219 protein-coding genes, 1 tRNA gene and 2 pseudogenes (2 of these 222 running past the window's edge) are annotated in these 226,047 nt (G+C 65.5%); 101 read left to right on the top strand and 121 right to left on the bottom strand.

The window, feature by feature from the left end; translation table 11 throughout:
• From EH209_RS17550 to EH209_RS17520, 8 genes are all read left to right on the top strand, one after another.
• Positions 1–1,003 carry the 3' portion of an ABC transporter substrate-binding protein gene (locus EH209_RS17550; RefSeq protein ID WP_126664136.1) on the top strand. The gene continues 575 nt to the left of window position 1, outside the view, so 1,003 of the gene's 1,578 nt are visible here — the last part of the coding sequence; its start codon lies beyond the left edge, outside the window; it ends in the stop codon at positions 1,001–1,003.
• 123 nt (positions 1,004–1,126) lie between these two features.
• On the top strand, positions 1,127–2,128 hold the full coding sequence (locus tag EH209_RS17545; RefSeq protein WP_126664135.1) for an ABC transporter permease: 1,002 nt from the start codon (positions 1,127–1,129) through the stop codon (positions 2,126–2,128).
• A 2-nt stretch (positions 2,129–2,130) separates the two neighbouring features.
• Positions 2,131–3,162: an ABC transporter permease gene (locus tag EH209_RS17540; protein ID WP_126664134.1), complete on the top strand. Its 1,032-nt coding sequence runs from the start codon at positions 2,131–2,133 to the stop codon at positions 3,160–3,162.
• A 1-nt stretch (position 3,163) separates the two neighbouring features.
• Positions 3,164–4,330, top strand: coding sequence for an ABC transporter ATP-binding protein (locus tag EH209_RS17535; protein ID WP_126664133.1), 1,167 nt, complete (start codon positions 3,164–3,166; stop codon positions 4,328–4,330).
• Complete coding sequence (locus EH209_RS17530) at positions 4,323–5,645, top strand: ABC transporter ATP-binding protein (protein WP_126664132.1); 1,323 nt, start codon at positions 4,323–4,325, stop codon at positions 5,643–5,645. Before EH209_RS17535 ends, EH209_RS17530 begins: the two co-directional genes overlap by 8 nt.
• A gap of 217 nt (positions 5,646–5,862) precedes the next feature.
• Positions 5,863–6,021 (top strand): hypothetical protein, encoded by a 159-nt coding sequence (locus EH209_RS24195; protein ID WP_164722070.1) that lies wholly within the window; start codon positions 5,863–5,865, stop codon positions 6,019–6,021.
• Positions 6,022–6,282: 261 nt separating this feature from the next.
• A complete protein-coding gene (locus tag EH209_RS17525) occupies positions 6,283–6,765 on the top strand; it encodes a GNAT family N-acetyltransferase (protein WP_126664131.1) in 483 nt (160 codons plus the stop codon).
• 284 nt (positions 6,766–7,049) lie between these two features.
• On the top strand, positions 7,050–8,273 hold the full coding sequence (locus EH209_RS17520; RefSeq protein ID WP_126664130.1) for a putative manganese transporter: 1,224 nt from the start codon (positions 7,050–7,052) through the stop codon (positions 8,271–8,273).
• A 379-nt stretch (positions 8,274–8,652) separates the two neighbouring features.
• On the opposite strand, the gene EH209_RS17515 is transcribed toward EH209_RS17520, so the two are convergent.
• The 5 genes from EH209_RS17515 to EH209_RS17495 all read right to left on the bottom strand — a co-directional run bounded on the left by EH209_RS17515 (position 8,653) and on the right by EH209_RS17495 (position 13,712).
• Positions 8,653–9,081 (bottom strand): hypothetical protein, encoded by a 429-nt coding sequence (locus EH209_RS17515; RefSeq protein WP_126664129.1) that lies wholly within the window; start codon positions 9,079–9,081, stop codon positions 8,653–8,655.
• A gap of 106 nt (positions 9,082–9,187) precedes the next feature.
• The gene (locus EH209_RS17510; RefSeq protein ID WP_126664128.1) at positions 9,188–9,736 is read right to left on the bottom strand and encodes a hypothetical protein; all 549 of its coding nucleotides are present in this window, start codon (positions 9,734–9,736) and stop codon (positions 9,188–9,190) included.
• A 9-nt stretch (positions 9,737–9,745) separates the two neighbouring features.
• The gene (gene uvrB, locus EH209_RS17505; RefSeq protein ID WP_126664127.1) at positions 9,746–11,812 is read right to left on the bottom strand and encodes an excinuclease ABC subunit UvrB; all 2,067 of its coding nucleotides are present in this window, start codon (positions 11,810–11,812) and stop codon (positions 9,746–9,748) included.
• Between the two features lie 83 nt (positions 11,813–11,895).
• Positions 11,896–13,251 (bottom strand): sodium:calcium antiporter, encoded by a 1,356-nt coding sequence (locus EH209_RS17500; protein WP_126664126.1) that lies wholly within the window; start codon positions 13,249–13,251, stop codon positions 11,896–11,898.
• 266 nt (positions 13,252–13,517) lie between these two features.
• Positions 13,518–13,712: an HVO_2922 family protein gene (locus EH209_RS17495; RefSeq protein WP_126664125.1), complete on the bottom strand. Its 195-nt coding sequence runs from the start codon at positions 13,710–13,712 to the stop codon at positions 13,518–13,520.
• Positions 13,713–13,851: 139 nt separating this feature from the next.
• Between EH209_RS17495 and EH209_RS17490 the strand changes: the two genes are divergently transcribed.
• Positions 13,852–14,118 carry a DUF7553 family protein gene (locus EH209_RS17490; protein WP_008893354.1) on the top strand — a complete coding sequence of 89 codons (267 nt, stop codon included), beginning with the start codon at positions 13,852–13,854 and terminating at the stop codon, positions 14,116–14,118.
• Positions 14,119–14,455: 337 nt separating this feature from the next.
• Here the strand turns inward: EH209_RS17490 and EH209_RS17485 are convergent, their stop codons facing one another.
• The 3 genes from EH209_RS17485 to EH209_RS17475 form a co-directional block, all read right to left on the bottom strand.
• A complete protein-coding gene (locus tag EH209_RS17485) occupies positions 14,456–14,872 on the bottom strand; it encodes a DUF2267 domain-containing protein (RefSeq protein ID WP_126664124.1) in 417 nt (138 codons plus the stop codon).
• A gap of 253 nt (positions 14,873–15,125) precedes the next feature.
• Positions 15,126–15,632 (bottom strand): hypothetical protein, encoded by a 507-nt coding sequence (locus EH209_RS17480; RefSeq protein WP_126664123.1) that lies wholly within the window; start codon positions 15,630–15,632, stop codon positions 15,126–15,128.
• A 116-nt stretch (positions 15,633–15,748) separates the two neighbouring features.
• Positions 15,749–16,273, bottom strand: a complete 525-nt coding sequence (locus EH209_RS17475) for a hypothetical protein (protein ID WP_126664122.1) — start codon at positions 16,271–16,273, stop codon at positions 15,749–15,751.
• Positions 16,274–16,511: 238 nt separating this feature from the next.
• On the opposite strand from EH209_RS17475, the gene EH209_RS17470 reads away from it, so the two are divergent.
• Complete coding sequence (locus EH209_RS17470; RefSeq protein ID WP_126664121.1) at positions 16,512–16,961, top strand: DoxX family protein; 450 nt, start codon at positions 16,512–16,514, stop codon at positions 16,959–16,961.
• A 271-nt stretch (positions 16,962–17,232) separates the two neighbouring features.
• Here the strand turns inward: EH209_RS17470 and EH209_RS24190 are convergent, their stop codons facing one another.
• On the bottom strand, positions 17,233–17,394 hold the full coding sequence (locus tag EH209_RS24190; protein ID WP_008893349.1) for a DUF7556 family protein: 162 nt from the start codon (positions 17,392–17,394) through the stop codon (positions 17,233–17,235).
• Between the two features lie 130 nt (positions 17,395–17,524).
• Between EH209_RS24190 and EH209_RS17465 the strand changes: the two genes are divergently transcribed.
• The 6 genes from EH209_RS17465 (at position 17,525) to EH209_RS17440 (ending at position 23,668) form a co-directional block, all read left to right on the top strand.
• A complete protein-coding gene (locus EH209_RS17465; RefSeq protein ID WP_126664120.1) occupies positions 17,525–18,379 on the top strand; it encodes a CBS domain-containing protein in 855 nt (284 codons plus the stop codon).
• Positions 18,372–20,156 (top strand): glycine--tRNA ligase, encoded by a 1,785-nt coding sequence (gene glyS, locus EH209_RS17460; protein ID WP_126664119.1) that lies wholly within the window; start codon positions 18,372–18,374, stop codon positions 20,154–20,156. The genes EH209_RS17465 and glyS overlap by 8 nt, the downstream gene beginning before the upstream one ends.
• Before the next feature lie 101 nt (positions 20,157–20,257).
• On the top strand, positions 20,258–21,244 hold the full coding sequence (locus EH209_RS17455) for an acetamidase/formamidase family protein (protein ID WP_126664118.1): 987 nt from the start codon (positions 20,258–20,260) through the stop codon (positions 21,242–21,244).
• A gap of 194 nt (positions 21,245–21,438) precedes the next feature.
• Entirely contained in the window at positions 21,439–22,578 is a 1,140-nt protein-coding gene (locus tag EH209_RS17450) for a bacterio-opsin activator domain-containing protein (RefSeq protein WP_126664117.1), read from the top strand.
• Between the two features lie 46 nt (positions 22,579–22,624).
• The gene (locus EH209_RS17445; RefSeq protein WP_126664116.1) at positions 22,625–22,981 is read left to right on the top strand and encodes a HalOD1 output domain-containing protein; all 357 of its coding nucleotides are present in this window, start codon (positions 22,625–22,627) and stop codon (positions 22,979–22,981) included.
• A 96-nt stretch (positions 22,982–23,077) separates the two neighbouring features.
• On the top strand, positions 23,078–23,668 hold the full coding sequence (locus EH209_RS17440) for a dolichol kinase (RefSeq protein ID WP_126664115.1): 591 nt from the start codon (positions 23,078–23,080) through the stop codon (positions 23,666–23,668).
• 53 nt (positions 23,669–23,721) lie between these two features.
• Here EH209_RS17440 and EH209_RS17435 read toward each other — a convergent pair.
• Both EH209_RS17435 and EH209_RS17430 read right to left on the bottom strand, forming a co-directional pair.
• Positions 23,722–24,564 (bottom strand): annotated as a pseudogene (locus EH209_RS17435) (ABC transporter permease subunit).
• Positions 24,561–25,495, bottom strand: a pseudogene (locus EH209_RS17430) (ABC transporter ATP-binding protein). The pseudogenes EH209_RS17435 and EH209_RS17430 overlap by 4 nt, the downstream one beginning before the upstream one ends.
• Before the next feature lie 152 nt (positions 25,496–25,647).
• Here EH209_RS17430 and EH209_RS17425 point away from each other — a divergent pair.
• Positions 25,648–26,868, top strand: a complete 1,221-nt coding sequence (locus tag EH209_RS17425) for an MFS transporter (RefSeq protein WP_394343707.1) — start codon at positions 25,648–25,650, stop codon at positions 26,866–26,868.
• Positions 26,869–26,887: 19 nt separating this feature from the next.
• Here the strand turns inward: EH209_RS17425 and EH209_RS17420 are convergent, their stop codons facing one another.
• From EH209_RS17420 to EH209_RS17410, 3 genes are all read right to left on the bottom strand, one after another.
• A complete protein-coding gene (locus EH209_RS17420; RefSeq protein ID WP_126664113.1) occupies positions 26,888–27,811 on the bottom strand; it encodes a hypothetical protein in 924 nt (307 codons plus the stop codon).
• Positions 27,812–28,005: 194 nt separating this feature from the next.
• On the bottom strand, positions 28,006–30,444 hold the full coding sequence (gene ppk1 / locus EH209_RS17415; protein ID WP_126664112.1) for a polyphosphate kinase 1: 2,439 nt from the start codon (positions 30,442–30,444) through the stop codon (positions 28,006–28,008).
• 7 nt (positions 30,445–30,451) lie between these two features.
• Entirely contained in the window at positions 30,452–31,141 is a 690-nt protein-coding gene (locus EH209_RS17410) for a metallophosphoesterase family protein (protein WP_126664111.1), read from the bottom strand.
• A 416-nt stretch (positions 31,142–31,557) separates the two neighbouring features.
• Between EH209_RS17410 and EH209_RS17405 the strand changes: the two genes are divergently transcribed.
• Positions 31,558–32,088 (top strand): hypothetical protein, encoded by a 531-nt coding sequence (locus EH209_RS17405; protein ID WP_126664110.1) that lies wholly within the window; start codon positions 31,558–31,560, stop codon positions 32,086–32,088.
• Between the two features lie 279 nt (positions 32,089–32,367).
• Here the strand turns inward: EH209_RS17405 and EH209_RS17400 are convergent, their stop codons facing one another.
• Both EH209_RS17400 and EH209_RS17395 read right to left on the bottom strand, forming a co-directional pair.
• Positions 32,368–33,897, bottom strand: a complete 1,530-nt coding sequence (locus EH209_RS17400) for a PH domain-containing protein (protein WP_211338379.1) — start codon at positions 33,895–33,897, stop codon at positions 32,368–32,370.
• Complete coding sequence (locus tag EH209_RS17395; protein WP_126664109.1) at positions 33,894–34,382, bottom strand: PH domain-containing protein; 489 nt, start codon at positions 34,380–34,382, stop codon at positions 33,894–33,896. Before EH209_RS17395 ends, EH209_RS17400 begins: the two co-directional genes overlap by 4 nt.
• A 150-nt stretch (positions 34,383–34,532) precedes the next feature.
• Here EH209_RS17395 and EH209_RS17390 point away from each other — a divergent pair, with 150 nt between their 5' ends.
• The gene (locus EH209_RS17390; protein ID WP_211338383.1) at positions 34,533–34,688 is read left to right on the top strand and encodes a hypothetical protein; all 156 of its coding nucleotides are present in this window, start codon (positions 34,533–34,535) and stop codon (positions 34,686–34,688) included.
• A gap of 107 nt (positions 34,689–34,795) precedes the next feature.
• On the opposite strand, the gene EH209_RS17385 is transcribed toward EH209_RS17390, so the two are convergent.
• Positions 34,796–35,734, bottom strand: a complete 939-nt coding sequence (locus EH209_RS17385) for a M48 family metalloprotease (protein WP_126664108.1) — start codon at positions 35,732–35,734, stop codon at positions 34,796–34,798.
• Positions 35,735–35,916: 182 nt separating this feature from the next.
• Between EH209_RS17385 and EH209_RS17380 the strand changes: the two genes are divergently transcribed.
• Positions 35,917–38,379 (top strand): DEAD/DEAH box helicase, encoded by a 2,463-nt coding sequence (locus EH209_RS17380; protein WP_126664107.1) that lies wholly within the window; start codon positions 35,917–35,919, stop codon positions 38,377–38,379.
• Between the two features lie 41 nt (positions 38,380–38,420).
• On the opposite strand, the gene EH209_RS17375 is transcribed toward EH209_RS17380, so the two are convergent.
• The 4 genes from EH209_RS17375 to EH209_RS17360 all read right to left on the bottom strand — a co-directional run bounded on the left by EH209_RS17375 (position 38,421) and on the right by EH209_RS17360 (position 42,206).
• Positions 38,421–39,278 carry a phosphatase PAP2 family protein gene (locus EH209_RS17375; protein ID WP_126664106.1) on the bottom strand — a complete coding sequence of 286 codons (858 nt, stop codon included), beginning with the start codon at positions 39,276–39,278 and terminating at the stop codon, positions 38,421–38,423.
• 220 nt (positions 39,279–39,498) lie between these two features.
• Complete coding sequence (locus EH209_RS17370) at positions 39,499–40,644, bottom strand: multicopper oxidase domain-containing protein (protein ID WP_126664105.1); 1,146 nt, start codon at positions 40,642–40,644, stop codon at positions 39,499–39,501.
• 250 nt (positions 40,645–40,894) lie between these two features.
• Positions 40,895–41,689: an Sjogren's syndrome/scleroderma autoantigen 1 family protein gene (locus EH209_RS17365; RefSeq protein WP_126664104.1), complete on the bottom strand. Its 795-nt coding sequence runs from the start codon at positions 41,687–41,689 to the stop codon at positions 40,895–40,897.
• 52 nt (positions 41,690–41,741) lie between these two features.
• Positions 41,742–42,206, bottom strand: coding sequence for a TIGR00725 family protein (locus EH209_RS17360; protein ID WP_126664103.1), 465 nt, complete (start codon positions 42,204–42,206; stop codon positions 41,742–41,744).
• A gap of 311 nt (positions 42,207–42,517) precedes the next feature.
• Between EH209_RS17360 and mdh the strand changes: the two genes are divergently transcribed.
• On the top strand, positions 42,518–43,432 hold the full coding sequence (gene mdh / locus EH209_RS17355; protein ID WP_126664102.1) for a malate dehydrogenase: 915 nt from the start codon (positions 42,518–42,520) through the stop codon (positions 43,430–43,432).
• Between the two features lie 72 nt (positions 43,433–43,504).
• On the opposite strand, the gene EH209_RS17350 is transcribed toward mdh, so the two are convergent.
• Positions 43,505–44,848 carry a cytochrome P450 gene (locus EH209_RS17350; RefSeq protein WP_126664101.1) on the bottom strand — a complete coding sequence of 448 codons (1,344 nt, stop codon included), beginning with the start codon at positions 44,846–44,848 and terminating at the stop codon, positions 43,505–43,507.
• 81 nt (positions 44,849–44,929) lie between these two features.
• Between EH209_RS17350 and EH209_RS17345 the strand changes: the two genes are divergently transcribed.
• Positions 44,930–45,583, top strand: coding sequence for a helix-turn-helix domain-containing protein (locus EH209_RS17345; RefSeq protein ID WP_126664100.1), 654 nt, complete (start codon positions 44,930–44,932; stop codon positions 45,581–45,583).
• Positions 45,584–45,619: 36 nt separating this feature from the next.
• On the opposite strand, the gene EH209_RS17340 is transcribed toward EH209_RS17345, so the two are convergent.
• Positions 45,620–46,723: a carbohydrate-binding protein gene (locus EH209_RS17340; protein ID WP_126664099.1), complete on the bottom strand. Its 1,104-nt coding sequence runs from the start codon at positions 46,721–46,723 to the stop codon at positions 45,620–45,622.
• A gap of 301 nt (positions 46,724–47,024) precedes the next feature.
• Entirely contained in the window at positions 47,025–47,270 is a 246-nt protein-coding gene (locus EH209_RS17335) for a ferredoxin (RefSeq protein WP_126664098.1), read from the bottom strand.
• A gap of 114 nt (positions 47,271–47,384) precedes the next feature.
• Between EH209_RS17335 and EH209_RS17330 the strand changes: the two genes are divergently transcribed.
• Entirely contained in the window at positions 47,385–48,206 is an 822-nt protein-coding gene (locus EH209_RS17330; RefSeq protein WP_126664097.1) for a class I SAM-dependent methyltransferase, read from the top strand.
• 90 nt (positions 48,207–48,296) lie between these two features.
• Complete coding sequence (locus EH209_RS17325) at positions 48,297–49,505, top strand: inorganic phosphate transporter (protein ID WP_126664096.1); 1,209 nt, start codon at positions 48,297–48,299, stop codon at positions 49,503–49,505.
• Between the two features lie 21 nt (positions 49,506–49,526).
• On the opposite strand, the gene EH209_RS17320 is transcribed toward EH209_RS17325, so the two are convergent.
• Together EH209_RS17320 and EH209_RS17315 are read right to left on the bottom strand one after the other, a co-directional pair.
• A complete protein-coding gene (locus EH209_RS17320) occupies positions 49,527–49,988 on the bottom strand; it encodes a universal stress protein (RefSeq protein ID WP_394343705.1) in 462 nt (153 codons plus the stop codon).
• 176 nt (positions 49,989–50,164) lie between these two features.
• Positions 50,165–51,412: a magnesium transporter gene (locus EH209_RS17315; protein WP_126664095.1), complete on the bottom strand. Its 1,248-nt coding sequence runs from the start codon at positions 51,410–51,412 to the stop codon at positions 50,165–50,167.
• A 180-nt stretch (positions 51,413–51,592) separates the two neighbouring features.
• Between EH209_RS17315 and EH209_RS17310 the strand changes: the two genes are divergently transcribed.
• Positions 51,593–53,953, top strand: coding sequence for an ATP-dependent DNA helicase (locus tag EH209_RS17310; protein ID WP_126664094.1), 2,361 nt, complete (start codon positions 51,593–51,595; stop codon positions 53,951–53,953).
• Positions 53,953–54,489 carry a KEOPS complex subunit Cgi121 gene (gene cgi121 / locus EH209_RS17305; RefSeq protein WP_126664093.1) on the top strand — a complete coding sequence of 179 codons (537 nt, stop codon included), beginning with the start codon at positions 53,953–53,955 and terminating at the stop codon, positions 54,487–54,489. Before EH209_RS17310 ends, cgi121 begins: the two co-directional genes overlap by 1 nt.
• A gap of 40 nt (positions 54,490–54,529) precedes the next feature.
• Here cgi121 and EH209_RS17300 read toward each other — a convergent pair whose 3' ends face one another.
• Positions 54,530–55,351 (bottom strand): iron-sulfur cluster assembly protein, encoded by an 822-nt coding sequence (locus EH209_RS17300; RefSeq protein ID WP_126664092.1) that lies wholly within the window; start codon positions 55,349–55,351, stop codon positions 54,530–54,532.
• Positions 55,351–56,415 carry an amidohydrolase family protein gene (locus EH209_RS17295; RefSeq protein ID WP_126664091.1) on the bottom strand — a complete coding sequence of 355 codons (1,065 nt, stop codon included), beginning with the start codon at positions 56,413–56,415 and terminating at the stop codon, positions 55,351–55,353. The genes EH209_RS17300 and EH209_RS17295 overlap by 1 nt, the downstream gene beginning before the upstream one ends.
• A 186-nt stretch (positions 56,416–56,601) precedes the next feature.
• Here EH209_RS17295 and EH209_RS17290 point away from each other — a divergent pair, with 186 nt between their 5' ends.
• Positions 56,602–57,645: an NAD(P)-dependent alcohol dehydrogenase gene (locus tag EH209_RS17290; RefSeq protein ID WP_126664090.1), complete on the top strand. Its 1,044-nt coding sequence runs from the start codon at positions 56,602–56,604 to the stop codon at positions 57,643–57,645.
• A 192-nt stretch (positions 57,646–57,837) separates the two neighbouring features.
• On the opposite strand, the gene EH209_RS17285 is transcribed toward EH209_RS17290, so the two are convergent.
• On the bottom strand, positions 57,838–57,987 hold the full coding sequence (locus EH209_RS17285) for a hypothetical protein (RefSeq protein WP_249038828.1): 150 nt from the start codon (positions 57,985–57,987) through the stop codon (positions 57,838–57,840).
• 227 nt (positions 57,988–58,214) lie between these two features.
• Here EH209_RS17285 and EH209_RS17280 point away from each other — a divergent pair, with 227 nt between their 5' ends.
• Positions 58,215–59,585, top strand: a complete 1,371-nt coding sequence (locus tag EH209_RS17280) for an oxidoreductase (protein ID WP_126664088.1) — start codon at positions 58,215–58,217, stop codon at positions 59,583–59,585.
• A 1-nt stretch (position 59,586) separates the two neighbouring features.
• Here EH209_RS17280 and EH209_RS17275 read toward each other — a convergent pair whose 3' ends face one another.
• The 3 genes from EH209_RS17275 to EH209_RS24685 form a co-directional block, all read right to left on the bottom strand.
• The gene (locus EH209_RS17275) at positions 59,587–60,297 is read right to left on the bottom strand and encodes a rhodanese-like domain-containing protein (RefSeq protein WP_126664087.1); all 711 of its coding nucleotides are present in this window, start codon (positions 60,295–60,297) and stop codon (positions 59,587–59,589) included.
• Between the two features lie 130 nt (positions 60,298–60,427).
• Positions 60,428–60,500: transfer RNA gene (locus EH209_RS17270), tRNA-Gln, on the bottom strand.
• Between the two features lie 133 nt (positions 60,501–60,633).
• Positions 60,634–60,786 carry a hypothetical protein gene (locus EH209_RS24685; RefSeq protein WP_249038827.1) on the bottom strand — a complete coding sequence of 51 codons (153 nt, stop codon included), beginning with the start codon at positions 60,784–60,786 and terminating at the stop codon, positions 60,634–60,636.
• A 429-nt stretch (positions 60,787–61,215) separates the two neighbouring features.
• Here EH209_RS24685 and EH209_RS17260 point away from each other — a divergent pair, with 429 nt between their 5' ends.
• From EH209_RS17260 to cysE, 3 genes are all read left to right on the top strand, one after another.
• Positions 61,216–61,806, top strand: coding sequence for an IMP cyclohydrolase (locus EH209_RS17260; protein WP_126664086.1), 591 nt, complete (start codon positions 61,216–61,218; stop codon positions 61,804–61,806).
• Positions 61,807–62,197: 391 nt separating this feature from the next.
• Positions 62,198–62,866 carry a metallophosphoesterase family protein gene (locus EH209_RS17255; RefSeq protein WP_126664085.1) on the top strand — a complete coding sequence of 223 codons (669 nt, stop codon included), beginning with the start codon at positions 62,198–62,200 and terminating at the stop codon, positions 62,864–62,866.
• A 217-nt stretch (positions 62,867–63,083) separates the two neighbouring features.
• Complete coding sequence (gene cysE, locus EH209_RS17250) at positions 63,084–63,593, top strand: serine O-acetyltransferase (RefSeq protein WP_126664084.1); 510 nt, start codon at positions 63,084–63,086, stop codon at positions 63,591–63,593.
• 51 nt (positions 63,594–63,644) lie between these two features.
• Here cysE and EH209_RS17245 read toward each other — a convergent pair whose 3' ends face one another.
• Both EH209_RS17245 and EH209_RS17240 read right to left on the bottom strand, forming a co-directional pair.
• Positions 63,645–64,016, bottom strand: coding sequence for a hypothetical protein (locus tag EH209_RS17245; protein WP_126664083.1), 372 nt, complete (start codon positions 64,014–64,016; stop codon positions 63,645–63,647).
• Positions 64,017–64,110: 94 nt separating this feature from the next.
• Complete coding sequence (locus EH209_RS17240; protein ID WP_126664082.1) at positions 64,111–65,505, bottom strand: phosphoglucomutase/phosphomannomutase family protein; 1,395 nt, start codon at positions 65,503–65,505, stop codon at positions 64,111–64,113.
• Positions 65,506–65,651: 146 nt separating this feature from the next.
• Here EH209_RS17240 and EH209_RS17235 point away from each other — a divergent pair, with 146 nt between their 5' ends.
• On the top strand, positions 65,652–66,251 hold the full coding sequence (locus EH209_RS17235) for an NADPH-dependent FMN reductase (protein WP_126664081.1): 600 nt from the start codon (positions 65,652–65,654) through the stop codon (positions 66,249–66,251).
• Positions 66,252–66,291: 40 nt separating this feature from the next.
• Here the strand turns inward: EH209_RS17235 and EH209_RS17230 are convergent, their stop codons facing one another.
• The 4 genes from EH209_RS17230 to larB form a co-directional block, all read right to left on the bottom strand.
• Positions 66,292–67,314, bottom strand: a complete 1,023-nt coding sequence (locus EH209_RS17230) for a hypothetical protein (RefSeq protein WP_126664080.1) — start codon at positions 67,312–67,314, stop codon at positions 66,292–66,294.
• Positions 67,315–67,460: 146 nt separating this feature from the next.
• Positions 67,461–67,715, bottom strand: a complete 255-nt coding sequence (locus EH209_RS17225) for a GIY-YIG nuclease family protein (protein ID WP_126664079.1) — start codon at positions 67,713–67,715, stop codon at positions 67,461–67,463.
• A 79-nt stretch (positions 67,716–67,794) separates the two neighbouring features.
• The gene (locus EH209_RS24185; protein ID WP_008893295.1) at positions 67,795–67,944 is read right to left on the bottom strand and encodes a DUF7563 family protein; all 150 of its coding nucleotides are present in this window, start codon (positions 67,942–67,944) and stop codon (positions 67,795–67,797) included.
• Between the two features lie 112 nt (positions 67,945–68,056).
• The gene (larB, locus tag EH209_RS17220) at positions 68,057–68,830 is read right to left on the bottom strand and encodes a nickel pincer cofactor biosynthesis protein LarB (RefSeq protein ID WP_126664078.1); all 774 of its coding nucleotides are present in this window, start codon (positions 68,828–68,830) and stop codon (positions 68,057–68,059) included.
• 274 nt (positions 68,831–69,104) lie between these two features.
• On the opposite strand from larB, the gene EH209_RS17215 reads away from it, so the two are divergent.
• The 3 genes from EH209_RS17215 to EH209_RS17205 all read left to right on the top strand — a co-directional run bounded on the left by EH209_RS17215 (position 69,105) and on the right by EH209_RS17205 (position 70,358).
• The gene (locus EH209_RS17215) at positions 69,105–69,272 is read left to right on the top strand and encodes a DUF1931 family protein (RefSeq protein WP_005578700.1); all 168 of its coding nucleotides are present in this window, start codon (positions 69,105–69,107) and stop codon (positions 69,270–69,272) included.
• 125 nt (positions 69,273–69,397) lie between these two features.
• A complete protein-coding gene (locus EH209_RS17210) occupies positions 69,398–69,835 on the top strand; it encodes a hypothetical protein (RefSeq protein WP_126664077.1) in 438 nt (145 codons plus the stop codon).
• A 79-nt stretch (positions 69,836–69,914) separates the two neighbouring features.
• Positions 69,915–70,358 (top strand): hypothetical protein, encoded by a 444-nt coding sequence (locus tag EH209_RS17205; protein ID WP_126664076.1) that lies wholly within the window; start codon positions 69,915–69,917, stop codon positions 70,356–70,358.
• Here EH209_RS17205 and rpiA read toward each other — a convergent pair.
• The 3 genes from rpiA to EH209_RS17190 all read right to left on the bottom strand — a co-directional run bounded on the left by rpiA (position 70,352) and on the right by EH209_RS17190 (position 72,905).
• Positions 70,352–71,059: a ribose-5-phosphate isomerase RpiA gene (gene rpiA, locus EH209_RS17200; protein ID WP_126664075.1), complete on the bottom strand. Its 708-nt coding sequence runs from the start codon at positions 71,057–71,059 to the stop codon at positions 70,352–70,354. The genes EH209_RS17205 and rpiA overlap by 7 nt on opposite strands.
• Positions 71,060–71,124: 65 nt before the next feature.
• Positions 71,125–71,976, bottom strand: coding sequence for an ABC transporter permease (locus tag EH209_RS17195; RefSeq protein WP_126664074.1), 852 nt, complete (start codon positions 71,974–71,976; stop codon positions 71,125–71,127).
• On the bottom strand, positions 71,973–72,905 hold the full coding sequence (locus EH209_RS17190; RefSeq protein WP_126664073.1) for an ABC transporter ATP-binding protein: 933 nt from the start codon (positions 72,903–72,905) through the stop codon (positions 71,973–71,975). Before EH209_RS17190 ends, EH209_RS17195 begins: the two co-directional genes overlap by 4 nt.
• Positions 72,906–73,227: 322 nt before the next feature.
• On the opposite strand from EH209_RS17190, the gene EH209_RS17185 reads away from it, so the two are divergent.
• The 4 genes from EH209_RS17185 (at position 73,228) to EH209_RS17170 (ending at position 76,185) form a co-directional block, all read left to right on the top strand.
• Entirely contained in the window at positions 73,228–73,554 is a 327-nt protein-coding gene (locus tag EH209_RS17185; protein ID WP_126664072.1) for a hypothetical protein, read from the top strand.
• Between the two features lie 61 nt (positions 73,555–73,615).
• Positions 73,616–74,023: a DUF5788 family protein gene (locus EH209_RS17180; protein WP_126664071.1), complete on the top strand. Its 408-nt coding sequence runs from the start codon at positions 73,616–73,618 to the stop codon at positions 74,021–74,023.
• A gap of 36 nt (positions 74,024–74,059) precedes the next feature.
• Positions 74,060–74,863 carry an ABC transporter ATP-binding protein gene (locus EH209_RS17175; protein WP_126664070.1) on the top strand — a complete coding sequence of 268 codons (804 nt, stop codon included), beginning with the start codon at positions 74,060–74,062 and terminating at the stop codon, positions 74,861–74,863.
• Positions 74,863–76,185, top strand: a complete 1,323-nt coding sequence (locus tag EH209_RS17170) for an ABC transporter permease (protein WP_126664069.1) — start codon at positions 74,863–74,865, stop codon at positions 76,183–76,185. Before EH209_RS17175 ends, EH209_RS17170 begins: the two co-directional genes overlap by 1 nt.
• Before the next feature lie 104 nt (positions 76,186–76,289).
• Here EH209_RS17170 and EH209_RS17165 read toward each other — a convergent pair whose 3' ends face one another.
• Complete coding sequence (locus tag EH209_RS17165; RefSeq protein ID WP_126664068.1) at positions 76,290–76,943, bottom strand: DUF5518 domain-containing protein; 654 nt, start codon at positions 76,941–76,943, stop codon at positions 76,290–76,292.
• Between the two features lie 643 nt (positions 76,944–77,586).
• Here EH209_RS17165 and EH209_RS17155 point away from each other — a divergent pair.
• The 3 genes from EH209_RS17155 (at position 77,587) to EH209_RS24410 (ending at position 81,566) form a co-directional block, all read left to right on the top strand.
• Entirely contained in the window at positions 77,587–79,191 is a 1,605-nt protein-coding gene (locus EH209_RS17155) for a hypothetical protein (protein WP_126664066.1), read from the top strand.
• 493 nt (positions 79,192–79,684) lie between these two features.
• Positions 79,685–80,494 (top strand): helix-turn-helix transcriptional regulator, encoded by an 810-nt coding sequence (locus tag EH209_RS17145; protein WP_126664064.1) that lies wholly within the window; start codon positions 79,685–79,687, stop codon positions 80,492–80,494.
• A 325-nt stretch (positions 80,495–80,819) separates the two neighbouring features.
• Positions 80,820–81,566 carry a halocin C8-like domain-containing protein gene (locus tag EH209_RS24410; protein WP_211338378.1) on the top strand — a complete coding sequence of 249 codons (747 nt, stop codon included), beginning with the start codon at positions 80,820–80,822 and terminating at the stop codon, positions 81,564–81,566.
• Positions 81,567–81,690: 124 nt separating this feature from the next.
• Here EH209_RS24410 and EH209_RS17130 read toward each other — a convergent pair whose 3' ends face one another.
• Positions 81,691–82,803, bottom strand: a complete 1,113-nt coding sequence (locus EH209_RS17130; protein ID WP_211338377.1) for an AI-2E family transporter — start codon at positions 82,801–82,803, stop codon at positions 81,691–81,693.
• 278 nt (positions 82,804–83,081) lie between these two features.
• On the opposite strand from EH209_RS17130, the gene EH209_RS17125 reads away from it, so the two are divergent.
• Positions 83,082–83,465 carry a DUF7521 family protein gene (locus EH209_RS17125; RefSeq protein WP_126664062.1) on the top strand — a complete coding sequence of 128 codons (384 nt, stop codon included), beginning with the start codon at positions 83,082–83,084 and terminating at the stop codon, positions 83,463–83,465.
• A gap of 25 nt (positions 83,466–83,490) precedes the next feature.
• Here the strand turns inward: EH209_RS17125 and EH209_RS17120 are convergent, their stop codons facing one another.
• Both EH209_RS17120 and EH209_RS17115 read right to left on the bottom strand, forming a co-directional pair.
• A complete protein-coding gene (locus tag EH209_RS17120) occupies positions 83,491–85,911 on the bottom strand; it encodes an ATP-dependent DNA helicase (protein ID WP_126664061.1) in 2,421 nt (806 codons plus the stop codon).
• Between the two features lie 105 nt (positions 85,912–86,016).
• The gene (locus tag EH209_RS17115) at positions 86,017–86,976 is read right to left on the bottom strand and encodes a CPBP family intramembrane glutamic endopeptidase (protein ID WP_126664060.1); all 960 of its coding nucleotides are present in this window, start codon (positions 86,974–86,976) and stop codon (positions 86,017–86,019) included.
• A gap of 225 nt (positions 86,977–87,201) precedes the next feature.
• Between EH209_RS17115 and EH209_RS17110 the strand changes: the two genes are divergently transcribed.
• The 3 genes from EH209_RS17110 (at position 87,202) to EH209_RS17100 (ending at position 88,359) form a co-directional block, all read left to right on the top strand.
• Positions 87,202–87,441: a DUF7127 family protein gene (locus tag EH209_RS17110; protein WP_126664059.1), complete on the top strand. Its 240-nt coding sequence runs from the start codon at positions 87,202–87,204 to the stop codon at positions 87,439–87,441.
• Positions 87,442–87,530: 89 nt separating this feature from the next.
• Positions 87,531–87,734, top strand: coding sequence for a hypothetical protein (locus tag EH209_RS17105; RefSeq protein WP_126664058.1), 204 nt, complete (start codon positions 87,531–87,533; stop codon positions 87,732–87,734).
• Between the two features lie 49 nt (positions 87,735–87,783).
• The gene (locus EH209_RS17100) at positions 87,784–88,359 is read left to right on the top strand and encodes a DUF1684 domain-containing protein (RefSeq protein ID WP_126664057.1); all 576 of its coding nucleotides are present in this window, start codon (positions 87,784–87,786) and stop codon (positions 88,357–88,359) included.
• 474 nt (positions 88,360–88,833) lie between these two features.
• On the opposite strand, the gene EH209_RS17095 is transcribed toward EH209_RS17100, so the two are convergent.
• A complete protein-coding gene (locus EH209_RS17095; RefSeq protein WP_126664056.1) occupies positions 88,834–89,514 on the bottom strand; it encodes a class I SAM-dependent methyltransferase in 681 nt (226 codons plus the stop codon).
• 298 nt (positions 89,515–89,812) lie between these two features.
• On the opposite strand from EH209_RS17095, the gene EH209_RS17090 reads away from it, so the two are divergent.
• Both EH209_RS17090 and EH209_RS17085 read left to right on the top strand, forming a co-directional pair.
• Complete coding sequence (locus EH209_RS17090) at positions 89,813–90,391, top strand: DUF7090 family protein (protein WP_126664055.1); 579 nt, start codon at positions 89,813–89,815, stop codon at positions 90,389–90,391.
• 243 nt (positions 90,392–90,634) lie between these two features.
• Positions 90,635–91,069: a CBS domain-containing protein gene (locus tag EH209_RS17085; protein WP_126664054.1), complete on the top strand. Its 435-nt coding sequence runs from the start codon at positions 90,635–90,637 to the stop codon at positions 91,067–91,069.
• A 358-nt stretch (positions 91,070–91,427) separates the two neighbouring features.
• Here the strand turns inward: EH209_RS17085 and EH209_RS17080 are convergent, their stop codons facing one another.
• From EH209_RS17080 to EH209_RS17065, 4 genes are all read right to left on the bottom strand, one after another.
• On the bottom strand, positions 91,428–92,210 hold the full coding sequence (locus EH209_RS17080; RefSeq protein WP_126664053.1) for a DUF7089 family protein: 783 nt from the start codon (positions 92,208–92,210) through the stop codon (positions 91,428–91,430).
• 354 nt (positions 92,211–92,564) lie between these two features.
• On the bottom strand, positions 92,565–93,605 hold the full coding sequence (locus EH209_RS17075; RefSeq protein ID WP_126664052.1) for an OapC/ArvC family zinc-ribbon domain-containing protein: 1,041 nt from the start codon (positions 93,603–93,605) through the stop codon (positions 92,565–92,567).
• Complete coding sequence (locus EH209_RS17070; RefSeq protein ID WP_008893265.1) at positions 93,605–94,006, bottom strand: DUF2073 domain-containing protein; 402 nt, start codon at positions 94,004–94,006, stop codon at positions 93,605–93,607. Before EH209_RS17070 ends, EH209_RS17075 begins: the two co-directional genes overlap by 1 nt.
• Before the next feature lie 6 nt (positions 94,007–94,012).
• Entirely contained in the window at positions 94,013–94,651 is a 639-nt protein-coding gene (locus tag EH209_RS17065) for an Era-like GTP-binding protein (protein ID WP_126664051.1), read from the bottom strand.
• Between the two features lie 1,346 nt (positions 94,652–95,997).
• Here EH209_RS17065 and EH209_RS17060 point away from each other — a divergent pair.
• A complete protein-coding gene (locus tag EH209_RS17060) occupies positions 95,998–97,854 on the top strand; it encodes a Cdc6/Cdc18 family protein (RefSeq protein WP_126664050.1) in 1,857 nt (618 codons plus the stop codon).
• A gap of 159 nt (positions 97,855–98,013) precedes the next feature.
• Entirely contained in the window at positions 98,014–98,478 is a 465-nt protein-coding gene (locus tag EH209_RS17055) for a hypothetical protein (protein WP_126664261.1), read from the top strand.
• A gap of 56 nt (positions 98,479–98,534) precedes the next feature.
• On the opposite strand, the gene EH209_RS17050 is transcribed toward EH209_RS17055, so the two are convergent.
• Together EH209_RS17050 and EH209_RS17045 are read right to left on the bottom strand one after the other, a co-directional pair.
• Positions 98,535–99,488 carry a S26 family signal peptidase gene (locus EH209_RS17050; protein ID WP_249038826.1) on the bottom strand — a complete coding sequence of 318 codons (954 nt, stop codon included), beginning with the start codon at positions 99,486–99,488 and terminating at the stop codon, positions 98,535–98,537.
• Between the two features lie 231 nt (positions 99,489–99,719).
• On the bottom strand, positions 99,720–100,685 hold the full coding sequence (locus tag EH209_RS17045; protein WP_126664049.1) for a S26 family signal peptidase: 966 nt from the start codon (positions 100,683–100,685) through the stop codon (positions 99,720–99,722).
• Between the two features lie 303 nt (positions 100,686–100,988).
• Here EH209_RS17045 and EH209_RS17040 point away from each other — a divergent pair, with 303 nt between their 5' ends.
• Positions 100,989–102,566, top strand: a complete 1,578-nt coding sequence (locus tag EH209_RS17040; RefSeq protein WP_126664048.1) for a DNA-directed DNA polymerase II small subunit — start codon at positions 100,989–100,991, stop codon at positions 102,564–102,566.
• Between the two features lie 309 nt (positions 102,567–102,875).
• Here the strand turns inward: EH209_RS17040 and EH209_RS17035 are convergent, their stop codons facing one another.
• Positions 102,876–103,262: a MaoC/PaaZ C-terminal domain-containing protein gene (locus EH209_RS17035; RefSeq protein ID WP_126664047.1), complete on the bottom strand. Its 387-nt coding sequence runs from the start codon at positions 103,260–103,262 to the stop codon at positions 102,876–102,878.
• A gap of 139 nt (positions 103,263–103,401) precedes the next feature.
• Between EH209_RS17035 and EH209_RS17030 the strand changes: the two genes are divergently transcribed.
• On the top strand, positions 103,402–104,304 hold the full coding sequence (locus tag EH209_RS17030) for an amidohydrolase family protein (protein WP_126664046.1): 903 nt from the start codon (positions 103,402–103,404) through the stop codon (positions 104,302–104,304).
• 413 nt (positions 104,305–104,717) lie between these two features.
• Here the strand turns inward: EH209_RS17030 and EH209_RS17025 are convergent, their stop codons facing one another.
• The 5 genes from EH209_RS17025 to EH209_RS17005 form a co-directional block, all read right to left on the bottom strand.
• A complete protein-coding gene (locus tag EH209_RS17025; protein ID WP_126664045.1) occupies positions 104,718–105,185 on the bottom strand; it encodes a MaoC family dehydratase in 468 nt (155 codons plus the stop codon).
• Between the two features lie 3 nt (positions 105,186–105,188).
• Positions 105,189–107,009 carry an acyl-CoA carboxylase subunit beta gene (locus EH209_RS17020; RefSeq protein ID WP_126664044.1) on the bottom strand — a complete coding sequence of 607 codons (1,821 nt, stop codon included), beginning with the start codon at positions 107,007–107,009 and terminating at the stop codon, positions 105,189–105,191.
• Positions 107,010–107,117: 108 nt separating this feature from the next.
• Entirely contained in the window at positions 107,118–108,284 is a 1,167-nt protein-coding gene (locus EH209_RS17015) for an acyl-CoA dehydrogenase family protein (RefSeq protein WP_126664043.1), read from the bottom strand.
• 88 nt (positions 108,285–108,372) lie between these two features.
• Positions 108,373–110,055, bottom strand: coding sequence for an acyl-CoA synthetase (locus EH209_RS17010; protein ID WP_126664042.1), 1,683 nt, complete (start codon positions 110,053–110,055; stop codon positions 108,373–108,375).
• 91 nt (positions 110,056–110,146) lie between these two features.
• Positions 110,147–110,770 carry a TetR/AcrR family transcriptional regulator gene (locus EH209_RS17005; protein ID WP_126664041.1) on the bottom strand — a complete coding sequence of 208 codons (624 nt, stop codon included), beginning with the start codon at positions 110,768–110,770 and terminating at the stop codon, positions 110,147–110,149.
• 63 nt (positions 110,771–110,833) lie between these two features.
• Between EH209_RS17005 and EH209_RS17000 the strand changes: the two genes are divergently transcribed.
• Positions 110,834–111,862 (top strand): ATP-binding cassette domain-containing protein, encoded by a 1,029-nt coding sequence (locus tag EH209_RS17000; RefSeq protein ID WP_126664259.1) that lies wholly within the window; start codon positions 110,834–110,836, stop codon positions 111,860–111,862.
• On the top strand, positions 111,859–112,791 hold the full coding sequence (locus EH209_RS16995) for an ABC transporter permease (protein ID WP_126664040.1): 933 nt from the start codon (positions 111,859–111,861) through the stop codon (positions 112,789–112,791). Before EH209_RS17000 ends, EH209_RS16995 begins: the two co-directional genes overlap by 4 nt.
• A 309-nt stretch (positions 112,792–113,100) precedes the next feature.
• Here EH209_RS16995 and EH209_RS16990 read toward each other — a convergent pair whose 3' ends face one another.
• The gene (locus tag EH209_RS16990) at positions 113,101–113,538 is read right to left on the bottom strand and encodes a hypothetical protein (protein WP_008893248.1); all 438 of its coding nucleotides are present in this window, start codon (positions 113,536–113,538) and stop codon (positions 113,101–113,103) included.
• 226 nt (positions 113,539–113,764) lie between these two features.
• Between EH209_RS16990 and EH209_RS16985 the strand changes: the two genes are divergently transcribed.
• From EH209_RS16985 to EH209_RS16970, 4 genes are all read left to right on the top strand, one after another.
• Positions 113,765–114,943 carry an aspartate kinase gene (locus EH209_RS16985; RefSeq protein ID WP_126664039.1) on the top strand — a complete coding sequence of 393 codons (1,179 nt, stop codon included), beginning with the start codon at positions 113,765–113,767 and terminating at the stop codon, positions 114,941–114,943.
• 156 nt (positions 114,944–115,099) lie between these two features.
• Positions 115,100–115,792, top strand: a complete 693-nt coding sequence (locus EH209_RS16980; protein WP_126664038.1) for a sugar ABC transporter substrate-binding protein — start codon at positions 115,100–115,102, stop codon at positions 115,790–115,792.
• A 203-nt stretch (positions 115,793–115,995) separates the two neighbouring features.
• Positions 115,996–117,348, top strand: a complete 1,353-nt coding sequence (locus tag EH209_RS16975; RefSeq protein ID WP_126664037.1) for a tryptophanase — start codon at positions 115,996–115,998, stop codon at positions 117,346–117,348.
• Between the two features lie 152 nt (positions 117,349–117,500).
• Positions 117,501–118,571 (top strand): aminotransferase class I/II-fold pyridoxal phosphate-dependent enzyme, encoded by a 1,071-nt coding sequence (locus EH209_RS16970; protein ID WP_126664036.1) that lies wholly within the window; start codon positions 117,501–117,503, stop codon positions 118,569–118,571.
• A gap of 186 nt (positions 118,572–118,757) precedes the next feature.
• On the opposite strand, the gene EH209_RS16965 is transcribed toward EH209_RS16970, so the two are convergent.
• The 3 genes from EH209_RS16965 to EH209_RS16955 all read right to left on the bottom strand — a co-directional run bounded on the left by EH209_RS16965 (position 118,758) and on the right by EH209_RS16955 (position 120,241).
• The gene (locus tag EH209_RS16965; protein WP_126664035.1) at positions 118,758–119,126 is read right to left on the bottom strand and encodes a hypothetical protein; all 369 of its coding nucleotides are present in this window, start codon (positions 119,124–119,126) and stop codon (positions 118,758–118,760) included.
• A 77-nt stretch (positions 119,127–119,203) separates the two neighbouring features.
• On the bottom strand, positions 119,204–119,701 hold the full coding sequence (locus EH209_RS16960; RefSeq protein WP_126664034.1) for a GNAT family N-acetyltransferase: 498 nt from the start codon (positions 119,699–119,701) through the stop codon (positions 119,204–119,206).
• 3 nt (positions 119,702–119,704) lie between these two features.
• Positions 119,705–120,241, bottom strand: a complete 537-nt coding sequence (locus EH209_RS16955) for a peroxiredoxin family protein (protein WP_126664033.1) — start codon at positions 120,239–120,241, stop codon at positions 119,705–119,707.
• 272 nt (positions 120,242–120,513) lie between these two features.
• On the opposite strand from EH209_RS16955, the gene solA reads away from it, so the two are divergent.
• On the top strand, positions 120,514–121,659 hold the full coding sequence (gene solA, locus EH209_RS16950; protein ID WP_126664032.1) for an N-methyl-L-tryptophan oxidase: 1,146 nt from the start codon (positions 120,514–120,516) through the stop codon (positions 121,657–121,659).
• A 348-nt stretch (positions 121,660–122,007) separates the two neighbouring features.
• On the opposite strand, the gene samp2 is transcribed toward solA, so the two are convergent.
• Together samp2 and EH209_RS16940 are read right to left on the bottom strand one after the other, a co-directional pair.
• Entirely contained in the window at positions 122,008–122,244 is a 237-nt protein-coding gene (gene samp2, locus EH209_RS16945; protein ID WP_126664031.1) for a ubiquitin-like small modifier protein SAMP2, read from the bottom strand.
• A 69-nt stretch (positions 122,245–122,313) separates the two neighbouring features.
• Positions 122,314–123,399, bottom strand: a complete 1,086-nt coding sequence (locus EH209_RS16940; protein WP_126664030.1) for a bactofilin family protein — start codon at positions 123,397–123,399, stop codon at positions 122,314–122,316.
• A 154-nt stretch (positions 123,400–123,553) separates the two neighbouring features.
• Between EH209_RS16940 and EH209_RS16935 the strand changes: the two genes are divergently transcribed.
• Positions 123,554–124,558, top strand: coding sequence for a replication factor C small subunit (locus EH209_RS16935; protein ID WP_126664029.1), 1,005 nt, complete (start codon positions 123,554–123,556; stop codon positions 124,556–124,558).
• A 393-nt stretch (positions 124,559–124,951) separates the two neighbouring features.
• Complete coding sequence (locus EH209_RS16925) at positions 124,952–125,938, top strand: asparaginase (RefSeq protein WP_126664028.1); 987 nt, start codon at positions 124,952–124,954, stop codon at positions 125,936–125,938.
• On the opposite strand, the gene EH209_RS16920 is transcribed toward EH209_RS16925, so the two are convergent.
• From EH209_RS16920 to EH209_RS16910, 3 genes are all read right to left on the bottom strand, one after another.
• Positions 125,929–126,828 (bottom strand): polysaccharide deacetylase family protein, encoded by a 900-nt coding sequence (locus EH209_RS16920; protein WP_126664027.1) that lies wholly within the window; start codon positions 126,826–126,828, stop codon positions 125,929–125,931. The two genes, EH209_RS16925 and EH209_RS16920, sit on opposite strands and share 10 nt — an antisense overlap.
• Positions 126,829–127,018: 190 nt before the next feature.
• Positions 127,019–127,726, bottom strand: a complete 708-nt coding sequence (locus EH209_RS16915) for a hypothetical protein (protein WP_126664026.1) — start codon at positions 127,724–127,726, stop codon at positions 127,019–127,021.
• Positions 127,723–128,403, bottom strand: a complete 681-nt coding sequence (locus tag EH209_RS16910) for a hypothetical protein (RefSeq protein ID WP_126664025.1) — start codon at positions 128,401–128,403, stop codon at positions 127,723–127,725. The genes EH209_RS16915 and EH209_RS16910 overlap by 4 nt, the downstream gene beginning before the upstream one ends.
• 239 nt (positions 128,404–128,642) lie before the next feature.
• On the opposite strand from EH209_RS16910, the gene alaS reads away from it, so the two are divergent.
• Positions 128,643–131,420 carry an alanine--tRNA ligase gene (gene alaS, locus EH209_RS16905; protein WP_126664024.1) on the top strand — a complete coding sequence of 926 codons (2,778 nt, stop codon included), beginning with the start codon at positions 128,643–128,645 and terminating at the stop codon, positions 131,418–131,420.
• Positions 131,421–131,855: 435 nt separating this feature from the next.
• Here the strand turns inward: alaS and EH209_RS16900 are convergent, their stop codons facing one another.
• The 6 genes from EH209_RS16900 to EH209_RS24670 all read right to left on the bottom strand — a co-directional run bounded on the left by EH209_RS16900 (position 131,856) and on the right by EH209_RS24670 (position 137,547).
• Complete coding sequence (locus tag EH209_RS16900) at positions 131,856–132,548, bottom strand: hypothetical protein (protein WP_126664023.1); 693 nt, start codon at positions 132,546–132,548, stop codon at positions 131,856–131,858.
• A 187-nt stretch (positions 132,549–132,735) separates the two neighbouring features.
• Positions 132,736–133,071, bottom strand: coding sequence for a hypothetical protein (locus EH209_RS16895; protein ID WP_126664022.1), 336 nt, complete (start codon positions 133,069–133,071; stop codon positions 132,736–132,738).
• A 312-nt stretch (positions 133,072–133,383) separates the two neighbouring features.
• Positions 133,384–133,839, bottom strand: coding sequence for a hypothetical protein (locus EH209_RS16890; RefSeq protein ID WP_126664021.1), 456 nt, complete (start codon positions 133,837–133,839; stop codon positions 133,384–133,386).
• A 3-nt stretch (positions 133,840–133,842) separates the two neighbouring features.
• A complete protein-coding gene (locus EH209_RS24680) occupies positions 133,843–134,556 on the bottom strand; it encodes a hypothetical protein (RefSeq protein WP_249038825.1) in 714 nt (237 codons plus the stop codon).
• Positions 134,486–136,303 carry a vWA domain-containing protein gene (locus EH209_RS24675; RefSeq protein ID WP_249038824.1) on the bottom strand — a complete coding sequence of 606 codons (1,818 nt, stop codon included), beginning with the start codon at positions 136,301–136,303 and terminating at the stop codon, positions 134,486–134,488. The genes EH209_RS24680 and EH209_RS24675 overlap by 71 nt, the downstream gene beginning before the upstream one ends.
• Positions 136,304–136,413: 110 nt before the next feature.
• Positions 136,414–137,547: a hypothetical protein gene (locus EH209_RS24670; RefSeq protein ID WP_249038823.1), complete on the bottom strand. Its 1,134-nt coding sequence runs from the start codon at positions 137,545–137,547 to the stop codon at positions 136,414–136,416.
• Positions 137,548–137,865: 318 nt separating this feature from the next.
• On the opposite strand from EH209_RS24670, the gene EH209_RS16880 reads away from it, so the two are divergent.
• The 3 genes from EH209_RS16880 (at position 137,866) to EH209_RS16870 (ending at position 141,802) form a co-directional block, all read left to right on the top strand.
• On the top strand, positions 137,866–138,651 hold the full coding sequence (locus EH209_RS16880; protein ID WP_126664020.1) for an alpha/beta fold hydrolase: 786 nt from the start codon (positions 137,866–137,868) through the stop codon (positions 138,649–138,651).
• A gap of 991 nt (positions 138,652–139,642) precedes the next feature.
• On the top strand, positions 139,643–140,923 hold the full coding sequence (locus tag EH209_RS16875) for a class I adenylate-forming enzyme family protein (RefSeq protein ID WP_211338376.1): 1,281 nt from the start codon (positions 139,643–139,645) through the stop codon (positions 140,921–140,923).
• A gap of 138 nt (positions 140,924–141,061) precedes the next feature.
• Complete coding sequence (locus EH209_RS16870) at positions 141,062–141,802, top strand: type 1 glutamine amidotransferase (protein ID WP_126664019.1); 741 nt, start codon at positions 141,062–141,064, stop codon at positions 141,800–141,802.
• Between the two features lie 183 nt (positions 141,803–141,985).
• Here EH209_RS16870 and EH209_RS16865 read toward each other — a convergent pair whose 3' ends face one another.
• The gene (locus EH209_RS16865) at positions 141,986–144,202 is read right to left on the bottom strand and encodes a (Fe-S)-binding protein (protein WP_126664018.1); all 2,217 of its coding nucleotides are present in this window, start codon (positions 144,200–144,202) and stop codon (positions 141,986–141,988) included.
• Between the two features lie 178 nt (positions 144,203–144,380).
• Here EH209_RS16865 and EH209_RS16860 point away from each other — a divergent pair, with 178 nt between their 5' ends.
• The 3 genes from EH209_RS16860 (at position 144,381) to EH209_RS16850 (ending at position 146,373) form a co-directional block, all read left to right on the top strand.
• The gene (locus EH209_RS16860) at positions 144,381–144,971 is read left to right on the top strand and encodes a conditioned medium-induced protein 4 (protein WP_126664017.1); all 591 of its coding nucleotides are present in this window, start codon (positions 144,381–144,383) and stop codon (positions 144,969–144,971) included.
• Between the two features lie 229 nt (positions 144,972–145,200).
• Entirely contained in the window at positions 145,201–145,896 is a 696-nt protein-coding gene (locus EH209_RS16855; RefSeq protein ID WP_126664016.1) for a CRISPR-associated protein Cas4, read from the top strand.
• A gap of 114 nt (positions 145,897–146,010) precedes the next feature.
• Positions 146,011–146,373 (top strand): hypothetical protein, encoded by a 363-nt coding sequence (locus EH209_RS16850; protein WP_126664015.1) that lies wholly within the window; start codon positions 146,011–146,013, stop codon positions 146,371–146,373.
• Positions 146,374–146,434: 61 nt separating this feature from the next.
• On the opposite strand, the gene EH209_RS16845 is transcribed toward EH209_RS16850, so the two are convergent.
• From EH209_RS16845 to EH209_RS16835, 3 genes are all read right to left on the bottom strand, one after another.
• The gene (locus EH209_RS16845) at positions 146,435–147,043 is read right to left on the bottom strand and encodes an L-threonylcarbamoyladenylate synthase (protein WP_126664014.1); all 609 of its coding nucleotides are present in this window, start codon (positions 147,041–147,043) and stop codon (positions 146,435–146,437) included.
• 92 nt (positions 147,044–147,135) lie between these two features.
• A complete protein-coding gene (locus EH209_RS16840) occupies positions 147,136–147,648 on the bottom strand; it encodes a redoxin domain-containing protein (RefSeq protein WP_126664013.1) in 513 nt (170 codons plus the stop codon).
• Entirely contained in the window at positions 147,648–147,944 is a 297-nt protein-coding gene (locus EH209_RS16835) for a glutathione S-transferase N-terminal domain-containing protein (protein ID WP_126664012.1), read from the bottom strand. Before EH209_RS16835 ends, EH209_RS16840 begins: the two co-directional genes overlap by 1 nt.
• A gap of 111 nt (positions 147,945–148,055) precedes the next feature.
• Between EH209_RS16835 and EH209_RS16830 the strand changes: the two genes are divergently transcribed.
• Positions 148,056–149,459 (top strand): hemolysin family protein, encoded by a 1,404-nt coding sequence (locus EH209_RS16830; protein WP_126664011.1) that lies wholly within the window; start codon positions 148,056–148,058, stop codon positions 149,457–149,459.
• Between the two features lies 1 nt (position 149,460).
• On the opposite strand, the gene EH209_RS16825 is transcribed toward EH209_RS16830, so the two are convergent.
• From EH209_RS16825 to EH209_RS16815, 3 genes are read right to left on the bottom strand one after another with little or no spacing between them, the layout of a single operon-like run.
• The gene (locus EH209_RS16825; protein WP_126664010.1) at positions 149,461–149,916 is read right to left on the bottom strand and encodes an acyl-CoA thioesterase; all 456 of its coding nucleotides are present in this window, start codon (positions 149,914–149,916) and stop codon (positions 149,461–149,463) included.
• A 47-nt stretch (positions 149,917–149,963) separates the two neighbouring features.
• Entirely contained in the window at positions 149,964–151,022 is a 1,059-nt protein-coding gene (locus EH209_RS16820) for an AAA family ATPase (RefSeq protein WP_126664257.1), read from the bottom strand.
• Positions 151,023–151,077: 55 nt separating this feature from the next.
• Positions 151,078–152,202 (bottom strand): DUF7282 domain-containing protein, encoded by a 1,125-nt coding sequence (locus tag EH209_RS16815; RefSeq protein WP_126664009.1) that lies wholly within the window; start codon positions 152,200–152,202, stop codon positions 151,078–151,080.
• A gap of 232 nt (positions 152,203–152,434) precedes the next feature.
• On the opposite strand from EH209_RS16815, the gene rnz reads away from it, so the two are divergent.
• Together rnz and EH209_RS16805 are read left to right on the top strand one after the other, a co-directional pair.
• Positions 152,435–153,379, top strand: coding sequence for a ribonuclease Z (gene rnz, locus EH209_RS16810; protein ID WP_126664008.1), 945 nt, complete (start codon positions 152,435–152,437; stop codon positions 153,377–153,379).
• A gap of 499 nt (positions 153,380–153,878) precedes the next feature.
• Positions 153,879–155,855: a DUF460 domain-containing protein gene (locus EH209_RS16805; protein ID WP_126664007.1), complete on the top strand. Its 1,977-nt coding sequence runs from the start codon at positions 153,879–153,881 to the stop codon at positions 155,853–155,855.
• A gap of 6 nt (positions 155,856–155,861) precedes the next feature.
• On the opposite strand, the gene EH209_RS16800 is transcribed toward EH209_RS16805, so the two are convergent.
• Together EH209_RS16800 and EH209_RS16795 are read right to left on the bottom strand one after the other, a co-directional pair.
• Complete coding sequence (locus tag EH209_RS16800) at positions 155,862–156,116, bottom strand: hypothetical protein (RefSeq protein WP_126664006.1); 255 nt, start codon at positions 156,114–156,116, stop codon at positions 155,862–155,864.
• Between the two features lie 67 nt (positions 156,117–156,183).
• Positions 156,184–156,363: a DUF7470 family protein gene (locus EH209_RS16795; protein WP_126664005.1), complete on the bottom strand. Its 180-nt coding sequence runs from the start codon at positions 156,361–156,363 to the stop codon at positions 156,184–156,186.
• A 242-nt stretch (positions 156,364–156,605) separates the two neighbouring features.
• Between EH209_RS16795 and eif1A the strand changes: the two genes are divergently transcribed.
• Together eif1A and EH209_RS16785 are read left to right on the top strand one after the other, a co-directional pair.
• Complete coding sequence (eif1A, locus tag EH209_RS16790) at positions 156,606–156,896, top strand: translation initiation factor eIF-1A (RefSeq protein WP_008893202.1); 291 nt, start codon at positions 156,606–156,608, stop codon at positions 156,894–156,896.
• 332 nt (positions 156,897–157,228) lie between these two features.
• Positions 157,229–158,578 carry a S8 family peptidase gene (locus EH209_RS16785; protein ID WP_126664004.1) on the top strand — a complete coding sequence of 450 codons (1,350 nt, stop codon included), beginning with the start codon at positions 157,229–157,231 and terminating at the stop codon, positions 158,576–158,578.
• A 75-nt stretch (positions 158,579–158,653) separates the two neighbouring features.
• On the opposite strand, the gene EH209_RS16780 is transcribed toward EH209_RS16785, so the two are convergent.
• The 4 genes from EH209_RS16780 to EH209_RS16765 form a co-directional block, all read right to left on the bottom strand.
• Positions 158,654–159,766 (bottom strand): pyridoxal-phosphate-dependent aminotransferase family protein, encoded by a 1,113-nt coding sequence (locus EH209_RS16780; protein WP_126664003.1) that lies wholly within the window; start codon positions 159,764–159,766, stop codon positions 158,654–158,656.
• Positions 159,767–159,970: 204 nt separating this feature from the next.
• Positions 159,971–160,924 carry a plastocyanin/azurin family copper-binding protein gene (locus tag EH209_RS16775; protein ID WP_126664002.1) on the bottom strand — a complete coding sequence of 318 codons (954 nt, stop codon included), beginning with the start codon at positions 160,922–160,924 and terminating at the stop codon, positions 159,971–159,973.
• Positions 160,925–161,143: 219 nt separating this feature from the next.
• Entirely contained in the window at positions 161,144–161,755 is a 612-nt protein-coding gene (locus EH209_RS16770; protein WP_126664001.1) for a twin-arginine translocation signal domain-containing protein, read from the bottom strand.
• 265 nt (positions 161,756–162,020) lie between these two features.
• Positions 162,021–163,256: an MFS transporter gene (locus tag EH209_RS16765; RefSeq protein WP_126664000.1), complete on the bottom strand. Its 1,236-nt coding sequence runs from the start codon at positions 163,254–163,256 to the stop codon at positions 162,021–162,023.
• Between the two features lie 236 nt (positions 163,257–163,492).
• Between EH209_RS16765 and EH209_RS16760 the strand changes: the two genes are divergently transcribed.
• Both EH209_RS16760 and EH209_RS16755 read left to right on the top strand, forming a co-directional pair.
• Positions 163,493–164,149 carry a DUF6517 family protein gene (locus EH209_RS16760; protein ID WP_126663999.1) on the top strand — a complete coding sequence of 219 codons (657 nt, stop codon included), beginning with the start codon at positions 163,493–163,495 and terminating at the stop codon, positions 164,147–164,149.
• 127 nt (positions 164,150–164,276) lie between these two features.
• Positions 164,277–164,957, top strand: coding sequence for a class I SAM-dependent methyltransferase (locus tag EH209_RS16755; protein ID WP_126663998.1), 681 nt, complete (start codon positions 164,277–164,279; stop codon positions 164,955–164,957).
• Between the two features lie 45 nt (positions 164,958–165,002).
• On the opposite strand, the gene EH209_RS16750 is transcribed toward EH209_RS16755, so the two are convergent.
• On the bottom strand, positions 165,003–165,341 hold the full coding sequence (locus EH209_RS16750; RefSeq protein WP_126663997.1) for a DsrE family protein: 339 nt from the start codon (positions 165,339–165,341) through the stop codon (positions 165,003–165,005).
• Between the two features lie 600 nt (positions 165,342–165,941).
• On the opposite strand from EH209_RS16750, the gene EH209_RS16745 reads away from it, so the two are divergent.
• Entirely contained in the window at positions 165,942–167,261 is a 1,320-nt protein-coding gene (locus tag EH209_RS16745) for an O-acetylhomoserine aminocarboxypropyltransferase/cysteine synthase family protein (RefSeq protein ID WP_126663996.1), read from the top strand.
• 26 nt (positions 167,262–167,287) lie between these two features.
• Positions 167,288–168,499 (top strand): homoserine O-acetyltransferase MetX, encoded by a 1,212-nt coding sequence (gene metX, locus EH209_RS16740; RefSeq protein WP_126663995.1) that lies wholly within the window; start codon positions 167,288–167,290, stop codon positions 168,497–168,499.
• Between the two features lie 98 nt (positions 168,500–168,597).
• On the opposite strand, the gene EH209_RS16735 is transcribed toward metX, so the two are convergent.
• The 3 genes from EH209_RS16735 to serB form a co-directional block, all read right to left on the bottom strand.
• A complete protein-coding gene (locus tag EH209_RS16735; RefSeq protein ID WP_126663994.1) occupies positions 168,598–169,179 on the bottom strand; it encodes a hypothetical protein in 582 nt (193 codons plus the stop codon).
• Positions 169,180–169,829: 650 nt separating this feature from the next.
• A complete protein-coding gene (locus tag EH209_RS16730; RefSeq protein ID WP_008893186.1) occupies positions 169,830–170,231 on the bottom strand; it encodes a hypothetical protein in 402 nt (133 codons plus the stop codon).
• A gap of 218 nt (positions 170,232–170,449) precedes the next feature.
• The gene (gene serB / locus EH209_RS16725; RefSeq protein WP_126663993.1) at positions 170,450–171,100 is read right to left on the bottom strand and encodes a phosphoserine phosphatase SerB; all 651 of its coding nucleotides are present in this window, start codon (positions 171,098–171,100) and stop codon (positions 170,450–170,452) included.
• Between the two features lie 170 nt (positions 171,101–171,270).
• On the opposite strand from serB, the gene EH209_RS16720 reads away from it, so the two are divergent.
• A complete protein-coding gene (locus EH209_RS16720) occupies positions 171,271–172,542 on the top strand; it encodes a DUF6498-containing protein (protein ID WP_126663992.1) in 1,272 nt (423 codons plus the stop codon).
• A gap of 117 nt (positions 172,543–172,659) precedes the next feature.
• Here EH209_RS16720 and EH209_RS16715 read toward each other — a convergent pair whose 3' ends face one another.
• The 4 genes from EH209_RS16715 to EH209_RS16700 all read right to left on the bottom strand — a co-directional run bounded on the left by EH209_RS16715 (position 172,660) and on the right by EH209_RS16700 (position 175,083).
• Complete coding sequence (locus EH209_RS16715) at positions 172,660–173,445, bottom strand: MOSC domain-containing protein (RefSeq protein ID WP_126663991.1); 786 nt, start codon at positions 173,443–173,445, stop codon at positions 172,660–172,662.
• 137 nt (positions 173,446–173,582) lie between these two features.
• Positions 173,583–174,086 (bottom strand): hypothetical protein, encoded by a 504-nt coding sequence (locus EH209_RS16710; protein ID WP_126663990.1) that lies wholly within the window; start codon positions 174,084–174,086, stop codon positions 173,583–173,585.
• Positions 174,087–174,199: 113 nt separating this feature from the next.
• Complete coding sequence (locus EH209_RS16705; protein WP_126663989.1) at positions 174,200–174,529, bottom strand: hypothetical protein; 330 nt, start codon at positions 174,527–174,529, stop codon at positions 174,200–174,202.
• A gap of 2 nt (positions 174,530–174,531) precedes the next feature.
• A complete protein-coding gene (locus EH209_RS16700) occupies positions 174,532–175,083 on the bottom strand; it encodes a calcium-binding protein (RefSeq protein WP_249038822.1) in 552 nt (183 codons plus the stop codon).
• Between the two features lie 760 nt (positions 175,084–175,843).
• Between EH209_RS16700 and EH209_RS16695 the strand changes: the two genes are divergently transcribed.
• The gene (locus EH209_RS16695; protein WP_249038821.1) at positions 175,844–177,685 is read left to right on the top strand and encodes a hypothetical protein; all 1,842 of its coding nucleotides are present in this window, start codon (positions 175,844–175,846) and stop codon (positions 177,683–177,685) included.
• A 93-nt stretch (positions 177,686–177,778) separates the two neighbouring features.
• Positions 177,779–179,365, top strand: coding sequence for a phosphoglycerate dehydrogenase (serA, locus tag EH209_RS16690; protein WP_126663987.1), 1,587 nt, complete (start codon positions 177,779–177,781; stop codon positions 179,363–179,365).
• Between the two features lie 179 nt (positions 179,366–179,544).
• Here serA and EH209_RS16685 read toward each other — a convergent pair whose 3' ends face one another.
• Both EH209_RS16685 and EH209_RS25265 read right to left on the bottom strand, forming a co-directional pair.
• On the bottom strand, positions 179,545–180,561 hold the full coding sequence (locus tag EH209_RS16685) for an AI-2E family transporter (RefSeq protein WP_126663986.1): 1,017 nt from the start codon (positions 180,559–180,561) through the stop codon (positions 179,545–179,547).
• 179 nt (positions 180,562–180,740) lie between these two features.
• Positions 180,741–180,869, bottom strand: coding sequence for a DUF7577 domain-containing protein (locus EH209_RS25265; RefSeq protein WP_449271921.1), 129 nt, complete (start codon positions 180,867–180,869; stop codon positions 180,741–180,743).
• A gap of 335 nt (positions 180,870–181,204) precedes the next feature.
• Here EH209_RS25265 and EH209_RS16680 point away from each other — a divergent pair, with 335 nt between their 5' ends.
• The 6 genes from EH209_RS16680 (at position 181,205) to EH209_RS16655 (ending at position 187,285) form a co-directional block, all read left to right on the top strand.
• A complete protein-coding gene (locus EH209_RS16680) occupies positions 181,205–182,293 on the top strand; it encodes a CARDB domain-containing protein (RefSeq protein WP_126663985.1) in 1,089 nt (362 codons plus the stop codon).
• Between the two features lie 265 nt (positions 182,294–182,558).
• A complete protein-coding gene (gene hisI / locus EH209_RS16675; RefSeq protein ID WP_126663984.1) occupies positions 182,559–182,933 on the top strand; it encodes a phosphoribosyl-AMP cyclohydrolase in 375 nt (124 codons plus the stop codon).
• Between the two features lie 6 nt (positions 182,934–182,939).
• Complete coding sequence (locus EH209_RS16670; RefSeq protein ID WP_126663983.1) at positions 182,940–184,121, top strand: DUF7118 family protein; 1,182 nt, start codon at positions 182,940–182,942, stop codon at positions 184,119–184,121.
• A 68-nt stretch (positions 184,122–184,189) separates the two neighbouring features.
• On the top strand, positions 184,190–184,603 hold the full coding sequence (locus tag EH209_RS16665) for a universal stress protein (protein WP_126663982.1): 414 nt from the start codon (positions 184,190–184,192) through the stop codon (positions 184,601–184,603).
• Positions 184,604–184,744: 141 nt separating this feature from the next.
• The gene (locus EH209_RS16660) at positions 184,745–185,254 is read left to right on the top strand and encodes an HPP family protein (protein ID WP_126663981.1); all 510 of its coding nucleotides are present in this window, start codon (positions 184,745–184,747) and stop codon (positions 185,252–185,254) included.
• A gap of 171 nt (positions 185,255–185,425) precedes the next feature.
• Positions 185,426–187,285: a site-2 protease family protein gene (locus tag EH209_RS16655; RefSeq protein ID WP_126663980.1), complete on the top strand. Its 1,860-nt coding sequence runs from the start codon at positions 185,426–185,428 to the stop codon at positions 187,283–187,285.
• Between the two features lie 33 nt (positions 187,286–187,318).
• On the opposite strand, the gene EH209_RS16650 is transcribed toward EH209_RS16655, so the two are convergent.
• From EH209_RS16650 to glmM, 3 genes are all read right to left on the bottom strand, one after another.
• Positions 187,319–187,648, bottom strand: a complete 330-nt coding sequence (locus EH209_RS16650) for a hypothetical protein (protein ID WP_126663979.1) — start codon at positions 187,646–187,648, stop codon at positions 187,319–187,321.
• Between the two features lie 2 nt (positions 187,649–187,650).
• Positions 187,651–188,142 (bottom strand): calcium-binding protein, encoded by a 492-nt coding sequence (locus tag EH209_RS16645; RefSeq protein ID WP_249038820.1) that lies wholly within the window; start codon positions 188,140–188,142, stop codon positions 187,651–187,653.
• Between the two features lie 322 nt (positions 188,143–188,464).
• Positions 188,465–189,829: a phosphoglucosamine mutase gene (gene glmM / locus EH209_RS16640; RefSeq protein WP_126663977.1), complete on the bottom strand. Its 1,365-nt coding sequence runs from the start codon at positions 189,827–189,829 to the stop codon at positions 188,465–188,467.
• 82 nt (positions 189,830–189,911) lie between these two features.
• Between glmM and EH209_RS16635 the strand changes: the two genes are divergently transcribed.
• From EH209_RS16635 to EH209_RS16625, 3 genes are all read left to right on the top strand, one after another.
• Positions 189,912–190,799: an HVO_0234 family beta-propeller protein gene (locus EH209_RS16635; RefSeq protein WP_126663976.1), complete on the top strand. Its 888-nt coding sequence runs from the start codon at positions 189,912–189,914 to the stop codon at positions 190,797–190,799.
• A gap of 84 nt (positions 190,800–190,883) precedes the next feature.
• Positions 190,884–191,393: a hypothetical protein gene (locus EH209_RS16630; protein ID WP_126663975.1), complete on the top strand. Its 510-nt coding sequence runs from the start codon at positions 190,884–190,886 to the stop codon at positions 191,391–191,393.
• Positions 191,394–191,482: 89 nt separating this feature from the next.
• Complete coding sequence (locus EH209_RS16625; RefSeq protein ID WP_126663974.1) at positions 191,483–192,337, top strand: ribose-phosphate diphosphokinase; 855 nt, start codon at positions 191,483–191,485, stop codon at positions 192,335–192,337.
• A gap of 117 nt (positions 192,338–192,454) precedes the next feature.
• Here EH209_RS16625 and EH209_RS16620 read toward each other — a convergent pair whose 3' ends face one another.
• The 4 genes from EH209_RS16620 to EH209_RS16605 form a co-directional block, all read right to left on the bottom strand.
• Positions 192,455–194,545 carry a hypothetical protein gene (locus EH209_RS16620; RefSeq protein ID WP_249038819.1) on the bottom strand — a complete coding sequence of 697 codons (2,091 nt, stop codon included), beginning with the start codon at positions 194,543–194,545 and terminating at the stop codon, positions 192,455–192,457.
• A gap of 140 nt (positions 194,546–194,685) precedes the next feature.
• On the bottom strand, positions 194,686–195,213 hold the full coding sequence (locus EH209_RS16615) for a hypothetical protein (protein WP_126663972.1): 528 nt from the start codon (positions 195,211–195,213) through the stop codon (positions 194,686–194,688).
• Between the two features lie 267 nt (positions 195,214–195,480).
• Positions 195,481–198,687 (bottom strand): isoleucine--tRNA ligase, encoded by a 3,207-nt coding sequence (ileS, locus tag EH209_RS16610; protein ID WP_126663971.1) that lies wholly within the window; start codon positions 198,685–198,687, stop codon positions 195,481–195,483.
• A 123-nt stretch (positions 198,688–198,810) separates the two neighbouring features.
• Positions 198,811–199,053, bottom strand: a complete 243-nt coding sequence (locus EH209_RS16605) for a hypothetical protein (protein WP_126663970.1) — start codon at positions 199,051–199,053, stop codon at positions 198,811–198,813.
• A gap of 86 nt (positions 199,054–199,139) precedes the next feature.
• Between EH209_RS16605 and EH209_RS16600 the strand changes: the two genes are divergently transcribed.
• Positions 199,140–199,808 (top strand): uracil-DNA glycosylase, encoded by a 669-nt coding sequence (locus tag EH209_RS16600; RefSeq protein WP_394343706.1) that lies wholly within the window; start codon positions 199,140–199,142, stop codon positions 199,806–199,808.
• A gap of 54 nt (positions 199,809–199,862) precedes the next feature.
• Here the strand turns inward: EH209_RS16600 and EH209_RS16595 are convergent, their stop codons facing one another.
• From EH209_RS16595 to EH209_RS16585, 3 genes are all read right to left on the bottom strand, one after another.
• A complete protein-coding gene (locus EH209_RS16595; RefSeq protein WP_126663968.1) occupies positions 199,863–200,564 on the bottom strand; it encodes a glycerophosphodiester phosphodiesterase in 702 nt (233 codons plus the stop codon).
• Between the two features lie 189 nt (positions 200,565–200,753).
• Complete coding sequence (locus tag EH209_RS16590; protein ID WP_126663967.1) at positions 200,754–201,434, bottom strand: NTP transferase domain-containing protein; 681 nt, start codon at positions 201,432–201,434, stop codon at positions 200,754–200,756.
• Positions 201,422–202,408 carry a hypothetical protein gene (locus EH209_RS16585; protein ID WP_126663966.1) on the bottom strand — a complete coding sequence of 329 codons (987 nt, stop codon included), beginning with the start codon at positions 202,406–202,408 and terminating at the stop codon, positions 201,422–201,424. The genes EH209_RS16590 and EH209_RS16585 overlap by 13 nt, the downstream gene beginning before the upstream one ends.
• A gap of 610 nt (positions 202,409–203,018) precedes the next feature.
• On the opposite strand from EH209_RS16585, the gene EH209_RS16580 reads away from it, so the two are divergent.
• Both EH209_RS16580 and EH209_RS16575 read left to right on the top strand, forming a co-directional pair.
• Positions 203,019–203,438 carry an HIT family protein gene (locus tag EH209_RS16580; protein WP_126663965.1) on the top strand — a complete coding sequence of 140 codons (420 nt, stop codon included), beginning with the start codon at positions 203,019–203,021 and terminating at the stop codon, positions 203,436–203,438.
• A 111-nt stretch (positions 203,439–203,549) separates the two neighbouring features.
• The gene (locus EH209_RS16575; RefSeq protein WP_126663964.1) at positions 203,550–203,783 is read left to right on the top strand and encodes a hypothetical protein; all 234 of its coding nucleotides are present in this window, start codon (positions 203,550–203,552) and stop codon (positions 203,781–203,783) included.
• A gap of 670 nt (positions 203,784–204,453) precedes the next feature.
• On the opposite strand, the gene EH209_RS16570 is transcribed toward EH209_RS16575, so the two are convergent.
• The gene (locus tag EH209_RS16570) at positions 204,454–205,488 is read right to left on the bottom strand and encodes an A24 family peptidase (RefSeq protein ID WP_126663963.1); all 1,035 of its coding nucleotides are present in this window, start codon (positions 205,486–205,488) and stop codon (positions 204,454–204,456) included.
• 392 nt (positions 205,489–205,880) lie between these two features.
• On the opposite strand from EH209_RS16570, the gene EH209_RS16565 reads away from it, so the two are divergent.
• The gene (locus EH209_RS16565) at positions 205,881–206,057 is read left to right on the top strand and encodes a hypothetical protein (protein WP_249038818.1); all 177 of its coding nucleotides are present in this window, start codon (positions 205,881–205,883) and stop codon (positions 206,055–206,057) included.
• 255 nt (positions 206,058–206,312) lie between these two features.
• On the opposite strand, the gene fer is transcribed toward EH209_RS16565, so the two are convergent.
• The 3 genes from fer to EH209_RS16550 form a co-directional block, all read right to left on the bottom strand.
• On the bottom strand, positions 206,313–206,702 hold the full coding sequence (fer, locus tag EH209_RS16560; protein ID WP_012941332.1) for a ferredoxin Fer: 390 nt from the start codon (positions 206,700–206,702) through the stop codon (positions 206,313–206,315).
• A 297-nt stretch (positions 206,703–206,999) separates the two neighbouring features.
• Entirely contained in the window at positions 207,000–208,184 is a 1,185-nt protein-coding gene (locus tag EH209_RS16555; RefSeq protein WP_126663962.1) for an inorganic phosphate transporter, read from the bottom strand.
• Between the two features lie 110 nt (positions 208,185–208,294).
• Positions 208,295–208,720 (bottom strand): universal stress protein, encoded by a 426-nt coding sequence (locus EH209_RS16550; RefSeq protein WP_126663961.1) that lies wholly within the window; start codon positions 208,718–208,720, stop codon positions 208,295–208,297.
• A 139-nt stretch (positions 208,721–208,859) separates the two neighbouring features.
• Between EH209_RS16550 and EH209_RS16545 the strand changes: the two genes are divergently transcribed.
• Positions 208,860–210,284 (top strand): APC family permease, encoded by a 1,425-nt coding sequence (locus EH209_RS16545; RefSeq protein ID WP_126663960.1) that lies wholly within the window; start codon positions 208,860–208,862, stop codon positions 210,282–210,284.
• Entirely contained in the window at positions 210,284–211,024 is a 741-nt protein-coding gene (locus tag EH209_RS16540; RefSeq protein WP_126663959.1) for a universal stress protein, read from the top strand. Before EH209_RS16545 ends, EH209_RS16540 begins: the two co-directional genes overlap by 1 nt.
• A 23-nt stretch (positions 211,025–211,047) precedes the next feature.
• Here the strand turns inward: EH209_RS16540 and EH209_RS16535 are convergent, their stop codons facing one another.
• The 4 genes from EH209_RS16535 to EH209_RS16520 form a co-directional block, all read right to left on the bottom strand.
• The gene (locus EH209_RS16535) at positions 211,048–211,809 is read right to left on the bottom strand and encodes a universal stress protein (protein ID WP_126663958.1); all 762 of its coding nucleotides are present in this window, start codon (positions 211,807–211,809) and stop codon (positions 211,048–211,050) included.
• Positions 211,810–211,917: 108 nt separating this feature from the next.
• A complete protein-coding gene (locus EH209_RS16530; RefSeq protein WP_126663957.1) occupies positions 211,918–213,096 on the bottom strand; it encodes an inorganic phosphate transporter in 1,179 nt (392 codons plus the stop codon).
• 123 nt (positions 213,097–213,219) lie between these two features.
• On the bottom strand, positions 213,220–213,603 hold the full coding sequence (locus EH209_RS16525) for a hypothetical protein (RefSeq protein ID WP_126663956.1): 384 nt from the start codon (positions 213,601–213,603) through the stop codon (positions 213,220–213,222).
• 116 nt (positions 213,604–213,719) lie between these two features.
• Positions 213,720–215,576 carry an SLC13 family permease gene (locus EH209_RS16520; protein WP_126663955.1) on the bottom strand — a complete coding sequence of 619 codons (1,857 nt, stop codon included), beginning with the start codon at positions 215,574–215,576 and terminating at the stop codon, positions 213,720–213,722.
• Between the two features lie 174 nt (positions 215,577–215,750).
• On the opposite strand from EH209_RS16520, the gene hisA reads away from it, so the two are divergent.
• Positions 215,751–216,482, top strand: a complete 732-nt coding sequence (hisA, locus tag EH209_RS16515) for a 1-(5-phosphoribosyl)-5-[(5-phosphoribosylamino)methylideneamino]imidazole-4-carboxamide isomerase (RefSeq protein WP_126663954.1) — start codon at positions 215,751–215,753, stop codon at positions 216,480–216,482.
• A 108-nt stretch (positions 216,483–216,590) separates the two neighbouring features.
• Here hisA and EH209_RS16510 read toward each other — a convergent pair whose 3' ends face one another.
• Positions 216,591–216,860, bottom strand: a complete 270-nt coding sequence (locus tag EH209_RS16510) for a hypothetical protein (protein ID WP_008893124.1) — start codon at positions 216,858–216,860, stop codon at positions 216,591–216,593.
• 317 nt (positions 216,861–217,177) lie between these two features.
• Between EH209_RS16510 and hisB the strand changes: the two genes are divergently transcribed.
• Positions 217,178–217,768 (top strand): imidazoleglycerol-phosphate dehydratase HisB, encoded by a 591-nt coding sequence (gene hisB, locus EH209_RS16505; RefSeq protein WP_126663953.1) that lies wholly within the window; start codon positions 217,178–217,180, stop codon positions 217,766–217,768.
• Here the strand turns inward: hisB and EH209_RS16500 are convergent.
• Positions 217,765–218,622, bottom strand: a complete 858-nt coding sequence (locus EH209_RS16500) for a hypothetical protein (protein WP_126663952.1) — start codon at positions 218,620–218,622, stop codon at positions 217,765–217,767. The two genes, hisB and EH209_RS16500, sit on opposite strands and share 4 nt — an antisense overlap.
• A gap of 109 nt (positions 218,623–218,731) precedes the next feature.
• On the opposite strand from EH209_RS16500, the gene EH209_RS16495 reads away from it, so the two are divergent.
• Positions 218,732–219,235 (top strand): amino acid-binding protein, encoded by a 504-nt coding sequence (locus tag EH209_RS16495; protein ID WP_126663951.1) that lies wholly within the window; start codon positions 218,732–218,734, stop codon positions 219,233–219,235.
• Between the two features lie 7 nt (positions 219,236–219,242).
• Here EH209_RS16495 and EH209_RS16490 read toward each other — a convergent pair whose 3' ends face one another.
• Positions 219,243–219,668: a DUF7522 family protein gene (locus EH209_RS16490; protein ID WP_126663950.1), complete on the bottom strand. Its 426-nt coding sequence runs from the start codon at positions 219,666–219,668 to the stop codon at positions 219,243–219,245.
• 132 nt (positions 219,669–219,800) lie between these two features.
• Between EH209_RS16490 and EH209_RS16485 the strand changes: the two genes are divergently transcribed.
• The gene (locus EH209_RS16485) at positions 219,801–220,448 is read left to right on the top strand and encodes an IMPACT family protein (RefSeq protein WP_126663949.1); all 648 of its coding nucleotides are present in this window, start codon (positions 219,801–219,803) and stop codon (positions 220,446–220,448) included.
• Between the two features lie 14 nt (positions 220,449–220,462).
• On the opposite strand, the gene EH209_RS16480 is transcribed toward EH209_RS16485, so the two are convergent.
• Together EH209_RS16480 and EH209_RS16475 are read right to left on the bottom strand one after the other, a co-directional pair.
• Positions 220,463–221,248, bottom strand: a complete 786-nt coding sequence (locus EH209_RS16480; RefSeq protein WP_126663948.1) for a hypothetical protein — start codon at positions 221,246–221,248, stop codon at positions 220,463–220,465.
• Between the two features lie 169 nt (positions 221,249–221,417).
• A complete protein-coding gene (locus EH209_RS16475) occupies positions 221,418–222,281 on the bottom strand; it encodes a hypothetical protein (protein ID WP_126663947.1) in 864 nt (287 codons plus the stop codon).
• Between the two features lie 173 nt (positions 222,282–222,454).
• Between EH209_RS16475 and EH209_RS16470 the strand changes: the two genes are divergently transcribed.
• Both EH209_RS16470 and EH209_RS16465 read left to right on the top strand, forming a co-directional pair.
• Entirely contained in the window at positions 222,455–224,569 is a 2,115-nt protein-coding gene (locus EH209_RS16470; RefSeq protein WP_126663946.1) for a S9 family peptidase, read from the top strand.
• Positions 224,570–224,785: 216 nt separating this feature from the next.
• Positions 224,786–224,986 carry a YgaP family membrane protein gene (locus EH209_RS16465; protein ID WP_126663945.1) on the top strand — a complete coding sequence of 67 codons (201 nt, stop codon included), beginning with the start codon at positions 224,786–224,788 and terminating at the stop codon, positions 224,984–224,986.
• Between the two features lie 38 nt (positions 224,987–225,024).
• Here the strand turns inward: EH209_RS16465 and EH209_RS16460 are convergent, their stop codons facing one another.
• Positions 225,025–225,402: a cupin domain-containing protein gene (locus EH209_RS16460; protein WP_126663944.1), complete on the bottom strand. Its 378-nt coding sequence runs from the start codon at positions 225,400–225,402 to the stop codon at positions 225,025–225,027.
• Between the two features lie 65 nt (positions 225,403–225,467).
• Positions 225,468–226,047, bottom strand: partial view of a uracil phosphoribosyltransferase gene (upp, locus tag EH209_RS16455; RefSeq protein WP_008893111.1) — the 3' portion only. The gene runs 98 nt beyond the window's last position; 580 of the gene's 678 nt are visible here — the last part of the coding sequence; its start codon lies off the right edge, out of view; it ends in the stop codon at positions 225,468–225,470.

Genomic DNA, 226,047 nt, shown 5'->3' with positions numbered 1-226,047 from the left:
GAGCGGTCCGTTCACCTTCGAAGAACTCGAGGGCGATTACGTCGAAATCGCGCGGTGGGACGACTACTGGGACGATCTGGAGCCGAACTTGGAGCGAGTCCGGTTCGTGGCCCACGACGACTCGGCGGGGCGGGTCTCGGACATCCGGGCCGAGAACACCGACGTGATCGCGGGCGTTCCGAACGACGACTGGGACGTCCTCGAGAACGAGCAGGGGGTGAACCTCCACTCGGCCGAGAGTGCCACGTACATGTACATGGCGTTCAACTGCAACGAGGGGCCCACGACCAGCCCAGAGGTCCGCCGGGGGATCGCCTACTCGTTCTCGATGGAGGATTTCATCGAGTCCAACGCCGCGAACGTGACCTCGCCGATGTACAGCCCGATTCCGCCGGTCGTCAACGAGGTCTGGGGATTCCCCGAAGACGAGTACCAGGAGCTCCTGCCGGGGTACGATCCCGACGAGGCCCAGTCGCTGTTAGACGAGCACGCGCCCGACGACTTCGCGCCGACGATCATCACGCCGGAGGGGATCCGCGCGCAACTCGCCGAACGGATCGCCACGCGGCTCGACGAGATCGGCTACGGGGCCGACGTCCAGCAGCTCGACTTCTCGACGCTCGTGGACACCTACACCACGGGCAACGCGGACGACTACAACATGTACCTGCTGGGGTGGAGCGGCGGTCCCGATCCGGACTTCTACCTCTACTCGCTGTTCCACGAGAGCCAGGAAGAGCTCAATCAGGGCCACTTCTACGAGGGTAGCGACGGCTTCCACGAGGGACTGGCACAGGCGCGTAACATGGCCGATCAGGAGGGGCGCTACGAGATTTACGAGCCGATCATCCGGGAGATCGTCGAGCAACTGCCGGCGCTACCCGCGTTCACGCAGGACAACACGATGGCCTCGCGCGACTATGTGCAGGATCTGCAGGCCCATCCGGACGCCACGTACAACCCGACCTTCGTCTCGGACTACGCGAACGTCTCGGTCGAGTGAGCGCGCCGGCTCGCAGGACGCGTTCGGTGCTGTCGACCGATTTCCCGGCGGTCCGCGCGACCGCCGTCCCGCGCCACCGCCGGCACCGGCGCAGCGACGAGACCACCATCAACCCGCGGACCAATGAAACTACTCAAGTACACGACATACAGGATCCTACAGGCGATCCCCGTCCTGATCGGGATCTCCGTCATCACGTTCCTGCTGGCGAACCTGGGCCCGGGCGATCCCGTCAGCCTCATGCTCCAGGGACAGGAGCACACCGAAGCACAGGTCAGAGCGATCGAACAGCGGTACGGACTGGACCAGCCGTTACACGAGCGGTACGTGACGTACATGGCCGGCCTGTTGCAGGGCGACTTCGGCCGGAGCATCTACTACCGGCGCCCGGTCGCGGACCTAATGCTGGAGCGGGTCGGTCCGACCCTGTTGTTGGTCCTGTCCGCGTACGCGTTCGCCCTCGTGACGGCGATCCCGCTCGGCATCATCGCCGCGAACAAGCGCAACGAACCGACCGATCACGTCTCGCGGATCGTCGCCCTCTTCGGCGTCAGCACGCCGTCGTTCTGGATCGGGATCGTCCTGATCCTGATCTTCGCAGTCAAACTCGGCTGGTTCCCCTCGAGCGGGCTCGTCTATCCCTGGCGATCGCCCGATTCCGTTCGAGGAATCAGCAGCTACCCGGAGCTGTACTACGAGACGCTCAGGCACCTGCTGTTGCCGATGATCGCGCTGGGGACACTCCAGATGGCGACGATCATGCGCGTCGAGCGCACCCAGATGATCGAGTCGCTGCAGGGCGAGTACGTCAAGCTGGCCCGCGCCTACGGCGTGCCCGAGCGGACGATCCTGCGAAAGCACGCCTTCAACGTGGCCCAGCTGCCGATCATCACGATCGTCGGGCTGAACCTGTCGACGGCGATCGGCGGCGCGGTGCTGGTCGAAACGGTATTCAACATCAACGGTATGGGTCGGCTATTCGTCGACGCGATCGCCCAGAACGACTACCAGCTCGTGATGGGGATCACGATGATGCTCGGGTTCCTGTTCGTGATCGGCGTCATCATCACCGACATTTCCTACGCGTACGTCGACCCGCGCGTCACCTACGGAGAGAGTGAATAAGCATGGCAGTTGGCGAATCACAGATCGAAGGCGGCTCTGAATCGGTCGCGGAGGACGAAGAAGTCGAAGCGCGCGTCGGCTGGCGGTACACCGTCGCGCAGGTCAAACGGGACACGACGGCCCGCTGGGGGCTGTACATCGTCTCGTTCGTGCTGTTCGTCGCGGTGTACGCCCTGATCGATAGCAACCTCTCGCTGCTCACGTTCGGACTGCTGTCGGACTTTACCTTCGCGCGGGCGATCCCGATCTTCGACCACCCCACCCACATCCCGGCGCCGGGCGAAGGCCAGGCGCACGTGCCGCCGTACTTCCCGCTCGCGGAGCAGTCGTGGAACCCGCTGCCGGCGGGCGGCACCCTCGAGCACCCGCTCGGAACCGACCGCGCCGGTCGGGACTACTTCACGCGGATCGTCTACGGCACCCAGGTGTCGGTGTTCGTCGGGCTGATATCGGCCTTTATCGGACTGCTCGGCGGAACGCTCATCGGCGCCGTCGCCGGCTACTACGGCGGCCGCATCGACGACGTCCTGATGCGGGCCGTCGAAACGGTCTACTCGATCCCGCCGCTGATCCTCATCATCGTCTTCACCGTCTTCGTCGGCGGGGCGAACATCTGGTACGCGGTGCTGGGCGTCGGGATCACGTTCATCCCGGTGTTCGCGCGCATCATCCGGAGCCGGGTCCTGAGCATCCGCGAGATGGACTACATCGAGGCGGCGCGGGCGGCGGGGGTCAGGGATCGCAACATCATCCTCAGACACGTCATTCCGAACAGCTTCGCGCCGGTGCTGGTGTACGCGACGCTGCAAATCGGCGTGACGATCCTCATCGTTGCCGGTCTCTCGTTTCTCGGCTACGGCGCCCAGCCCCCGACGCCGGACTGGGGCGCGATGCTCAGGACCGCCCACGGCTACATGCACTCGAACGTCTGGCTGTCGATCTGGCCGGGAATCGCGATCATGATCACCATCATGGGCTTCAACCTGTTCGGCGATGGCTTACAGGACGCCCTCGACCCGCGGATCAACGACTAACATGAGCTCCGAACCACTCCTTCGCGTCGAGAACCTCAAGACGCAGTTCTTCACGGAAACCGGTACAGTGCGCGCAGTCGACGGGATCTCCTTCGAGGTCCACGAGGGCGAGATCGTCGGCCTCGTCGGCGAGAGCGGCGCCGGCAAGTCGGTCGCCTCGATGAGCCTGCTGCGGCTCGTCGAGGATCCCGGCGAGATCGTCGCCGGCGAGATCACCTACAAGGGCGAGACGATCTTCGGCCTCGAGGAGGGGCCGAACGGCGAACTCCGGGAGCGCGACGACGTGCTCTCGAACGAGGAGATCCGGACCCGGATCCGGGGCAACGAGATCGCGGTGATCTTCCAGGATCCGATGGAGTCGCTCAACCCTGTCTTCACGGTGGGTGGACAGCTCCGGGAGTTCATCGAACTCAACCGCGGCCTCGGAGAGGACGAGGCGAAAGCGGAGGCGATCGACATGCTTCGGGAGGTCGGTATCCCCGATCCCGAGCAGCGCTACGAGGAGTACCCCCACCAGTTCTCCGGGGGAATGCGCCAGCGCGTGCTCATCGCGATGGCTCTGGCCTGCGAGCCAAGCCTCATCATCGCCGACGAGCCGACGACGGCGCTCGACGTCACCGTGGAGGGCCAGATCCTCGATCTGGTCGACGAGCTCCAGGCGAAGTACGGGACGAGTTTTATCTGGGTCACCCACGATCTGGGCGTCGTCGCGGAGATTTGCGACCGCGTGAACGTCATGTACCTCGGCGAGATCATCGAACAGGCCGCCGTCGACGACCTCTTCTACGACACTAAACACCCCTACACGGATGCCCTGCTCGACTCGATGCCGCGCCCCGACCGGACCGTCGGCGACCTCGAGCCCATCGAGGGCGTGATGCCCGAAGCGATCGACCCGCCCTCGGGCTGTCGGTTCCACCCGCGCTGTCCCCACGCGCGGGAGGTGTGCAAGCGGGTCCACCCCGAGCCGAAGATCGTCGCGGGCGACGGCGAACCCCACCGGGCGGCCTGCGTGAAACACGACGTCTTCGACGTGGGCTACGACGAGAGTCCGCCGCTCGAGGACCGCGAACCGACGCCGAGCGGGGAGGATTCCGTCGACACTGACTCCGAGTCCGGCCTCGCCCCGAACCCGACGGCCGACGACGGAGGTGAGCGCCGTGAGTAGCGACCTCCGGTTGGGCGACGACAGCGGCTACGAGGGCGACGGCCCGCTGCTCGAACTCGACGCCGTCTCGAAGCACTTCGCCCAAGAGTCAGGGCTGTTCGCGGGGCTGCAGTTCGAGCCCGATCAGTTCCCGCCGATCAGCATGGATCCCGGGACGGTGCAAGCGGTCGACGACGTCTCGCTCGAGATCCAACCCGGGGAGACCCTCGGACTCGTCGGCGAGTCCGGCTGCGGGAAGAGCACGCTCGGGCGGACGATCCTGCGCCTGCTCGAGCCGACCGAGGGGGACATCTACTTCAAGGGCCGGAACCTGGCCGACCTCGGCGGCGAGGAGCTGCGGCGCATGCGCTCGGACATGCAGATGATCTTCCAGGACCCCCAGTCGTCGCTCGACCCCCGTATGAAGGTAGGCCAGATCATCGAGGAGCCGATGCGAGCCCACGACATGTTAGACGACGAGGGCCGAGAGGCGCGGGCGAAGGAACTGCTCGAGAAGGTCGGGCTCGACCCGCGCCACTACAACCGCCACCCTCACGCATTCTCGGGGGGCCAGCGCCAGCGGATCAACCTCGCGCGGGCGCTGTCGGTCGACCCCGACTTCGTGGTCTGTGACGAACCCGTCTCCGCGCTCGACGTCTCCATTCAGGCCCAGGTGATGAACACGATGGACGAACTCCAGGAGGAGTTCGGCCTGACCTACCTCTTCATCGCCCACGACCTCTCGGTCATCCGCTACGTCTCCGACCGCGTGGCGGTGATGTACCTGGGCCACATGGTCGAGGTCGCCGAGAAGGAGGAGCTGTTCGAGAATCCCCAACACCCCTACACGAAGGCGTTGCTCGAGTCCATTCCCGTCCCGGATCCGCGGGAGTCGGGCGTCCGCGGCGTCCTTGAGGGGGAGGTGCCGAGCCCGCAGGATCCGCCCTCCGGCTGTCGGTTCCGAACGCGGTGTCCGCGGCTGATCGCGCCGGCGGAGTACGACCTGACCGACGAGGAGTGGGCCCACACCCGCGCGTTCATGCGGGCGGTCAAACGCCGGACCTTCGAGGCGATGTCGGCCGACGAGATCCGCCGAGAGTTCTTCGGCGGCCAACCGCCCGGCGGCGAGGCCGGCGAAACCGTCACCGAGGCGATCGACCGGATCGCGACCGACCGCGGCGACGCGGTCGACGAGGACGACTGGGACGAAGCGAGTTCCCTCTTGCTCGAGTCGTTTGCCGAGCAGAGTATCTGCGCTCGGGAGCGGCCCGCGTACCAACTCGAGTCGACCGTTGGCTCAGGCGAACACTTCGCCGCATGTCACCTTCATCGCTGACCGCTCGCGCCGATACCACCGACCTATCTTATTTTATACCTTTGTGAATCATCCTCTAGGTCTGGTCATACCTATTGGTAAATCACCCAAATTCACGATCTAGAGGTTCTAAGTCACTCGTTCGATCGATAGGAAGATCTCCGCTCGTTACCGCCGCACCCACACGATCTTTCATTTCGAAAATACTTATATGCGCCCCATGCTTCTTTACTCGTGTATGAGTAAGATACTCGCCACCGTCACGGCAAGCACGCAGCGACTGGCAAAGGCCCGACGAACGATCCGCCACTCCCCCGACTTCGGCGACGATGCGTCGACGAACGAGGACGGTACGCCCACGACGCGTATCCCGACCGGTGGGTTCCTCACCGGGTGAGGACGATCGCGATGCTCTCCGTCCGCGATCTCGACCCCTCTCCTTCCACTCGAGACTAACTTCGTAGCGATCGCGTCGAGTGCAGTCGTCGGCCTCCCCTGGCTCGACAGTCGTTCGCAGGGAGTTCTACCGTTCGACCTCGTCCCGCAACCGTCGTTCGACTCCCGTTTCGGTTCCACTCGAAGCGACCGTTCTAGCCACCTGCTACAACCCCACAGAGTGGGTGAAACCACTTTGATAGCCGGTGGTGTAGCGGGCGGTATGGAACTTCGACCGGCCACCCTCGAGGATCGTTCGGAGATCAGGAGCGTCGCTCGCGACACCTGGCACGAAACGTACGACGAACTCGAGTCCCACGCGATCGACGAGACGATCGACGACTGGTACGGCGACGAGCGACTCGAGCAGGCGCTGTCAAAACCGGGGACGGCGTTTCTCGTCGCCGAAGCCGACGGCGAGGTGGTCGGCTTCACCCACGGCGTCGTCAGCGAGGCGGAAGGCGACGTCCTCCGGATGGCGGTCCACCCGGACCACCAAGGACGGGGGATCGGGACGGCGCTACACGAGCGGCTCTGCGAGGACTTGCAGGACTTCAACATGGAGCGAATGCGGGCGATGGACCTCGCTTCCAACGAGGGCGGCCGGCGGTTCTACGAGGAACAGGGATTCGAGCGAACCGGCGAGGACACGGTCGAGATTGGCGGCGAGGAGCGCCGGGAGGTCGTCTACACGCTCGATCTCTGACCGTCGGGCTCCCGGCGATCGAATCGACCGACCGAGTCATACTCGAGCGATTGTTCTCGAGATGCCGCACCGATCGCTGACTGGTCGCTGACAACCGCTATTACTGGAGATTTGTGGCGCCGGCGAACGCAGCGTGGCCGACGCTCTCCGTAGCAGCGATCGCTCGACCGTGGCCACATCGACCGGCAAGGGCCACCAGCAACTATATATCGCATGCTGCTAAACCTATGTTTAGAGATGTCTAATCTTCTGTCGGTCCCCTCACAAACGGCGGGTGAGGTGTCGTGAACGAACTGCTGACCGTCCTCCTCGAGTCGCTGCGGGACGGCTACGTGCAAGTGAGCGCGTTCGTCGCGGTAACGGTGCTTGCGTTCGGACTGATCCAGTACCGAACCGACGGCGCCGCGCTCGCGGCGATCGAAGACAACGAGCGGCTCCAGGTCCTGTTCGGGGGCATCCTCGGGCTGACCCCCGGCTGCGGCGGCGCGATCGTCGTCATGCCGCTGTACGTCCGCGGCACGGTCAGCTTCGGGACCGTCGTCGCGACGCTCGGAGCGACCGCGGGCGACTCGGCGTTCGTCATCCTCGCGCTCGCCCCCGAAGCCGCGCTGTACGCCTACGCCATCGCCTTCGCGGCGTCGGTCGCGACGGGCTACCTCGTCGACTCCGTCGGGCTGGGCGTCACTCGAGTCGACAACGCCGTCGCGAAGCTCTCGCCGGCGATGGCCGACGGCGGCACCGTCGTCAACGGCGGCGTCGGACCGAACCCCGCCCACGACTACGGCGGACCGTCGCCGGCGTGTGCGCACGACGCGGGTCCGGATCGACACTCTCGGGTTCTCACCCCGCTCTCCCATCTCGCGCACGTCCTGTGGTGGATCGCGGCCGTCGCGGGGCTCGTCCTCGGGAGTCTCTACCTGCTCCGCGGCGGTCCCGAGGTCCCGCTGACGGCCGGCCTCGGCTTCGACGGCCTCTTCACCGTCGTCGGCATCATCGGCGCGGTGCTGTCGCTGTACCTCTACGCGGTCGGCCGCCACTACGTCGGCGAAGGGGAGATCGCCCGGGCGCGGGACTCCTTCGGCTCGGTGTACGACACGCTCACCCACGCGGCGATGGAGACGAGTTTCGTCACCGTCTGGGTGCTCGTGGCCTTCCTCATCTACGAGTACGCCGTCCTCCTGACGGGGATCGACGTCACGACCGTCGCCTCGGCGGCCGGGGTGCTCGCCCCGATCGGCGGCGCCGTCGTCGGCCTCATTCCGGGTTGCGGCCCGCAGATTCTGCTGGCCAGCGTCTACGCCGAGGGCGGCCTGCCGTTTTCGGCACTGACCGCCAACGCGATCGCCCAGGACGGCGACGCCCTGTTCCCGCTGCTGGCCGTCGACGCCAAAGCGGCGATCGTCGCCACGATCTACAACTTCCTGCCCGCGGTCGTCGTCGGCGTCGCGCTGCACCTGCTGTGGGCGCCCGTCTTCGGGATGGCGGAGTTCGGGTTCGGCGTGCTCTGATCGTCACTCGAACGCCGCGAGGCGACCGCGGTCCGTTCCGACGAGACGGACCGTCGGCTAGACGAGGATCGGCTCCACACGAAAAATTACTACACTGAGCCTCTGACAGCGTACGCGCCCTCGAGTTGGCTATCTGCGGTCTCGTTCGCCACGATCTACAATTCCTATCCGCCGTCGTCGGCGTCGCGCTCCACCTGCTGTGGGGCCTGTCTTCGGGGTGGCGAAACTCGGATTTAGCGTGCTCTAAACAACGAATAGAGACTATAGAGAGATCAGAGTGTGTTTTCTTCGTTACATTATTAGTATCTTTATTTATTTCGCACAGCTGTCGTTGAATATCGGCGGAAGTCCCAACTAGACAACTCAGTCCTATATCAGATCAATCATCAACTAGTGAGTCATGTAGCGTGAAAACATCATATCCGATCCCCTTCTTTCGAAGTTTTGTAGAAACGTGTTCGAATTGATCGCCACGTCTCCCAGGATCTTTTCCATTTTTCGATTGGAATATTTCTAAGAGTAAATCTTCGAAAGAGTTTCTCAGTTCGCATGTGTCTATTTGCGTACTGTGCGCGTTGGTGCTGAGGCGACAGGTATCGTCGTGGAAGGTGAATTCCAACGTTGACGTGTACACAGGGATGACCCCGTCTTTTTCGTGGTAGATGTGTCCATACGCTCGCAGCAGTTCCTCAAGTGACGCATTAAACGTAATAGATTTTGTCGGCGTCTGCACCACGAATCGCAGACTATCGGGTAGACCGGTCACTTTCCAGCCGCCATATTCATTTTTCAATTCAAATTTGATCATGGCGTGTCCAGTTCTGGAATTGGCTCTGCTTGTTCATCGATATCGACATCTTCAATGATCTCATTCCCTTCGTTAGGTGGATGAATACGTCTCTTCGAGCGATCCGTTACGATTCGTCCGATTCGGCGTATTCGAGTTTAGCTTCAATGCGGGAGGGAAAGTCCAGAGAGGGAAGTTCTTCAGCGATATCTATTCCGTTCTCTGATAAGTACGACTGCACTGCCCAGTGTGCGTAGTCGAACTCCTGCTCCATATCCCACGAGAGGAACTCACTCTGTGAGTGGTTCTCGTACGTTTCGAGGGCCATTCGGTAATAGTCCGCAGTTCGTTCGGAGCGGGTGAGTAAATAGGCGTCACCGATCCACTCATAATATAGCCCTTGAAGAATTCGGTCCGCTCGAGAGTCAGCGTCGACAGCACGCTCGATCAATGTCACGACGACGTCACGAATCGCCGTTGCACGCGTCTGGTTGCCTGCACGTGCGTCTGCGCTGATGGCTCTAAGCAGCGTCGTGAATCCGACTCGGTACTTCGTTCCGAACTCGAAATCTGCATCATTCAGTTTGGAGAATCCCGCGTCGGTGTAGAGCACCGCCGCCGAGGCTAACTCGCCCTTTTGCTCGAGAGACAATGCCTGATCGTATGCAGAGCTCATGGATGTTGCTCAGAACTCCTCGGTCGGCGGCGCGATCCCCTCGTCCTCGCCACTGCCTCCGAGTTCGAACTCTTCTCGGACCTCCCGAATCCGGTCGCGGATGTCCGCCGCCAGTTCGAACTCGAGGTTGCTCGCCGCTTCGTCCATGCGATCCTCGAGTTCGGCGACGTAGCGTTCGGCCTCCTCCTCGTCTTCGATCTCGCGGCCCGAGACCTGCGTGGTCTCGGTCTTGCTGCCGGGGAGGTTCGTCTCCCCGACTTCCTTCTGGATCGTCGTCGGTTCGAAGCCGTGTTCCTCGTTGTACTCCTGTTGGATCCGGCGGCGACGCTGGGTTTCCTCGATCGCCGACTCCATGGCGTTCGAGGGGTCGTCGGCGTAGAGGACGACCTCGCCGTTGACGTTTCGCGCCGCCCGACCCATCGTCTGGACGAGCGTCGTTTCGCTGCGGAGGAAGCCTTCCTGATCGGCGTCGAGAATCGCCACCAGCGAGACCTCGGGGATGTCCAGCCCCTCCCGCAGGAGGTTGATCCCGACGAGGACGTCGATCTCGCCCAGACGCAGCGAGCGGATGATCTCGTGGCGCTCGAGGGTGTCGGTCTCGTCGTGCATGTACGCGACGTCGACGCCGGCCTCCTCCAAGTACTCGGTCAGGTCCTCGGCCATCCGCTTGGTGAGGGTGGTGACGAGGGTCCGTTCGTCACGCTCGATGCGCTCGTCGATGCGGTCCATCAGGTCGTCGATCTGGCCGCTGGCCGGCGAGACCTCGATCTCGGGGTCGACGAGGTGGGTGGGTCGAACGATCTGTTCGACGATCTGGTCGCTTTCCTCGCGCTCGTAGTCGCCCGGCGTCGCCGAGACGTACAGCGTCTGGTTGGTCTTCTCCTGGAACTCCTCGAACGTGAGCGGCCGGTTGTCGTAGGCCGTCGGGAGTCGGAAGCCGTTCTCGACCAGCGAGTCCTTACGCGACTTGTCGCCGGCGTACTGCCCGCGAACCTGGGGCAGCGTGACGTGGGATTCGTCGACGACGGTAAGGAAATCGTCCGGAAAGTAGTCCAGCAGCGTGTAGGGCGCCTCGCCGGACTCCCGATCCGACAGGTAGACCGAGTAGTTCTCGATGCCCGAACAGTAGCCCGTCTCCTGCATCATCTCGAGGTCGAAGCTCGTCCGCTCCTCGATGCGCTGGGCGGCGATCATGTCACCCGTGCGCTCGAAGTAAGAGATTCGCGAGTCCAGATCGTTCCGGATCTCGTCCATCGCCTCCTCGAGAGTCGTCTCCGGGATCGAGTAGTGCTCCGCGGGGTGGACGAGGACGGCCTGCTGGTCGCCCTGGGTCTTCCCCTCGAGTGGGTCGACCTTGACCATGCGGTCGATCTCGTCGCCCCAGAGCTCCACGCGGACGGCGTAGCGGCCGTACATCGGGTAGATCTCGACGGTGTCGCCCCGCACGCGGAAGGTGCCCTGCGTGAAGTCGACGTCGTTGCGCTCGTAGTTCAGGTCGACGAGCCGCTTCAAGAGCTCGTCGCGGCCGATCTCCTCGCCGACCTCGAGTCGCAGGGACATGTCGACGTAGTTGCGCGGATCACCGAGGCCGTAGATCGCCGAGACCGAAGCGACGACGATGACGTCCTCGCGGGTCAGCAGCGAGCGCGTCGCGGAGTGGCGCAGCCGATCGATCTCGTCGTTGATCGAGGCGTCCTTGTCGATGTAGGTGTCGCTCTGCTCGACGTAGGCCTCGGGTTGGTAGTAGTCGTAATAGGAGACGAAGTACTCGACGGCGTTCTCGGGGAACAGGTTCCGGAACTCCTCGTAGAGCTGGGCCGCCAGCGTCTTGTTGTGGGCGATCACCAGCGTCGGCTTCTGGATTTCCTCGATCAGCCACGAGACGGTGTTCGTCTTCCCGGAGCCGGTCACCCCGAGCAGGGTCTGTCTGTCCATCCCCTGTCGGAACCCCTCGGCTAACTGCTCGATCGCCTCGGGCTGGTCACCCGCGGGCTCGAAGGGCGCGTCGACCGTAAACGGCCGATCGACGTCGGGACGATCCGGCTGGAGGGGGCCTCGAGAATCGGAGTCGCTCATTAACGGGATCAGGGCCTCGAGCTACTTTACGCGCTCGCATTACGCGACGCGCGAACGCGGGCGGAGGCGACGACGGACGAGACTCAGTCCGCGTGCTCTCTCTGGGCTTGGGCGGTCCCGAGACCGATCGCCGCTCGCGTGGTTATCACGGTCCGCTCGAGGAGCTCGCGGACGCTGTCGCGTCGCCGGAGGAATAAGGCGAGCCCGAGCAGGACGTACACGGCAGTGTAGCCGTAGAGGACGCTCATGCTGAGGTCCGTCACGACCGGCTCGGAGTACGTCCGGATGACGTAGAACTCCGCGAGGACCTGCGTTCCGAACAGTCCGAGCAACGCGAGCGCCTCGCGGGTGCTGATCTCGAAGTTCGTCAGGATGGCGATCGCGAAGAAGCTCTGGGCCGCGGTGATCCAGATCTCTGCGACCTGCTTCGAATCGAACGGGAGCGTCCCGACGTGCCCGGCGGAGATCGAGTAGACGACCGCGAGCGTCCCGATGAGAAGCGTCCACTGATTGAGCTTCGAGGAGATGAGCGCGTTGAATCCGGCGGTCGTCCGCGCTTTGTTCACGAGGTAGGCCACGACGATCAACTCGGGGCTTTCCGAGGCCAGCGGGGCGAGCCACTGGATCATGAAGAACTCGGGGACGCCGTACTGGAGCCCCATCTGCTCGAGCCCTTCCGCAAACGGGTGCACTGCAGTGAAGATTATCGCCCCCGAAAACGCGAATCCGAAGAGGACGACTGCCACTCGCGGGATCTTGGGGAAGCCTTGGAAATACGCGGGCACACCGACGTGTTCCTCGGTTTCCTCGACGTCGCTCCGGATGATCACGAGGAGATAGATCAGATAGAGGCCGACGAGAACGAGCGTATCGACGATCCCGATCCCGCCGCCGAGCGGGACGAGAAACGCGAACACCGTCGCGACGAGCAAGAACACGATCTCGAGGGAGATCGCGCGGTCCAGCGTGACCGCGTCCGTGAGGACCCCCGAGCGGTGTTCGACCGCCGGATCGGCCGTACGCTTCGCGCGGTAGATGCTGAACAGCGCGATCCCCGACCAGCCAAGCCCGATGAGGATCCGGTTCGCGCCGGTCATGTTCGCGACCGCGAGGTTGCCCGCTTCGCTGGAGCCGGCGCCGGCCTGCCAGGCGTAGAGCGCGTCGACGGCGTACTCGGGGGCCACGGCCAGCACCGCGAGCACCGCGATGGCGAACGCCTGCGGGACGTCCTTCTCGGCGGTTTCGGCCGCCCACGCGAGCAGGAACGCCGCGCCGAGGATCGCGGTTCCGGCGACGAGGACGGCGATACCGGCCGCGATGTTTTCACTCGGATGAACGGTTCCGTAGCCGCCATGGGAAAGGAACGTCCCGATCCACGGAACTGTCAGGAATAGCGTAACGATGACGGCGACGAGCGGATGGCGTAACCGAGACGACATGTATGTAATAATGACGAGGACGTCCCCCCATATAAGGCACAAGATGTGTCTCTTCCCGTCGATTTCGAGAGTCTCGAGGCATCGAACGCGCTGAATCGGGGATTTGTCGACGTTCGGAAATCTGCCCGTCTCACGGGCTTCTTCGACGAAATTCGGCCGTTTTGGAGATAGAGTGATGAAAACGTCAGTGTTGGATCCGATGGCTCGTCTGGATGTCGTCCCGGCGGGACGACGTTTCGAATCCGTTCGCCGACCACGGCGCCGCCTCAGTCGTCCGTCACGAACTGGACGTCCGCTCCGGCCGCGCTCCGTTTGACGCTGTTGATGCCTCGCTTGACCCCCTGTTTAGACGCGTAGCCTTCGCCGCTATCGGCGATGATGTTCCCGTTCGCGGCGACGAGACGCCACCGCCACTCACCCGCCCTGTCCTGAAAAACCTCGAACGTCGCCGTACTGGTCATTCACCAGCAAGGTACCGTCGGTCGCCACTAATAGCCTTCCATACCCCGGAATCAACTCGTGCGAGCGTCGTTCGGAGTCCGAGCGGACGTGGCTATTGCTCGCCCAACCGTTATGGGTCATCTCGGTTTGGATTCGACCATGACCGAGCAACTCCAGCAGGCCCGCGACGACCTCGAGGAAGCGGCCAAATCGGCCGACGACGACGTTCGCGACGACATCCGCGAGACCACCGACGCGTTCGCCGACTACGTGATGGGCGACACGACGCCCGATCACGCGATCCTCGACGAACGGCTCAATACGCTGCGACAGGTCCGCGAGGCGGCCGACGGCAACACCAAGGACAAGGTCGAGGAAGCGATCGAAGAGGTCGAAGACTACCGCGAGCAGGTCGACCAGGCCTGAACCGGGCGTTCGAACGACTCGAGACGACCCGAGACGACTCGTTTTTCGCGGGGGTTCGACCGACCTCGTAGCGACTCGAGTAGCGATCGATCGCAATTCGACCATCGGCGCGCTGCGTCGCGGCGAGCGGTAGCGAGACGCGACGCGACTCGCGAGGGCGAGTGAGCGGACGGGCGAACGGCCGACGGCCGTGAGCCAGCGAGCGAACGAGTCGGCTGGGGAGGGTGTGGAACTCCTCGTTGCCAGCGCGAGGAAAACGAGTGGCGATTCTCTGATCAGTTCGCTCCGAGACACCAGTTACCGTCGGTTCGACGCTTCAAGAGACGACGCTCACTCACTATCGCTCTCGAGGCGAGCGTTCGCTGACGTCGATGTCGACGTCGGTCTCACCCAGCAGGGTCTCGAAGCCGTACTGTTGGAACTGGTCGACGACCGCGGAACGCTCCGCCTCGTCGACCGACTCGAGGAGCGTCGCCAGCACCGCGGTCGCGGCGCGCTCGCCGGTCACGTCGAGCGTTTCCATGCGCTGGTCGACCCGCGAGATAAACGCTTCCTCGGAGAACTGCTCCCCGGGCTCGCCCTCGGTGAGGTGCTCGCTCAGGTCCGGGGGCAGTTCGGCTGCCAGATCGTCGGCCTGATCGGCGCTCAGGCGTTCGCCGAGCGTCTCGAGGACGGCTCGCGTGGCGTCCGTCGCGCCGTCGTCGTCGGCTTCGGTGCGGTCGCTGACTGTCTCGACGATGGCTGCCCGTTCCATGGGCGTCCCCACGCCCACTCGCTTCCTGACCCTTCGGGCGGCAACTGCCGGGGCCGCGACGACGGGACGCCGGCCGCTGCGACGCCGACCGCGAACTCGAGGCCCTAGCTCCGAGCGCCGGGGACGGACTGCGCGAGCGCCTCCCCGAAGTCGAGTTCCGCGAGCCGCTCGCGCAGTCGCTCGCCGTTCTCGTCGTCGACACGTTCGAGGACGTCTCACTCGCGCGACTGGGAACGAACGGAAGGCAACGACGTCACTCGAGGACCGACGACGGCCGTTTGAGGTACACCTCCTGCTCGGTCACCCGCTGGTAGAGGTCGTACAGCGTCTCGACGGCGGCCTTGTCGGGCTCGAACCGGATGTGTGGCGCGCCGTAGTAGCCTCGACAGCTGACCAGAAAGAAGTACAGCGTCCGGTGGTGGGCCGGCGTCGCGTCGACGACCCCCATCGAACGGCCGCCGAGGTCGTCCGAGAAATCGTTCAACAGCGCCGCGATGTCGTCGGCCAACTGCTCGTCCGGACGGTATCGGGGGACGCCGAACGTCTGTTGCATGTGCGTCGTCGCCGCCTCGAGGAACGGGTTCGCGTCGAGTCCGGTCGGGTCCACGGCCCGAAACGTCTCGTACAGTTCCAGGACCGCCGTCAGTTCCTCGCGCGCGACCGCGATCGGAAACACGGGGTCACCGCGAGGCAGCGAGTGGTCCGGGAACGCGTGCGATCGAGGGTCCGGCAGCCGCGAGAACACCTGCTCGAGCGACATATGTGCTGTCACGGCACACCCGAGTAAACGGTTACCGGTGGTCCCGCTGAGCGTCGGCGGGGGTCATCGACCGCTCGAGACAGAAACGGGCGCGACTCGAGCCGGATGGCCTCGACCTACTCAAGGCGGATCGTCGTCTCGTCGCTGGGCCGGTGCCGATCGGCGCCGGTCGCGACGAACGCCCGGAGCTCGTAGGTGCCAGGATCGGGGACGACCGACTCGCGGCGGTCGCCGTCGGTGCGCTCGAGGCGGCCGTTCCAGGTCACTTGCACTCGTTTGCGCTCGCCGCCGCGGAATCGAAACGTCGAGGGACGTTCCGGGACGTAGCGGCGCTCGTCGCTGCCCTCGAGGTCGCCGTCGATCGTCCATCCCCAGCGGCGCCGCCGCGGCGTCGGCACGGAGACGGGCACCGGCAGCCGATTTTTGAAGTCGACCGAGATGTCGACCGGCTCGTCGCGAGCGTAGACCTCGCGGTCGGTCGCAATCGAGACGGCGACCGCGCGTCGGGCCAGGGCTGCCGGAACGAGCGACGAGAGGAACGTCGCGATCGTCGGCCGCGAGTCGTCGCGCTCGAGGCCGACGGCGTCCGCCGTCCACGGGCGCTCGGGGCCGCCGTCGCGTCGGGGGTCTGGACCGTCCATCGATCGGACGCTCGGTCCTCGCGTACTAAAATCGTTGGGCGCTGCGGATCGGTCGTTCGACGCGGACACTCACGGTCGGACCGAATTCGAGGAGCCAGGGCAAGCATCGAGATCGCGATTCACAGGTATGTGATTCGCTCTCGATGTCACCGAGGATAGCCGATAACACCGCCGTTACCAGGGGATACAGATGTCCGAGAACGGCTATTACGGTTCGGTTACTACAGCAGGTTACAGAATGATATCTGCTATCGAAACGGTACCGCTACAGAGTTTCGACGGCCCGCTCGCGGCCGAACTGTTCCTCGTCGCTCGGATCCTCTTTGGCGGCGTCCTCGCGTTCACGGGCGTGAATCACTTCCTCGACCTCGAGGGCATGGCCGGCTACGCCGAGATGAAAGGGATTCCGGCGCCGACGGCCTCCGTCGCCCTCTCAGGGGTCGTGCTCGTGGCGGGCGGTCTGGGCGTCATACTCGGCGTCTTCCCCGCGCTCGCGGCCGGCGCGCTCGCCGTGTTCCTGCTCGTGGCGACGCCGACGATGCACGACTTCTGGGCCGTTCCCGAGGACCAGCAACAGTCCGAGATGACCTCGTTCCTGAAGAACGTCGGCCTGCTGGGCGCGTCGCTGACGCTGGTCGCGCTCGGCGCCCTCGAGTGGCCCTACGCGGTCGGCCTCGGCCTCTTCTGAACGTCGCGTACGGTATCAGGAATCGAACCGCTCGTTTTCCGACGGCTCAAGCGTCCCGATCGACGGTCTACTCGAGCAGCGGTTGCAGCCGGCGACGGCGTCGTCCCGTTGTCGCGTCGGCGAAACCGTCGGCTGCCGCGCTCGAACGACAGTAGTCGTGACTAGCCTCGTCAAATAAGCCGTCGAACGGAACCGGTACGCAGCCGATCACCGGTGACCGGCGCGCGACCGAGCTCGTCGACGGAACAGAAATCCCGTTTCCCACCCCCAATTATCGCCATGCCGGAAGCGTCGGCGCGTCGTCAGCCTGCATGGAAAGCCAGGCGCCATCGGCCGAGATATCAGCGATGACGTACTCCGTACTCGAGTCCGTCGAGTCGATCGAACCGACGACGGTGTCGTCGGACGTCATGGCGTGGGGGTTCGTCGCCATGTATGTTATTCATTCCCAACCACATATAAACTCATCGAATCGAACTATCAGCTCGAGTGACTTGTTGGTGCCGGTATCGCGGGCGCACGAAACACTGGGTTTATACTCATTTTCGCCGTACCGTGGGGATATGAACGTAGCCGACGCGATGACGCCCCGCGAAGACGTGGTAACCGTCGAACTGCCGGGTTCGCGCTCGGACGTCCTCGAGTACCTCCAAGAGCGGCCGTTCTCGTCCGTTCCGGTGCTCAAATCGACCGAGGACAGTCTCGAGTACAGAGGGCTGATCTCCCGCGACGCACTGATCGAACAGCCCGACGAGGACCAACTCGTCATCCTGATGGACGAGGACGTCCCGACGACGACGGCCGACACCAGCCTCGAGGACGTCGCGCGGACGATGGTCGAGGACGGAGCGCGCCGCGTGCCGGTCGTCGACGGGGAGTTCGAGGGGATCGTCACGGTGACCGACGTGATCCACGCGATCGCGGCGGGCGACCAGGAGACCGAAGGCACCGTCGAGTCCTACGCGAGCGAGGACGTCAACACCACCTACGAGGGCGCGCCGCTCCCGGTCGCCGAGCGGGAACTATCCTACGCGAACGTCCCCTACGCCGTCGCGCTGGACGACGACGGCCGGATGAGCGGCGTCCTGACGGAGGTCGACGTCATCGACGTCGCCCGCATCGTCGAGGGCGAGGAGGAGACCGGCGACAACTTCGGCGACCAGGACGACGACTGGTCGTGGGAGGGGATCAAGGCCGTCGGCAGCCGCTATCTTCCCACGCGGGACATCGAGATTCCGGCCGAGCCGGTCAGCGCGTTCATGAGCGACGACGTGGTGACGGTCTCGGCGCAGACGTCGATTCAGGAGGCCGCCCAGCGGATGATCAGCAACGATATCGAACAGATCCCGATGGTCACGGGCGAGGACCTCGTCGGCATCGTCTGTGACGTCGACCTGCTGGAGGCACTCTATGAGTGAGCAAGAACACGCGGACGACACCGGGAGCGTGACCGCGGCGACGAGCGAGAAACTGGTCGAACTGGCCAAGCGGCGGGGCTACTTCTTCCAGTCGTCGGGCGCCTACGGCGGCGTCGGCGGCTTCTACACCTTCGGCCCGCAGGGCGCGGCGCTGAAGGGGAACGTCGAGGACGCCTGGCGCGACCGGTTCGCGGTCGCCGAGGGGAACATGGAGATCGACGCGCCCACCATCATGCCCGAGCCCGTCTTCGAGGCCTCGGGCCACCTGGACGGGTTCGACGACATGCTCGTCGAGTGTCCGGAGTGCGGCGAGAGCCACCGCGCGGACCACATCGTCGAGGACAACACCGAGTACGAGGACGCCGAGAGCCTCCCCATCCCCGAAGTCGAAGAGGTCATCGCCGAGTACGAACTCGTCTGTCCCTCCTGCGGGGCGGGACTCGCGGGCCAGGCCGTCGAAACGTTCAACCTCATGTTCGCGACGAACATCGGCCCCGGCGACTCCGACCCCGGCTACATGCGCCCCGAGACCGCGCAGGGCATCTTCGTCGAGTTCCCGCGCCTGAAGGAGTACGCGCGCAACCAGCTGCCGTTCGGCGTCACCCAGATCGGCCGGGCCTACCGCAACGAGATCAGCCCGCGGCGCTCGATCATCCGCACCCGCGAGTTCACGCAGGCCGAACTCGAGTACTTCATCGACCCCGAAACGGACGAGCCGGACCTCGAGTCCGTCGAAGACGTCGAGGTGACGCTCTACCCGGCCAGCGAGCAAAACGCCGAGGACGGCGACGAGATCCGGACGACGATCGGCGACGCCGTCGAGGACGGGATCATCTCGAGCCCGTGGGTCGCCTACTTCCTGGGCGTCGCCAAGCCGTGGTACGACGCGGTCGGCGTCGACATGGACCGGTTTCGGTTCCGCCAGCACCTCTCGGGCGAGCAGGCCCACTACGCCAGCGACTGCTGGGACGCGGAAAGCGAAATCGACGGCAACTGGATCGAGATGGCCGGCTTCGCCTACCGGGGCGACTACGACCTCTCGAAACACGGCGAGCACTCCGACGACCGCTTTACGATCTTCAAGCAGTACGACGAACCGAAGACCGTCGAGCGCGCCACCGTCGACCCCGACATGAGCTACCTCGGTCCCGAGTTCGGCGGCGACGCGCAGGCCGTCGTCCAGAAGCTCGAGGACCTCGCCGCGCGCGATCGCTCGGCGTTCGACGGCGACGCCGTCGAGATCGACCTCGAGGGCGAGACCCACGAGATCCCCGTCGAGAAGACCGGCTTCGCGGTCGAGGAGCAGACCGAGGCTGGCGAGCACATCACGCCCCACGTCATCGAACCCTCCTTCGGCGTCGACCGGTTGGTCTACACCGTCCTCCACCACGCCTACCGCGAGGACGAGGTCGCCGACGAGGAGCGAACGTATCTCGAACTCGAGCCGGAAGTCGCGCCCACCTTCGTCGGCGTCTTCCCCTTACAGAACGACGACGAACTCGAGGCGCAGGCGAACGAGATCGTCGCGGACCTGCGCGAGGTCGGCCTCTCGGTCACGTACGACGACTCGGGCAACATCGGCCGGCGCTACCGCCGGCAGGACGAAGTCGGCACGCCGTTCTGCGTGACCGTCGACTACGAGACCGTCGAGAACGAGGAGACGACCGTCACCGTCCGCGAGCGGGACACGACCGACCAGAAGCGGCTGCCCGTTGACGACCTCGCGGAGACGCTGTCGGCGATCCGAGAAGGCGACCTCGAGTTCGACGAGCTGTAACGCGGCGTCGACCGCGTTTGCCGTCTCGATCGGAAATCGAGATTTGACGCCGCTACCGGCGAGATACCGTTTTATCCCATGATGTCGTACCGAGTATCATAATGGAAGCCGAAGAGATCGCAGTAGACCATCGGATCGACGCCGACGACGACACCGTTCACAGCGACTGGGACAACGGACGCAAGCCGGCTCTAACGGTCGAACCGGGGGACGTCGTCCGGATTTCGTGTCGGGACGCGACGAACGGACAGCTCAGCCCGACGTCGACGGCGGCGGACGTCGCCGCGCTCGACATCGATCCGATCCACGCGCTGACCGGCCCCATCGCGGTCGAGGGCGCCCGACCGGGCGACGTCCTCGCGGTCGAACTGCTCAAGGTCGAACACGAGGGCGTCGGCTACACGCTGGTCCTCCCGGGATCGGCGGAGCTCGGCGTGTTGGCCGACGAGTTCCCCGACCCGGCGTTGCACGTCTGGGATCTCGAGGGCGACATCGGCCACTTCGTGGACGGGATCGAGGTACCGCTGAATCCGTTCCCCGGCATCGTCGGCGTCGCGCCCGCCGAGGACGGCCCCCACGGAACGTTTCCGCCGCGGGACGTCGGCGGGAACATAGACGTCAAGCAGCTCACGGCGGGCTCGAGGGTCTATCTTCCCGTCGCGGTCGAGGACGCCCTGTTCAGCATCGGGGACTGCCACGCCGCACAGGGGGACGGCGAGGTCTGCGGGACCGGCATCGAAGCGCCGATGACCGTCACCTGCCGGTTCGGCCTGCGCTCGGACCGCTCGATCGACCGGCCCCAGTTCGAGACCGCGGGCCCGTTCACCCCGACCGGTCGAGACGAGCCGATGTACGGGACAACGGGCATCGCCGACGACCTGATGACGGCGACCAGACGAGCCGTCCGGAGCATGGTCGACCACCTCCAGAACGAGCGTGGACTCGAGCGCGACGACGCCTACATGCTGTGTTCGGCGGCCGTCGACCTGAAGATCAACGAGGCCGTCAACGCGCCGAACTGGGTCGTCTCCGCGTACCTCCCGGAGAGCATCTTTCCCGAGGCGAAGCAGCGACCCACGCGTGCGTGACGACCCCCCGATAGAATCCCATTTATTCGTTGGTCTCTTCTCACTCGTATGGAGCAGCGTCAATTCGCCGAGACGCCGTCGAAAGGGGGCGAGCGCGCGCGACTGTTCGGCGGTGACCGGCGTGACCGCGACCGTTCCGGCGAGAGGGACAGCCGAGGTCGAGGAAGCGTCCGACCGTACGGGGCGATGGGACGGTGACGGAGTCCGCCGAGAACGACGAGACCGAGGAGTCGGTCGACCTCCAAGAAGACAAGTTTGTCCGAACCCCGCCCGAGGATCTGGCTCGGCGGGTGTTCGACGTGAACCCGGTCAGCACCGTCGTGATCGATTCGGCGGGCAGCTACGCCTTCGCGAACGAACGAGCGGCGGAAACGCTCGGCCGGACGAACGAAGATATCGTCGGCCGGTCGTACGCCGAGACCGAGTGGAACATCTACTACGACGACGGCTCGCCCGTTCCGGTGTCGGAAAACCCGGTTACGCAAGTTCTCGAGACGGGCGAACCCGTCTACGGCTTCGAACACTGGATCGAACTCCCCGACGGCTCCGAGCGGTGGCTCTCGAGCAATTCGGCGCCTGTACTGGACGACGACGGGAACGTGGAGTACGTCGTCGTCTCCTTCGAGGACGCGACGGCGCTGAAGCGCCGCGAGGAGCGGTTGACCAGCGACCACGTCCGGCGCCTCGAGTTCCGCACGGACCGGACCGCGGTCCCGCCCTCCCTGCGGGTCGCGGACGACGAAATTCGACTCGAGGTCGACTCGGTCGTCTCGCTGCAGAACGGGACGACCGTCCAGTACATGGGGACATCGGACCTCCCGGCGAGCGAGTTCGTGACCGCCGTCGAGGAGGTGCCCCACTACCACGACGCGCGGTTGCTCAGTTCGATCGACGGCTACCATCGCGTCGAAGCGAAGGCGGAGTCGGCGACAGTCTCGCAGGTGTTTCCGGACCTCGGCGGTCGCGCCCGCGCCGTTGTGATCGCTCCCGACGAGGTCCGGTTTCTGGGCGAGTTGCCCGGCGACGTGGATCCCCGGCAAGCCGCGTCCGGGATCCGGCGGTTCCACCCCGAAGTCGAACTGGTCTCCGAAGACCTCGTCTACTCGCCCCAGTTGCTGTACGGCGTCGTCGCCGACGCGCTCACCGAGCGACAGTTGTCGGCGCTCGATGCCGCCTACTTCGGCGGCTACTTCGATACGCCCCGGACCAGCACCGGCGACGAGTTGGCCGACCGCTTCGACGTCACGCGCCAGACCTTCAACCAGCACCTACGAAAGGCCCAGCAGACCGTCTTGCGACACCTCTTCGAGAAGTCCGGCGCGGACGCACGCTGACTAGTCAGCGTCCGCCCTTACCACGGCCGCTTGCATACTGTGCCCAATGGACGAGGATACGATCCACTCGGACGTCATGCCTTCCCGACCGATCGGCGAGGACAGCGTCGGTCACGATCCCACCACAGAGACGTTTCACACTCGCTTCGACGTGGCGCTCGAAACGAAGCACGGTACGGTTACCGACGCGCTCACCACCGCGATCGTCGAGAACATCGGGGCCGTCACGGACCGCGATCCCTGTACCATGGCGCCGCTGTTCACGACCGTCGACCCCGAGTCGCTCGCCGATCTCGTGACGTCGACTCGCGACCATCCCCTCACCGTGAGCTTTTCCTACGAGGGCTGTCACGTGGTCGTTTCGAGCGACGGAACCGTCGTCGTCAAACTCGCTACGGACTAATTCGGCTCCCGCGGACGGGGTGGATCGGCGTCCGAACACGGATCGTGTCGAACGTAACCGACGGACTGAAGGTCGTTACCTTCGACGGGAGACCTGATGGCTGACGAACTAAAGCGACGAGCCGTCCACGCGAGCGGGGCGGGACTGGTCGCACTCTATCTCCTCGCCGCTCAGTTCGATCTCGGACTGACCTGGGATCGATTTCAGCTCCTGATGGGCCTCCTCGCGGTCGGAACGATCGCCCTCGAGTTCCTCCGGCTGTACGTCGGCGTCGAGTTGTCGCTCTACGACTCGCTGACCCGGGAGTACGAACAGGACCAGTTCGCCGGCTACGGCTACTACATGCTCAGCATGACGGTCGCCGTGCTGTTCTTCGAGCCGCGGGTCGCTCTCCCGTCGATGTTGATGCTCGCGATCGGCGATCCGATCAGTGGGACCGTCTCCGACGACAGCCTCAAGTTCGTCAAGGGGCCGAAGGTGTTGGTCACGATGTTCGTCGTCTCGACGCTCATCGCCGCGCTCTTTCTCCACGAGACGCCGCTGGCCGTCGTCGCGGCCGCGGTCGGGGCGACCGTCGCCGACGGCGTCAAGCTCAGGATCGGCGATTTCATCGTCGACGACAACCTGACGATCCCCATCTACGCCGGCCTGCTGGCCACACTGGTACTCGAGTTCGGACCGGTCTGAAGTCCGTCAGTCGAATTGTACGCTCTCGTTGTTCGAACCGCTTTCCGGCCACCTCAGAGATCCGTCGTCCGGAACCGCCAGTAACCGACGCCGAGCGCGAGGACGATCCAGCCGGCCAGTACCGCGACCGCGAACGCCGGTCGCTGGTAGAACGCGGGGTCGACCGGCGGGGTGACGAACGTCCCTCCCTCGAGGTCGGGGAAGAATCCGGCGAGCAGATAGGTGTACGCCGCCATCGGGTTCAGCGCATCGACGAAGGTCACCCACTCGGGGGTCGTCGCGGGCCACGAGAAGCCGTGTCGGACGTAGAGGACGATCTGCGGAAACTGGGCCCACAGCTGGAAGAAAAACAGGACGAAGACGCCGAAGGCGGCGATCGTCGCCCGCGTCGAGGTGCGAACAGTCGCCGAGAGGCCGACGGCGAGCGCGGTGAACGTCACGGAAAGCAGCGCGAGGGCGCCCGCGACGCCGCCGAACTACACGGGATCGACGGAGAGCCCGACGACCAGGCCGACCGGAACGGCGGCGACCAGCGAGACGCCGATCGCCGCGCAGATGACGAGGCTCCGCGCGAGGAAGGTTCCGAAGACGACCGTGGCGCGATCGATCGGGAGACCGAGAACGACCTTGAGGGCGCCGCTCGAACGCTTTTCGACGACCGTGGACGCGAAGAAGCCGAGCGCCAGCAGCGGCGTCAGCATCGAGAACAGCGCGTACAGTCCCGTCGTCAGGTCGGGCGCGCTTCCGGACAGCTGCGCCGCCGTCCGGCCCTCCGAATAGGTCAGGAGCGCGCCAAGGAGGACGTAGATCCCGACCAGCAGGTACAGCTGCCGCTCCCGGAGCGTATCGCGGAGGTCCTCGCGGACGAACAGCGCGAGGGCGGCCAGTCGACTCACTGGGCGACACCTCGCGTGTAGCGTTCGAACAGGTCCTCGAGGGAGGTTTCGCTGGTCGTGACGTCCCGGACGGTCGTCGGCGAGTCGTAGAAGGCCGCGACGACCGCCGCCTTCGTTGCGTCGTCGCAGGCGACCGTCACCGACGGCTCGTCGATCTCGACGCCGACCACGCCCTCGAGGGCCCGGACGTAGTCGACAACGTCGCCGGGAATCGAGGAGAGTTCGAGCGTCACGGCCGCCGAGCCGCCGGCCGACTCGCGCAGCGCGTCGATCGAGTCGACGGCGACGAGTTCGCCGCCGTCTAAGATCCCGACGCGGTCGCAGACCGCCTCGACCTGCTCCATGATGTGACTCGAGAAGAAGACGGTCGCGCCGCGCTCGTTTTCCTCGCGGACGATCCGGCGCTGGTGCGCGCACCGTTGGGATCGAGTCCAGTCGAGGGCTCGTCCAGAACGAGGAGGTCCGGTTCGCCCGCCAGCGCCACGGCGAGCATGAGCCGCTGGGCCATCCCCTTCGAGTACTCCGCAACGGGGTAGTCGGCCGGGCCCTGCATCCCGACGCGGTCGATGAGGTCGTCGGGGTCGTCATCGGCGTCCTTGGCGTCGATGGCGAACTCGACGTGATCGCGGCCCGTTCGGTCGCCGATCGGGCCGTAGCCATCGGGCAGGACGCCGATCCGGTCGCGGACGGCCGCGCTCTCGGTCGCGACGTCGTGGCCGAGGACGCGGACCGAGCCCGAGGTGGGGGCGGCGTAGTCCAACAGGAGGTCGATCGTCGTCGACTTCCCGGCGCCGTTCGGGCCGAGAAAGCCGAAGATCTCGCCGGAGCGCACGGTGAGATCGAGGTCGTGGAGGGCGGTGACCGTTCGGCTGCCGCGGATACCGAACCGCCGGTAGCGTTTGGTCACCCCGCGGAGTTCGATCGCGGACATACGATCGAAACATCGGTGAGATACTATTATCTTTTTGATGGGTTGGCCGGTGTCACCGATCGCGTGGCTCTGTGGGTTCCGGTATCGGCAACACCGTACCGTTCAGGAGGGCTCAACACCGCTTGCCTCCAACGTGGCGGCCAGTGTCTCGGTTGCAGCGGTTCGAACGAGTGTCGCGGATCCGATCGGTGCTCGCGGAGGGTCGCGGGAAGATCCTGTTCGCCGTCGCCACCGGCTGGTGTTTCTCGATTGGCGTCCGACTCACCTATCCCGTGTTGTTACCCTTCCTGCGAGAGGCCTACGGCCTCGACCTGACGACGGCGGGGTTCCTGCTGACGGCGCTGTGGCTCGCGTACGCGCTCGGACAGCTTCCCGGCGGGATCCTCGCCGACCGCCTCGGGGAGGGGAACATCCTCGTGGCGAGCTCGCTCGTCTCGGCGATAGCGGTCGGCGTCGTCGCCGTCGCCGACTCGGCGGCGCTGGTCTATCTCGCGACGGCCTGTTTCGGCTTCGGGACGGCGCTGTACGGCGTCGCCCGGTTCACCATCCTCTCGGACGTCTTCCCGAACAACGCGGGGACCGCGGTCGGCGTCACGATGGCCGCCGGTGAAGTCGGGAACGCCGCGCTCCCGCTCGCGGCCGGCGCCATCGCGACGACGCTGGCCTGGCAGTTCGGCTTCGGTATCGCCGCGCCCGTCTTCCTGCTGGTCGCCGGCCTGCTCTGGGCCGTCGTCCCCGGCCGAACCTCCGGCGAGGGTAGCGCCGTCGACAGCCTCTCGCTCGAGACCGTCCGGTACGTAGGGGCTCAGTTGCGCCGCCGGGAGATCGTCGTCGTGACGGCGATTCAGATCCTTACCTACTGCGTCTGGCAGGCGTTTACGGGCTTCTATCCGACCTACCTGATCGAGGTCAAGGGGTTCTCGGAGGGGGTCGCGACGGCGCTGTTCAGCGCGTTCTTCGCGCTCGGCATCGTCGTCCAGCCGACGACCGGGCGGCTCTACGACGAGTTCGGGATTCGACGGTCGTTGCCGATCGTTCTGGGCGTCATGGCCGTCGCGCTCGTCGCCCTCCCGTTCCTCGAGGGGTTCTGGCCGATCGTCGCCGGGACCGTGCTACTCTCGAGCATCCTGGGGTACGGGACGATCACGCTGCCGTACATGACCGCGGCGTTCCCGACGGACATGCAGGGAACGGGCGTTGGGTTCCTGCGGAGCACCTACATGACGATCGGCGCCGCGAGTCCCGTCCTGTTCGGCGCGCTCGCCGAACGAGGCTTTTTCGACGAGGGCTACGTTGTGCTGGCGGCGTTCGTCGTCTGCGCGATCGTGCTCGTTCGGTGGCTGCCGGAACTCTCGGTGGCCGCGTCGGACTGACCGGTATCCCGACGGCGTCTCACTGCCCCGCATCGGAGTTCTCGGGAACCGTTCCGTCCATCGTCAGCGTGCGCCCGTCGACCTCGAGGGTATCGACCTCGTCGGCCAGCGTCCGAAGCTCCGTGCGAACGTCATCGGTGATATCGTCGGGATCGTCGAAGACGAACGCCCAGGTCGCCGTCTCGGGGTCGCGCCCCGGCATCGACAGCCCCCAGCAGTAGATCTCGGGGATGTCGATGGCGTCGACGAGCGGTTCCAGATACTCGCCGGTGACGAGCGGCTCCTCAGGCAGCGTCTCGAGCAGGTGCGTCATCCACGGGTCGACGTCCTCGAGTCGGTCGCGGTCGCCGTGTCTGGCGTCGATCGGGTTCTCGTAGCCGGAGCCGAGGATGAGCGCGTCGTCCCCGACGGCGATCGGTCCCGCGGACGTTTCGTCGTCGGCGCCGTCGGCGACGGCGTAGCCGCCGTACTCGTCAGCGACCTCGTACCGGTCCGACTCCGCGAGTTGCGTCTCGAGCGCGTCGGCGTCGAACTGGCCGAGGACGACCTGCGTCGTCCCCTGGCTGACGAGCGCATCGACCTGGTCCGGATAGACGTCGAGCACCTCGATGACGGGAGAGTCGACGTCCTCTGCGGGCGGCAGGTCCGCCGTGTAGTCGAACCGGCCGTTGCTCTCGTTGCCGTCGTCGAACAGCCACTTTCGGAACTCCCGCGCAGTCGACCAGTCGACCGCGACCCCAGGGTCTGGCATCTGCTCCCGGCGGGCCTCGATGTCCCCCGCCGGAACGCCGTTGACCCGTTCGGTCGAGTCCTCCGTTCCGTCTTCGCCGTTCTCGTTCGAATTCCCGTTCCCGCCGTCGTCGTCGCTGCTCCCGAGACAGCCGGCGAGGCCAACGCCGGCGGCGACGACCACTCCGCGCCGCGTCGTGGTCCACTCAGTCATGGTTTCGAGAACATCAGTACTATTGAAAAGTGTGCGGTGGATTATCAGTGGACGAAGGGCGACGAAACGTAGTCGCTCCGGTGCGGTCTACCGACGATCTCGAGCGCCGGTGGCGAATATGCCTGGACGTGACGTGCCCGATCGGAGTGATGAGGGCGTCGGACGTGACGGACCGAAAGCCGGCTTCACGCCGGTCAGTGTCGCGTCGTCTGTTCTCGAGCCGATTCCATGAACGTCGCGTGGATGTCCGTCGTCGCCTCGTCGACCCGCTCCCGGCACCGCTCGTAGGTGCCGTCCGATTGCATCACCCATCGGTTTCGGGTGTCCTGGAGGAGCATCTCGAGGATTTCGTCGAGCCGGGACTGGAGGCGCGGATCCTCGATCGGGGTGACCGCCTCGACGCGGTTGTCGAGGTTCCGGGTCATCCAGTCGGCCGAGCCGGTGTAGTAGCAGTCCTCGTCGCCCGCCCGGAAGTAGAAGATCCGCGAGTGCTCGAGGAACCGGCCGACGACGCTGTGGACGGCGATGTTCTCGCTGACGTCCTCGAGTCCGGGCCGGAGCCGACAGATGTCGCGAACGACGAGGTCGATGTCGACGCCGGCTATCGACGCGCGGTAGAGTTCGCGGACGAGCTGTGGATCCTCTAACCGGTTCATCTTAGCGACGATGCGGGCGTCCTCACCGTCGCGGGCGCGCTGGGCGACCGTCCGAACGAGGTCGACGAACCGCTCGCGCATGTTGCCGGGAGCGACGAGCAGTTTGCGGTAGTCGCGGTGCATCGAGTGGCCCGTGAAGTAGTTGAACACGCGCACGAGGTCCTGTCCGATATCGGGGTCGGCGGTCAGCAGGCCGAGGTCCTCGTACTGCTTGGCGGTCTCGGAGTGGTAGTTACCGGTGCCGATGTGGGAGTACAGCTGGACGCCGTCCTCTTCCTCGCGGACGACCAGCGAGGTCTTCGTGTGGGTCTTGTAGCCGATCGTCCCGTAGGCGACGTGGATCCCCGCCTCCTCGAGTTTCTTCGCCCACTCGAGGTTGTTCTCCTCGTCGAAGCGGGCCTTCAGCTCGACCATAACCGCGACCTGTTTCCCGTTGCGGGCGGCCTCGATGAGCGTCTCGATTATCTTCGAGTCGCTGGCCGTGCGGTAGATCGCCGCCTTGATCGCCAGTACATCAGGGTCGTTGGCCGCCTCTTCTAAGAACCGCTGGACGGTGTCTTCGAAGGCGTGGTAAGGGTGGTGGACGAGGACGTCGCGGTCGCGGATCACGTCGAAGATGGGGCGGCCGTCCTCGCGGGTGCCCAGCCGCGGGTGTGGCTGGGGCGTCCAGTCGGGCAACTGCAGTTCCGGCCGATCGAGGGCAGCCAGTTCGAAGAAGTCCCGGTAGTCGAGCGGCCCATCGAGGTGGAACACCTCCCGCTCATCGAGTTCGAGTTCGCGCCTGAGGATCTCGAGGATCTTCTCGGGGGCGTCGCGTTCGATCTCGAGGCGGACGACGGTGGCGAACCGGCGCTCCTCCAGAACCTCCTCGATCATCTCGATGAGGTCCTCGGCGACCTCCTCGTCGCGGCGGACCTCGGCGTTTCGCGTCACCCGGAACAGGGCCGTGTCGACCACTTCGACGTCCGGAAACAGCAGGTCGAGGTTCGCTCGGACGATGTCCTCAAGGAGCACGTAGCGGTCGTCCTCGCCGAGCTGGACGAACCGGACCTGGTTGCGCGGGATCTTCACCCGCGAAAAGGTGAGATCGGCGCCGGGTCGTTCGCGGGTCAGGACGCCGAGGGAAAGACTCTGGTTCGAGATGAACGGGAAGGGATGGGCCGGATCGAACGTCAGCGGAGTCAGGGTCGGCAGGACCGAACTCTCGAAGTAGTTCCGAACCTCCCGTTGCTCGGCAGTCGAGAGCTCGTCGTAATCGACGATGTGGATCCCTTCCTCGTCGAGGGCGGGTCGGATCTCCTCCCGGTAGCAGCGACTCTGGCGCTCGAGCAGCGAGCGGGCCTCAGACAGGACCTCGCGCCACTGCTCGCGGGGCGTGCGGCCGTCGGGCGTCTCCTCGGTGATGCCCGCGGCGATCTGCTGTTTGAGCCCCCCGACGCGTTTGCGGATGAACTCGTCGACGTTGGTCGTGAAGATCGCGAGGAACTTCACCCGCTCGAGCAGCGGGTTCTTCTCGTCCATGGCCTCGTGGAGGACGCGACGCTGGAATTCGAGGACGCTGTGTTCGCGATTGAGGTAGTAGCGCGGATCCGAGAGGTCGACGGACTCGGCCCGGGCGCCGCCCGCTCCCGAGGCCGCGTCGGTCGACGCCGCGGCGTCCGCGACGGTCGCCTCGTCAACCGACAACGTGTCGGCGGAAACGGCGTTGGTCGGCGCGGAGTCGTCGGCGTCGGGCTCGGACCCGGTCCCGTCGCCGGGATCAGCGGCGGGCGCGTCGTCAGCATCCCCGTCGTACGCGAGCGCCGCGTCGTCGACTTCCTCCTCGGCCGTCGCGTCGGCGTCGTCCGCCGACGAACCGCCGTCGCTCATCGCTCGAGCGGTCGGCACGTCGTCGTCTCGGTTCGTACGGTTCGGTCGTTCGGTCGGTCGGTTCCACTGTTCCGCTCGGTCGGCTTCGGATGTGTCATCCCCCTTCATCCCCATCTCACTCCGCAGGCTCAGCGAACTTCTCGTCCGGGCGCGGCTGGTGTTCGGGCGTCGAGACGCTCACGAACCGCTCGCCGCGGAGGTCGTAGGCCGTGAGCCGACCGCCGTAGACACAGCCCGTATCGAGGCCGACGGCCCACTCGCGTTCGACGGGCTCGTCGAGCACGGTGTGGCCGAAAAAGACCCGCAGCGGGCCCGCGTACTCGTCGAACCAGAACGGGCCGTCGTAGCCGTCACCGTTCGGACTCCGCATCGTCAGCAGGTCTCGATCCGAGTGCTCCGAGAGCGCTCGCGTCGGGTCGACGCCGCCGTGGACGACGAGGTGATCGTCCCACGAGATGGCGGTCGGAAGCGACTCGAGGTACCGGTAATCGGCCGGTTCGAGCGCCTCGAGGGCGGCCTCGTCGTCGAGGAATTTCTGCTCGTTGTTCCCCCGGACCGACTGCAGCTGCGGCGAGTCTCGCACTCGCTCGAGGACCGCCTTGCTCTCGGGGCCCTTCCGGACTAGATCTCCGACGAACACCCCGAGATCGTTTGGGCCGAACTCGAGGGTCGAGAGCAACCGCTCGAGGGAGTCGAGACAGCCGTGAACGTCACCGATTATGTAGACGTCGTCGTAGGAGTCGGTGTCGAGACGCTGATGGTTGAACGATACCTCGTCGTCGGCAACTGATGGAGCAATCGTCACGAGTTTCCTACCAAAAACTTCGAAAAATCGAAGATAAGATGTTATATTTTATATACGTTTGAATACATACCAGTACATAGTCCATCATATCCGCTCACAGAACGAATGCGAGTCGACTCCCGGACCGGGAAGAACTGCCGTTCAACCCGGAATACGTATTCCGATGGCGAGGGAGAACGGTCGGAACGGCGCTCGAAACGGCTGGAGCGGACCCGACCGACGGAACTGCATCGAGACAGCGACTCGATCGGTGACGATCTCGGTACTCACTCCGACGGAGCGGCAAGCGCGATCGGTAACGAAGTCAGCCGCAGCGACCCGTGGATTTCGAACGCGAAATCCGAGAATACGTTTTCGAACGTATATCTATTACCCAAAGTATTAAATACATATTAGTCAGTATGATTTAACGATTCATGGGAGGGGAACTCCGGATTTGCGTCAACGAGGAACGGATGCCGCCGCCGATCGAGGGACTCGACGGTGACGAGGGTAAGTGGCGGCTCTCGCTCGAGCCACATCGCGACCTGTTGGTCGATATTACGGGCGTCGAGCCGACGGACGAACTCACGCGCCGCGAACTGGAGACCGTTCGGGCGCGACTCGAGGGGTACGTCGAGCGGGAGAAACGGACGGCCGGCGAATCCGCGGGACGAGTGAATGAGGCTGAGGGGGATCGCGCCCGCTCGCCTGCGAACCGACTGCGACGACTCCTCGCGCTGCTCGTTGGCCGCGTTCCGCTGGTCGGGACGGCGACCGCCGATCGCGACTCGAGCGAATGCCGGACCAACCCACAGCAGTCGTACTCGCCGGAAACGGTCCAGCAGCTAGCGCAGGTGTTCCGGGCGGCGATTGACGACCGACAGCGCGAGATTCCGGATGCGACCGGGACCGTCTCGATACCGGCTGCGACTACCGGCTCGTCTGTCGATGCGACTGCGGACTGAACCGACGGCTGCCGACGTGGGAGACGAGTTCTCGGCTCCGGCCAGACGCGATCACGCGAGCGGAACGTGACGTTTGCCATTCCGAGCTGCCGTTCAATGCTCGAGCGACTGCCATTTTCTCGGCGAGCGATAGTGAATCGGTTACTGACGATTCAGCCGCGCCGAACTGTGATCGGTCGTCGTCGTGCAGGAATATCGTCGCGGGCGGCGTGCTCGAGGCGGTCGACGACGCCGACGGTCGTCCAGCAGGAGGCCCGGAACCGACGGTTCGATCCGTCATCATGTGCGTCCGGTCGGTACCTCAGTGGGGTCGTCCTCGGAGTCATCATCGGAATCGTCCTCGAGCAGCCGATGCTGCAGTCGTCCGCCGACTGACGCGTCGACGTCGGGTAGCGGAACGCCGGGGAGAAACGGCATCGACGCGACGTCGAGGCGGACCGAGACGAGATCGACGCGTCGCTGAAACGGGCTCTGCGAGACGGTGAGGTTCTGGACGGTGTCGGTCGGGATGACGTACGTTCGGCGCGTCCAGAAGCCGCGCCGGACGACGACGTGGTCTTCGAGCAGCGCATAGCCGCGATGGGTCCACGTCACGTGACCCGCGAGCGGCGCGAGCGCGAGGAAGACAGCGAACAGCGGGAGGGGGATCACTCGAGCCGCCGGAACAAACTGCCGGGCGATCACCGTGCCGACGGCCAGCGCGACGACGCCGAGCGCGTATCTGACGACGTATCGCCGGCGCGCACGGGTAGGGAGGGACTGGAGGTGGATCGCCGAGCGATCGACTCCGACAGCCCGTTCGACGAGGTCCCACGCGACGTCTCGCCGGGCTAGCGGCGCCAGCGGCCACTTCAATCCGAACGGAGCAGGATCGGAGAGTCCAGCGGTGCCGATATCCGCCTGCGCCAGCCCCAGCCGTCGATGTATCGGATTCGACCGAACCCGGGCGATCTGGATCCGGTCGTTCGAGACATCCGCGTCGGTCGTCCGGAAGAGGCCGTGCTGGCGCCGAAACGAGCCCTCGCCCGCGGAGAGACGGAATCGGGCCATTCGATCGATTGCGAGGACGACACCCGCGAGCCAGCCGGCGAGGACGACCAGCCCCAGCACGACTGCCGGCGACAGCGGCAGGAGGTCCTCGAGGAGGGCGACGGCGGTCGATCGCAGGTCGGTCATCGCGTCCGGTTCGAAGTAGTTTGCCCCGACCCACGCCAGCGCGGCCAGAAGCACCGTCTTGGGGTGGGAACGGGTTACGCCGTACAGGGCGAGCTCCCGCGGCCGAAGCGTGAAGACGCGACGGCGCTCCGGCGGCTTCGCGGACGTCGCATCGACGTCGGCGGCCGACTGGATTCGCCGCTGGAGGTCCTCGGCGTCGGTCCGCTCGAGGTACCGCACCGAGAGGTCGGCCTCGTCGGGGTTGCCGGCGGTCTCGCACTCGAGGACGGCGAGTCCGAACGGGCGGCTCAGCGTCGTCGTCGAGACCGTCGACTGCTGGATCCGAGAGAACGGGATCGTCCGGCGTTTGGGACGAAGAATTCCGGAGCGAACGACGATCGATTCCTCCTCGAGGGTGAGTTTGTAGCGCCACCACTCGACGCCCTCGATGACGAGCTGAAAGAGCCCGAAGACGGCGGCGATCAGCACTAGCGTCACCACCCCCGAGACGATCGCATCGATTCCGGACGCCGATCCGTCGCCGAACACCGTCAGCATCACGGCGAGCGTCGCGAACATCGTGAAATCGAAGTTCTCGAGCGCTTTGACCGGGACCGACCGGATATCAGGCTTCAGACTCGTGTACGCGCTCATACGCCGGACTCACCTCTGGCGAGGCGGTCGAGTCGGTCCGCGAGGTCGGTCGCCGTCGCCGCGTCGAGTCCTGGAATCGCAACTCGCCCGCCGAACGTCCCCGCAGTGAAGAGCCGAACGGAGACGAGGCCGAACGGCCGCGCGAGAAGCGGTTCGTCGACGTCGACCTGCTGGATGCTCGCGGCGGGAACGACCGTCTCGTTGACGGTGAACAGCCCGCGGCGCACGTAGATGCCGTCGTCGGTGACCGCGTACCGGAACCGACGGTAGCGGACGACCGCCAGCAAGATTCCGACGACGGGACTCGCCGCCGCGACAGCGAGGAGGGGCCGCTCGAGGCTCGAATCCGACGAGAGGACGATCGTCGCGACGACCGCTGCGGCGACGCCAACGAGCAGCCACTTGATCGCCCAGACGATCCGTATGCGAGGATGTACTCGGTTCGTCGCCGATTCGGCAGGGGACCGACTCGAGGGCTCGTCCATCTCATTGGGGATCCGCACGTGGTATATTTAAATCTACATGTCTGGGCTGCAAATAGCCGTGGCGCGGCGGGAGGAAGCAGGTTCAAACACCGCGTTTACTTTCACCGCCCTTTCTCAACGCTTAACCGCGGCCGCGTCGAATCGCCGGCAATGGCAGCACAGGACAAGGAACCGCCCTCGATCGAGCATCCGCTTCTCGAGCCCGACTTTCTAGAACGGCGACTCTACCAGTTGAAACTCGCGGGAACGGCCGCGAATCATCACACCTCGTCTGTCTCCCGACCGGACTGGGGAAAACCACAGTGAGCCTGCTCGTCACCGCCTATCGGTCGATGGGGTTCGACAACGTCTGAGACGATGGTCCTTCCGTGTCGTTGAGCGGGCCGACCGCGAATTCTCGACTGGTGACCGAGTTACGATTCCCGTTCGAGCCTCGAGAGCGCCTCGAGTCGGTCAGTCGTCGGCGGGTGCGTGCCGAAGAACCGTCGCTCGAGCCGGTGGAGCCGCTTTCGGAACCACCAGTACGACGGCTCGGTATCGCCTTCGGGACCGAGCATAACCGTTTCGGGGTCCGCCGGTTCCAGCGGCAGGATCGAGAGCGAAGAGACGGCCGACGCGTCCCGGAGGTCGTGCTCGGGCGTCTCGGAAATTTCCCGGTCCAAACGGGAGAGCGCGCTGGCGAGGGTGGTGGGAGAGCCGATCACCTCCGCGGCGGCCCGGTCCGCGGCGCGTTCCCTGGCTCTGGAGAGGTGAGCCGTGAGGAATCGTCCGACGACCCACACGGCGTTCGCTAAAAAGACGAGGAACACGGCTATGACGATTCCAGGGTGGTCGATCCGTGCGAGTCGTGATCGGAGTCCGGCCGCGAGAACGACCGGGAGGGAAACGACCGTCATCACCATCGCGTCTCGGTTTTTGACGTGTGCCAGTTCGTGGGCGATCACCGCTTCGAGTTCGTCCGGCCGCTCGAGCGTCTCGATCGTCCCGCGTGAAAGTACCAGACGGACGTTCGTCGGCCGGAAGCCGACGACCAATGCCTCGGGCGCGTCGCGCTCCGAGACGGCGATCGTCGGCGGTGGCACGTCCAGTTGGGCAGCGACGCGAGTCGCCGTCTGATACAACTCCGGGGCCGTCTCGCGATCGACCGGACGCGCGTCGGAGAGTCGTTCGATCGTCTCGAGGTGTCCGTACTCGAGATAGCCGATCGCGACTACAATTACGGCCGTGATACCGGCGGCGATCAAAGCGGGATGCGTACTCCCGATTAGGAAGAAGACGCCGTAAAACATCGCCCACACGCCGACGAAGAGCGCACTCGCGACGAGCAGCAGGCCGACGAACGAAGCGACCATCCGTAGTTGTAATCTGCGTACTGTGGAGGGCATAATCGATATATCGAGACGGGTTTTCAAAAGAGCAATGGTGACGGATTACTAACTAGTATCGGACGTGACGCGAGTCCGTCGGGAACGGCTACGTTCACTTTCACCACGCTTTCTCAACGCTTAACCGCGGCCGCGTCGAATCGTCGGCAATGGCAGCACAGGACGAGGAACCGCCCTCGATCGAGCATCCGCTTCTCGAGCCCGACTTTCTAGAACGACGACTCTACCAGCTAAAGCTCGCGGGGACGGCCGCGAACCACCATACGCTCGTCTGTCTCCCCACGGGGCTGGGGAAGACGACGGTGAGTCTGCTCGTCACGGCCCGCCGCCTTGAGGAGGTCGGTGGGAAGTCGCTGATGCTCGCGCCGACGAAACCCCTCGTCCAGCAGCACGCCGATTTCTACCGCGAGGCGCTGCAGATCCCCGACGAGGAGATCGTCGTATTTACGGGCGACGTCAGCCCCGACGATCGTGCCGCGATGTGGGAGGAAGCGACGGTCGTGATGGCGACACCGCAGGTGATCGAGAACGACCTCGTCGGCAGTCGGATCTCGCTTTCCGACGTGACCCACATCACCTTCGACGAGTGCCACCGCGCGACCGGCGACTACGCCTACAACTACATCGCCGAGCGCTATCACGCCGACGCGACGGATCCGCTGGTGACCGGCATGTCGGCCTCGCCCGGCGGCGACGAGGAGGCCATCCTCGAGGTCTGTGAGAACCTCGGTCTCCGAGAGGTCGAGGTGATGACCGAGGAGGACGCCGACGTCGATGAGTTCACCCACGACACCGACGTCGAATGGGAGCGCATCGACCTCCCCGAGGAGGTCATCGAGATTCGGGACGGGCTCAACGAAGTCATCAAGGAACGGCTCGAGAAACTCAAGGAACTCGGCGTGGCGTCCTCGACCCAGCCCGACCAGTCCCAGAAGGACCTGAACCGGATGCGCGCCGAACTCCAGAAACTGATCAACAACGATCAGTCGGAGGGGTTCGAGGGGATGTCCATCCACGCGGAAATCATGAAGCTCCGGCAGGCCGTGACGCTGGTCGAAACCCAGAGCGTCGAAGCCGTCTGCCGGTACTTCGACCGCCAGCGCAACCAGGCCCGCTCGTCGGGCGCCTCGAAGGCGAGCCAGCGGCTGGTCTCCGATCCGCGAGTGCGGGAGGCGATGCGCAAAGCCGAGAGCTTCGACCAGCTCCATCCCAAGTATCGCAAGACCAGAATGCTGCTCGCCGAGACGCTCGGCCTCGAGGGCGGCGAGCGCGTCATCGTCTTCACTGAGTCCCGGGACACCGCGGAAGCGTTGACGGACTTCCTCTCCGAGAGCTTCGACGCCAAGCGGTTCGTTGGCCAGGGCGACCGCGAGGGGAGCGACGGGATGACCCAGAAAGAGCAGCAGGAAGTGCTCGATCAGTTCCGCGGCGGCGAGTTCGAGGTGCTCGTCTCCACCTCGGTCGCCGAGGAGGGGCTCGACGTCCCGGAGGTCGACCTCGTGCTGTTCTACGAGCCCGTTCCGACGGCGATCCGCTCGATCCAGCGCAAGGGCCGGACCGGCCGACAGTCCGAGGGCCGGGTCGTCGTCCTGATGGCCGAGGACACCCGCGACGAGGCCTACTTCTGGATCTCGCGGCGCCGCGAGAAGGAGATGGAGTCGGAACTGCGCGACCTGAAAGGGGCCGCCGACGACTTAGAGGAAGAGTTAGACGACTCCCAGCAGGCGCTGACGGATTTCGACGACGACGCTCCGGAAAGCGAAGTGAAAGTGGACGGTCACAGCGAAAACCCCGGCGCCGTCGGCGATTCTTCCAGTGGAAGCGGGGGGGTTTCGTCACAGCCCGGTCTCCGGGAGTTCGCAGGCGGCGACGGAGCCGAAGACGACGCCGACGGAGACGATGGGAGCGACGGCGCTGCGGAAGAGGCGGTCGAAACCCACGAACCCCACGCTGAGGGCGACGCCATCGAAGTCGTCGCGGACCAGCGCGAGATGGACGCCAACATCGCGCGAGACCTCTCGAGACGCGAGGAGATCGAGGTCCGCCTCGAGACGCTCGACGTCGGCGACTACGTCTGTTCGGACCGGGTGGTTGTCGAGCGCAAGTCCGTCGCGGACTTCGTCGACTCGCTGGTTGGCGGCGACCGGTCGGTCTTCGAGCAGGTCGGCGCGATGGCCCGCCACTACTCCCGACCGATCGTGATCGTCGAGGGCGACGGCCTCTACGAACAGCGGGACGTCCACCCGAACGCGGTTCGGGGAGCGCTCTCGAGTCTGGCCGTCGACTTTGGCGCGAGCGTCCTCCGGACGGAGGGCGAACAGGAGACGACCGAACTGCTGGCGGTGATCGCCGGCCGCGAGCAGGAGACCGCCGACCGGGAGGTGTCGGTCCACGGCGAGAAGCAGTCCAAGACGCTCGCCGAACAGCAGGAGTACGTCGTCTCCTCGATCGCCGAGATCGGGCCCGTGACGGCGCGATCGCTGCTCGAGGAGTTCGGCACCGTCGAGGCGGTGATGATCGCGACGGAAGACGAGTTACAGGAAGCCGACGGCGTCGGGGCGGTGACCGCCGAGCGGATCCGGGAAGTGATCGGAAGCGAGTACACGGGGTAGTCAGTTGACTGTCGGGGGAAATCGCTCGCGTCGGCCTCGACTCAGTCGCTCGCGTCGGACGCGATTCCCTCGTCGCGCTCGCCGGGAACGGTGACGCGATCGTCGCCCTCCGCGCGGGCGACGATCCGTTCGGCCGCGTAGACGCTCCCGACGCCGAGGACGATGCCGGCCACCACGTCGAGCAACCAGTGGATCCCCAGGTACATCGTCGAGAAGACGACGCTGGCAGCCACGAACGATGCGATAGGGAGCCAGCGGGGGTACTCCCGGCGCGACCGCCAGGCAAACAGCAAGACGACGACCGCCAGCGACGTGTGCAGCGACGGGAACACGTCCGTGTTCGCCGAGACTGCCGCCGTCATGTCCTGAGTCTGCGGATAGAAGCTGTACATGAGCCCGTTGACGGTCGACAGGTGATTGCGCGGGCCGTACGCGATGAACAGCGTGTAACAGATCGCGCCGATCACGTAGTTGAACACGTACGCGATGAGCAACTCCTTGAGGTGGCGCTGGGAGGACAGCGCGAAGTAGAGGATCGGCGCGGTCACCAGGAGAAACGGGAAGCCGAACATGTACATGACCGAGAAGAACTCGAGCGTGGCCTGTTGGGGAACGATATCCTGGAGGTGTGCGACGAACTCGCCTTCGACGGCGTAGATTTCGGCGGTAATGTCCCAGTCGATCGCTTTCGAGAGCTTCACGCTCTGTTCGTGAGTCCCCCGCTTCGCCAGGAAGAACAGCGCCGCGACGCCGAGATACGGGGCGACCGACCGGAGTCGGCGATCGTATTCGTCGATGGTTCGGCGGACCTGCCGCCGCTCGAGACAGAGACAACACGTCATCGTCAGTCCAGCCAGGACGGCGAGGCTGGTCAGGAGGAGCATATTTGCCAGTGCCATGTCCGTATCGGCCTCGTTATTCTAGGTATTCTATAGCTTTGGCGTATTTATATCTATTTACTCGAGCGAAGTATAAACTCGCAGTCACTCGAGGAGACACGACGGTTCGAAAATCCGATTATCGCCGTCTTTCGTCGGTATCGGCGGAGAAACCGTGGATATCGATGCTGTCACGACTGTCACCGGAGCGGGGACGTCACGTCTCACCCTCTCGGGTGGATCACCCCTCGTAGCCGGCGTACTCCATGAGATCCGCGAAGACGTCGGTGTCCATCGCGTCGCGGTAGACGATGCCGTTGACCATCCCGCCGGGGTAGGAGGTCCCGTTCATGGCGTGGTTGACCTTGTGGCAGTGCATGAGGTAGATGCCGGGATCGGCGTCGGCCTCGAACTCGATGGTGTGGCGTTCGGCTGGCGCGACGTTAGTGATGTCCTGTTCGTACTGAGCGGCTTCGGGAATCTGGCCGCCGTCCTTCTCGACGAGGCGGTACCGGTGGTTGTGCGTGTGCATCGGGTGAGACATGTAGCCCGCGTTGACCATGTGAAGGCGGACGGTGTCGCCGTGGTCGACGATGATGGGCGACCCCTCCTCCGGATGGAGCGTCCGCGGGAGGCTCTTTCCGTTGATCGTGAACACGTCGGGATTTCGCTGGCGCGGACTGTAGTCGACGTTTTCGCCGGTCATCTGTCGATTGACCCGCGAATCCCAGTCCTTGAGGGTGAAGAAGTACTCCTTGTCGGCGGGTTCGTATCCCTTCGGATCGACGCGGAAGATGCCGTACATCCCCATATCGATGTGCCGGTGGGTCTGGTAGTGACAGTGGTAGAAGTGCGTCCCGGGGACGTTCGCCGGAATCGTGTAGGTGTGTTTCTCGCCGGGATAGACCGTCACCCCGGTCGTCGTGGGAACGCCGTCGTTCTTCCAGGACTTCCTCACGCCGTGGAAGTGCAGGGTGTGGGGGTGGCCGGCGTCCGTGTTGTCCAGCGTGACTTCCATATCGTTCCCCTCCGTCGTCCGAAGGATCGGCCCGGGAACGCTCGGCTCGCCGTCGTCGGCCTGGAACGCCCAGACCTGCGGGAGCTCGATCGGTCCCCCCATCGAATCCATCGGGTGGACGGGGTGGCGGGCCGTCACCGAACGCAGCGTCACGCTCCCGCCCTGCTCGTCGACCTGGACGACTTCGGGCGCGCTCGTCTGCGGGAGGTCGGACGGCGCGTCCTCCTCGTCGCCGCTCGAGTCCGACGGCTCGGGATCTGCCCCCTGACCGCGGCTCATACAGCCGGCGAGGGCTGCCGCGCCGCCGGTGGCGATCATCAGTTCGCGTCGCGAGAGTCCGGACCCGGGTGCGCCGATACGATCGTTCATAGACAGTTGCTCCTATGAAGCGCCGTCGTATAACGGGGCGAGCCCGTTCTTACCGGGCGGGAAGTCCCGAGAACACGTTCCCCGAAACAGCTATAAGGGGAAGCGCTCGCGACCGCGACTCACCTTCTGTTCGACTACGGCGCACTGACTCGAGCGATCAGAACGACGGAAAACGGTATCGAGCGACTCGACGGCCGACGGCGCCGGTGGAGACGCTGTCCGGAGCAACGCGCCGCGGGAAGAGCGGCGGTCAGCGCAGCGTCTCGAGGGTCTCGGCGGCCTCGCGGGCGGCCTCGAGACATTCCTTCGCGTAACGAGGATCGTCCGTCGCCGCAGCGTTCCCGGCGAACTTCTCGAGGGCCGCGACGAGCGAGTCGCGGGCGGCCTCGAGGTCGCCGTCGGCGGACCGAGCGGCCCCGCCGGTACCGGCGCCGTCGATCGATCGCCGGTCGTCGGCGGGTGATCGGGCGGAGCGCTCGCGATCGGCGTCGGTCGAGCGCGTCGACGCCGAGCGGGTGGTCGACGGCTGCCGATCGCCCGCGGCAGCGGCGGTCGGTTGCTCCTCGTTCGCGGCCCCCGGTTCGGCCGCCGCGTTCTCGTCGGTCGCCGGACTCGAGTCGGCGGTCCCGCTCGCGTCGGCACGCCCCGTCTGCTGGCCGCCCCGTCGGTTCTGACGCGCGGCCGGGGCGTCGGTTTCGGGGGTATCGACTGTTTCCGAGCCGCCTGCCGCCGGACTCGAGTCCTGACGGCTCGGCTCGCGATCAGCGGCCGTCCCGTCGGCTTCCTCGGCGGCGGCGTCCTCGGCTGATTGGGCCTCGAGTTGCGTCCCCTCGACGGCGTCGGGGTTGCCGTGACAGCTCGGGCAGAAGGTGGTGCCGTCCATCTGGAACAAGGGGTCGCCGCAGGTGCCGCAGTGGGCGTTGGTCATCGTCGCGCCCTTGAGCAGCAGATCGCTCATGCGCTGGGTGGCCTGTCGCTCCTCCTGATCGCGCTCGTACTTCTCCCGGAGTTTCTCGCGTTCGGCTTCCTTGTCGAAGTCGCTCATGGTCGTCTAGAGACGATGGAACGTCGAAAAAGCTGCGAAGGCTGTCCCCGGCTCAGGCACGGTCCTCGAGTGCCGCCTCGACCGCGTCGACGGCCGCTTCGGGGGTTTCGACGGTCTCGAGTTCGACGTCGATCTCGGAGACGTCGTGGGTCTCGAGGCCGACGACGGGTCGGTTGTAGATGCCCGCAAAGCCGATCTCCGAGAGGGTCCCGACGCCGCCGGTGAGCGCGATCACCGCGTCGCCGTTCATGGGGACGAGCGCGTTCCGAGCGTGGCCGAGCCCCGTCGCGATCGGGACGTCGACGTAGTCGTTGGCCTGTGTGGTGCGGTCGCTCGGGAGGATTCCGATCGTCGTGGCGCCCTCAGCTTTCGCGCCGTGACAGACGGCTTCCATCGTCCCGCCACGGCCGCCGCAGACGACCGTGTGGCCGCGGGACCCGAGTTCCCGCCCGACGGCTTCCGCGCGGGCCGCCTGTTCGTCGGTGATCGCACCGCCGCCGATGACGCTGACGCGCATACCCGACCGACAGCGGGCATCGGCAATGGTTGATTCGGTTCCCCCTCGGCGGTAGCGTTCGTTTCCGTGCTCGTCGGTCTCGAGACAGGGCGCTCGAAGGGTGACACCGAGAATGGCTCGAGGCCGCCGGTCGACGAACGTCGGATTCGAACCCGGTAAATGCGCAGGATGTGCCGGTTCGTGTGATTCGCGTGGGCGTAACGGAACGAGTTCAGCAGCAATCGACGATCGTCGAAATACAGCTCGTTGGACCGGGTAACGAAGCGGTTTCCGACGGATTTAACGCGTAGCGTGGTAGAGATTTACGTGGTATGACGAAAGTTAGCGTAGTCGGAGCGGCCGGCACGGTCGGGGCCGCTGCGGCGTACAACATCGCGCTTCGGGACATCGCCGACGAGCTCGTTCTGGTGGACATTCCGGACAAGGAAGACGACACGATCGGCCAGGCCGCCGACGTCAACCACGGCGCGGCCTACGATTCGAACACGACAATCCGTCAGGGGGGCTACGAGGACACCGCCGGCTCGGACGTCGTCGTCATTACTGCCGGCATCCCGCGCCAGCCGGGCCAGACCCGGATCGATCTGGCCGGCGACAACGCGCCGATCATGGAGGACATCGGCTCCTCGATCGCCGAGCACAACGACGACTTCATCACCGTCACCACGTCGAACCCCGTTGACCTGCTCAACCGCCACCTCTACGAGACGGGCGACCGCGCACGCGAGAAGGTAATCGGCTTCGGTGGTCGGCTCGACTCCGCCCGCTTCCGCTACGTGATCTCCCAGCGCTTCGACGTGCCGGTCCAGAACGTCGAGGCGACCATCCTCGGCGAGCACGGCGACGCCCAGGTCCCCGTGTTCTCCAAGGTGCGGGTCAACGGCCAAGACCCCGAGTTCGACGAGAACGAGAAGGACGACCTGCTCGAGGAGCTCCAGACCTCGGCGATGAACGTCATCGAGAAGAAGGGCGCGACCCAGTGGGGTCCGGCGACCGGCGTCGGCCACACGGTCGAAGCCATCGTCCGCGACACCGGCGAGGTGCTCCCCTGCAGCGTCAAACTCGAGGGCGAGTACGGCCACGAAGACGCCGCCTTCGGCGTTCCCGTCAAGCTCGGCTCGGACGGCGTCGAGGAGATCGTCGAGTGGGACCTCACCGAGTTCGAGCGCAACCAGCTCGGCGAGGCCGCCGAGAAGCTCTCCGAGCAGTACGACAAGATCTCGTAATCGCGGTCGTCTCGGTTTCGAGCCCGCTTTTTTCGTCGCCACCGGTGGCAGAGAGACGCGTAGCGTCCGCGACTACGGTCGGCGAACCCGCATTTCGACGGTTCCGGGATCGAGCGAGACCTCAATCGACGGCTCGAGCGACGTCGAGACGCGGTCGAACCGGACCCGACGCGCGATCGTCGCGAGCGACAGTTTGAGCTCCGTCATCGCGAATCGCATGCCGATGCAGTGTCGCGGTCCCCCGCCAAAGGGGAAGAAGGCGTACTCGGGTCGATCGTCGTCGTCGTCGAGCCAGCGCTTCGGACGGAACGAATCGGGTGCTTCCCACCAGCGCTCGTCGCGGTGGATCCCGTACATGTTCAATTGAATCGTCGTCTCGGGCCCGACGCGGACGCCGTCGAGAGACGTCGGCTCGCGGGGCTCTCGGTGGAGGAACGGCAGCGGCGGATAGAGTCGCAACGCCTCCCGGCCGACGGCCTCGGCGACGGTCAGTTCGGGGAGATCGGCGAACGTCGGGTCGCGGTCGCCGCAGACGGCCTCGACCTCCCGCTCGAGCCGGTCCCGAATTTCGCCGTCGGCCGCGAGGAACCAGCAGGCGTAGGTGAGCGCGGTCGCGGTCGTCTCGTGGCCCGCGAGCAGAAACGTCAGCAGCTGATCGGCGATCTCGTCGGCAGAGGGACGGGTTCCGTCGGGGTACTCGGCCGTCGAGAGCAGCGAGAGGAGGTCGTCACCCTCGGCGTCCGATTCCCGACGCTCCGTCAGGAGGTCCCCGACGAGCGCTTCGACGTCGGCTGTGGCGTGCTCGTACTCGCGTTCGGTTCGCCGCGGGAACCACGATGGCAACACGGCGCCCGGCCCGAAGAAGTCGGCTTCGAGGTACGCGCCCATGGCGTCGACCCAGCGTCGTACGCGGTCAGCGCGGTCGCCCTCGAGCGGGAGGGCGAACAGCGACCGCGTGAGCGCGCCGAGGGTTAGCGCCGACAGCCGCTCGTTCACATCGATGACTCCTCCCTCAGGCCAGCTGGCGACTTCTCGGACGGTCTCGTCGACCATGACCTCGGCGTACGATTCGATCCGCGCCGGCGTGAACGCGTTCTGTAAGAGCAGTCGCTGCCGTCGCCACTGCTCGCCCTCGGAGAAGAACACCCCTTCGATACCGACTCTCTCGCCCAACTCGTGTTCGAACGATCCCCGCCAGAACTCGTCGCTCCGAGAGACCAGCACCGCCTCGGCGAGGTCGGGGCGGGAAACGACGACGAACTCGCGACCGAACGCCTCGTACCGGGCGAGGTCGCCGTACTCACGGATCGCCTCGAGGAACGCGAGCGGTTCGCGGGCGAACGAGATCGTGTTTCCGACGAGCGGGAGGCTCCGGAGTCCCGGAAGCGAGGACGTCGACGGTCGTGTGTCGCTCATAGCTCTCGGTTCGCGCCGACGGGTCATCGTCGCTCGCTCGAACCACTGAACCTCTTTATAAGAGGGCGTCGAACGGCCGCTATGCAATCGGCCGACCTCACCCTTCGACTCCCGCCCGCGATGCAGTCGCCGGCCCCCGAGGCGACCCTCGAGGCGGTCCGGCGCGAAGAAGTGCTCTCCTGGGAGATTGACCGCGAGGCCGAGCAGATCCGCTTCCTGTCGCTGATCGTCGGTGACCCGGACGTGCTCGGCGATCTGTCCGACGATCTCGAGCACATGTACCGGTACGACCTCACGCCGGTCGACGCCGATACGTTCTACGGCTACGTGGAGATGGACCTCCGGAGCTCCGACGTCACGTTCCTCGAGGCGTTCGACCTGCCCGGCCTCGTGATCGTCCCGCCGATGGTGTACACGGGACGGGAGAACGTCCACATCACCGTTCTCGGCGATCCCGGTGCGATGCCGACGCTGCTCGAGCGCATTCCCGACGGCGTCGGCGTCGAGGTCCGGCGTGTGAGCGAACACCAGCGTCGCGCGGAGACGCTCGCGGGACGGCTCACCGCCCGCCAGTTCGAGGCGCTCGAGACCGCGCAGGAACTGGGCTACTTCGACGTCCCGCGAACGGGGTCGCTGGCCGAGGTCGCCGCCGAACTGGACTGTTCGGAGAGCGCGGCGTCGACGCTGCTCCGGACGGTCGAGTCGGAACTGGTCGACGCGGCGCTAGGGGAGTGAGAACGAACCGGCGTTACGCAGCCGCGGAGTAGACGGTCACTCGACGCGCTGCCAGACGTACCACGCCTCGTCGCGGGGTTCCTGCCCGCGAGTCCACCACTGTGCTTCCCAGACGGCGCCGTCGTGGCTCACCTGGTCGCCTGCGGTGTAGATCTCGTCGGGAGTCCACGCGGGGACGTCACGATCACCACCATCGCCGCTGTCTCCGTCGCTGCCGTCTCCATCGCTGTCGTCGCCGTTGTCTCCGTCGTCGACCGTCGACCCATCGCCGCTCGAGTACGTCTGCCCGTTGATCGCGACGTCCAGGGTGTTGAACGTGACGTCGCCGCTCGTCCCGGACCAGTACTCGTTGCCGACTTCGATGCCGCTGAGCAGGAGGTCGTCGCTCACGCCGCCGATTTCGGTCTCGACGTAGGACATGATGGCCGTGAGGTCGACCGTGCCCGAGGTGGTGGGATCGGCGAGTCGGAAAATGTGGAAGTCCGCGTCGGTGCCGCCTGAGTCGTAGCTTACCCAGTGGTCGATGACGTTCCCGTGAGCGTCCTCGATAGCCCCCGGCGCGACCGGATCGCCGTGACTGTGCTCGTCGCCCCAGTCCAAGACCAGCATGATCTCGTGGGTGTGCGGGCCGTCCGCGTTCGGTTTGCCGTCCATGAGCCACCACTCCTCGGCGAGGTTCCAGTTCTCGCCGTCGATGGCGACGTCGACGTCGAACGTCAACTCGAGTTCGTCGACGTCGCCGCGGGGGACGGGGAACGCGTCGACGCCGCTTTCGGTCCCCCACGGCTTGGTGCCGAGGAGTACCTCGGGATAGTTGGGTTCGCCTCCGGCCGTTCTGGTCGCCCACTCGTAGCCGTAGGTCCCGTCGCCCGCGGCCCAAATGCACATATCGACGTCGGCGCCCCACTCGTTGTTGATGAGCAGGAAGTCGCCGTCGCCGACGTCGAGGGTATCGGACGAGCCACACGCCTCGGTGACCGCGTCCTGGGCGGCGGCGCTCGAAGCACCGAGTGTCGTCGCCGCGAGCGCGCTGGCCCCGAGTTGCAGGAAGCGTCGGCGGGAGTTTCGGACGGGCATCCGGGCGTCCGTCGTCTCGATGTTGCGGTTCGTCTCGCCGGTCTCGTCGGTCTCTCGTGTCATGGGTTTCTCCGCACGCCGTCGCCGTCGAACAGGATTTGATAGGTAACGGCGTGCATTAATACAATAAATCTGAATTAAAATATTAGTTCCGGAAAAATAGACTAATGTCCGAAACGCGCTCGACTGACGACGGAGAGGCGTCGTACGGGCGCTCGAGCGATCACCAGGTCAGTTCATCGGCGGTCGGTGACGATCGCGTGCGGCGAGAACGAGCGGGTGACGATTCGAAACGGTGACTCGAAGATCGGTGCGAGACGGAAGGAGGGCTCTCCACTTGAGTGGCGCTCGTCGGCCGCGGCCGTCAGGGGATCAACTGCTCGCCGTCGTCGTCGTAGATCTTGATCGCGTCGACGGGACAGGTCCGGGCGGCGAACTTCGCGTCCAGCTCCGAGCCGTCGGGAACCTCGCGAACGAAGACGCCGTCCTCGACCTCCTCCGAGTCGTTCAGGACCGCTTTCCCCTTCGACGTATCCTTCTCGAACTCGCTCCACTCGGCGACGCACTGGTACATCCCGATACAAACGTCCTCGTCGAATTCGATCTTCATGCATGGAAGTTGGATCGATCGTCGTAAATCGGTAGCGGTCGGGAGATGTGTTTACTGTTATCGTGGAACAAATACCACCAAAACGATAATATCGGCCGGATCGTCCACTGGAACATGGATCGAGAGCGCACCCGACCGGCGGGGGATCGCGACGAGATGCGGGCAATGGCCGATCCGCTCGGCCGAGCGATGCTCGCACACCACCGCGACGAACCGGGAGAACTCGTCTATCGCGACGGCCCTGCCACCCAGGACGGCAACGTCGAGTCGTTCTATTTCTCGTCCAGCGAGTCCTGGGATCGGCCGACGATCGAGGCTCTCGAGCGACTGGCCGACCGCGAGCCGATCCTCGACGTGGGCTGTGGCGCGGGGAACCACCTCCTGTGGTGGGCCGACCGCGGCGTCCGAGCCGTCGGCGTCGACGCGAGTCCGAACGCGGTGCTGACGGCCCGCCAACGGGGCTTCGAGGCCACGCTCGTCGGCGACATGTTCGCCCTACCGGTTCCGACGGACGCGTTCGGGGCCGTCCACGCAGTCGGCATGCAGTTGGGGCTGGGCGGCTCGCTAGCCGGGATTCGCGAGTTACTTTGGGAGTTCGCCCGCGTCACGGCCGACGAGGCGACAGCCGTCGTCGACAACCACGATCCGACCCGGCTGGACGAGTGCTTTGGCTACCGATCGGATCCCCGCGAGGGAATCGCCCATCGGTGTTTTCACCCCGAGTTCGAGCGCGACGGAGCCGACGGCGAACGGTACCGCGAGGTCGGTCGAACGCTCCACTTCCTGCTGTGCTCGCCCACTCGACTCCGCGAGGCGACCGCCGAAACGCCGTGGCGCGTCGGCGACGTACTCCGGGTCGACGGAGACGCCCATTACCGCGCGGTACTGGAAAAGGCGCCCTCGAGAGCGCGTGATCGATCCCTCGAGAGCGAGTAACCGAGGACCGGTGCCTGTCGCAATCGTCCGGGGCCTCGCTCGAGCCAACGCTTTTCCAGCGGGTCGTGGAACGACGCGGTACGAGACGAAATGGTCGCACTGTCGTCTACCGTACTCGTCGGGACCGCGATCGTCACCTGTCTGTTCATGTCGTGGGTGCTCGGGGCCAACAGCAACTCGCCGCCCTTCGCGCCCGCGATCGGCGCGAACGCGATCTCGACGATGCAGGCCGCGTTCGTGATCGGGCTGCTCGCGGCCGCGGGAGCGCTCATGCAGGGTGGAAGCATCTCCGAGACGGTCGGCGCGGAACTCATCGACGGCGTCGCGATCACGCCGCTGGCGGCCACCGCCGGCCTGCTGACGGCAGCGACGTTCATGGCGATCGGGATCTACACGCGGTATCCGATCCCGGCCGCGTTCGCGACGACGGGCGCGATGGTCGGCGTCGGCCTCTCGCTGGGCGGCGATCCGGCCGTGGCGACCTACCGCCGACTCGGGATCTTCTGGGCGCTGGTTCCGATCATGTCCGGCGGACTGGCGTACGCGACGGCGACGGTCCTGCGGCGCGACGACGTCCCCGAGACGGTCGGGGTCCCGCTGCTGGCCGGCATCGTCGGCGCCATCGTCGCGAACGTCCGGCTCGGGGTAATTCCCGATCCGACCGCCGAGCAGGGAACCCTCGCCGGATTCGTCGCTCGTCGGTTCGGCGGCGGCCCGGCGCTCGCCGGCGAGTTCGACCTCGGTACCGTCCTCGTGACGATCGGGGTCGGCGTCCTCGCGTTCTACTGGGTCCGCGAACGGGTTCGCGACTCCGTCGAGGACGGCATCCGCTCGTTCCTGCTCGTCCTCGGCGGCATCGTTGCCTTCTCCTCGGGTGGCTCGCAGGTCGGCCTCGCGACCGGACCGCTCGAGAACCTCTTTCGGACGGAACTCGGCCTGCCGGGAATCGTCCTGCTGGCGCTCGGCGCGACCGGCATCCTCGCGGGCGCCTGGATGGCCGCGCCGCGCCTGCTACAGGCGACCTCGCGGGAATATGCCCAGCTCGGGGTCCGGCGCTCGATCGCCGCGCTCGTGCCCGGCTTTATCGTCGCGCAGCTGGCGATCGCGCTCGGGATTCCGATCTCGCTGAACAACATCGTCCTTTCGGGGGTCATCGGCGGCGGGCTGGCCGGCGGCTCGGCCGGCGTTTCGCGGCGGAAGATCGGCGTCACGATCACCTTCTGGCTGCTGACGCTCGGGAGTTCGACCGCGGTCGGCTACGGGCTCTACCGCCTGCTCACGGCCGTCATCGGCGGGTAATCCCGTTCGAGAACCGGCGTCTCACTCGAGGACCGTCACCGGACGCGAGGTCCGTTCGACGACGGTCGTGGCGACGCCGCGGCCGAGAAACCGCCGGACGAAACCGCGCGTGTCGGTCCCGTGGCCGTACATGACGACGTGATCGATGTCCGCGTCGCTCGCATACTGCGGGATGATCGTTCCGGGCCGCCCCTCGACCGCCTCGACTCGAACCCGCGCCGTCACGGTCGGTTCGGCGACCGACTCGAGCAGGTCGGCCGCGCTGGATCGCGCCTGCGACGAGCGGTCCTCGCTTCGCTCCAGGACGCCGCCCTCGCTGAGCGGCGCGTCCAGGGGGGTTACGACCGCCAGCAGGGTGATCGCGGCGTCGGGAAACGTTTCGAGGGCGTAGGCCAGCGCCTCGTCCTCCCGCGGACGGCCGAGCGTCGGGACGAGGACGCGGTCGGGATCGACCATGGGGACGGGTTCGGTCGCCACGGCCATCGGTCTATCGCCGGTATCGTCGCCGACCGATCGGGACGACGATTGGCGACTCGACGGTCGACGGTCGACGGTCGGTTACCGTCCTCGGGTCGCTCGAGACGTTCGAGTCGCTTGCGAGGTACTCGAGTCGCCGAGAGTGTGAAAAGCGCAGCCGTCGAAACGGCGGTGGAACCGCCTTAGAGGACGGCCTGCGCCAGTCCGAGGAAGATGAAGAAGCCGAGGACGTCGGTCATCGTCGTGATGAAGATCGTCGCCGACGTCGCCGGGTCCTTGCCGATCTTGTCGAGGAGCAGCGGGATGATCGTCCCGAAGAAGCCGGCGATGACGAGGTTCAACACCATCGACACGCCGAGCACGAGGCCTAGGAGGGGGCTCTGATTGAACACCGACGCGATGACGGCGACGAGGACGCCCGTGATGAGGCCGTTCGCGGCGCCGGCGATGATCTCGTTGACGACGGCTCGACCCCCGGTCGACAGGGTGATCTGATCGAGGGCGATGCCGCGGACGGTCACGGCCATCGACTGCGTGCCGGCGTTCCCGCCCATTCCGGCGACGACCGGCATGTACACCGCCAGCAGCGTGAACGCCGCGATCGTGTCCTCGAAGAAGCCGACCGCGCCGGCCGCCAGGAACGCCGTCCCGAGGTTGATGATCAGCCACTTGTACCGGTATCGAACCTTCGAGAGCGGGCCGTCGAGGATGCTCTCCTCTTCCTGAACGCCTGTAAACTCGTAGAGCGTCTCGGTCGCCTCCTCCTCGACGATCCGAAGGAGGTCCTCCGCGTAGATGACACCCATGACGGAGCCGTCGTCGTCCAGGACGGCCACGGAACTCTCGGGATGCTCCCGGAACACGTCGAGCACCTCCTCGTCGGCCGCGTCGTACGCGACCGCTGGCGTCTCGAGGACGTGCTCGCTGAGTTCCACCGGTCCGTCGTCGGCCATCGCCAGCACCTGTCCGGGCAGTTCGCCCACGAGTTGTCCGTCGTCGGTGACGAAGATGGTCGGTATCCGGCCGGTCCGGGCCTCGTGGCGCTGGACACGGTCCGCGATGGCGTCGAGGCCGCGGTCGACGTCGACGGTGACGTAGTCGAGGTGCATCAGGCCGGCGGCGCTCTCGGAACTGAAGCCGAGGAGGTACTCAACGCGCTCCCGACGGTCCTCGTCGAGTCGACGGAGCACGGCGGATCGGGTGTCGTCGTCCACCAATGCGAGGATATCCGTCACTTCGTCGGGGTCGAGTCGCCGGACGAACTCCCGCAACTGGTCGGAGTCCATGTCCTCGACGAGCGACTGCTGGATCGTCTCCGGAAGGAGGAAGAACACTTCCCGCTGCCGCCTTCGGGACAGCCGCCGGAACTCCGTGGCCGGCGACGACGACGTCGCGATCGCCTGCTGGACGTCCGTTAGCTGTTCGGCCATACGTCGAAGACCTTCACGCCGTCCTAAACGGTTAGGGTAGCGGATAGAAATCGGACGACAGTGTGACGCCGGCTCCCTCGAGGAACACGCCTCGCGAGGAACGGTGCCAAGACAACTCCCCCTCGCGAGCAGCAGTGCTGAGACGATACTTTAAACCGCGGGACGCGCCAAGGACGGACAATGAATCTCGAGGAGCTGACGGGGCTCCCGCCCGGCGCGACCGACCACTTCCGGGGGGAGGGAATCGAGGAGCTCTACCCGCCCCAGGCCGAGGCGGTCGAAGCCGGCGCGACCGACGGGGAGAACCTCGTCGCGGCCGTCCCGACCGCCAGCGGGAAGACGATGATCGCTGCGCTCTCGATGCTGTCGGCGATCCAGCGCGGCGGGAAGGCGCTCTACATCGTCCCCCTGCGAGCCCTCGCCAGCGAGAAGAAAGAGGAGTTCGAGGCCTACGAGGAGTTCGGCGCTACCGTCGGCGTCACGACCGGCAACTACGAGAGCACCGACGACTGGCTGGCGACGAAGGACATCATCGTCGCCACCAGCGAGAAGGTCGACTCGCTCGTGCGCAACGGCGCCGACTGGCTCTCCGATCTGACCTGCGTCGTCAGCGACGAGGTCCACCTTATCGACGACCGCAATCGAGGGCCGACGCTCGAGGTCACCCTCGCGAAACTCCGCCGGTTGAACCCGGGGATGCAGGTCGTCGCCCTCTCGGCGACCGTCGGCAACGCCGACGAAATCGCCGACTGGCTCGACGCCGCCCTCGTGGATACCGACTGGCGGCCGATCGACCTCCAGATGGGCGTCCACTACGGCAACGCCCTGAACTTCGACGACGGCTCGACCCGCGAGGTTCCCGTCGAGGGATCGGAGAAGCAGGAGGCCGCGCTCGTTCGCGACATCCTCCAGGAAGGAGGGTCGTCGCTCGTCTTTGTCAACTCCCGGCGCAACGCCGAGGGCGCCGCCAAGCGACTCGGACAGGTTTCGAGTCACGAAATCACCGAGGACGAACGCGTCGAACTGGCCGAACTCGCCGACGACATTCGGGACGATAGCGACACCGAGACCAGCGCGGACCTGGCCGACTGCGTCGAGCGCGGCGCGGCCTTCCACCACGCCGGGCTCTCGAGCACCCAGCGCTCGCTCGTCGAGGACGCCTTCCGCGACCGCCTGCTGAAGGTGATCTCGGCGACGCCGACGCTCGCCGCCGGCGTGAACACGCCCGCCCGGCGGGTCATCGTCCGCGACTGGCGGCGCTTCGACCCCAGCGCGGGCGGGATGGCCCCGCTGGACGTCCTCGAGGTCCACCAGATGATGGGCCGCGCGGGGCGGCCGGGCCTCGACCCCTACGGCGAGGCCGTCCTGCTCGCGAAGAGCCACGACGAGAGCGAGGAGCTGTTCGACCGGTACATCTGGGCCGACCCGGAGCCGGTCCGCTCGAAGCTGGCGGCCGAACCCGCCCTCCGGACCCACGTGCTCGCGACCGTCGCCTCCGGCTTCGCCCGCACGCGCGGTGGACTGCTCGAGTTCCTCGAGGCCACTCTCTACGCGAGCCAGTCGAGCGAGGCGGGCCGGCTCGAGTCGGTGACCGACGACGTGCTGGCCTACCTCGAGCGGAACGATTTCATCGAACGGAGCCGAGACGACGAGGCCGAAGACAGTGGCGAAGACGATGGCCCGTTCACCTCCGCCGCCGACCTCGCCGAACAGCAGGCCGCGAAACGCGAGGAGACCCTCGAGGCCACCAGCCTCGGTCACACCGTCTCGTGGCTCTACCTCGATCCGATGAGCGCCGCCGAGATCGTCCACGGCTTAGAGCGGGCCGACGAGCGTCCGACCGCGCTCGGCCTCTACCAGCTGGTCTCGCGGACGCCGGACATGTACGAGCTCTACCTGCGCTCGGGCGAGGACGAGCAGTTCGGCGAGCTCTTCTACGAGCGTGAGGCCGAACTGCTCGGAGACGCCCCCAGCGAGTACGAGGAGGACCGCTTCGAGGACTGGCTGGCTGCACTGAAGACGGGCAAGCTGCTCGAGGACTGGGCCGACGAGACGGACGAGGTGACGATCACGGACCGGTACAAGATCGGCCCCGGCGACCTCCGCGGGAAGGTCGATACCGCCGAGTGGCTGCTCGGCGCGGCCGAGTCGCTGGCCGCCGAAATCGACAGCGAGTGGACCGTCGCCGTCCGCGAGGCCCGCGCCCGCGTCGAACACGGCGTCGGCGAGGAACTGCTCGAACTCGTCAGCGTCGGCGGGGTGGGTCGCAAGCGCGCTCGCCGGCTCTACGATGCGGGTATCGAGGAACCCGCGGACCTCCGAAGCGCCGATAAAGGCGTCGTGCTGAGCGTGCTCAAGGGCGAAAAGACGGCCGAGAACATCCTCGAGAACGCCGGCCGCGAGGACCCCTCGATGGACGGCGTCGAGCCGGCCGGAATCGATGTAGACGGTGCGGACACCGAGGACTCGACCAGCGGCGATAAAGCGGCGGCGGCACAAACCGAATCGGACGACAGCCAGTCCAGCCTGGGTGATTTCTGATGGAGCTCCTAGAATGCACCCTCTCGATCGACGACCTCGACGCATTCGTCGCCGACCTCGGTTCGATCGGCGACCGCCACGACGTAACGATTCAGGCCTTCGACGCCCGCTACGTCGCCGATCGTGCCCACCTCGAGCAGGCCGTCGGCCTGGCCGATCGGGCCATCGCCCGCGGCGAGAACGTCGCCCGTGATCGGGCCGTCGAGATCCTGCTGTACGCCGCCGGCCGCCGCCAGATCGACCGCGCCCTCGAGATGGGCGTTAACGAGGGCGAGACCAGGACCGTGGTCCTCGTTGACAAGGATTCCACCGGAAACGAAGGGGTTCGCGACGACGGCGACGCCGACGAAACGGCTGCCCTCGCGGCCGTCGCCGACCTCGCAGCCGTCGTCGCGACCGAGCCGACCCTCGAGGAGCCCGACGAGGAGACGCTCCAGTCGTTCTTCGAGATCACCGACGCCGAACGGGCGGCGACCAACGCCTCGCTGTCGGCGCTGGTTCGGGAGCGGGTGGCTTTGCTCGAGGTCGAGAAATAGTCGGTATCGGGCGAGAGCGGAAATCGCGCTCGGCGGCACTTCAGTCGTCCGCGGGTTCCTCGAGCCGTTCCTCTCTCGCCTCCCGGAGGCCGTCGCAGATACCGCCCTGACTCGACATGTTGACCTGCGCCAGCCGGCCCCGCTGGTGGACGAGGTCGAACGAGTTGGCGTCGATCGGCTCGCCCTCGGGCGTCCGGAACAACACGTCGTCCGGCCCCGAGACGAGGTCGGTCTCGCGGGCTTTCTCGAGGTAGCGTTCGATCGGTTCCGCGGGAACGCTGACCGCGAACGAGCGGTCGCGGACGTAGACGGCGACCGCCTCGGTCGCGTCGGCGGTCGCGCCAACCGCGGCATCGTCTCCGTCCGCTTCGGGCCGCTTGAGGTCGCGGGGGCGGAGGGCAACGATCGCCTCGGCGTCGAGTCCGGCCTCGAGCAGCGTTTCGACCGCGTCGTACTGGCGAGCCACCCGAGCCTTCTCGTCGAGTTCCGCGCGGACCGCCGCGACGTCGCCGTCGGCGTCCGGAAATGCCTCGGCGAACGAGAGTTCCTCGTTGACGCCGCGGTTGATCTCCGCTTCGTGCATGTGTTCGCGGAGCGTGATCCGGGCCGCCTCGACCGCTGAGAGCGACTCGACTTCGTCGCGGGCGTCGACGGCCATCATCCAGGCGAAGGCGGGCGAACACCACGCCGTCGGGAGCGTGAATTCGACCGCGACGCGGTCGCCGTCAATCTCGATCCGATCGACGTACTCGAGTTCGATGATCGAGCGGTCGAGTTCTGGATCGGTGACGCGGTCCAGTCGGTCGCGGACGGCCGTCCGCGAGGGCGCGGACATCGAACCGTCGGATTCGGTCCCGGTCATCAGTCGTCGGCCGCCGCGGGTTCCTCGCTGGCGTAGTGGTCCCCGAGATCGAACTCCAGACTGATCTCGTCGTCTTGGAACTGACGGCGCTTCTCCTCGATGTCGACGTCGTAGAGTTCGGCGGCGTTCTCGCCCATGACCTTCTTCTTCGTCTCGAGGTCCCACTCGACGCCATACTCCATGCGGTGTTCCTGCGTGAGTTCGGCCTCGAGGACTTCCTCGACGAGCCAGTCGGGATTCCACAGCGCGTAGTCCGAGCCGAACAGGATGCGATCCTCGCCGAGCCACCAGAGGAGTTCGGACATGATTTCGGAGAACTTGCCCGGCCTGTTCTGGGCGAACGGCGCGGCGACCGCCAGTCCGCCGTAGACGTTGTTCTCCTGAGCGGCGATCCAGCAGAAGTCATCGAGGCGGGGGAGTCCGACGTGCTCGACGATGAAGTTGAGTTCGGGGAACGACGAGGCTGCGTCGTCGACGTCCGCCACGTCGAAGGCGTCGCGGTTCAGCGGCCGGATGGTCGGCCCCTTGTGGGCGTGGATGTTCTCGATCCCCAGTTCCGAACACTTCTCCAGGAACTCGAAGGCTTCCTCGTCGTCGAGGCGCCACCCCTTCGACTCGCCGCGCCACTCGGCGGTGTAGAGCTTGACCCCCGGAATGTCGTACGTCTCGTGGAGGTCCTCGAGGTACTCGAGTCCCTCGTCGCCGTCACGCGGATCGAAGGAGCCGTTGAGCACGAATCGTTCGGGATACTCGGTCGCGAGCTCGGCGTTCTGTTCGGTAGTGTTGAACCCCTCGACATAGAAGTCCGAGAGGTACGTCGGCTGGAAGATCGCCATGTCCGCGGCGGCGTTGCCGAACAGGTCCTCGACCATCCGGTCGGGGCCGTACTTTCGGTACTCCTCCATGCTCCACTCCCGCTCCTCCGGTGTGAACGTCGTGTGGTAGTCGTAGAAGCACTGGATGAACTCTTCCCCACCGTCGTGATCGATGTTCTCCGTCGTGGCGTCCCACAGGTGGACGTGCGCGTCGATGACGAAGATCTCCTCCCCGTTGTGCTGATACATGCCACAGTGTATGTCGTTACCATTCCACATTACTCTTTTTCAGACACGACTGAGTTACGCATTCACACCAGTTTTCTCGGCCTAAATGAGCGTACTCTGAAGATAATATCAATATCTGAATATTCACACAAGCCGATATTGGTGGGGAATGTTATCACGAATGGCGGTGAACTGTGACGCGATTCCATGCAGGCAGCCAGACTCCACGAGTACACCGACGAGATGAGCGAGGCGCTGCGGATCGAGGAGATCGACCGCCCCGACCTCGAGCGATCGGATCAGGTACTGGTCGAGGTCGAGGGCGCGGGGTGGTGCCAGACGGACAACCACATCATCGAAGGGATGTGGGAAGACTACGCGCCCCAGGACCTACCGATGACGCTGGGCCACGAGAACGCCGGCGTCGTCGCCGAGACGGGCGAGGAGGTGACGCTGGTCGAGGAGGGCGACCCGGTGATCTGTCATCCCGTCCAGACCTGTGGCATCTGTCGCCCCTGCCGGCTCGGCGAGGACATGTACTGCGAGAACAGCGCGTTCAACGGGCTCACCACCGACGGCGGCTTCGCGGAGTACCTGCAGACCAACGAGCGCGCGGTGATCCCGCTGCCTGACAGCGTCGATCCGACCGAGATCGCCCCCCACGCCGACGCGGGGATCACGGCCTATCACGCAGTCAAGAAGGCCGTCGACGAACTGAACCCCGGCGACACCTGCGTCGTCGTCGGCGTCGGCGGCCTCGGCCACATCGGCCTCCAGTGTCTCGAGGCGATGAGCGCCGCCGACATCGTCGCTGCCGACATCAAAGACGAGGCCCTCGAGCTGGCCGAAGAACTGGGCGCCCGTCACACCGTCAACTCCGCCGAGGAAGACCTCGCGGACGCGATCGGGGACCTGACCGACGACGAGGGCGCCCGACAGGTAATCGACTTCGTCGGAAGCGACGAGACGACCGGGCTCGCAGCCGACGTCGTCGCCGCCGGCGGCGACCACCACATCGTCGGCTACGGCGGCCACATCCACGAACCCAGCCAGGCGCTCGTCGACGGCGAGTTCTCGTTCCGTGGGACGCTGGTCGGCAAGTACGCCGAACTCCAGGAGCTCGTCGCGCTCGTCGACCGCGGCGACGTCGAACTGCGAACCCAACGCCACGATCTCTCGGACATCAACACGGTCGCCGAACGGCTCGAGCACAACGAGATCGAGGGCCGAGCGGTGATCCAGCCGCCGTGACGAGATCGGCAGGTGCATCCGCCGCTTCCGATGGAACCGGCCCACCAGATCCGAACGCCGATAGCGATCCGTTCGCTCTTCCGGCGACGCGCTATCGCCTCGGCGATTCCGGACACCACGAAAGAACGTCGCGGCGCGCGTTAGACGATCGATCCCTCGGCTCGACGGCGGTTCGGGCCGTTCCGCGGCCGATCAGAGCGTGGGCCGCGACCACTCCTCGTCGGAACCGTGCTGCTCGAACCGGGTCCCCTGCCCGCACTCGGGACAGCTGTACTGCCGGAACTCGATCTCCTGTCCGACGATCGGAATGGTCGTCGTGCTCCCCGCGCCCCGGAACTTCATCTCGGTTCTACACCGCGAATAGATGGGTTGCTCCGTAACTGGCTCGTTTTCGACGGACATCACCACCACTGTTCTATGATAACACCAGACATACAATAGGCGTTCGCGTCCGTGTTTGTCTGCCGAACCCCATCGCCGTCGAACCGGTGCCCCTCGACCGTTCGGGACCGACACCACCGCGTCTCGATCGGCGCTACGCTCTTGTAGGGCCCCCTGATACGCCCTATATGGCCACCCTCGAGGACCCCATCGAGATCGGCGGTGTCACGATCCCCAACCGGCTCTACCGCGCGCCGCTGCTCGAGTGTGCGGGCAACGGGCCCGACGCAGTCGACGTCCTGATCGACGACCTCGAGCCGGCCGCCGAGTCGGGCGTCGGCCTGATCTGTCAGGGCGCGACGATCGTCCGCGGCGACGGCGGCTGCGCCGCGCCGGGGATGACCCGCGTCCACGATCCCGACTTCGTGAAGCGACTGTCCCGACTCACGGAGCGGATCCACGATCACGGGAGCCGGATCTTCGTGCAACTCGAACACGGCGGCCTCCGGAGCATGGAGACCTGGCACGCCGAGTACCGCCGAGAGCATCCTGACCTCGAGCAACTCGCGGTCTCGCGACCGCCGTGGCAGCTGCGGCTGCTCGACCGACTCGGGTTTCTCTCCTACGACCCGCACGTCCTCTCGACCGACGAGGTGTACGACCTGGCAGCCGATTTCGGACGAGCGGCGGCGTCTGCGGTCGACGCCGGCTACGACGGTATTCACCTTGCGGGGGCCAACATGGGCATCGTCCAGCAGTTCCTGTCGCCCTTTTACAACCAACGGGACGACGAGTTCGGGGGGAGTCCGGAGGCGCGACTCGAGTTCCTCGCCGTCGTCCACGACGAGATCCGCGAGCGGGCCGGCGACGTCCCGCTGATGACCAAAGTCCCCGCGGAGACGCCCACCCCGCCCGCGCCCGTCGTTCGCCGGAAGCTGTCACTCGAGGACGGCATCGAGATCGCCCGTCGACTCGAGAAAATCGGCTACGACGCGGTCGTGCCGGTTCAGACGTCGGTCGTCTGGGACATGAGCATCGTCCGCGGGGCGTATCCGGAGCGGGCGTGGACCAATGAGGGGTTACAAGCGGAGTACGACGCCGCGTTCGGCGGCGCGACGCGAAAGCGACTCGTCTCGCTGGCCAACCGAATTCAGTCGCTACAGTACGACTTCGAGCCGACGTGGAACGAAGAGTTCTGTCGGCGCGTTCGCGAGCGGGTGTCGATCCCCGTACTGGCGGAGGGGGGGATTCGCGAGCGCGAAGAGATGGACCAGCTACTGGGAAGTGTGAACAACGAGAGTGACAACCCTGACACACCAGTCTGCGATATGGTCGGCATGGCCCGGCCCTTCTACGCCGAACCGCGGCTTGGGGCGCGGCTGCTCGAGAGCGGGACTGGCGGCAACAAGAACGAACGGACGCGCGTTCTCTGTGAGAGCTGTAACAACTGTACCGTGCCGCAGGTCACGGGTGCCCCCGGCATCTGTCGGACGCCGGACGTGCTTCGAGCGCGGGGCGAACTCGAGCGCGAGGGGGCGTACGAACGGCCTGAATCGTAACTTACCCGGAGACGGTTCCGTTCGTCAGTTCCTCGAGGGTTCCCTTGACGGTGTAGTCGGGCGCCTCGACGCTGAACTGCGAGTCCGTCGACCCCGCGAAGTGGAGCTGGAGCGTGTACGAGCCGTCATCTTGAATCGGCGCCACTTCGCTGCGGTTCGCATCGATTTGATTGAGAGCGACCATCTGCCCTGCGTACTCGGAATCAGTCGTCCCGTCGATCTCGTACAGTTTCCATTCGGCGTCGACGTTCGGCCCCTCGAGCGGGTAGCCGCGGTCTCTCCACCCGCGGAGTCCCTCGTCGATCGCGTACGTGTGTTCGTATCCCGAATCGATCAGTGAGGCGGCGCGCTGGGACGACAGGTGGTGTGGACACGCACAGTAGGTGACGATCCGGGTGTCTTTCGACCATTCCTCGACTGGATCGTCATCGATATCGCCCGCCGCCTTTGCCGGCGAGAAGACGGCGCTTTCGATTCGCATTTCGTCGTACTGAGACCGACCGCGCGCATCTACGAATCGCGCCTCGTCGTTTTTGTACCACTTGTAGGCGTCGTCGACGGGAACGAGCGGAACGTCGACGCCGCTGGGCGTGGAGTACAGTTCGTAGTCGAATTCGTTGGCCGCGGTCGCATCGCTATTGTTACTGAGACAGCCCGCAACTACGCCCACCGTCGTCGTCCCGCTGACGGCGAGGAACGTCCGTCGGTTCATATTCGACCACTAGCATGGACGATGAGATAGGGCTTCTGGTGACGGAAGGTACTCGTCGGACCCCCTTGTTTCGGGTGGAAATCGATAGCAGTAACCGAGGAAGGTACTCGAGTCGAAAGACCGGAAGGAGTAGTCCATGCTGGATTCGAACCAGCGTCGAAGCCCCCAGAAGGCTTCAGGATTGGCCACTACCCTAATGGACTATACATGTTTCGCCGGTCTCGATTACCGACGACGTACCCATTTGTAGTCGGGGTTCATATTAGAGTGTTACGAACTCGACCGGGTTCGATATGAGAACGCGTCTCAGTCCATTCCGATCCCTTACCGCGATTTTCACGACGGCGGATCGGCATGTTCGACGCGGTGGCAGTTCGCACAGAGGACGACGCAACGTTCGATCTCCTCGCGAATACTGACTTTCGAGTGGCCGTTGACCACCATCGTCGCGATTCCGTGTTCCTTCTCACCCGGATGGTGGAAATCCAAGCACGGTGGTCTCCCTTCACCACACCGGTCGCACTCGCAGTGTCGTTCCTTGTACGTGTAGAGCTACTTTCGGATTTCTGCCCGACGGCGATCTTTTCGCTCGATTTGCGCTTTTCGGTTCTTGTAGTACCAGCGCTGTTGGCCCGTGAGTTCCTCCCACGCTCCGTCATCAGGGATCTCGACCCAGTCCGGTTTCGGCTGGACGGGGTGGTCACCGGTCGCACACAGATCGAACGTCTCCAACCACACCTGCTCTTTCGCCGCGTTTCAGCAGCCCAAGACGTCCATAATCGTCGCGGCTGCCGGCGTCAATCCCAACTCCTCGTACTGTGTGCTTTCGTCGGCGACTCACCGAGGCGCTCGACGGCCTCTCGCAGCGCCTCGAGCCAAACCGGTATTCCTTTTTCCCGGTCGCGCGCACGCTCGAGTATGTACGTCGGACGATTCGTCGTCGTCGGCCCCGAGGGTGGCGCCTACCGCGTCTCCTCGAGATCGTTCCCGAACCGCAAGCTCACCGCTCGAGACGAGGCCCTGACCGTGGGCCCCACCGAGGACGCCCCCGAGACGGACAATCCCTACGTCTCGTACAACTGCCTGCGCGTCGTCGAGACGCCGACGGGCGAGACGGCGGCCTTCGGCAACGGCTCGCACGTCGATCCGATCGCGGAGAAACTCGAGTTGGGCTACCCCGCCCGCGACGCCCTCGCGGAGAGCCTGCTCGCGCTGGACTACGAAAAGGACGACTACGACACGCCCCGCATCGCGGCGACGATCGGCGACGGCGGCGAGGCGCTGATCGGCACGGTTCGGAAGGACGCGCTGCTTGTCGAGACCGTCGACGAGCCGACGCTGGTCGCGACCTACGAGAAGAACGCTCCCGAGCCGATCGACTTCGAGGCCGAGAGCGCGGCCGAAGCGGCGAGCGAAGCGTACGACCTCGAGTTCGAACACGCGGTCTGTGCGGCTGGCGTCGTCCGGACCGACGACGGCTTCGAGACGGCGATCGAGAACGGCGACTGATCAGTTCCTCGAGACCCCGAATCGATTCGTTTGGATCTGGTGTTGTGGAGGCACTACGCGAACTGGTTATCGAAGCTGGAAGCAGCGGCGTCGATCGGTAGCGTTCTGCTATCGTGGCAGTGAGGAATAGCCACTCCCTCCCCAACCGATTCGCTCACTCCTGACAGTCGTTCGCTCATCCACCGGAAGACGCTTCACATCTTCCAAGCCATTCGCTCGTGCTACTCGCGAAAACCTCGCACGGTGTCGGCACCCGTCCTCGAGAGCACTCGGACGGGCGCCAGCGTGCGCCACCGCACAAAGGAGACCACTCTCGTTGGAACAAGGATCGTCCGGCAACCGCAGAGCGCTCGGCCAACCTACAAATCCCTCGCGCCGGTTAGCTTCGAGCATGGAAGTCGGACTCATCTCGGACGTCCACAGCAACCGGGTCGCCCTCGAGGCCGTCCTCGAGGATATGCCCCCCGTCGACGAACTGCTCTGTGCCGGCGACGTGGTCGGCTACAACCCGTGGCCCGCAGAGTGCGTCGACGAACTCCGCGAGCGGGACGTGCCGACGGTGATGGGCAACCACGATGCTGCGGTCGCCGCGACCACCCCGTTTCGCTTCAACGGGATGGCAAAGGCGGGCGTCGAACACGCGAAGAAGCGCCTCGGCGACGACCAGTTGGCGTGGCTCGAGTCCCTGCCTGCCGAGCGCCTCGAGTGCGACGGGCGGGTGAAACTCGTCCACGGTCACCCGGACGATCCTGACCGATACACCCGCTATACGTATCCGGACGAGTTCTCGCCGCGGCTGCTCGGCGACGAGGACGTCCTCGTGCTCGGCCACACCCACGTCCAGGGCGTCGAGAAGTTCGCGGAGGGGATCGTCGTCAACCCGGGCAGCGTCGGCCAGCCCCGCGACGGCGACCCGCGGGCGGGCTACGCCGTCGTCGACCTCGACGCGCTGACCGTCGAGACCCACCGCCTCGAGTACGATATCGAGGCCGTGCAGGCGGCCGTCACGGAGTCGGGGCTCCCCGAACGGATCGGTCAGCGACTCGCCCGCGGGAAGTAATGGAGCGCCGGTCGGACCCGGCTGCGGGGAAACGAACCCTTTTAGGCTCCCTCGCCGGTATGCCCAGATATGGTATTTGCCGGCCACACCGGGCGTACCGACAGGGAGTATCCTCGTCGCGACAGTGGCCGGTGTTGCTGTCGGCCGCGTCTTCGCGGAAAATCGCGCCGCCAGCATCGCGTTGGGACCGCTCTGGCCGCGAACAATCGGGTGAGCGATGTTTCGGCGGATTCGTGAGGACGTCCAGGCGATGGCCGCCCGCGACCCCGCGGCGACGGGCCGACTCGAGGTCCTCTGCTGTTATCCGGGTCTCCACGCCGTCTGGGCGCACCTGCTGCTCCACCGGCTCTGGAACGCCGGCTTCGAACTCACCGCGCGGCTGTTGTCCAACGTCGTGCGACTGCTGACCGGCGTCGAGATCCACCCGGGCGCGACGGTCGGGAAGCGGGTGACGATCGACCACGGCATGGGCGTCGTAATCGGCCAGACGGCCGATATCGGCGACGACGTCCACATGTACCACGGCGTCACGCTCGGCGGCGATACGAACGAACCGGTCAAGCGCCATCCAACCGTCGAGGACGGCGTTCAAATCGGCGCGAACGCGACGCTGCTCGGCGATATCACGATCGGCGAGGATGCGGCCATCGGCGCGGGATCGGTCGTCACGGACGACGTCGAACCGGGCGCGACGGTCGCCGGCATCCCGGCGGAACGCGTCGACTGAGCGACGTCGCGAACGGAAAACGGAGCGCGGACCGCTCGAACTGTTCGACTTTTACTGCTGATCGCCGCTTACCACGCCGTCCGAGCCCGCCGGCTCCTCCGACGACGGAACGCCCTCTTCGGTCTCGGCGTCGCTGGCGGACTCGCCGGGCGCCTCCTCGCTTAACGTCTCGTCGGGAGCGGAGCGGTAGCCGAGTTCGAGGTGAAGTTTCGCCGTGCAGTCGAAGGCCTCCTCGTCGAGTTCGGTCTCGTCTTCCTGTTGGTTCATGTAACCGTTACAGCGGCCGTGTTTGACGATATTCATCAGCGACGCCGCGGAGCCACACTCCGGGCAGTCGATGTAGTAGTTGCCCTCGTCGTTTTGGTGCCACGCGTCGGGCGTGAGTTCCATGTACGTGGCGTCCTCGTGATCGCGTTGGCTCATAGGCGTACAAAACGGACCGACGCGGGTAAAGAAGGGCCCGGAAGTCGCAACCCGGCCGTCGGCTCGAGGATCGAGAACCGGTTCGAAGCGACGCTCAGACCAGCGGTTCGACCAGTTCTTCGCCGGCCTCGAGCAGTTCTGCGACTCGCTGCTCGTCCTCGGCCTCGGCGTAGACCCGAAGGACGGGCTCGGTTCCGCTGGGACGGATCAGCAGCCACGAGCCGTCGGCGAGCTGGAGTTTGAAGCCGTCGGCGGTGTTGACGCCGTCGACGGCGGTTCCCGCCACGTCGTCGGGAATCTCCGCCTCGAGGTCCTCGAGCACGCGGGCCTTCTCCTCGTCGGGACAGGCCACGCTGATCTTGTCCTGGACGACGGTACCGTGTTCGGAGAGGAGCCGGTCGACGCGGTCGTCCAGCGGTTCGTCGGCGTGCATCGCGGCCGCGAGCAAGGCCATCAAAACGCCGTCCTTCTCGCGGACGTGGCCGCGGACGGTGAAGCCGCCTGACTCCTCCCCGCCGACGAGGGCGTCGTATTCGCCCATCGCGTCGGCGACCCACTTGAAGCCGACCGGCACCTCGTGGACGGTCTCGTCATGGGCCTCGGCGACGCGGTCGATCAGGAACGTCGTGGAGACGGTCCGGACGACCGCTCCCGCGTCGTTCTCGAGCAGGTAGTCGTAGAGCGCGGCGAAGAAGAGGTTCTCGTCGAGATAACCGCGTTCAGGGGTGACGATGGCGATCCGATCGGCGTCGCCGTCGTTGGCGACGCCGAGGTCGGGGCCGGCGTCGTCGTCGGTGACCAGGTCGATCAGCGTCTCCAGGTTCTCGGGAGCCGGTTCGGGTGCCCCGCCGCCGAACTCGGGGTCGCGTTCGCAGCGCAGGCACTCGAGCGATGCGCCGGCTCGCTCCAGGAGGGCGTCGGTCGTCCCGCGGCCGCTGCCGTGCATGGCGTCGTAGGCGACGGTCTGCCCCGAGAGGTCGGTACTGCCCGTGACCGATTCGACGAGCTCGAGGGCGGCGTCGGCGTGGGGCGTAACGAGATCGACCTCCTCGACGGTTCCGTGCTCGGCCCCCGGGAGCGGCTCGGGTTCGGCGAGTCGCTCCGCGATGGCGTCGGTTACTTCGGGGAGCGCCGGCGCGCCGTCCTGCGGAATGAACTTCACGCCGTTGTACTCCGGCGGGTTGTGCGAGGCGGTGATGGCGAACCCGCCGATCAGATCGCGCTCGACGATGGCGTGGGCAACCAGCGGCGTCGGCCGGTCGCGCTCGGGCATCACGACGTCGAATCCGTTGACACACAGCACGCGCGCCAGTTCTTCGGCGAATCCGCGGGAACTCTCACGGGCGTCGTATCCGACCGCGACCGTCCCCTCGAGACCCTCGTCGGTCAGATACGTTGCGACCGCCTGTCCGACCATCCGGACCCGCGGCGTCGTGAACTCGTCGAGCGTCGCCCGCCAGCCGTCGGTGCCGAAGCTGATCGACTCCATATGCGTGCGTCTACGTCGGCGGCGAAAAAAGCGACGCCATTCCGCGGACGCGGTCGGGGCGGACGACCGGCCCCGGCGCAATCGGACCGACTCGCGGCTGGTGGTTCCGGCACTGCTGTTTTCCCGCCGCCGATCGTAGGGACGATATGAGCCAGACGCCCTCCGTCGTCGCCGTCAGCGGCAGTCTCCGGGACGAGAGCTACACTCGAACTGCGCTGCAGTACGCGTTACGGGCCGCCGCCGACGCGGGCGCCGAGACGACGCTGCTCGACCTCCGAGAACGGGACCTGCCCGTGTACGACCCCGACCGCGACCTCGAGGACCAGGGCGACGCCGCGGCCGCGACGCGACTCGTCCGCGAGGCCGACGCCGTCGCGCTCGGAACGCCGGTCTACCACGGCTCCTACTCGGGGGCGCTGAAGAACTTCCACGACTACTGCGGGTTCGATGAGTACGAGGAGACGACCGTCGGCCTGCTGGCGACCGCCGGCGGCGGCAGCTACGGCTCGACGCTCGATCACCTCCGCATTACGGTTCGAGGCGTCCACGGGTGGGTCCTCCCCCACCAGGTCGGCCTCCGAAACGCCTCGGGGAAGTTCGAGGCCGATCCCGAGGCCATCGACGGCCGCCGGTTCCGCGATCCCAGCCTGCAGGATCGGGTGGAAAAACTCGGTCGAAACCTCGTCGAGTACGCCTTCATCGACCCCAGCGTCACGTCGGCACAGTCCGCGGCGGGCGACGACTGAGACTGAAGACGACCCCGCGAGGGACGACGCGACGCCCCCTTCAGACGTCGACAGCGTCGAGTCGCTGTTCGAACAGCCGCTCGCCGGTCTCGTCGCAAGTCACGGCGAAGACCTCGTGTGAGGTACAGCAGGACTCGACCGTTTCCTCGCTCATGCTGATCTCGCCGCCGGTCGGGCACGTCTCGAGAAACATCCGGAGCCCGTTGAGGATCTGACCCTTCAGCTCGGGGTCGTGAACTTCCCAGTCGTCGGTCCACTCGGCGAGCGCGCGGCTGGCGCCGACGTCGGCGAGCAGCGCGGCCTGGGACGGCCAGCGGCCGGCGATCCCCCGCTCGGATCGCAGGACGCGGACGTCCTCGCGGACGTCGAGTTCGAACTCGTCGGAGTCGGCGTCGGCGTCGAACCCGAACGCGTCGACGGCGGCCGCGACCTCGAGGCCCGACTCCTCGACGGTCTCGATCGCCTCGAGCCAGGCGGACTCGAACGCGTCGGTGAGACAGAGGTCGTCCTCCTCAGCGCAGGGCTCTAGGACCTCGTGGTCGAGGAAGTACGTCTCGAGGTTGGCGACGGGTTCGTCAGCGGAGTCGACCGCGTCCGCTTCGGCGGTCGATTCGTCGGCGGCCGCGCTCGACTCGGCGGACTGGTCGTCGTCGGTGGTGCTGGCGTTTGCGGCGGTCTCCGCGACGTCCGTGTTGTCCTTGCCGGAGCGGGCGTCCGAGTCGGACGACAGCGAGTCAGATCGGTCGGTCGCAGTCCCCGCGGTACCGTCGACGGCGCCGAGCCCGCTGGCGATCTCCGGTTCGGGTTCCTTGCCGAACCAGCGGAGCACTTCCGACGGGAGGTACCGCTTGGTCAGCGTCGGCGTTCCGGGGACGAGATACCCCCGAACGTAGATGAGCGCGATCGATACTCCGACCGCGAGCGCGCCGCCGAGCCTGGATTTGCGCGCGATCAGCGACCCGGCCACGGCGGCGATAGCCAGATTCAGTATCGTACACGGCTCGCACCGGTTCTCGCCGGTGTACTCCGGCTGTTTGAGGTCGTCGACGATTTCGAGATCCATTTCGTTCTCACAAGGGGGCGCCGATAGTATCTATTTTTCGGGATGTCTCGGGAGAATACTAACGCGGACGCGTCCGGACCCACTTTCCCCTCGAGGCAGCGGGTCTGAGACTCTCTGTCTCTCTCGAGGTAGACGAGATTAGCCTCTCACTCGAGGCCGACGAGACGTTCCTTCTCCCGGCGGGAGAGCTGTTTGATCTCGTACTCTCGAGACATCGCGGCCGACCGCGACTCGTGGCGCTCGTGGTAGCGCAGTTCGACAGGCGCGCGGCCGCGCGTGTACTTCGCGCCCTCGCCGGCGTCGTGTTCGGCGACCCGCCGCTCTAAGTCCGTCGTGTAACCGGTGTAGAGCGAGCCGTCGGCGCACTCGAGGACGTAGACGACGTGGTCGGCCTCGGTCATGGGCGATCGATCGAAACGGAACGTAAAAAGCGTCACGCTGCAGGGGGCGCGTGGTCGTCGATCGCGATGCTCCGTGGGATCAGGCGCCGCGCGCGCGCTCTCTGGCGGCTTGTTCGATCCCGGCGTTGGCCGAACAGCTCACGCAGGCGCGGATCTCGCCGTTTTCGTCGGCGAACACGCGTGCGAACCGTTCGGAGACGTGTGCGCCGCAATGGTCACAAGTTGGCATTGGATACTGGTCACACCGGCCAGAGCCGGTATGCAAAGCTACCCAGTGCATAGGTAAATATCCTTCTCCAAACACCGTTTGGCCTTCCGGTATCGAGATATATTTTTGCAGGTTAGTTAGATCGGCCGTCGTCGCGGGCGCCGTTGATCGCGCGAGCGATCAGCGTCGCCTGGGCGCCGGCGACGAAGCCCGCGTCGATGTTGACGACCGAGAGGACGGTACACGACTGGAGCAGTCCCGCGAGTGCGGCCTCGCCGTCGCCCCCGTGGCCGTAGCCGCTCGAGACGGGGACGGCGATGACCGGCGTATCGACGAGGCCGGCGATCACCGTCGGAAGCGCCCCTTCCCGGCCAGCAGCGACGATCAGGACGTCCGCCTCGCAGAGCCGATCGACCTGATCGAGCGTCCGGTTCAGCGCTGCGACGCCGATGTCGTCGATCCGGTCGATCGTCGCTCCCGCGTCGGCGCAGACGACCTCCGCCTCGTCGGCGACGGGGCCGTCGACGGTCCCCGCCGTCACGATCCCGACCGTCGCCTCGAGCGACGGCGGCTCGTAGTCGGCCGCCAGCACCCGAACCGTCGACCCTCGGCGCTCGAGGGTCGCGTCGGGAAACGTCTCCTCGAGACTCGCCTCGAGGGCCTCGACCTGACGGTCATCGGCGCGAGTCACGAGCGCTCGTCCGGTCGTCTCGAGGGCGGTTTCCGCGAGTGCGACGACCTGTGGAGCCGACTTCCCCTCGGCGAGGATGGCCTCCGGAATGCCGCGGCGCTGCTTTCGAGCCGCGTCGAATCGTCCGGCCTCGCCGGTGACGTATCCTCTGAGTTGTGCTTCTGCCGCTGACGGCGAAAGCGAGCCGTCAGCGACGGCCTCGAGCAGTTCGCGCATACGCCCAGTCGTGGGCGAACGTACTCCAATGCGTCGACCCGTTCGAACGCGTTTTGGTCCCACGTATCAAACGAAAGCGCGCGCGAGCGGACTCACAGCGCGCGCGAGTCGTATTTGCCGCCTCGACGAGGGTCGAATCGCGGCCGGTGACTCATCAGACATATATTTTCCGGTGGTGTCGGGTGTCGAAACAGGCATAGCAACCGCTGCAACCCCCGTATTCCGGATTTCAACCAGAGCATTTATATTGGGTAAAGCGGAAGCGGTAAATCGTATGGCAGACCTTATCGTCAAAGCCGCCGTGAAGGAAGCGCTCGATGACAAGAACGTCGCCTCGGACTTCTACGAAGCACTCGACGAGGAAGTCGACGAGCTTCTCGAGGACGCTGCGCGACGAGCCGAAGCGAACGACCGGAAGACGGTCCAGCCCCGCGACCTGTAAGGTTCGCCACAGAAGTATTTTTTATCGCCGATAAATTTCGAGTAGCGACGGCGCCCGATCTGCAAGCGGCGAGCCGTTGCCGACTCGAGTTTTTTGACGCTGGCACTGGTAGCAGTTGATCGAGGATGCTTCGGAAACTGTTGATCGGCTTCGGCTGTTTCGAGATCGTCAGACCGGAACCCGTCATGGACATGTGCGAGCGGATCGGCCTGGAAAACCCAGACGAGGCGAAGCTACGCCCGCAGGCACTGTGGGGTGCGCGCCTCGAGGGGCTCCTGTTCGTCTGGTTGCTGGTCCGCGGTCGGGAGGGAACGACGGCCGGCAGCGCACTGCTCGGGCTGGCCGGCGCCGTCTTGGTACTGCTCCCGCAGCCGGTTATCGAACTCAGCCAGCGCGTCGTCTACGAGAACACGGACGACCTCGAGTTGAAGCCGTGGATCGAGCCGGCGGCGCGAGCCCTCGGTGCGCTCTACCTGCTCGTCGTCGTCCTGTCGATGCGCAGCGCCGAGGCGACCGAAAGCGACGAGGTACTGCCCGAGATCGAATCGAAGTCAACGGCGTAACGACCGTCGACACTCCCTGATTCGGTCCGCAGCGGACCGCCCGCGAACCGTTTTGTGACCGGCGCGCGAACGAGTTCGTATGCGACGATCCCTCGCCTTTGGGCTCGGACTGCTCATAGCTCTCGCTCCGGAGCGAATCGTCGAGTCCGCCGAACGGCTCGCCTTCGAGAACCCCCACGCCGGCCGGCTGCGACCGTGGACGCTCCCGATCGGCCGACTCGAGGGCCTGCTGGTTGCCTGGCTGGCCGGTCGCCGATCCGACGGGACGACCGTTCTCGAACCACTCGTCGCCGGGCTGGGCGTCGTCCTCGCGCTGGCACCGCGAACGGCGCTTCGACTCGGCCTCCGAACGGCCTACGAGAATCCGACGGAACTCGAGGTGAAACCGTGGGTGGTTCCGGCGACGCGACTCGCTGGAGCGTGTTATCTGGTCGCCGGACTGTTCGCGGGTCGCGGAGCCGCGCCGAAAGACGACGGCCGCGAGCGAGCCGCTATCGGCGAGTCGCCGAGCGCCGATCAGTAGTCGCGAACCTCGACGCCGTCGTCCGTCCCGACGTAGGTCGCGTCGGCCAGCCCGACGAACAGCCCGTGTTCGACGACGCCGGGAAGCCGCGAGAGCCGGGTCGCCAGGGTCTCGGGGTCGTCGATCGACCCGAACGCGCAGTCGAGGACGAGGTTTCCGTTATCGGTCACGACCGGACCGTCCTTGCCCTCGGCCTCTCGGAGCGTCGGCTCGCCGCCGACATCGCGAACGCGATCGGCGACGACCGTGTGGGCGTCGGGGATGACTTCGATCGGGACCGATCGCTCGAGCGTCGGCGCGAGTTTCGAGGGGTCGGCGACGACGACGAATCGGTCGGCCGCTGCATCGACCAGTTTCTCGCGCGTGTGCGCGGCGCCTCCGCCCTTGATCAGCGCGCCGTAGCCGTCGGCCGCGGGGTCGTCGGCCACCTGATCGGCGCCGTCGATCGCGAGGTCGACCCCCTCGACCGCGTCCAGCGTCGTCAGTTCGATCCCGACCTCGAGGGCCAGTCGGCGCGACTGGAAGGAGGTCGGAATTCCCCGGATCTCGAGGCCGTCGTCGACGGCCCGGCCGAGCGCCTCGATCGCGTACGCGGTCGTCGAACCGGTGCCGAGCCCGACGACGAACCCGTCCGCGACGTCTTCGGCGGCGCGTTCGCCGGCCCGTCGTTTCGCCGCGTCGGAACCGCCTGCCGTCTTCATGGCTACTACGGCGCGGGGCGACGGCAAAAACGTTGTACTCTCGAGTCGGTCGGTAGTCGTTCGCCTCAGAGATCGGTGCGACTGAACCGCCAGACGCCGAGTCCGAGCGGGACGAGCGCCCAGAGCGCCAGCAAGACGAAGCCGAACCACGGCTCAGCGATCATCGGGAGGTCCTCAATACCGTACGCGCTCGCCATCGTAAGGGCGGATTCGTCGAAGACAGCGCCCAGCGCGGAGCCGTAGGCGGCGTCCGGCGAGATCGAGGCCAGTCCGATGTACCAGTTCGGATACTGTTCGGGAATGAGCGTGCCCTCGACGTAGTACAATAGGGCCTGTAGCAGGAACGACCAGACGATCCAGAAGAATATGATCAGTCCGAACGCGCCGACCGCCGCCCGGGTCGTCGAGCGCGTCAACGAGGAGATACCGATCCCCAGACAGACGTAGACGAGGCCGAGCAGCATCGTTATCAGCGTAAACAGGAGGTAGTCGACGATCGAGACGGAGCCGACGAAGGCGACGAGACCGCCCAGCCCGACGGCAAACCCGATCAGAATCGACGCGGCCACGACGGCCGAGCGGCCGAGCACCTTCCCGAACACGACGTTGCTGCGCGTGTGCGGGAGGCCGAGCAGGAACTTCAGGCTCCCGCTCTCGCGCTCGCCGCAGATCGCCTTGTAACTAACCATCAGCGCGATAATCGGGACGAGAAAGCTCGCGGGCGTCTGCAGGGCGAGAACCAGTTGGATCGTCGTCTCCGCGCCTTCGCCGAGTTCCGCGCCGAACATCTCCCCGAACTCCGCGCCGAGGTACGCGCCCCCGAGCGTGAACAGGGCGAAGACCGCCGTCATCACCATCAGCTTGCGCGATCGGACGGCGTCCTCGAACTCCTTTTTCGCGACGGTGACCGCGCTCATTGCCGCACCCCCTGGGCGTCGCCCTCGGTGTACGCCATAAACAGCTCCTCGAGCGACGATTCGTCGGTCGCGAAGTCGTCGACGGTGACGCCGCACTCCTCGATCGCTCGGAGGACGGCCGACTTCGCCCGATTCTCGCAGGTCACGACGAGCGTCGTGCCGTCAGCCGACACCTCGGAGACGCCGTCGACCGACCGGACCGCCTCGAGGGCCCCGGCCGTGTCGTCGGGAACCCGATCGAGTTCGACGCGAAGCCGAGTCCGTTCGGGCATCGAGTCCCGGAGCCCCTCGATGGTGTCCTCGGCGACGAGGTGCCCGTCTCGAAGGATGCCGACGCGGTCACAGATCGCCTCGACCTGCCCGAGGATGTGCGACGAGAAGAAGACGGTCGCGCCCCGGCGGTTCTCCTCGCGGATGATCTCGCGCATCTCGCGGGCGGCGTTGGGGTCGAGTCCCGTCGAGGGCTCGTCCAGAATGAGGAGGTCGGGCTCGCCGACCAGCGCTGTCGCGAGCATGAGCCGCTGGGCCATCCCCTTCGAGTAGCCGCCGGCCTTCCGATCGGCCGCGTCGGCGATTCCGACACGCTCGAGCAGGGCCTCGGGGTCGTCGTCGGCTCCTTTCGATTCGATGGCGAACTCGACGTGTTTGCGGCCGGTCAGGCGGTCGTAAGTCTCGACGCCCTCGGGGAGGATGCCGGTCCGAGTGCGGATCTCGAGGGTCTCCGCTCGAGCGTCGAGGCCGAAGACGCGCACCTCGCCCGTTGTGGGGCGGATGAAGTCCAGGATCAGATTGATCGTCGTCGACTTCCCGGCGCCGTTGGGGCCGAGGAAGCCGTAGATCTCGCCGGACTGGACCGTGAGATCCAGCCCCTCGAGGGCTGTTTCCGACCCGTACCGCTTCGTTACATTAGAGAGCTCGATTGTTGTCACGATATTAATTTATTTTCACTTAATACATATAAACTTTGTTTGTATAATAGGATCGCTATCACAGAGATCCCGATAAAACGGACAAATGCTTTTGTACCATCATTTCCGCCAGAATCAGACATGGGCGCCCCACAAATACTATATTCTATAGCCATCTTCGATCTATTTAGATAGTAATATACGAAAGAAATATATCTTCGGTCTATGATCTTACAGTTAGAGCGAATATGGATACGATATCCCCGCGAACAACTGATCGATACGATTGCGGCCGCCAGCAGCGGCACAACGCTCGAGCGAATTTCGGAGTGGAGGTGGTGGCATGATCGATCTCGCGCTCGTGCCCTTACAGGCCGGCGGAGAGATACCGGGCATGGAGTACGTGCTCATCGGAAGGGTCATCGCACTACTCATCGGACTCGGGGTCGGTTACTGGGTTTACAAGGACGCTTCGAAGCGCGGAAACAACGAATTGCTCTGGGCGATCGGTGTCGGGGCGTTGCTGGCTCTGCTCTTTCCGATCGGGCTCATCGCCCTCATTGCGTACATCATCATTCGTGGCGACGTGATCGAGGAGGAGTCGAGGACAGCCGAGACGACAGGCGACAATTGGGGATCGTCAGACGAGACGACAGGCGACGACTGGTAGCAACGGACGGATCGGGACGCTGATCGTGATTTCACCAATATTACAAGAATAACGCACCATCATGAACGCCGCTGAACGACGCGACCTCATCGAGCGCGTCAATCGCCAGAGCGCGACGATCGGGCAAGAACTCCCCGAGACGATCACCGTTGGCGACGACGACCTTCCCCTCGAGGAGTTCCTCATCGAGACCCGGAAAGTCGAAGGCATCCCCGACGACGCGAAGCCGCTGGTCCAGGAGACCGAGCGGGAGCTGGCAGCCGAGCGGAAACGCCTCGTCGAGCGCCTCGAGTCGGCCCCCATCGATCGCGAGGAAGGCGAGGAGCTCGTCGAGACGATCGTCGGGATCGACCGCGCACGAAACGCCCTCAAGAGCCTCCGACGCGAGCGGTTCGGCGCCGAGGCCCGCTCGGCGACGCTGGACGATCACGAGCGCTGGCTCGAGTTCGTGGACGCAATCCGCCGCTAGTACTAGCTTTTTCGGTCGGGCCGTGGTCGACCGCCTATGGCGACATCGGGAACCGGGGGCGCCGCCGGCGCTGACGCCACCAACGCCGACGCCGGCACGGCGGTGGCCCTCGAGGACGTCCGTAAGACCTACCAGCTCGGTGAGCCGGTCCACGCGTTAGACGGCGTCTCCCTCGAGATTCCGCGCGGGTCCTACACCGCGATCATGGGACCGAGCGGCTCGGGGAAGTCGACGCTAATGAACCTCGTGGGCTGTCTGGACACGCCGACGGCCGGCACCGTCGTCGTCGACGGCGAGGACGTAGCGGCGCTGACCGACCGCGAACGGACGACCCTCAGGGGAACCACAGTCGGCTTCGTCTTCCAGACGTTCAACCTCATGCCTCGGCTGACCGCCACGGAGAACGTCGCGCTCCCGCAGCTGTTCCAGAACGTCGATCGCGAACGGCGCTGCGAGCGGGCCCGCGAACTCCTCGAGCGGGTCGGCCTCGCGGATCGGACCGATCACCTCCCGAACGAACTCTCCGGCGGGCAGCGCCAGCGGGTCGCGCTCGCGCGGGCGCTGGTCAACGATCCGGCCATCGTGCTGGCCGACGAACCCTCGGGCAACTTAGACACCGACACGGAGGCCGACATCCTCGACCTCTTCGGGGAGTTCCACGAGGCCGGAACGACGATGATCGTCGTCACCCACGAACGCCACGTCGCCGAACGCGCCGAGCGGATCGTCCACCTGCTCGACGGGAAGATCGAACGGATCGAGATCCTCGACGAGAGCGAGGGCCAGCAGGCGGACGACCCCTCGAGTCGGGACCGAACCGATTCTGGAGCGGACGACTGATGCGGGCGATCGAGAGTCTGCGCCTGGCGTGGCGGTCGATCCGCGGTCACAAACTGCGGTCGTCGCTGACGACGCTGGGCATCGTGATCGGCATCGCGGCGGTGATCGCCTTCGTCACGCTCGGCGCGAGCTTGCAGGAGGGGGTACTCGGAGACGTCAGCCCCGACGACCGTCGCAACGTCTACGGCTGGGCCGCCGAGCCCGAGACCGAGGGCGGCCCGCTCGCGGGCGCCCAACCCGTCTTCAGCGAGGACGATCTCGACGAAATCGAACAGCGAGAGGGGGTCGAGGCGGCCTACGGCTACATGCCGTTATCCACGCAGGCCCTCGCCTACGAGGGCGAGATATCGCCGCAGAGCGACGCTCTCGTAGCCGCCGGGCCGTCGTATATCCGGGAGAACAGGCTCGCGGAGGGCCGGCAGTTCGAACAGGGCGAGCGCGAGGCCGTCATCAACCCGGCCGTCGCCGGCCAGTTCGAGGAGGACGTCTCGGTCGGCGATGAGTTGACCGTCGCTCTGCAGGGCGGCCAGCGGACGACCGTCACCGTCGTCGGCATCACCGAGAGCTCCGAGGGACTGAGCCCGTTCGAAGGGTTCGAGCCGTCACCGCGGGTCTATGTCCCGACCGACCCCTTCTACACGGAGGACGCCGCCGCGGCGTTCCCGGGCGGCGACTCCGGCGGGGCGAACAACGGCAGCGACGGGAACGAAACCGAGACCGACGGGAACTCGAGCGACGCGAACGACGCGCTGTTCCTCGCGATCGTCGTCGAGGCGGAGTCGACCGACGACGCAGCGATCGAGCAGGCGAAAGAGAGCGCGCGGAGCTACCTCGAGAGCGAGGAGTCAGACGCCAGCGCGTTGCTCGACGACGGCCTCGAGGTGCGACTGCAGACGAGCGCGGAGTTACTTCAGCAACTCGAGGACGTATTGAACCTGCTCCAGAACTTCATCGTCGGCATCGCGGCGATTTCGCTGGTCGTGGGCTCGGTCGGCATCGCGAACATCATGCTAGTCTCGGTGACCGAACGGACCCGCGAGATCGGGATCATGAAAGCCGTCGGGGCCCAGAACCGGGAGATCCTGGGGCTGTTTCTGGCCGAAGCGGTGATTTTAGGCGTCATCGGCGCGATCCTCGGCACGCTGTTGGGCCTCGTCGCGGGCTACCTGGGCGCGTGGTATATCGACCTCCCGCTGGTCTACCCCCTCGAGTACGTCGTGCTGGCGATCGTCGTCGGCGTGCTCGTCGGGATCTTCGCGGGCCTGTACCCGGCCTGGCGGGCGGCGCGGACGGATCCGATCGACGCGCTCCGCTACGAGTGACCGGTCGGGAACGGGAAAGAGTGACGCCGCCAGGTCCTCGCGGCGACGGCCGGAGCGGGGCTCGGCACCCTCGCCGGCTGTACCGCGTTCTCGAGTCCGCTCCGTCAGAACCGCTCGGATTCGGTATCCCGGTCACCGTCGGACGACGCACTCGAGTCGGAGTCGAGGTCGGAGTCAGCTTCTGGGCTCGTCTCCGTCCCTGCCTCCGACGCGGACTCGCGTGTTCCGAACCGTCCGCGTTCGCGGTCGCGTTCGTGATCGCGCCGGCCGCGGTCGCTATCCACCCTCACGTCCGGTCGAGTGCCTCGCGAGCCGGTTGCGCCGAGCGAGCGGGATCGCTCTGAACGGTCCGAGGAGAGGCCGATCGTCTCCTGGGCCTGGCGCCGTTGATCGGGATACTCGCGGGCGAGCAGCGCGCCGAGGTAGCCGCCGAGCAGCGACAGGCCGACGGTGTAGAGGAACAGGATCAGTCCGAACCCGACGATCGCCAGCGCCGCGATCGCGAAGCCCTCGATCGGCGCCGCGACGACCCCCATTCCGAACCCGAGGACTCCGAGTCCGAGCATCGCGAAGCCGGCGACCGGGAGGAACGCGATCGCCCCCGCGAGCGCGCCGGCGACCGCTCCCTGTCTGGCGTTCGATCCCTCGAGAAAACCCGCGGTACCGCCGCCGATAACGGGCGAGAGCGGGATGAATGAAAGCACGACGCCGACGATGGCGCCGACGATCGCGTTGGCGAGCGTTCGGCCGGAAGTCATAGGGAACGGACGACGACCAGCGTAAAAAGATGGGGAGGTCGTCCGGAGTTGCCACGTTCGGACGCGACTGTAAGGGACAATTTCGACGATGGTGACCCGGAAAAGCGGCCCGGTGGGAAACGATAGAGCACCGTTCGGCGGACTCGGAACGCAGGACGAACGACCCGCCTACGAGTAGTAAAACCCAAGAAAAGAAGTTCGTTCGCCCGATTCGATCCCTACTTCGGAACGTTCGTTCTGTATTGATCGACAAAAAGTATATGTTGGGATAGAAGTGAATTTTAGATTGAGGTGCGAAACCGGCTGGCGGAACGTCGCCCTCCAAGCGTCGTATCGCCTCTCGAGACCAGCCGAAGCGAGATCGTCGACCGTCCAACGGCTGAGAGACAGAAGACGGCGGACTATCCATCGAACAATATGACAGACGCATCCGCGTTCGAACGATTGAATCAACAACTGAAAGAGAACCACATATTACACGCGATTGCCGCGGTAGTCGTCCTCTTCGCAGTAAGTATCGCGTACGACCTGTATACGGGGTCAGAGCCCGCCTTTCTCGAAGCGATCGGTACTAGTATTGTGTTAGGCGCAATTTATTACGGAGGACTGAAGTACAACGATTCGGCGAACGAGTCCGACTGAGATGATACGACGGCTTCGGACGCTCGCCCACGGACTACGGATCGGCCGGACCGAAGTGCGTCGAGATTGGCGGACGTTCAAACGGGATCGGATTCGACTCGCGTTGCTCGCGGGAGCCGGGCTCTTCGGGACGCTATATCTCGGACTGATGACGCTGGTCGTCCAGAGCCGAACGGCCGAACTCGCGGCTCGAGCCGATCCGTCACTGCCGCCGATCGTCGGACTGCTCGTGACGCTGCTCTGGCTGTCGAGTACCGCGCTATTCGGGCAGCGAGCGGCGATACGGACCGTAGATATCGACAATCCGGCGCTGTTACTGACGAGCGTGCGACCGTCAGCGGTGACGATCGGCGTCCTCGTCGCGGAAGAACTCCGCGCGCTGGCGTTCGCCGCCCTCCCCGTCGGGATCCTCGGTGTCGGATTCGTCACCGGTGCCGACACGGCCGTTCCGATTGCGACGGTTCCGGTCGCCACCGTCCTGTTTCTGACGAGCAGCGTCTGCTGTGGCTACGCGGTCGGCGCCGTGGTCGCCGTCTTGAGTCGCCGTGCCCGCTGGAAGACGGCGCACGTGGCCGGCGGACTCGGCCTTCTCGGAGCGATCGCCGCCGCCGGTGTGATGGCAAAACTGAGCACAACCCTGGAACTCGCCGCGAGACTGCCGACGAGTTGGTACGCCGATCTCTTCGTCGTCGGGACGCCGATCGCGGCGTCCCCGTATCGGGTCGTCGGAGCAGTGCTCGGAACACTCGTGGTCGCCCTCGCAGGCGGATCGGTGACCGAGCGGTTCGCGATGCAGCTCTGGACCGACGGCGTGGGGATGGACGGTGATGTTCGACGGTCGCCGGCCACGAGTGAGCAACCGCGTCCGTTCGCCCGACTGCGAGGACGGATCGACCGACCGACGCGGTACGTCGCGTGGCGATCGGTACAACGAGCGAAACGCGACCTGACGCGCGTCTCGCATCTCGGCCTCCCGCTGCTCGTCGGCGTGTGGCTGGTGGTCGATCTGGCACAGACGTCGGCCGGACGCTCGCTGCTGCCGATTGCCGTCGGTCTCCTCGGCTCGTGGTTCGTCGGCGGCTGCCTGACGCTGAACCCGCTCGGCGACGACGGGGCGGCGCTACCGGCGACGGTGGCGTCGCCGGTCGACGGACACCAGTTCGTGGGTGGCACGGCGCTGATGAGCGCGATCGTCGGCGTCCCGCTGCTCGTCGCGACCGTCGGCGCGGTCAGCGCCGCGACATACGCGCTGCCGATCGCAGTCGGACTGGCGCTCTGGGCCGGCGTCCACGGTTCGGCTGCGATTGGGATCGCGCTCGCCCTCGGTATGCAGTTTCCCCGATTCGGCGCGATACGAGTCAGCCGTCGGCGGAACGTGGTTCCACCGAGTCTGTCGGCGATTGCGATCTACTCGATGGTCGTGCTGTCGCTCGGGACGCTCGGGAGCGGCGCCGTCGTCGGTTCACGGCTACTGTTAGGCGACAGTGCGGTATCGACCATCGGTTGGGCCGCGTCCGTACTAGTCTGGCTCGCTCTAGAGGGCGGCGTCGGCTACGGCTGTTATCGGGCAGCGATGCGACGGTTCAACCAGTACACGCTCGAGTGAGCGGCGATTACAGTTCTCGACGAAGCGTACCGACCATGTCAAAATAGAACGACAGAATGAAACAGACGAACATCACGACTATCGCGCCGAGATACGGTATGAGTCCGATCGTGTCGAGCATCCAGTCGGGGTCGAGAAATCCGGTCGCAAGCACTAGCATACAGAGGACGGCGACACTAGTAACGAGAATCGCAACCGGAAGCGACGTTCGACGATTCATATTTGTATTTCCGTTGCTATAAGTTATTAATTTAATGGTATTTCCACTCCTTCATTTCAGTCGCACTGATCACGTGACGGCGATCGGAACGAGAACGACCGTTGGCCACGTGGCATACTTTTTTGCTCTATTATTACCCGGGAAAGAACTATAACATCTGATAGTGTATTAAAACTATGCGGACAAGTTAGATCGTGACAGTCACCGGAACCGGACTGGATAGATAATAGAGAATCGGTGACGGAGCAAATACAATGACCGTAATCGTCGCGCATGAAATCAGAAAACGAACACAAACACGGAGTCGAGAACAACGGGTACAGAGACGTACAATTCCTGACTGGAACACAGGACCGACTTCGAATCCTCCAGGTGCTCTCGGAATCACCGCACGCACAGTCCGAGTTAGAAAAGAAGGTAGATGTTCATCGAACGACGCTCAGACGCAATCTCCGTGAGTTACAGGAACGGGACTGGGTCACAGAACGAAGCGGAAAGGTATACGAGATTACGCCAGTAGGCCGGTTCGTTCTGTCGAGTTTCACTGACCTGTTAGAGGACATCGAATCCGCGGCGAAAATCGGATCGTTTCTCTCGAAAGTACCCCGAAAATTTTCGGTCGACGTAGACGCTCTGTCATCGGGCGAAATCGCGGTAAACGGATTCGATGTGCCGTTCGAAGCCGTCAACGAGTTTACTGCGTTCATCGAAAACGCCGATCGACTGCGGCTATGCGCTCCGGCGATCAACCCGAAATACGCGTCCGTACTCGCGCAACGAGCGTCGACTACGGATAGCGAAATCGTCGGTCCTGCAGAATGTTTCGAAACGATAGGGCAGGCAGAACCGGCCGAGTTCGACGCGTTACAGCGGTCGGAGACGGTACAGATGATCGTTGTTGACGAGTATCCGTCGTACGGAATTTGTTTCAGTGAGAACAAATACATGATTATCGCATACAACGACGGAAGCGGGATCTACGGTGTCGTGCGATTCGACGATCCGGTACCCGGTATCGAACGGTGGATGAAAGAAAAGTACGCGTCGTTCAAGCGAGCGGAAAACAGGATCAAAACGGACTGATTCTCGATGTCCACATCCGATCGACAGACAAGTATCTGATCGTCGACGAACGAGGTTCTCGAAAGAGGTGCGGTACGACTGTACCGCGGTCGCTATTCTCCGACGGAGCACACAGTGGCCACCCGCTGCACGACGAGGATCGACTGCACGGACAGCGAACGACGCTTTGTGAGCAGAAGTTACTATCAATATTTCATCCATTATACCGTGTATTGTAGCGATGAAAGAAGATAATAACAAACTGGATGGAAGCGATGGAATTAACCGTCGAAACGTTCTCAAAACCGTCGGTGCCGCCGGGTTATTCGCTGCCGGGTCGACGGGAATGGCTGCCGCGGCAGGTGACCTCTCACAGGCTGAGGAAGCGAAACTGCTAACCGGCGCTGAGAAACGGGATCTCGCTCGCAAGCTCGCAGCGACGCCCGCGTTCCGCGAACTCGCACAGCGCGCTCGATCCGACAGCGCACAGGTCCGTACCGACGCCGATGGCGTCGTCGCCGGCTACGCCCGAGGCGAGGACTTCGCTCGAGAAGTCGTCCAGTACGATCTCGAGAACCCGGCGGACGCCGACGAGGGCAGCATCGTCGTGGGTCGCAATCCCGATACCGGTGAGATCGAAGTCGCCAGTCTCGATTACTACTACAAAACCGACGATGGTGTCCTCAACGAAGTTCACCGGTTCGAGCCCACGAGCGGAGGGGAAGCCAACGGGCCACAGCCTGCGGCCACGTCCGACGGAGCGACGGTCATTTCCGTCGATACGGACGCGATCCGAGAAGCACGCAATAGTGAACTCGACCCGGATCAGATCAGCTCCGCGGGCACTGCTGTCACTCCAGCGGATATCGAAGTTACGAGCTGTAGCGCCTGTCAGTACGCCGCAGGTCAAATCTGTACCATCGGGTGTAGTGCCGCCGGCGGATTCATCTGCGGATTCCTCGGTATCACGATTCCCGTTGCGGGACTCAGCTGTCTGGGCTTCGTCGAAATCGTCTGCACCGTCGCCGACGAATACAGCGGCTGCGGTGACGCGGTCGCTGAAGAGGCCTGTGACCGAGCGGGACTCTGTTAGACGGTTCGCGACAGTGAGAACGAGTCCGGAACCGAAGCGAGCGAAATCACCGCTCCCTTCCGGGGCGGACGACGCGACGTCAACGGCCGTCCGGTAGCGAGACGAACCAGGCCAGTCGGTTCGATCAGTCGTCGGCGGTCCGCGTCTTCGATTCGTCGAAACTGGTCTCCGCATCCGCCTCGGACGCCGTCGGCGACGACTCATCGAGGTCGTCCTCGAGAAGGTCAGCGAGCGTCGCGTCGCCGTTGACCTCGTCGGCCAGCAGGTCGACGGCCTCGACGAAGACGGCGACGATCAGCGGCCCGACGACGACGCCGATGGCGCCCAGCGTGAACAGTCCGCCGGTGAAGCCGACGAAGTAGAGGCTCCCGGGGAGGCCGGCCGAACGGCGGGCCAGTCGCGGTCGGACGACGATGTCGGGAAGCCAGGCGATGAGGGCCATTCCGAGGACGCCGACGAGGAGACCGGCGACGAGTTCGCCGACGGCGACGTGGTAGAGCGCGATCGGCGCGATTAGCAGACTGGGGCCGATCATCGGGATGAACTGCAGTATCGCCGCGAAGAAGGCGATCGTGAACGCCGCGTCGTAGCCCAGCAGCCAGAACAGCGGGTAGGCGATGACGAGCGTCGCCACCGAGGTCGCGAACTGCAGGACGTAGATCGCGTACAGCGTCTCGCGGGCCCGCATCGCGAGCGCGTAGACGATGTCGCGGTAGCCGTGGGGAACCGGCGCGATGGCCGCGCGACCGGCGGCGTCGGCCTCGAGCAACAGTGCGAACAGCAGAATGACGAACAGCGCGAACTTGATCCCCAGCACGGGCAGCGCCGCGGCGAAGGAGACGGCCGTGTCGCTCAAAAAGTTGAGCGCGAGCGAACTGACTTCGGCGACGTCGACGGTGTAGGTGTAGTCCGCGACCGCGACGGGAAACTCGTCGGGAATCTCTTCGAGGACGGTCTGGATCTGGTCGAAGCGGACGTAGAGCGCCACGACCAGCGGCGCGAAGACGGCGACGGTTCCGAGGAAGCCGAGCAGGGTCGCCGCGACGGCCGACAGCCACTCCGAGAGGCCCCGCCGGTGGAGCCAGCCCTGGACGGGCAACAGGACGTAGGCGACCGTCAGCGCAAACATGATCGTCCCGAGGACGTCGAGCAGAATCGCACCGGTAACGAGGCCGAGTAGCGCGACGATACCCGCGAGCACGTACCGTCGGTCGTCCGCAGTCGCGTTCGCTGTCACAGCCGTGACTCTCACCGGTGTGACAAAATCTTTCGGATTAGCGTAACGTCGAAAACGGACGGGGCCGCGACCGACGCGTCGCCAGCAGCGGTCGACCTCGAGCGATCGGCACCGACGCAATTCACCGAACGTCTTCGCACCGTTCTTTCCGAGTGAGAATAGGCGGCGTCACTGAAGTACAAGAGCCGCGGACACCGTACTACCGAGTCGCTCGGAGCGATCGACGGAACGGCGACGATCGCAATCGTTTCGAGGACGCCGAGTGCTTGCACGTAGCTATGGACGAATACACGCTCCTCATCGCGGCCGCGAACACGGCGACGTTCGTCACCGGCGGCGCCGTCGCCGCGCTGGCCTACCGTGCCTTTCGACGAACGGGGTCGGCAGCGTTACGAGCGGTTGCCATCGGCTTTAGCGTCATCGTCGCCGGCTCGATCGGCGGCGCGCTCGCCCACGTCGGCGCCGACAACGTCGCGCTCGGCGTCGCAATCCAGAGCAGTTGCATCGCCGCGGGCTTCACGATTCTCCTGTACTCGCTGTACGCCGAGACGACGACGACAACGACGACGATCACGCTGGATCGGTCCGGATCCGGCTCCGAGTCCGATCTCGAGTTCGACTCCAACGCGTCCGACCCCCGCTCGGACTCCGAGTCGGAGTGAGGCCGCGAGTCGAGCGTCGGTCCGGCTACTGTTCGAGTCGACTCTTGAACCGATCGAGGCCGACGTCGAGCATGTCCGGACTGACGGGCTGGAACTCGCCGTCGTCGGGCAGGTACGGACGCACGGAGTCCCAGCTATCGCGAGCGTAGCGCTCGTCCAAGAGCACGCGGACGCCAACGTCCTCGGGGCTCCGAATGACGCGGCCGATGGCCTGCCGAGCCTTCCGGACCGCGGGGATCGTCAGCGCGTAGGTGAAGCCGTCGCCGAACTCGTCGTCGTAGGCTCGGCGGACGGCCTTCGTGCGCGGACTCGAGGTGTTGACGATGGGGACGCCACAGACCACCGCGGCCGCGAGTCGGTCGCCGCTGTAGTCGACACCCTCGGTCAGGGTTCCGCGGAGGCTAGTCACGAGAACCTTCCCCTCGCCGTCGAAGAACTCGCGTTTGAGCGCCTGCGTCGTCTCGTCGTCGCTGGCGGCGTCGAGCAGGACGGGTTTCTCGAGTCGCTCCTCCAGGACGCCGGCGAGCCAGTCGGCCTCGGCGTAGCTCGGCATCCCGACGAGGACGTTGCCCGGCAGTCGGCCGACCTTGGCGACGGCGTCGACGTACTGTCGACGCGTGGGGTTCAGCGGGCTATCGCCCGCTCCACTCGAGGCGCGTTGTGCCTCGCTCTCCTCTCCCGGACGGCCGCGGTTATCGTAGGTGTATTTCGGCGCCGCGACCGCGAAGCTCTCGCGGTTCTCCTCGGGGAAGTGCAGGCCGTAGCGGCGTTCGACGACCGGCCGGTCTTCCTCGCGCTCGAGGTAGTCCAGTCCGGTCACCTCGGTGAACGCGTCCATGGGCTCCAAGGTCGCGCTCATGAGGATGCCGCCGCCGAACATGCCGAGGCGCTCGCCGATGGCGTCGCTGGGGACGCAGTTGTGCAGGGCCATGCGAGCGTTGTAGGCTCGGCGCCACGAGTCGGCGGGTTCGGTGTCGTCCCAGGTGCGCTCGAGTTCGATCTCGCGGAAGTAGTCGGTGTGGCCCCGCCGGTACCACTCGCCCAAGACGCGGCCGACGGCGGGTGCGGCGCGGGTGCGGTCCTCGTCCTCGGCTTCGTTCAGAACGCGCTCGACGACGGCGCCGACGGCCTCGGCGCGGACCCAGTCGGCGTCGCCGTACCCCGCCTCGCGGGCCCAGGCCGTGAGTTCGTCCTCTGCCGGTTCCGCGGGGTCGCGCAGCGGAATCTCGTCGTCCGAGAGGTCGGTGAGGTTCGACTGCCACCCCCTGTGTTTCCGGTCGAGGTGCGCCGTGACCCGGCGGTCGAGCTCGCTCCGGAGGTCGCGAACGAACTCGAGGGTCTGCTCGAGTTCGTCGTAGGAGACATCGCTGTCGTTGAGTTCCGCGCGGACGAGGTCGGCGTCGGCCGTCTTGGAGCCGCCCTCGGCGCGCCGTCCCTCGCGCTCGAACTTGATCGGTTGGATGACTCGCGAGAGTTCGGTCTCGGCGTCCCGAAGGGTCCGATCAGCGACCCCGTCGCTGACCAGATCACGGACGCGAGGCTCTAACATGTGGGCCTCGTCGCAGACGACGAACGTGGAGTCGTCGAGCAGGGCGCCGGTAAAGGAGCCGGTCGTCCGGGGATCGAACGCGTGGTAGTAGTTCCCGATGACGACCTCGACGTGGCCGAGCACGGCGCCCATCACCGAGTGCGGACAGGTGCCGTGGGCGACCGAGCGGGCGACGAGATCCTTTGGGGTGATCATCCCCGCCTCGGTGAAGTCGTAGGGGACCGCTTCCACTGCATCGCCGTCGCTGCCCTCCTCCGGCAGGTCCTCGAGATACTGGGCGTAGAACGGGCAGTACTCCGTCGAGACGTCGACGGGGCCGCCGTCGCTGTACTCCGGGATGCCGGGCGAGTACGGCGCGGTCTCGCCGGCCGTCTGGAGAAGGCGCGGCCCGCCGCCCTGCCTGCCGCTGTCCGCCAGTCCTATCTGCTGGCTGCGGGCCTGTGCGGTCAGGCTCCCGGCGGTCGTGTCGCCGCCCTCGCCGGTGAGGTCGCGGGTGCGATCCCGCAGGGTCTCACAGCGGTCGTAGACGTTGCCGTCGTCGATCCCGCCGGCGCCGGCGCGGTTGTACGGGCAGACGTCGGCCTTTCCGACGAGGGTGAGCCCCGAAACGGGGTTCCAGTCGTCGGGGAGGTTCTCGTTGATCGTCTCGAGGTCTTCCTCGAACTGGTGGAGTTGCTGTTTGACGCTCGTGAGCACGAACACGCGCTCGTAGTCGGTGTCGGGATCGCGCACGAGGTCGACCCCCGCGGTCAGCGCGATCATCGTCTTTCCGGTGCCACAGGCGCCCTCGACGACGGAGTAGCCGCCGTCTCGAGCAGCGTCGATCGCGGTCTCGATGCCGTCGACCTGCTCGTCGTAGGGACGTTTGTGGCCGAAGATCGAGCGCCAGTCGGTCATTCTTCGCCTACTCGGTGACGGTGGTGCATATCCCTGACGGAGTACAGTGGCCGCGGCTTCCGCCATAAACGTCGGGTCGACCGGCGGGTGTGAGAACACCGGCGCTTACGCCTCGCCGGTCGACGACTCGAGCGTTCCTGCCTCGCCGCCGGAATCACCGTCTCCAGCGTCGGAGCCCGCGTCGTTCTCGCCGGCGACGGCCCAGTCGGCAGTGAGTTCCGGCGCCCCGCGGAGCGCGATGAGGGCCGCGGCGATCCCGAACGCGAGCGCGCCCATCAGGCCGACGGGGTTGACGACGAGTTCCGATCCTCCCTGCGCGAAGACGACCAGCGTGGTCGCGAAGGCGTTGAACGTCCCGTGGAAGATCGCCGGCGCCAGCACCGACCGCGCGGAGAGGGTGACGTAGGTGTAGACCGGCGACATCGCGAGGCAGGCGACGGTTATGGCGCCAACCCCGAGGACGGGTTCGTTCGGGAAGTTGTACCCCTCGAGGACGACCGGCGTGTGCCACAGCCCCCAGACCAGTCCGGTGACGGCCGACGCACCCCAGAAGCCGAGGGGCGAGAGCGAGGTGAGGAACGCGCCGCGCCAGCCGAACTCCTCGCCGAAGGCGAAGATCACGTTGAGCGTCGCGCCGACCCCGATCGCGACGGCGATCGTCGCGAGCAGGTTGAGCGGCCAGCCGGGAAGCGACGGCCCGACGGGTTCGCCGCCCTGGGTCTGTGCGAAATCCGTCCCCTCGCCGGTCAGCGGGTTCGCGTCGGGAACGAACTCGACGCCCGGCAGGGCGAGCGAGATGGCGGTCCCGAGCAACACGAGCGCGATGGGGACGACCGCGGCGACCGCGAGCCAGCGGAGCCGTCCCCAGCCGACGCGGAGTCCGGCCCGTTCGAACGACGGCGGACCGACGAGGCAGGTCGCGATCCCCGCGAGCATCGGCGTAAACATGTACAGCGGCGCGAGCACGACCATGCCGACGCCGGTCAGTCGTGAGAGCGCAACGACGCTGGCCGAGAGCGCCGCTAGCGAGCCGAGGAAGACGAGAGGGGGACGGCGGTCCGTCATCGCCGTCGGCCCGCCTCCGCGCTCGTCCTCGGTTTCGGTTCCGTTCCCGTTTCCGCTCGAGGCCGTCGAACCCGCCGCGATCGTCGAAATCGTCGCGGCCGGCGCGAACGCCGTGACATACTGGGTCGTTCGCCGGAATTTCGATAAGCGTTACGTCGACGTCGGGTCGCCGGACGCTGCCGGCGTGCCCCTTTAATCCGCTCGGCTCCTACGCACGGGTAGACAATGAAGGTCCCCAATTCCCTCAAAAACGTCGAGCGAGACGATGCGGTCATCCGCACGTTCGAGTACGACGACGGCAGCGTCATCGCCGTCGACTTCGGGAACGCCGCCGCGGACCTCGAAATGGACGTTCTCGGCTCGACCGCGATCATCGTCGCCGACGGCGACCAGTTCGAGTTCGAACTCCCGCCAGAGGCCAGCGACGTCTCCGCGAAGAACGGCGTCCTGACGATCGAAGAGTAGCGACGACGACTCGAGCGGAGACAGTCCGCATGTCTCGTCTCCATCTGCTACAGCAACTTATTCATCAGTTGGTAAACTAGTAGCGGTCGATGTCGGAGTCGAGTCGCCCGGTCGACGAGAGACGGACGACAAACGCGCTCCTCGGGCTGATCCTCGTGACGCTCGCTGCGGGATTTCTCTACGTCGGAGACGGAACCGGCAACGTGACCCGCCGCGTCGCCGGCCTCATTCTCACGACGGCGCTCTGGCTGCCGCTTCTGACCGGTGTCGCGCTGTTGCTCAGTCGTGGCTAACCCCGTCGACAAACGCAACGCACTCCAGTCGCGACGCCCAACGAACGCTATGAGCACTCTCGACGACGTCGATCAGTGGCGCGAGGAGCTCGAGTCGAAACGCGACGAGAAAGACGAGTTCTTCACGGACCACCCGCAGTCGCCGATCCCGCCCGAAGAGCGCGACTCGTTCGACGGCTTGGACTACTTCGATCCCGATCCGGACTACCACGTCGCCGCGACCGTGACGGTGCACGACGACCCCGAGATCGTCCTGATGGAGACGACCGCGGGTCGAGAGATGCGATATCTTCGCGTGGCGACCCTCGAGTTCGACCTCGAGCGCGACGACGAGGACCTCGAAGATGGCGCGTTCGAACTCAACGCTTACCAGATTGAGAGCCCCGAAGAAGAGCCGCTGTTCGTCCCCTTCCGGGACAAGACGACGGGTCAGCAGAGCTACCAGGGCGGCCGGTACATGGAACTGGCCCCGGACCGCGACCTGGAAACCGGCGACGAGATCGTCGTCGACTTCAACCTCGCGTACACTCCGTTTTGCGCCTACAGCGACACCTTCGATTGCCCGCTGCCGCCCGAGGAGAACTGGCTCGAGGTGGCGATTCCGGCCGGCGAGCGGTTCGAGTAACGGCGTGTCTCCGGCTGCTGTGTGACCTCGTTTCCCACGGACAGTTTCGGGTCGAGTTACAGTTCGAAAACCGATAGCGGGCGCCGCGTCTCGAGTCGAAGCGAAGGGGTTGTCAAACGGCAGATAGCTCGAGTCGAAACGGGGGCGTACAGAACCGAGTAACGGTTTTCGAGAACTGTGCTGATAGCGGACGAAACGGCGATAGCAGATGAAGCGGGATAGTCGACGGAGACTAACAGAAGCGCCCTGCTATCGTGGCAACGGGGAATCGCCTCGCCCTCCCCAACCGATTGCGGTCCTCACTCCTGCTGGTCGCTGCGGTCCTCATCCCTCGCACGCTTTTGTGCCCCGACTCGTTTTCACTCGTCGCGGCACAGCGCGCGCCACTACTTTCCGAGCGGTCCTCTCGAGCGTTTCGTACGAGCGGTCCGTAGACCCCGATACCGAACAGTAACAGTCACTACCGACGGGGTGTCAGGGAGCGACGCCGACGGTCAGCAGCGTGCCGAACTCCCGGTAGCGTTCGACCATCTCCTCGCGGGTGTCCCAGTCGTCGGTCGGGAACTCGGCCTCTGTGGGGATCGTGATCTCGCGGTCGGGGATGTTGTCCTGCTCGGCGACGTGTAGCCCCGCCTCGCGGAAGGCCTCGCGGTACCGGTCGCGGTCCCAGCGGGTCATCTCGATCGAGATGAACTCCTGCCACTCGTGGGAGTGGACGTTCTCGTCGTAGTAGTTGACGGCACAGTAGAAGGTACCGCCGGGCCGGAGGACGCGGGCGATCTCCTCGAGGGTGTGCTCTGGATCCGCGGCGTAGTAGAACGACTCCATGGACCAGACGTGGTCAATCGAGTCGTCGGCGAACGGCAGTTCGTCGAAGTCGCCGACGAGGAATCCGACCGTCGGATCCTCGGTGTACTCCGCGGCGTTGCGGGCCATCTCCGGCGCGCCGTCGAGGCCGTAGACGCGGCCCGCGCCCTTCGTGTCCCGCAGCGCGCGGCCGGCGTAGCCGCTGCCACAGCCCAGATCGAGAACGACGTCACCCGACTCGACCGGCATCCGCGCGAGCGCGTGCTTGGCGGTGTGCCAGTGGCGGTCTTCCATGCCTCTGTCCCGGCCGCTCGCGGCCCATTCGTCGAACTCCTCGCGAACGCTCATACGCGAGTTCTCACGCCGGGCGAGGAAAACGTGTTCGACTCGGCATCGCGACCCGCGCCGGATCGGCGTCGACTTGGAAAGACGGTGGTTCGAGTCGAACCGATGGCGACGGATCGACCGACAGGCTTTTTAGGCTAGCCTAAATAGAAATGAACGGAGAGGTTTAGGTCGGCCGAAATCCGTGGGCATCGGATCGTGGCCGAGCGAACCCTTCCGTGGGTCGTCTTTTCGCGCGGCGAGCGAACGCCCCGCAAACATCCGCACTATTAAGTCGGTGCCGGAAGTTGTTCACGGCAATATGGAGTATACGCTTGAGATAGACGGCACCCCGGAGACGGTACAAGGCGGCACCGGCGTGCTCCTTCTCCATCCCAGCACCGGTGAAACCGACCGCATCGACACCGAATTTCTCAAGACTGATACCGACCATTTCCTCGTCGTCTCTACGCGAACGACCGCGCGTGAAGTCAAACAGAAACTTGAGTACTACGACGTCGACGAGGACCGCGCCGAGATTCTCGACACGCTGAGCATCGAACACGGCTACTCGCGGCGCAAGAGCGACACCGTCCACTACGTTGCCGCCCCCGACGATATCGACGGCATCGTCGAGCACATCGACGGCTTCCTCAAGGCCCACGACGGGAAACTCCGCCTCAGTTTCGACTCCGTGACCGAACTGGCCTACTACGCCGGCGACGAGGCCGCACTCGAGGCCGTCGAGCGCATCCTCGACCTACTCGAGGAGTACGACGCCATCGGTCTCTTCCATGTCTCTGAGGAACCCCACGACGAGGAACTCGTCGAGCAGTTCCGCGAGCGCTTCGACGGCGTCATCGATTTGGACGAGGACGGCAGCGTCGACGCCGAGTTCTGAGCGGTCGCGGGATTTTCTCGAACCGGTTCGTGAGTGTCGCCACTGGATGTCTCGAGAGACATCGGTCTGTGCCTCGCTGAGAACTGGGCCCCTGGTCGTCACGGTTCCGGGCGCGCCCGTCACGGAGCACCGATGTTAACCATCGTGAACGACGGATCAATGGCAATAGAGGTTTATCACACCGTTCGGTGAAGGCGCGCCTGTCGCTGTGAGTCCCATCGCGGCGACGGAACGGTGAAAACAATGCCCGAAATCAAATCGATCGTCCGCGAACAGGTTGTGAGCGCGTCTCCGGACGCGTCGCTCACCGAGTTAGCCGATCTCATGGACGATGAGGACGTCGGCAGCGTCGTTATCGTCGAGGAAGAGCAGCCACAGGGGATCGTCACGGACCGCGATATCACGATCGAGGCGGTCTCCCGCGGGGAAGATCCCACCTCGGTGACCGCCGCCGACGTGATGAGCGAGGATCTCGCGACCGTCGACATCGACAGCGGAATTTTCGACGTCCTCCGGACCATGGAGGACGCGAACGTTCGGCGGATACCCGCTACGGACGCGAACGGGAACCTCGCCGGAATCGTCGCGTTCGACGACTTCGTCGTGCTCCTCGGTCGAGAGCTGAAACTGCTCGGCGATGTCGTCGAAGCCGAGATCCCGCCGTACGAACACACCTGAGAGCGCGCTGCTCGGTCGCGATGCAGTGACGGCCGAGACGGCCCCGGCCGTTTCCGTCTCTCGATCCGCTCCTCGGGCGACCGTCGAGAGCGACTCGAGTCGAGGACGGCCCGTTAACGTCACTCGAGTCGAAAGCGGGCCCTCGGCGTCACTCGAGTCGGCGGTCCGGACGTTTCACGCTCGCCTCGTGTCCGGTCGTGCCGGTGTGGTGTGTTTTGTGCCATTATATACCACGCTAGAAGTAGTAACGAGCGTCCGACAGAGCAAAACGGGTTCGAGAGTTCAGACGCGGGAAGCGGCGAAATGGATGTTATCGGAGAGAACGAGGCGAGGCGAGACGATGAACGGGGTGCGACGCTCAGTCAGCGAGCGAGTCGAACGTCTTCTCGGCCCAGCGAATCGCGTACTCGGGGCCGTGATCTCGGTAAGCGTCGGTATCCAGCGCTGCGAACGGCGCCGGTAGCTCGATGGCGTGTTTGATCGCCGCACACGCCAGTTCTGTCGCGTCGGCAAACTCCGTCTCGCCGCGGGCGACCGCCCGCGGCAGTCCCGAGACGCGGTCCTCGAGTCGCGTGCCCGCGTCCTGCCACGCGTCGGCTAGCTCTGGATGGTCGCCGTGCCAATCGGCGAAGACCTCGCAGGTCTGGAGTCCGACCCAGCCGCCGTACAACGCGGCGGCCACCTGGTAGGTACCGTTCGAGTCGAGCGGGACCGCTCGGTTTAGGTCCGGATACGTCTCCTCGAAGAAGCCGATGAAGTGTTCCGGGACCTCGAGGTCGAGTTCGACGAGCGCCTCGGCGAGCAGGAAGTCGATGAACGACTCGGGCGACCCCTCGACGCGCGGTTTGACGATGACCGTCGGTGGATCGGTCTGGCGGGTCCAGACGACGCTGCCGTCGCCCGGCATCCCGACGGTGAAATCCGAACTCGCGTACCGGGCGAGTAGCTTCGGGGCGTCCGCCGGCAGCCAGTCGGCGGGGTAGCTCGCCGGCTCGAGGGCGTCGGCGAACAGTCCCAGTTCCTCCGCCTGAGCGGGCGGCAATGTCTCGAAATCGCGCTCGCAGTCGACGATCCGCACGTCCGGTGCGTACTCGTCGCGAACCGCTTCGACGGGACTCGAGAGGTCGCGAGCCGCAAACATCAGGCGAGGGTGGTCTGGGCAACGACCAGCAGCGCCAGCAGTGCCGATGCAGCGATCGTAGTGAGAACGATCTTGGTTGGGGTGCTCATACGAAAGCCAACTCGAGCGCGTCGCTTAAATCCATCTTTCTCTCCCGGCAACAGACCGCTATCGAGGCGTTTCGCCGCCGTCGGCGACAGTACTCGAGTATCCTCGGTAACCATTCGAGATTATTCTTGTTCCGCTATCGGGTTGCTAGACCATCATTTCATGTGGAACCGAAATACCAGTGTCATATCCAAAGACAGGTGGTACGCCGCGGGTTGCACTCGAAAGAGTGGGGTGCAGAGAAATCAGTCGTGACGGCACCGGTCCTTACTCCTCGCCGTCCCGCCACGAATCCGGGACGTCGATGACGTACCGACCGTCCTCCTGCAGGGAGATGATGTACTCTTCGCGATTGTAGAGTTCCATCAGGTTGAGTTCGTACTGACCCGGACTGACGATCTTGATGCTCTCGAACTGCTCGTTAAGCTCCTCGCGAAGCTCCTCGATCGAGGGTTGCTCCCCCGACGGTTCGCTGACGACCCGACCGTCGCTCGGCGGGGTCTTCTCGTCCGGGGTGGCCGCGGCGTCCGGGCCCCGATCGTGCTGGGGCGGGCTGTCGGGAAGATCGTTCGTCGAGACGACCTCGCTTCGAGCGTCGGCCTGCGCATCGTTCTCGCTGTCGGCCATGATCGACTCGCTCGGCGAGTCGGCGGGCTCGGCCGCCGAGGTCGCACTCGAGGCCGTCGAGGACGCGTCCATCGTCGATGCCGATGGCGATGGCGATGCTGATGCTGAGGATGCGTCCGTTTCCGATGTCGAGGGCGAATCCGTCTCAGACGGCGAGCGATCCTCGGGTCGACGAGCCGTCTCCGGCCACTCCTCGAACTCGCCGGCAGGCGTCGCCTCCGCGCCATTGGCCGGTTCGTCGCTCGCGGGCCAGGAACGCTCCGCTCGATCGTCGGCCGACCGGTCGCGTCGCGTCCCGTCGGCCGGCGTCGATCCGGCGGCCGCGGCGGCCGAAGCTGGATCGCTGCTGACGGCCGTCGAGTCGTCACCGCTAACTGTCGAATCATCAGCGTCGGTCGCCGACGCGTCGGCCGATCGGTTCGTCCCCGACGAAACCCAGTCACGAACGGTCTCTGCGGCGCGTTCGACCGTCCCGGCGTCGTCAGCCGTTCCGGCCGCGTTCCCGCCGGAACTCCCGGTCGAATCGGACGCTTGCGTGGCGGCCGACTCGCTCGAGTCGGTCGCGGCCCGCGCGGCGGGTGCAAACTGGAACTTGTTCCCGCCACAGTCGGGACAGCCCGACAGCATCTCCTTGGAGCCGTCGGGGAACGTCCGGCCGCAGTTCGTGCATTCGTGTGGCATTAGTCTCGGGAAACGAGCGCGCTGATCAGCGTTTCGTCCTTATGGAGCGTCTCGATCTGGTTGGCCGGTCCGATAACCGTCAGCTTCGCCGTGGACTCCTCGCCGCCCATGATCCGGCCGAGCAGCGACGAGTCGTTCGTCTTGGATTTCGGATAGGTCTCGATCTCGATCCCGTTGAACTCGTCGGGACTGATCTCGGACATCGTCACCTCGATGAGTCGGCTCTCCTCGTCGGGAGTCAGCCCCTCTTCGAGGATGACGATGTTGCCGTCATGGACGCCGTCCAGGATCATCCGGATTTTCTCCATGGTGGCCATGTTCTCCATCCGTTCGCCGCTGATCAGGTCGATCTGGACGCCGTCGGGACCCTCCGGGTCGTCCGTGTTAGTTGCTTTTGGCATCGATACTCACCCGAAGTACTCCGCGATGTTTTCGTAGACTTCGTCCATGTTTTCGCCTTCTTTCGCGGAGAGGGGAATCGTCTCGTGCTGCGGGAAGGCATCCTCGATGCGCTTGACGCTGGCATCGTCGAGGTCGATCTTGTTCGCGAAGATAAGAACCGGGAGATCGCGAGACTCAATGATGCCGATCAGCATCGTGTTGACCTGCGTGATCGGATCTTCCGCGCTGTCGAGGACGTAGATAACGCCGTCGACGTCCTCGCGGAGCCAGTGCATGGCTTCGGCGACCCCTTCGGTCGCTTCGCGGGAGCGGCGGATGGCGTCGTCTTCCTCCATCTCGTCGGTAAACTCCTCGTAGTCGACTTTCGTCGTCACGCCCGGCGTGTCGACGATGTCGATCTCGACCGACTTGCTGTTGCGTTCGATCTCGACGCCTTCCTTCCGACGCGCGCGTCGCGTTTCGTGTGGAATGTGGCTCTCCGCACCGACGGCGTCACCCGTCCAGTCGCGGGCGATTCGGTTGGCAAGCGTCGTCTTTCCTGCGTTCGGCGGACCGTAGATACCGATTCGTTTGGGTTCCTCTTCCGAGAAGAGGCGATCCGTAACCCGAGAGATACTATCTTTGAGTTCTGTGAACAGTCCCATCTGTGGGGCCCTCCAGCACCGCGGGGTGGTGCATCTGCGCGTACTACAAACCGAATCCACTTAAGCCTACGTCAGACGTGTAGACTATTCAACGATACGGAGTTATACGGAGAGATACTGACTGGGAAAGAGGTCGTACTAGGATCTGATGAACGGCCACCCCGACGACGGATGACTACCTCGAGTCGAAACGGGGGGCAATTGGATTCGAGGCCCTGACTACGGATTGATCTATCGGAGACTCGAGGACCGGAGTGTGGTATCGTAGAATGAGGTACCGTAGTACAGCACTGCACAATGAGAGAGCATGCCACCGAAAAGATGTGTTATTTGGTACTAGATGCCACTACGAGAGAAGCACTTTAGAAAGGTGTACTAGTATGGGATCAAACGACACACTAGGAATGCGTCTGGGTCTGACAGAAGCCCCCCACCCCTTCGTTTCGAGTGGAGAGTCACGATAGTGGGGGAGGGGGAGCGGTACTGTTCGGGTGGAAAGACTCTGTAGCGATCCCGAGATCCCGTGTAGAAGGACAGTACGGACCGTAAACCGGATGATTTCGGGTTCAACGATGACTCTAGTAACTCGAGTCGCTTAGAGCTGCCGTTCTAGTAGGAACTAACAACTAATACCAATACATCTAGTAAAAATCTAGCTTTGCTAGTGCTACGGACCGTGTTTTTGGCCTATAGACATAAAGGTTCCCGTCCTAGAGACACCCCTCCCCCCGCCCCCTCCTTCGTAGCGTTCCACTCGAAACGAAGGGGTGGGGGGCTAGGGTGATCTCATCCTTCTCACCTCGTCCCCTATTATCTTGACACATCTCCAACCGCTTGTTGACTCATAACACAATTTGATCTCGAGAAACGTTCCCTGTGAAAATCGAGATCTCCACCTCAGTACCTGGTATCAGAACATCTATCTCTGTCAGTGGTGCCCTCCAGCAACAGCCCATACCAAATCGAGGTCGAGTAATCGAACGACAACAGCAGGTGGGTACGAGCAGCGGGTAGCTCCAAGCCAACGCGTATCGCGAGCGCGCGCAAACATCACTTATCGACCCGAAACGGACGTCTCTTCCACCGTCATCATCGGTGGCGTGTCTCGAGGGGCGCTGTACCCGCTCGAATAGGCCGTCAGACGGCCGATACCGTGGATCGAACCAGATCCTTGTGGAGGGAAGGGAAGAATTTAATACCGTGGTTTTCCTCTGTTTCGTTTGCATCAACTGGACTCGGACCAGGGAGGCGAACGAGTGGGAGACCCTATTCGCCCCATCTACTGCGTGATATTCCTGCTTTCGGGTCCGAATTCCACTCGAAACGAGGGGGTATGTGTACGACGGATGTCAGACGACGATTCAGAACGGACGAGAGCGGAGGAGGTCGAGCAGGTAGATACTGACGAGACCGGCGGGTTCTCGAGTTTCGACGGGTCCGAACTCGCCGACGAGGAGCCGAGCCAGGGGCTGTTCGACGACCTGCTCAGCGGCGAACCGATCTTCGAGAACAAGGAGGTTCTGCGACCGTCCTACACGCCACACGAACTCCCCCACCGGAGCGATCAGATCAACAAGATGGCGACGATCCTCGTCGCTGCGCTCCGCGGCGAAACGCCGTCGAACATCCTCATCTACGGCAAGACCGGGACGGGGAAGACCGCCAGCGCGAAGTTCGTCAGCAAGGAACTCGAGAGCACGTCCCAGAAGTACAGCGTCCCGTGTGACGTCGAGTACATCAACTGCGAGGTCACCGACACTCAGTACCGCGTGCTCGCGCAACTGGCCAACAAGTTCATCGAGAAAAACGAAGCCCGGATCGACGATCGGATCGACGAACTCGAATCGCTGCTCGAGACCCTCGACGAGTACGAGGCTGCCGGCGCGGACGCGGACGCCGCCGTTCGACCCGAAACCGAGAACGACCTCTTCGACGAGGACGATCCGTTCGAATCAGCACTTCCGAACGACGATGAAGTCGCTTCGACTGGAGAAGAAACCGGATCGCCCTCGAGCGAATCTCCACTCGAAACAGAGGGGTCTTCGAACGGAGCAGACGGTTCTTCGGACGGGGCTATCGACGACTCGAACCCGGCCGGTCAGAACAACCCGAATCGGCTGCCGGCCGACGGGGACGAACAACGTTCTGACGGCGACTCCAACCGCGAGGCCACCGATCTCGAGCTAAGCGGCGCCGGCCCGAGCGACGACCGATCCGATGACGTCCCGCCGAACCACCCCCTCGACTCGACGCCGTTCGATTCCCGGGCGGGCATCGAGGACGAAATCGAGTCCCTCGAGGAAGACAAGGAGTCGTTCGAGGAGGTGCCGATGACCGGCTGGCCGACCGACCGCGTCTACAGCGTCTTCTTCGACGCCGTCGACTACGACGAGCGGGTCGTCGTCATCATGCTGGACGAGATCGACAAGCTCGTCGAGAAGAGCGGCGACGATACGCTCTACAATCTCTCGCGGATGAACTCCGAACTCGAGAACTCGCGCGTGTCGATCATCGGCATCTCGAACGACCTGAAATTCACCGACTTCCTCGATCCGCGAGTCAAGTCCTCGCTGGGCGAGGAGGAGATCGTCTTCCCGCCCTACGACGCCAACCAGCTGCGGGATATCTTGGAGCACCGCTCGGAGGTCGCGTTCAAAGGCGGCGCACTCTCCGAGGACGTGATCCCGCTGTGTGCGGCCTTCGCGGCACAGGAACACGGCGACGCACGTCGCGCGCTGGACCTCCTTCGGACCGCAGGCGAACTCGCCGAACGCTCCCAGGCCGAGACGATCGTCGAGGAACACGTCCGCGAGGCCCAGGACAAGATCGAACTCGACCGCGTCGTCGAGGTCGTTCGCACCCTTCCCACGCAATCGAAACTCGTCCTCTTCGCGATCATCCTCCTCGAGAAGAACGGCGTCCACAGCATCAACACGGGCGAGGTGTTCAACATCTACAAGCGCCTCTGTGAGGAGATCGACGCCGATGTCCTCACCCAGCGCCGGGTAACGGACCTCATCAGCGAACTCGACATGCTCGGGATCGTCAACGCTGTCGTCGTCTCGAAGGGGCGGTACGGCCGCACCAAGGAGATCAGTCTCTCCGTTCCACTCGAAGAGACGGAGGCCGTCCTCCTCTCGGACTCCCGACTTTCCGATATCGACGACGTCCAGCCGTTCGTGCAGGCGCGGTTCGAGAATTGACCGCGTCCTCGCGTCGGGTCTCGCCGATTACGTCGAAATTCGCCGAGATCGGTTCTCGAGTCGAAACCGACCCCTATCGGGTCGAGCGACGCGAGAATGTTCGAGACGGCGCCGGGAAGCAACGACGAACCGATATACCTCGAGTCACTTCCCCTCCACATGAACCGACGGGCGGTCATCGCCGGGGCCGGATCGGCGACTCTTCTCACATTCGCCGGCTGCATCTTCGTCGACGGCACGGTCGAAGCCGATCGGGGCGACATCGCGGTCGTCGTCGACGGCGAGCCGATCAACCTCTCCGCGGAACGATTCCAGTCCGAAAACGTCGAGAACGACTCGATCAAGTTCCACCTCCACGAGGACACCGACGACTGGTTCATGGAGGGCAAGGAGCCGGTCACGTTCGCCGAGGGGATCGATTTACTCCCCCACTTCGCGTACGCGCAACGCGACGGCGACCACGTCGTGACCGTCGACGGCACGGCGTACGACGGACGTGAGCCGAGGACGGAACTGACCTTCCTCGTCGATGACGACCCGGTCGATCCGACCGAGTACGTGGTCGACGACGGCGACGAGCTTCGACTCGAGATCACGACGGATGCGGACGCGAGTGACGAGTGAGTATTCTGCACTCCGGTCGTACACACCGTCAGTAATCGGAGAAATTGCGGACCGGATCAGTTTCGCCGTCGACCGATTGCGGTAACGGCACCGCCTCCGCAGGCTGCGAGCCCGGTCACGCCGGCGAGTCCGGGCGGACTGACGGTCGCGCCCGGAGCGGCGGGACTCGAGGCGCTGTCGATGGCCGGCCCCGGCGATGGGGCGAGCATGCCGCCGAGGAGTTTGTCGAAGGTCAGTCGGATGTTACCGAGCCACGGGATCCGGAACATCGCCTTGCCGGTGACCCACTCGGACTTGACGACGGTCGTCTTCGCACCGCTTCCCCTCCCAACCTGATCGTAGTTGGAATTCGCGTCACCCTTTGTGATGAACCCGGCATGATCTGCCGGGCAGATTTCGTTGTCGATGTCAGCACAGGTGATACCACCGATGATATCCTCGTCGGCCTTGGTTTCGACCCAGTTCTCGTCCTCTTCGACCCAGAAGTGGGCCCGGTGGATGATCGGCGTCTTCTGCTCGTTTCCATTCGGCTGGAAGACGATCACGTCGCCGGGATTGTTGAACTTCTCGTAACCGCTTTCCTGTCCGTTCTCGAGGGTGACCACGCCGGTCCCGGCGACGGAGCCATCGCCGACGAACCGCTCGTTCTCGGCGACGAAGATGAGATCGCCGGTCTTCATGTTCGGGTCCATGCTAGGACTTTCGACCGCGACCAGTGGCGGCCAGACGCCGCTGACGCCGAACAGGATCAGTCCGATGACGGCGACGACCGCGACGCTGCTCAGCACGTCGCGAGCGAAGAGCACGTTCTCGTCGTCCGATCGGAGAAACCAGCGCACGACGCCGTCGTCCTCGATCGTGACGGGGACCGTCTCTTCGTCGCCCGACTTCGTTCTGGACGTGTTTGACGGCCCTCCGCGTGAAGGCGAATCGGCCCCATCTTGGGCTGTCCCGTCCGAGACGCCGTCGTCACTCGAGCCACTGGAGGTATCCGTGGGGCCACCACTCATTGTCACCCGTTTCGCCGCGCCTCTTAATCAACTTTCTGTTACGGAGGATAGTATTGAAACAAAACTCCTGGTCGTCGGAAACGGACGGTGCGATCGCAAGCGAGCGAACGTCTGCATACCTCGATAACGACCGGTATTTCGGAACGAGCCCGAGAACTGCTCGAGATGCTCGAGTCGTGATCACATCCGATGGAAACGAGAAGCGGTAGTTCCGCGAACTCCGTCGATCCGTCAGTACCGTCTCCGTCCGATGGCGGTGACGGCACCGCCGCCGAGGGCTGCAAGTCCGGTTGTGCCGGCGAGACCGGCCGGGGTAACCGGTGCACCCGGAGTCGAGGCGTCCGGTACACTGGTGACGGTCGAGGTCGGTTCAGGCGACGGGGCGACCATGCCGCCGAGGAGTTTGTCGAAGGTCAGGCGGATGTTGCCGAGCCACGGGATCCGGAACATCGCCTTGCCGGTGACCCACTCGGATTTGACGACGGTCGTATCCGCGCCCCCTGCGATCTGATCGTAGTTGGGGTTCGCGTCGCCCTTCGTGATGAACCCGTCGTGCGGTGCCGGACAGGTGGTGACGTCCGCGCAGGTGATGTCGCCGGCGATATCTTCGTCGGCCTTGGTATTGACCCACTTCTCGCCCTTCTCGACCCTGAAGTGGGCGCGGTGGATGATCGGCGTCCGCCGCTCGTTTCCGTCGGGCTGGAAGACGATCACGTCGCCGGGATTGTTGAACTTCTCGTAACCGCTTTCCTGTCCGCTCTCGAGGGTGACCACGCCGGTCCCGGCGACGGCGCCGTCGCCCACGAACCGCTCGTCCTCGGCGACGAAGATGAGGTCCCCTTTCTGCATGTTCGGATCCATGCTTCCGCTCTCGACGGCGACCAGCGGCGGCCAGACGCCGCTGACGCCGAACAGGATCAGTCCGATGACGGCGACGATCGCGACGCTGCTCAGCACGTCGCGGACGAAGAGCACGTTCTCGTCGTCTGATCGGAGAAACCAGCGTACGACGCCGTCGTCCTCGATCGTCACGCCGTCGTCGGACGCCGGCGCTGTTGCAGCCGAGCCGTCCCGTCCCGAATCGGGGTTGGCGGCTGCGTCTCGCTCCCCGCGATGTCGCTCCCGATCGTCGGGGCGGTTGGAATCGGGAGTATCGTCGGGGTCGTCGGATACGTCACCGGGGCTAGAACCGCTCATCGTCACCCGTTTCGCCGGGCCGTCCAATCAATTTTCTGCTCCGGCGTGTGGCGTCGAATCCGATCGATTCCGACGCCTCATCACACCCGCTCTCGCTACCGCGTCGTAGGCGCCGTAGCGACCGGGTACCGTATCCCGTCCCCGCTCGCGGAACGAGCCCACTGTGTCCTGCCATCGTGCGTGAATTGTCGGTCTCGGAAATAATGGTACTGGTGGTGGCCTCCCCGCTCCCCGTCGCGGTGTCCCCCGATCGGGGACGCCGATTACGGTACCCTTTTCTCGTCGCTCGCGAATGCGACGCGTGTGCCACTCGAGGCGCCGGCCCGAATCGTCAGCGAACTCACCAGCCGCGGCTACAACGCCGAGCGCGAGGCCGTGACCAAACTCGCGTCGGCCGAGAATCCGCAGGCGGCCCTCGAGCGCGTCGTCGACGAACTCCCCGAAGACGCGCTGGTCGTCCGAACCGACCACGTCGACGCGACCCTCTCGCGGGCGGACGCGACGCCCGATTCGCCGGGAGGATCGACAGGACCGGACGCCGACTCAGCTCCCGGTTCACGGACTGACCCCTCGGTTTCGACTGGAGACGCTGTACCCGATCCCACGGCCGCGGACGGGGACGGTCCAGTTGAAACGAAGGGGGGCGGAGCCGCCGACCGGTCGGTCGATCCCGAGCTTCGATCGTTGGAGATCGCCGGGGATATGACCGGCCAGAGCACCGGGACCGGCGAGTATGAGGATTTCGTCGCCGTCTTCCGGGACCGACTCGAGCGACTGGGATCGAAACTCCGCGGGCGGGTCAACCACCGCCCGGCGTCGGCCATTCAGGACATGCCCGGCGGCAGCGACGTCGCGATGGTCGGGCTGGTCAACGACATCCGATCGACGGCCAGCGGCCACTGGCTGATCGAACTCGAGGACGCGACCGGGACCTTCCCCTGGCTCGTGATGAAGGATCGAGAGTACGTCGATCTGGTCGACGAACTGCTCTGCGACGAGGTGCTGGCGATGGAGGGAACGCTGGCGGACGACTCGGGGATCGCCTTCGTCGACTCGATGTATTTCCCCGACATTCCCCGAACCCACGAGCCGTCGACCGCGGACCGCCACGTGCAGGCGGCGCTGATCAGCGACGTCCACGTCGGCAGCGACGAGTTCATGGAAGGCGCCTGGAACCGCTTCGCCGACTGGCTGCACACCGAGCAGGCCCAGCACGTCGAGTACCTCCTGATCGGCGGCGACATGGTCGAGGGCGTCGGCGTCTATCCCGATCAGGACGAGGAACTCGAGATCGTCGACATCTACGAGCAGTACGAAGCGTTTAACGAGCATCTGAAGAAGGTCCCCGACGACATCGAGATCGTGATGATCCCGGGCAACCACGACGCGGTCCGCCTCGCGGAGCCCCAGCCCGGGTTCGACGAGGAACTGCGGGAGATCATGTCCGCCCACGACCCCCAGATCGTGAGCAACCCCTCGACGGTTACCCTCGAGGGCGTCTCCGTCCTGATGTACCACGGCGTCAGTCTGGACGAGGTCATCGCGGAACTTCCCGAGGAGAAGGCCAGCTACGACGACCCGCACAAGGCGATGTACCAGCTCCTGAAGAAGCGCCACGTCGCTCCGCAGTTCGGGGGTCACACCCGACTCGCCCCCGAAGAGCAGGATTACCTCGTGATGGAGGAGGTTCCCGACATCTTCCACACCGGCCACGTCCACAAGCTCGGCTTCGGCAAGTACCACAACGTGCTCGCCATCAACTCGGGCTGCTGGCAGGCCCAGACGGACTTCCAGAAGAGCGTCAACATCGACCCCGACGCCGGCTACGCGCCTATCGTCGACCTCGACACGCTCGACGTGACCGTCCAGAAGTTCAGCTAGGGATTTCGTCACACCCGGTTCCGCAGACTCACCGTTCCATACTTCTCATACTCAGGGCAAATACAGGTGATGTACGGTCCACTCCAGACGACAGTTCGAGTGCAGTGGCGCGCGCTGCTGATCGTCCGAGCGACTGCGAGGGCGATCAGAATATCGTGCGAGGGATGAGTGAGCGACGATCAGGAGCGAATGAATCGGCTGGGGAGGGTGTGGCAATTCCCCGTTGCCACGGTAGCAGAGCGTTTGTTTTCGTTCGAATTCCTCTCGAGCCTCGATTTCCGTTCATCCCTCATCGCGCGACGAGGGATCTCATTCGTCCTTCCAGATCAGCCCCTCGATCGTCCCGGTCAGTACGGGTTCGTCGTCCGCTCGTTCGCAGGTCACCTCGACGCCGATCACGTACCGATCTTCGCGTTCATCGACGCTCTCGAACGTCCACATGCAGGCGATGCGCTGGCCGGTGTAGACCGGCCGACGGAACTCGAGGTCCATCGACCGCGCGAGCACCTCGAGGTCACCACCGATCTTCGTCGGCAGCGTCGCGGTCAGCAGGCCGTGGACCATCAGACGGCCGTCCTCGTCCGGCTCGGTGTGGATCGGCTGTCTGTCGCGGGAGAGTTCCGCGAACCGCTCGACGTCGTCGGTCGTGAACGTCCGCTCGAACGTGTGGGTCTCGCCTTCGACTGGCCGGCTCATGCGGTGTTCTATCGAACCCCTCTATTCGAGCGCCCATAATTACCTCGACCGCGGGACGGCGAGCCTGATTGCCGCCGGCAGTACGTCTATACCCGTTCCCGTGATACGCACTCGCAACGCTCGACGCGTACGGATTCAGATGTCTCCGCCAGACCAATCGACGGATTCCGACGACCGCGAAACCGCCTTTCGGCCGGCGATCGACGCCCACACGCACCTGTTCCCCGACCGGTTGGCGGCCGCTATTCAGCGAACGCTCAGCGCCGAAACCGACTGGGAGTTCTCGACGCCGACGGCTCGAGACGAAATCGAGGACGTCCTTCGCTCGGTGGGCGTCGAGGCCTACGTCGCCCTTCCATACGCCCACGAGCCGGGTCTCGCGAGCGACCTGAACGACTGGCTCCTCGAGCGGGCCGACGACTCCGCGTTCCTCGTCCCGTTCGCGACGGTCCATCCCGACGACGAGGACCCGGCGGCCGTCGTTCGGGACGCCTTCGAGGCGGGCGCGCGAGGCCTGAAGATCCACTGCCCCGTCCAGGAGTGTCGGCCCGCCGACTCCAGGCTCGAGCCCGCACTCGAGGTCGCCACGGAGTACGACCGGCCGATCACCTACCACGGCGGGACGGCGCCGATGTACGAGGGGAGTCCGTACGTGGGTGCGGACGTCTTCGAGGAGTTGCTCGAGTCCTACCCAGGACTTCGGGTCTGCTGTGCCCACATGGGCACCTACGAAACCGATCGGTTCCTCGCGTTCGCCCGCGAGTACGACGGCGTCTACCTCGACACGACGTTCGCGATGTCGACGTCCGCACCGGAAACGATGGGGTTCGATCCGTCCTCGATTTCGGACGCGACGCTCGTCGAACTCTCCGAGTCGATCATGTACGGCTCCGACTTCCCGAATATTCCGTACCCCTATCGGAACGAGCGAGCTGGGTTGCTCGAGCGGGACCTACCCCAGGAGACCGCGCGAGATATCTTCTACCGGACTGCACGCGAGTATCTGGGCCTCGAGGACGACGCTATGCTGAATCAAAACTGACGCCGTGTTATCTTCGGTGATCCGGTGAACCGGCGTCCGGTGGCGCGCGCTGTCGTCCGTCCGAGCAAATGCGAGGACAGTCATCAACGTCGTGCGAAGGATGAGTGAGCGACCGCAGGGAGCGAGCGAATCGGTTGGAGAGGGTGTGGAGATCATTGGTGTCTGGAGTAGCAGAGATATAGCGATGAGGCGTACAAATCGAACTATGGACGGAAAGAAGTCGTCTACTACTGCTGGCGGCTAGGGATTGCCACATCCTCCCCAACCGATTCGCTCGTTTACTCCGTTCACTCACTCATCCCTCGCACGTAATCGTACCACGGCTCGCTATCCGCTCGCCGCGGAACAGCGCGCGCCAGCGCACGGCGGTCGGTCAGTCCGTTGGTATCGTTGTGTTGAATCGCTGCTCCGTCTCACTCCTCGGCGTGCTCGCGTTTCAGCGAGAGCGCGGTCCGATCGAACTCGCAGACCAGCGGTTCGTCGGGCTCGTTGACCTTGAACACCTCGACGTGCATGGTCACGATACCGCGCTCGCCGTCGCTGGTCTCGCGCTTGTCCGTCACCGTCGACTGCACCCGAATCGTGTCGCCGTGGAACACCGGCTCGGGGTGCTCGACGTTGTTGTAGGAGAGGTTGGCGACGATGGTCCCGTCGGTCGTCTCGGGGATGGTGATCCCGACCGCGAGGCTCATCGTGTAGAGCCCGTTGACCAGCCGTTCGCCGAAGTCAGTGTCCGCGGCGAAGTCGGCGTCCAGATGCAGCGGCTGCTGGTTCATCGTCATGTCGCAAAAGCGCTGGTTGTCGCTCTCCGTGATCGTGCGCCGTCGTTCGTGTTCGATGGTCTCGTCGACCTCGAACTCCTCGTAGTAGCGTCCTGTCATCGTTCAGAGGATCGTTCCGTGTTTCTTGTCCGGCAGGTCCTTCTCGACGGTCTCGTAGAACGCGAAGCGGGCCTCGAGTTCGTCTCGAAGCTCGCTTGGCGGCACGATCTCGTCGATGACGACCTCGCTGGCCATCCGGTGGACGTCGATGTCCTCGCGGTACTCCTCGCGGAGCTCTCGTTCTTTTTCGGCGCGCTCCTCGGGATCGTCGATCGCGGCCAGCTTGTTCGCGTAGACGGCGTTGATCGCCGCCTCGGGGCCCATGATGGCGATCTCGCCGCTGGGTAGCCCGAGCACGCTCTCGGGATCGTAGGCGGGGCCGGACATCGCGTAGATCCCCGCGCCGTAGGCCTTCCGGACGACCACGGACTGCTTGGGCACCGTCGCCGACGACGTCGCGTAGATCATCCGCTTGCCCTGCTCGAGGATCCCCTCCTTCTCGACTCCGGAGCCGGCCATGAAGCCGGGCGTGTCACACAGATAGAGCAGCGGCACGTCGTAGGCGTCGCAGGTCCAGATGAACTGCGCGGCCTTCTCTGCAGCGTCGGGGAAGATCGCCCCCGCGCGCTGTTTCGGCTGGTTGGCGACGATGCCGACCGGTCGGCCGTCGATGCGGGCGAAGGCGGTGATGATCTCGGAACCGTACTCGGGGCGGAGCTCAAGCACCGAGTCGGCGTCGACGACGCGCTCGATGACGTCGAACATGTCGTAGCCGCGGTTCGGCGCCTGCGGCACGACGGAGTCGATTCCGGCGGGCGAGCGTTCGGGCGCCCGCCCCTCGGTCTGTGGCGGTTTCTCGTCCGCGTTGTCCGGCAGGTAGCTGATCAGCTTCGCGACGAGTTCGCGGGCGTGCTCCTCGTCCTCAGCGATGAGGTCCGCGCTGCCGGAGTGGCGGGCATGGACGTCCGGCCCCCCTAACTCGTCCAAGTCGATGTCCTCGCCAGTGACCATCTCGACCATCCGCGGGGAGGCGATGGCCATCGCGGACATATCCCGGACCATGACGGTGAAGTCGGCGAAGACCGGCGTGTAGGCGGCTCCCGCGATACAGGGCCCGTAGAGCACGCAGATCTGAGGCACGCGGCCGGAGAGCATCGAGTGGTTGTAGTAGTACTTCCCGATGCCCTCGCGGTTGGCGAAGAAGCCCGTCTGCTGGTCGATCCGGCCGCCCGAGGAGTCCATCAGGTAGAGGACGGGACGGCCGGTCTTCAGCGCGCGCTGTTGCATCCGGAGGAACTTCTCGACGCCCTTCTCGGCCATCGAGCCCGCCTTGACGGTGAAGTCGTTGGCCATGAAGTGAACGTCCCGACCCTCGAACTCCGCGGCGCCGGTAATGAGGCCGTCCGCCGGCAGTCGGTCTCCCGACTCCGCCTCGCCCTCTCGTCCGCTGGGATGCCACGAATCGAAGTTGGCGAACTTGCCGTCCTCGAACTGCAGGCCGTTCTCTCCGAACCAAAGGTCCAGTCGGTCCCGGACGAACAGCTTCCCCTGCTCGGAGAGCCGCTCGCGGTACTTCTCGGGGCCGCCCTCGAGGATGTCGTCGATCTCTTCGCGAAGCCGTTCCTCGCGGTCGGTCGGCCCGAGGCCGTCGCCGGACGACGCGGCGTTTTCGGTTCCGCCGTCGCCAGTCGCGGCCTCAAGCGCTTCCGCAGCCGCCTCGCTCGCGTCGGCGGGGATCGCGCTCTCGTCCGGCGCGGCCGTCGCGAGGAGCTCGTCGCCCCGCTTCGGGTAGAGTTCCACCTCCTCCCCGAAGTGGGACGCCAGCGCCTTCGCGATCGCCTGTGCCTCCTGATCCGTCGCGGCGGTGTTGACTCTGAGTTCCATACGGGTTCCGTTAGGTCGATCCTACAACGGGGGCGTTCTTATCGGCTGTGGCGATTGTTGCCACCTGACTCGCCGCCGGCCGGCGGCCGGATTCGATCTCGAGCATCATCAGTACGATCTCGGGAAGCCGAGTTGCTGACCGATGTGGTTGTAGGCCATCTGCTGGGAGACGGGCGCGAGTCGGGTGAGGTTGATCTCGCGCCACCAGCGTTCGACGTCGTACTCTTTCGCGTACCCCCAGCCGCCGAAGGCCTGCATCGCATGCTTGACGGCCTCGATTCCGGCGTCGACGGCCGTTGCCTTCGCGACGTTGGTCTCGTAGCCACAGTCTTCGCCTCGATCGTAGAGCCACGCGGCCTTCTCGCGCATGAGTGCGGCAGTCTCCATCTTCGCGTAGGCCTCGGTGATCGGGAACGAGACGGCCTGATGGGTGCCGATCGGCGCGCCGAAGATCTCGCGGTCGTTGCTGTACTCGATCGCGGCGTTCGCGGCGAGTTTGCCGATTCCGGTGCCCGCGGCCGCGAAGCCGATGCGCTCGGGATTGAGCATGTCCACGAGCACCCACCAGCCGTCGTCCTCGTCGCCCAGCAGGTTTGCCGCGGGAACGCGGACGTCCTCGAGAAAGACCTCACAGGACTTCGAGTAGTTTATCGCGTGTTTGGGGATCGGCGAGACGTCGATGTTCGGGTCGTCCATGTCGACGACGAAGAGGCTGATGCCGTCGGTGCCGCGCTCGACGTCGTCGCGAGGGGTCGTCCGCGTCACGAGGATCATGTTGTCCGCGCGGTCGGCGAACGTGATCCAGGCCTTCTTCCCGTTGAGGACGTACTCGTCGCCGTCCTTTTCGGCTCGAGTCGCGACGTTCAACGTGTTCGTCCCCGCTTCGGGTTCGGTGATGCCGATCGAGAAGTTGCGCGCTCCCGTCGCGATATCGGTCAGGTACCGCTCCTTCTGCTCGTCGGTGCCGTGCTCCCGGAGCCCGACCGCGGCCATACCGGCGGTCAGCACCAGGTACCACGTGCCGGCCATGCCACAGCCCTCGGCGCAGAGAGTCTCCATCGCCAGCCCCATCTCTTCCATCCCCATCCCCGCGCCGTCGTACTCCTCGGGGACCAGCAGGCCGTGAAAGCCCGCCTCGCCGAGCTCGTCCCAGAACTCGGTCGAGAACTCGCCGGCTTCCTCCTTCTCGCGCCAGTGCTCCGGTCCGTATCGGTCAGCGATTTCGGTCGCTGTCTGTCGGATCAGTTTGCGTTCTTGCGTGTCTTCGAAGTTCATGGTTTGTCACATCTCGACTCCGGGTCTCTGTCGTCCGGAATCACGTTCGAATCGCTCGGTTACTCCGCACGCTCTCTCGAGCACGGCCTCAGGCCATCTCGGCCTCCTCCTCGACCTCGTCCTGTAGCTCCGTCCGGCGGATCTTCCCGGTGACCGTCTTCGGCAGTTCATTGCGGAACTCGATCTCGCGGGGGTACTCGTGGGCCGAGAGCTCCTCTTTGACGTGATTCCGGATGTCCTCCTTCAGCTCCTCGGAGGGGGTCGCACCCTCGCTGGGGACGATGTAGGCCTTCACGATGTTGCCCCGCTCCCGGTGGGGTTTCGGGACGACGGCCGCCTCGGCGACGGCCTCGTGTTCGCCGAGCGAGCTCTCGACCTCGAAGGGGCCGATCCGGTAGCCCGACGAGAGGATGACGTCGTCGGCCCGGCCCTCAAACCAGAAGTAGCCGTCCTCGTCCAGATGAGCCAGGTCGCCCGAGAGATACCATTCACCATCCGGCCCGTCGACGAAGCAGTCCGCGGTCTTGTCGGGCTTCTCCCAGTACTCCGCGAAGAAGCAGGGGTAGTCCCCGCGCTGGGCGATCTCGCCCGTTTCGCCGGGACCGAGCACCTCGCCCGTCTCCGGGTCCACGACGGCGGCCTCGATGCCGGGCAGCGGTTTCCCCATCGAACCCGGCCGGACCTCCATCGTCGGGTAGTTGTTGATGATCATGTTGCCAGTCTCTGTCTGGCCGTAGGTGTCGTGGACGGTGACGCCCAGCGTCTCCTCGCCCCACTCGACGACGCCGGCCGAGAGCGGTTCCCCGATCGAGAGCGCGTGGCGCAGGTCCAGCGAGACGTCCTCGAGGATGTCCTCGTGTTCCCGGAGCATGCGGTAGGCGGTCGGCACGGAGAACAGCACGGTGATTGGATAGGTGTCGAGCAGGTCGGCCCACGCCTCGGGGTCGAACTCGCCCTCGTAGGTGAACAGGGCGGTCCCCCAGAACCAGGCGCCGAGCGTGTTGATCGGGCCGGTCAACCAGCCCAGATCGCCCGTCGACCAGTAGCAGTCGCCCTCCTGCAGGTCGACGGCGTACTTCTGGGTGGCCGCGACGCCCAGCACCCACCGGTGTTTGTGCAGGACGCCCTTGGCCAGTCCGGTCGTCCCGCTGGTGTAGTACAGCAGCGCGTCGTCCTCGGCGCCGGTGTCGGCCGGTTCGTACTCGCGGCTCGCGGTCTCCATCGCCGCGCGGTAGCTGACGTCGCCCCGCCGGATTCCTCGCCCGTCGTCGCTGACGACGATGACGTGCTCGACCGAGGGTGCGTCCTCGAGCGCGTCCGCGACGGTGTCCCGATTATCGGCGGTCGTCACGATCGCCGTCGCGTCGCAGTCCGACAACCGATAGGAGATGCCGTCGGGGCCGAACCGCTCGTTGATCCCGCCGAAGACGGCCCCGCGCTTGAGCGTCCCGATCAGCGCGACGTAGTGTTCGGGGATCCGCGGCATATACGAGAAGACGCGGTCGCCCCGCTCGATCCCGAGGTCCTCGAGGACGTTCGCGAATCGGTTCGTCGCCTCGGCGAGTTCCCAGAAGGTCGTCGTGGTCAACTCGCCGTCCTCGCTCACCTGATAGAGCGCGACTTTTTCCTTGTTCTCGGCGTGGCGGTCACAGACCTCGTGGGCGACGTTCAGTTCCCCGGGCGTGTCCCAGTCGGCCGCCTCCTCGATGTCCTCCCAGGCGAAGCCGTCTCGCAGCTGCTCGTAGTCGGGCATATTGTGTTCTGGTACCATACCACGATCGCCACCGCTTTCGGCAATAATTGCTACGCATTATTACGTGGGTATAAAATCCGATGAAAACCGTCGGTGGCGCAGCCGTTTCTTACGAACCGTCCTCGCCGTCGACGACCAGTCGCCGGCGGACGTACTCGGTCAGTTCGTGGCGCGCGTCGTCGACCGCCGCTTCGTTGCCGGTCGTCACGTACTGGGACTGCGCGCCGTCGATCGTCGCCGAGATGAACGCGGCCGTCCGCTCCGGATCGACCTCCCGGAAGACTCCCTGCTCGATCCCGCCGCGGACGATGTCGGCGACGTGCTCGCGGAAGAACGCGTCGGTGTCCGCGAACTGCTCGCGGTAGGCCTCGTCGAACGGCGCCTGCCCGCGGAGCGCGGCCATCGCGCCGAGGAAGTCGACGTGCTCGTCGTCCGGTTCCGTCAAGGGTTGCTCGACGAGCGTCAAGAGGTGGTCGCGGGCGTCCTCGAAGTCGTCGCCCGACGGCACGTCCATCTTGAACCGCTCGAGGAGGAACTCGAGGAAGGCCACGAGCAGGTCGTCCTTGCCGTCGTAGTGCTGGTAGATGAGCGACTTGCTCTTGGGGAACTCGTCGCCGATGCGCTGGATCGTCAGGTCCGAGTAGCCGTGTTTCCGGAGCGCCTCGTAGGTCGCTCGCATCATCTCGCCGCGGGTCTCGTCGGGGGAGGACTCGAATGGATCGGGTGCGCCCATATGAATGAATATTCATTCACAAGCTATATGCCTTGTCACTTCCTCCGATAACGTGTGAGCGAGATGAACGCAATCGACGCCCAGCACGTCGAACTGACGTACGCGGACGGAACGGAGGCCGTCACCGACCTCGTGCTCGAGGTTCCGGAGGGCGAGTTCTTCGGCTTCCTCGGCGCGAACGGCGCCGGGAAGACGACGACGATCAAGGTCCTGACGACGCTGCTCGTGCCGACCGGCGGCACCGTCACCGTCAACGGGTACGACGTCGAGACCGAATCGCGGTCGGTCCGCGAGTCGATCGGCTACATGGCCCAGGAGACCAGCATCGACCCGGAACTCACGGCCCGCGAGAACATCCGCTTCGCCTGCGAGGCCTACGGCGTCTCGGGCGCCGACCGCGACGAGCGGATCGACGACCTGCTCGACCTCGTCGACCTAGCCGACGTCGCGGACAAGCAGGCCAAGGGGTTCTCCGGTGGGATGAAAAAGCGTCTCGACGCCGCCACGGCACTGGTTCACGAACCGCCGATCGTCTTTTTGGACGAGCCGACCACCGGCCTCGACCCGAAGGCCCGCAACCGCCTCTGGGACTACTTCGAGCGGATCAACGACCGGGGCACGACGATCTTCCTGACGACGCAGTACTTGGAGGAGGCCGACCAACTCTGCGACCGGATCGGCGTCATTCGCGACGGTGAAATCGTCGCCTCGGGGTCACCCGCCGAACTCAAGGACCGGGTCGGCGGCGCCGTCCTCGAGGTCGAACTCGGCGACTCCGACGACGAGACGCGCGAGCGGGCCCTGGAGGTCGCCCTCGAGGCCGACGTCTTCGACGAGACGGCGATCGAGGTCACCGACGAGGGGCTCAGCGTCCGGTCGACGGCGGCCCGGCAGCGGGGGCCGGAGCTGCTCGTCGCGCTGAAGGAGGCGGACGTTCCTGTCACGGGATTCAACGTTCGCGATCCGACGCTCGACGACGTCTTCCTCGCGATCACGGGAGAGGGACTCGACGACGAGGAGGCGGCGACCGAGCCGACGGATGAGACCGGCGAGCCGGACGACGCATCGGCGGCCGCGGAGGTGGGCCGATGAGCGCCGAAACGGGGAGCGAAACCGGAACCGAACCCGCCGGCACCGGAGCCGCCGGCGGCCGGAAGACGAGCGGCAACGGGTTCGCCAGGGACACCTGGATCGTCCTGAAGCGGTGGCTGATCAAGACCGTCCGGAACCCGTTCGTGATGACCTCCTCGCTGTTGAACCCGATCGTCTTCCTCGTCCTGTTCACGGAGGTGTTCGGCGGCATCACGCAGGGGACCGTCAGCCAGAGCCTCGGCACGGAGGCGAGCTACGTCACCTATCTGGTGCCGGCGATCGCGATCCAGACGGCGCTGATCGCCGCGACGACCTCCGGTATCGGGCAGGTCGACGACATCGAGAACGGCATGTTCGAGAAGATGCTCGTCTCCCCGATGCACCGCGGCGCGGTGTTCCTCGGAAAGTCCCTCTCGGAGATCATCCGGATCGTCGCGCAGGTCTCGATCATTCTCGCGCTCGGCTACGTGCTCCTCTATCTGGACACGGGCGCCTCGCCCGGCGAGTACGTCCAGACCGGGTTCCTCGGCGCCGTCGGGATCGTCCTCGTCGCCATCCTGTTCTCGATCTGGTTCACCGCCATCTCGAACGTGGTGGCGCTGATCACCCGCGATCAGGAGTCGACGATCATCGCCGTGAACGTGTTGCAGTTCCCCCTCTTGTTCCTCTCGAGCGCGTTCGTCCCGATCGAGGCGCTCCCGGAGTGGGTCCAGACGATCGCCGCGCTCAACCCGATCACCTACGGCGTCGACGCCGCCCGCGCCCTGATGTTCGGCCAAGACGTCATGACGGTCCTCGAGGTGTCGGCGTTCGGCGGCATGTGGAACACCCTCGTCCCCGCGCTGGCGGTGCTCGGTGCGCTGGACCTCGTGCTGGGGGCCGTCGCCGTCCACTTCCTGAACAGCGCCTCGAGTTCCGACGTGCAGTAGGCACCGTCGGGCGTACTCGAGTGGCGCTCTCCGATTTCACTGGCTGTCGTTCGATCCCCGTCTCAGTTTCGTGCGGCGCACAAAAGAGACGGGTCTTGGTGCATACTGACCGCTGTTTGCACTGGACGCGAGCGGAGCACTTGACTCGAGGCGGCGTCTGAGACCCTAGTCGACGAGACGCCGCTCGAGTCACTGCGACTGACCCAACCGAAATTCGAGTCGCTTCGGCTGGCGCAACGACGCGTCCAACCGCCGTCGCTCGCGCCTTCGACTTGGTTCGCAACGCGAGCCTGCGTCTGGTAGCCGTCGCTAGGGCTCGAGTCGGAATCGGGTCGTCGGCGCGCCGTCGAATCGCGGGCCGCGCCCGCGCCGTTCGAACCCGAGTTCCTCGGCGGCGTCTTCGATGACCTCCGAGTCGGGCGAAACCAGGAGTTCGACGGCCATCGATTCGCGTTTCGCGAAGCGAACCGGTTCGCCGAGGAGTTGCTTGCACGCCTCGCTCGTGCCGTCGAGTTGGGTGACGTGAACGGTGTCCTCGCGGGCGTCGAAACTGATGAAGCCCAGCAGATCCTCCGGATCGGAGCCGTCGAACTGCGAGTCCGACACGTCGGCGTTGGGGTCGTGCGTGCCGTCCTCGGCGACGCGGACGGTTCGGTCGTGAACCAGATTCCGCATCACGTCGGTCGGCGAGTCGGCGATCGACGCCAGCGCGTCCGCGTCGGCTTCGAGTGCGTCCCGTACGTTCATCAACGTGTGGTAATGCCACCCACAAATATAAATCCCGGCTGCGACGGCGGGGCGGCGACCCGCTGCGACCGGCCGCCGTCGGGGACTCTCGTCGGCGCTGACATGTGGACGTTCGATCGCTCGCGGTAAAAACGCGGGCGATGGGACACAGTTATCTGCTCGCTCTGGTAACGGTGTGCCATATGAGCGAAGTTATCGTCACGCGAGCCGCGGACGAGGTGTCAGCATGCGCGTAGTCGCCAAGTTCGGCGGAACGAGCCTCGGTAGCGGGGATCGGATCAACCGCGCTGCCGATTCGGTCGCCGCCGCCGTCGAGGGCGGCCACGAAATCGCCGTCGTCGCCAGCGCGATGGGGTCGACCACCGACGACCTGCTCGACGAGATCACGTTCGAGACCGACGAGGAGGACCGCGCCCAGATCGTCAGCATGGGCGAGCGAACCTCGGTGCGGATGCTCAAGGCCGCGCTCTCCGCCCGCGGTATCGACGCGACCTTCCTAGAGCCCGGCAGCGACGACTGGCCGGTCGTCACCGACGAGTACGGCGAGGTCAACGTCGAGGAGACGAAAAAGCGCGCCCTCGAGGTCGCCGACGAGATGGACGCGACGGTCCCAGTCATCACCGGCTTCCTCGCCGAGGGCCCCGACGGCTCGATCACGACGTTGGGCCGGGGCGGCAGCGACACCACGGCGGTCATGATGGGCAAGTACATGGACGCCGACGAGGTCGTCATCGTCACCGACGTCGAGGGCGTCATGACCGGCGACCCCCACGTCGTCGAAGGGGCCCGGAACGTCGGCGAGATCTCGGTCGACGAACTGCGGAACCTCTCGTTCCGCGGAGCCGAAGTCGTCGCCCCCTCTGCGCTCTCCTACAAGGACGGCGAACTCGACGTCCGCGTCGTCCACTACCAGCACGGCGACCTGCTCTCCGGCGGGACGAGCATCGAGGGCGAGTTCAAGAACCTCGTCGACCTGCGCGAGCGACCGCTGGCCTGTCTGACCGTCGCCGGCCGCGCGATCCGGAACGAACCGGGCATCTTCAACCACCTCTCCGAGGCGCTGGCCGAGAGCGACATCAACGTCGACGCCGTCGCCAGCGGAATGGACACCGTCACCTTCTACATCGACGAGGAGGAGGCCGAACGCGCCGAGAACATTCTCCACCGCGAGGTCATCGCCCGTGACGAACTCTCCTCCGTCACCGTCGACTCGCCGGTCGCGGTCGTCCGCGTCACCGGCGGCGAACTCCCCAACCAGCCCGGGATCATCAGCGAGATCGTCAACCCGCTGACCGAGGCGCGGATCCACCTCAACGACATCATCACCAGCGCGACCAGCGTCGCGCTGTTCGTCGACTGGGACGACCGCGAGGAGACCCTCGAGTTGACCCAGGACCTCTTCTAGACGCCGCGAGCGCCTCGAGTCGGGGTCGAACCGATTCAGTCGGTCGATTTTGCGGCGATATTCTCCCGAGAGAGACAGTATTTTAGTCGTTGATTAGCCGCTCGAAATCTCGGTAACGGGGTCGTAACGAAGGGGGATGGTACGAGAGTCACTGCCATGAGCACAGAGCAGACGGACGCGGACGTGTTCGAAGAGATCGACCCCGATCCCGACGCGGTGCTGGCCGAGTTCGGCGTGGACTCTCCCGAGGAGCTCGTCGCCGACGGCGGCGCACACGATCCCACTACCGACGACGAAATTGACGTCGACGATACGACGGCCGCCGAACTGTTCGACGACCTCGAGGGTCAGGCCACCGAGACTCGAGCACTCGAGGAATGGAACCCCGACGACGACGCGATCGATGTGCCGGTCGAGGTGACCGACGGGGAGTCTCCGCCCGAATTCGAGGAGTTCGAGGCGGCCTTCGTCGGCGATGCGACGGTCGCCGGCCGCGAGGACGAGGGGCTCGTCGAGTCGACGGCCGCCGAACTCAACGCCGTCGCTGAGCGCGTATTCAGGTCTGACGAGACGCCCACTGATGATGAGGCCGAGGCGCCGCTCGAGTCCGAACTGATAACCGAGGCCGAAACGCCGACTGCGACCGGTTCCGAGGAATCGACTGCTACGGACGAGGGCGACAGCGGACCGGTGACGGACGCTCGAGACGCCGCTCGAAGCGACGTTTCCGGTTCCGACCGGACGCTCACCTTCTCTCAGGCAACGGACGGGATGGAACTCGTCGGTGAGCCGACGACGACGCGAGTCGAGAGCGACGTCTTCGGCTGTGCCGGCGCGGACGAGTGCTGATCCCGGCGGCCCCGTCGGAGACGCCGGCGTCGGTCGATCGCGGGCGAGTTGCGGTCAGTCGCGGGCAAGTCAGAGTCGGTCGCGACGGGACGCCGCGATGTCCGCCCGTCGATGCGCCGATTCGGTCCGGAACGAACGGTTCGACTCATCGATGAACACGAACTCTCAACTAGACTGAACACGCGCGACGGCGTCGAATGCGTATGGTCGCGTACAAGACGAAAGTAGCAGAACGGATCCACCTCCCCTCTCGAGACCGGCGCGAACGGGCGCTGGCCGAGGCGGGGTACAACGTCTTCAATCTCGACGCCGAGGACGTCTTCGTCGATCTCCTGACCGACAGCGGCACCGGCGCGATGAGCGACGCCCAGTGGGCGGCCGTCATGCGCGGCGACGAGTCCTACGCCGGCTCGCGTAGCTTCGACGAACTCGAGTCCGCCGTCCGGGATGTGATGGGCTTCTCGCGTGTCGTCCCGACCCATCAGGGTCGGGGTGCGGAGAACGTCCTCTACGGGACGCTGCTCTCGGAGGGCGACGTCGCGCTCAACAACACCCACTTCGATACGACGCGGGCCCACGTCGCGAACCAGGGGGCTGACCCGGTCGACTGCCCCGTCGAGGGGGCCCGCGACCTCGAGTCGGACGAGCCATTTAAGGGGAACTTCTCACTCGAGCGCGCCCGCTCGGTCGTCGACGAGGTGGGCGCCGAGCGCGTGCCGCTGGTGATCTCGACGATCACGAACAACTCGACGGCGGGTCAGCCGGTCTCCGTCGAGAACACCCGCCGTGTCCGCGACTTCGCCGACGAGATCGGGGCGACGTTCGTCATCGACGCCTGTCGATTCGCCGAGAACGCCGGCTTCGTCCGGCGCCGCGAGGACGAGTTCACGGACGCCGATATCGACGAGATCGCCCGCGAACAGCTCGGCTACGCCGACGCGATCGTCATGAGCGGCAAGAAGGACGGGCTGGCCAACGCCGGCGGCTTCGTCGCGACTGACGACGAGGCGCTGTTCGAGCGGTGCAAGCAGCGCGCGATCCTCTACGAGGGCTTTCCCACGTACGGCGGGATGTCCGGGCGGGACGTGGCTGCGCTGGCTGTCGGCCTCCGAGAGGCCGTCGAGGAGGCCTACGTCGCCGACCGCATCGACGGCGTCCGCGCGTTCGCGGACCTGCTCGAGGACGCCGGCGTGCCGATTTACACGCCGCCGGGGGGCCACGCCGTCTACCTCGACGCGGGCGCGGCGCTGCCCCACCTCGATTCCGACGAGTTCCCGGGCCAGGCGCTGGTCTGCGAACTGTACCGAGAAGGCGGCGTCCGCGGGGTCGAACTCGGGAGCTTCGCGTTCCCCGATACGGACCGGCCGGAACTGGTCCGCCTCGCAGTGCCCCGTCGCACCTATCACACCGAACACTTCGAACACGTCGCGGAGACTGCCGCGACGGTCATCGAGAAGCGCGAGTCGGTCGCCGGGCTCGAGATCACGTCCGAACCCGAAAATCGCGAGTTACGTCACTTCACGGCTGACCTCGAGCCGGTTTCGCCCTCACAGTAGTAATACGGCATCGGTACCCGGAATAGTCCGTAAAAGCCCGGTTCAATAATACAGTTATCAGGGCAGGACTCTGCTCCTCTGCCGTTGGCCGTTGTCAAGATTGATCCGCTGAATACGGAGGGCATATGATCTGTCTACGAGAATACCTGAATATGGAGTTGCCCCCTTTCGAACTGGAACGGTGGCTCGACGAATACGAACCGGACGCTGACCTGATGCTCGCTGAAAGCGGCGTCCGAAGTCTTCCCGCAGACCGGTTCGATCTCGACGTGGGTGAACTCGGCTACGTCATTCCGACCGATGGGGCTCCAGAGTTCCGCGCTGCGATTGCCGAGCGCTACGGACGCGACCCCGAAGAGGTGGTTCTCACGTGTGGGACACAAGAGGCCGACTACCTCACGTTCATGGCGCTCCTGAACGAGGGGGATCACAGCGTCGTCGTCTCACCGACCTATCAGTCACTTGCGAGCGTACCCGCCGCTATCGGCGACGTGACCGAAGTCCGAACCGAACCCCCGGAATGGGAGCTTTCCGTCGATGCCGTCGCGGAGGCGATGCGTCCAGAGACTCGGGTCATCGTCCTCACGAATCCGAGCAACCCGACGGGCAAGTACCTCGGACCGAAGACGATGCAAGCGCTGTACGACCTCGCGGAGGCGAACGACGCGTACCTCCTCATCGACGAGGTGTACCGAATGTTGGCCGACGACCCGCACGCCCCGGCCGCATCGCTCGGGCAGCGAGCGATTTCGACCGCTGGCGTCTCGAAGTCATACGGTCTTGCCGGCGCGCGTCTTGGCTGGGTTGTCGCAGACGGGGAACTCGCCGACACGGTGCGGAAATGGAAAGACTACACGACGATTTCGCCGCCGATAATCGGGCAACACATCGCTCGACAGGCGCTCGGCGAACAAGAGGCCGATATTCTCGAGGCGAACCGTGCCCACGCAAAGTCGAACCGAGACCGTGTCGCCGAGTTCGTCAACCGCTACGATCTCGAGTGGTACGAACCGACCGGCGTCAACGGCTTTCCGACGATCCCCGACGGCTTTGAGAACGGAACGGAGTTCTGTCGGTCGCTGTCCGAGGCCGAGAGCGTCGTCCTCGCACCCGGCGATGTCTTCGGCTATCCGAACCGGTTCCGAATCGGGTTCGGTCTCCATACCGACGAGCTTGAGGAGGGTCTCGAGCGGGTCGGCCGGCACATCGAAACCCACAGCTGATGCCGTTCACCCGGTGTTCAGAATCGATGTATCCTCCATGTATCCCATACGTCTAACATGAGATATTATGGATAATGGTGGGTCTGGTGGTCGATAAGCACACGTACGTAGCGAACGATCCGACTCAGTTTCAGACCAGTGTGAATAACCTGAGCGACTGCTCGAGACGCCCGCTGAACCGCGCGATCAGCGACTCGACAGCACGCGCTGGGCCCGATCCTTCAGGCTCGACTCCGCTTGCGGTTCGGGCTGGCGTCCCAGTCGCTGCTTCGCGAGGCTGCGGACGCCCCGCTGGGCCTGTTCGGAGGTCGCGAGATCGATCGCCCAGTCGGGGACCTGCGATTCGATCTCCCGTCGTTTCTCGGCTTTGAGAGTGCTGTACTGCCGCAACGCGAGGCCGACGCCGATGAACATGGCGGCGTCGGTCAGTTCCCGGCGGAACCGGTTTCGGTCGTTGCGGACCGCGACCGCCTTGACCAGCGAGATGAGACCGATCCCAATGTAGAGCTTGGCGTTTCGCGACGGCTTGCCGTTGAGTAACCCTTTGAGTGCCATGCGGCGGTGGCTACCACGTTCTCTCGGATAAAGTTCCGCCGGCAGGCGACGGGTCGCCCGCCGCCGGGCGACGCGTTTCAGTCGAACTCGAGCCCGCGACCGACTTTGGCGCCGCGGTGTCGCTGCTCGTCGATCGGTTCGATCGAAAAGCCCAGCCGCTCGTAGAACGGGCGAACGCCGTCGTCGAACCGCGCCGTCAGCCGTCCTTCCCGCTCTACGGCGCGGTCGATCAGCGCCGTGCCGATGCCGCGCCCGCGGTGCCGTCGGCGAACGCCGATCGCCGAGACGTGGGCCCCGCGGTCGCCGCTTCCGTTTCCGTCGCCTTCTTCGCCTTCCTCGAGGGGCTCGAGCACGACCGTCCCGAGAATCCGTTCGGCGGTCCCCGTCGTCCCGCCGCGCTCGTCGCCGGCGACCAGGACGTTCCCCGCTGCGATCCGGCTCTCGACGTCCCCCGGCTCGAGCATCGCCGCGTCGAGGATGCGCCGGACTTCGAGGGCGTCGTCGTCGGTCGCGGTGCGGACGTACCCGACCGCCTCGTCGGAGGCGCCCGGTCCCGTCTCGTCGGGGTCGTCCATTCGTTAGGTCCGTCGGTCGACGGTGGCCAACAACTCGTCGATTTCGGGTCGATCCATGTTGCTCCGGCCGCGGTAGGTCGTGACGACCTCGAGGGCGGCGGGGTCGCGGATATCGAGGACGACGGCGGCGGGCATCCGCCCGACGAGGTCGAAGTGGCGACCGACCGGCCCGAGGCGGACGGGCTGGTCGAAGGCCTCGCCCGCGGTCGCCTCCGGATCCGCACAGAGGGGGAAGGGCAGGTCGTACCGCTCCTGCCACTCCTTGACCCGCTCGCGGGGTTCGGGGACGACTGAGACGACCTGGCAGCCCCGGTCGCGGAACTCCTCGTAGCGGTCCGCGACGGCCCGAACCTGCCGACGACACTGGCCGGCGTGGTGGTCGCGGTGGAGCAACAGGAGGATCGCGTCGTGGGACGGTTCGGCCTCGTCGGTCGTCGTCGGATCGGCCGGTGCGACCGGCTCCGTCAGGTCGGTCAGCGAGAGCGGATCCGGCCCAGGACCGACGTTCGGGAAGGTCAGTTCGGGGGAAGATTCGGTCATACGTGGCGTACCGCGGCAGCCGGGAAAGTGACTCGGCTTTCAGCAGTCAGGCGGGCACCGCCGGCGCCGCTGTCCGAACGCGATCAAGCCGTTCCGACCGACCGTAACGCGTGCCCGCGAAGATTCATACCTGTTCCAGGTTTCACTCTCGTCCACGTCTTCCGTGTGCTGGTGACCGCCGGCGACCCCTCGAGCCGTCCCCGATTATTCAAAAAGGCGTGGTGTGGGACGGACTAACAAACAAGTGGGTGCCCGACGAACCGACTGACAGTATGGACGCAACGGGAACCCGATACGACGTTATCGTGATCGGCGTCGGCGGGATGGGTAGCGCGACGGCCGCTCACCTCGCCGACCGCGGCTGCGACGTGCTCGGCCTCGAGCGCTACGACGTGCCACATTCGATGGGCTCTTCCCACGGGATCACCCGGATCATCCGGCGCGCCTACTACGAGCAACCCTCCTACATTCCGCTCATCGAACGGGCCTACGAGCTCTGGGACGACCTCGCGGACGAGACCGGCCGCGACGTGATCCACCGGACGGGATCGATCGACGCCGGTCCCCCGGATAACGTCGTCTTCGAGGGGTCGCTGCGCTCCTGCGAGGAACACGACATTCCACACGAGGTCCTCACGAGCGCGGAGGTCACCGAGCGGTTCCCCGGTTACGACCTCCCCGCGGGGTACAAGGCCTTGTACCAGCCCGACGGCGGGTTCGTGGTTCCCGAACAGGCGATCGTCGGCTACGTCGAGACGGCCCAGGCGGCGGGCGCCGAGGTGCGCGCCCGCGAGCGCGTCCTCGAGTGGGAGCCGACGGCGGACGAGGGCGTCCGCGTCGAGACCGATCGCGGGACCTACGAAGCCGGGAACATGGTGCTCGCCGCGGGGGCGTGGAACTACAAGTTCACCGACGCGCTCGAGGGACTCGCGGTCCCCGAGCGGCAGGTACTCGGCTGGTTCCAGCCCGATCGGCCGTCGACGTTCGAACCCGAGAACTTCCCGGTCTGGAACCTCAAGGTCCCCGAAGGCCGCTTCTACGGGCTGCCGATCTACGACGTGCCGGGGTTCAAGATCGGCAAGTACCACCACCGGGACGAGCAGGTCGATCCCGACGACTACGAGAGGGAGCCAAACCCCGAAGACGAGCGGCTCCTCCGCGAAGTCACCGAGAACCATTTCACCGATGCTGCCGGGCCGACGATGCGGCTCGCGACCTGCATGTTCACCAACTCGCCCGATGAGCACTTCATCCTCGATACGCTCCCCGAGCACCCGCAGGTGGCCGTCGGCGCGGGCTTCTCGGGTCACGGCTTCAAGTTCGCCAGCGTCATCGGCGAGATCCTCGCCGATCTCGCGGTCGACGGCGATACCGACTATCCAGTTAACATGTTCCGACTCGATCGATTCGACGCCTGAGCCGTCCGCAACTGTCCCTCGATTCGACACCGACAGCGCCGGTACGCTCGAGACCGGTCGCCGATCGGTTCCTCGCTCGGGCCGCAGGCGTCGCCGATCGCGCTCGTCGTTCGCTTTCTCTCGGACGGTCGCGATTCGTTCGGTCTCAGAAACGCGCGTTCCGTTCGGCCGCAGAAACACCGCGCGTCGATCCCGTTGACCACTGTGCAGTTTGCAGAGCGTGTGGCGGCGACTACTCGTACCTCGTACACGGGGACGGTCTCACAGTCACAGAACTCGTCGACCGAGTCGGACGCACGCTCGAGCGCCGCTCCGACCCGCGGTCGGTCTACCGATCCGCGACCGGCGTTAGCCGCCCTTGATCAGCCGCAACACCGTCACGTAATCGCTCTCGACGGGCTGATCCTCGGGAACCGGGCGACCGTCGACGAGGACGCTCACCTCGTGAGGGCTGAGATCGACCTCGCGGAGGAGGTCCTGATAGGTCGGAGTCGGCTCGCCGTCCGCGGTCGCTCCCGACGCCGAGACCGACTCGAGGTCGATCTCGTGGGTATCCTCGCCCTTGACGTCGACGGTGACGCGCATAGTCGTCGTTACGCAAGCGCGGACTTGAGCGCGTCGCTCTCGTCGAGGCCCGGCGGGTATCGCCCGTACTCAGTCGGTCGTCGGTCCACCCGGTCCGACGCCGCCGCGCGACTCCCGGTCGCGCTCGCGGGCCGTCCGCCAGTGGCCGAATAGGCCGACGGCGAGCGCGCCGACGCCGAGCAGGAGCACGAGCAGGTTCAGCAGGTCGCCGACGTACGGCACCAGCCCCAGCGCCGCACCGATGACCAGCCCGACTACCAGCGCGAGCCAGCGGTTTCCGACGCCGACGAGCGAGAGCAGCCACGCGCCGACGGCGAAGCGGCCGTAGACGAGCCCGAGCCAGACGGCGAGGGCGAACAGGAACGCGCCGACGACCGAGAACGGGATGCCGATCACCGTGAGCGCCACCGCGACCAGCAGGACTGGAACGCCGAGGAGGACCCCGAGCCCGACCAGTCCGGACCGTCCGGGCGTACTCGCGGCCCGACTCGCGACCCCGTCCGAGAATCGGGGGAATAGGGCGAGCAACGCCGCCCCGAGCACGAGGTTCAGCGCCAGCGCGTAGGCCGCGAACAGCCACGAGGCGATCGGCTGGATCGTCGGCGCGACGTCGACGCCGACCGACGAATCCTGCTTGATGGTACCGGCGACCGCGTCAGTGTTCCCCTCGAGGGTGCCGCCGTAGCGCAGATCGCCCGCGATCGACGCGCCCTCGCCCAGCTGGATCGTCTCGGCGCCGATCTCCGCGTCTCCCTCGAGTGTCCCGTCGACGACGACCGTTCCGGCGCCGATCGAGGTCGTCCCGCCGACGACTCCCTCCTCGGTGATCGTCACGCTCCCGCTGGCGGCTTCGACGTCGCCCTGAACGGTCCCGGCGATCGTGACGCTGCCGCCGACGGCCTCGAGGTCTCCCTCGACGTCGCCCTCGATCCGCACGTCGCCGGCGACGGCGCTGACGTCGCCCGTCACGGTACCTTCGACGATGACCGTTCCCCCGAATGCCTCGAGGCTGTCGACCGTTTCTCCCTCCTCGACGACGACCGTGCCGCCCGTTCGTTCGGCCTGTCCGGCGACGGTAGCCGGAACGGTGCCGGCGACGACGACGACCACGAGGGCGATGACGAGCAGCGTTCGCGAGTTATTGTTACTGGACATACAGGATCGTACGACGAGTCTCGAGAAAAATACCCTACGCAACGGTCAGTACGTCGGACTGTCTTCCCATCGTGATTTGCTGCCGGCGGCTGAGGACCACCCGCCCGACGCGGACAAGGCAAGATTCACCTTCCGGCCGCACCTTGCGAGCGGTATGAGCGAGGCCGACGCCGAGGCGGCGGAGCCGACACCCGGCAGGACCGAAGTCTGGATCGAGAAGTACCGGCCGGAACGGCTCGACGAGATCAAGGGCCACGAGAACATCGTCCCGCGACTGCAGCGGTACGTCGAGCAGGACGACCTCCCCCACCTCATGTTCGCTGGACCGGCCGGGACGGGGAAGACCACGGCCGCACAGGCGATCGCCCGCGAGGTCTACGACGACGACTGGCGCGAGAACTTCCTCGAACTCAACGCCTCCGACCAGCGCGGGATTGACGTCGTCCGCGACCGAATCAAGGACTTCGCGCGCTCTTCGTTCGGCGGCTACGACCACCGCATCATCTTCTTAGACGAGGCCGACGCGCTGACCTCCGACGCCCAGTCGGCGCTGCGACGGACGATGGAGCAGTTCTCGAACAACACGCGCTTCATCCTCTCGTGTAACTACTCGAGTCAGATCATCGACCCCATCCAGTCCCGGTGTGCGGTCTTCCGCTTTACCGAACTCACCGAGGACGCCATCGAGGCCCAGGTCCGCGAAATCGCCGAAAACGAGGGAATCGAGGTCACCGACGACGGCGTCGACGCCCTGGTCTACGCGGCCGACGGCGACATGCGAAAGGCGATCAACGGCCTTCAGGCCGCGGCCGTGATGGGCGAGACCGTCGACGAGGAGACCGTCTTCGCGATCACCGCCACCGCGCGCCCCGAGGAGGTCGAGGCAATGGTCGAACACGCCATCGACGGCGACTTCACCGCCGCTCGCGCCGCCCTGGAGGACCTGCTGACCGAGCGCGGCCTCGCCGGCGGCGACGTCATCGACCAACTGCACCGCTCGGCCTGGGAGTTCGACATCCCGGAGAAGGCAACCGTACGCCTGCTCGAGCGACTCGGCGAGGTCGACTTCCGGATCACCGAAGGCGCGAACGAACGGCTGCAACTCGAGGCGCTGCTGGCGGCGTTGGCCCTCGAGGACGAGAGCGAGACCGAGGCCTGATCGGCGGCCTCGAGCAGGTGGCTCCCGCCGCGGTCGTCGGCGTCTCCGCGAAGACGACGCAGTCGACCGCGGACGCCCAGTCGGCCAGGCTATCGACGACGGCCGTCGTCAGCGGGCGGACCGTGCGCTCCGGACCCGAGTCGACTCGTCCGAGGGCGGCCGCGCCGTCGCGGGCCGCATCGTCGGTTTCGGCGAGGTAGACCACCGTCCGCGGGCGTGACTGCGACGAGGGACTCATGACGCTGGCACCGTATTCGTGTGGAGTGACCGGTCGCCCCTATACGAATGCACCGGACGTATCGAACACTGAGTCGCGAGCCGTGGCCGACTCGAGGCCGTCCGGGAGCCCCGGCCGGGACCACCTTTTCGGCCGTCACCGTGAAACGTGGGCCCATGGACGTGACGCTTCTCAGCACGGGCGGCACAATCGCCAGCACTGACACGGACGGCGGGGCGAAGCCGACGCGGACGGGCGCGGAACTCCTCGAGGCCGTTCCGGAACTCGAGTCCCACGCGACCCTCTCGGTCGAGTCGGTCGCGCAGATTCCGAGCTTCGAAATCGACGGCGAGACGCTCGAGACGATCGGCGAGCGAGTCAGCGAACTCGAGGGCGATCCGACGGTCGACGCCGTCGTCATCACCCACGGCACGGACACGATGGAAGAGACGGCCTACTACCTCGACGTCACCGTCCAGCCCGAGACGCCGGTGTTCCTGACGGGCGCCCAGCGCCGCCCGGACGAGGTGAGTTCGGACGGGCCGAGCAACCTCCTGACGGCGGTCCGGGCCGCCGAGGCGTTCGCCGACCGCGACGCCGGTGGGACGTTCATCGCGTTCAACGAGGAAATCCACAGCGCCCGCGCGGTGTCGAAGGCGCACACGTCCGCCCTCGAGGCGTTTCGCTCGCGGACCGCCGGGCCGGTCGCGACCGTCGACCGGAACGGCGTCGAGATCCACCGCCGGCCGCGCAGCGAGACGCGGCCGATCGACGCGATGTCACTCGAGGCGACCGTCTACACGGTCAAGAGCGGGAGCGCCGTCACCGGCGACTTGCTCGACGCCGCCCTCGAGCGCGGCGCAGATGGGCTCGTCGTCGAAGGGACCGGCCTCGGAAACGCTACGGCGGGCCTTGCCGACGCCGCTCGCGACGCGATCGAGGCGGGCGTCCCTGTCGTCGTCACGTCGCGCTGCCTCGAGGGGCGGGTCGCGCCGGTCTACGGCGGCGATGGGGGCGGTGAACGGCTTCGCGAGTACGGGGCCATCTTCGCCGGCGACCTCACCGCCCAACAGGCCAGGCATCGGTTGACGCTCGCGCTCGAGGCGTTCGACGACGAAGACGCGATTCGGGAGGCCGTTTCGCCTGCTGACTCTCAGACGTAGTCGCTCTCGCTCTCGTACACCGACGGATCCTCCTTGTACGTCTCGGCGATCGTCTCGAGGGTAGTGAACTGCGCGTTCTCGTGACCCTTGACGTACTGGATGAACTCCTCGAGCAGCGGAATCATGTGGGGCAGGCCGTGGATGTCCGGATGGATCGTGAAGGTGTAGACGCCCGCGCCGCGGCGGTTGTAGAGGTAATCGAACTGCCGTTTGTAGTACTGCTCGTACATCATCTCCGGATCCTTGTAGCCGGCGTGGTAGATCGGCTGTTTGATGAACAGCATCGGCGGAATGTCGTCGCGGTACCAGCTGATTGGAATCTCGACGATATCGGTCTCCTCCCCGTACCGATACGGTTCCATCCACGTCTCGGGGTCCTCCTCGTACCGGATCTTCTCCCAGCTGTCGCCCTTGCGCATCCAGCCGGGTTCGAACATCCGCTCCATGAGGCTGCTGTCGTACAGGAAGCCGTGCTTCTCGACGAGTTCGGGCGTGTTCTCGCTGAACTCCCACCAGCTTGCGCGGTGGCCGACCGGCTCCGAGCCGGTGACGTCCTCGATGAGGTCGATCGAGACCTCGAGGATCTCGTCTTCCTGCTCCCGGGAGAGGTCGGTCGGGTTCTCGTGGGAGTAGCCATGGACGCCCAGTTCGTGGCCGTCGGCCGCGACCGCCTCGATCTCGTCGCGGAAGGTGTCGATCGTGTGGCCGGGGACGTACCATGACGTCTGGATATCCTGCTCGTCGAAGAGCGCGAGCATCCGCGGGATGCCCTCGTTGCCGGCGGCCAGCCCCCGCGAGAGGTCCGCGGGTGAGTCCGCTCCGCCGTACGAGCCGAGCCAGCCGGCGACGCAGTCCGCGTCGACGCCGATCGCGACATCAACAGTTCCCATAGTGCGGTCGTAGCTCTCACGAACGAACGGTAAAGAACTGTTTCACGGCCGCTCGTGACCGTATTCGGAGCTGATCGGTCGCCGCCGATTACGGTACCCCGAGTCGAATCGTTAGCGAAGTCTCGAGGTCGCTCCGTCAAACTGCTACTCGAGGTCGCTCCACAGAATTACTGATTCGGTTCGACGCCGGTTACGTGTCGGCTCGATCGCCGTCGGCGTGATCGGTCCGCGTCGCGACCGTCGTTCGAACCTCGCCGGCCCAGTAGCTGGCGACGACCCCGAAGGGAACGAGCCAGAGCGCGGCGAACGGCGCGTAGCGCTCGAGACTCCGCGGCGGGACGACGGCGACGAACTGCGCGATGCCGAAGGCGGCGACGACCGTCAGGACCGTCACCGAAAGCAGCCGCGGGACGACAGGGCCGCCGGCGGTCCGCCAGGGTCGAAGCGAGCCCGCGGTCCGAACGTCGGTCACGTAGAGGGCGAGCGCGCTCGCGGCCGCGCCGGCGGTCAGCGCGACCGCCGTATCGACGCCGAGCACGTACTGGCCCGCCGCGAGGTCGCCGAGGGCGACCGGCACCAGCGGGATCGCGAAGGCCAGTCCCGGCCCGCCGTTCCAGATCGCGTACGCGAGCGGAACGATCGTGATCGTGACCGTCACGGCGACGATCAAGACGGTGCTGACGTGGTCGAACCCGAGCGACAGCGTATCCAGCAGCACGTCGTCGACCGTGACGTTCGCCCCCGCGTAGCTGACGACGAACAGTCCGAGCAGGGCGCACAGATACGCGACGGCGACCGCCGTTCGACGGCGCTCGAGGCCGGCCAGCGGGTGGTCGAGAACGGCGCTGACTGTGGATCGGAGGGCGAACCGGTTCCGGTTGCGGTCGTCGGTGCTCATGGGGCCTCCGTGACGACGGTCGCGAGACCGTCGTGATCACTCTGGTCGTTGTCGAGATCGATCGCGCCCGGCGAGACGTCCCAGCCGGCCGCGTCGAAGGCCGCGGCGATCGACTCGCGGCCGCGATCGTAGGAGATTACGTCGTGTTTCGGCCGGGCGGCCGAGTCCTCGTGGACCTGCATCGAGACGACCCCCTCGAACGACCAGCAGCGAACGTGAAAGCGGCCGCTGGCGCCGAAGTAGGATTCGGCGGCCGTCGCCTGCTGGCGGACGAACCGATCCTCGGTCCGGTCCCAGGCGTAGCGTGTGTACTCGTCGGGGTCGCGAAGCCAGCCCTCGGTCTCGAGTACTTCCATAACGCTCTCGAGGCCGGCCGCGTCGGTCTCGGCGTTCGGCACGAGAACGACGTTGATCGGCGACGTCGCGACGAACGTCTCGCGGTCGGTTCGGTCGGGGTCGGCGGCGGTCGCGCGATACTGGTAGCGCGCGATCGGCGTCTCGGTCTCGCGGGTGATCCGGTCGTCGGTCCACCCGGACACCGCGTCCGGCAGTGCGGCGGCTTCGGCCGTTTGATCCGTCGGTGTCGCTTCGGGCGGCGACGGTAACGCGACGAGGCCGCCGAGCGTCCCGACCGCGGCCAGGCCGCCGGTCCGGAGCAGGGAACGTCTCGATCGCATCACTCGCTACCGGAGGGGCGGGCCGAGCGCCCGCGGTCGTCTCGAGCAAAGCGTTCGATTCCGTCCATTTCGATCCTATACGTGTGACGCAATCGAAATACCATATATCTTTTCAACGAAACGACAGCGGATCGAAAACACCGGGAGCGCCAGGGTGATGGCTTCGATTGCGGTCGACGATTTCGCCCGATTGAACGTTGCGGAACTGTTTTAGGCGCTGGCTGGCCAACACATACGTAATGAGCGAACTGGCGGACGAGTACCGCCTCGAGTACTTCGAGGAGGAAGGATTCGAACGCAAGGAGTGTCCGTCCTGTGGCGCGCACTTCTGGACCCGTGATCACGACCGGGAGACCTGTGGCGAGCCACCGTGTGCGGAGTACGGCTTCATCGAGAATCCCGGCTTCGATGAGGAGTACAGCCTGACGGAGATGCGGGAGGTGTTCCTTTCGTACTTCGAGGACAACGACCACGAGCGGATCGATCCCTATCCCGTCGCCGCAAACCGCTGGCGCGACGACGTCCTGTTGACCCAGGCCTCGATCTACGACTTCCAGCCGCTGGTCACCAGCGGGGAGACGCCGCCGCCGGCGAACCCGCTGACGGTGTCCCAGCCCTGTATCCGGATGCAGGACATCGACAACGTCGGCAAGACGGGCCGGCACACGATGGCCTTCGAGATGATGGCCCACCACGCGTTCAACACGCGCGAGGACATCCCCGAGGACAAGTACGCCTACCACGGCGAGGTCTACTGGAAGGACCGCACCGTCGAACTCTGCGACGGCCTGCTCCAGGAACTCGGCGCGGACATCAGCGAGGTCACCTACATCGAGGACCCCTGGGTTGGCGGCGGCAACGCCGGTCCCGCCATCGAGGTCATCTACCGCGGGCTCGAGATCGCCACGCTGGTCTTCATGTGCATGGAACAGGATCCCGACGGCGAGTACGAGCTCAAGGACGGGAACCGGTACTCCTACATGGACACCTACATCGTCGACACCGGCTACGGCTTAGAGCGGTGGACCTGGATGAGCCAGGGTACCGCGACGGTCTACGAGGCGATCTACCCGGAGATGATCGACTTCCTCAAGGACAACGCCGGCCTCTCCTATACCGACGAGGAAACCGAGATCGTCTCCCGCGCTGCCCGCCTCTCCGGGCAGCTCGACATCGACGACGTCGACGACGTCGAGGCCGCCCGCGGCGATATCGCCGCCGAGATCGGCGTCTCCGTCGACCAGCTGCGCGATCTCGTCGAGCCCCTCGAGGACATCTACGCCATCGCCGACCACTGCCGGACGCTGGCCTACATGCTCGGCGACGGCATCGTCCCCTCGAACGTCGGGACGGGCTACCTCGCGCGGATGGTCCTCCGGCGCACGAAGCGCCTCTGTGACAACGCCGGCGTCGACGCGCCGCTGGACGAACTCGTCGACATGCAGGCCGAGCGCCTCGAGTACGAGAACCGCGACACGATCCGCGACATCGTCCGCACCGAGGTCGAGAAGTACCGCGAGACGCTCGAGCGGGGCGGTCGCCGGGTCGAGACGCTTGCCGAGGAGTACGCCGAGAAGGGCGAGCCGATCCCGATCGAGGAGCTGATCGAGCTCTACGACTCCCACGGCATCCAGCCCGATATGGTCGAGGAGATCGCCGAGGAGGCCGGCGCCGAGATCGACGTGCCGGACGACTTCTACAGCCTCGTCGCCCAGCGCCACGACACCCCCGAAGCCGTCGAGGCGGCCGACGACGACGAGGAGGACCGCTTCGAGGACCTCCCCGAGACTGAGAAGCTCTACTACGACGACCAGCAGCGCACCCAGTTCGAGGCCGTCGTGCTCGACGTCTTCGAGCGCGAGGAGGGGTACGACGTCGTCTTAGACCAGACGATGTTCTACCCCGAGGGCGGTGGCCAACCCGCAGACACGGGGACGCTCTCGACCGACGACACGGCCGCCGAGGTCACGGACGTCCAGATCGAGGACGGCGTCATCCTCCATCGGGCCGACGAGAACCCCGGCAAGGGTGAGTTCGTCAACGGACAGATCGACGGCGGCCGCCGCCGGCAGCTGATGCGCCACCACACGGCGACCCACATCGTCATCCACGCGGCCCGACAGGTCTTGGGCGAGCATATCCGCCAGGCCGGCGCCCAGAAGGGCGTCGACTCCTCGCGGATCGACGTCCGCCACTACGACCGCATCTCCCGCGCGGACGTCAAGGAGATCGAGTCGCTGGCCAACGAGCTCGTGATGGACAACACCCAGGTCAGCCAGGACTGGCCCGACCGCCACGACGCCGAGGCCGAACACGGCTTCGACCTCTACCAGGGCGGCATCCCGCCGGGCGAGCAGATCCGGCTGATCCAGATCGCCGACGATATCCAGGCCTGTGGTGGCACCCACGTCGCCCGCACCGGCGACATCGGCTCGATCAAGATCCTCAACACCGAACGCGTTCAGGACGGCGTCGAACGCATCACGTTCGCGGCCGGCGAGGCCGCGATCGAGTCGACGCAGGAAAAAGAGGACGCCCTCTACGAGGCCGCCGACGTCCTCGACGTCTCGCCCGAGGACGTCCCCGAAACCGCCGAGCGCTTCTTCGAGGAGTGGAAGGCGCGAGGCAAGGAGATCGAAGACCTGACGGAACAGCTCGCCGCGGCCCGCGCCGGCGACAGTGGCGGCGGCGAGGAGGTCGACGTCGGCGACCGGACCGCGGTCGTCGACCGCATCGACGCCGACATGGACGAACTCCGCGCGACCGCCAACGCCCTCGTCGAGGAGGGCAAGATCGCCGTCCTCGGCAGCGGCCAGAGCGGCGCCCAGTTCGTCGTCGCAGTGCCCGACGACTCGGACGTCAACGCCGGCGAAGTCGTCGGCGAACTCGCCGGCCGCGTCGGCGGCGGCGGCGGCGGCCCGCCGGACTTCGCGCAGGGCGGCGGCCCCAACGTCGAGGATCTGGACGCGGCGCTCGAGGACGCGCCCGACGTGTTACGGCAGATTCAGGACGCATAGGAACGTTCTCTCGCGGTCTCAGTCGCTATCGGTTCATCGACGAGTCCCGAGATGCCAGTGGCGGAGAGCGATCGAAACGTGCTATCGCACCGGAACGGTCTCACCGGTTTCTTGGTGACGCCGATCCCTGTGGAGAGCCCGCGTGAGAACTGCAGTTTCTCGTACCGTACTGGTGCTTTCGCGGTGTGGCTCGCTCGACCAGCTAGCCGGGCCGCACTTGGACCCGTGACGTGCTGAGCGTGTCGACGGTCTTCTGGACGCGCTTGGAACTCTTGAGGGCCTTTCCGGCTTCACCAGCCGGAATCGACTTTCGGCGATGAACCAGGCAATGTAGCCCTCGTACCAGCCCTGACGGTAGGACTCGTACAGCTGCGGATCGGTGAGGTCGGGTACCGCTTTCGCGCTGTATCTGTGTAATCGGACACAGAAACGAGTTCAGTTAGTGGAGTTAGGGTTCAGGCCGAGATATGCTCGGAGTGCATCGTCGTTTCTCTGTCTACCGTCTGACAATGGGAGCGGTGATTCCCAGAGGAAGACGCCACCATCTTCACAGTCGTCAATACGCCAGGTAGGGGCGTGCAATAGTCGCTCTCGGCCGATCTGCGTAGTCATATTTGGACCGAATCCGTTCACCCAGTATACCTCTTCTAGATGACCTGCTTCAATTCCTTCCGTAGAGAGCGGTGCGTCGTCGAGATACGTCTCTCCGTAGACGTAGATCGGCGAGAGATAGTCGTACAACTCGAGTACGAAATCGTGAATGGGATTCGGCCGATTATTACGCCACGGCTTCACGTACCATTCATTGATCGAAAGTGTAAGTCTCGGGACGTTTGGTCCTTCAGCTGACCTACTATCAATGTGAATCCCGACGTTGAGATCGTCATACCATAACCATACTGTTCCGCCGGCTTGTCGAGTGACGCTATCGACCGCTTCGTCGATCGAACCGCCGTATCGAATACCATCGGTTTCTTCGGTTGTATAGCCAAAGTCGTTTGTCCGCTCGTTTTCCGGCGGTGATCGCGAACAGTCTAAATCAGCGAAACAAAATCGGAGAAACGTCTCGATACGCTGGGGCTCCATTTCTTCCTCGAGCAGATACGGGATGAATAGAGATTCAGCCATCGTAGATCTCTATCTCGACATTGTTGGCGTCGAGCAGATCTCTGATGTAGTCTAGATTCACTCTTCCATTGCTCTTCCAATACTTGGTATCCAATGTTCGTCACCGAAAGCGTACTTGAGAACCGAGGAAACGCACAACTTGAACTTCCTCTTCAGGGTATCCTCGACCTTTGCGGCGGAGAGGGCATCAAGTATCTTTGATGAACGCCTCGAGTGTCGTCGTCTTCTCCACCCACGAGGTCGGGATCGAATCACGCTCGAGTAGTTCCACGAGATCGCCACCGGCCGTTCGATCGACCGTTCCGGCGACATCACCGATCTGCATCGATTCGCCCGGCGGGACCGTCACGATCTGTACTTCGTATTCGTCGCTGGGCGGGAGTGCGTACCGGTCGATTACAGTGTCCCGATCCGCGGTCCGATCAAATTCAGAGAGTTGGTGGAGCCAGTAATCGCCGGAGGGACGGTCTGGTTTGAATCGAAGGAATCGATCAGAGGTTCCCGTCTCGACTTCGAGAACCATCGAGCGTTCGGCGTATGGTCCGGTCATATATGATTTCGCTACCGATCCGATTCAAAAAGACGTGACGATTGATTTCTCACAGATTAGAGATGGCGTATCACCACCGGCACTCGATCAGAAACTCATTGAGCGGGCTAACCGCCTTACTCGCTCGCCACAGCAATATTCGCTCCTTGAGGGGGTTTTGTGGCAACGCCGACACTTGTGGAACGAGATCTCGATGATGCGCGGGGATTCAGACTAGACGAAATCAATTGATCGTCCTCTCGTGTATGACGAAGCATATCCCGATAGTCTCCTCACGTGCTCACATCACTTGTCATATTTTTCTGTTTGAGTAACCTCTCCCGTGTGAATATCTACATCATATTCATAACTATTCAGATTTCTGGCAGACAATTGACTGTCTTCGTACTGAATAGTGATGTACGACATACCATCGTATCCGTCCGAAGGTGCCTCGATTCTCCAGCGCTGGGCCCCATCACGGTCGAACGCGATTATGTTCCGGTCTAATTCTTCCTGTGAGTCTCGCCGGACTCGCAGGAGAACGACGATTGTCTCTTTGGCGACGAGAACGTCTGCAATACGGTGCTCGAATTCGATTTCCTCATCACCGATTTGCAGCCTATTGTTTGTATATGACGCATCCACCATGGTGATCGTGTTATATGTTTTTAAGGAAGGTCTCCAGATCACTAAGGTCTTCCCACCCTTGGACAAACTCGGTTGCATGATGTTGCGTCCCTCCACCGGGTCGCGTGACATCAGCTACGGTATCCTTGATGGACCTGCCGTGCTCATCTCGATTCGAAGGCCCTGATTTTCACCACTTCCAATGGTGACTTCTGCAACTCGGTTGTAATCTTGCCATTCTTCCGAGAGTCCGAATCGGTTTATAACATCCTCCCGGGTAGACAGGTCTGAGAACTCATCTTCTTTCATTACCCAAGGGCCGCCTGGGTCACCCTCTCCATCGTAGACCCGAACGAAGCGTTCGGGACTTTGTGCTTCGTACTCAATAACTGCTGTCCCTTCTTTGTGTGGCGGTTGATCATCACGCTCTCTGTAAACTCTGTTCGCCTGTTTTGCTGTCTTCACTTTCACGACCTCGTGACCCTTGGCATCGAGCTGATTCGCTCGAACCAAGGCTTTCTGAACAGCGGCTTGATCGAGATTTCCTTTGTCAAGTCCACGGCCAATCCGTTGTAAGTCCGTTTTATCGATCAGTTCCCGATCGTACGCCCGAATCAATCGATCTGTCGTTGCCGAATCCAGTTTGCCTGTAGCGATGATATCTCTGAACTCTTCACCGCCATCAGCAGCGACTCTAACTCCGTCTTCACCGTGTCTCGAGGTGAAGTCACCGAGCCGACGTTGCTCGCCGACTGAACGCGAATTGATCTCACTTCCATCAATATCGTTCCGATTGAGCAGCTTTGCTACCCGATACTGCTGACCGGTCGACTGAACCTGGCTTAACACTTGCTGCCCGGCATCGTGAATCAGGCCAGTACCGGCGGAGAGGGCGCGCGAGAACTGCAGTTTCCCGTATCGAACTGGCGCTTTCGCGGTGTGGCTCGCTCGACCAGCCAGTTCGGCCGCGCGTCGGACCCGTGACGTCGCCGTCGCGAACGACCCGCGCCTCGTCGAGGCCCGCCGAGTCGGTGACGGTGAAATCGACCTCGTAGCTTCCGGAGACCCGCACCGAGGCGTCGACCGGATCATTGAAGCTGACCTTTCCGTTCGACCAGTCGACGTCGACGGGATCTTTCAGTTCGACGTCCGCGTCCGGATCGTTAAACGTCGCGTACGTGACCGTGATCTCCGGCGGCTCGATATCGAAGAGGGTCGGATCGTAGTCGCCGTTCAGGCCCTCGGAGTCGGAGATTCCGTCTCCCGTGGTGTCGCGCGACTCGGGATCGGTCCCGAGACGCACCTCCTCGGCGTCGGTCACACCGTCGCCGTCGCTGTCGTCGACGAGTGGATCGGAACAAACGGTGTCGGTCGCTAACACGTCACCCTCGAGCCCGTCCAGGTCGTCGACATCGTCGGCGTCCTTGAGTTCCGAGAGGAACTCGAGTGAATCGGACCGTGAGTCCGTATAAGTGATCGTCCGATCCGAGAGCTGTTCGGCGTCGGTCAGGCCGTCACCAGTCGTGTCGATTCGTGCCGGGTGGTGTTCGGCGTACGTAACGGAGGCGTGGAGTTTCGTTTCGTTGTCCTCCTGGAACACGCGGTACTTGATGTCGACCGTTTCATTGTCGAGAATCCCGTCACCGCTAGTATCGAGCGCGGTCGGATCGAGATTCAGCGGTTCGCCGACGACGCCCGGTTCGCCGGTCGGCATCGAGAGATCCATTTCGGCGACGAGATCGGGAATGCCGTCGCCGTTGGTGTCTTGCAGGTCGGGACCGGTCTGATTCTCCGCGACCCGTTCGAACGTGTCGGGCAGGTCTTCTTCCCGTTCGACGTGATAGAAGTCGCCGCCGGTGATGGCCGCGATCTCGCGGAGTTCGTTCTCGTTGATGTTGTTTCCAAGACCCACCGTGCTGATCTTGACGCCCGCGTCGGCGGCGTCCTCGGCGACGGGCAGCGGATCGGATCCGCTTTTGCCGTCGGACAGCAGGATCATCACTGCGGAGCGGTTTTCCCACCCTTCCTCCTCGAGGTGGTTGAGGCCGACCCGAAGCCCGGCCCTCGTGTTGGTACCGCCGCTCGCAGACAGTCGCTCGAGACTGCTGTTGACCGCGTCGTGGTCGGTCGTCAGCGGCTGGTCGAGGTTCGCACCGGAGGCGTAGCCGACCCGCCCCGCCCGTTCGGAGTCGGTGAGTGCACCGACGAAGCGCTTACCGGCGAGTTCGGCGTAGTGGGTCGGAGAGCCGCTCATACTTCCGCTCTCGTCGTTTACGAAGACGAAGTCCGCCGTTTCGATCCCGCTTTCGTTACCGGTCTCACCGTCGGTCTCGTTCCCGTCGAGCGTGATCGTGTCGCTGGTCTCATCTTCCCACTCCTCGATCCGGAACACCGAGAAGAACGAGAAGTGATCGACCTCGGCGGTTGCGACGCCGGCGTCGCGATCGATCTCGGTCTCGACCGGTGTCCACGGTTCGTCGCTGGTCGGATCCCACGTCACGATCGAGAGGTTAGCGTCCGCCTCGAGCGCGTTCTCGTCGACCGGAATCTCGACCGTCGCATCGTCGATCGGCCTCTCGTTCTCGATGCGAACCATCGGACCGGCGCGGTAGGGGTCGTCGGTCGTCGGCGTCTCGTCGGTGACCGAAATGTCGGTGTCGGTCAGGCCATCACCGCCGACGGCGACCGAAGCGCCCGACGATCCGTTTACGACCTCGACGGTCCGGTACTCGTTCGGATCGGGTCGTTCCTGGACGACGTCCTCCTCCGTAATGCGGATGTCTGAGTCGCTTCGACCGTTCGATCGGCGTCGTGCGCGGCCGTCGCCGTCACCGTGACGGTCACGTTCTCGGGATCGGCTCCGAGATCGACGAGCGTCGATCCGATGGCGTCTGTCCCGGCCGCCTCGTCCGTGGCAAACGAGACAGCGTCGGCGTCGGCATCACCGTTGACGGTCACCGTCGCGTTATCGTACGCGTACGGACGAACGTCGGAGAGGACTGCCCGGATCGACACCCGGACGGTCCCGTTCCGCTCGAAGGGCCGTCCCTGTGACAGCGACAGCGACGGTTCGGTGTTGGCCTCGACCGTATCGAGTGTTCGTTCCGCGTGTTTCCACGCGTTTTCGAGGTGAGTCAGCGCTTTCGCGCGGTCAGTCGGGCCGATCGGCCGATCGGATTTCTTGGCTTTGGACTTGCCCTTTCCGTTTCCGGATGCTCCGTGTGAGACGGCTCTATCTGCCCGTTCAAGTCCGTCGACGGCGTTTCCGAGCGCGCTCTCGGCTTTCTGTCGCTGGCCGGGGTTGCGGAACTCGCCCTCGTTCGCGGCGACGACAGCGTTCGCGTCGGAGACAGCGAGGCGAGCGCTCGCGTTGCCCGCCGCGTACAGCTCCGCGCTGATCGCGTCGACGATCGCTTCGTCGTCGTCGACCTCGTCTTTTAGCACTGCAAGCGACCGTTGGGCATCGGCCAGACGGTCGAACGCTGCACGCGAGTCGGCGTACCGAACCCGTCGGTACTCTCCGACCAGCGCGTTGACCGCGTCGACGGTATCGTTCACTGCTACTGCGGCTGCCGTCTCGTTCTCGATCTCGAGTTCCTCGAGGCGGTAGGTCGCGTTCAGGATCGCGTCGACACTCGTGTTCTCCTCGAGGGTCGGTACTGTGACGTTTGCGTCACCGCGATCGTGGCCCGGCGGACTGCCGCCGTTTCGTCCGGGTGGCCCGCCGTTCGGACCGAGTGTGTTCCCGGTATGAGCCTCGACCGCACCGGATCGTTCGGTCGCCGTGGTCGCACTCGGTCCACTCGCAAGTGCGGGCGTGGCGATCAGTGAGGTCGCCATTATCCCAGCGAAGAATACTGCAACCAGTCTCCTCTTGCTGAAACCCATGAGAGCAATACATTAACGATAAATTTTATATACTATTGATCTGTTTGGGACGTGGAAAAACACGGAAGCCGAGCGAAATATCACGGTAGAACTGTTGTCGGTTCGGAATTTCGGGAGAGATTTTTGCGGCCGGCTTCCGCATCGCCAAACTCGAGTCAATCGACGGTTTCGTCGAGTGGCTCCTCGAACGGCAGCCACAGTTCGGGAGCACTCGCGCGCCGTTCGCGGGGAACCGAAACTGTCGCCTTCCTCCGGCGGATCAGTGCTCGTATGCCGACCGCATCGAACGATGGCGTCTCGCTGTACTACGACCGCGCTGGCGAGGGCGACCCAGTGGTCTTCGTCCCCGAAGCCGGCCTCGGCGGCTGGTGCTGGGGTTGGCAACACGCCGCCGTCGCCGGCCCGTACGAGGCCGTCGTCTGGGACCTCCGGGGCACCGGCCGCTCGGACGCTCCCGACGGGCCCTATACCCTCGAGATGCTCGCCGCTGACCTCGAGGCCGTCCTCTCGGAGTGCGAGATTCGCAGCGCCCACCTCGTCGGCTGCGGGCTCGGCGGGGCCGTCGCCCTCGAGGCAGCCCGGACCTCGAGTCGGGTCGCGACGCTGACGCTCTTCGGTACCGCACTAAGGGGGGAGCAGTTCGACCTCGAGCCGCTGTTCGCGCCGCCGGACGACCGCGAGGCGCTGGCTGACTCGCTCGAGGCGGGCCTCTCAGCCGAGTTCCTCGAGAGCCAGCCCGCCGACGTCCGCGAGGGAATCGTTGACTGGCGGGCCGACGGCGACGCCGACCGAGCGGGCTGGGAGGCACAGGTCGCGGCCCTCGAGGGGTTCGACGCGACCGAGTGGCTCGTCGAGGTGACCCAGCCGACGCAGGTGATACACGGCGGCGCGGACGAACTGGTGTCCCCGTCGGCTGGCCGAGCGCTGGCAGACGGATTACCTCGAGGGGAGTTCGTCGCCCTCGAGGACGCCGGCCACCTGGCGTTTATCGAGCGCTCGCGGACGGTTAACGATCAGGTGCTCGGCTTCCTCGAGGCCCACACCGACGACGAATAGGATGCCTGATTCAGGATGGAACGGTCGCCGGCAATTAGCGGTCGTTCTCAAGAGGGCGACTGACTGCAAATCGAGGCCGGGATATCACTCCAAATTCCCCGAATAGTATATCCGGGAGAATTCGGCTGAGATGCTGGTACGGCTGATACTGTTTCCGACGACTACTTCCCATTCTCCGTCGAGTAACTGCTCGCCGTCTTCGACTCCGTACGTATCGAAAGCGGTCAACCCACTGATGGCAACAGGCCTATGCTCCGGTACTGAGTCGAAGCGATACTGTTGACGATAGGTATCGCTACTGAGTTCGCTTTTATCGTTCGCGGACGCGCGCTTCGTCAAACTAGTATTCAACGAAAACGATAGCGTAGTTGAGCCGGTTCCGCTATCGATGTCGACGGTTCCGGACGACGTCCCGACCGGAAGCCAATTTCCCGGCCACGTAGTTTCGAAAAACGCTCCGTTCATACCGTTGATTTCGATTCTGGCATCGCGAAGCGGTGGCCCGTCGGGGCCGATTTCTATTTCGACCGTTACGACTCGGGTACCGCTACGCCCGAGTTCGGTATCCTGCTTCGGCCTGTATACGTACGCATCATAGCTCACGTGTTTGGTTTCGGTGGTATTCCCCAGGTGATGAAACACTTTCTCGAAATCCGATTCTAACGTTAAATCGGCGTCCGAATCGGCACTCGTACTCGATGGAACGGCGCCGAGAGCGAATCCCCCTGCGAGAACCCGTCCGGATGTCTCGAGGAGGCGCCGGCGACTGGTGTTGCTTTCATCATTTTCTAACGGCATCTACTGCTCTCTATACCGGGCTGTCATTTATAATTTGATAATAATTTGATTAGTGTTATTTCCGGGGAGGCCACTATTGCTGTGAAATCACACCAGTTCAGTCACGAATCGAGCTCTATTGCCGTATGCGGACACGTTCGATGAACGCGCTCACGTGCTTGCGATTGACCCCCCAGCTACTACGGAGGCCGGGGTGGCAGTCCCGTTCGTGACGCTCTCGCTGGCACGTCGGGCCGAACGGTTTCCGGAACGGACGGCGGTCGTCGATATCTCCGAGGAGCGGCTGTACGCCCCCGCGGAGACAATCCACGAGAACCGCGTCTCCTACGGCGAACTCTCGGCGATGGCGACGCGGACGGCCGAGCACCTCGCCGCGCTGGGGATCGAAGCCGGCGACGTCGTCTGTCTCCTCACGCGCAACCGCGTCGCGTCGCTCGCCGTCCTGTTCGCCTGTCGGCGCCTCGGTGCCACCTTCTTCCCGGTCTCTCACTGGCTCACTCCTGCGTCAGTCGAGCGGCCGTTCGACGAGATCGAGCCCGATCTCGTCGTCTCCGAGGCGGCCCAGCGCGACCTCGTTCGCTCGATCCCGTTCGATCGGTCGGAGACCCTCGAGGAACTCGCCGAGGCCGACCGAGACACCGTCCCCGATCCGGACGAGCGCGACCGCGAGTCCGAGACTGACGCCCCGCTCTTGCTCCTCCACGGCGGCGACGGGCGACCGATCGCCGGCTACTCGGCGTCCGCGCTCGAGTGGAACTGCATCTCGGCGCTTGTCGCGTGGGGACTTTCGAGCGCCGACGTCGTTCCGCTGACGCCGCCGCTCTCGAGTCCCGACGGGCTCGTCCGCGTCGCGCTGTCGACGCTGTACGTCGGCGGCACCCTGCTGCTCGACCGAGCGTTTGATCCCGGCGATACCCTGACCGCGATCGCCGAGGAGGAGGCGACGCTCCTCGCGGGCCGCGAGACGGCGATTCGAGACCTCGCCGCCGAGTCGGGGTTCGACGACGCGGTCGACTCGCTCGATCGCGTGATCGTCGAGGGAGCGGTGGACGACGACACGCTCGAGGCCTATCGCGAGCAGGGGATCCCGGTCGCGCGCGCGGCGGGCCGTCTCGAGTGCCCGACGGCGTTCTCCCAGTCGTTCGCTGTCGAGACAGACGTCGACATCGGCGGCACCTCAACCGTCGCGGACGGCGTCGGCACGCCTGTGCCGGACTGTCGCGCGCGACTGGTCGACGAGTCGGGAACCGTCCTCGAGGGGGCGACCGAGGGCCGACTCGAACTGTCCGGTCCGGTCGTGGCCGACGGCTACGTAAGCGCTGCCGGGACCGACGACGAGAACTGGTACGCCTCGGCCGAGGTGCAAAGCGACGACTACGACGAGTCCGGCGACCGCGGCCGGTTCGCCGACGGCTGGTTCGAGACGGACGATCGGTACCGCCGCGACGAGGACGGCATCTATCGGCCGCAGTGACGTCGCCTCGTCCCCGCCGTTCGTAACCGGATCCTGACAGGCTCGCCTCTGTTCGGGAAGTCCGCTAGCCGTCCGCGGTTGCGGCAACCCCGGTCTGGGACAGAAGGCATATCTTCCCTGAGTCGCCAATACGGGACGATGGATCAGCTTCGTATTGCCGTCCTGAACGCAGCTCACCGGGACGAGAACACGACGCGGAACTTCCGGCGCGAACTCGACGCATCGCTCGCGGAGTTCGACGCCACCGAGGGCGAGGTTCCGGACGGGTTCGACTACGACGGCGCCGTCGTCACGGGCTCGCGATCGTCGGTGTACTGGGATGACGAGTGGATGCAGCCGATCAAGGAGTGGGTCGGCGACGCGATCGACCGTGGGATGCCGTTCTTCGGCGTCTGTTGGGGCCACCAGCTGCTGGCAGACGTCCTCGGCGGCACCGTCGAAGACATGGGTGCCTACGAGGTCGGCTATAGCGAGATCGAGCACTACGGGAACTCGCGGCTCTTCGACGACATCGACGAGGAGTTCACCGCCTTCACCAGCCACTCCGACGAGGTCTCGGAACTGCCGCCCGGCGCCGACCCCCTCGCGGAGAACCACTACTCCAACCACGGCTTCCGCAAGGATCGAGTCTTCGGTGTCCAGTTCCACCCCGAGTACGACGCCAAGACCGCCCGCGAACTCGTCCACCGCAAGGACCTCTCCGACGACCGCCGGCAGTCGGTCCTTGAGGAGATCACCGAGGAGAACTACCAGAAAGCCTGCGAGGCCAAGTTAGTGTTCGACAACTTCCTTGAGTTTGCCCGCGAGGTGCGGACCGAGAACGTCGCCGTTGCAGCCGAGTGCGAGGACGCGACGGCGACGGTCGGTCGCTCCGACTGAGCGCTCGTTTCGACGGATCGGTTCGGACGGACGCAGCGTTTTCAACTAACTCTCTGAAAGCGTGACGCTGAGCGGCACGTATGCGCTTCGAACCGCTATCGAATTGACGCTCGAGCGGCGAGAAAACAGCGATCTACCCATTACGATGGGCGGATTATCGAATCGGAATCGGCGGGCACTCGATCAGTCCGCCGCGATCTCGAGGTCCGCTTCCTCTTCGGCGCCGATGGCTTCGACGATGAGTTCGGCGACGTCGACGATCTCGATCTCGTCCTCGTAGCCGCCGGTCTTGCGGCCGTCCTCGTACATCGTCATGCACATCGGGCAGGCGACGACAAACTTCTCGACGCCGGGGCCGTTGTCAGTGTCCTCGAGGGCCTCCCGAATTCGTTCTTCGCTCGGCTTCGGTTCCTCTTCGAAGTCCATCCAGAGGCCGCCGCCGCCGCCGCCACAACAGAAGGAGTTGTCGCGATTGCGGGGCATTTCGTCGAGTTCGCAGCCTGTCGCCCGGATGAGTTCCCGTGGGGCCTCGTACTCGTCGTTGTACCGGCCAAGATGGCACGGGTCGTGGTAGGTGACCGTGTAATCGAGTTCGGTGCCGTTCAGGTCGAGCTTACCCTCGTTGACCAGTTCTTCGACGGCCTGGGTCCAGTGGTAGACCTCGATTTCGCCGTCGTCGTTCCACTGCTCGTCGTACTCGAAGGGCATCATCGGATCGTCGGCGAACTCGTCGAAGTTGAGTTCCGGATACTCGTTCTTGAACGTGTTGTAGGAGTGGGGATCCGTACAGACGATGTTGTCGAACTCGCAGTCTTCCCACGTTTCGACGTGGTGTCCGGCGAGTTCGACGTAGAGCAGTTCCTCGCCGACGCGGCGGATATCGTTGCCGTCGTACTTCTCGTCGTCGAAGAGGATCCCGAAGCTGACGTCGGCTTCCTTCAGGATGGTCGCCAGCGAGCGGGCGACCTGCTTGTTGCGCTCGTCGTAGCTCGGGAAGTCCCCGACGTACCAGAGGTAGTCGACTTCCTCCTCGCGAGCGTCCGGAACATCGAACTCGAGGTCGTCGCTCCAGTCGCCCCGGTTGCGTGGCGAGTCGCCGAAGGTGTTGCCGTTCTGCATGACGTTCTGGAAGACGTCCTGCATGCTGGGTGAGACGTCGCCCTGATCGGTCATCTGCCGCTGGAGTCTGGTGAAGGACTGGAGGTGCTCGATCTCGACGGGACAGGCGTCCATGCAGGCCATACAGGCCATGCAGGACTCCATTGTCTCCGTGTTGATCACGCTCGTCCCTCCGTCGGCGATGATCGGCTTCTCCTCGCCGCCGGCGTCCAGTTCCTCGCGATACTTGCGGAGGTCAAGGATGACGTCTCGAGGGTCGAGCGGACGGCTGGAGGCCTTCGCGGGACAGACCGACGAACAGCGACCGCACTTGGTACAGGCGTCCTGATCGAGGATTTCCTTCCAGGTGAAGTCGTCGATGGACTCGGCGTTCGTTGCATCCAGATCCGACGGGACGTTGGGGAGGCGTCGACCGGCCTTCTCGTCGCGCGTGACGACGTTCGCGAACGACGAGAGCATGTGGAACGGCTTCCCAGCGTGGGGGATCCACGCGATGAAGAAGAGCGCCAGCAGCGAGTGGGACCACCACGTCAGCCAGTGGAGTGTCTCGGCGTTGAAGCCGAGTTGCTCGACCGCGGCGTAGTCGGGATTGAGCGCGCCGCCCTCCAGGACCGCTCCGGTCGTCGGCAGGCCGATCGTGTCGAATGCCATCGCCAGCCCGTAGCCGACGAAACTGACGACCTCGTGGCTCGGCATCCCGCTGATGTAGATACGAAAGCCCTCGAGGAGGAAGCCGCCGACGCCGAGGCCGAACAGCGTCCAGATGAAGACGTCGTCCTCGTTGGAGGTATGACGGCCCCAGAGACGGTGGTTCTGGACCCAGTAGCGTCGGTAGAGGGCCATTCCGATCCCGACGACGAAGAGCAGCCCCATCGCGTCGACGATGAACTGGTAGGTGAGATAGAAGTCCCCTTCCCAGAACGTCAACCCGAGGAGCAGTTCGGTTCCGTACTGTTCGGCGGCGATGATCGACGTCGCGATGAACAGCGTCAGGAACCCCCAGAGGATAAACGAGTGCATCAGCCCGCCGTAGAGATCCCTGTTGAACTGTTTCTCGTTCGTGACGACGATCTTTGCCGCGCTGACAATTCGACCCGGCAGTTCGTCGATCCGATCGAAGGGATCGTCGTCGCCCTCGGTGTACCGACTGAACCGCCGGTAGACGCCGTAGGCGAAGACGGCGAGGGTCACCGAGACCAGGAAATAGAACAGCACGTATTCCACGCCGCCGATTCCCAGGTAGGTTTCCCTGCTCACCTCCGACTGTGCTAAGGCGTTCATGTACAATGACGTGGGAGGCTGTGACTTAATTCTTGTTACCCCTTGCAAACACCACCCCGATGCCGTCTTGCGGAAATTTTCCTCTTATTGCCAGTTTATAATTGTTTACGATGTCTAATATCGGCCCAACGCTATCTGGCAACAGGCTTAAATAGCCGCCCGTCGGGAGTGTCCACCCATGAACGACAAAACCGAGGAACTCCGCGAAATCTTCACCGACGTCACCGACGGCGAGGAAACCGTCACCGAATCCCAGGAGAACTCCCGCGGCTCGCTCGAGCGCGACGACCGATCGGACGAAGAGCGCCTCGAGAGCGTCGTCCAGCAGATGCGCGAGCGCTACGCGTTCGAGACGCCGCTAACGGACGACGAACTCATCGCGGTCGCACGGGGCTTCTACGACGGCGAGGACGACGCCGACATCGCTGCTGACCTCGACGTCGACGAGGAGACGGTCTTCGAGGCCCGCATGTCGCTGCACCTCGTGGGCGAGGACGACGCCGACGAGGTCGACCTCGCGGCGATCCGCGACCGGGAGGAGGACGACGCCACGCTCGCCGACGAGTACGACGTCAGCGAGCCCCAGATCCGACGCTACCGCCGCGTCGCCGCCGCCGAGGACGAATCCCGCGCCGCCAACGACCGCTACCGCGACGAGTTCGACAGCATCCTCGCCGACGCCGAACTCTCGGAACGCTTGACCACCGACGTCCGCGAGGACGGCCTCGAGGACGCCACCGAAGGGATGGAGACGGACGTGGAGTTCTAGAGACGAACTTTTTTCACCGGGTCCTCACTCACTTCGTTCGCTCGAACCCGGCCAAAAAACTTCGATGAAAAAAGGCCGAGCGTTCGCTTCGCTCACGCTCGGTACAACTGCTTTGTCTCCGCACAGCAACCGCTGTACGTCCACTTCAGATAGCGCCCTCGCTTCACTCGAAACGGCTGTCCACGCTCCAGTCCGAAACTTTATCCGAGAACGGGCGGCCAGACCGTCCGTGTCTCGAGCCCTCGTTCCCTTCAGCGACCTGCGGACGGCTGCCTACTGCGCTCGGAAGTGCTACTACCAGCGGACCGACGACGACGTCGACCGCGAGCCGCCGCCGTCGGTCGAGCGAATTCGGGACCTCGAGCGACGGTACGAGGCTCTGCTCGAGGCGCCGGCGGGGACGCTCGAGGCCGAACCGATCGCCGTCGAACCCGTGCAGTATCGCAAGCGCCTCGGTGCGACTCGCGACCGTCTCGCCGAGGGCGGCACCTGGGAGCGGTTGCGCGACCCGAACGAACGGAACGTCTACGCCGTCGGGAAGGACTGTCACGGCGTCATCCACAAGGTGCTCGACGCGCCGCTCGAGCCGGTCCTGATTTCGGCCGGGAAGCCGCCTGAACGGGGCGTCTGGGAGTCCCAGTCGGTCCACGCCGTCGCGGCCGCGAAGGCGCTGGCCTGGGAACACGAACGGAAAATCGATCGCGCGTGGGTCGAGTACCCCGCTTACGGCGTCGTTCGCTCCCTCGAGTTGACGACGCGGCGCAAGGCCCGCTATCGACGCGCGCTCCGGACGGTGTGGGACCTCGACGGTCCGCCGGCCCGCACGACGAACCGCTCGAAGTGCGAGTCCTGCGAGTTCGCCGCCCAGTGTGGCGTCCGGACCCGAACCCTGCGCTCACTGTTACCCGGATTCGGTTCGGAATGAGGGGACCTCGATATCGAGCATCACGGCTTGTAAGTCACGAAATCGGACGTATAAGCGATCCGGCGGGAGTGATACCGAGAGACTTTTACTCGTAAGCGAGTAGTTGATTATACGATGATGTGGCAAGATTTCGTCTTCCTCGCCGGTAGCGTCCTCTCGATCACCTTCCTCGCGCCGACGGTGCGGGATCCCACCGCCCAGGTTCCGCTCGGCTCGAGCGTCCCCTCGATGACGGTCGGGACTGTCTATTCGTTCACCTACGCGACGATGGGAATGACCTTCTCGGCGGCCGGCGCGCTCGGCGTCGCGACGATGTGGTCGCTCATCGCCTGCTATCGCTCTCCCGGGCCCGTGAGCGGACCGCAAACGATCGCTCGGTTCGTCGCGTCACTGCCCGGCCGCGCCCGCGACTCCGTCGCCGACGCGCTCGGTTCCGGACTGTCCGCGACGACCGACGCCGAGCAGGCGGCCGACTGAATTTCGTTTTCGCTGCGTTCGCCGTTTCGTCCCCCGCTTTGACCTTCACTTCGACTCCCGATCAGTTCGCTTCGAGCCACGCCTCGATCTCGTCGGCCAGCGCCCCGCGGCGGTGGATCGTCCCCGCCTCAAGGTCGACGACGGTGCTCGGGACCGTCTCGTCGATCGATTCGTACAGGTCGTCGGCCTCGAGGACCACCGCCTCGTCGAGCACCCGTTGGCCGATATCCTTGACTTGCCGGGCGCTCGGCTCCCCGCTGACGTTGGCGCTCGTGGCGGTGACCGGCCGCTCGGCGCGCTCGAGGAACGCGAGCGCCGGTTCGCAGTCGGGGACCCGGATACCGACTCGTTCGCGGCCGGCCGTGAGGACGTCCGGGAGGGCCTCGGTGCGCTCGCAGAGCAGCGTCACGGGACCCGGAAGGAACTCGTCGGCGAACGCGCGTTCGCGGTCGCTCGCGCGGACGTAGTCCTCCTCGAGGGCCGTCTCGAACGTCGGGACGGCGACAGAGATCGGTTTCGACCGATCCCGTCCCTTGGCCTCGAAGACGCGTTCAACGGCGTCGGCGTCGAGTCCGTCGGCACCGAGTCCGTAGACCGTCTCGGTCGGGTACACCACCAGTTCGCCCGCGCGGATCGCCCGCGCGGCGCGCTCGAGGGCGTCGTCGTTCATACCCGTCTCTCACCGCGTCAGCGACAAAAACGTAGCGTCACGCTGCCCGCTCGACCCGCAGAGTGGGGTCGGTGACCGGTCTGCGAGCCGCGCTACTCGAGGCCTAGTTCGGACTCGAGCTCGTCGTACGGCGGGAACTCGGGCCACTCGGTCGACACCCAGGCACTGTCGATCGTCAGATCCGGCTCGAGGCCGAAGACGGCGACGCGGGGTTCGGAGATCCCTTCCATCCCGTCGAGGTCGTTGGCGATACCCAGGGAGTCGGCGATGTCGTTGGCCGGGTCGGCGAAGACCGCAAACGGCAACTCGTTGTCGTCGAGGAACGAGGAGACCGCGTACGGCGTCGACGCCGTGAGGCCGACGATTCGGTCGGCGCGGTCGAACCAGCCCCGCTCGTCGAGTTCGTCGTAGATGTACTTCGCGGCGAAGGAGCCGATCATCGGCGTGCAGACGAGGATCGTGCGGCCTTCGTCGGCGGCGACGTCGGAAAGGCTTCGGTCTTCCCAGAACTCGTCGGTGACCAGCGGGCGCGTGACGTCGGGAACCTCCTCGCCCGCCTCGAGGTGGTCGGCGGGACCGAGATCGGTGACCTCGAAGTCCGGCATCAGTCGTCACCCCCTGCCGTCTGCCCCTCGCCGTAGGTCGACTCGAGGTAGTCGACGATGTTAGCGCTCTCGGCCATCGTGACGCCGGTGTTCTCGTCGACGACGACGGGGACGGTGCGGACGCCGGCGACCCGTTTGACGACGTCGCGCCGCGAGTGCATCGGTTCGACGAACCGCGACTGGTACTCCAGATCGTACTCGTTGAGCAGCCGAGCGACGCGTTCGCAGTACGGACACGCCTGTAGCCGGTAGAACGTGATCGGCGCGTTGCTCGCTGCGCTGGCGGACGCTTCCATACCCATTCGTTGGGGAAACGAGCGGGTAAACGTGTCGTCGGCGGCGAGACGGGCCCGCTACCTGCCGAGATGGTAAACGGTTAACCGATCCGGCTACAAGCCTCCACATCAATGGCGTTATCTCTGTCGCCCGCGGTCGTAGCCGCCGCCTACGAGGTTCCAGTCGTGGGTCTCGAGTTCGACGAGTCGATGGTGACGATTCTCGGCAGCGTCGCCGTCCTCCTGCTTATCGCGCTCTCTGCGTTCTTCTCCTCCTCGGAGATCGCGATGTTCAACCTGCCGAAACACCGCCTCGAGGGGATGGTCGAGGACGGCGTCCCGGGCGCTAAACTGGTCAAATCCCTCAAGAACGATCCCCACCGGCTCCTCGTGACGATCCTCGTCGGCAACAACATCGTCAACATCGCGATGTCCTCGATCGCGACCGCGATTCTATCGCTGCACTTCGGCGGCCTGGTCGGCGTTCTGCTGGCGACGTTCGGGATCACTGCCCTCGTCCTCCTGTTCGGCGAGAGCGTGCCCAAATCCTACGCCGTCGAGAACGCCGACACGTGGTCGGTCCGAATCGCCAGACCGCTGAAGGCGACGGAGTACTTCCTGTTCCCGCTGATCGTCCTCTTCGACTACCTCACTCGACAGGTCAACAGACTCATCGGCTCGACCGGTGCGATCGAGTCGCCCTACGTCACCCGCGACGAGATCCAGGAGATGATCGAGTCCGGCGAGCGCGAGGGCGTCTTGGAGGAGGAAGAACACGAGATGCTCCAGCGGATCTTCCGCTTTAACAACACCATCGTCAAGGAGGTCATGACCCCGCGCCTCGACATGACCGCGGTCCCCAAGGACGCCGGCATCGACGAGGCCATCGAGACCTGTATCCAGAGCGGCCACGCCCGCGTGCCGGTCTACGAGGGCAGCCTCGACAACGTCCTCGGCGTCGTCCACATTCGCGACCTCGTCCGCGATCTCAACTACGGCGAGACGAAGGCCGACGACCTCGAAATCGAGGATCTCATCCAGCCGACGCTGCACGTCCCAGAGTCAAAGAACGTCGACGAACTGCTGACCGAGATGCGGGAAAACCGGATGCACATGGCGATCGTCATCGACGAGTTCGGCACTACCGAGGGGCTGGTCACCGTCGAGGACATGATCGAGGAGATCGTCGGCGAGATCTTGAAATCCGGCGAGGACGAACCGATCGAACAGCTCGACGACCGCACCGTCATCGTCCGCGGTGAGGTCAACATCGAGGACGTCAACGAGGCCTTAGAGATCGACCTCCCCGAGGGCGAGGAGTTCGAGACCATCGCCGGCTTCATCTTCAACCGCGCGGGCCGACTCGTCGAGGAGGGCGAGGAGATCACCTACGACGGCGTCCGGATCACCGTCGAGACCGTCGAGAACACCCGCATCATGAAAGCCAGACTGCGGAAACTCGAGCAGCAACCAGAACCCTCCGAGGAGCTGCCGGACGAAGCGGAGTCCGACGAGGAGTCGGTCCCCACGGAGTAAGTCAGTCGTCGCCGTCGGCACCGTCGTCGGCCTCGAGCATTCGATCCCGGAGTTCTCGACCGCGTTCGGAATCGACCGTTAGCTCCGGTACCGGAACCGGCGACCCGCTCTCGTCGATCGCGACGAAGGTGAACGACGACTCGGTCGTCCGCTCGGTCTCACCGGTTCTGGGTTCTTCTCGCCAAGCGCGCAGTCCGACGTGGACGCTCCGACGGCCCGCGTCGTAGACGAAGGCCTCGACCATCGCGGTGTCGCCGATCCCGATCGGGCGCTCGAAGTCGAGTTCGTTCACCCGGGCGGTGACGCAGGTCTCGCCGGCGAATCGCATCGCCGACATCGCGCCGATTTCGTCGAGCCACTTCATGAGGTTGCCGCCGTGGAGCGTCTCGTTGTTGTTCGCGTGGTTCGGCTGCACTCGGTAGCGGTTCTTGATGTACGTGTCGAGTACGGTGGGCATAGCGGTACTCCAGAGGGGGACCCGAAAAAGGTTGCAGAAACGGGCAACTATGCGTCCCGTCCGAGTTCGGCGAGCAGGTGCGAGACGTGAATGCGGTCGCTCGATCCCTCCTGCATCTCAAACTCGATGTCAGCGGCCAACTGGTGGATGCGGGCCAGCCGCTCGCCCTGATACCGCTTGCGCGCGACGCCGAGGATCGAATCGAGGACCTCGCCGCCGTCCAACCCCTCGTCGACCAGCAGGTCGTCTAAGGTCTTGCGGGCGTCCATGAAGTCGCCGGCTTCGGCGTCGTCTAGCATCCCCTCGATCTCGTCCTCGAGGCCGACCTCGCCGATGGTCTCGTAGGCCGCCTGCATCGTGAGTTCGCCCTCGTCCTCGACGGTGGTCTGGGCCGCCAGGATCGCCTGCCGGAGGTTGCCGTTCGCGTAGCCAGCGACGAACTCGAGGCCGTCCGCGTCGTACGTAACGTCCTCTGCCTCGACGATCCGCTCCAAGACGGCGACGGTCTCCTCGCTCGTCGGCGCGCGGATGGGAACGGGGAAACACCGCGAGCGGATCGGCGGGATGAGCTTCGTGGGCTGGCGGGTGGCGATGATAAACTGCGTCGTCCGGTGGTGTTGCTCCATGATCCGGCGCAGCGCCTGCTGGAAGTCCTCGCGGACGTCCTCGGCGTTGTCCAGGAGGACCGTCTTGTAGTCGCCGGAGACCGAGGCGTAGCTCGCCGACTCCTTGAGGACGTGGTTGATCATGTCTCGTTTGGACATCGAGGAGCGACCGACGAGGAACTGGGCGAACCGGGGATCGTTCTTGATCTCGGTCTTCGTCCGCCCGAAGAAGTCGGCGACGTTGATTTCGATCAGGTCGTTGTCCGGACCACCGCCGGACGAGGTCCGGCGTGCTTCCGAATCGTCGCGCGACGATTCGGAAACCCCGTGTGCGTCTCGAGTGAGCGCACGTGCCGCCGCCGTCTTCCCGCTGCCGGGCGGGCCCTGCAGGAGGAGGTTGATCGGCTCGTCGACGGCCCGCTGGAGGTACTCGCGGGCGTCGTCCTGGGGCAACTCGGCCAGCTCGGGCGCGTGGGTGTCGGTCCACAGCGGCGCGTCCATCGCCCGTCCGTAGGGCCGGCCGGGGTAAGAATCGGTCGGTCCGTCGTCGCCCTCGTTACTCGCCGCCGTCAGCGTCGCTTTCGTTCCCGCCGTCGCTCCCGTCCGGGACATCGGCGAGCGTGAACGTCGTCTCGATGCGCTCGCCCTCGTACTCGACCGGCGTCGCGTTCTCGGGTTCGCTCGGGTCGCCCGTCGCGACGAACGCGGTCAGTTCCTCGTCGTCTTCGACGGTCGCGTTCTCGTCGAACTCAACGGTGACGTTATCGTGTTCGCCGGGGCCGATCTCCTCGCTGGTCCCGACGACAGTGCCGTTCCCGTCCTCGACGGCGACGAAGCCCTCTTCGGGGGTCGCGACCGCGGCCGTGATCGAGTCGTCGCTCCCGTTGACGATTTCGATCCCGGGCGTCGTGTGGAACGTGAGTTCGATCTCGTCGAGCGCCCCGTGGCCGTCAGTGTAGACGCCGATGGTTCGGTTGCCCGGCGCGAGGCCGGCGGTCTCGATCTCGAAGGAGACTTCGCCGCTCTCGCCGGCACCCAGTTCCAGCGTTTGTTGCTTGAGGACGTCCCCGTCGAGTCGCAGTTCGACGCTCTGCTGGCTGCCGAGATCGGTCGGATTGGCGATCTCGGCGGTGATCTCGATCGTCTCGTTGGTCGTCGCCGACTCCGGCGCGCTGAGCGACTCGACCGTAAAGGAGTCGTCGAGTGCGTCGCTGGTGTCGCCTGTCACCGTCGCCATGTCCGAGACCGGGTAGCCGTCCTCGAGGTACGGCTGATCCTCCTCGCCGTCGCTGTCGTCATACCCGAATTTCTCGTCGTTGTTAGTGTCGCGGTGGATCGTCGCCGTGAGCTGACCGACGAGTTCAGCCTGGGCGTCCTCGTTGCGCTCGATGGTCACGTTCTCGTGGGACCCCGCCTCGAGGTAGTCGGAGACGGCGAGCGTCTCGCCGTCGCTGCCGGTCACGACGACGAAGCCGCCTTCCGAGAGGCTGACCTCGTCGACGGTGACCGATTCGCCGTCGCCTTGCTGGTCCTCGAACGTGATCGACGCCTGGGGGTCCTCCTCGACGCCGAATATCGCGGGGGCCTGGAAGATGACGATCCCCGCCGCGAGTACGATCGCGATCGCAAGCAGGATCGCGCCGACCCGCTTGATCGTACCGAACGTCAGTCCTGAACTCATTGGGGGTGGTATCATCCGTGCGTAGGGGCTCGACGGACGTAAAATACCGAGTCCGTTTGCACGGCGTGGAGCGGTTTTGCCGGCTTTGTGCGAGGCGGAATCGTTCTGAACCGTTTACGCCGCGGTTCGGTTCCGTGAGTCGGTCAGCCTCGAGCGGGAATCGAGCCCGCGCCAACCGTTCGAGACGGGCCATCCGAAGGGGGTTTAGTGCCGGCAACCAGAGGAGCCACTGATGCCACTGCGCGTGACGTTTCTGGGGACGGCCGGTGCGATCCCGACGACCGAGCGGAATCCGAGCGCGATCTTCGTCGCTCGAGAGGGCGAGGAGTTGCTGTTCGACGCCGGCGAGGGAACCCAGCGCCAGATGATGCGCTTCGGCACGGGGTTTTCCGTCTCGCACCTGTTCGTCACGCACCTCCACGGCGACCACGTCCTCGGGATTCCCGGGCTGCTCCAGACGATGGACTTCAACGACCGTGAGGAGCCGCTGGCGATCCACACGCCCAGCGGGACGCGCCGCGAGCTGAAGGGGCTGGTCAACGCCCTCGGCAACCGCCCCTCGTTTCCCGTCCGGATCAACGAGGTCGGCGACGGCGACGTGGCCTACCGCGCCGACGAGTACGAGGTCCGCGCGTTCGCGACCGATCACGACGCCCGCTCGGTCGGCTACGCGCTCGTCGAGGACGACCGCAAGGGTCGGTTCGATCGCGAACGCGCCGAGGAGCTGGGAGTACCAGTGGGACCGAAGTTTTCGAAACTCCACGAGGGCGAGCCCGTCGAACTCGAGGACGGCACCGTCGTCGATCCCGACCAAGTGGTGGGCGACCCCCGCCCCGGACGCACGATCGTGTACACTGGTGACACCCGTCCCGCGGCGGCGACGGTCGAAGCCGCCGAGGAACCCGACCTGTTGATCCACGACGCCACGTTCGCCGACGACCGGGCCGACCGCGCCGCCGAGACGGCCCACTCGACGGCCCGACAGGCCGCCGAAATCGCGAACCAGGCGGGTGCAGACCGGCTCGCGCTGATGCACCTCTCCTCGCGGTACGCTGGACAGACAGACGCCCACCTCGAGCAGGCCCGCGAGGTCTTCGCGGGCGACGAGACGAACGCGTTCGTTCCCGACGACGGGCAGGCGCTCGAGATTCCGTATCCCGACGACGAATCGGAATAGGTCGGCTCGAATCGCGGTCCCTGTTTCCGAGCAGCTGATTCGACTGTTTGGCGTTCGATCGAAACTGTAACACGCGTATGCTCGTGATTCTGCACCCGACCTACGGTGGCGCGCGCTGGCGGCACGCCTGAGCGCTACGAAGGCGTGCCGGCGATTACGTGCGAGGTCTTCGCGAGTTTCACGAGCGAAGGCTTGTCAGAGCTTGCTCTGACTGTGGATGAGCGAGTAGTGCGGGGCCTTCGGTCCCGCATACCATGCGAACGGGCAGAGCGCGGCGCGTAGCGCCGCGACTGTCGGGACGGCGAAGCCGTCCCACAGCGCCCGTGAGCAGACAGAGAGAGCGAATCGGCTGGGGAGGGCGTGGCAGTTCCCTGTTGGCACGATAGCAGGACGCACGTTTCCGTCCCGATCCTTCTCGAGGACGCTGCTCGGAAACCACCTCGTCGACATCGTGCGAACCCGCGCCGGATTTATAGCCGACTCGCCCCTATGCCCTTCCGTGAGTACGCGAACGACCGCGCTCGATGCAGTCGTCTTCGGAGTTGATATCCAGAGCGGCGACGTGCGCGGGGACGCCCCCTCGTACGCGTTGGCGGTCTACGACGGCGAGGACGTCACTCGAGACGTCGTCACCCACCGCAAGCTCCGGCGACTGATCGACGACGAGGAGCCGGCGATCGTCGCGACGGACAATATGTACGAGCTGGCCGCTGACAAGGACCAGCTCATCCACTTTCTGAGTTCGCTGCCCGCCGGGACGAAGCTCGTCCAGGTGACCGGCGCCGAACAGCCCGAACCGCTCTCCCGGGTCGCGAAACGCCACGGCATCCCCTATGGCAAGGATCCGATGCAGGAGGCCGAGGCCGCGGCGCGGCTGGCCGCTCACAACGTCGGCCACGAAGTCTCGGCCTTCACCGACACGACCGAGGTCAAGGTCTCGAGAGGGCGATCGACCGGCAGCGGCGGCTGGAGCGAGGACCGCTACACCCGTCGCATCCACGGCTCGGTCAGAAAACGGGCCCGCGAGGTCGAGTCCGAACTCGAGGAGGCCAACCTTGAGTACGAGCGGGACGTCCGGGAGGCCTACGGTGGGTTCGCGAACGCGGTTTTCACCGTTCAGGCCCGGCCCGGCGACATCCCCGTCTCGCGGAACCGCTCGGGCGACGTTCGCGTCGAGATCGAGCGCGAGCGCCGCGACGGCATCGAGTTCAAGCCCCTCGCCAAGCGGCGGGACCACGTCATCGTCGGCATCGATCCCGGAACGACGACCGCCGTCGCCATCGTCTCGCTCGAGGGCGACGTACTCGACGTCTGGAGTTCACGCACTAGCGACACCGCTGACGTGATCGAGTGGATCGTCGAGCGCGGCCGGCCGATCATCGTCGCCGCGGACGTGACGCCGATGCCCGAGACGGTCGAGAAGTTCCGCCGGAGCTTCGACGCTGCGGGCTGGGTCCCCGACAGCGACCTGCCGGTCGACGAGAAACAACACCGCACGCGCGAGGAACCGTACGATAACGACCACCAGCGCGACGCGATGGCCGCTGCACTGTATGCCGTCGACGCCCACGAGGACCAGTTCGACCGCATCGCCGGCAAACTTCCGCCGGGGATCGACCGCGGCGAGGTCACTGCCCGCGTCGTCGCCGGCGAGGAGAGCGTCGAGGCCGTCCTGCGGGACCTGACCGACGACGAGTCCGGCGAGGAAGAGGACTCTACGACCCACGAACCCCGGGAGCTCACCGAGGAGGAAAAGCGGATCAAGTCCTTAGAGCGGCAGGTCGAGCGCCTCCAGTCCCACGTCGAGACCCTCGAGGGCCGCGTCGAGGAGCGCGACGAGCGCATCGAGGAGCTCGAGTCCGAGCTCACCCTCAAGCGCCGCGAGGAGCGCACGCAGGTCCGCAAGGACCGCGAGGTGAGCCGTCTGGAACGCAAGGCCAACCGCTTAGAACGGGAGCGCGACGAGGCCCGTGAGGCGGTCGACGAACTCGAGCGGAAGGTCGAGCGGATGAAGGCCCTCTGGAAGCTCGACCACTCGAACTTCAGCGACGTCTCGGCGAAGAAGGAGGGGCTGGTCCCGGTCAAGGTCGTCGAGAAGTTCACCAAAGGGGCGATCCGCGAGGCCGACGAGCAGTACGGGATCGCCTCCGACGACGTCGTCTACTTGCGGGACGCCAGCGGCGCCGGCCGCTCGACGGCCGAACTCCTCGCGGGGTTCGAACCGCGGGTGATCCTGAAAGACGGCGGGCTCTCGGAGGTCGCCGACGAGATCCTCTTCGACGAGGAGATTCCGGTCGGTCCCGCCGACGACGTCGCCATGCAGGAGGTCGACGAACTCGCCGTCGCCCGCGAGGACGACGTCGAGGCCGTCATCGACGACTGGCACGACCGCGCCGAGGAGCGCCGGCGCGATCGAAAGGCGTCGATGGTCGACCAACTCATCAGCGAACACCGCGCCGGCGACAACGAGGTCTGAGGCTCGTTAGTCCGCCGATTCCACTGGCGACAGCACCTGGGGCACCTCCTCGAGGTCGACCTCGTCGGTCAACTCCTCGGGCTGGTCGACCGGACCGTTGACGAACAACGCGTGCACGATAAAGGCGATCGCGACGAGCCCGAGGACGGCGACCGAGGTCTCGATCGCGATCGTCGTCGCGTACCCGATGCCGGCGCCGAGGCCGAGGCTCGCGGCGATACAGACCAATACGAGGTCGTAGTAGTGCAGCGAGTACTCCATGCTCGAGTCGTGCCGGCGAATCGACAAAACGGTTCGGAGCGCAGTCGCAGTGTCGGTACGACGGGTCCTAGAACATCCCGAAGTTCTGGAGCATCCCCGAGATCAGGGACTTGATGACCAGTCCGAGCCCGGCGACGACGAGGGCGATACCGACGGCGATGATCCAGTTCGCGTACGCGATGAGACCGATTCCGCCGAGCAAGATCAGGAGACCGACGATTCCGAGCGCGTCGAGATTCTTCAGCATACTCAGCACTGCCGAGCCGAGAGAAATAAACGGCGTGGTTTTCCGGTTTCGGCTGGCACTCTCGTCGGTACAATTCCCGACCGCCCTCCCACGGCCTCGGCGACTCGAACGCCGACAGCGATCGTTCCGATCGACTCGAGTGCGATTCCGACGCTGGTCGACTTCGTCTTCTCCGACCGTCGCGGGTTTTCGCTTCGTACTTTCTATAAACGGTTAAACCGCTAGGCTCCGAACGCTGGCCTATGAGCGACGACGGTGACGGCGGTCGGAAGAACCTCCGGATGCCCGAAGACGACGAGGTCTTCGCGACCGTCACGGACATGCTCGGGGCGAATCGGGTGCAAGTACGCTGTGCCGACGGTCAGGAGCGCACCGCGCGCATTCCCGGCAAGATGCAAAAGCGTATCTGGATCCGCGAGGACGACGTCGTCCTCGTCGAGCCGTGGGACTGGCAGGACGAGAAGGCCGACATCACCTGGCGCTACGAGAAGAGCGAGGCCGACCAGCTGCGCGACGAAGGCCATATTCAATAGAACCGAACTTTTCCTCTGCGGGTGCGCCGAAGGCGCACCCTCGGGAAAACTTCGATGAAAAGCACTCCTCCTTCCGTTTCGTGACGCTTCGCGTCACTCCACATCAGTCGTCGGCCCGCTCGCTCAGCCTTCGGCTTCGCTCTCGGTGAACGACGTCGTTCGGATTCTCCGAACCGCTCACTCACCGACAGTACACACGGACTAGGTTCACCGCCGCAGAAAACGCGTTCTCGAGGAGTGTCCGATCAAACAGTCCGAGGTACGACCAATCGCTTCGACTGACTGTCAGTCGACACAGAAGACTTATTTCGTCCTTGTGCATCCTCCTGCGCATGAAACTCAGTCGGCGGCGGGTACTCGGCGGTATCGGGGCCGGCGCCGCGGCCGGGCTGCTCGGAGCGCCGACGTCAGCCACGGACTCCAGCATCGGCACCGACACCGAGCGGGTGTTCGTGCACCCGCAGACGAGCTTGCTCGACGAACTCGGCGAACTCCTCGACGTCGTCGAGGCCGTCGGCGGGACGACGGTCCTTGAGTTCGACAACTTCGACTTCGTGGTCGCGGAGGTACCGTCGACCGGACTGGACCAACTGCGCCAGGATCGTCGCGTGGCGACCGTCGAAGAGGACGACGAGACGGGAATTCCCTCGGACTGGTCGCCGTCCCTCTCGGATATCTTCGGTTCTCCCGGCGGCTCGGACTGTTCCTCTCATCCTGACCAACGGCCGTCGTGGGGCGTCGAACGGATCGGCGCCGACGCCGTCGAACCGGACGGATCGGGCGTCGACGTGGGGATTCTCGACACGGGGATCCAGTCGGACCACTGTAGTCTCTCGGTCGCCGGCGGGCGGAATTTCACCGCTGACGGGACGTCCGGCGACTACGAGGATCGGCACGGCCACGGGACGCACGTCGCCGGAGTCGCCGGCGCCGACGACAACGACCGCGGCGTCGTGGGCGTCGCCCCCGGCACGAACCTGTACGCGGTGAAGGTGCTCGGCGACGACGGCTCCGGCCGGTACAGTGAGCTAATCGCCGGAATCGACTGGTGCATGTCGAACGACGTGGAGATCATCTCGATGAGCCTCGGCGGCAAGTCCTCGAGCACCGCGATGGACAGGGCGATCGAAGAGGCACACTCGAACGGCCACCTCCTGCTCTGTGCGGCCGGGAACGAAGGCAACAACGGGAGCGACTCGTGTGACGCGGAGACGATGACCTACCCGGCGACCCACGAGGACGTCGTCGCGATCACTGCGATGGACGAGAACGACCGACTGGCGTCCTACAGCAGCGTCGGGTCGGCGGTCGACCTGCTGGCACCGGGGACGAACGTCACCTCGAGCACCGTCGACAACGAGTACGCCGAGGCCAGCGGTACGAGCGTCGCCACCCCGTTCGTCACCGGCGTCGCGGCGCTCGTCTGGGAGACCCGCGAGGAGGACGGTCCGGGACCGAGCGATCCGGTTCGGAAGATCCTCGGTGAGACGGCGGAGACGGTGCTCGGAACCTGCGCGGAAGGCGACGGACTCGTAAACGCCCGCGCGGCGCTCGGCGACGAGCGCGCGACTGAGGGCGGAGAATGGGGCGACGGACCGGTCGGCGGCTTCCGGTCGCTCCTCGAGCGGTTCGTGGACCTCATCGTGGGCTTTGTCGAGTGGCTCTGGGGTCTCGTTTCGTAGCCGCGACGAAAGCTGCGGGTAAACGACGAAAATCGGAACCGATCCGACCGAGTCGCTTGGTTCTTCGACCGCCGGCTAGAGGTCAGCGACGTCTTCGATGGCGTCGGTCAGCTCCTTGATCGACTCGAGGTCGTGTTCGCCCATGTGGCCGATGCGGAACGTCTCCTCGCCCAGTGCCGAGCCGTACCCGTTCGAGAAGACGAAGTCGTACTCCTCCGAGACGGCGTCGATGGTCGCGGCGACGTCGATGTCCTGGGTGTTCTCGATGCAGCTCACCGTCTGGGACTCGTAGCCCTCCTCGGGGAACATGTCGAAGTGCTCGCGGGCCCACTCGCGGGTGTACTCGGCCATCTCGCGGTGGCGCTCGTCCCGGGCCTCGTGGCCCTCCTCGAGCATGTACTTCATCTGCTTGCGGTAGGCGAGCATGACCGGGATTGCGGGCGTGGAGTGCGTCTGGCCCTTTCGGTCGTAGTAGTCCAGCGAGCGCTGGAAGCCGCCGTACCACGACGCGGAGTCGCTCTCGAGTTCGCGCTCGTAGGCGTCGTCGCTAACGACGCAGACCGCTAATCCGGGGGGCATCGCGAAGGCCTTCTGGACCGACGTGAAGATGACGTCGATGTTGTGGTCGTCGATCTCGACGAGGTCTCCACCCAGCGCGGAGACGGCGTCGACGACGAAGTAGGTGTCCTCGAACTCGGCGACGACGTCGCCGATCTCCTCGATGGGGTTGCGGACGCCGGTCGAGGACTCGTTCATCACACAGGTGACGACATCGTACTCGGTGTCGCTCTCCTCGAGGCGTTCGCGGACGTCCTCGGGTTTGACCGCCTGTCCCCACTCGTACTCGAGGGTGTCGACGGACTTGCCGAGCCGTTCGGCGACGTTGGCCTGGCGTTCGCTGAAGCTGCCGCAGGTCGTGACGAGGACGTTCTCGTCGACGAGATTCAGAATCGAACTCTCCATGAACTCGGTCCCCGAGCCGGTGAGGATGATGACCTCGTTGTCGGTGCCGAGGAACTCCTTCGTGTCCTCGACGATGGTCGTGTAGAGGTCGGTCATCCGGTCCATCCGGTGGCCGAACATCGGCTGGCTCATCTCCTCGATGACGTCCTCACGTACCTCGGTCGGACCTGGGATGTACAGCGTCTTGTCGGGATAGTCGTCCTTGTATTCGCGTTTCTCGGTCATGGAAGTCACCTGATACGGTCCACTGCGTCGTGCGGTGGTATGGTACTTTTGATGCCCACCGGGAACGGGGCGACTGATCGCCGGCTGTCTACGATACGATCCGTTTCGAACTGCGGCGACCGATCGCGCGACGGTCGAGCACGGACGGCGCCGATCGGAAACCGCCTCGGTGCTCGGTCTCGAGGCCGACGGTTTCGCGCAGCGCTACTCCGGCGTCGCCCCTTCGATTCGGATTTCGCCTTGCATATGGGATACGTGTGGCGCACAGGCGTAGGCGGCCATCTCCGCGCTGGCCTCGAACGTGAGGACCTGATCGGTGGGCTCATCCTCGCTAGCCGGCTCTGTCGAGAGATCATCAATGACCTCGTCGTCGGCGTTTCGAATCTCGATGTTGTGCGAGGCGCCGTCGCCCTCGGTCCAGCCGAGTTCGTACGTTTCGCCGTCCTCGAGGACGAGCGTCGGGTTCGGCACGCCTTCAACGGGCGCCGGTGCGATCCCTTCCCACTCGATGGTTTGTGCGCGGAATTCGACTCGCGACCCCGGTTCGATCCGAACCTCCTGACCGTCCGCCGACTCCTCGTCGTCGGCGGACTCCGAGCCTCGGTCGACGGGTGTCTCGACAGAGAGTTCACCGCGCATATTGCTCTCGTGGGGTTTGCACACGTAGGCGGCCATCTCCTCGGTGGCCTCGAACTCGAGCCACTGTTCCTCGCCGGGCTTCTGGGTAACCGGCGTCGAGAGATCGTCGACGACGGTATCGTCGGCGGCGCGGATTTCGATGTTGTGTCCGAGGCCGTCGCCCTCGGTCCAGCCGAGGCGGTACGTCCGGCCCACCTCGAGAGTGAGTGTCGGGTTCACGTCGCCCTCGAGTCCCGCCGGCGCGAGACCCCGCCAGCCGTCGAGTTCGCCGCGGAGTTCGATCCGTGGCGGCGCCGCTTCCGTGTCGTCGGCCGCTTCATCGCCGTTCGATTGATCCTCGTCATCGGTCTCGTCCGGCTCCGACGCCTGCCCGTCGGACGGTTGCGAGCCCGCGTCGTCGGCATCGTCCGGGTCGTCGACGCTGCTCTCGTCGATACAGCCGGCGAGTGCGGCGGTCGCCGTCGCGAGTCCGGCGGCGCGAACCACGGTCCGGCGAGTCATTCGGTCGGGATTTGTCATGTTTCTACTACTGTAATTACATAGAAAAGTCCTTCTCCGTGACTCCATCCCTGCTTTCCTCTCGTCCGTACAACGTCGCCACACCAGCCGCTGTTCGCGTTCTAATCGAATCGGTACTCTCCCTCATCGGAAAACCGCAGAACGGAGGCCCGGGACGGACAAATCGGCGAGAAAACGCAATACGGTTCGGCGTCTAATTACGGCGACCGCAGTCCGTCGTTACTCTTCGGACTCGTTGCCGCTCTCGGATTCGTTGCCGCTCTCGGATTCGTTGCCGCTCTCGGATTCGTTGCCGCTCTCGGATTCGTTGCCGCTCTCGGACTCGTTGCCGTTGCCGGAGTCGCCGCCGTTGCTGCCCTGAACGTCGAGCGTTCCGTGCATGTTCGCGGAGTGGGGATTACAGACGTAGGCCACCATCTCTTCGCTGGCGGTGAACTCGAGCATCTGGTCGCTGGGCTCCTCCTCGCTGGTCTGTTCGGTCGAGAGTTCGTTGACGACGCTGTCGCTGTCGTCCCAGATCTCGATGTTGTGTCCGGAGCCGTCGCCCTTCGTCCAGCCGATCTCGTACGTTTCGCCTGCCTGGAGGATGAGCGTCGGGTTCGACTCGCCCTCGATGTCGCTCGGAGCGATACCCTTCCACTCGGTCGTCTGTGCGTCGAGTTCGACCGTCGTATCGGGTTCGATCTCGTACCCGTCGCTGCCGCCGTTTCCGTCGCCGTTCTCGTCGCCGTTCTCGCTACCGCCGCCACAGCCGGCAACCATCGTGGCCGCTGCCGTCGCACCTGTAAGCTTCAATGCCGTCCGCCGTGAGATTGGGTTATCTCGTGCCATCACTACGGGATTAGGATTGAGTACATAAAAATTGATACCCTCTATCGTGACACTGTCATGTGTTCACACACCATTCAGCGTCCTGGTAAGTTCCCATGATATGACAGTCCGAGACGACTCGAGAGCGCCTCACAAACCGTTACAGCACCCGACGACTGCGTGAGTGAAATCGGACCGCGAACCCTCTCTCCTTCCTGTATTATCTTATTTCTGACAGCGAAGGGGAGTGAATCGTATGACTTGTCGCGGTCGACGACAGAGCGGCTCAGAGCGGTCCACGGTCTTCGGTTGCGAACTCGTCGCCCCGACGGCCGATCGACAGGCGAAGGAACACCGGCACGGCCAGCAGCGCGATGGCGATCTCGAGACCGCCGACGGCGAGGAAGGCCAGGCCGTAGCCGTAGTCGCTGGCGACGGTGCCGCCGATCAGGAAGCCGCCGAGGAAGCCGAGGCTGCCGGCGACGTTGAAGCCGGCCATCGCGAGGCCGCGCTCGCTCTCGGCAGCGATGTCGGTGACCAGCGCCATCGTCGCCGGCGAGACCAGCGCGCCGAGGACGCCGACGCCGACCATGCCGATCGCCGCGGTCGCGATCGACGGCGCGGCTCCGACCGCGAGGATCCCGACGCCATAACACACCGAGCCGACGACGATCGGTATCGTTCGGCCGATCCGGTCCGAGAGCGCCCCCATCGGGTACTGTAACAGCGCGAAGGGGGCGAAAAAGCACGCCAGCAAGAGCCCGGTCGCAGCGGGTCCGACGTCGAAGGCGTCTTGGAAGTAGAGCGTGCCGACGAGCGCGAAGAAGCCCGCCGTCATTCGGTCGATGAAGCCGAAGGCGAAGGGGATCGACAGCGTCGGTCGCTTCCGGACGCCCTCGAGGAGCGCGCGAACGGCCCGCCGGCTGTCGGGCGAGCGGTCCGGAACCCGCGTGACGAGCAGGCCGACGACCACGAGTAACCCGGCGGCCCCGAGCAGCGGCGCGAGCGGGTTCGCTTCGGAGAGCTGACCGCCGATCGGGGCGCCGAGCGCGGCACCGAGACCGATGGCGATCCCCGCCGCGCCCATGTTCCGGCCGTGGCCGCCCTCGAGGTCCATCAGCATGGTCATCGTCAGCGAGAACGCGCCGATGGTCATCGCGCCCTGTACGAACCGCATGAGGAGGACGCCCTCGAACGGGATCGATCCGATCGCGGGGACGGCGGCGAGGGCGGCGTAGCTGGCGGCGCCGGCGAGCGCCCCGGCGACGATGAACGGCGTGCGACGCCCCGTGATATCGCTCGCGGCGCCCCAGACGCCGACGAAGGCGACGTACCCCGCGAACTCCGCGACGAGGAACCACATGCTGGCGTCGAGGTCGGTCGCTGCGAACGCCGACGTCGCCGCGTCGGCCCCGAGCGCGTCGACGAGGGTCGACACGCCCGGGTAGAGCAACAGCTGGGAGAACAGCACGGCGAAAACGACGGCCGCGAGCACGATCCGATCCCGGTCGCTCGAATTCACGTTTCCCCCTTCTCACCGCTGGCTATCAAGGTCGTCGGTCTCGGCCGACCATGGGAACGTGGGTCCGTGGGCTTTCCGCGTCCCCGCCGACCGCGCATCGGCTGACCAGCGGACCGAGCTCCCGACCAAAACGGGCGCGGCCGCGCGAGCCGTCGGCGCGCTGGCGGCGCCGCGGGATAATAAAGCCGACTCGGTAAACCGATGCGTTTTCGTTCTCTGACGACCTGTCTTCCTCGATGACTTTCACGCGCCGCGGATTCCTCGTAATGGGGGCGACCGCCGGAGCGAGCGCGCTCGCCGGCTGTACCGATTTCGTCGCCGATTCGCTCTCGTCGGATTCGGCGACCGTCGCTCGAGGGGCCCTCGAGGAGACCGGCTACGCCGAACGCACCGTCGAAGAGGTCGTCGTCGAGCGGACCGTCGGCCGGTTCGGACTCGAACGGACGATGGAGGCCCGCAACTGGTACACCGAGTACGACCGCGCGATCGCGCTCGACGCGCTCGGGCTGGGTCGGCTGCAGGCGTCGGTCGTCTCCGTGCTCACGACGCCGCAGGTGTCGGTACTCGGGAAGACGTTCAACCCCGTTGGCGACTACTCGACGGACGAACTCGTCGCGCTGATCCAGAGCCGGTACGACGAACTCGAGAACGTCGAGCACGTCGGCGAGGAGTCGGTTTCGGTACTGGGGACGGAGACGACGCTGGCCCGCTACCGCGCCGAGGCCCGACTGATCGATGCCGGGACGACCGTCGACGTCTTCCTGCAGGTCAGTGAACCCGTCGCCCACGGAGACGACTTCGTGATCGGCGTCGCCGTCTTTCCCCAGGCACGGGGCTTCGAAACCGAGTCCGGGAACGTTCGGACGCTGCTCGAGACCCTCGAGCACGACTGAGCGACCCGCGGCGAGAACGGCCCGAGGGCTCGAGCAACCCGCGGCGAGAGCGCCGTTTCGTGCGAAGCGAACCCACAGCATTACGTCGAATCGGGAACATCGTCCACGGGATGAAGGGTGTTCGGTCGTGACGCAGCCAGCCCAAGACGACGAAACCGTCAAAGAACTCGTCCAGCAGCACTGGGACGGCCGCGCGGCGACGTTCGACGAGGAACCCCAACACGGGATTCACACCGGCGAACAGCGCGACCGCTGGCTCGAGGTCCTCCGCGAGCGGATCGGCGACGACCCGCGTCGCGTCCTCGACGCGGGCTGTGGAACGGGCGTCCTCTCGCTGTTGCTGGCGGCACTCGACCACGACGTTACGGGCGTCGATTTCGCGCCGTCGATGCTCGAACGAGCCCGGGAGAAGGCTCGAGCAGCGGGTCACTCGATCGAGTTCCACCGCGGGGACGCGGAGACGCTCGCCGTTCCGGACGACGCGTTCGACCTCCTCACGGCCCGCCATCTCGTCTGGACGCTGCCGAACCCCGCGGCGGCGATCCGAGAGTGGCGGCGGGTCGTCGAGCCGGGCGGTCGAATCCTCCTTATCGAGGGGTACTGGGACCACGACGAACCGTGGGACGAGTACGAGGCCATCCACGACGATCTCCCGCTGTACGACGGCCGACCCCCGGACGAACTGCGCGAGGTGCTCCTCGAGGCAGGTCTCCGGGACGTTGAGTACGAACCGCTGCAGGATCCGACGCTGTGGGGTCGAGAACCCCGCCACGACTATTATCTGATGAGCGGGACCGTTCCTCGCTGATGCGCGGATCGGCCGAACGGCGAGCCGCGAACCGCACCCCGTCGGCTACGGTCGAATGTAGGCGTACCCCTCGTCCTGCAGCCGGGTCAGTTCTCCGCCGCCAGAAGGAACGGTCTCCACGCCGTCGACGAGGTCCGACTCCGCGAGGTCCTTCAACTCGAGCGTGTTGCCACAGGCCTTGACCGCGACGCCGGTCTCGAGCAGTTCTTCGACCATGTTACTGCCGTCGCCGCCGGCCGTCAGCGGTTCGATCCCCTCGGCCTGCGCGACGATGGCGATGTCGTCGACCTCGACAGAGTCGTCTTCCGTGAGGTTCTTGGCGATGGTGAGGGCGGTCTGTCGCTGGTCCGGGTCGTCAGCGATCAGGTGGAATACTGTCTGCACGATCGGCTCTCGGCCACGTGCGGTGGTAGATGTTGGCCCTGCAAGGTGAGGTCGCTCGAGCACTCGTAGTTTCGTGCTTCGAACTCTAACACCGTATGAGAATTTGCGAGCGCAGCGAGCAGTTTGCTACGAGAGAGCGTTGCTCTCTCGGCATCACGAAAGAGCGCTCTGCGCTCTTTCGAACGACACCGCCGGAGCGGGCGAAGCCCGCGGAGGCGGCCCTTTTTCATCGAAGTCCACGAGAGCGGAGCTCTCGCGGGCCCATCAGAAATCGAAGATTTCTGAGGTCGTTTTTGCGCCTACGAGGGACGCAGTGCGTCCCTCGAACCGTGCGAATAGTGCGAGACCTCCGGTCTCGCATACCATGCGAACGGCCGGAGGCCGTGAGCAGAGGGCGCTGCGCGCCCGTGAGCAGACGAGCGGTGAGTGAGTAGCGTGGGACCGAAGTTCCCACGGACCGTTCGCGCGGCGTTGCCGCGCGAAGACGCAGCGAGCGAACCCGAGGCGGAAAAAGTTCGTGCGTGTGAATACCACTGAATCAGCTGCGGTTTTTGCCGTTACTGAGACGCATATGTTCCTGCAGTAGTATGCATACGAAACATGAGCGACGACGCGAGCGACGGGACCGCCGACGAATCGGAGCGTCCCGAGCGCGGTCTCGGGACACGAAGCGTCCACGCCGGCCAATCGCCCGATCCAGAGACGGGAGCGATGGCCCCGCCGATCTTCCAGACGACCTCCTACGTCTTCGACGACGCCGACACCGCCGCCGACCGCTACGCCTTGGAGGACGAGGGCTACATCTACTCCCGCATCGCGAACCCGACCGTTCGCACCCTCGAGAAACGCCTCGCCTCGCTCGAGGGCGGCGCGGACGCGGTCGCGACGGCCAGCGGGATGGCCGCGCTGGATTCCGCCACGCTGATCCTCGCCGAGGCGGGCGACAACGTGGTCTGCTCGACCGACACCTACGGCGGGACGACGGCCTACTTCTCGAAGACCGCCTCCCGCAGAAACATCGAGACGATGTTCGTCCCCACCCTCGAGTATGAGGCGTACGCCGACGCCATCGACGAGGACACCGCGTTCGTCCACGTCGAGACGATCGGCAACCCCTCGCTGGTGACGCCGGACTTCGAGCGCGTCGCCGAGATCGCCCACGAGAACGGCGTGCCGCTCGTGGTGGACAACACCTTCGCGACGCCGGCGCTCTGTCGCCCACTGGAACACGGGGCCGACGTCGTCTGGGAGTCGACGACCAAGTGGCTCCACGGCTCCGGCACGACTGTCGGCGGCGTCCTCGTCGATGGGGGCTCGTTCCCGTGGGGCGAGCACGGCTACGACGAGATCGCGGGCCCGAACCACGCCTACCACGACGTCGACTTCTCGCGGGACTTCCCCGAAGCACCGTTCGCCGCGACGGCGCGCTACCGCTCGCTGCGTAGCCTGGGGAACCAGCAGTCACCGTTCGACGCCTGGCAGACCCTGCAGGGACTCGAGTCGATGCCGCTCCGAGTCGAGAAACACTGCGAGAACGCCCAGGTCGTCGCGGAGTACCTGGCCGACCACGAGGACGTCGCCTGGGTCACCCATCCGGGCCTCGCGGATCACCCGACCCACGACAACGCCACCCGCTATCTGTCGGACTTCGGCGGCATGGTCGCGTTCGGCCTCGAGGGCGGCTTCGAGGCGGGCAAGACCTTCTGCGAGAACGTCGAGGTCGCGCAGTTCCTCGCGAACATCGGCGACGCGAAGACGCTGGTCATCCACCCCGCGAGCACGACCCACGGCCAGTTGACCTCCGAGGAGCGGGAGGAAGCGGGCGTGACCGACGACCTCATCCGGATGTCGGTTGGGATCGAGGACCCCGCGGACATCCTGGCCGATCTCGAGCAGGCCATCGAGGCCGCGAGCGACTGATACCCTGACTCCACCAACTCACAGCTATGACGACCAAAAACACGATCGACCTCGGCGAGTTCCAGTTCCTCTCCGGGGAATCGATCCCGAGCCTCGAGGTAGCCTACGAGACCTACGGCGAGTTTACGGGCGACAATGCGGTGCTGGTCTGCCACGCGCTCACCGGGAGTTCTCACGTCGCCCGGCGGCCGGACTCGGGCGGCGACACCGCCGGTCAGGCCCGCGCCTGGTGGGGCGACGTCGTCGGCCCCGGGAAGGCCATTGACACCAGCGAGTACTACGTGGTCTGTGCGAACGCGCCCGGGTCGTGTTACGGGACGACCGGCCCGTCCAGCGAGAGCCCCGAGACGGGCGAGCCCTACGGGACCGACTTCCCGCCGGTCACGGTCGGCGACTGGACCCGGTCCCAGCGCAAGTTGCTGGACGAACTCGGCGTCGGTCGCCTCCGCGCGGTCGTCGGCGGCAGCGTCGGCGGGATGAACGTCCTCGACTGGCTGCGCCGGTACCCGGACGACGTCGAGCGGGCCGGCGTCGTCGCTTCGGCCGCTCGTCTCGATCCGCAGTGTCTCGCGCTCGATACGGTCGCCCGGCGGGCGATCACCAGCGATCCGAACTGGAACGGCGGCCACTACTACGGCGGTCCCGAGCCCGAGGACGGGCTGGCTCGAGCGCGCCAGATCGGTCACATTATGTACCTCTCGAAGGCCTCGATGAGCCGCAAGTTTGGCCGGCGCTCGGCGGGCCGGGAGACCGTCCGCGAGGAGCAGCCCGACCCCGCGGCCGCCTTCTTCCCCTACCGGGAGGTCGAGTCCTATCTCGACTATCAGGCTGAGAAGTTCGTCGATCGGTTCGACGCCAACAGCTACCTCTACATGACCCGCGCAATGGACGACTTCGATCTCTCGGCGGGCTACGAGTCCGACGCCGACGCGCTGGCGGCGTTCGAGGGGGAACTCCTCCTGCTTTCCTTTACCGGCGACTGGCACTTCACCACCGAGCAGGCCGAGGCGCTGGCCGAGGCCGCCCGCGAGGCGAGCGTCGACGTCGCCCACCACGTCGTCGAGTCCGACCACGGCCACGACGCCTTCCTCGTCGAACCCGAGAAGGCCGGGCCGCCGCTGTCGGACTTGCTCGAGACCGGCCTCGCCGGCCGGGCGATCACCGACACCGCCGGCGAGGACGAGCCCGCCGAGTCCGAGTCGTTCGCGCCGGTTCACACGAGTCTCTTCTCAGAGTAACGTGCCGGCGCACCGTCGCGAAAAAACCGTCGTATCGGTCGAACCGCACTGCGCTGCAGGTCACCGCATCGTCGACCGAAACCGATCCCTCGAGCCGATCAGGCGGCCGATCGCTGCACGTCAGGGACGAGGTTGCGCATGACGTAGACGGTCCCGGCCGCAATGGCACCGACGACGAGGCCGAGGACGACGGCGTTGATGATCAGGCCGCCGACCTCGATATCGGTGTTGTCCAGTTGTGACACGGCGAGGAACGACGAGAGGATCCACAGCGCGGCCGTGCCGGCCAGCGCGCCTGCACCGGCGGTGAGCATCGTCTGTCGGTCGTCGGCCGCCATCCGAACGCCGAGGTAGCCGCCGACGAGCAGCGCGATCGTCGCAGCGATGTGCGGGACGCCGCTGATCGGTATTCCGGCGAACGTGAGCGCGACGAAATCACTGCCGATGCCACCGTCGACGATACTCTCGTCGACGATTTCGCTGAGAATTACGATAAGCCCCATTCCGGCCCCCAGAAGGGCGTAGAGGGCGACGATCGCCTTGACGTACGCCTTCGTAAGCGGTTCCGTCAGGAGGTCCGTAAGCGCCTCCTGGTTCGCCGCCGGCTGGGCCGGCTGTCCGCGAGTCGCGGTCTCGTCGTAACTCGTTTGCTCCTCTGCCTCGAGGTTCGAATCTGACATATTACGGGACTCTCAGCTACAATACTTATTCTTTCTGGGAGAACAGTCAGCTTTGATAATACTATTGGCGTCACGTGCCACGCAGCGGCGTCACCGACCGACGGACCGACGAGTCAGCTATCGGTCGATAGCGTGTGTCTCGGCCTCGAGACGGACGCGGTCGACTGTTCCCAGTCACCGATCGGTTTTGCGTCTCTCCGAGTTGTAGCGACCGAACTCGCTCGAGGACGTATCCGGGAACGGTGACCTCGGTCCCGACGACCGGGGCGTTCTCGCTTTGGACCTGAACGAACCGGTCGACGATCCACGCGACTGTCACGTCCGTCGGCAGTGCGTCGCTTTCCAGTGCCTCGTACGACTGAGAGTCGGTACCACTCCCTCGCATCCCCGTCTGCGTGGCTAACACCGCCGATGATGCCCCCGAAACAAACTGCCGCCGCTTCATATTCTGCTCTAGAACTACTGTATGGAATTTTAACCTTCTATATATCCTGAAATTCTCGCTGATAGTATCACGCGGGCATCGATCCAAACTGTGCGTGAGACCGCCAGCAACTGCGTCGCTGTGAATCAACTACGTCGATCTGCCGCAGTAGTATCACGGACAAGTTCGGCGGGCCGGGAGCGTCGTCTCGAAAACAGGCTGCAACTCAGTCCGCGGAGCCGTCGGTCGACGAGCGGTACTGGTGATCAGCGTCCGACGGGACGAACTGGCTGGAGTTGACCGACGACGAGGAGCCGGTGAGCCAGCGCCGGAGATCGCTCGCGAAGAGGACGGGGCTCTCGAGTCGGAAGAGCCGACCCGTGATGCTCATCCCGGTCGGCGAGCGGATCATCGCGATCAGGGCCCACATCGTGCCGGCCGCGAGCGATCCCATCGCGGAGTTCGACATGCCGAGGCTGAGGAAGGTCATGCCGTAAACGAACCCGATCGCCATCGAGGGGAGGCTCGTTCCGAGGGGAACGCGAGCACTGGCGTCGCGGAGGGTCGGCGCCAGGAAGATGATTGAGAGCCCGCTTCCAATCATGAAGATGAAGTCTTGCCACATCATACAACTACTTACTCGATCGCGAGTTAAAACCCTCTCGGTATTGAAATCGGCCGTTATAGTGGACATTCGTCGATTCGTGATTGTTCTCGTTCGGATCCAGTACTGGCATGATCGATAGTGTGAAATTCGTTCGATACAGCGGTCGCTCCCGAGTAATACGACCTGGTAATGCGGCGTAGTCGTCCGGGCGACCCGGTCGAAATTAGAGAAACGAGCCGTTACTCGCCGCGCTCCGAGAGGACGCTTTCCTCGAGGAAGACCTCGCGGGCCTCGGCCATCGAGGTTACGACGACGTCGCAGTGGGGTTCGACGGCCGGTTTCGGCTCGAAGCCGACCGCGAGGCCAGCGACTTCCAGCATCGGCAGGTCGTTAGCACCGTCGCCGACCGCAACGGTGTCTTCGAGGCTGACGCCGACGTCGTCGGCGAGGGCCTCGAGCGCGTCGTCCTTGGTGCCCTCGATGAGCGGCCCCTCGACGGCACCCGTGAGTTCGCCGTCCTGCATCGGGAGTCGGTTCGAGACGATGTGGTCGACGGCGACGTCCTCGCGCTCGAGCGCGGCGGCGACGCCGCGTTCGAAGCCGCCGGTGAGGATCGCGGTGGTGATACCGGTGTCGTTCAGTTCGGCGATGAGGTCGGCGGCACCCTCCCGGAGTTCGACCTGATCGAAAGCCGCCTCGGCCTCCGCTTCCGGCAGGCTCTCGAGGAGCGCCGCGCGCTTGCGGAGGCTCTCGGCGTAGTCGATCTCGTCGTTCATCGAGCGCTCGGTGATCTCGGCCATTTCGTCGGCGACGTCGCGGCGATCGCCGAGCAACACGGTCATCTCGGAGTCCGAAAGCGTCCCGTCGAAGTCGAAAGCGACGACTGTCATCGCCCGCCGATTGTCGGCCCCCGGATAAACCAGTTCAGGTTTCGCTCCGGCGGGTTGGGACCGCGCTCGGCGAGTCGAACCGGTGGCGGCGACACGATTTCCGAGCGGCCGCGATTTGAAAGGCAGTTTACTTATTCCGGCTGCCAGTATCGTTCGAGGGAAACTCACCGATGCGCACGCTCCGGCCTCCGACTCGAGACGATTCGGCGACGTTTCTCCCGACGCTGGTCGCGAACCTGCTTCCGCTGGTCGGCGTCCTCCGACTCGGGTGGGAGCCCACGACGCTGGTGTTCGTCTACGCCGCCGAGGTGCTGGTATCGTTGCTGGTCGCGAGCGGGAAGGCGCTGTTCGCCCAGCGTCGGCCGACGAGTGACCGGGAGGCCGGCGTGCTGTCGGTCTCGGACGCCCTGCTGACGGCCAAACGCGGCGGCGTTCGGCCGGTCGCGTGGCTGCCGTCGATCCCGGTTCGGAACGTCTCGTTCGCGCTGATCGTCTTCTACGTGACGCCGGTGTACGCGTTTTTCGTCGGGTTCTATCTGCACGAAACCTTCGACGCCGGGATGGAACTGCTCCGGGCCGAGGTGCTGTTAAGCGTCGCCGCGCTGTTCGTCGGACAACTCGTTGCGATCGGCCGCGACTATCTCGGTCGGCGGCGGTACGAACACACCTCTCCCTACGCGGTCGTCGAGACGCCCGCTCGACGGGTGTTCTTCCTGGCCTTCGTCCTGACGGTCGGCCCCGCCGTCGGTTCGACCGGTGCGCTCGCCCTCGTCGTCTGTGCGAAACTCCTCCTCGAGTGGGCGACGTTCCGCGCGACCCGCGACGAGGGGGACTCGAGTCGGCTCGCGGACTGGTTCGTCGTCTCGCCCGCGTCGGCGGACACCGATGATGACGATGGCGGCGGCGCCGAGAGAGCGGTTCGCGTCCCGGCAGTGCCGCCGCGAGCACGTCTCAGACCCGACCGATCGCTGGTCGTCCGCAAGGGCGCCCTCCGCGCGCTCGCTCGGATCGCCGGCAGCGCGCCGCTGTTCGGCCTGCTCTGGGTGGCGGTCGTCTCCGGCCTCGCGAGCGCGACCAGCTCGGCGCTGGTCGTCCCTGTCGGCGCCGCCGCGCTGGTCGCCGCGGCGCTGCTCGCGTTCGGCGTCCAGCTCGCCGCCTACTTCCTTCGGTACGGTACCCTCGAGTACCGGCGTCACGACGAGACGATCGTCGCCTACGATACCTTCCTCGAGGAACCCCAGTGGGCGGCGCCGGTGCAAGAAATCCGGGACGTGACGGTCGCCACCGACTGGTTCGACGAGCGACTCCTCGACGCCGGGTGGCTCCGGCTGACGGTCGGCTGGGACGATGGCGCGCCCGCGCGGGAAATCGGCCCGGTACGGGACACGATACGTGTCGCCGAAGCGCTCGAGATACCGTCCGCCTCGAAACCGACCGCGTGACGATGGGTTTCGGCGCCTCGAGTTCGACGTTCTTCGGCTGCCGGTGCACTATCGCACACGCACGAGGGTACGCACAAAAGGAAAGGACAGCCACTCTACCGGCTCTATGCGCTCGAGTCAGTCGTCGACGACGCGCACGGAATCCCCGACGCGAAGCATTTTGCCGCGGTCGGCCTCGGCCACGCGGGAGATGAGCATCGCCGTGTAGTAGTGGTCGAAGGCGTCCGCGTCGGCCCAGTTGGGGAACGTTTCCTCGCGTTTCTCGACGAATCGCTGCTGAAACTCCTCGATCGGCTCGCCGGACTCGGGGTCTCGTCGGGGGACGACGCAGCGACCGCAGGGGGTGACGCCCTCGAACCGGACGCCGTCGACCTCGAAGGCCGGTGCGTCCTCGCCGACGAAGCGGTCCTCCCAGAACGGCTCGACGCCACCGATCTCGACGTTCGCGCGGAGGCGCCGACGAGCCCCCTCGACGGTCATCCCCTCGTCGTCGAACCAGTCGGCGACGGTCTCGAGTGTGGCGGTGCTGATCACCGACGGCCCCATCTCGCGGCGGTCGACGTAGCCCAGCGTTCGGTCGCGCTCGAGGGTCAACTCTACGTCGAAGAAGTCACCGAACCAGTCCGCGGCGCGGTCGCGGCCGGCGTCCGTCTCGAGGTCGAACCGGACCCGTTCGCCGTCGGGCGCTTCGACCGAGAGCTCGGTCCGTTCCGGATCGAAATCGGTCCGCAGGTCGTGGACCCGATCCGTCCGCTTCCCGTTGAGCACCTCGCCGTCCGCGTCGAAGAGGGCGAACTCCCGATCGGACGCGAGCGTGCCGCCCGCGAGGAGTTCGGCGGTCTCGAGTTCGATACCGTCGAGTCCCTTGATCGGATAGACCCTGAGCCGCTCGAGTCGTGCCATTAGTAGAACGTGACATGAGGGGCACATATAGTTGTTCGTTCGAACGTCATCGGCGGCGACGGTCCGCCGGTCGGCGCCGGTAGCCGATCGCTCGGACGACGGTTCGATCGGGCTACCGACGGGCGCTCCCCGTCGCGTCACTCCTCGTCGACGCGACGGGCGGTCACCCGAAATAGGTTCAGCCGCGTGCTAAACACCTGCGCGTCGCCGATGAGCTCGTACTCCGCACCCGTCTCGAGTTGCTCGCGAGCGAAGAGGTGAGTCGTGGTTCCGACCGCCCCGCCCTCGAGCGTCGAGCGAGCGACGTAGCCCGCGTACTCGTCGGGTTGCGTGAGGACCGGCACCGTTTCGCCGTCGGGGGTTCGAAGAAGCCGAACGACGGTCGTCGCCGGTAGTCGATCGACGAGGCGAACGGTCAACCCCGGGCGGTAGTCGTCGAGCGATACCAGCACGAGATGACGGTCTTCGGACTGCGCGTCCGCCTCGGACGACTCGGTCTCGACGTCGGTGGCTTCGATCGAGGCGGACGTACCGACGACGACGATACTGGCGGTGCCGATCCGCGCTTTCGATGCGTTCGACGACTCGCCCGCTGCGGCCGACGACCCGTTCGACTGATTCTGACTCCGTTCGGCGGTCATGTGACGGTGTGGTAGTGGCAGTCTCTGTCGGTCGTTCGTCCATCGGCGTCGATTCGGACCCGCTGCCCGAATCCGAGCAAAAATAATCGACGGAGGATTACGCGACGGAAGCGCTACGAGACGTCGGTCGAGAGGAGGTTCAGCGTCGGGCTGAACATCGTCGCTTCTTCGCCGAGCGTCGCGCTATCGCCGCTACTGATGGTCCCGCCGCGGATGAACATGAGCGTCGTGGGACTTACCGGACCGCCGTCGACCTGGTACCGCACGACGTGGCCGACGTACTCGTCGGGCTGGGAAATCTCCGGAACGGCCTCGCCGTCGGCGGTCTGGAGGATCCGCACCGTCGTGCTCGTTTCGAGCTGCGAGATGACCTCGAAGTCCTCGCCGGCTTCATAATCGTACGTGAAGACCAATATTTGTCCGTCGCCGTTGTCTTGCACCATTGTCAGTCACCTCCCATATTGGCGGTCGTGTCGTTTCCGGTCGTGGTGGGCTCTTCTTCCGTGACGTTGCCGGTATCCTCTTGGACGACGTCTCCGGTGTCCTCGGTCGTGTCGGTCGTGGCTCCAGAGCTTCCCAGCGTCGTGTTGAGGAGGTTCAGATCGGAACTCAGCACCGAAGCCTCCTCACCCATCGTCCCGCTGTCATCGGCGCTCAGGCTCTGGCCGCGCACGAACAGGAACGTCGTGATCCCCGACTGCTGGCCGATATCATATCGGATGATGTGGCCGGACCACTCGTCGGGCTGGGAGATTTCCGGAATGGTCTCCCCCTCTAGCTGCAGTACCTCGACGGTCGTGCTCGTCTGAAGCGGCGCGATGACGTCGAAGTTCCCGCCGGGATAGTAATTGTTCGCGAAGACCGCTACTTGGTCTCCCTGTGCTCCGACTGTGGCCGTCCCGAAGGCGCCCGTTCCGAGCGTCAGCGCACCCGTCGCGAGTGCACCCTTCGCCATGAACGACCGCCTCGAGTCGCCTGTTGTGTCTTGTTCGCTCATTTTGCTCTCACGCCCTCGTGGGCGCACAATCCTTGCCCGAGTTGCCAGATAAACGCCGTCGACCGTTCCTTCTAGTATCCATCAATTTAATATGAGTAGCAGTATTCAGTGGTTGTTTCGATAGTATCCGTCAATCTGGTACGTCTAACGCTATTGTTCGTGTGATGGGTCTGGAATATAAAGAGATTTTTTGGTCCAATTTGTCGGATGGCTGGTTCTGACAGGCCCGGGTAACGATCGTCCCGGGCGAGCAAACAGCTGATTGTGTCGTTCGTTCGAGGAAATAGTTACTGCCGCGGGTGACAGCCCGTTGAATGGACGCAGGCTCGCGACCAACGATCTTCTACGCGCCGAAATACAGCGATAGTTGGCGATTGATCTTGCAACGGTCCGTGCCTCGAGCGAGATCGTTCGGCCGGATCGATCCGTTCCTGTCCGTCATCGAATACGCACCGACTCGCGTTCGCGACTGTAACGGAAATCGTCACCTTCCGACCGAACAGTTCCGCTTCGTCGATCCGCGCCGCGGCCAGATCGTCCGGAATCTCGACAGACGGGCGACGAGTGAATCGGCCGCGCGCCGGTGGGGACCGGTTGCCGAGTGGTTCGCGATCACTGCTCGATCCGGACGGCGCAATCGGACGCTGCGTTTCGAACGGTAGCATCTTTTATCCAGCCGCTCATCCAACTGTGCCGGAGCATGGTAACGTATAGCAATGGCAACCGACCGCTCCCTCGAGGCGTGTCCCGTCGACGATTCGTGACGGCGGCAGTCGGCAGCGCGGGGCTGCTGGCGATCGGCGGGATCTCGTCGGCCCAGGACGATGACGGCGAGTTCTCCGACGCCCGACTCGTTTCGACGCGGGATTTCGACGCCGAGATCATCCACACGCTCTACACCTACCGGAAGCGGCGCGCACTCGAGGTGCTCCTCTCCGATCCGGAGGTCCACGCGATCGCCGAGGACATGCGCTCGAGTTACGAGGCGTACGATCCGTACACGAACTCCCTCGATGCGGTCAGCGTGCAAGGCAGTCCGGACGTCGAAATCGAAGGCAGTCTCGACGAAGGGGTCGTCGACGTCACGGCCGTCGACAGACGGGTCGCGTACGGACTCGTCGATCGACGGACCGACTCCCTCGCCGCGCTGACGATCACCGACCCGGAGGACGTCTCGTGGCGGGCCTGGGAGGCGGACGACGCGGGGCTCGAGGAAGCGCGGCTCCGACGGCTCTTCGAAGACGCCCGCGTACAGGAGTACGCCGACGGCAACGACTGGTTTCCGTCGCTGCCGATCGCCGAATCGATCACGGCGACCGGCGAGATCGAACGCGGCGGCGTGATCCCGATCGTCCTGTTCGTCGACGAGGCCGAAGCGATCACCGCCCTGGTCGTCGATCTCGACGTGCGGAACGACGACGTCGGAGAAGTGAGTGACGTGACGCGAGTCGAGCGGTTCGTCGAGGTTCCGCCGCACGAACTGGCGACGACCATCGTGCCGGCGGACGATACCGTCCTCGGAACCGTTCCGTCGGCCCCGCTCGAGCGGCGACCGTGGTACACCGCGGTCGACGGCGGCCACCGGATCGAGGACCCGCCGGAGCCGTTCGATCGGGACGGGTGGCGAATCGGGTGGGACGACTCGGGAACCCACGGCGTCGAGATCGCCGCCGAGTTTCGGGATCGCCCGGTGTTCGCAAGCTTAGAGTCGCCCGCGACCCTTAGCGGCTACGGCCTCCCGGAACGCGACGGCGAGAACACGCTGGAGTGGTTCTTTCCGGACGACGGGTCCGCGTTCAGCGGCGACGTACTGGTCTGGGACGTCCACAGCGTCGGGGTCGGCGGACCGGGGCTGCTCGGTACCGTGACCTATCCCGGAGGCGCGGACCGACCGGCCGGATTTCGGTTCAGAGCCCACTATCAAAGCAGTGCTCGAGGCGCCGAGGGTCGAGACCACCGCTCGGGCTACCGGTTCGGACAGTCCAGTCACGAACTCGCCACCGAATTCTGGGAGGACGGAACGGTCGTTCCGATCTGGCGCCGCCAGGGACCCGGATTCGTTACCGAATACGCGGCCACGATAGCTGACGGGGTGTCTGCGGACACCGGAACGGATCCCGAGACCGATCCGGACGCGGGTGTCGACGGCGACGCGAGCGAGAACGGCGTTCCCCATCACTCGATCGCAACGGTTGCGATGGACGTCACCCCCGGGACTACCGACGGCGTCGAGATCGAACGCTCCGACGGCGCCGAGTGGACGACGCCGGAAACGGAGTTCTATCTGGTCGGCGAGCCCGGGACGACCGTCCGGTTTTCCAACCCCGAAGGCCCGGAAACGATCGCCGTTCCGCTCGAGGACGGCATGGAGGTCGTCGTCGTCCGCCGCAGCGCCGGGGAGATACCGGGTGCCCAGCGACTTGAGGACCGGGAGATCGAAACCGCGTTCGTCCATCCGGCGCAGTACATCGGCGACGAATCGATTCAGGGCGAACGCGTCGTCGCCTGGCTCCTGCTGGAGGCCGCGACGGCGCGACTCCCGCACCCGACCGGGACCACATCGTTCGAAACGCAGGCGACGATGCGACTGTCCGGCTACTAAACCGTCCCGCGAGTCGGTCTCGTCGAAGCGGTAGTTTTTGCCTCCGCTGGCAACAACGGAAGGGTTTACGTGCTGCGCACGATTGTCTCGCGCATGAAAGTACTGGTCACGGACCCGATCGCCGACGCGGGTCTGGACGTACTTAGAGACGCCGGCCACGAGGTCGAGACAGGCTACGAGCTCGAGGGCGAGGACCTCCTCGAGGCGGTATCGGACGCCAACGGCATGATCGTTCGTTCCGGGACCGAGGTCACCGCCGAGGTGCTCGAGGCCGCCGAGGAGCTCACGATCGTCGGCCGCGCCGGCATCGGCGTCGACAACATCGACATCGACGCTGCCACCGACGAGGGCGTCATCGTCGCCAACGCTCCCGAGGGCAACGTCCGCGCGGCGGCCGAACACACCGTCGCGATGACGTTCGCGACCGCGCGCTCGATCCCGCAGGCCCACATCCGCCTGAAGAACGGCGAGTGGGCGAAAAGCGATTACCTCGGCGCCGAACTCGACGGCAAGACGCTTGGCGTCGTCGGCCTCGGCCGCGTCGGCCAGGAGGTCGCCAAGAAGCTCGACTCGCTGGGCATGGATATCGTCGCCTTCGACCCCTACATTTCCGAGGAGCGCGCCGACCGCCTCGGCGCCGAACTCGTCGACTTCGAGGACTGCCTCGCTCGGGCCGACTTCCTGACGATCCACACGCCGTTGACCCCCGAGACCGAGGGGATGATCGGCGAAGAGGAACTCGACCTCCTCGAGGACGGCTACATCGTCAACGTCGGCCGCGGCGGCATCATTCAGGAGGACGCCCTCGCCGCGAAGGTCGAGGACGGCACCCTCGCCGGCGCCGCGCTCGACGTCTTCGCCGAGGAGCCGCTGTCGACGGACTCGCCGCTGCTCGAGCACGACGAGATCATCGTCACGCCCCACCTCGGCGCCTCGACGGAGGCCGCCCAGGAGAACGTCGCGACCTCGACCGCCGATCAGGTCAACGCTGCACTCACCGGCGAACCCGTCGCGAACGCCCTGAACGCCCCCTCGATCGACGAGAGCGCCTTCCCCCGCCTCGAGCCCTACATCGACATCGCCGAGACTGCCGGCAAGGTCGCCGCCCAGCTGCTCGAGGGCCGCATCGAGGACGTCGAGATCACCTACGAGGGTGACATCGCCGACGAGGACGTCGAGTTCGTCACTGCCAGCGCCCTGAAAGGCGTCTTCGAACCGCTCGAGTGGCAGGTTAACGCCGTCAACGCGCCCCAGATCGCGGAGGATCGGGGCGTCGACGTCACCGAGTCCAAGACCCGACAGGCCGCGGACTTCCAGAGCCTGATCTCGGTGACCGTCAGCAACGACGAGGACGAGGTCTCCGTCGACGGCACTCTCTTCGCCGGCGACGACCCGCGGATCGTCCGCGTCGACGGCTACCGCGTCGACGCCATCCCCCACGGGAAGATGGTCGTCACGCGAAACACCGACGAGCCCGGCGTCATCGGCCTCATCGGCTCCGTCATGGGCGACCACGACGTCAACATCGCCGGCATGTTCAACGCCCGCGAGACCATCGGCGGCGAGGCGCTGACCGTCTACAACGTCGACAGCGAAATCCCCGACGGAGCCCGCGAGGAACTCGAGGCCGACAAGCGCATCATCGGCCTCAACTACATCACGCTGAACGGCCAGGCCTAGATTCCACTATCGACGCTTTTTGCGGTCGAACTGACGGCGCCGCCTCGTCCCGCGCCCGACTCCGTTCGGACGGTCGGTCGTGATTGTCGGCGTCATCGACACGGTGTCTCACGGGCTCTATTCGATCGATACGGCGGACGAGAACGTGCTCACCAGAAGCTGACCGAAGGACCCGAATTCTAAGCGGTCGCGAACACGTCGAGGACGACTTTCGCACACCCGAGAACGACGGGGCCAACAAAGAGGCCGACGAATCCGAATACCGCGATACCACCGAAGATGCCGACGATGACGATCGCGGCGTTGAGTTCGCCCCTGTGACCGATCATCGCCGGTCTGAGGTAGTTGTCGGCGGTGCTGACGGCGACGCCGTATCCGAACAGCAACGCACTCGCCAGCGGCCGCCCCGCGAGTAGCAGATAGACCGATACCGGAAGCCAGACTCCGAACGGACCGATCAGCGGCAGGAGGGCGAGGACGAACGCCGCGACGGTCAGAAACGCGACGCCGGGAACGCCGATCACTAGCAGTCCGATGCCGAGCAGCGCCGCCTGAAGGACCGCAACGATTACGTTTCCGACTATCGACGCCCACATGAGCCGATCGAGTTCGACGATCAACTCGCGCGTGATCTCGTCGTCGAACGGAAGGAGCATCACGATCCAGGCGAGAAACCGGTCGCCGTCCCGCAACAGCGAAAACAGGACGAACACGGTCACCGTGAGTCCGATGAAGAGGCTCGGAAGCCCGCCGACGATTTCGAACGTTTCGGTCGCGACGCCCTGGAACCCGGTCGCGATCGGTTCCCGATACGTCGCGTAGAGGTTGTCGAGTTCGATCGTGAGACCGACTGCCTCGAAGGACGCTTCGACCGCCTCCAGCTCGAATTCGTCCCCCTGAACGCCCGCGGCGAACTCCGTCCCTTCCCGGAACGTGACGAGCAGTAGATACCCGATCGGGAGTAAGACCGCCACTATCGCCGCTCCGGTGAGGAGAACCGCAGCGAGCAGCGGTCCGATACGTCGTTCGAGGGCCCGTTGTGCAGGGGTAAAAACGTAGGCGATCACGCCCGCGAGGAGCACATACTTGAGATACGGGAGCACGATGAACGTCGCGAGACCCGCGCTCAGAAGTGCCAACGCGATCAACGCGAGTCGTTCCGAGATCCATGCCGGTGTGTCGGCTTGTTCGGCCATGACGACTCTACGCCGGCCGACACGATATACCGCAACGCACCGGTGGGTCCACCGATTTCTGTAGTCCGCCCGTCGATACGGAGCGACGCCTTCGACCAGCGCACCCGTACCGCGAGCAGCGGTCGAGGCCAGCGATCAGTTTCGATCCCGTACTCGCAGCCGGACCCGAATCCGCCAGATCAGCGGCTCGCGTCTGCTCTCGCGGGAAGCGTCTGGAGGCAGTTTCGACAGTACGTGTAGCAGTGATCGTTTTCCGTCCCGCAGACGCGACAGGTGACCGGTTTCTCGAGCTGTCTCTGTGAACTCATCGTCGGTGTTCAGCTCTCAAGGGTGATACCCGACGCGCTGACGTTTGCAAGCCCGGCCCCCGCACGAGGACCTATCATACTGCGGTCAAGTCGGCGCCACTGGACGCCGTACTCACGCCCGGTGAGAGGTCGGCTCGTCGCTCAGTCCGTCCGACTGTTCCATTCCCGGAAGAAACCGGCGAGCACCGCTCTTTTCGGCGGGTTACAATCCCGGATCCCGTCGCGTCGGCGGTCGGTATCGACTCACCGTCTCAAGACGTTCACGACCCGATGATTGTAATCGGATATGACGGGTAGCATACATTTTTATGAGCCGGGATATTGCGCTTCTCGATATGAATCGTCGGAAATTCATCGCGGCGACGAGTGTCGGCGTCGGAATGGCGGGCTGTCTCACTGGGAACGGAACCGATGACGGTGACAACGGAACTGATGGCGACGGCACGAACGACGCGAATATCGACGTAAACGACAACGAGGAAGGAAGCCACTCGAGCGATCCCGGCACCGACGGGAACGGGAGTCAGAACGACAGCAACGAGTCCTCGGCCGATTCGGAGCCCGACGAGTCCGACAACTCGACTGAGGACGACGCCGACGAAACGGACGGCGACGAGAACGAGACCGACGACCCGTCGGGGCGAACGACGTCGTTCGAATCCTGCGCGCGAGCGACGGTGTCCGGATCGTTCGCGGACGGCGACGTCGCCTTCGCGAGCACGGGATTCTACGATGAGGACGGTCTCTTCGGCAACACGGTGATCGAAGACGGCGTCGTCTTCGGCGACGACGTCAATGCCCCCTTCTCGGGCACGGTCGCGTTCGAGATCGGCGGCGGGGCGGGCGTCTCCGAGGGGAGCGACGAGATCGTCGTCACGGTTCCCGACTACGGTGGCGTCGGCACCGTGATCACGTCGCTGACGACCGAACAGGCCGATTACGCCGCTGGCGCCCCGACGACGCCGAACCCGCACGCCGAGGACTGTCTCAGCGAACTCGAGGCCGAGGCTGGCGGCGGCGACAACGGCAGCGATGAGAATGACACCGACGCCGACGATAACGGGTCCGATGGCGACGATAGCGGGTCCGACGGCGACGATAGCGGTTCCGACGGCGACGCCGCGGCGTCGTTCGCGGTCTCGATTCTTAGTACCAACTCCCCGGTTGAGGCGGGCGGCTACCTCGAGGGGACCGTGGAGGTCCGGAACACCGGCGGCGCGGCCGGCTCCGCAACCGTCGACCTCGTGGTCGGCCACGATCCGACGACCGTCGAATCGCGGTCGGTGTCGCTCGAGGCCGGCGAACGGACAACGTTCACGATGAGCTACCAGACACCGCCGGTCGCGTCCGACCAGCAGTTCCCCGTCCGCGTCCAGACGGCCGACGATTCGGACCAGCAGACGGTGCGCGTCCGCGGCGTCTAGTAACTGCGAGCGCGGCTTCCGGCCGATTCCCGCGGCGTAAGAATCCGCCCCCTTTCTGAAACCGCACTCGAGCGTACCGGGACGTGATGCTATCGTCAGCTGGGACCGCCGGCGGACGCCTCGTGCGCACGTCGCCGTTCGGCCGCCCGCAGCGGTCCGTTCCCCTCGAGTCTACCGCCGTCGTCCTCCAGTATGCCGCTCTCGAGCGGCCGGAGGCGAGGGCCGTGGCAAAAGACCTATCGCCGTGCCAACCAACCGCCCGTACATGGACGACGACGTTTCGGTCGACTTCGGCGAGGACGGACTCGTCCCCGCCGTGGCACAGGACGCGGAGTCCGGCGAGGTGCTCATGCTCGCCTACGTCTCCCCCGAAGCACTCGAGTGCACGCGCGAGACGGGACGGGCCCATTACTACTCGCGCAGCCGCGACGAACTCTGGGAGAAGGGCGCGACGAGCGGCCACGTCCAGGAGATCGAAGAGGTGCGCGTCGACTGCGACGCCGACACCTTGCTCTACCTGGTCGCCCAGGAGGGCGGGGCCTGCCACACCGGTCACCGGTCGTGTTTCTATCGGACGATCGAGGGCGAGAACGTCGGCGAGGAGGTCTACGACCCCGACGACGTCTACGGCGACGAGTAACCGATCATGAGTGAACGCGCCCACCGCGCCGGCGTCGAGGCCGGCTCCGGTTCCGGCGCCGACGGACAGTCTCCGCTCGAGGTCCTCGAGGGGGCCCGCAGGCGGTTCGAGGATGCCGACCAGCGAATCGCGGACGCGGGCGGCGACGCCGTCGCGGAGGCCGCTGAGGCCTACCGGGACGCGACGGAGCTCCTCGATGACTACGTCGATCGGGCGACGGGTACCGGCCGGGAGAACTTCAAGGCCTACGTCGAACTCGAGGGGCAGTTCGACTCGCTGGTCTCGGAACTGCCCGACGATCTGAAGGGCCGCGAGGCGTTCGAGGAGGCCCTCGACGCGATCGACAAGCGCCGGCTCAGCGAGTCGGACTTCGAGCGCGCCCACGAGGCCCTCGAGCCGGCGGCCCGGTACGCCGAACTGCTCGAGGAACGCGAGGCCGCTCGTGAGGCGATCGACGAGGCCCGAACCGCCGCCGCCAAGCGCCGACGGGTGCTCGCCGATGAAATCTCGGAGCGCGAACGACTGGTCGAACTCGGGGAAGCCGACCTCGAGGCGCCGGTCGAGGAACTCCGCGAGCCGATCGACGCCTACAACGAGGCGATCAAGACGGCCTTCGAGGAGTACCGAGTCGAGATGTCTGCTCACGAGGTGTTCGAACTGCTCGAGCGGAGCCGCTGGTACCCCTTCGTCGACTACGAACAGCCCCCCGACGACCTCGCCACCTACGTCCGCGAGGATCCGGCCGGCGAGTATACGATTCCCGAACTTCTGGAGTACGCGAACTATTCGCGGTCGAAACTCGAGCACTACGTCTCGAGCGCGGACGAACTCAAGCGCCGAGTGGCGACCCAGCAGACGTTCCTCGACGGGATCGACGCCGACCCGCTGACGATCCCGTGGCCGCCGGGCGAGGCGGGCGTCCTGCGGCGCCGCGTCCGCGAGTGTCGCCCGTTCGTCGAGCGCGTCGCCGACGAGGACGCCGTCGCGAAACTGCGGTCGATCCGGCGACTCACGACCGATCCCGAGTTCGAGTACGACCGACTCCAGACCGCGGCGCAGGCGGTCGCACAGCTCTCTCCCGACGAACGCGAGCGGCTGGCCGACGGCCGTGTTGCCGACAAACTCGAGTCGCTGCGAGACGAGCGGGCGCGGCTGGAGGAGGCGCTCGAGGTCGAGGATCCGATCTGAGCGTCGGGTTCAGCGATCTCCCCGTTCGAGGGGCGACGACTGAAGGCGCCGGCCGTCGTAACGCCGGTATGACCAGACGCGTACTTGTCCCCATGGACGACTCCGAGCCGGCCCGCGCGGCCCTCGAGCACGCGCTGTCGGTGTTTCCGACCGACGAGGTGACGGTCGTGCACGTCGTCGACGACCTCGAGGCGGGGTACGGCGGTCGGCCGCCCGTGACGACCGGTGGCGGGGACGACGCGGACGATCCCGATTTCTTCGCGGACGTACGTGAAATCGCCGCCGAGCACGACCGGCGCGTCGACACGGCCGTCATCGAGGGCACGTCGGCGGACGCGATCCTCGAGTACGCCCGCGAGGAGGACGTCGACCAGATCGTGATGGGCAGCGAGGGGCGGTCGGGCGTCTCCCGAATGCTGCTGGGCAGCGTCGCCGAGGCCGTCACGCGGCAGGCGTCGGTGCCGGTGACGATCGTTCCCTAGGCGGATCGGATTCGATTCCCCGTCCAGCGTCGTTCCAGTCGGAAAACCGAACGTTCGTCCGCTGTTGAACGACGGCGGTCTCGAGAATCGGCCGTTTATCAAATCGCGGGTGTTTTTCTGTCGAAGACGTAAGGACGAGTCATGGACGACCGGCTGGGGACGACGCTTCACACTGGACTCCTGCTCTCGACGACCGCGGTGCTGGCGTGGCTCTCCGGCTTCCCGATGTTGTTCCCGAGTCTCGGCCCGTCCGCGTTCGTGCTCGCGCTGTTTCAAGATAGCGACGCGACGTCCCCGCGGCGCGTAATCGGTGGCCACGCGATCGGCGTCGTCGCCGGCTTACTCGCCTACCACGCCTTCGGCGTCACGATCTCGATCACGGCCGCGACCGATCCTGGCTCACTCGCGGGACTCAGACTCGGCGCGAGCGGTGTCGTCGCGACGATGCTGACCGCCGGCGGCATGCTCTGGACCGAGACCCGCCACCCGCCGGCCTGCGCGACGACGCTGATCGTCTCGCTCGGCCTGCTCTCGACTCCCCTCGAAGGGGCGCTGATCGTCGCCACCGTCGTCGTGCTCGTCGTCGCCCACGAACTCCTGCTGGCGACCGAGCGGGTCGGTGCGCGGTACGGGAACCGGCTCCGGTCGTAGGCTGCCGGTGACCGGCCCCAGTCCCGATCTGAGGTCGACCGCGCGACCGCGGTATTGATACGGTATCGATACGTTCTCGATATTGAACACGATGCAGGTGGCTGCCGGGGGCGAACGAGCGGAGCGAATCGAACCGCGAGCGGTCGGCTCGACGCGCGGAGGTGTCCGGCGGTGGACGCGCTGACGACGCTGCTCCTGGTCGGTCTCGTCGCCGCGGGTGCCACCGCCGTCGCGATGGCCCTTGAGGCCCGCGGACGCCTCCCCGCGTGGGTCGGCGTCTGGGGGCCGATCGTGACTTTCGAGACGGAAAACGGGCTCGGCGCGCTCGACCGACTGGCCCGCCCGCGCTACCGTCGCGTCTGGCGGCGGTGGACCGGCGCCGGCGTCGCCGTCTCGCTGCTGTTGCTCGTCGTCATGACTACCGTGGTCCTGTTCGCCGCCTACGCCGCGCTGACGCGAGAGGCCGCCACGCAGGTGAACCAGCCGCGGAACGTGCTGGCGATTCCGGGTGTCAACGACTTCCTGCCGCTGGCGGCGACGCCGGCGATCTGTGTCGGCCTCGCCATCGCTGTCGTCGTCCACGAGTTCAGCCACGGGCTACTCGCTCGCGTCGAGGACGTCGCCGTCGAATCGGCCGGCCTGATCTTCCTCACCGCCCTCCCCTTCGGCGCGTTCGTCGGCATCGACGAGGACGACGAGGACGCCGCCTCGACGGCCGAACGCAACCGGATCTACGCCGCGGGGATCGCGAACAACCTCGCGGTGGCGCTGCTTGCGTTCCTCGCCCTGTTCCTGCTCGTCTCTACCTCGATCGCTGCCGTCTCCGGCGTCGCCGTCGGCGGCGTCTACCCCGAGACGCCGGCCGACCGGGCCGGCCTCGAGCGCGGCGACGTCGTCACTGCCGTCGGCGGCGAGGAAATCGACGGCGCCGCCGACCTGCGCGCGGCCCTCGACGCGACCGACGAACGCGTCGCACTGACGGTCGCGGGCGGCCGCGATGACGCCGAGACTGTCACGCTCGAGCGATCGGTCGTCGTCACCAGCACGCTCGAGAGAACCGGAGGACGAACGGCGGTGAACGACAGTAGCGACGGCGGGAGCGACAGGGCCGACGGTTCCGACGGAGAGCCGAACGCACTCGAGCCCGGCGAGACGATCACGGCGGTCGACGGCACCCCGGTCGCCACCGAACGCGAGTTCCGCGCGGCCCTCGAGAATCACACGATCGCGACGCTCGAGACGGACGATGGCTCGACAACGGTCGTTGCCGGCGCGGCCGCCACCGCGGTCGACGCCGATGGCCCGCTCGCGGCGGCCGGCGTGCCCGACCCGGGCGGCGATCCGCGAGCGCTGGTCATCACGCGCCTCGAGGGCGAGCGAGTCGTCGATAGCGACGACCTCCTCGAGACGCTCGCGGAGGTCTCTCCCGGCGAGACAGTCTCGCTCGAGGCCGTCGTCGACGGCGAGCGCCGCGAGTACGCGGTAACGCTGGGCGACCGAAACGGCGAGGCGGTCCTCGGGATTACCACGGTACCGGGAACGAGCGGGACGACGGTAACCGACCTCGGGGTCGAGCCACATCCGAGCGTCCAACACCTCGGTATCCTCCGGGGCCAGCCGGTCGCGGACGGACTCGGATCGTCGCCCGTAGCGCGCGGGTTCGCAGTGTTCGCCCTCCCCTTCGCCGGGCTGATCGACGGCTTCTCGACGGCGAACTTCGGCGGCTTCGTCGGGTCGGTCGCGAACGCCTACGTCGTGACGGGGCCGCTTTCGGTCCTCGGCGGTGGCGTCTTCGCCGCGGCGAACGTCCTGTTCTGGACGTGGTGGCTCAACCTGCTGGTGGGCGTCTTCAACTGCATTCCCTGCTACCCGCTCGACGGGAGCAAACTCCTGCGGACGACCGTCGAGGCCGCTGGCTCGAGGGCGGGGATCGAGCGACCGACCCGCGTCGCGACCGCGGCGATGGTCGGCGCCAGCGCGGTCGCGGCCGGCGCGATCCTGCTAGTGCTCTCGAGTCCGTTCCTCGGCTGAGTTCTCATCCCGTCGCTGAAAAGTAGTTGGAGATCACTGCTCGACCGTCGTGGCGAGGAGATTCAGTCGCGAACTGAACATCGACGCGTCGGTATCCAACGACGCGCTTTCGCCGGTACTGATGCGCCCCTCGCGGACGAACAGGATCGTCGTCGGCTCCAACGCCTCGCCGGAGGATTCGTACCGGATTACGTGACCGGTGTACTCGTCCGGTTGCGAGATCTCCGAGACAGTCTCCCCGTCGACGGTCCGGAGGAGCTGTATCGTCGTCCCCGGTTGCAGATGTGCGATCGTCTCGAACTCCGAGCCGGGTTTGTAGTCGTACGAGAAGACGAGCGTTTGTCCGTTGGTATTCTGTGTCATCGTTACTCTCCTCCGTTCTCGGGGTCGTCGTCATCGTCCCTGATCGCTTCCTCGAAGGCGTCGATCTCGTCCTCCTCGAGCGGTTGCGGTCCGGTCTCCGTCTCTTCGGTAACCGAGGTACTGAGCAGGTTCAACTGGGAACTCAGTACTGACGCGTCTTCACCGATCGTACCCCTGTTACCGGCGCTCAGTCGTTGCCCGCGCGTGAATAGAAACGTCGTGATGCCCGCCTCCCGAACGTCGCCGATGTCGTAGCGAATGATGTATCCGGTCCACTCGTCAGGTTGGGAGATCTCGGGAACGGGCTCCCCGTCCGCTTGTAGTATCTCGACCGTCGCACTCGTCTGGAGAGGCGAAACGATGTCGAAGCCCGCTTCGGGATAGTAATTATTCGAGAAGACCGCTGTTTGCTCTCGCTGTGCGCTCCCCGTGGCTGTCCCGAACGGCGTCGCTCCGAGCGTCAGCGCCCCTGCCGCGAGGACCCCTTTCGCCATGAACGACCGTCTCGGGTCGCCTATTGATTCGCGTTTGGCCATGATTCTCTCCCTGTCGCCCGCCGTACGGCTCTTCTCCACGCACTGATTCCACCGTGTTCGGCATAGTCGGTGGGCACGTTATCATTGGTGAACCACTCTCATCAAGTCATCTTTCGATATTCGGTCACGCTGTGATCCTCGTTCACGGTGTGATACAAGCAGTCCGCGCGGAATGTGTACGCGACGATACAATAGTTCTGACTTGATATACCGCTCTACTCACCGCGCATGTCGCGAAACGCGACCCGGGAAGCGATTCGAACGAGACGGGTCAGTCGACTCAGACCTCGGCCTTCGCCTCGGTCAGCGTCTCGAACATCTCGTCGGCCAGTTCGTCGGCGCGCTCTCTGTTGCGGGCCTCGGCGTAGACCCGGACGAGCGGTTCGGTGCCGGAGGGGCGGGCGAGCACCCACGCGTCGCCGTAATCCAGTCGGTAGCCATCCCGAGTGTTGAGTTCGGCGTCGGCCGACTGGGCGTGGTTGGCCGCGGCGTCTAGCATTGCGTCGCGCTCGGCCGTCGACTCGTAGGCGACGTTGTGGCGGACGTTGGCGTAGCCGCCGTAGGGTGCGACGATCTCGCTGACCGGTCGCTCGGCGACGAGCTCGAGGAAGCGAGCCGCGGTGAAGGCGCCGTCCCGCGAGAGCCGGAAGTCGGGGAAGAAGATCCCCCCGTTGCCCTCGCCCGCGATCGGGACGCGCTCGCCGTTCGCCTCGAGTTCCTCGATTCGGGTGATGATGTTCGTCGACCCGATCGGCGTTAACTCGAGGTCAGCGCCGACCTCGGTGACGACGTCGACGAGCCGCTGGGAGACGTTGACCGCCGAGACGGTCGTGTCGCCGGGCTCGAGTTCGGCGGCGGCGAGCGCGGCGAGGGTGGCGTCGCCCTCGACGTACTCGCCGGTCTCGTCGAAGAAGATGGCCCGATCGGCGTCGCCGTCGTGGGCGATGCCGACGTCGGCGTCGGTGGCCCGGACCAGCTCCCCGAGGTCGCCGAGGTTGCCCGGGACGGGTTCGGGATCCCGGCCGGGGAAGTGGCCGTCGGGCTGGCCGTTGACGGTGACAACGCGACAGCCGAGCTCGCGGAGGAACTCGGGGCTGGTGATCGCGCCGGCGCCGTGGCCGGGATCGAGCGCGACCGTCAGCTCGGCGTCGGCGATGGTCTCGTAGTCGGCCGCCCCGAGCAGTTCGTCGATGTACGACGCCCGTACGCCGTCGACTTCCCGGACGCGGCCGGTCTCGTCCCAGGAGGCGACGTCGAACCCCTCTGTGAGCAACACGTTCTCGATCTCCTCCAAGTCCGTGATCGCGAGCTCAATTCCGTCGCTACCGACGAGTTTGACACCGTTGTACTGAGGCGGGTTGTGCGAGGCCGTGATCACCATGACGGGAATCCCCTCTCGCTCGGCGTAGGCCTGCGCACCCGGCGTGGGCAGGATCCCCAGCCGATCGACGTCCGTCCCCGTGCTCGCGAGTCCGCTCGCGGCCGCGTCGGCCAGCATCCGCCCGGTGTATCGCGTGTCGCGCGCGATACCAACCCGGTCGACCCCCCACGCCGTCCCGGCCGCTTTCGCGACGCGCAGGACGAACGCCGGCGTCAGCTCTTCGTTGGCGACGCCGCGCGTTCCGCTCGATCCGAACACTTGCATCACGCGCTAGTCGTATGGGTCCCCTCAAAGGGATTCCGGAGCAGACGGAACGCTTTCGGCGCGCGACCCCGATCGTGGACGTATGCATTCCATCGAGGAAAAGCGCGTCTACGGCGACCGCGACGGGGCCCTCGAGGCCTACGTCGCCAGTTCGATCGGCGTCGTTCGCGTCCGCGTCGCCGACGACACTGTCGGAGAGTTCGGCCTCTGTGACCGCTGTACGGCCCGCGACATCGCGGCGACGGACGGCGTCGTCGCAGTCGCGACCGACGAGGACGTTCGCCTGCTCGACTTCGAGCGCGACGACGACCCCGACGACGCGACGGTCGTCGACAGCGGCTTCGGGCCCGCCGTCGCGGTCGGCGCCGACGGCTCCGGGCTGGTCGCCGCCGGTCCCGACGGCGACGTCGCGCGCCTCGAGTCGCCCTCGATCGGCCTCGGCGACGCCGGGAGCACCCGCGAGTGGACGCCCCTCGAGAGCAACGGCGTCGCGACGGTGCGGGCGATCGACGGCGATCTCGTCGGCACCGACAGCGGCGTCTATCGCGTCCACGAGGGTCGCCTCGATCACGCCGGCCTCTCGGACGTGCGAGACGTCTCCGCGGCCGGCGTTCCGCTGGCCGCGACCGCCGACGGCCTCTACAAACTCGGCAACGGCTGGATGGAGGCCCTCGAGGGTGGGTTCGAGACCGTCGCTGCCGACCCGCACAGCGAGCGCGGGCAGTTGACTCGCGCTCACGTGGTCGGCGGCGACGCCGTCTACGCCTACGACGCTGCCGACGAGTCGTGGGCCGAGTACGATCGCTCGAGTGCGCCGATCGTCGGCATCGGCTATGGACGCACGGTCTACGCCGTTACCGATCAGGGAACCTTCCTCTCGGCGACGCCCGACGACGGGGCCGGTCGCTGGCGGTCGCAAACGATCGGCGTCAGCGGCGTGACAGGGCTCGCCGTTCCCGGCGACGAGTAGCGGTTCCGGTACGTACCGAGTCGACGACCGCGGTTCGTCCGTCTGACGGACATTTATCTGTACTGGATACTTTCAACATTTCGTATGAGTGGGATCCAACGCCGCCGACTCCTCGCCGCGACCGGTGTCGGCCTGACGGGTGCGATCGCCGGCTGTCTGGGGAGCGACGAAAGCGGCGGTGCGAACGGCGACGAGAACGGGGACGAAACCGGCGACGAAAACGAGACTGAAAGCGAAACCGACGAGACCGCCGAGTCGGTCTCCGGAACGATCGTCGTCGACAACCTCGACGATACGTCTCACACGTTCGACATCCTCGTCGAATACGATGGGCAGATCCAGCACTGGGAGACCAGATCTCCCGGCGCCGACGAGACGCTCACCTTCGATCACGACTGGTCGGCCGACCGAGAGCAGTTCCGCGTAACCGCCCGGCTCAACGGGGGCGAGCCGGTGAACATCACCCCGTCGAACTGGAACGAGTCGACCTGTCTCAGCATTTTCGTCCGCATCACCGACGGCGAGACCATGACGCACTCGAGCAACACCGATCCCGGCCACTGCGGGGCCGCGTCGGACGACGACTCCGAGTAGTCGGCTGCGCCCGTTTCCTCGCGGTCGGGCGTCGACGCGTCGAACCCAAGAACGAAAACGGGTTTACCTCCCGCCCGCTCTGCTCGAGTATGACTACGATCGTCAGCGGGTCGGCCTCCCAGACGCTGGCCGCCTCCCTCGCGGACGAACTCGAGGTATCGCTCGCCGCCGTCGAGTACGATCGATTCCCGGACGGCGAACTGCTCGCGGCCGCTCCCGACTTCGACGACGACAGGGCTATTATCGTCGGCTCGACGGTCTCGAGCGACGCCCACCTCGAGGTGCTCCAGCTGCAGGATGCCGTCCGAGAGGCCGGCGCCGAGGAAATCGTCACCGTCCTGCCGTACATGGGCTACGCCCGCCAGGACGAGGCCTTCGAGGCGGGCCATCCCGTCTCCGCCCGCGCGGTCGCCCGTTCGATTTCGACTGGAACGGACCGCGTGCTGACCGTTAACCCCCACGAGACGGCGGTCTGCGAGTTCTTCGAACCGACGGCGACCGCCGTCGACGCGGCGGGCCGGCTGGCCGATCCGCTGCCCGCCGACCTCGCGGACCCCGTCTTCCTCTCGCCCGACGCAGGCGCGATTGACCTCGCCGACACGGTTCGGGACGCCTACGGCGACGGCGAGACGGACTACTTCGAGAAGACCCGCCACTCCGCAACGGAGATCGAGATCTCCCCCAGCGACGTCGACGTGGCCGGCCGCGACGTCGTCGTGACTGACGACATCATCGCGACGGGATCGACCATGAGCGAGGCCGTCGGCGTCCTTCGGGACCGCGACGTCGGGCGCGTCTTCGTCACCTGCGTCCACCCGCTGCTGGCGCGCAACGCGGTGACGAAACTCCGCCGTGCGGGCGTCGAAACGATCTACGGCACCGATACGATCGAGCGAGAAGTGAGCGCCGTCTCGGTCGCACCGGCGATCGCCGACGAACTGTAACCGGCCCGCCGACGCCGCGCCGCCACGGTTTTGCGCGGCTGTTCCGTCGACTCGAAGCGTCCATTCTCGAGACGTGTCCTTTGAACTGCGGCTGCTAGGGGCGGTAATAGTCGCCGCTCAGCGGCGCCGCCGACCGACCATCGCGATCGCGACCGCGAGTCCGAAGGCGACGGCCGCGGCCGCGACACCGAAGCCGGGCATCGATTCGACCGTCGATTTGATCCCACCGACGGAGACCGTCGTCGTCCGCTCGCCGGCGCTGATCTCGTAGTCGCCGCCGTCGTCGAATGTCAGTTCGGCCGCGACGCTCCCGGTCTCGCCCGGCGCGAGCGCGATCGGCTCACCACGTTCGGTCCCCGATGCGGTCCGGAACGCGAGGCGTCCGGCCGCGGGGAGGGAGTCAGCGGTCGCGACCGATGCGGTCGCCGTCACCGTCTCGCCGGGGTCGACGCTGGCGGGTTCGATCCGCAGGTCGGTGACGGTCAGGCTCGGCGTCGACCGGACGTAGACGGTCAGTCGGTCGCTCCCGACGCGAACGTCGTGGATCCCGGGCTTCGTCGGCGTCCACGCGAGCGCCGTCGTCGCCGCCTCGCCGGCTTCGAGCACTCGCCGTTCGGTCTCGACGACCTCGCCGTCGACCTGCAGGGTCGCGTCGGCGGACCCCGCGCGGTCGTCGACGTTCTCGAGTGCAACCGGCACCGTGACGCGCTCGCCGGCTGGCACCGCCAGCACGTCGCCGGCGCCGAGCTCGGCGCTGGGTCCCGACAGGTTCGCGCGATCCCAGCGCTCCCACTCTCGTCCGTCGACCGTGACGGGCTCCTCGCCCAGTCCCGACGTGGTCGCGGCGCGGGACTGTCCGAACGTCGCCTCGTGCTTGAAGTAGTTCCACATATCGGGCGTCGACCTCGTGTGCGCGTACCGCTCGGCGCTCGCTCGCAGTTCCTTCCCGCCCGCCTCCTCGAGCGCCGTCAGGAAGTCAGCCGCCGTCACTCGCTCCTCTTGCGCGTTCAGCGCTCGGACGATATCCTCGAGCCGTCGGTCGCCGTCGGTCGCTTCCCGAAGCTGCCGGTCGAGTTCGCCGTAGACGAGCGCGCCCTTGGCGTAGTCGGTCCGGTGGTGGCCCCACGTCTCCGGTTCGGCGAGGACGCCGTCGGCGTACGGCGACTGCTCGCCGCGCTCGAGGTGGTCGCGGAACTCGCTGTACGAGATCAGCCCCTGCTCGTAGGCGAGCAACGCGGCGTGGTACTCGGCTCCGCCCTCGACGAGCCAGGAGGCGTCGGTCGCGACCTCGTCGTTGGCGAAGCGCTGGTGAACGTGGACGTACTCGTGGAGCCAGACGTTCGACGCCTCGGAGAGTGGGGCGTCGGCGCGGACCCACGCGTCGGACTCGCCGTACTGGAGCCCCCGCGGGCCCCAGTCGGCGTCGCTCGGCACCGCGGCCACGAACACCTCCTCGTCGCTCGGCGCGATCGAGAGCCTATCGCTCGCGTTGCCGAGCGCCTCGAGGATGTCGTCGGGATCCTCGCGGAGGTCGGCGGCGTCGGAGACGACCAGTCTGACGGTCTCGCCGTTTTCGGTCCGCTCGTACTCGGTCACCGGTCCGAAGACGGCGATATCGCCCCCGGTCGCCCCCGGCCCGTCGACGGTCACCGTCTCCTCGATTCCGATGCTGACGTCGGCCTCCCGCCGGTAGGAGACGCTGATGCCCGGCACGGGGACGACGCCCCACTCGCCAGTATCGACGAAGCTGTAGCCGCTCCGGCTCGAGCCCACGCGGCCGCCGGTTTCCGTCCGGTCGGCAGGGAGCCGGACCCGGATCGACGGCGCCTCGCCGTCGCCGGTCCATCGGTAGGTCCCTTCGTCGGTCGCCTCGAACCCGTCGGTCGACCGGACCGTCGCCTCGTCCTCGAGGTCGACGGTCAGGCTGCTCATCGGCTCCGGAATATCGAACGTAAACTCGGCCTCGTACACGTCCGGCCGGTCGGGCAGGTGCCGGAGTTCGATCGTTCGGTGGAGGATATCGTCCGCCTCAGTCATCGCGGCCGCCTCGGCGTCGGTCTTCGTTGCGGCGCTCGGTTCGGCGGTAGCAGTTGATACAGCAGTCGACTCGAGCGCCCCGGCGTTACCGGCCGCCGGACCGCTCGCTGTCGGACTCCCGCCAGCGCCGGCGCCGGCGATGCCGGCCGGAATGGTTCCGAGTAGGAGCACTACGACGACGAGAACGGTAGCCCGAGATGTCACTATCTACGGCTGGTAAATCAGTCACCATGACTTTTGTGGCACTGATACTGTCAAACTCCGACGACTGATACGGTTGAAGGGAGAATAGAAGCGTCTGAGAGGAGATATTAGTTGCCGGGCGATGCTCTTCGGCTGTTTCCCTCCGCGTCTCGCTCGAGGACAGTGACAGTCTGGACTACATCGTCTATTGCGATCGTAGCCTCGTAGCCGTCAGCACTCATCGCCTCATCGCAAGAACCCCCGAGAAGTCGATTATCGGGATGGTCGTCCGACTTCCCGTGACTGATACGGAGTTCTACGGACCCGTCCGATTCGTCGGCGGAAACGTCGGCGAGTGTCGCTTCCTTACATTTCTTCGACCCGACCCAGATCGCTCCTTCGACCGTCGCTTCGCCGGTCTCCTCGGTAACCGAGATCGCGGGCTCATCCCGCGGATCGAGATCGGTATCGGTGATCTCGAACTCGAGCTCCGATACCGCAGCGGGCAGCGATGGAGAGTCCGAATCGGTAGCCGCCAGTTGATCCAGACACCCGGCGAAACCAATAGACGACAGCGTCGCTGTACTGGCGAGGAGCGTCCGACGGTTCATAATGAATACTACAGGAAGTGGCGTAAATATTCCCGCGTGACTCAAACGGCTATTTGAGCTATCGTTTGGTTTGCAGCCGGATTATCGAACGGAGGGGGCCAGTTACGCGATAGCCGTCGTCAGCGGCTCGCCTCTACCTTTTTCCGCCGGGATTCGCTCGCGTTGCGAGCGAACCACTCGGCGCAAAAATCTGTCTGGTGAGAGCAAAGCACTCGCTGACCTTTGCTCACTCCGTTCGCAAAGAGACCAAAAAAGCAGGTCGTTCGGCGTAGCCTCACGACCTGCGAACCGTCCTAGTCCGTTCGACGGACGCTAATCCGACGCTTCGGCCGCTGCCAGCGGCTCGACCCCGATTTCCATCGTCACGTCCTCGACCTCCCACTCCTTGTGGTGGCCGTCGTCGATCTCGCCGATCTCGTCGGCGCGGACCTCCTCGCGGATCAGGTCTTCGCGCTCGGCGACGAGGTCGGCGACGCGGTCGTCGCTGATCTCGAGATCCAGCGCGATGCGCTCCTCGACGTCGAGGTCAAGTTCCTTGCGCATCTCCTGGACCCGGCGGATGACCTCGCGGGCGTAGCCCTCGCTCTCGATGTCGTCGGTCAGCGAGGCGTCGACGTAGGCGACGCCGCGGTCGTCGCCGTTCAGGCCGAACGCGGTGCCGGCGATGCCGTCGGGCGTCTGGGTAACGAAGGAGACCATCTCGTCGGTGATCTCTTCGCCCTCCTCGAGGACGTCCGCGACGGCGTCCTCGATCGCCTCGAGGCTCGGCTCGTCGATGCGGGCTTCGTTGAGCGCGTTCATGACCTGGCCGGCGCGGTCGCCGAAGGCCGGGCCGAGTTCGCTCATGTCCGCTTCGGCGCTGTACTGAAGCTCTTCCCAGCGGTTCTCGGCCGAGACGAGTTCGATCTCGCGGGCGTTGAGCCGGTCCTCGAGCAGCGGCGTGTGGCGTTCGACGGCCTCGACGACGCGCTCGTCGCCGGCGGCCACGACGACCCGCGGGACGGGCCAGCGCAGCTTGCGGCCGGCCTGCTGGCGGGCGTTCGCGCCGGCCTCCTCGATCGCCCGGAGGATGGCGACGTCGTCCTCGAGCTGTTCGTCCTGCCAGTACTCGTCGACGGCGGGCCAGTCCTCCATGTGGACGGTGTCGAACCCGTCGTCGCCGGTCAGCGTCCCGTAGATCTCCTCGCTAATGAACGGTGCGTACGGCGCGAGCAGGGCGACGCTCTCCCGGAGGACCCGATAGATCGTCGCGTAGGCGGCCCGCTTCGAGCCGCTGTCCTCCTCGGCCCACATGCGCTCGCGGACGGCCTGGACGTAAAAGCGCGAGACGTCCTCGACGACGAACTCGATCAGGGCGTCGAGCGCGCGATCCTGCCGGCGGTCCTCGAAGGCCTCGGTCATCTCCGCCTTCGTCGACTGGAGGCGGGCGAGCACCCACTCGTCGATGAGCTCGAGGTTGGAATCGACGTCGTCTAAGGTCGTCTCCTGGGGATCGAACTCGTCTAGGCGCATGTACGGCAGCGGGAACCGGAAGACGTTCCACAGCGTCCGGAGGTGGTTCTCCATCGTCTGCATCCCGTCCCAGTCGAAGCGCATGTCCTCGCCCTGCGGGTTGTTCGACAGCAGGAACATGCGCATGACGTCGCGGCCGTGGCGGTCGATGGCCTCGTGGGGGTCGATCAGGATGTCCTTGGACTTGGACATCGCGCGGCCGTCGGGCATCAGCGCGTGGCCGTGCATCAGCACCTCCTGATACGGGCTCTCGCCGAGCGCAGCGGTGCTCATCCCCAGCTGGGACCAGAACCAGCCCCGCGTCTGGTCGTGGGCCTCGAGGATGAAATCAGCGGGCCAGAGTTCGTCGAATTTGCTGTCGTCCTCGGGGTAGTTCAGGGTGCCCCAGGAGGCGACCGAGGAGTCGAGCCAGACGTCGAAGACGTCGGGGACGCGTGTGTAGGTGGTGCCGTCCTCGGTGATCGTCAGGTCGTCGACCGTGTCCTTGTGGAGGTCGATGTCTTCGGGATCGACGTCCTGATCGACGCGCTCGGCGAGTTCCTCGCGGTCGCTGACGACGATCATGTCCTCGTCGTCGTCCCGGTCTTCAGGGGTCCAGACGGGCAGCGGGATGCCCCAGTAGCGCTGCCGGGAGACGTTCCAGTCGGGGGCCTCCTCGACGAAGTCCCGGAAGCGGTTGTCGCGGGCCCACTCGGGGTGCCACTCGCTGTCTTCGATGTTGTCCAGCAGTTCGTCCTTGACGTCGGTGATCGTGATGAACCACTGGTCGGTGACGATCTGGAGGATCCCCGTGTCACAGCGCCAACAGTGGCCGTAGCTGTGGGTTACGGTGCCCGAGGCGAGCAGCGCGCCGTTGGCCTCGAGGTCATCCGTAATCTCCGGGTCGGCGTCCTTGACGAACTGGCCTTCGTACGTGCCGGCCTCCTCGGTGTAGACGCCGTCGCCGCCGACGGGACAGAAGATCGGGAAGCCGAGTTCGCGGCCCCGCTCGAAGTCCACTTCACCGTGGCCGGGCGCAGAGTGGACCAGCCCGGTGCCGTCGCCGTCCGTGTCGACGTAGTCGGCGGCGTAGACCTCGAGCGCGCCGTCGACGTCGACGTGGTCGGGCACCTCCTCGGCCAGCGGGTGCTCGTACGACCAGCCGATCAGCTCCTCGCCGGAGAGTTCCTCGACGACCTCGTAGTCGTCGTAGCGGCCCTCCCGGAGGACTTCCTCGTGTTTCGCGTCGGCGACGTACAGCAGTTCTTCCTCACCGTCTTTCTCGGCCCGGACGCCGACGTAGTCGCCCTCCTCGTCGACGGCGACGAACGTGTTCGCCGGGATCGTCCACGGTGTGGTCGTCCAGATGACGAGCTTGCCCTCGCGGTCCTCGAGGTCGAACTTGACGTAGACGGAGGGGTCTTCGACGTCCTCGTACTCGACCTCGTTGTTCGCGATCGCGGTCTCGCAGCGCGGACACTGGGAGATCGAGCGGTGGCCCTTCTCGACTAATCCGCGATCGGCGGCCTTCGAAAAGCCCCACCAGGCGGCCTCCATGTACTCCGGTTCGACCGTCCGGTAGGGGTCGTCCCAGTCCATCCAGACGCCGAAGTCCTGGAAGTCCTCCTGGAGGCCCTCGAGTTGCTCGTCGGCGTAGTCCTTACACTCCTGAATGAAGTTCTCCTCGCCGAACTCCTCGATGTCCTTCTTGTTCTCGAAGCCGAGTCGCTCCTCGACGCGGGTCTCGATGGGCAGGCCGTGCATGTCGTAGCCCGGCCGGTCGGTGACATCGTATCCCTGCATCCGCAGGAAGCGCAGGTAGACGTCCTTCAGCGACTTGTTCCAGGTCGTTCCCATGTGTGCCGACCCAGACGTGTACGGCGGCCCGTCGACGAAGAAGAACGACTCGCCGTCCGACCGGTGCTCGACCGTCTGCTCGTAGGCGTCGACGTCGTCCCAGTAGTCGAAGATCCGCCCCTCAAGTTCGTGCGGATCGTACTGGTCGTCGACCTCGCCGAATCTGCTCATACGGGAGCAATCTCACTCCGAGAGTAAAGGGGAATCGGTCCCGCTGGCGGCCGCGGAACTCGAGGCGGCCGAGACGGTACCGACGCTCTCGGACGCGGCCGCGAAAATCGACGGTCGGCGGCGCTACTGCTCGATGCCGAACGCTCGCGCGAGCACCTTCTGATAGCCGAGGCCGTAGACGCCGGCGTAGAGCATGACACAGCCGATCGCCGCGAGCCAGAACGCGACCGTCGTTTCGCCCGTGCCGATGTGTTGCATGCTCGCGTACTCGGCGGCGAAGCCGATGACCGTCAGGACGCCCGCGGCGATCGTGTAGGCCGCCAGCGGGAGCAGTTCTGCGAGGAGTTCCGGAATTGCCGTTCCCATTACCTATCGAGAACCGCCGGGGGAAGGTAAATCTGTCTGCTCGAGCAGGACGCGAATCCGAGCAACCTAACCCGACGCCGGCCCACCTGACGGACGTGTCCCCCTCCGACACCGATCCGGCCTATCCGACCGAGCGAAACGTCGTCGAACCCGGCTGCGAGCGCTGTCCGGCGCTCGCCGAGCACCGCGAGTGCATCTCGTGGGGGACGGGGCCGCTCGACGCCAGCGTGCTGGTGATCGGGGAGGCCCCCGGTCCCGGGAACCCCGACGCCGAGCGCTGGCGGGGCGGCAACTGGACCGGCAAGGCGTACACCTCCCGCCATTCCGGTCGGCGCATCCGCCGGATGCTCGAGCGGGTCGGCTACGGCGACGACGCCTACTACACGAACGCGGTGAAGTGCTTCCCAGCCGATCCCGAGGACCCCACGAGTAACCGAGAACCGACGCCCGCGGAGCGGACGAACTGTCGCGGTCACCTGCTGACCGAGATCGAGACCGTCGACCCCGACGTCGTCCTCGCGACCGGGAAACACGCGACGACCAGCGTCCTCGCGGCCGAAGACCGCGATCTCGAGGGCTTCATCGACACGGTCCTCGAGCCCGTGGACTGTGAGCGCCTCGAGACGACGCTCCTGCCAATCCTTCACCCCTCGTATCAGGACGTCTGGATCGGGCGGCTGGGGTACGAACCGGAGGAGTACCTCGCGGCAATCGGCGAGACGCTCGAGAAGCTGTGTGGTCCGATCGACGAGTAGCGACCCGACCGCGGTCTCATATCGCTACTGGCGACACCGAACAGTCGTCGCCCGCTACGATCGCTGCGATTTGGCGCTCGCCCGGAGCGAAGCGGGCGTGACGTCCCATCGATCCGCGGTGACGCCGTCGACGCCGGCCTCGTGTAGCGCGCGGACGTCGTCGGTCGTCCGCGCGGCCTTCCACGCGATGACGTCGAACCCGCGATCGCGGGCGGCGGACACGACGTCGGTTTCGACGCAGAGGTCGTAGTGTGGGAAGACGTGCGTACAGTCGAGTTCGACCGCGCGCGAGAGGTTCTCCTCGGGGTCGTCGCCGAAGAGCAGCCCGTTCGGGACGTCCAGATAGTTCGTCTCGATCTCGGCCAGCGCCTCGGGGAGAAACGACGTGACGCGGACGTCGGCGCCGACCGTCATCGCCAACTGCAACGTCTCAGAGGCGATCCCCCGTTCTTTCAATTCGAGTTGGAGGGTGACGTCGTCCGGGACGGCCCGCAGGACCGTCTCGAGGCGCGGAATCGATTCGCCCGACTCGAGGACGGTCAGGTCGCGGAGTTCGGTCCACGGCGTCTCCGCGACGCGGCCGTCCGCGTCGGTGACGCGCTCGAGGGTCTCGTCGTGAAATACCACCAGTTCGCCCGACCCGCACCGCCGAACGTCGACTTCGACCGCTGGCAGCCGACGAGCGGCTTCGCGGAGCGCGAGGAGGGTGTTCTCCGGAAACTGATCCGCACAGCCGCGATGGCCGATTATCTCCATCTATCCGGGTCCCGGCACCCGCTGGCAATCAACATTTTGGTTCCGGTGTGCTATTCCGGACAATCGTCCAGAATGTATCGAACGCTGACCGGCGTGGCGACGAATCGCGGCACGGGGTCGTCTCGCGGGCTCGCGACCGGCGCCGGACTTCTGCCGCGTTTGGTCGCCGATCAGACGCGACGGTGCCGGTCACGCACACCGAATCCGGTCGGAGGCGAGCCACGCTCGCAGCTGGTCGAGGTCGGTCGGTCGATTGAGCTCCACGTGTCGCTCGGCCGGGAGCAACAGCGGCCGCGTCGGCGTCCGCGGGTAGACGCAGGGGTACCAGTCGTCAAGCCGTTCGCGCAAGATTTGTATCGCAGCCGTCCGGTGGTCGCGGCTCACGACGCCGAAGCCGGCGTGTTGGTGGCCCTCGATGAGTCCGTAGGCCGAGACGCGTCCCGTCTCGTCCCACCGAATCGCTGTTTCCGCGCTCTGGAGCCCTGGAATGCATCCGACGAGGTTGAGCCGACCGTCGAGGGCGTCGAACGCTCCCGCCAACCGACCGACCTCCCGCTCGTCGACGAGGACGTCGCCGTTTATCACCAGCAGATCGTCGTCGATCCGCTCGAGCGCGAGGAGCAGCGACGCGGCGTTCTCGTACCGGTCCCACCCCTCGAGGACGATCGGATCGACGGGATCGTACCGCTCGAGGACGGTCTCGTGACGGTATCCCAGTACGACGCTCGTTCCGTCCGCGTACGGCTCGAGCAGGTCGCGCTGTCGATCGTACAGCGTCCGGCCGTCGAACTCGAGGAAGGCCTTCGGAACGTCGTCGGTGTAGGGTCGCATCCGCCGGCCCCGTCCCGCGGCGAGGATTACGCCATGCATCGCAGCACCTCGCTGGCGGCGCGTTCGCCGGCCCGGCCGTCCATCGGAATCCCGAGGTCCTCGAGCCACGACTGGCGACGGCGGGCGACGGGTTCGGGCTCGCCATTGCGGTAGAGGTCGTCGACGAGCGCGAGATCGATCGCGTCCGTCGTGACGCCGATCTCCGGAACCGCGCGGTCCGGCGCGTCGATGTCCGTCAGCTGGACGAGCGGCCGTCCGGTGTGGAGCCACTCGGCGATCGACCCCGAGTAGTCCGAGACGAGGATATCGGACCGCTGCATGCTCTCGGTCGGCGTCACGGTCTCGTCGAAGATGACGTTCGGCAGCTCGGCGATTCGGGCCCTACACTCGCGCGTGACGGCCAGCCCCGGGCCTTCGCGTCTGTCGGTCGGATGGGGCCGAAAGAGCAGTTCGTACTCGGTATCGGCGACGCACTCGACGACCGAACGGGCGGTGTTCGCGTACGCGCCGCGACCGACCATGTAGTTCGTCGGCGCGTACAGCACCCGGCGCTCGCGGGGTGGCGGCGCGTCGACCAGCGCGTCGGCTTCCGGGAGGCCGACGACGGCCACGGTCACGTCGGGCGGCGCGGCGGCCCGATAGGCCCTGGCCCACCGCTCGCCGGGCGCGAGGGCGGCGGCGACGCGCTCGAGCATCGTCTCGGTTGTCACGGAAATCTCGCCGCGGCCGATCGAGGCGCCGTGTCGGAGGTGAACGAGCGGGTACTCCTCGTAGAAGGAGAACCGCTCGATCCCAAACCGATGATTGTAGACGACGACGGCCGGATCGATCGCTCGCACGTTCTCGTCGACCGCGCCGGGGTCACGGACCTCGATCTCTGTGATACGGTCGCTACAGCCGCGCGCGTCCGCTCTGACCGGGACGAACGCCGATTCGACGTTCACGTGCCGGTCGATCGACTCGAACGTCTTCCGCATGAACGGTCGCTCGATGGCGTACAGTACCGCTACCATCTCGCAGTCTCCCGAGTCCCCGTCTCGAGCGGTAGCGTTTCGGTCTGCGTGCCGACACAGCGGTTCCGTTCGATCGCCGTGCGAATGATACCCACGAATAGGGTGGACAACATACTAATACTTGCAGCTTGCCGCCGCTACGTAGGTCGACTGTTCACTATCGGAGAACGTTCTCCCTTGACTGTGGTATATTCGGGACTGTCCGCTGAACCGCTGGGTCGAACGCGGTGTCGCGGCTCGTCGGTTCGGAGCATCGCCGAAAACCGTCGGCGGTGGTGTGTCGAGGTTCGTGACGTCGTGGCTGCCGACGGTCGTGCGGTCGACCCGGTGTGACCAGCGTGACGGTGTCGGTCCGGTACAGGTGTGCGATGTCGCACGAGGTTCCCCATCGGCGCGATACGACAGGCCCCCGCTGGGCACTCTCACCGAGGCGGCGCGGGGTATTGAACGGCCCCGATCGTCCATCACGATTCTCGACACGTAAGCACAGCTAGCCGGACTTTACGCCAGTTCACACTGTTTGCGGACGGTGACGGTCGCCGATCGGTGGCGATTCCGACCGCGAGGCAGGCGAGTAAGCTTCTTACAGCCGGCCGACACACACTCGCGTATGAGTACGATCTTCAGCCAGATCGTCGAGGGGGAGATCCCCGCTCGAGTCGTGTACGAAGACGAGACGACGATCGCCTTCCTCGACGCCAATCCGCTGGCGCCGGGGCACACGCTGGTCATTCCGAAGGACGAGTACGAGCGTTTGAACGACGTCCCTGACGACGTCGCTGAGGACCTCTACGCGACGGTCCACCGGCTGGTGCCTGCCGTCGAGGAGAGCGTCGACGCCGACGCCTCGACGGTCGCGTTCAACAACGGCGAGGAAGCGGGTCAAGAAGTGCCCCACGTCCACTGTCACATCGTCCCGCGGTTCGAGGGCGACGGCGCCGGGCCGATTCACGCCATGTTCGGCGGCCAGGAAGACATCGACGACGACCGACTCGACGAGATCGCCGACGAAATCGAGTCTCGAACCTGAGACTGCGGCCCGTCTTCGCAGGTCCGCGATGAGCGCGGCGGTAAGAGTGCAGCGACCGACCCGACGCCGAGTTGCCGTGACGTTTTTGATCGTCGACCGACACTCTCGCGTATGCTCGCCGATATCGTCGCCCAGTTTCGGGCCCATCCCGTCGCCACGATCCTCGAGGTGGGGAGCGTGGTCGTCTGCCTGTTTCTGTTCCTGGGGACGCTCGCGCTGTTCTCCACCGGGCTCCCGACGGGTCGGGGGGATCCGTGGCTCGCCCTCATCGGCGTCGGTGCGGTGTTCGTCGTCTTCTGGACCGCGCTGGTGCCGTTGTACGAGCGATTCGTGTACGAGCCGTGATCAGCGTCAGTGTCGTTGATCCGTACCCGGTGAATCGCACTCTCCTTCCGCTCTGAACGACGGAATCGGTATGCGGTGGCGCGCGCTGTCGATCGCGACCGAGCGACTCGAGGTGCGACCGACAGGAGCACCTCGGATGCGAATAGCGCGGGACCGACGGTCCCGCGAACCATACGAACGGGCACGGAGCGCCCGTGAGTAGACGGGGAACGGAGTAACCCGTGAGCGACGCGAGGTGCGATCGACGATACTGCGCGAGGGATGAGCGACTATCGGGAGCGAATCGGCTGGAGAGGGGGTGGAAACCCTAGCCGCCACGAGCAGCAGAACGGTTCGTTTCGTATTGACCTCCTCAGGTTCCCCCTATCGGTTGACTCTCGACCGAGCGGTTACCGCGAAAACGCTACTACTACTACTGGACCAGCGGAGTGAGCAGACTACTCGCGCTGGCAACGGGGAATCCCACATCCACCCCAGCCGATTCGCTCACTCTGTTCGCTCATCCCTCGCGCGACGTCGCTCGTGGTTCGCTCGGCTCATGAGTCGCTTCGCTCTCATTCGCTTTTCGAGGCGTTCACTCCGTTTACGCCTCGATTTCGCTCACCACGAGACAGCGCGCGCCACCGCACGTCGATTGATCAGAACGGGTCCGTAGAGGGACTGTCTCGTCTCAAAACAGCGGTCCGATGAACAGGTTGCCGTAGCCCAGCGCGACCAGCAGGCCGAGGAACGTCGGGACGAGAAACGGCGTGCCCGGCGAGATCCAGACCGTCTCCGTGGTCGCGAGCACCTCGAGCCCCTCCCGGAGTTCGGCGGGGCGAGTCCCGTAGGCCGAGCCCTCGATGTCCTCGAGGAAGGCGTCGGCGCCCCACGGATCGTCGGTCGATACCTCGAGCCCGCCGTTGGTGGAATCGGTCTCGAGGTCGCCCTCGCCTTCGCCCTCATCCTCACCTTCGAGCGCCGTTCCGCCGTCGCCGCGAACCGCTGCGGTGACGGCGCCGTCGGTCGGGGGGTTGGGCTCGGCGGGCAGGGTCGCCGGATCGCGGTAGCGGTCGGGGTCCTCGCGGACGTCGGCCAGCGTCAGGCCGCGCCAGCGGAGGTACATCCGGAGGGCGTCGAGGTCGAGTCCGCCTCGAGAGGGGCCGTCAGGCGTCTCGAGGAGGCGGCCGTGGGTTTCGGGGATCGCGTCCCACGAGACGGGCCAGCCGATGAACATGACGCCGGTAAACCGACCGGAAGCGGCGTTGCGGACGGCGAGGAAGATCGGGGCTGCGAGGCCGATAAAGACGGTGTTGACCAGGACGGTAAAGGCGAACGCCTCGACGGGCATGGACGTCAGCGGGAACGTCCACGAGCCGATCGCATACTCCGGGTACACCGGGAAGAACAGGGCCAACACGAGCAAGGCCTTCGCGTCCGCGCCGCCGATCCCGCCGATCCACCAGAACAGGTAGGCGATGGGGACGACGAAGCCCAGGCTCACCGTCGTCGGCAGGAGGAACTCGTAAGTCCAGGCGGTCCCGCCGGCCGTCCAAGCGAGCCAACCGTCCCAGACGAGCAGGACGGCGCCGAGCAGGGAGAGGGGGATCCAGACGGCGCTCGAGACGCGTCTGGTCTTGATGTCGCGGACGGCGACCCAGGCGAAGACCGGAACGGCGACGAGCCGCAGGAGATCCGGGGCCGTCGCAACGTCAGTGAGAGTCATAGGTGGTGCTCTCGAAGCGGGGGAGTGTTATCCTTTCGGCTCCCCGGACCTTCGGATGGACCGTGATCGGTGCCTCTCCTCCGGCAGATCGTCCGAACTCGAGGCCGAATATGGACGCGGTTGGACGGGTGCGTTGCGGTGAACCGGTGACGTTCTCGAGGCGACGAGGGGAGGACTCCCGATCGACACCCCGGACGAACCGTGGAGGAGCGCCGACCAGTTACTCGACGGCATCGAACTCCTCGCAGTCCTCCGAGTGAAAGTATGCCTTCAGCTCGCGTTCCTTCCCGCAGAACTTGCAGCGGTAGACCGTGTGAGGGGTATTTCCATACCTTGTAACGGGACCCGTTCCGACCGCGATCCTACTCGTCGGGTTGGCCACCCACGGACTTGTGCTCCGGCAAACCCTCGAGCGACGGAACGAGGACATGGTGGCCCGGACGGTCGAGGATGTGACCGAACACGGCTACCAGAACGTCTGCGTCGTCGTAGGCGCGACGCATCTGGAGGGAATGGTCCGCGAGTTCGAGGCTCGCGGTTTCGACGTGGACGTCGCGGACTTCTCCTGACGCTTGCGACTGCGCAGCGACCCGAGGGCGATTCCCACTGAGGACCTCGTGGGATTCCGAGGGAACGCCGATGTTGCCGACGCCAGACGGGAACGGACGACAACTGTCTAGCGCGGGAGGCACGGCTATAACGAGAGGCGTCGCTCCCCATCGATGGCTCTCGAGGCGCGGAGCGCTCGAGCAGCGAAAAATTTCGTCCGCAGGTGGTGACAACCTGCGTCTCTGCAACCTGGCCCGTTCGGGCCAGCGACTGGCTTAGATGACGCGGTTCTGCAGGTAGTCGAGGTGCTTGGCGTTGTACACGATCTTGACCTCGTCGGTCTCGGCGGAACCGATGCAGGTCAGGCGGACGTCCTTCTCCTCGACCTCCTCGTCCGAGAGGATCTGCTGCATGTCCATGTCGATCTCGCCCTCGAAGACGATGGCTGCGCAGTTCGCGCAGGCGCCTGCGCGACACGAGAAGGGCCAGTCGTAGCCCTGGGCCTCGGCGGCCTCGAGGATGTACTCGCCCTCGGCGACGTCGAGGGTGCCGTAGTCCTCATCGTCGAGGCCGGCGTCGGCGGCCTGCTCGAAGAGGTCGTCGTCGTCCATGTCCCAGCCCTGGTCGTCCAGTACTTCGTAGTTGAGGTATTCTACCGTGGGCATCACTCGGTGATTCACGTCCCGCACTGGTATAGCTTGCTGTTCAGTCCTAAATTGTCTTTGAATCGGAATTTGGAAGTTCGAAGGGAAGAATGTCCATATTTAGCAACTACTAGTCTACAAAGTGGGTGAGAAAAAGAAACGTTTCAACCAACGCACCCAGTTCCTGCATCTATTGCCGCTTTTTCCGTCTGCTACCACACTGAACGGGTCGAACGGCGAGCCATCGGCGAATCCGACCGCCGCCGGAGCGTCGTCGACTCGAGGGTGCCGGTTGCGATCGATCGTCGAACGTCTCGACTAGAAGCCGAATATCGGTACGAACCGGAACGTGATGAACGCGCCGACGGTCGAAATGATCGGGACGACGTTTTGCATGAGGATGACGCGGGCGGTCGTCGAGGGGTCGAAGAGGTCCGACGCCTTCGGGATGTCTTCGGGCTCCTCCTCGCCGATATCGGGGGACTGTTCGCCCTCCTCTTCGGCGGTGAGTGCGCCGACGGAGACGCGGGTCTCTTCGCCCGCTCTGACGCCCGACAGCGTCGTCGTCCGCGTCGCCCGACCCCAGCCTAGTCCGACGATGCTCATCGTCGCGATGACGACGAAACTCGCGGGGATGCCGATCGCGGAGAGGCCGACGACGATGGTCGAACTGATGACGGCGACGACGATCGCGGCCGTCAGCGGCAGGTTCGTGATGTCGTTACCCAGCGTGTCGAGCGTCCGGCGGGCGATGGTGAAACAGCCGACGGCGACGGCCGCGGACCCGATCAGGATCAGCGGTACCATGTCGACGTCGCCGGTGCCATAGATCGGCGCGATCGCGTTAGCGATGTTGCTCGTGCCCGAGGAAAAGCCCATCAGACAGCCGATACCGATGACGACGAACGCGCCGGTGACCTCCCGCCGGTCGCCATCGGCCCCGAACTGGAGCCGCGGCACGGCGCTCGATCGGTCGACCGAGATCATCGGCTCGCCGCCCTTGCTCCCCTCGATGGCGACCCAGGCGTTGATCCGCGGGTAGAAGTAGCGGCCGACGACGCCGGCCACCCAGAAGCCGATGATCGGTGCGACGATCCACCAGACGACGATCTCGCCCAGCACCGACCAGTCGAGTTCGCCGGTCGCCAGTCCGAGCGCTGAGATGGCGCCGACGGCGGTCATCGACGTCGAAGCCGGGACGCCGGCGTAGTTGCCGATGAACAGCGCGCCGCCGATGAAGAAGAGGACGGCGACGTTCGAGCGCAGCGTGAAGATGGAGGTGTCGGTGACGAGTTCCTCGCCGAGCGTGGTGACGACCTGCGGGCCGATGGTGTAGGCGCCGATAAAGAAGAAGATCGACATCAGCCCGGCGGCCATCACCTTCGTGATGACGTTCGCGCCGACGGCCGGACCGAACGCCGGCCCCGTCGTCGAGCCGCCGATGTTGTAGCCGACGAAGATCGCAGTGAGGATTCCGACGATAAGTAGCGGTTCCGCGTTCACGTCCCGTAGTCATACGATCCGATACTAAAAACGCGCCCATTCACGATTCCCTTGCCGAGACGACCTCGAGTCGAACGGGACGCGACGGCCGAGTGCAGTCGACGACTGACTCACCGAACGACGACCACCGGTACCGGGGATCGTCGAAACACCTTCTCCGCGACGTTGCCGACGAAGATGCGGTCCGCGACGCTCCCGCCGTGGCTGCCGATCACGACCGTCTCGTAGTCGTCAGCGCAATTGACGATCGCGCGCACGGGGTGGCCGAATTCGATCTCTGTACGGAGGGCGACGTCGGCGTCGGCGTCGGCGACGATCTCGCGTGCCTGTTCGAACACTGTCTCCGCGTGCTCGCGGGCCGCCTCCTCGATGTCGTCGGCGAGCGCGAGACCCGTCGCCCGCCCCCACATCGGAGACGGCTCACCGACGACGTGGAGAACGGTTATCTCGGCGTTCGGAAATGCGTCGATCGCGTACTCGAGCGCGTATTTGCTCATCTCCGATCCGTCCATCGGGACGAGGACGTCTGAGACCATACGCCCCATCCCACGGCGACGGGAATAAGCCCACGGGCGGGCCGCTGTTCGCACGGATCGCTGAGGTCGGCGGCCGTCGTCTTCCGCCCCCAGTACCAAGGGGGTGTGTCACATATGCTCACATAGTTACGGACCGATCATGGATCGCGACGCGCCGGCAGTCGGCGAGGGGACCAACATCGACGACGAAGCGCCGCGTATCGAACCGACGATCGAAACCGAAGCGGCGACGAAGACCGACGACGCCGAACTCGAGCGGACGCTCGGACTCGTCGGCGGCCTCGCGATCGGTATCGGGACGATGATCGGTGCGGGTATCTTCGTCTTCCCCGGATTGGCGGCGGGACACGCGGGCCCCGCCGCGGCGGGTTCGTTCGCGATCGGCGCGGTGATCGCGCTCTTCGTGGCGCTGCCGGCGTCGGAACTCGCGACGGCGATGCCGAAAAGCGGCGGCGGCTACTACTTCATCTCGCGCGGACTCGGAACGTTCGCCGGGACCGTCGTCGGACTGTCGCTGTGGCTGGGGCTCGTGTTCGCGACGGCGTTCTATCTGGTCGGATTCGGGTATTACGCCGTCGACACGCTCGCGGAGCTCGGAATCGCGGTTGGCAACGGACTGGTGATCCCGCTGGCGCTGCTGTTCGGTGCCGGGTTCACGGTGTTGAACGTCACGGGAACGGAGAACGCAGCGAAGCTCCAGAACGGAATCGTCGCGCTGTTGCTCTCGATTCTGGTGTGCTTTCTGGGCTTCGGCGGGCTCGACGCACTCGGCCTCGTCGGCGAACCGGCTACACCTGAGCGGTTCGCCCCGTTCGGCGCGTTTCCCGTGTTGACGACATCGGCCCTCGTGTTCACCTCCTATCTCGGCTTCGCACAGATCGCGACCGTCGCCGGCGAGATGAGAGACCCCGGCCGGAACCTGCCGCTTTCGATGGTCGGCTCCGTGCTCATCGTCGGGGCCCTGTACGTGGTGACCATCTTCGTCGCGACGAGCGCGTTCGGAAGCGAACGCCTCGCCGAACTCGGCGAAACGGCGATGGTCGAAGTCGGGCGCCACTACCTCGGTTCGATCGGCGCGTTGGCGATCGTCTTCGGCGGCCTGCTCGCGACGATTTCGAGCGCCAACGCCTCGATCCTCAGCACGTCGCGGGCGGTCTACGCCGTTTCGAGGGACGCCTTGCTCCCGCGGCGGGCGAGTCGAATCAACCTCAGGTACGGGACGCCCCACGTCGCGCTCGGGTTGGCCGGCGGACCGATCCTCGTGTTGGTCGCCACCGGACAGGTGGAGCTGCTCGCGGAGGTCGCGTCCTTCCTGCACCTCGTCATGTACGGCCTGATCTGCGTCGCGCTCGTCTCGCTTCGCCGCGACGAGCCCGAGTGGTACGATCCCGACTTCCGGACGCCCGGCTATCCGGTCGTCCCGGCGGTGGGGGCGGTCGCCAGCTTCGGGCTCATCGGATTCATGCAACCCGCTTCGCAGGTCATCGGCGTCGCGGTGATGGCCGTAACCGCCGGCTGGTACTTCTATTACGCGCGCGACGTGACGCTACGGGGGGCACTGTGATGACGCGCGTCCTCGTCCCGCTGACCGTGCTCGAGGGCGAATCGGTTTCGCCCGGACTCGTCCGCCTGCTCGAGCCGGTCGACGTGACCGTCCTCGGCTACCACGTCCTGCCCGAGCAGACGCCGCCGGATCAGGCGCGGCTCCAGTACGGCGAGCGTGCGACCGACGCGCTCGCCGACCTGGCGACGGCGTTCGAGGACGGCGGACGCGAGGCCGACTACCGGCTCGCGTTCACGCACGACCGGGATCAGACGATCGATCGGATCGCCGCCGAAACGGAGTCGCGAGCGTACGTCATCACGGGCGCCGCGGGATCGATCGATCGACTCTTCGTGGCGCTCACCGGCGACGTCGCCGTCGACCGCATCCTCGAGTTCGTCGCCGAACTGGTCGGCGACCGCGAGATCGACGTCACGCTGTTTCTCGCGACCGACGCGGAGGCCGACGGCCGACTGGCGCTCGAGGAGGCCGTCGAAACCCTCTCGAGGCGCGGAATCGACGCGGAGTCGACGCTCGTCGTGAGCGAGGGGCCGTTCGACGCCGTCAGCGGCGCGCCGTTCGACACGCTCGGAGAAGCCGCGGCGGAGCACGACGCGATCGTCGTTGGCGAGCACGCCCCGTCGCTCCAGTCGTTCCTGCTCGGCGAGGAACCCGAGCGGATCGCTGCCGAGTCGGTCGGCCCAGTCCTGGTGGTTCGCCCTCCCGCTCGAGACACGTCGTCGGCGTCGGATTCGTCGTGAGGGTCGTCTCGGCGCTTACTCGGTTACTCGGCTACAGCGTCGCCTTTCTCCTCGTCGGCGGGTTCGAGGTACTCTCCGCGGACGACGAGGACCGGATCAGCCGTTCGCCTCGCGATCCGCTCGGCGCGGTCTCGAAGGACGTACCGACGGACCGACGGTCGACTCTCGCCCGCGACGATCGCGTCGTGCTCGTTCGCGGCCTCGAGGATCGCCTCCGTCGGTGAGTCGTCGACGACGATCGAGCGAGAGATCCGATCGCGGTCGACCCCCGCGTCCTCGAGCGCGTCAGCCGTCGTCGCGAGCAGTTCGTCCCCTCGATGCCGGTCTCGTTCGTCCGCGACGACGTGAAAGAGGGTCACGTCGATCTCCGTCCCATCCAGTACCGTAGCGACGAGTCGCGCCTTGTACTCGACGTTAATGTCGCTCCGAATCGCGACGAGAAACCGCTCGAGGACCGGCGCCGGATTGAGAATCAAGACGGCGTCACACTCCGCTTCGACCGCGACGCGTTCGAACGTCTTGAAGCGATCGTGCGTGAACACGAGTCGCGAGGTGACGGGACAGCCGGCGGCTTCGAACACCGACCGACGCTCTTCGAGTTCGCGCGCGGCTCGCCGCTGGTACTGATCGCGCGCCTGATCCGGCGACGTCTGTTCGGGGACTTCGTGATACCCGAGCAAGACGACCGGGATCGACGCGAACGCGTCAACGATGGTCGTGGGAACGCCCTCCCCGCGGAGTACCGCGACGGGAACGAGCACGCGGTGATCGCCAGTGTCAGGCATTGGCGAATGCCTCAGTGTCGCATACGGGACAGCGGGTAATATACCCCCGGCAGGAAAGCGAGCACCGATACCGATCGCCGTCGGCGTCTCGCGTCGGACAGCGGCGGGTCAGAGTCCGAAGAGGGGAACGAACCGAAACGTGGCGTACGCGCCGACCGTCGCGATCATCGGGACGACGTTCTGCATGAGCACGACGCGGGCCGTCGTCGCCGGATCGAAGAGATCGGCCGCACTCGGGACTCGATCGGGTTCTTCCTCGCCGATCGGCGGCAACTTCTCCCCCTCCCGGTCCGCGGTCAGCGCGCCGACCGAGACCGGCGGCGACTCCTCGCCGCGGACCGCCTCGGAGACCGTCACCGGTCGCGTCGCCCGCCCCCAGCCGAGACCGATGATGCACATCGTCGCGATGATGACGAAACTCGCCGGAATGCCGATCGCGGAGAGGAAGATCACGAGTGAGGCGCTGACCGTCGCCGTGACGATCGCCGCCGTCAGCGGCAGCTCCGTGAGCTCGTTGCCCATCGTCTCGAGGGTGCGCCGTGCGATCGTGACCGTCCCGATCCCGACCGCGACACAGCCGATGAGGATAGCGGGATTCATCTCGAGTTCGCCGCTGCCGACGAGCGGGGCGATCGCGTTCGCGATGTTCGAGGTCCCGGAACTGAACGCCATCAGGCAGCCGATGACGATCACCATCGCCACGCCGCCCAGTTCGCGCCGGTTGGTGGTATCGCTCGGAGTCGGGATCGGAACGCGACCGGACCGATCGATTCGGAGGAGCGGGCCGGTGCTGCGTTCCATCGCGAGCTTTCGATTGAGAGACGAGTAGAAGTAGCGACCGATGATCAGCGAGACCCAGAACCCGATGAACGGGGAGACGATCCACCAGATGGCAATCTCGCCCATGACCGCCCAGTTGAGCTCGCCGGCGGCCAGCCCGAGGCCCGCGATCGAACCGACCGCCGTCATCGAGGTCGAGGCGGGAACGCCGAAGAAGTTCCCGATGAACAGCGCCACGCCGATGAAAAAGAGGACGCCGACGCTCGCCTCGAGCGTGAAGACGCCGGGATCGTAGACGAGGTCGCCCCCGAGGGTCTCGACGACGCGACGCCCGATCGTCCACGCACCGACGAAGAAAAACACCGTCATCAGTACGCCGGCCGTCGTCTTCGAGATGGCGTCGGCACCGACGGCCGGACCGAACGCCGGTCCCGTCGTCGCACCGCCGATGTTGTAGCCCACGAAGACGGCCACGAGAATCCCCACGAGCAGCAGCACGGACACCATACTGATATACGGCTTTCACGTCGATTCGGATATTCGTTGTGCCGTCGTGTACGACGCGAGAATCGACGGAACGTCGGGTGTGAGTGACGTCTACGTCAGCGAACCGATACGGCTTCGAGGGGTTTACCGACCCGAGTTCTCGGTCTCGTCTCCGCCGCCCGCTGCGTCGTCGACGACCGTCTCTTCGAGGAGGTCCTCGATCTCGTCTTCGCGCGGACGACGGTCGATGCGCTCGTCGACGGTTTCGATCTGTTGTTGGACCGCGTCGACCTGCTCGCCGATCGACTGTTCGACGGCTTCTTCGACCGTCTCTTCTACTTCCCTCGTCATCCACTCCGGATCGAAGCGCGCCATCTTCCAGATCACGTGCAACGCGTACGAGACGAGGACGCCCAGCCCGAGCGCCAATCCGACTCGCGTTCCCTCGACGACGATCAGAACGACCGAGACGAAAATCAGTACCCCGTAGGCGAGGTCGATGATCGCGTCGATACGGGTCGGATTCATCGTTCGGTCTGCCCCTTCAGCGTAGTCGCAGGTCGGTTTTGGACTCGTTCCACACGGACGCTCATAACGTCGTATCATTTCAGGGTAGCGTGTGAAATCACTTGGGGAGAACTGCATCATACGCCCCAGAAGAGAGCGATCCCGAGCACGGTCACCACCGAGAGCAGCAACTGCAGCGGCGCGCCGATCCGGGCGTAGTCGCTAAAGCGGTAGCCGCCGGGTCCGTAGACGAAGAGGTTCGTCTGGTAGCCGATCGGCCCCAGAAAGGCCGTGCTCGCGGCGAAGGTGACCGCCAGAACGAACGAAAAGGGATTCGCGCCGATGCCCGCCGCCGCAGCGGCCGCGACGGGAATCAGGAGCACGACGCTGGCGTTGTTACTGATGACGTTCGTCAGCAGCGCCGTGAACACGTAGAACACCCAGAGGACCGCGATCGTCGGCAGGACGCCCGCGGCTTCGACGACCGCGAACGCGAGGAGCGCCGCCGCGCCGCTCCCCTCGAGTGCGACTCCCAACGGGATCACGCCGGCCAGCAGGAAAATGATGTCCCACTCGACGGCGTCGTACAGTTCGTTGGGCTCTAAGACGCCGGTGACGACCATGGCGACCACGCCCGCGAGCGCGGAGATGAGGATCGGGTAAATCTCGAGGGCAGCGACGGCGACGACCCCGATCATGATGGCGACGGCGACCGGCGCCTTATCAGCGCGGTACTCGGACCGTGGCGGTTCACGTGCGACGATCACGCCGTCGCGCCGCGAGAGTCGATCTATCGTGTCGGGTGGCGCCTGGATGAGCAGCGTGTCGCCGACGTCGAGCCGGCGGCCGACGATTCGATCGCCGACGAGCGCGCCGTGATGCCGGAGGCCGAGGACGGCGGCGCCGAACTCCTCGCGAAACGACTCGGGCTCGAGGCGTTCGCCGATCAGTTGCGAGTCCAGCGCGACGACCAGTTCCGTGACGATCCCCGACTCACCGTCGGGAGACAGCGTCGCGGTGGAGTCCGACCGACCGACGAGTTCGATGCCCTCGGCGTCCTCGAGGGTCGTGATCGCGTCACGATTCGTGCGGACGACGAGGACGTCGCCCTCCGACAGGTGAGTGCTCCGCCGGGGTGCGACCGACCGGTCCTCGTCGTGGACGATCTGTATGACGTCGATCTCGGGGCCGAACCTGTCGGTCGCCTCGCCGACCGTCTCCCCCACGAGTGGCGACCCAGGGACCACCGCGACGTCGGCGATGTAGTCCCCGACGTCGTACTCCTCGAGGTAGTCCGCCCGCGGCGGGACGCGCTCGGGCAGGAGGTAGTGGCCGACGAAGATCAGATACAACGAGCCGGTGACGACGACGATGATCCCTAACTGCGTAAATTCGAACATCGAGAACCGGTGCAGTTCCGGGTGCTGCGAGCCGAGTCGAGCGCTGACGTCGCTCGCGAGGATGTTCGTCGAGGTGCCAATCAGCGTGAGCATCCCGCCGATCTGTGAGGCGTACGACAGCGGGATCAGCAGCTTCGAGGGCGAGGTGTTCCCGCGATTGGCGACGTCGGTGACGACCGGCACTAATAGGGCGACGACCGGCGTGTTGTTCAGGAAGCCGGAGACCGGGGCGGTCGCGGCGACGGTCGCGAATAGCTGCCTCCGGAGGCTATCGCCCGCGAAGGCCGCCATCCGCCGTCCCAGCTCCTGGACGAGCCCCGTTCGGCTGATGCCGCCGCTCAAGATCAGCATCGCCAGCACCGTGATCGTCGCCTCGTTGGCGAACCCGGAGATGCCGGTCTCGGGATCGACCCCCGTCCACGGTTCTAAGACGACCAGAATCACGATCAGCAAGATCGCGGTCACGTCAATTGGCAGCCGTTCGGTGACGAACAACGCGAGGGCGACCGCGACGACACCGAAGACGACGAGAACGTCCGTCGTCAGTTCGGGCCGGGTCGCGAGGTCCTGCGCGAGCGCGACGGGGGCCGTCATCCGGATATCACAGCCCACGCGGTCCCGTTCCGTAAGCGCTCGCCACGAGATCCGGACTGTAACGGCTCGAGAGTCGTCATCGGCGCTGATACGCGTCCGTCGCCTGCGCCGCTACGCGGCGTCGGCGGCGCCGAAGTCGGTGGCTTTAGGCCCGCGCCCGGCCTGCGCCCTCGTATGAGCGCGTTTCCGGCATTTCAGGTGATTCCAGCCGTCGACATGCAGGACGGCGAGGTCGTCCAGCTCGTCCAGGGCGAGCGCGGGACCGAGAAGACCTACGGCGATCCCGTCGACGCCGCCCGGCGGTGGCTCGACGAGGGCGCCGAGGCGTTACACCTCGTCGATCTGGACGGCGCCTTCGAGGGCCAACGGGCGAACGGCGACGCCATCGACGAGGTCCTCGAGACCGTCGACGTCCCCACCCAGTTAGGCGGGGGCATCCGCACCGCCGACGACGCCGTCGACCTGCTCGAGCGCGGCGTCGACCGGGTCATCCTCGGCACCGCCGCCGTCGAGAACCCCGAGATCGTCGCCGAGATCAGCGAGCGCCACCCCGACAGCGTGGTCGTCAGCCTCGACGCGAAGGACGGCGAGGTCGTCGTCGAGGGCTGGACCGAGGGCGCCGGGATCTCGCCGGTCGACGCCGCCGAGCGCTACGAGGAACTGGGGGCCGCGGCGATTCTCTTCACGAACGTTGACGTCGAGGGCCAACTCGAGGGGGTCGCCACCGAACCCGTCCGCGAACTGGTCGAGGCGACCGACATTCCCGTGATCGCCAGCGGCGGCGTAGCCACGCTGGAGGACGTGCAGGCTCTCGAGGCGGCCGGCGCGGCCGCCGTCGTGGTCGGGAGCGCGCTGTACGAAGGCCGGTTCTCGCTCGCGGACGCCCAGAACGCAGTCGACGGGTAGCGACTGGAACGACGGAGCGAATGACGCTCGGTATCGCAGATCGCGACGTATTCGAGAGGTGACTGACCGGGCGACGGGATTGAGTCCGGTGCGAGCGTCGATAGCGCGTTACTGCTTGTAGCCGTGGCCGACGTAGAGGGCACAGACGTTGACGGCGAGGAGGACGAGGAACGTAGCGGTGATCCGCGGATCGCCCAGCCCCTGTGCGAGCAGCGGCAGGTGGACGAACGGGAGGGCGATCGCGACCCAGAACGAGAGGAACTGCGTCGAGCCTTTGACTGAGCGGACGAGCCGGCGGAGGCGCTGCTCGTGTTGTCGGTCCGATTCAGGGCCGGACGGACCGATCGATTCGTTCGAGAGCGGGGAGGGGTTTGACATCGGTTCGGGTCACCTCTTCGTATACACGACATTCTCCCCTCTCATCATATAACGGACTGAATATTGTCGTCATTTCGCTTCGTTTCACTCCCGATAACGAGTCAATACGATATTTCGAAACCCGCTCAGAAATAGTTAGATCTTTCATAAGGATCTTAGAGGGCCCAATCCGGTTCGAAGCTATTTTTCGACTCCCGAGCGATCGAGAGTGAAACATGGGCGATAGTATCTGTATATAGACGCTGTCGGCGCTGGTCCCTCGAGGGGGAGACCGGTCGAGCGCAATTCCCTTGTACCGGCGGTGCGATCGAAGCGACATGAGCGAGCGAACGGCGACCCGAACGCGGGAGACGGCCGAGACGTCGATCGAACTCGAACTCGCGATCGACGGCACCGGCGAGGCCGACGTCGACACCGGGATCGGTTTCTTCGATCACATGCTGACGTCGTTCGCCAAACACGGCTTGTTCGACCTGACCGTCGACTGCGATGGCGACCTCGCGGTCGACGACCACCACACCGTCGAGGACGTGGCCATCGTCCTCGGGGAGGCGTTCGACGAGGCGCTAGGTGATCGGGCGGGGATCGTCCGCTACGCCGACCGGAAGGTGCCCCTAGACGAGGCCGTCGCCGGCGCCGTCGTCGACGTCAGCGGCCGCCCTCGGTTCTACTTCGACGGGGCGTTCTCGCAGGCCCAAATCGGCGACTTCACGAGCGATATGGCTCGTCACTTCGGCGAGTCGCTGGCGATGAACGCCGGCCTGACCGTCCACCTCGAGGTGGTCTCCGGCGAGAACGCCCACCACGAGGTCGAGGCGCTGTTCAAGGCGCTCGCGCGGACGCTCGACGATGCGACGCGACTCGACGAGCACCGCGAGGGGACCCCGAGCACGAAGGGGACGCTCTAGGCGTCGGGTCGGCGCAGTTCGCCGCGCTTCTCGACGAACTCGTCCCGTTCGATCGCGTGATCGATGATCGCGTCGACCTCGCTAGACTCGAGGTCGTAGGCGCCGGCGGCCAGGCTTTCGACGGCGCTGCGCTGCATGGGGAACTCGCGGTTTCGCAGCAGTCGAAGCACCTTGCCGTACGCGGCCGGCGGCTGACTCGACTCGTCTCGATCGGCCGACGCGCTGGTCTCCGCGTCGCCTGAGCGCTCGTCGTCTGACTCGGCTGTGTCGTCGGTTCCTTCTCCGGTTGTAGACGCCGTTTCCGGTGTGTCCGATTCCCCGTTCGCGGGCTCGGAGTGCTCGAAGGTGATCCCGTCCTCGAGCAGCGACTCGGAATCGATCGCCGCGTCACCGCCGGCGTCGGCGGCGCTGTTGTCAGCTCCGGCGGCTTCGGCTTCGACGCCGTCAGGTTCGGCGTCATTGGCGCCGACGTCATTGCCGGCGGCGTCGCTCTCGCCGGGAGCCGCGTCCGACACCGTCGCGTTGGGGCTCGAGGCCCGCGATCGCTTCGGGGTCGACTCGTCGGCCGACGCGACGACGGTTCCGCTCTCGCTCGTGGATTCGCCGGCACGATCGCCGTTGTCGTCGCCCTCGCCGGAGCGTCGTCCGTCCTCCGCGGACGCTGCCGACGACTCGCCGTCGGCGCCGGCGCGGGCGAGCAGTGGTTCGATGAGGGTCTGCAGACGGTTCTTGCAGTCGGCACAGAGGACGACGCGTCGCTGTTCGGCCTCGGTCGGCTCGAGTTCAGGCGGGACGATTTCGAAAGCCCCGGCCGCGTCGCCACCGCAGAAGTCACAACGTCGGAGTTCGCGCATGGTATGGCGTTTTTCCCGGACCGTCAAAAATCGCCCGTCAGACGCGACGTCTCCTCGTTGGCGTCGATCACTGGGCCTTATACGCCGGCCGCCGTATACCCGGCAACGAATGTTCGACGAGATCATGGAGAAGTTCGAGGGCTCGCCCAGCCAACAGGCGGTGATTCGCTTGCTACTGGAGCGAGGGTTCTCGGTCAACGACGACGGCCGCGTCGTCTCCGGGGGGATCGAGATTCCGAACACGGGTATCGCTCGCGAGATCGGCGTCGACCGGCGCGTTGTCGACTCGACGACCGACGTCATCCTCGAGGATCCCGAACTGCGCCGTATCTTCCAGAACATCTCGCAGGTGCCGAGCCTGATGGACCTGGCGCCGGTGCTCGACCTGACGGTACTGACGGTCACGCCCGACGACGCCGATCAGAAGGGCATCGTCGCGGGGATCACCGGGCTCCTGGCCGAACACGACATCTCGATCCGCCAGACCATCAGCGAGGATCCGGAGTTCACCGACGAGCCACAGCTCTACCTGATCACCGACCAGGAGCTGCCGGGTAACGTCATCACCGAAATTCGGGACCTCGAGTTCGTCCGCAAGATCGAACTCCAGTGACGGCTGGTCAGTCGTCGCCGTCGGTCGACACCGTATCGACGTGATCGTCTAACACCGACTTGGTCGCCGTCGTCAGTTCCTTGAACCGATCCATCGACATGTCGTCGGTCGTCACCCAGACGCCGTGGGGTCCGCGGATCACCCGCGAGAGGTAGCCGTTCTCGAACATTCGGACCGTCGCCTGGTACTCGCCGAGTTGCGTGTTGCGGTAGGCCGACTGGGAGCGAAAGCCGAGTCGTTCGTGGTCGGCGAAGCCGACGAGGTCGGCCGTCTGCTCGAGATCCGAGCGGAGGTAGATCTGCTCAACCTCGTCCTCGGTGAAGTAGGTGATGCTCCGCAGTTCGTCGCCGACGGCGGTCCGGCTGACGCTGAGGAGCTCCTCCGCGAGCGTCTCGTCGATGGTTTCGGTCTCGAGTTCGGTTTCGTCGCTCATGGCTGCACCCTCTACAGCGGGGGATAAGAGCGTGTTGAACATATAGAATATGATACTTCTATCGAACGAACGGACCGACGCACTCTTTTCGCTACCGGGCGTACCGTCGAGCATCGTGCGAGGGGAGTCGCCGTGAGTCGATCGTACCGGACCGTCGCCGAGGCGGCGACCGCCGACTTCGTCGTGCAGGGCTCGGAGTTCATCGGCCGCGTTCGACCGGTCGACTCCGTCGACTCCGCCGAGTCGTTCGTCGACGCCGTCAGCGAGGAGTTCGCCGACGCGACCCACAACGTCCCCGCCTACCGGGTGCGAGTCGGCGACGGAGCTGACAGCGGCGGGAACGGCGAGGAGGGCGCGGGAGCGGGCTACTTCCTTCGGGAGTACTCGAGCGACGACGGCGAGCCCTCCGGATCCGCGGGAAAGCCGGCACTGAACGTCCTCACCCAGCAAGAGATCGAGAACTGCGCGGTCGTCGTCACGCGCTACTACGGCGGGACGAACCTCGGCGTCGGTGGCCTCGTCCGGGCCTACTCGCGGGCGGTCAAGGAGGCCGTCGAGGCGGCCGGCGTCGTCGAGGAACGGCCCCACGAACGGGTCTCGATCACCGTCGAATACGACGACTCCGGCACGGTCCGCGGGATTCTCGAGAGCGAGGGCTACGAGTTCGAGGCCGACTATCAGGAAGCCGTCTCGTTCGACGTTCGCGTCCCCCTCGAGGAGGCCGACGCGTTCCGTGATCGACTGCGGAGCGCGACGAGCGGGCGGGCGGACCTCGAGTAACGCGGGGACGACGCCTATCGTCTGCCGGCCGTCTCGAGGCGTCGATCGATCGCCTCGCGGAGGGCCTCGGGGTCCTCGAGGGCGTCTTGGTCGAAGCGGTGGTCGAACCGCCCGCGGTCGATGACGAGTTCGTCGCCGCGGAGCCGGACGTGGGTAATCGACGACCACGGGACGAACTGCCGGCGGTACGGTCGCTCCGTGGCGAACCCGTGTTCGTAGACGCGGATTTCGGCCGCCTCGCTCGAGGCGTCGGGGAACCATCTCGTCCAGCGACCTTCAGTGACGCTCACGACCGCGCCGAGAACCATGGCGCTGGTCCCGAGGACCGCAGACCACCAATCGCCGACGACGGCGCTGCTGACGGCCAGAAGCCCCCACATGAGGAACTGGATGAGATCGAGGGTCCGCGAGCCGGACGGCGACCAGTACCAGCGCCAACTCGCGACGGGCTCGTCGCCCTCAGTGGCAGCGTCGACGTAGCCGTTCTCCGCCACCCGCGCGAGGAGGATCCCCGAAATCGCGACGGCACACGCCGACCCGAGTGCGGCGAATTTGACCTGCGGCTCGAGTGACCACGGAAGCGACGCGACGATCACCGCGGCGAACGGGAGGGCCCCGCAGATGATCGCCAGCCTGCGGACCCACGTCTGACCGAGTCGCCCGGGGAGTCCGTGCAGGCGTCCCGCGATCCCGGCACCGACGACGGCCCCCGTCGCGAACGTCGCGACAGCGATCGCGAGGAGGCGCGGGGACGATTCGAGCGACAGAGCGGCGGCCGTCGTCGCGAGCCCACCCAGCACGGCGCCGACGTAGAGCCCGAACGCTACCCGGAACGCCGTCCCCGTTGGTCCGGGGCCAGCGTTGCCGGCCGCCGGTGTCGCGTTCGAATAGGATATATGAAACGTATTCGTGTAGGATCAAAAATAGTTCGGTCGAACGGAGTCACCGACGCACCGTCGTAACCCGCGATCAGGCGACCGCGGACGCGATTCGACGGTCGATGGCCTCGAGAACGGCCTCGGGGTCCTCGAGTTCGTCCCGGTCGAACCGCACGTCGCGGAGACCGCGGTCGATGACGAGTTCGCCCTCGCGCAGGCGGACGTGATTGACGTCGCGCCACGGGACGAACGCCTTCGTGTACGGCCGCCGTTTGACGAGCCCGGTCTTGTAGAATTGAATTTCGCAGCGCTCCCGTCCCGGACCGAACGACCACCGACCCTCGACGAGACAGCTCACCATCCAGAAGACGGCGAGCGACAGCCACAGCAGACCCTGCGCCGGGGATCCGGTGACGGCGTCACCGATTCCGATGACGAGCCAGATCCCGGCGAGCAGGGCGTCGACGATCGGGGAACCGGGCGGCGTCCACCGCCACCGTTCCGCGGGCTCGCCGGTGGTAACCGCATCGACGTACCGGTTTCCGGCCAGTTGCGAGAGAACGTAGCCCGAGACGAAGACGGTGATCACCGCCCAGAGCGCGACGGCATCGACGGCCGCCTCGAGCGGAGCGAACCAGATGACGACGAACGGCACGGTCGGGACGACGACCGCCGCCCGTCGGCCGAGCGTGCGGCCGAGGCGGACGGGAAGCCGCGGATCCGCGGCCGCCAGCGCCAGTCCGCCGACGAAGCCGCCAACGAACCCGGCCGCATAGACGGCGGGAAGGGGACCCCGGACGAACGCGGTCAGGACGGCCGCGACCGAGACGACGCCCGCGAGGAGGGCGCCGGCGTAGACGGCGACGACGAGCCGAAAGCGCCCGTCTGACGGCTCGTCGCCGCCGTCACCGCTGTCACCGAGCGCGACGCGCTCGGTCGAGGTTCGCATGGCCATACTCGAGATACGACGGCGTATTGACAAAACTCCATCGGACTCGACGGTGCTGCCGATCGACCGCCTCGCGAGTCGGTGCCGATCGCGATCGATCGGCGCTCGAGGGCACGACTGCGACCACGACCGCCTGCCGCCTCGCCGAGCTATATGGGCCAGCGGGTACGACCTCGAGTATGAACAGGATCGCGGCGAGCGATTATCACGATCTCGTCCGCGCCGAGGAGCCGCGACTCTCGCCGGACGACGAGCGGGTGGCGTTCGTCCGCCGGACGCCCGCCGACGACGAGTCGTACGCGGCGTCGATCCACACCGTCCCCGTCGGCGGCGACGAGGCCGCGCAGTTCACCGCCAGCGACGGCGTCGACTCCCAGCCCCGCTGGAGCCCCGACGGCGACCGACTCGCCTTCGCCAGCACCCGCGGCGAGGGCGACCGCGAGCAGGTCTGGCTCGTCTCGACCGGCGGCGGCGAAGCGCGCCGGCTCACGTCGGTCGTCGGCGGGATCGACGACCTCGAGTGGAGCCCGGACGGTTCCAGACTCGTCTTCTCCCAGCGCGTCACGCCCGACGATCGAGAGGCCGACCGGGACCGTGCGGTCGATCCCGACTACGAGCGCGAGGCCCCCGATCCGCGGGTGATCGACCGCACGATCTACCGAGCCGGAACCGAGTACTTCGACGGCCGGCGGCGCCACGTCTACGTCCTCGCGGTTGAGGCCGCGCTCTCGAGGGCTCCGGAGGACGATCCGGACGGAACGGCGATCACCCGCCTCACCGACGACGACGGGCCAGCCGACGTACCTGTCGACTACGTCTCTCCGACGTGGGGCGACGACGAGACGATCTACTACGCGGCCACGGCCGCTTCGGCCGGCGAGGATCCCGACGACACGCTGGCCTACGATCTGTACGAACACGGGACGGACTCCGGCGAGGTTGAGGCGTTCACGCAAACCACGGGCTGGCTCGAGTCCGGATCGATCGACGCCACCGCGGACGACCGCGTCGCCTTCGAGTTCACGCCCAAGGACCGGACCTCGATGCGCCAGACCGAGATCCGCGTGCACGACCGCGTAACCGGCGAGGAGCGGACGCCGACGGAGCCGCTCGATCGGACCGTCGGTCACCGCTGTGGCTTCGAGTGGGCGCCCGGCGGCGAGGCGCTGTACGTCACGACGCCCGATGAGGGCTCGCGCGTCTGCTGGTCGGTACCCGGCGACGCGAGCGAGGAACCGGCGCGAGTCTACGGCGACGGCGTCACGATCGCAGATTTCTCGGTCGGCGAGAACGCCGTCGCCTACGTCTACAGCGAGTGGGACCACCCCGGCGACGTCTTCGTGACGACCCGCGGCGGCAACGAGGCCCACCGGCTGACTCGCGTGAACGACGGCTACCTCGCCGACCGGCCCGTTCGGCGTCCCGATGAAGTGTGGTTCGAAAACGACGATGGAACGGAGATCCAGGGCTGGCTCCTCACGCCCCCCGAGTTCGACGCCGACGCGTCGCCGGGCGAGCGCTACCCCCTCGTCGTCGAGGTTCACGGCGGCCCCCACGCCCACTGGACGACCGCGGGGACGATGTGGCACGAGTTCCAGACGCTCGCGGCGCGAGGGTACGTCGTCTTCTGGTGCAACCCGCGAGGTTCGACGGGGTACGGCGAGGACCGCGCGACGGCCATCGAAGGGGATTGGGGCGAGGTGACGCTCGCGGACGTGCTCACGGGCGTCGAGTCGGTCTGCGAGCGGGAGTTCGTGGACGACGACGAGGTCTTCGTCACCGGCGGCAGCTTCGGCGGGTTCATGACCGCCTGGGCGGTCGCCCACAGCGACCGCTTCGAGGCGGCGGTCTCCCAGCGGGGCGTCTACGATCTCGCCGGGTTCTACGGCTCGAGCGACGCGTTCAAACTCGTTGAGGACGATTTCGGAACGACGCCCTGGGACGACCCCGACTTCCTGTGGAACCAATCTCCCGCCGCCCACGTCGCCGACGTTGACGCGCCGACGCTCGTGCTCCACGCCGACCGGGACTACCGGACGCCCGCCAACACGGCCGAACTGTTCGTCCGCGGGCTGCAGAAACACGGGGTCGACACGCGGCTGGTCAGGTACCCCCGCGAGGGCCACGAACTCTCCCGGTCGGGCGAACCCGCTCACGTCGTCGACCGACTCGAGCGCATCGCCCGCTGGTTCGACGGCTACTCCGCGTATCATGAGGCACCACCGGCGCTCGAGCGCGAGCGCGACGCCGGGCTCTCCGGTGGGAGCGAAGACGACGACGGAAACGCGGAGTGAGACTCGCGATGTCGGGACGCGATCCCCGGCGGTCGGAGCAGCGTTTCGTCTGGACCGTCGACCGTCAAACCGTCCGAAAACGACCGTTCGGGCCGGTTCGACCGGAAACGAAGGGGTTCGATTCGCGATCGACGATGCCGGTGTACAGACTACAGCATCCCGATCGCCCGCCGGTGCAAGGAAATCCCTACGGGCGTCTCGCCCGTTCGTCCGCGTATGGATCGAAACGTCGGCGGCTTCGACCGCGTGCTACGGATCGTCCTCGGCGCGGCACTGCTGCTGATCGGCTACCGAAACCGGGATCGAACAGCCGGCACGCTCGCGTTCATCGCCGGCAGCGATATCGTCGCGACCGCGATTATTCAGCGGTGTCCGGTCAACGCTGTCCTCGGGATCGATACCTGTTCGGCCGAGTAGGTGGCAGAACTCGAGTGCCGCGAGTCGCGGCCGAAACGCTACTCGTCGGGCTCGTAGGGGACCGCGTCGTCGCTGACCGGCGGCGCGCCGATCGCGATCACTTCGATCGATCCCTCAGCATCCTCGGGGTTGTACGCGCGGTGGGGCGCTTCGGGCGGGGCCGCGAACATCGATCCCTCCGGTACCTCGAGTTCGCCTTCGGGCGTCTCGACGTGAAGCGTCCCCGAGAGCACGACGAACGCCTCCTCCTGCTGTTCGTGGTAGTGGTAGGCCAGCGGCAACTGTTCGCCGGGGTCCGCGCGAAACCGGTTGATCGCGACGTTCTCGAGGCCGGCCGCGTCGCTCAGCCGGCGCAGATTGCAGGGGCGACCCTCGACGGGCTCCCCATCGTCCGGATCGATAACGGAGTACTCCATACGGAGCGATTACGGCTCGCTCACAAAAAGTCGACGGCGACCGGCGGCGGGTCGGCGACGGACGGTTATGTGGTGCGGAACGCCCGGTCGCCCGCGTCGCCCAGCCCGGGCACGATGAAGCCGTCGTCGTCGAGGCGGTCGTCGATCGAGACCGTCAGCAGGTCGGCCTCGGGGAACGTATCGCCGACGCGGAGCAGTCCCTCCGGCGCGGAGACCGCCGAGAGGACGATTAGATTCTCGGGCTCCGGCGAGTTCTCGATGACGTGGTCGAGGACGGTACACATCGTGGACCCGGTCGCGAGCATCGGGTCGGCGATGATCACGGTGTCCTCCTCGGTGATCTCGGGCAGTTTCACGTAGTCGACAGAGATGGGGAACGAACCGTCTTCCTCGCGGCCGGCCTCCTCGTCGCGGCTCGCGCTGATGACGCCCTGTCGAGCGCGGGGGAAGGCCTTCAACAGCCCCTCGACGAACGGCGTCGCCGCGCGGAGGACGTTGATGATCACGACGTCGTCCAGCCCGCGGACGCGCTCGCCCATGGTCTGCTCGAGGGGCGTCTCGATCTCGACGTACTCCGTTTCCATCCGGCCGTCGATGATCTCGTAGCCGCAGATCCGGCCGAGTTTCACGAGGCCCTTCCGGAAG

The organism is Haloterrigena salifodinae (genome assembly GCF_003977755.1).
In the GTDB taxonomy this organism is placed as follows: domain Archaea; phylum Halobacteriota; class Halobacteria; order Halobacteriales; family Natrialbaceae; genus Haloterrigena; species Haloterrigena salifodinae.
Note: the sequence above shows the minus strand (reverse complement) of the source record. Positions and strands in the feature narration are given on the sequence as shown.

Bases quoted from the DNA above. Each gene is read 5' to 3' on its own strand.
- EH209_RS17330 (WP_126664097.1), top strand. From the start codon at position 47,385: ATGGATCGAGAGCGCACCCGACCGGCGGGGGATCGCGACGAGATGCGG.
- EH209_RS16915 (WP_126664026.1), bottom strand. From the start codon at position 127,726: ATGAGCACCGACGACCGCAACCGGAACCGGTTCGCCCTCCGATCCACA.
- EH209_RS16530 (WP_126663957.1), bottom strand. From the start codon at position 213,096: ATGGTGTCCGTGCTGCTGCTCGTGGGGATTCTCGTGGCCGTCTTCGTG.
- EH209_RS17290 (WP_126664090.1), top strand. From the start codon at position 56,602: ATGCAGGCAGCCAGACTCCACGAGTACACCGACGAGATGAGCGAGGCG.
- EH209_RS17445 (WP_126664116.1), top strand. From the start codon at position 22,625: ATGGACGAGGATACGATCCACTCGGACGTCATGCCTTCCCGACCGATC.
- EH209_RS16605 (WP_126663970.1), bottom strand. From the start codon at position 199,053: ATGGGAACGGCAATTCCGGAACTCCTCGCAGAACTGCTCCCGCTGGCG.
- EH209_RS17535 (WP_126664133.1), top strand. From the start codon at position 3,164: ATGAGCTCCGAACCACTCCTTCGCGTCGAGAACCTCAAGACGCAGTTC.
- EH209_RS17070 (WP_008893265.1), bottom strand. From the start codon at position 94,006: ATGCCAAAAGCAACTAACACGGACGACCCGGAGGGTCCCGACGGCGTC.
- EH209_RS17115 (WP_126664060.1), bottom strand. From the start codon at position 86,976: ATGACGGACCGCCGTCCCCCTCTCGTCTTCCTCGGCTCGCTAGCGGCG.
- ileS (WP_126663971.1), bottom strand. From the start codon at position 198,687: ATGAGCAGATTCGGCGAGGTCGACGACCAGTACGATCCGCACGAACTT.
- EH209_RS17180 (WP_126664071.1), top strand. From the start codon at position 73,616: ATGAACGCCGCTGAACGACGCGACCTCATCGAGCGCGTCAATCGCCAG.
- EH209_RS16910 (WP_126664025.1), bottom strand. From the start codon at position 128,403: ATGCGATCGAGACGTTCCCTGCTCCGGACCGGCGGCCTGGCCGCGGTC.
- EH209_RS17210 (WP_126664077.1), top strand. From the start codon at position 69,398: ATGCTTCGGAAACTGTTGATCGGCTTCGGCTGTTTCGAGATCGTCAGA.
- EH209_RS16860 (WP_126664017.1), top strand. From the start codon at position 144,381: ATGAACGACAAAACCGAGGAACTCCGCGAAATCTTCACCGACGTCACC.
- EH209_RS16580 (WP_126663965.1), top strand. From the start codon at position 203,019: ATGAGTACGATCTTCAGCCAGATCGTCGAGGGGGAGATCCCCGCTCGA.
- EH209_RS16550 (WP_126663961.1), bottom strand. From the start codon at position 208,720: ATGGTCTCAGACGTCCTCGTCCCGATGGACGGATCGGAGATGAGCAAA.
- EH209_RS16670 (WP_126663983.1), top strand. From the start codon at position 182,940: ATGAGTGAACGCGCCCACCGCGCCGGCGTCGAGGCCGGCTCCGGTTCC.
- EH209_RS16935 (WP_126664029.1), top strand. From the start codon at position 123,554: ATGAGCGAGGCCGACGCCGAGGCGGCGGAGCCGACACCCGGCAGGACC.
- EH209_RS17005 (WP_126664041.1), bottom strand. From the start codon at position 110,770: ATGGGCGCACCCGATCCATTCGAGTCCTCCCCCGACGAGACCCGCGGC.
- cysE (WP_126664084.1), top strand. From the start codon at position 63,084: ATGTTTCGGCGGATTCGTGAGGACGTCCAGGCGATGGCCGCCCGCGAC.
- EH209_RS16815 (WP_126664009.1), bottom strand. From the start codon at position 152,202: ATGAGTTCAGGACTGACGTTCGGTACGATCAAGCGGGTCGGCGCGATC.
- eif1A (WP_008893202.1), top strand. From the start codon at position 156,606: ATGAGCGACGACGGTGACGGCGGTCGGAAGAACCTCCGGATGCCCGAA.
- EH209_RS16840 (WP_126664013.1), bottom strand. From the start codon at position 147,648: ATGCCGGACTTCGAGGTCACCGATCTCGGTCCCGCCGACCACCTCGAG.
- EH209_RS17525 (WP_126664131.1), top strand. From the start codon at position 6,283: ATGGAACTTCGACCGGCCACCCTCGAGGATCGTTCGGAGATCAGGAGC.
- EH209_RS16680 (WP_126663985.1), top strand. From the start codon at position 181,205: ATGAATCGTCGGAAATTCATCGCGGCGACGAGTGTCGGCGTCGGAATG.
- EH209_RS17120 (WP_126664061.1), bottom strand. From the start codon at position 85,911: ATGACCGACTGGCGCTCGATCTTCGGCCACAAACGTCCCTACGACGAG.
- serB (WP_126663993.1), bottom strand. From the start codon at position 171,100: ATGACAGTCGTCGCTTTCGACTTCGACGGGACGCTTTCGGACTCCGAG.
- EH209_RS17285 (WP_249038828.1), bottom strand. From the start codon at position 57,987: ATGAAGTTCCGGGGCGCGGGGAGCACGACGACCATTCCGATCGTCGGA.
- EH209_RS17105 (WP_126664058.1), top strand. From the start codon at position 87,531: ATGTCGGAGTCGAGTCGCCCGGTCGACGAGAGACGGACGACAAACGCG.
- EH209_RS17465 (WP_126664120.1), top strand. From the start codon at position 17,525: ATGAACGTAGCCGACGCGATGACGCCCCGCGAAGACGTGGTAACCGTC.
- EH209_RS17515 (WP_126664129.1), bottom strand. From the start codon at position 9,081: ATGATCAAATTTGAATTGAAAAATGAATATGGCGGCTGGAAAGTGACC.
- EH209_RS16665 (WP_126663982.1), top strand. From the start codon at position 184,190: ATGACCAGACGCGTACTTGTCCCCATGGACGACTCCGAGCCGGCCCGC.
- EH209_RS16830 (WP_126664011.1), top strand. From the start codon at position 148,056: ATGGCGTTATCTCTGTCGCCCGCGGTCGTAGCCGCCGCCTACGAGGTT.
- EH209_RS24190 (WP_008893349.1), bottom strand. From the start codon at position 17,394: ATGGCGACGAACCCCCACGCCATGACGTCCGACGACACCGTCGTCGGT.
- EH209_RS17065 (WP_126664051.1), bottom strand. From the start codon at position 94,651: ATGGGACTGTTCACAGAACTCAAAGATAGTATCTCTCGGGTTACGGAT.
- EH209_RS17325 (WP_126664096.1), top strand. From the start codon at position 48,297: ATGGTCGCACTGTCGTCTACCGTACTCGTCGGGACCGCGATCGTCACC.
- EH209_RS16995 (WP_126664040.1), top strand. From the start codon at position 111,859: ATGAGCGCCGAAACGGGGAGCGAAACCGGAACCGAACCCGCCGGCACC.
- EH209_RS16495 (WP_126663951.1), top strand. From the start codon at position 218,732: ATGTTCGACGAGATCATGGAGAAGTTCGAGGGCTCGCCCAGCCAACAG.
- EH209_RS17030 (WP_126664046.1), top strand. From the start codon at position 103,402: ATGTCTCCGCCAGACCAATCGACGGATTCCGACGACCGCGAAACCGCC.
- EH209_RS17480 (WP_126664123.1), bottom strand. From the start codon at position 15,632: ATGTCGCTCGAGCAGGTGTTCTCGCGGCTGCCGGACCCTCGATCGCAC.
- EH209_RS17395 (WP_126664109.1), bottom strand. From the start codon at position 34,382: ATGGACGAGCCCTCGAGTCGGTCCCCTGCCGAATCGGCGACGAACCGA.
- serA (WP_126663987.1), top strand. From the start codon at position 177,779: ATGAAAGTACTGGTCACGGACCCGATCGCCGACGCGGGTCTGGACGTA.
- EH209_RS16700 (WP_249038822.1), bottom strand. From the start codon at position 175,083: ATGAGCGAACAAGACACAACAGGCGACTCGAGGCGGTCGTTCATGGCG.
- larB (WP_126664078.1), bottom strand. From the start codon at position 68,830: ATGCGCGAACTGCTCGAGGCCGTCGCTGACGGCTCGCTTTCGCCGTCA.
- glmM (WP_126663977.1), bottom strand. From the start codon at position 189,829: ATGCAAGTGTTCGGATCGAGCGGAACGCGCGGCGTCGCCAACGAAGAG.
- EH209_RS17165 (WP_126664068.1), bottom strand. From the start codon at position 76,943: ATGACTTCCGGCCGAACGCTCGCCAACGCGATCGTCGGCGCCATCGTC.
- EH209_RS17275 (WP_126664087.1), bottom strand. From the start codon at position 60,297: ATGAACCGACGGACGTTCCTCGCCGTCAGCGGGACGACGACGGTGGGC.
- EH209_RS17195 (WP_126664074.1), bottom strand. From the start codon at position 71,976: ATGAGCGCGGTCACCGTCGCGAAAAAGGAGTTCGAGGACGCCGTCCGA.
- EH209_RS17385 (WP_126664108.1), bottom strand. From the start codon at position 35,734: ATGGTCGCTTCGTTCGTCGGCCTGCTGCTCGTCGCGAGTGCGCTCTTC.
- EH209_RS16870 (WP_126664019.1), top strand. From the start codon at position 141,062: ATGGATCAGCTTCGTATTGCCGTCCTGAACGCAGCTCACCGGGACGAG.
- cgi121 (WP_126664093.1), top strand. From the start codon at position 53,953: ATGGAGCTCCTAGAATGCACCCTCTCGATCGACGACCTCGACGCATTC.
- EH209_RS17345 (WP_126664100.1), top strand. From the start codon at position 44,930: ATGCAATCGGCCGACCTCACCCTTCGACTCCCGCCCGCGATGCAGTCG.
- EH209_RS17540 (WP_126664134.1), top strand. From the start codon at position 2,131: ATGGCAGTTGGCGAATCACAGATCGAAGGCGGCTCTGAATCGGTCGCG.
- EH209_RS16685 (WP_126663986.1), bottom strand. From the start codon at position 180,561: ATGGCCGAACAAGCCGACACACCGGCATGGATCTCGGAACGACTCGCG.
- EH209_RS17080 (WP_126664053.1), bottom strand. From the start codon at position 92,210: ATGTTTGCGGCTCGCGACCTCTCGAGTCCCGTCGAAGCGGTTCGCGAC.
- EH209_RS16795 (WP_126664005.1), bottom strand. From the start codon at position 156,363: ATGCTGAAGAATCTCGACGCGCTCGGAATCGTCGGTCTCCTGATCTTG.
- mdh (WP_126664102.1), top strand. From the start codon at position 42,518: ATGACGAAAGTTAGCGTAGTCGGAGCGGCCGGCACGGTCGGGGCCGCT.
- EH209_RS16735 (WP_126663994.1), bottom strand. From the start codon at position 169,179: ATGTCAGATTCGAACCTCGAGGCAGAGGAGCAAACGAGTTACGACGAG.
- EH209_RS16975 (WP_126664037.1), top strand. From the start codon at position 115,996: ATGGTCGCGTACAAGACGAAAGTAGCAGAACGGATCCACCTCCCCTCT.
- EH209_RS17000 (WP_126664259.1), top strand. From the start codon at position 110,834: ATGAACGCAATCGACGCCCAGCACGTCGAACTGACGTACGCGGACGGA.
- EH209_RS17360 (WP_126664103.1), bottom strand. From the start codon at position 42,206: ATGCGCGTCAGCGTCATCGGCGGCGGTGCGATCACCGACGAACAGGCG.
- EH209_RS17020 (WP_126664044.1), bottom strand. From the start codon at position 107,009: ATGGAACTCAGAGTCAACACCGCCGCGACGGATCAGGAGGCACAGGCG.
- EH209_RS17090 (WP_126664055.1), top strand. From the start codon at position 89,813: ATGGAGTATACGCTTGAGATAGACGGCACCCCGGAGACGGTACAAGGC.
- metX (WP_126663995.1), top strand. From the start codon at position 167,288: ATGACGACCAAAAACACGATCGACCTCGGCGAGTTCCAGTTCCTCTCC.
- EH209_RS17155 (WP_126664066.1), top strand. From the start codon at position 77,587: ATGATACGACGGCTTCGGACGCTCGCCCACGGACTACGGATCGGCCGG.
- EH209_RS16475 (WP_126663947.1), bottom strand. From the start codon at position 222,281: ATGGCCATGCGAACCTCGACCGAGCGCGTCGCGCTCGGTGACAGCGGT.
- EH209_RS16820 (WP_126664257.1), bottom strand. From the start codon at position 151,022: ATGGACGCGCCGCTGTGGACCGACACCCACGCGCCCGAGCTGGCCGAG.
- EH209_RS16865 (WP_126664018.1), bottom strand. From the start codon at position 144,202: ATGAACGCCTTAGCACAGTCGGAGGTGAGCAGGGAAACCTACCTGGGA.
- EH209_RS17475 (WP_126664122.1), bottom strand. From the start codon at position 16,273: ATGGACGGTCCAGACCCCCGACGCGACGGCGGCCCCGAGCGCCCGTGG.
- EH209_RS25265 (WP_449271921.1), bottom strand. From the start codon at position 180,869: ATGAGTTCACAGAGACAGCTCGAGAAACCGGTCACCTGTCGCGTCTGC.
- EH209_RS16595 (WP_126663968.1), bottom strand. From the start codon at position 200,564: ATGGAGATAATCGGCCATCGCGGCTGTGCGGATCAGTTTCCGGAGAAC.
- EH209_RS16630 (WP_126663975.1), top strand. From the start codon at position 190,884: ATGAGTGGGATCCAACGCCGCCGACTCCTCGCCGCGACCGGTGTCGGC.
- EH209_RS16925 (WP_126664028.1), top strand. From the start codon at position 124,952: ATGGACGTGACGCTTCTCAGCACGGGCGGCACAATCGCCAGCACTGAC.
- EH209_RS17110 (WP_126664059.1), top strand. From the start codon at position 87,202: ATGAAGGTCCCCAATTCCCTCAAAAACGTCGAGCGAGACGATGCGGTC.
- EH209_RS16890 (WP_126664021.1), bottom strand. From the start codon at position 133,839: ATGTCACGCGACCCGGTGGAGGGACGCAACATCATGCAACCGAGTTTG.
- EH209_RS17050 (WP_249038826.1), bottom strand. From the start codon at position 99,488: ATGAGTGGTGGCCCCACGGATACCTCCAGTGGCTCGAGTGACGACGGC.
- EH209_RS16800 (WP_126664006.1), bottom strand. From the start codon at position 156,116: ATGGAGTACTCGCTGCACTACTACGACCTCGTATTGGTCTGTATCGCC.
- EH209_RS16845 (WP_126664014.1), bottom strand. From the start codon at position 147,043: ATGAACGACGACGCCCTCGAGCGCGCCGCGCGGGCGATCCGCGCGGGC.
- EH209_RS17215 (WP_005578700.1), top strand. From the start codon at position 69,105: ATGGCAGACCTTATCGTCAAAGCCGCCGTGAAGGAAGCGCTCGATGAC.
- EH209_RS16920 (WP_126664027.1), bottom strand. From the start codon at position 126,828: ATGGGAACTGTTGATGTCGCGATCGGCGTCGACGCGGACTGCGTCGCC.
- EH209_RS17245 (WP_126664083.1), bottom strand. From the start codon at position 64,016: ATGAGCCAACGCGATCACGAGGACGCCACGTACATGGAACTCACGCCC.
- EH209_RS16510 (WP_008893124.1), bottom strand. From the start codon at position 216,860: ATGTCAAACCCCTCCCCGCTCTCGAACGAATCGATCGGTCCGTCCGGC.
- EH209_RS16970 (WP_126664036.1), top strand. From the start codon at position 117,501: ATGGAGTTGCCCCCTTTCGAACTGGAACGGTGGCTCGACGAATACGAA.
- EH209_RS17470 (WP_126664121.1), top strand. From the start codon at position 16,512: ATGATATCTGCTATCGAAACGGTACCGCTACAGAGTTTCGACGGCCCG.
- EH209_RS16525 (WP_126663956.1), bottom strand. From the start codon at position 213,603: ATGAATCCGACCCGTATCGACGCGATCATCGACCTCGCCTACGGGGTA.
- EH209_RS17145 (WP_126664064.1), top strand. From the start codon at position 79,685: ATGAAATCAGAAAACGAACACAAACACGGAGTCGAGAACAACGGGTAC.
- EH209_RS17300 (WP_126664092.1), bottom strand. From the start codon at position 55,351: ATGACCGGGACCGAATCCGACGGTTCGATGTCCGCGCCCTCGCGGACG.
- uvrB (WP_126664127.1), bottom strand. From the start codon at position 11,812: ATGAGCGACTCCGATTCTCGAGGCCCCCTCCAGCCGGATCGTCCCGAC.
- EH209_RS16570 (WP_126663963.1), bottom strand. From the start codon at position 205,488: ATGACTCTCACTGACGTTGCGACGGCCCCGGATCTCCTGCGGCTCGTC.
- EH209_RS17055 (WP_126664261.1), top strand. From the start codon at position 98,014: ATGAACCGACGGGCGGTCATCGCCGGGGCCGGATCGGCGACTCTTCTC.
- EH209_RS16720 (WP_126663992.1), top strand. From the start codon at position 171,271: ATGCGCACGCTCCGGCCTCCGACTCGAGACGATTCGGCGACGTTTCTC.
- EH209_RS17205 (WP_126664076.1), top strand. From the start codon at position 69,915: ATGCGACGATCCCTCGCCTTTGGGCTCGGACTGCTCATAGCTCTCGCT.
- EH209_RS17315 (WP_126664095.1), bottom strand. From the start codon at position 51,412: ATGGCCGAACAGCTAACGGACGTCCAGCAGGCGATCGCGACGTCGTCG.
- EH209_RS16535 (WP_126663958.1), bottom strand. From the start codon at position 211,809: ATGCCTGACACTGGCGATCACCGCGTGCTCGTTCCCGTCGCGGTACTC.
- solA (WP_126664032.1), top strand. From the start codon at position 120,514: ATGGACGCAACGGGAACCCGATACGACGTTATCGTGATCGGCGTCGGC.
- EH209_RS24195 (WP_164722070.1), top strand. From the start codon at position 5,863: ATGAGTAAGATACTCGCCACCGTCACGGCAAGCACGCAGCGACTGGCA.
- EH209_RS16960 (WP_126664034.1), bottom strand. From the start codon at position 119,701: ATGGACGACCCCGACGAGACGGGACCGGGCGCCTCCGACGAGGCGGTC.
- EH209_RS16940 (WP_126664030.1), bottom strand. From the start codon at position 123,399: ATGTCCAGTAACAATAACTCGCGAACGCTGCTCGTCATCGCCCTCGTG.
- EH209_RS17035 (WP_126664047.1), bottom strand. From the start codon at position 103,262: ATGAGCCGGCCAGTCGAAGGCGAGACCCACACGTTCGAGCGGACGTTC.
- EH209_RS17010 (WP_126664042.1), bottom strand. From the start codon at position 110,055: ATGGTACCAGAACACAATATGCCCGACTACGAGCAGCTGCGAGACGGC.
- EH209_RS16990 (WP_008893248.1), bottom strand. From the start codon at position 113,538: ATGAACGTACGGGACGCACTCGAAGCCGACGCGGACGCGCTGGCGTCG.
- EH209_RS16710 (WP_126663990.1), bottom strand. From the start codon at position 174,086: ATGACCGCCGAACGGAGTCAGAATCAGTCGAACGGGTCGTCGGCCGCA.
- EH209_RS16965 (WP_126664035.1), bottom strand. From the start codon at position 119,126: ATGGCACTCAAAGGGTTACTCAACGGCAAGCCGTCGCGAAACGCCAAG.
- EH209_RS16770 (WP_126664001.1), bottom strand. From the start codon at position 161,755: ATGGCACGAGATAACCCAATCTCACGGCGGACGGCATTGAAGCTTACA.
- fer (WP_012941332.1), bottom strand. From the start codon at position 206,702: ATGCCCACGGTAGAATACCTCAACTACGAAGTACTGGACGACCAGGGC.
- EH209_RS17500 (WP_126664126.1), bottom strand. From the start codon at position 13,251: ATGTCGTCTCGGTTACGCCATCCGCTCGTCGCCGTCATCGTTACGCTA.
- EH209_RS16715 (WP_126663991.1), bottom strand. From the start codon at position 173,445: ATGGCACGACTCGAGCGGCTCAGGGTCTATCCGATCAAGGGACTCGAC.
- glyS (WP_126664119.1), top strand. From the start codon at position 18,372: ATGAGTGAGCAAGAACACGCGGACGACACCGGGAGCGTGACCGCGGCG.
- EH209_RS16835 (WP_126664012.1), bottom strand. From the start codon at position 147,944: ATGGAAGCGTCCGCCAGCGCAGCGAGCAACGCGCCGATCACGTTCTAC.
- EH209_RS16780 (WP_126664003.1), bottom strand. From the start codon at position 159,766: ATGACCGAGAAACGCGAATACAAGGACGACTATCCCGACAAGACGCTG.
- EH209_RS16635 (WP_126663976.1), top strand. From the start codon at position 189,912: ATGCATTCCATCGAGGAAAAGCGCGTCTACGGCGACCGCGACGGGGCC.
- rpiA (WP_126664075.1), bottom strand. From the start codon at position 71,059: ATGAAGACGGCAGGCGGTTCCGACGCGGCGAAACGACGGGCCGGCGAA.
- EH209_RS17045 (WP_126664049.1), bottom strand. From the start codon at position 100,685: ATGAGCGGTTCTAGCCCCGGTGACGTATCCGACGACCCCGACGATACT.
- EH209_RS24185 (WP_008893295.1), bottom strand. From the start codon at position 67,944: ATGCCAACTTGTGACCATTGCGGCGCACACGTCTCCGAACGGTTCGCA.
- EH209_RS17340 (WP_126664099.1), bottom strand. From the start codon at position 46,723: ATGACACGAGAGACCGACGAGACCGGCGAGACGAACCGCAACATCGAG.
- EH209_RS16660 (WP_126663981.1), top strand. From the start codon at position 184,745: ATGGACGACCGGCTGGGGACGACGCTTCACACTGGACTCCTGCTCTCG.
- alaS (WP_126664024.1), top strand. From the start codon at position 128,643: ATGAGCGAACTGGCGGACGAGTACCGCCTCGAGTACTTCGAGGAGGAA.
- EH209_RS17495 (WP_126664125.1), bottom strand. From the start codon at position 13,712: ATGACCAGTACGGCGACGTTCGAGGTTTTTCAGGACAGGGCGGGTGAG.
- EH209_RS16585 (WP_126663966.1), bottom strand. From the start codon at position 202,408: ATGGTAGCGGTACTGTACGCCATCGAGCGACCGTTCATGCGGAAGACG.
- EH209_RS17485 (WP_126664124.1), bottom strand. From the start codon at position 14,872: ATGGAACGGGCAGCCATCGTCGAGACAGTCAGCGACCGCACCGAAGCC.
- EH209_RS17380 (WP_126664107.1), top strand. From the start codon at position 35,917: ATGGCAGCACAGGACGAGGAACCGCCCTCGATCGAGCATCCGCTTCTC.
- EH209_RS17335 (WP_126664098.1), bottom strand. From the start codon at position 47,270: ATGAAGATCGAATTCGACGAGGACGTTTGTATCGGGATGTACCAGTGC.
- EH209_RS16540 (WP_126663959.1), top strand. From the start codon at position 210,284: ATGACGCGCGTCCTCGTCCCGCTGACCGTGCTCGAGGGCGAATCGGTT.
- EH209_RS17170 (WP_126664069.1), top strand. From the start codon at position 74,863: ATGCGGGCGATCGAGAGTCTGCGCCTGGCGTGGCGGTCGATCCGCGGT.
- EH209_RS17375 (WP_126664106.1), bottom strand. From the start codon at position 39,278: ATGGCACTGGCAAATATGCTCCTCCTGACCAGCCTCGCCGTCCTGGCT.
- EH209_RS16705 (WP_126663989.1), bottom strand. From the start codon at position 174,529: ATGGTGCAAGACAACGGCGACGGACAAATATTGGTCTTCACGTACGAT.
- EH209_RS17235 (WP_126664081.1), top strand. From the start codon at position 65,652: ATGAGCCAGACGCCCTCCGTCGTCGCCGTCAGCGGCAGTCTCCGGGAC.
- EH209_RS17125 (WP_126664062.1), top strand. From the start codon at position 83,082: ATGGACGAATACACGCTCCTCATCGCGGCCGCGAACACGGCGACGTTC.
- EH209_RS17545 (WP_126664135.1), top strand. From the start codon at position 1,127: ATGAAACTACTCAAGTACACGACATACAGGATCCTACAGGCGATCCCC.
- EH209_RS16625 (WP_126663974.1), top strand. From the start codon at position 191,483: ATGACTACGATCGTCAGCGGGTCGGCCTCCCAGACGCTGGCCGCCTCC.
- EH209_RS16590 (WP_126663967.1), bottom strand. From the start codon at position 201,434: ATGCATGGCGTAATCCTCGCCGCGGGACGGGGCCGGCGGATGCGACCC.
- EH209_RS17175 (WP_126664070.1), top strand. From the start codon at position 74,060: ATGGCGACATCGGGAACCGGGGGCGCCGCCGGCGCTGACGCCACCAAC.
- EH209_RS16500 (WP_126663952.1), bottom strand. From the start codon at position 218,622: ATGCGCGAACTCCGACGTTGTGACTTCTGCGGTGGCGACGCGGCCGGG.
- EH209_RS17230 (WP_126664080.1), bottom strand. From the start codon at position 67,314: ATGGATCTCGAAATCGTCGACGACCTCAAACAGCCGGAGTACACCGGC.
- EH209_RS16520 (WP_126663955.1), bottom strand. From the start codon at position 215,576: ATGACGGCCCCCGTCGCGCTCGCGCAGGACCTCGCGACCCGGCCCGAA.
- EH209_RS17320 (WP_394343705.1), bottom strand. From the start codon at position 49,988: ATGGCCGTGGCGACCGAACCCGTCCCCATGGTCGATCCCGACCGCGTC.
- samp2 (WP_126664031.1), bottom strand. From the start codon at position 122,244: ATGCGCGTCACCGTCGACGTCAAGGGCGAGGATACCCACGAGATCGAC.
- EH209_RS16775 (WP_126664002.1), bottom strand. From the start codon at position 160,924: ATGACAAATCCCGACCGAATGACTCGCCGGACCGTGGTTCGCGCCGCC.
- EH209_RS17490 (WP_008893354.1), top strand. From the start codon at position 13,852: ATGACCGAGCAACTCCAGCAGGCCCGCGACGACCTCGAGGAAGCGGCC.
- EH209_RS16645 (WP_249038820.1), bottom strand. From the start codon at position 188,142: ATGGCGAAAGGGGTCCTCGCGGCAGGGGCGCTGACGCTCGGAGCGACG.
- EH209_RS16575 (WP_126663964.1), top strand. From the start codon at position 203,550: ATGCTCGCCGATATCGTCGCCCAGTTTCGGGCCCATCCCGTCGCCACG.
- EH209_RS17060 (WP_126664050.1), top strand. From the start codon at position 95,998: ATGTCAGACGACGATTCAGAACGGACGAGAGCGGAGGAGGTCGAGCAG.
- EH209_RS16470 (WP_126663946.1), top strand. From the start codon at position 222,455: ATGAACAGGATCGCGGCGAGCGATTATCACGATCTCGTCCGCGCCGAG.
- EH209_RS17295 (WP_126664091.1), bottom strand. From the start codon at position 56,415: ATGTATCAGCACAACGGGGAGGAGATCTTCGTCATCGACGCGCACGTC.
- EH209_RS16545 (WP_126663960.1), top strand. From the start codon at position 208,860: ATGGATCGCGACGCGCCGGCAGTCGGCGAGGGGACCAACATCGACGAC.
- EH209_RS17510 (WP_126664128.1), bottom strand. From the start codon at position 9,736: ATGAGCTCTGCATACGATCAGGCATTGTCTCTCGAGCAAAAGGGCGAG.
- EH209_RS24675 (WP_249038824.1), bottom strand. From the start codon at position 136,303: ATGGTTCGCATCGAGAACGAGAGGCCGATCGACGATGCGACGGTCGAG.
- hisB (WP_126663953.1), top strand. From the start codon at position 217,178: ATGAGCGAGCGAACGGCGACCCGAACGCGGGAGACGGCCGAGACGTCG.
- EH209_RS16955 (WP_126664033.1), bottom strand. From the start codon at position 120,241: ATGACCGAATCTTCCCCCGAACTGACCTTCCCGAACGTCGGTCCTGGG.
- EH209_RS17185 (WP_126664072.1), top strand. From the start codon at position 73,228: ATGATCGATCTCGCGCTCGTGCCCTTACAGGCCGGCGGAGAGATACCG.
- EH209_RS17255 (WP_126664085.1), top strand. From the start codon at position 62,198: ATGGAAGTCGGACTCATCTCGGACGTCCACAGCAACCGGGTCGCCCTC.
- EH209_RS16490 (WP_126663950.1), bottom strand. From the start codon at position 219,668: ATGAGCGACGAAACCGAACTCGAGACCGAAACCATCGACGAGACGCTC.
- EH209_RS16730 (WP_008893186.1), bottom strand. From the start codon at position 170,231: ATGATGTGGCAAGACTTCATCTTCATGATTGGAAGCGGGCTCTCAATC.
- EH209_RS17260 (WP_126664086.1), top strand. From the start codon at position 61,216: ATGTACGTCGGACGATTCGTCGTCGTCGGCCCCGAGGGTGGCGCCTAC.
- ppk1 (WP_126664112.1), bottom strand. From the start codon at position 30,444: ATGAAGGGGGATGACACATCCGAAGCCGACCGAGCGGAACAGTGGAAC.
- EH209_RS17350 (WP_126664101.1), bottom strand. From the start codon at position 44,848: ATGAGCGACACACGACCGTCGACGTCCTCGCTTCCGGGACTCCGGAGC.
- EH209_RS16895 (WP_126664022.1), bottom strand. From the start codon at position 133,071: ATGGTTCTCGAAGTCGAGACGGGAACCTCTGATCGATTCCTTCGATTC.
- EH209_RS17400 (WP_211338379.1), bottom strand. From the start codon at position 33,897: ATGAGCGCGTACACGAGTCTGAAGCCTGATATCCGGTCGGTCCCGGTC.
- EH209_RS17085 (WP_126664054.1), top strand. From the start codon at position 90,635: ATGCCCGAAATCAAATCGATCGTCCGCGAACAGGTTGTGAGCGCGTCT.
- EH209_RS17280 (WP_126664088.1), top strand. From the start codon at position 58,215: ATGGCCACCCTCGAGGACCCCATCGAGATCGGCGGTGTCACGATCCCC.
- EH209_RS17310 (WP_126664094.1), top strand. From the start codon at position 51,593: ATGAATCTCGAGGAGCTGACGGGGCTCCCGCCCGGCGCGACCGACCAC.
- EH209_RS17420 (WP_126664113.1), bottom strand. From the start codon at position 27,811: ATGACTGAGTGGACCACGACGCGGCGCGGAGTGGTCGTCGCCGCCGGC.
- EH209_RS17015 (WP_126664043.1), bottom strand. From the start codon at position 108,284: ATGAACTTCGAAGACACGCAAGAACGCAAACTGATCCGACAGACAGCG.
- EH209_RS17095 (WP_126664056.1), bottom strand. From the start codon at position 89,514: ATGAGCGTTCGCGAGGAGTTCGACGAATGGGCCGCGAGCGGCCGGGAC.
- EH209_RS16985 (WP_126664039.1), top strand. From the start codon at position 113,765: ATGCGCGTAGTCGCCAAGTTCGGCGGAACGAGCCTCGGTAGCGGGGAT.
- EH209_RS17440 (WP_126664115.1), top strand. From the start codon at position 23,078: ATGGCTGACGAACTAAAGCGACGAGCCGTCCACGCGAGCGGGGCGGGA.
- EH209_RS17225 (WP_126664079.1), bottom strand. From the start codon at position 67,715: ATGACCGAGGCCGACCACGTCGTCTACGTCCTCGAGTGCGCCGACGGC.
- EH209_RS17365 (WP_126664104.1), bottom strand. From the start codon at position 41,689: ATGAGCGACTTCGACAAGGAAGCCGAACGCGAGAAACTCCGGGAGAAG.
- EH209_RS16465 (WP_126663945.1), top strand. From the start codon at position 224,786: ATGGATCGAAACGTCGGCGGCTTCGACCGCGTGCTACGGATCGTCCTC.
- EH209_RS17455 (WP_126664118.1), top strand. From the start codon at position 20,258: ATGGAAGCCGAAGAGATCGCAGTAGACCATCGGATCGACGCCGACGAC.
- hisI (WP_126663984.1), top strand. From the start codon at position 182,559: ATGGACGACGACGTTTCGGTCGACTTCGGCGAGGACGGACTCGTCCCC.
- EH209_RS17405 (WP_126664110.1), top strand. From the start codon at position 31,558: ATGGGAGGGGAACTCCGGATTTGCGTCAACGAGGAACGGATGCCGCCG.
- EH209_RS16850 (WP_126664015.1), top strand. From the start codon at position 146,011: ATGATGTGGCAAGATTTCGTCTTCCTCGCCGGTAGCGTCCTCTCGATC.
- EH209_RS24670 (WP_249038823.1), bottom strand. From the start codon at position 137,547: ATGGCGACCTCACTGATCGCCACGCCCGCACTTGCGAGTGGACCGAGT.
- EH209_RS16745 (WP_126663996.1), top strand. From the start codon at position 165,942: ATGAGCGACGACGCGAGCGACGGGACCGCCGACGAATCGGAGCGTCCC.
- EH209_RS17240 (WP_126664082.1), bottom strand. From the start codon at position 65,505: ATGGAGTCGATCAGCTTCGGCACCGACGGCTGGCGGGCGACGCTCGAC.
- EH209_RS16825 (WP_126664010.1), bottom strand. From the start codon at position 149,916: ATGCCCACCGTACTCGACACGTACATCAAGAACCGCTACCGAGTGCAG.
- EH209_RS17370 (WP_126664105.1), bottom strand. From the start codon at position 40,644: ATGAACGATCGTATCGGCGCACCCGGGTCCGGACTCTCGCGACGCGAA.
- EH209_RS17390 (WP_211338383.1), top strand. From the start codon at position 34,533: ATGGCAGCACAGGACAAGGAACCGCCCTCGATCGAGCATCCGCTTCTC.
- EH209_RS16980 (WP_126664038.1), top strand. From the start codon at position 115,100: ATGAGCACAGAGCAGACGGACGCGGACGTGTTCGAAGAGATCGACCCC.
- EH209_RS24410 (WP_211338378.1), top strand. From the start codon at position 80,820: ATGGCTGCCGCGGCAGGTGACCTCTCACAGGCTGAGGAAGCGAAACTG.
- rnz (WP_126664008.1), top strand. From the start codon at position 152,435: ATGCCACTGCGCGTGACGTTTCTGGGGACGGCCGGTGCGATCCCGACG.
- EH209_RS17100 (WP_126664057.1), top strand. From the start codon at position 87,784: ATGAGCACTCTCGACGACGTCGATCAGTGGCGCGAGGAGCTCGAGTCG.
- EH209_RS16900 (WP_126664023.1), bottom strand. From the start codon at position 132,548: ATGGCTGAATCTCTATTCATCCCGTATCTGCTCGAGGAAGAAATGGAG.
- EH209_RS16650 (WP_126663979.1), bottom strand. From the start codon at position 187,648: ATGACACAGAATACCAACGGACAAACGCTCGTCTTCTCGTACGACTAC.
- EH209_RS16460 (WP_126663944.1), bottom strand. From the start codon at position 225,402: ATGGAGTACTCCGTTATCGATCCGGACGATGGGGAGCCCGTCGAGGGT.
- EH209_RS16785 (WP_126664004.1), top strand. From the start codon at position 157,229: ATGAAACTCAGTCGGCGGCGGGTACTCGGCGGTATCGGGGCCGGCGCC.
- EH209_RS16760 (WP_126663999.1), top strand. From the start codon at position 163,493: ATGACTTTCACGCGCCGCGGATTCCTCGTAATGGGGGCGACCGCCGGA.
- hisA (WP_126663954.1), top strand. From the start codon at position 215,751: ATGAGCGCGTTTCCGGCATTTCAGGTGATTCCAGCCGTCGACATGCAG.
- EH209_RS17075 (WP_126664052.1), bottom strand. From the start codon at position 93,605: ATGCCACACGAATGCACGAACTGCGGCCGGACGTTCCCCGACGGCTCC.
- EH209_RS16880 (WP_126664020.1), top strand. From the start codon at position 137,866: ATGCCGACCGCATCGAACGATGGCGTCTCGCTGTACTACGACCGCGCT.
- EH209_RS17025 (WP_126664045.1), bottom strand. From the start codon at position 105,185: ATGACAGGACGCTACTACGAGGAGTTCGAGGTCGACGAGACCATCGAA.